The sequence below is a fragment of the Stakelama marina genome (genome assembly GCF_018122655.1).
Taxonomy (GTDB): Bacteria; Pseudomonadota; Alphaproteobacteria; order Sphingomonadales; family Sphingomonadaceae; genus Sphingomonas; species Sphingomonas marina.
In genome coordinates this window covers 1-228,144 of record NZ_JAGRQC010000004.1, presented here as the reverse complement: position 1 = coordinate 228,144, position 228,144 = coordinate 1, and the positions used below count along the sequence as shown (strand labels likewise).

Annotated in this window: 212 protein-coding genes and 3 pseudogenes (1 of these 215 only partly in view); 96 read left to right on the top strand and 119 right to left on the bottom strand. The window is 63.2% G+C overall.

The annotated features are described in order from the left end of the window. On the top strand, positions 1 to 900 hold the 3' portion of the coding sequence (locus J7S20_RS13690; protein ID WP_347709241.1) for a dihydrolipoyl dehydrogenase family protein. It extends 567 nt beyond the left edge of the window; only the last 900 of its 1,467 coding nucleotides appear in the window; the start codon falls outside the window, past its left edge; it ends in the stop codon at positions 898 to 900. A 147-nt stretch (positions 901 to 1,047) separates the two neighbouring features. Here the strand turns inward: J7S20_RS13690 and J7S20_RS13685 are convergent, their stop codons facing one another. From J7S20_RS13685 to J7S20_RS13675, 3 genes are all read right to left on the bottom strand, one after another. Then, entirely contained in the window at positions 1,048 to 1,800 is a 753-nt protein-coding gene (locus tag J7S20_RS13685) for a LuxR family transcriptional regulator (protein ID WP_284054792.1), read from the bottom strand. 184 nt (positions 1,801 to 1,984) lie between these two features. Then, positions 1,985 to 2,593, bottom strand: a complete 609-nt coding sequence (locus J7S20_RS13680) for a DUF2285 domain-containing protein (protein WP_284054791.1) — start codon at positions 2,591 to 2,593, stop codon at positions 1,985 to 1,987. Continuing rightward, the gene (locus tag J7S20_RS13675) at positions 2,577 to 2,768 is read right to left on the bottom strand and encodes a transcriptional regulator domain-containing protein (RefSeq protein ID WP_284054790.1); all 192 of its coding nucleotides are present in this window, start codon (positions 2,766 to 2,768) and stop codon (positions 2,577 to 2,579) included. Before J7S20_RS13675 ends, J7S20_RS13680 begins: the two co-directional genes overlap by 17 nt. Before the next feature lie 406 nt (positions 2,769 to 3,174). On the opposite strand from J7S20_RS13675, the gene J7S20_RS13670 reads away from it, so the two are divergent. The 3 genes from J7S20_RS13670 to J7S20_RS13660 all read left to right on the top strand — a co-directional run bounded on the left by J7S20_RS13670 (position 3,175) and on the right by J7S20_RS13660 (position 8,369). Then, complete coding sequence (locus J7S20_RS13670) at positions 3,175 to 3,792, top strand: RNA polymerase sigma factor (RefSeq protein ID WP_284054789.1); 618 nt, start codon at positions 3,175 to 3,177, stop codon at positions 3,790 to 3,792. An 81-nt stretch (positions 3,793 to 3,873) separates the two neighbouring features. Next, on the top strand, positions 3,874 to 6,228 hold the full coding sequence (locus J7S20_RS13665; RefSeq protein ID WP_284054788.1) for a TonB-dependent receptor plug domain-containing protein: 2,355 nt from the start codon (positions 3,874 to 3,876) through the stop codon (positions 6,226 to 6,228). Then, positions 6,228 to 8,369 carry an Atxe2 family lasso peptide isopeptidase gene (locus J7S20_RS13660; RefSeq protein ID WP_284054787.1) on the top strand — a complete coding sequence of 714 codons (2,142 nt, stop codon included), beginning with the start codon at positions 6,228 to 6,230 and terminating at the stop codon, positions 8,367 to 8,369. Before J7S20_RS13665 ends, J7S20_RS13660 begins: the two co-directional genes overlap by 1 nt. Here the strand turns inward: J7S20_RS13660 and J7S20_RS13655 are convergent. The 14 genes from J7S20_RS13655 to trbB all read right to left on the bottom strand — a co-directional run bounded on the left by J7S20_RS13655 (position 8,355) and on the right by trbB (position 20,745). Then, positions 8,355 to 10,064 (bottom strand): asparagine synthase-related protein, encoded by a 1,710-nt coding sequence (locus J7S20_RS13655; protein ID WP_284054786.1) that lies wholly within the window; start codon positions 10,062 to 10,064, stop codon positions 8,355 to 8,357. The two genes, J7S20_RS13660 and J7S20_RS13655, sit on opposite strands and share 15 nt — an antisense overlap. Next, positions 10,061 to 10,684, bottom strand: coding sequence for a lasso peptide biosynthesis B2 protein (locus tag J7S20_RS13650; protein WP_284054785.1), 624 nt, complete (start codon positions 10,682 to 10,684; stop codon positions 10,061 to 10,063). The genes J7S20_RS13655 and J7S20_RS13650 overlap by 4 nt, the downstream gene beginning before the upstream one ends. 51 nt (positions 10,685 to 10,735) lie before the next feature. After that, positions 10,736 to 10,873 carry a benenodin family lasso peptide gene (locus J7S20_RS13645; RefSeq protein ID WP_179407679.1) on the bottom strand — a complete coding sequence of 46 codons (138 nt, stop codon included), beginning with the start codon at positions 10,871 to 10,873 and terminating at the stop codon, positions 10,736 to 10,738. A gap of 334 nt (positions 10,874 to 11,207) precedes the next feature. After that, positions 11,208 to 11,444, bottom strand: coding sequence for a DUF2274 domain-containing protein (locus J7S20_RS13640; RefSeq protein ID WP_284054784.1), 237 nt, complete (start codon positions 11,442 to 11,444; stop codon positions 11,208 to 11,210). Then, complete coding sequence (locus J7S20_RS16365) at positions 11,441 to 12,619, bottom strand: TraB/TrbI/VirB10 family type IV secretion system protein (protein WP_284054783.1); 1,179 nt, start codon at positions 12,617 to 12,619, stop codon at positions 11,441 to 11,443. The genes J7S20_RS13640 and J7S20_RS16365 overlap by 4 nt, the downstream gene beginning before the upstream one ends. Further along, on the bottom strand, positions 12,616 to 13,617 hold the full coding sequence (gene trbG / locus J7S20_RS13630; protein WP_284054782.1) for a P-type conjugative transfer protein TrbG: 1,002 nt from the start codon (positions 13,615 to 13,617) through the stop codon (positions 12,616 to 12,618). Before trbG ends, J7S20_RS16365 begins: the two co-directional genes overlap by 4 nt. Further along, entirely contained in the window at positions 13,617 to 14,297 is a 681-nt protein-coding gene (gene trbF, locus J7S20_RS13625; RefSeq protein ID WP_284054781.1) for a conjugal transfer protein TrbF, read from the bottom strand. The genes trbG and trbF overlap by 1 nt, the downstream gene beginning before the upstream one ends. A gap of 6 nt (positions 14,298 to 14,303) precedes the next feature. Continuing rightward, positions 14,304 to 15,617 carry a P-type conjugative transfer protein TrbL gene (trbL, locus tag J7S20_RS13620; protein WP_284054780.1) on the bottom strand — a complete coding sequence of 438 codons (1,314 nt, stop codon included), beginning with the start codon at positions 15,615 to 15,617 and terminating at the stop codon, positions 14,304 to 14,306. A gap of 1 nt (position 15,618) precedes the next feature. Then, on the bottom strand, positions 15,619 to 15,945 hold the full coding sequence (gene trbK-alt / locus J7S20_RS13615) for a putative entry exclusion protein TrbK-alt (protein WP_284054779.1): 327 nt from the start codon (positions 15,943 to 15,945) through the stop codon (positions 15,619 to 15,621). A 6-nt stretch (positions 15,946 to 15,951) separates the two neighbouring features. Beyond that, a complete protein-coding gene (trbJ, locus tag J7S20_RS13610) occupies positions 15,952 to 16,698 on the bottom strand; it encodes a P-type conjugative transfer protein TrbJ (protein ID WP_430980951.1) in 747 nt (248 codons plus the stop codon). Further along, a complete protein-coding gene (gene trbE, locus J7S20_RS13605) occupies positions 16,695 to 19,157 on the bottom strand; it encodes a conjugal transfer protein TrbE (protein WP_284054778.1) in 2,463 nt (820 codons plus the stop codon). The genes trbJ and trbE overlap by 4 nt, the downstream gene beginning before the upstream one ends. A gap of 3 nt (positions 19,158 to 19,160) precedes the next feature. Beyond that, positions 19,161 to 19,436: a VirB3 family type IV secretion system protein gene (locus tag J7S20_RS13600; RefSeq protein ID WP_284054777.1), complete on the bottom strand. Its 276-nt coding sequence runs from the start codon at positions 19,434 to 19,436 to the stop codon at positions 19,161 to 19,163. After that, positions 19,436 to 19,759: a TrbC/VirB2 family type IV secretion system protein gene (locus J7S20_RS13595; RefSeq protein WP_369813978.1), complete on the bottom strand. Its 324-nt coding sequence runs from the start codon at positions 19,757 to 19,759 to the stop codon at positions 19,436 to 19,438. Before J7S20_RS13595 ends, J7S20_RS13600 begins: the two co-directional genes overlap by 1 nt. 5 nt (positions 19,760 to 19,764) lie before the next feature. Beyond that, a complete protein-coding gene (gene trbB, locus J7S20_RS13590; RefSeq protein ID WP_284054776.1) occupies positions 19,765 to 20,745 on the bottom strand; it encodes a P-type conjugative transfer ATPase TrbB in 981 nt (326 codons plus the stop codon). Between the two features lie 274 nt (positions 20,746 to 21,019). Between trbB and J7S20_RS13585 the strand changes: the two genes are divergently transcribed. The 8 genes from J7S20_RS13585 (at position 21,020) to J7S20_RS13550 (ending at position 37,387) form a co-directional block, all read left to right on the top strand. Continuing rightward, positions 21,020 to 22,144, top strand: coding sequence for a cysteine desulfurase family protein (locus J7S20_RS13585; protein WP_284054775.1), 1,125 nt, complete (start codon positions 21,020 to 21,022; stop codon positions 22,142 to 22,144). Positions 22,145 to 22,214: 70 nt separating this feature from the next. Beyond that, the gene (locus J7S20_RS13580; protein WP_284054774.1) at positions 22,215 to 23,171 is read left to right on the top strand and encodes a DUF4007 family protein; all 957 of its coding nucleotides are present in this window, start codon (positions 22,215 to 22,217) and stop codon (positions 23,169 to 23,171) included. Beyond that, positions 23,168 to 26,536 (top strand): hypothetical protein, encoded by a 3,369-nt coding sequence (locus J7S20_RS13575; RefSeq protein WP_284054773.1) that lies wholly within the window; start codon positions 23,168 to 23,170, stop codon positions 26,534 to 26,536. The genes J7S20_RS13580 and J7S20_RS13575 overlap by 4 nt, the downstream gene beginning before the upstream one ends. After that, positions 26,533 to 27,372, top strand: a complete 840-nt coding sequence (locus J7S20_RS13570) for a phosphoadenosine phosphosulfate reductase family protein (RefSeq protein WP_230782946.1) — start codon at positions 26,533 to 26,535, stop codon at positions 27,370 to 27,372. Before J7S20_RS13575 ends, J7S20_RS13570 begins: the two co-directional genes overlap by 4 nt. Before the next feature lie 186 nt (positions 27,373 to 27,558). Then, positions 27,559 to 29,886: a DUF262 domain-containing protein gene (locus J7S20_RS13565; protein WP_284054772.1), complete on the top strand. Its 2,328-nt coding sequence runs from the start codon at positions 27,559 to 27,561 to the stop codon at positions 29,884 to 29,886. A gap of 56 nt (positions 29,887 to 29,942) precedes the next feature. Beyond that, complete coding sequence (locus J7S20_RS13560; protein ID WP_284054771.1) at positions 29,943 to 32,303, top strand: sensor histidine kinase; 2,361 nt, start codon at positions 29,943 to 29,945, stop codon at positions 32,301 to 32,303. Next, on the top strand, positions 32,300 to 34,300 hold the full coding sequence (locus J7S20_RS13555) for a hypothetical protein (protein ID WP_284054770.1): 2,001 nt from the start codon (positions 32,300 to 32,302) through the stop codon (positions 34,298 to 34,300). The genes J7S20_RS13560 and J7S20_RS13555 overlap by 4 nt, the downstream gene beginning before the upstream one ends. A 132-nt stretch (positions 34,301 to 34,432) precedes the next feature. After that, positions 34,433 to 37,387 carry an NB-ARC domain-containing protein gene (locus tag J7S20_RS13550; protein ID WP_284054769.1) on the top strand — a complete coding sequence of 985 codons (2,955 nt, stop codon included), beginning with the start codon at positions 34,433 to 34,435 and terminating at the stop codon, positions 37,385 to 37,387. A gap of 23 nt (positions 37,388 to 37,410) precedes the next feature. Here the strand turns inward: J7S20_RS13550 and J7S20_RS13545 are convergent, their stop codons facing one another. The 24 genes and pseudogenes from J7S20_RS13545 to J7S20_RS13430 all read right to left on the bottom strand — a co-directional run bounded on the left by J7S20_RS13545 (position 37,411) and on the right by J7S20_RS13430 (position 57,626). Beyond that, complete coding sequence (locus J7S20_RS13545; protein WP_284054768.1) at positions 37,411 to 38,334, bottom strand: HEPN domain-containing protein; 924 nt, start codon at positions 38,332 to 38,334, stop codon at positions 37,411 to 37,413. A 134-nt stretch (positions 38,335 to 38,468) separates the two neighbouring features. After that, on the bottom strand, positions 38,469 to 38,939 hold the full coding sequence (locus tag J7S20_RS13540; protein WP_284054767.1) for a CopG family transcriptional regulator: 471 nt from the start codon (positions 38,937 to 38,939) through the stop codon (positions 38,469 to 38,471). Continuing rightward, positions 38,936 to 40,927, bottom strand: a complete 1,992-nt coding sequence (locus tag J7S20_RS13535; RefSeq protein ID WP_284054766.1) for a conjugal transfer protein TraG — start codon at positions 40,925 to 40,927, stop codon at positions 38,936 to 38,938. Before J7S20_RS13535 ends, J7S20_RS13540 begins: the two co-directional genes overlap by 4 nt. 100 nt (positions 40,928 to 41,027) lie before the next feature. After that, positions 41,028 to 41,729, bottom strand: a complete 702-nt coding sequence (locus tag J7S20_RS13530) for an RES family NAD+ phosphorylase (RefSeq protein WP_054527877.1) — start codon at positions 41,727 to 41,729, stop codon at positions 41,028 to 41,030. Then, the gene (locus J7S20_RS13525; protein WP_047822813.1) at positions 41,716 to 42,147 is read right to left on the bottom strand and encodes an antitoxin Xre-like helix-turn-helix domain-containing protein; all 432 of its coding nucleotides are present in this window, start codon (positions 42,145 to 42,147) and stop codon (positions 41,716 to 41,718) included. Before J7S20_RS13525 ends, J7S20_RS13530 begins: the two co-directional genes overlap by 14 nt. Positions 42,148 to 42,221: 74 nt before the next feature. Beyond that, positions 42,222 to 43,970 carry a relaxase/mobilization nuclease domain-containing protein gene (locus tag J7S20_RS13520; protein ID WP_284054765.1) on the bottom strand — a complete coding sequence of 583 codons (1,749 nt, stop codon included), beginning with the start codon at positions 43,968 to 43,970 and terminating at the stop codon, positions 42,222 to 42,224. A gap of 234 nt (positions 43,971 to 44,204) precedes the next feature. Continuing rightward, positions 44,205 to 44,885, bottom strand: a complete 681-nt coding sequence (locus J7S20_RS13515; protein ID WP_430980950.1) for a lytic transglycosylase domain-containing protein — start codon at positions 44,883 to 44,885, stop codon at positions 44,205 to 44,207. A 4-nt stretch (positions 44,886 to 44,889) separates the two neighbouring features. Then, positions 44,890 to 45,222: a DUF736 domain-containing protein gene (locus J7S20_RS13510; RefSeq protein WP_284054764.1), complete on the bottom strand. Its 333-nt coding sequence runs from the start codon at positions 45,220 to 45,222 to the stop codon at positions 44,890 to 44,892. Further along, positions 45,219 to 45,770, bottom strand: coding sequence for a S26 family signal peptidase (locus tag J7S20_RS13505; RefSeq protein WP_430980949.1), 552 nt, complete (start codon positions 45,768 to 45,770; stop codon positions 45,219 to 45,221). The genes J7S20_RS13510 and J7S20_RS13505 overlap by 4 nt, the downstream gene beginning before the upstream one ends. Before the next feature lie 26 nt (positions 45,771 to 45,796). Further along, positions 45,797 to 46,324, bottom strand: a complete 528-nt coding sequence (locus J7S20_RS13500; RefSeq protein WP_430980955.1) for a DUF2840 domain-containing protein — start codon at positions 46,322 to 46,324, stop codon at positions 45,797 to 45,799. A gap of 161 nt (positions 46,325 to 46,485) precedes the next feature. Further along, positions 46,486 to 47,367 carry a replication initiator protein A gene (locus J7S20_RS13495; RefSeq protein WP_430980948.1) on the bottom strand — a complete coding sequence of 294 codons (882 nt, stop codon included), beginning with the start codon at positions 47,365 to 47,367 and terminating at the stop codon, positions 46,486 to 46,488. Between the two features lie 9 nt (positions 47,368 to 47,376). Beyond that, positions 47,377 to 47,649, bottom strand: coding sequence for a helix-turn-helix transcriptional regulator (locus tag J7S20_RS13490; RefSeq protein WP_284054761.1), 273 nt, complete (start codon positions 47,647 to 47,649; stop codon positions 47,377 to 47,379). Between the two features lie 572 nt (positions 47,650 to 48,221). Then, complete coding sequence (locus J7S20_RS13485; protein WP_054523320.1) at positions 48,222 to 48,443, bottom strand: hypothetical protein; 222 nt, start codon at positions 48,441 to 48,443, stop codon at positions 48,222 to 48,224. A gap of 400 nt (positions 48,444 to 48,843) precedes the next feature. Continuing rightward, positions 48,844 to 49,230, bottom strand: coding sequence for a single-stranded DNA-binding protein (locus J7S20_RS13480; RefSeq protein WP_284054760.1), 387 nt, complete (start codon positions 49,228 to 49,230; stop codon positions 48,844 to 48,846). Positions 49,231 to 49,499: 269 nt separating this feature from the next. Then, positions 49,500 to 49,769, bottom strand: a pseudogene (locus J7S20_RS13475) (hypothetical protein). A 71-nt stretch (positions 49,770 to 49,840) separates the two neighbouring features. Then, positions 49,841 to 50,194, bottom strand: a complete 354-nt coding sequence (locus tag J7S20_RS13470) for a hypothetical protein (protein ID WP_010240464.1) — start codon at positions 50,192 to 50,194, stop codon at positions 49,841 to 49,843. A 705-nt stretch (positions 50,195 to 50,899) separates the two neighbouring features. Continuing rightward, on the bottom strand, positions 50,900 to 51,553 hold the full coding sequence (locus tag J7S20_RS13465; RefSeq protein WP_284055088.1) for a DUF2231 domain-containing protein: 654 nt from the start codon (positions 51,551 to 51,553) through the stop codon (positions 50,900 to 50,902). Between the two features lie 280 nt (positions 51,554 to 51,833). Then, on the bottom strand, positions 51,834 to 52,469 hold the full coding sequence (locus J7S20_RS13460) for a hypothetical protein (protein ID WP_284054759.1): 636 nt from the start codon (positions 52,467 to 52,469) through the stop codon (positions 51,834 to 51,836). Between the two features lie 21 nt (positions 52,470 to 52,490). Then, complete coding sequence (locus J7S20_RS13455; RefSeq protein ID WP_284054758.1) at positions 52,491 to 53,231, bottom strand: DUF4396 domain-containing protein; 741 nt, start codon at positions 53,229 to 53,231, stop codon at positions 52,491 to 52,493. A gap of 81 nt (positions 53,232 to 53,312) precedes the next feature. After that, on the bottom strand, positions 53,313 to 54,518 hold the full coding sequence (locus tag J7S20_RS13450; RefSeq protein ID WP_284054757.1) for a copper resistance protein B: 1,206 nt from the start codon (positions 54,516 to 54,518) through the stop codon (positions 53,313 to 53,315). Then, on the bottom strand, positions 54,515 to 56,269 hold the full coding sequence (locus J7S20_RS13445) for a copper resistance system multicopper oxidase (protein ID WP_284054756.1): 1,755 nt from the start codon (positions 56,267 to 56,269) through the stop codon (positions 54,515 to 54,517). The genes J7S20_RS13450 and J7S20_RS13445 overlap by 4 nt, the downstream gene beginning before the upstream one ends. 55 nt (positions 56,270 to 56,324) lie before the next feature. Beyond that, the gene (locus J7S20_RS13440; RefSeq protein ID WP_067674531.1) at positions 56,325 to 56,885 is read right to left on the bottom strand and encodes an RNA polymerase sigma factor; all 561 of its coding nucleotides are present in this window, start codon (positions 56,883 to 56,885) and stop codon (positions 56,325 to 56,327) included. 6 nt (positions 56,886 to 56,891) lie between these two features. Continuing rightward, positions 56,892 to 57,326, bottom strand: coding sequence for a Spy/CpxP family protein refolding chaperone (locus J7S20_RS13435; protein WP_284054755.1), 435 nt, complete (start codon positions 57,324 to 57,326; stop codon positions 56,892 to 56,894). A gap of 3 nt (positions 57,327 to 57,329) precedes the next feature. Next, entirely contained in the window at positions 57,330 to 57,626 is a 297-nt protein-coding gene (locus tag J7S20_RS13430; RefSeq protein WP_284054754.1) for a hypothetical protein, read from the bottom strand. Positions 57,627 to 57,759: 133 nt separating this feature from the next. On the opposite strand from J7S20_RS13430, the gene J7S20_RS13425 reads away from it, so the two are divergent. The 18 genes from J7S20_RS13425 (at position 57,760) to J7S20_RS13340 (ending at position 76,949) form a co-directional block, all read left to right on the top strand. Then, positions 57,760 to 58,464, top strand: a complete 705-nt coding sequence (locus J7S20_RS13425) for a class I SAM-dependent methyltransferase (protein ID WP_241554610.1) — start codon at positions 57,760 to 57,762, stop codon at positions 58,462 to 58,464. Then, positions 58,461 to 58,925 (top strand): DUF411 domain-containing protein, encoded by a 465-nt coding sequence (locus tag J7S20_RS13420; RefSeq protein ID WP_029140646.1) that lies wholly within the window; start codon positions 58,461 to 58,463, stop codon positions 58,923 to 58,925. Before J7S20_RS13425 ends, J7S20_RS13420 begins: the two co-directional genes overlap by 4 nt. Before the next feature lie 211 nt (positions 58,926 to 59,136). Next, on the top strand, positions 59,137 to 59,409 hold the full coding sequence (locus J7S20_RS13415; RefSeq protein ID WP_284054753.1) for a hypothetical protein: 273 nt from the start codon (positions 59,137 to 59,139) through the stop codon (positions 59,407 to 59,409). A 284-nt stretch (positions 59,410 to 59,693) separates the two neighbouring features. Next, positions 59,694 to 60,998 (top strand): APC family permease, encoded by a 1,305-nt coding sequence (locus J7S20_RS13410; RefSeq protein WP_284055087.1) that lies wholly within the window; start codon positions 59,694 to 59,696, stop codon positions 60,996 to 60,998. A 283-nt stretch (positions 60,999 to 61,281) separates the two neighbouring features. After that, positions 61,282 to 62,042, top strand: a protein-coding gene (locus J7S20_RS13405; RefSeq protein ID WP_284054752.1) for an IS5 family transposase whose coding sequence is annotated in 2 segments (ribosomal slippage) — positions 61,282 to 61,618 and positions 61,618 to 62,042 — 762 coding nt in all. Because the reading frame shifts where the segments join, the coding sequence is not laid out codon by codon here. Between the two features lie 84 nt (positions 62,043 to 62,126). Further along, positions 62,127 to 62,456: a potassium channel family protein gene (locus J7S20_RS13400; protein ID WP_284054751.1), complete on the top strand. Its 330-nt coding sequence runs from the start codon at positions 62,127 to 62,129 to the stop codon at positions 62,454 to 62,456. Continuing rightward, complete coding sequence (locus J7S20_RS13395) at positions 62,453 to 62,980, top strand: DUF305 domain-containing protein (protein ID WP_284054750.1); 528 nt, start codon at positions 62,453 to 62,455, stop codon at positions 62,978 to 62,980. The genes J7S20_RS13400 and J7S20_RS13395 overlap by 4 nt, the downstream gene beginning before the upstream one ends. Continuing rightward, entirely contained in the window at positions 62,977 to 63,465 is a 489-nt protein-coding gene (locus tag J7S20_RS13390) for a DUF6692 family protein (RefSeq protein ID WP_284054749.1), read from the top strand. The genes J7S20_RS13395 and J7S20_RS13390 overlap by 4 nt, the downstream gene beginning before the upstream one ends. Before the next feature lie 105 nt (positions 63,466 to 63,570). Beyond that, entirely contained in the window at positions 63,571 to 64,275 is a 705-nt protein-coding gene (locus J7S20_RS13385) for an NAD(P)-dependent oxidoreductase (protein ID WP_284054748.1), read from the top strand. 43 nt (positions 64,276 to 64,318) lie between these two features. After that, complete coding sequence (locus J7S20_RS13380; protein WP_284054747.1) at positions 64,319 to 65,668, top strand: MBL fold metallo-hydrolase; 1,350 nt, start codon at positions 64,319 to 64,321, stop codon at positions 65,666 to 65,668. Next, positions 65,668 to 66,087 (top strand): hypothetical protein, encoded by a 420-nt coding sequence (locus J7S20_RS13375; RefSeq protein WP_284054746.1) that lies wholly within the window; start codon positions 65,668 to 65,670, stop codon positions 66,085 to 66,087. Before J7S20_RS13380 ends, J7S20_RS13375 begins: the two co-directional genes overlap by 1 nt. 109 nt (positions 66,088 to 66,196) lie before the next feature. Further along, a complete protein-coding gene (locus J7S20_RS13370) occupies positions 66,197 to 67,438 on the top strand; it encodes a TolC family protein (RefSeq protein ID WP_284054745.1) in 1,242 nt (413 codons plus the stop codon). Between the two features lie 8 nt (positions 67,439 to 67,446). Beyond that, complete coding sequence (locus tag J7S20_RS13365) at positions 67,447 to 68,943, top strand: efflux RND transporter periplasmic adaptor subunit (protein ID WP_284055086.1); 1,497 nt, start codon at positions 67,447 to 67,449, stop codon at positions 68,941 to 68,943. After that, a complete protein-coding gene (locus tag J7S20_RS13360; protein WP_284054744.1) occupies positions 68,940 to 72,098 on the top strand; it encodes an efflux RND transporter permease subunit in 3,159 nt (1,052 codons plus the stop codon). The genes J7S20_RS13365 and J7S20_RS13360 overlap by 4 nt, the downstream gene beginning before the upstream one ends. Before the next feature lie 74 nt (positions 72,099 to 72,172). Continuing rightward, positions 72,173 to 72,472: a copper-binding protein gene (locus J7S20_RS13355; RefSeq protein WP_284054743.1), complete on the top strand. Its 300-nt coding sequence runs from the start codon at positions 72,173 to 72,175 to the stop codon at positions 72,470 to 72,472. Between the two features lie 58 nt (positions 72,473 to 72,530). Continuing rightward, a complete protein-coding gene (locus J7S20_RS13350) occupies positions 72,531 to 74,072 on the top strand; it encodes a multicopper oxidase family protein (protein WP_284054742.1) in 1,542 nt (513 codons plus the stop codon). Between the two features lie 13 nt (positions 74,073 to 74,085). Continuing rightward, the gene (locus J7S20_RS13345; RefSeq protein ID WP_284054741.1) at positions 74,086 to 76,425 is read left to right on the top strand and encodes a heavy metal translocating P-type ATPase; all 2,340 of its coding nucleotides are present in this window, start codon (positions 74,086 to 74,088) and stop codon (positions 76,423 to 76,425) included. Positions 76,426 to 76,469: 44 nt separating this feature from the next. Beyond that, positions 76,470 to 76,949: a hypothetical protein gene (locus J7S20_RS13340; RefSeq protein ID WP_284054740.1), complete on the top strand. Its 480-nt coding sequence runs from the start codon at positions 76,470 to 76,472 to the stop codon at positions 76,947 to 76,949. Between the two features lie 44 nt (positions 76,950 to 76,993). On the opposite strand, the gene J7S20_RS13335 is transcribed toward J7S20_RS13340, so the two are convergent. Further along, entirely contained in the window at positions 76,994 to 77,611 is a 618-nt protein-coding gene (locus J7S20_RS13335) for a cation efflux transmembrane domain-containing protein (protein WP_284054739.1), read from the bottom strand. A gap of 75 nt (positions 77,612 to 77,686) precedes the next feature. On the opposite strand from J7S20_RS13335, the gene J7S20_RS13330 reads away from it, so the two are divergent. Further along, positions 77,687 to 78,073, top strand: a complete 387-nt coding sequence (locus J7S20_RS13330; RefSeq protein ID WP_284054738.1) for a MerR family transcriptional regulator — start codon at positions 77,687 to 77,689, stop codon at positions 78,071 to 78,073. 119 nt (positions 78,074 to 78,192) lie between these two features. Here J7S20_RS13330 and dmeF read toward each other — a convergent pair whose 3' ends face one another. The 8 genes from dmeF to J7S20_RS13290 form a co-directional block, all read right to left on the bottom strand. After that, positions 78,193 to 79,146: a CDF family Co(II)/Ni(II) efflux transporter DmeF gene (gene dmeF, locus J7S20_RS13325; RefSeq protein ID WP_284054737.1), complete on the bottom strand. Its 954-nt coding sequence runs from the start codon at positions 79,144 to 79,146 to the stop codon at positions 78,193 to 78,195. Between the two features lie 127 nt (positions 79,147 to 79,273). Beyond that, positions 79,274 to 80,215 (bottom strand): DUF2493 domain-containing protein, encoded by a 942-nt coding sequence (locus J7S20_RS13320; RefSeq protein WP_284054736.1) that lies wholly within the window; start codon positions 80,213 to 80,215, stop codon positions 79,274 to 79,276. Between the two features lie 219 nt (positions 80,216 to 80,434). Then, positions 80,435 to 80,875 carry a hypothetical protein gene (locus J7S20_RS13315; RefSeq protein ID WP_284054735.1) on the bottom strand — a complete coding sequence of 147 codons (441 nt, stop codon included), beginning with the start codon at positions 80,873 to 80,875 and terminating at the stop codon, positions 80,435 to 80,437. A gap of 11 nt (positions 80,876 to 80,886) precedes the next feature. Further along, positions 80,887 to 81,816 (bottom strand): ArdC family protein, encoded by a 930-nt coding sequence (locus J7S20_RS13310; protein ID WP_284054734.1) that lies wholly within the window; start codon positions 81,814 to 81,816, stop codon positions 80,887 to 80,889. A gap of 166 nt (positions 81,817 to 81,982) precedes the next feature. Continuing rightward, positions 81,983 to 83,974, bottom strand: coding sequence for a ParB/RepB/Spo0J family partition protein (locus tag J7S20_RS13305; protein WP_284054733.1), 1,992 nt, complete (start codon positions 83,972 to 83,974; stop codon positions 81,983 to 81,985). A gap of 104 nt (positions 83,975 to 84,078) precedes the next feature. Next, positions 84,079 to 88,326 carry a strawberry notch-like NTP hydrolase domain-containing protein gene (locus J7S20_RS13300; RefSeq protein ID WP_284054732.1) on the bottom strand — a complete coding sequence of 1,416 codons (4,248 nt, stop codon included), beginning with the start codon at positions 88,324 to 88,326 and terminating at the stop codon, positions 84,079 to 84,081. Positions 88,327 to 88,401: 75 nt separating this feature from the next. Beyond that, a complete protein-coding gene (locus J7S20_RS16305) occupies positions 88,402 to 89,034 on the bottom strand; it encodes a DUF7146 domain-containing protein (RefSeq protein WP_430980947.1) in 633 nt (210 codons plus the stop codon). A gap of 518 nt (positions 89,035 to 89,552) precedes the next feature. After that, on the bottom strand, positions 89,553 to 89,768 hold the full coding sequence (locus J7S20_RS13290; RefSeq protein ID WP_284054730.1) for a hypothetical protein: 216 nt from the start codon (positions 89,766 to 89,768) through the stop codon (positions 89,553 to 89,555). A gap of 389 nt (positions 89,769 to 90,157) precedes the next feature. Here J7S20_RS13290 and J7S20_RS13285 point away from each other — a divergent pair, with 389 nt between their 5' ends. The 3 genes from J7S20_RS13285 to J7S20_RS13275 all read left to right on the top strand — a co-directional run bounded on the left by J7S20_RS13285 (position 90,158) and on the right by J7S20_RS13275 (position 92,132). After that, the gene (locus J7S20_RS13285) at positions 90,158 to 90,499 is read left to right on the top strand and encodes a helix-turn-helix domain-containing protein (RefSeq protein ID WP_200858593.1); all 342 of its coding nucleotides are present in this window, start codon (positions 90,158 to 90,160) and stop codon (positions 90,497 to 90,499) included. Positions 90,500 to 90,574: 75 nt separating this feature from the next. Then, entirely contained in the window at positions 90,575 to 91,756 is a 1,182-nt protein-coding gene (locus J7S20_RS13280; protein ID WP_284055085.1) for a type II toxin-antitoxin system HipA family toxin, read from the top strand. A 250-nt stretch (positions 91,757 to 92,006) separates the two neighbouring features. Next, positions 92,007 to 92,132, top strand: a complete 126-nt coding sequence (locus J7S20_RS13275; RefSeq protein WP_284054729.1) for a hypothetical protein — start codon at positions 92,007 to 92,009, stop codon at positions 92,130 to 92,132. A 30-nt stretch (positions 92,133 to 92,162) separates the two neighbouring features. Here the strand turns inward: J7S20_RS13275 and J7S20_RS13270 are convergent, their stop codons facing one another. Both J7S20_RS13270 and J7S20_RS13265 read right to left on the bottom strand, forming a co-directional pair. Further along, the gene (locus J7S20_RS13270) at positions 92,163 to 93,245 is read right to left on the bottom strand and encodes a GNAT family N-acetyltransferase (protein WP_284054728.1); all 1,083 of its coding nucleotides are present in this window, start codon (positions 93,243 to 93,245) and stop codon (positions 92,163 to 92,165) included. A 56-nt stretch (positions 93,246 to 93,301) separates the two neighbouring features. Further along, positions 93,302 to 93,673, bottom strand: a complete 372-nt coding sequence (locus J7S20_RS13265) for a SpoIIAA family protein (RefSeq protein WP_284054727.1) — start codon at positions 93,671 to 93,673, stop codon at positions 93,302 to 93,304. Positions 93,674 to 93,860: 187 nt separating this feature from the next. Between J7S20_RS13265 and J7S20_RS13260 the strand changes: the two genes are divergently transcribed. Further along, on the top strand, positions 93,861 to 94,280 hold the full coding sequence (locus J7S20_RS13260; protein ID WP_284054726.1) for a DUF4345 domain-containing protein: 420 nt from the start codon (positions 93,861 to 93,863) through the stop codon (positions 94,278 to 94,280). A gap of 7 nt (positions 94,281 to 94,287) precedes the next feature. On the opposite strand, the gene J7S20_RS13255 is transcribed toward J7S20_RS13260, so the two are convergent. Next, positions 94,288 to 95,880 (bottom strand): amidase, encoded by a 1,593-nt coding sequence (locus J7S20_RS13255; RefSeq protein WP_284055084.1) that lies wholly within the window; start codon positions 95,878 to 95,880, stop codon positions 94,288 to 94,290. 200 nt (positions 95,881 to 96,080) lie between these two features. On the opposite strand from J7S20_RS13255, the gene J7S20_RS13250 reads away from it, so the two are divergent. The 3 genes from J7S20_RS13250 to J7S20_RS13240 all read left to right on the top strand — a co-directional run bounded on the left by J7S20_RS13250 (position 96,081) and on the right by J7S20_RS13240 (position 101,277). Then, entirely contained in the window at positions 96,081 to 98,396 is a 2,316-nt protein-coding gene (locus J7S20_RS13250; RefSeq protein WP_284054725.1) for a TonB-dependent receptor, read from the top strand. Between the two features lie 498 nt (positions 98,397 to 98,894). Continuing rightward, complete coding sequence (locus tag J7S20_RS13245) at positions 98,895 to 100,811, top strand: ribonucleoside-diphosphate reductase subunit alpha (protein ID WP_284054724.1); 1,917 nt, start codon at positions 98,895 to 98,897, stop codon at positions 100,809 to 100,811. Then, complete coding sequence (locus J7S20_RS13240; RefSeq protein ID WP_347709238.1) at positions 100,786 to 101,277, top strand: endonuclease domain-containing protein; 492 nt, start codon at positions 100,786 to 100,788, stop codon at positions 101,275 to 101,277. Before J7S20_RS13245 ends, J7S20_RS13240 begins: the two co-directional genes overlap by 26 nt. Before the next feature lie 77 nt (positions 101,278 to 101,354). Here J7S20_RS13240 and J7S20_RS13235 read toward each other — a convergent pair whose 3' ends face one another. Next, on the bottom strand, positions 101,355 to 101,606 hold the full coding sequence (locus J7S20_RS13235; protein ID WP_284054723.1) for a DUF2171 domain-containing protein: 252 nt from the start codon (positions 101,604 to 101,606) through the stop codon (positions 101,355 to 101,357). Between the two features lie 71 nt (positions 101,607 to 101,677). Between J7S20_RS13235 and J7S20_RS13230 the strand changes: the two genes are divergently transcribed. The 4 genes from J7S20_RS13230 to J7S20_RS13215 all read left to right on the top strand — a co-directional run bounded on the left by J7S20_RS13230 (position 101,678) and on the right by J7S20_RS13215 (position 103,694). After that, on the top strand, positions 101,678 to 101,974 hold the full coding sequence (locus tag J7S20_RS13230; protein WP_284054722.1) for a hypothetical protein: 297 nt from the start codon (positions 101,678 to 101,680) through the stop codon (positions 101,972 to 101,974). Beyond that, positions 101,971 to 102,189, top strand: a complete 219-nt coding sequence (locus tag J7S20_RS13225) for a hypothetical protein (RefSeq protein ID WP_284054721.1) — start codon at positions 101,971 to 101,973, stop codon at positions 102,187 to 102,189. Before J7S20_RS13230 ends, J7S20_RS13225 begins: the two co-directional genes overlap by 4 nt. Before the next feature lie 54 nt (positions 102,190 to 102,243). Then, on the top strand, positions 102,244 to 103,296 hold the full coding sequence (locus tag J7S20_RS13220; protein ID WP_284054720.1) for a ribonucleotide-diphosphate reductase subunit beta: 1,053 nt from the start codon (positions 102,244 to 102,246) through the stop codon (positions 103,294 to 103,296). Positions 103,297 to 103,400: 104 nt separating this feature from the next. Further along, positions 103,401 to 103,694 carry a GIY-YIG nuclease family protein gene (locus J7S20_RS13215; protein WP_284054719.1) on the top strand — a complete coding sequence of 98 codons (294 nt, stop codon included), beginning with the start codon at positions 103,401 to 103,403 and terminating at the stop codon, positions 103,692 to 103,694. 197 nt (positions 103,695 to 103,891) lie between these two features. Here the strand turns inward: J7S20_RS13215 and J7S20_RS13210 are convergent, their stop codons facing one another. Then, the gene (locus J7S20_RS13210; protein WP_284054718.1) at positions 103,892 to 104,305 is read right to left on the bottom strand and encodes an ExbD/TolR family protein; all 414 of its coding nucleotides are present in this window, start codon (positions 104,303 to 104,305) and stop codon (positions 103,892 to 103,894) included. A gap of 385 nt (positions 104,306 to 104,690) precedes the next feature. Between J7S20_RS13210 and J7S20_RS13205 the strand changes: the two genes are divergently transcribed. Continuing rightward, a complete protein-coding gene (locus J7S20_RS13205; protein ID WP_284054717.1) occupies positions 104,691 to 105,215 on the top strand; it encodes an energy transducer TonB family protein in 525 nt (174 codons plus the stop codon). Between the two features lie 57 nt (positions 105,216 to 105,272). Here J7S20_RS13205 and hslV read toward each other — a convergent pair whose 3' ends face one another. The 4 genes from hslV to J7S20_RS13185 all read right to left on the bottom strand — a co-directional run bounded on the left by hslV (position 105,273) and on the right by J7S20_RS13185 (position 107,252). Next, positions 105,273 to 105,824, bottom strand: a complete 552-nt coding sequence (gene hslV, locus J7S20_RS13200) for an ATP-dependent protease subunit HslV (RefSeq protein WP_284054716.1) — start codon at positions 105,822 to 105,824, stop codon at positions 105,273 to 105,275. A 61-nt stretch (positions 105,825 to 105,885) separates the two neighbouring features. Continuing rightward, positions 105,886 to 106,299 carry a holin family protein gene (locus J7S20_RS13195; RefSeq protein WP_284054715.1) on the bottom strand — a complete coding sequence of 138 codons (414 nt, stop codon included), beginning with the start codon at positions 106,297 to 106,299 and terminating at the stop codon, positions 105,886 to 105,888. A gap of 24 nt (positions 106,300 to 106,323) precedes the next feature. Next, positions 106,324 to 106,863, bottom strand: a complete 540-nt coding sequence (locus J7S20_RS13190; RefSeq protein ID WP_284054714.1) for a glycoside hydrolase family 108 protein — start codon at positions 106,861 to 106,863, stop codon at positions 106,324 to 106,326. A gap of 185 nt (positions 106,864 to 107,048) precedes the next feature. Further along, complete coding sequence (locus J7S20_RS13185) at positions 107,049 to 107,252, bottom strand: hypothetical protein (protein ID WP_284054713.1); 204 nt, start codon at positions 107,250 to 107,252, stop codon at positions 107,049 to 107,051. Between the two features lie 66 nt (positions 107,253 to 107,318). On the opposite strand from J7S20_RS13185, the gene J7S20_RS13180 reads away from it, so the two are divergent. Continuing rightward, complete coding sequence (locus J7S20_RS13180) at positions 107,319 to 108,026, top strand: Crp/Fnr family transcriptional regulator (RefSeq protein ID WP_284054712.1); 708 nt, start codon at positions 107,319 to 107,321, stop codon at positions 108,024 to 108,026. Positions 108,027 to 108,028: 2 nt separating this feature from the next. On the opposite strand, the gene J7S20_RS13175 is transcribed toward J7S20_RS13180, so the two are convergent. Then, a complete protein-coding gene (locus tag J7S20_RS13175; protein WP_284054711.1) occupies positions 108,029 to 108,463 on the bottom strand; it encodes a DUF1330 domain-containing protein in 435 nt (144 codons plus the stop codon). Between the two features lie 152 nt (positions 108,464 to 108,615). Here J7S20_RS13175 and hslU point away from each other — a divergent pair, with 152 nt between their 5' ends. Further along, complete coding sequence (gene hslU / locus J7S20_RS13170; RefSeq protein ID WP_284054710.1) at positions 108,616 to 109,914, top strand: ATP-dependent protease ATPase subunit HslU; 1,299 nt, start codon at positions 108,616 to 108,618, stop codon at positions 109,912 to 109,914. A gap of 5 nt (positions 109,915 to 109,919) precedes the next feature. Here hslU and J7S20_RS13165 read toward each other — a convergent pair whose 3' ends face one another. The 11 genes from J7S20_RS13165 to J7S20_RS13115 all read right to left on the bottom strand — a co-directional run bounded on the left by J7S20_RS13165 (position 109,920) and on the right by J7S20_RS13115 (position 116,808). Continuing rightward, positions 109,920 to 110,336, bottom strand: a complete 417-nt coding sequence (locus tag J7S20_RS13165; protein WP_284054709.1) for a hypothetical protein — start codon at positions 110,334 to 110,336, stop codon at positions 109,920 to 109,922. Between the two features lie 11 nt (positions 110,337 to 110,347). Next, positions 110,348 to 110,746 carry a hypothetical protein gene (locus tag J7S20_RS13160; protein WP_284054708.1) on the bottom strand — a complete coding sequence of 133 codons (399 nt, stop codon included), beginning with the start codon at positions 110,744 to 110,746 and terminating at the stop codon, positions 110,348 to 110,350. Positions 110,747 to 110,788: 42 nt separating this feature from the next. Further along, entirely contained in the window at positions 110,789 to 111,523 is a 735-nt protein-coding gene (gloB, locus tag J7S20_RS13155; RefSeq protein WP_284054707.1) for a hydroxyacylglutathione hydrolase, read from the bottom strand. Continuing rightward, positions 111,523 to 111,975 (bottom strand): VOC family protein, encoded by a 453-nt coding sequence (locus tag J7S20_RS13150; protein WP_284054706.1) that lies wholly within the window; start codon positions 111,973 to 111,975, stop codon positions 111,523 to 111,525. Before J7S20_RS13150 ends, gloB begins: the two co-directional genes overlap by 1 nt. A gap of 64 nt (positions 111,976 to 112,039) precedes the next feature. Continuing rightward, positions 112,040 to 112,795: a tetratricopeptide repeat protein gene (locus tag J7S20_RS13145; RefSeq protein WP_284054705.1), complete on the bottom strand. Its 756-nt coding sequence runs from the start codon at positions 112,793 to 112,795 to the stop codon at positions 112,040 to 112,042. Then, positions 112,792 to 113,520 (bottom strand): alpha/beta fold hydrolase, encoded by a 729-nt coding sequence (locus J7S20_RS13140; RefSeq protein WP_284054704.1) that lies wholly within the window; start codon positions 113,518 to 113,520, stop codon positions 112,792 to 112,794. The genes J7S20_RS13145 and J7S20_RS13140 overlap by 4 nt, the downstream gene beginning before the upstream one ends. 21 nt (positions 113,521 to 113,541) lie before the next feature. Then, positions 113,542 to 114,495 (bottom strand): alpha/beta hydrolase, encoded by a 954-nt coding sequence (locus tag J7S20_RS13135; protein WP_284054703.1) that lies wholly within the window; start codon positions 114,493 to 114,495, stop codon positions 113,542 to 113,544. Position 114,496: 1 nt separating this feature from the next. Next, a complete protein-coding gene (locus J7S20_RS13130) occupies positions 114,497 to 114,712 on the bottom strand; it encodes a hypothetical protein (RefSeq protein WP_284054702.1) in 216 nt (71 codons plus the stop codon). Then, positions 114,709 to 114,921, bottom strand: coding sequence for a helix-turn-helix transcriptional regulator (locus tag J7S20_RS13125; protein ID WP_284054701.1), 213 nt, complete (start codon positions 114,919 to 114,921; stop codon positions 114,709 to 114,711). The genes J7S20_RS13130 and J7S20_RS13125 overlap by 4 nt, the downstream gene beginning before the upstream one ends. After that, positions 114,918 to 115,328, bottom strand: a complete 411-nt coding sequence (locus J7S20_RS13120; protein ID WP_284054700.1) for a hypothetical protein — start codon at positions 115,326 to 115,328, stop codon at positions 114,918 to 114,920. The genes J7S20_RS13125 and J7S20_RS13120 overlap by 4 nt, the downstream gene beginning before the upstream one ends. Before the next feature lie 85 nt (positions 115,329 to 115,413). Beyond that, on the bottom strand, positions 115,414 to 116,808 hold the full coding sequence (locus tag J7S20_RS13115) for a glutamate ligase domain-containing protein (protein WP_284054699.1): 1,395 nt from the start codon (positions 116,806 to 116,808) through the stop codon (positions 115,414 to 115,416). A gap of 130 nt (positions 116,809 to 116,938) precedes the next feature. On the opposite strand from J7S20_RS13115, the gene J7S20_RS13110 reads away from it, so the two are divergent. The 5 genes from J7S20_RS13110 (at position 116,939) to J7S20_RS13090 (ending at position 122,156) form a co-directional block, all read left to right on the top strand. Next, positions 116,939 to 117,760, top strand: a complete 822-nt coding sequence (locus J7S20_RS13110) for an LD-carboxypeptidase (RefSeq protein WP_284054698.1) — start codon at positions 116,939 to 116,941, stop codon at positions 117,758 to 117,760. Positions 117,761 to 117,856: 96 nt separating this feature from the next. Beyond that, positions 117,857 to 118,501: a TrmH family RNA methyltransferase gene (locus tag J7S20_RS13105; protein WP_284054697.1), complete on the top strand. Its 645-nt coding sequence runs from the start codon at positions 117,857 to 117,859 to the stop codon at positions 118,499 to 118,501. Between the two features lie 100 nt (positions 118,502 to 118,601). Next, positions 118,602 to 120,602, top strand: coding sequence for a threonine--tRNA ligase (gene thrS, locus J7S20_RS13100; protein WP_284054696.1), 2,001 nt, complete (start codon positions 118,602 to 118,604; stop codon positions 120,600 to 120,602). Positions 120,603 to 120,726: 124 nt separating this feature from the next. Beyond that, on the top strand, positions 120,727 to 121,254 hold the full coding sequence (gene infC / locus J7S20_RS13095; protein ID WP_284054695.1) for a translation initiation factor IF-3: 528 nt from the start codon (positions 120,727 to 120,729) through the stop codon (positions 121,252 to 121,254). Next, positions 121,251 to 122,156, top strand: a complete 906-nt coding sequence (locus J7S20_RS13090) for a glycoside hydrolase family 16 protein (protein ID WP_284054694.1) — start codon at positions 121,251 to 121,253, stop codon at positions 122,154 to 122,156. The genes infC and J7S20_RS13090 overlap by 4 nt, the downstream gene beginning before the upstream one ends. Positions 122,157 to 122,166: 10 nt before the next feature. Here J7S20_RS13090 and J7S20_RS13085 read toward each other — a convergent pair whose 3' ends face one another. Beyond that, a complete protein-coding gene (locus tag J7S20_RS13085) occupies positions 122,167 to 122,562 on the bottom strand; it encodes a VOC family protein (protein WP_284054693.1) in 396 nt (131 codons plus the stop codon). Between the two features lie 74 nt (positions 122,563 to 122,636). Between J7S20_RS13085 and J7S20_RS13080 the strand changes: the two genes are divergently transcribed. Beyond that, the gene (locus J7S20_RS13080) at positions 122,637 to 124,526 is read left to right on the top strand and encodes a cation:proton antiporter (protein WP_284054692.1); all 1,890 of its coding nucleotides are present in this window, start codon (positions 122,637 to 122,639) and stop codon (positions 124,524 to 124,526) included. A 24-nt stretch (positions 124,527 to 124,550) separates the two neighbouring features. On the opposite strand, the gene J7S20_RS13075 is transcribed toward J7S20_RS13080, so the two are convergent. The 4 genes from J7S20_RS13075 to J7S20_RS13060 are packed head-to-tail and all read right to left on the bottom strand — an operon-like array spanning position 124,551 to position 129,525. Then, positions 124,551 to 127,298, bottom strand: coding sequence for a [protein-PII] uridylyltransferase (locus tag J7S20_RS13075; protein WP_284054691.1), 2,748 nt, complete (start codon positions 127,296 to 127,298; stop codon positions 124,551 to 124,553). Positions 127,299 to 127,352: 54 nt separating this feature from the next. After that, complete coding sequence (gene grpE / locus J7S20_RS13070) at positions 127,353 to 127,937, bottom strand: nucleotide exchange factor GrpE (RefSeq protein WP_284054690.1); 585 nt, start codon at positions 127,935 to 127,937, stop codon at positions 127,353 to 127,355. Between the two features lie 27 nt (positions 127,938 to 127,964). Continuing rightward, positions 127,965 to 129,008 carry a heat-inducible transcriptional repressor HrcA gene (hrcA, locus tag J7S20_RS13065; RefSeq protein WP_284054689.1) on the bottom strand — a complete coding sequence of 348 codons (1,044 nt, stop codon included), beginning with the start codon at positions 129,006 to 129,008 and terminating at the stop codon, positions 127,965 to 127,967. Between the two features lie 31 nt (positions 129,009 to 129,039). Continuing rightward, positions 129,040 to 129,525 carry a DUF6438 domain-containing protein gene (locus J7S20_RS13060; protein WP_284054688.1) on the bottom strand — a complete coding sequence of 162 codons (486 nt, stop codon included), beginning with the start codon at positions 129,523 to 129,525 and terminating at the stop codon, positions 129,040 to 129,042. Positions 129,526 to 129,890: 365 nt separating this feature from the next. Between J7S20_RS13060 and rph the strand changes: the two genes are divergently transcribed. Together rph and rdgB are read left to right on the top strand one after the other, a co-directional pair. After that, a complete protein-coding gene (gene rph / locus J7S20_RS13055; protein ID WP_284054687.1) occupies positions 129,891 to 130,607 on the top strand; it encodes a ribonuclease PH in 717 nt (238 codons plus the stop codon). Continuing rightward, positions 130,604 to 131,269 carry an RdgB/HAM1 family non-canonical purine NTP pyrophosphatase gene (gene rdgB, locus J7S20_RS13050; protein ID WP_284054686.1) on the top strand — a complete coding sequence of 222 codons (666 nt, stop codon included), beginning with the start codon at positions 130,604 to 130,606 and terminating at the stop codon, positions 131,267 to 131,269. Before rph ends, rdgB begins: the two co-directional genes overlap by 4 nt. Before the next feature lie 4 nt (positions 131,270 to 131,273). On the opposite strand, the gene J7S20_RS13045 is transcribed toward rdgB, so the two are convergent. After that, positions 131,274 to 131,855 (bottom strand): CAP domain-containing protein, encoded by a 582-nt coding sequence (locus tag J7S20_RS13045; RefSeq protein ID WP_284054685.1) that lies wholly within the window; start codon positions 131,853 to 131,855, stop codon positions 131,274 to 131,276. 24 nt (positions 131,856 to 131,879) lie between these two features. Between J7S20_RS13045 and hemW the strand changes: the two genes are divergently transcribed. Continuing rightward, positions 131,880 to 133,040, top strand: a complete 1,161-nt coding sequence (gene hemW / locus J7S20_RS13040) for a radical SAM family heme chaperone HemW (protein WP_284054684.1) — start codon at positions 131,880 to 131,882, stop codon at positions 133,038 to 133,040. A gap of 3 nt (positions 133,041 to 133,043) precedes the next feature. On the opposite strand, the gene J7S20_RS13035 is transcribed toward hemW, so the two are convergent. Further along, positions 133,044 to 134,246 (bottom strand): penicillin-binding protein activator, encoded by a 1,203-nt coding sequence (locus tag J7S20_RS13035; RefSeq protein ID WP_284054683.1) that lies wholly within the window; start codon positions 134,244 to 134,246, stop codon positions 133,044 to 133,046. On the opposite strand from J7S20_RS13035, the gene rsmI reads away from it, so the two are divergent. The 4 genes from rsmI to J7S20_RS13015 are packed head-to-tail and all read left to right on the top strand — an operon-like array spanning position 134,245 to position 137,162. After that, the gene (rsmI, locus tag J7S20_RS13030) at positions 134,245 to 135,096 is read left to right on the top strand and encodes a 16S rRNA (cytidine(1402)-2'-O)-methyltransferase (protein WP_284054682.1); all 852 of its coding nucleotides are present in this window, start codon (positions 134,245 to 134,247) and stop codon (positions 135,094 to 135,096) included. The two genes, J7S20_RS13035 and rsmI, sit on opposite strands and share 2 nt — an antisense overlap. 39 nt (positions 135,097 to 135,135) lie before the next feature. Then, complete coding sequence (locus J7S20_RS13025) at positions 135,136 to 135,489, top strand: YraN family protein (RefSeq protein ID WP_284054681.1); 354 nt, start codon at positions 135,136 to 135,138, stop codon at positions 135,487 to 135,489. A gap of 54 nt (positions 135,490 to 135,543) precedes the next feature. Beyond that, positions 135,544 to 136,506 carry a glutathione synthase gene (gshB, locus tag J7S20_RS13020; protein WP_284054680.1) on the top strand — a complete coding sequence of 321 codons (963 nt, stop codon included), beginning with the start codon at positions 135,544 to 135,546 and terminating at the stop codon, positions 136,504 to 136,506. A gap of 47 nt (positions 136,507 to 136,553) precedes the next feature. Then, a complete protein-coding gene (locus J7S20_RS13015; RefSeq protein WP_284054679.1) occupies positions 136,554 to 137,162 on the top strand; it encodes a DedA family protein in 609 nt (202 codons plus the stop codon). On the opposite strand, the gene J7S20_RS13010 is transcribed toward J7S20_RS13015, so the two are convergent. Together J7S20_RS13010 and fsa are read right to left on the bottom strand one after the other, a co-directional pair. After that, complete coding sequence (locus J7S20_RS13010; protein ID WP_284054678.1) at positions 137,159 to 138,052, bottom strand: tyrosine recombinase XerC; 894 nt, start codon at positions 138,050 to 138,052, stop codon at positions 137,159 to 137,161. The two genes, J7S20_RS13015 and J7S20_RS13010, sit on opposite strands and share 4 nt — an antisense overlap. A gap of 308 nt (positions 138,053 to 138,360) precedes the next feature. Continuing rightward, positions 138,361 to 139,014 (bottom strand): fructose-6-phosphate aldolase, encoded by a 654-nt coding sequence (fsa, locus tag J7S20_RS13005; protein ID WP_284054677.1) that lies wholly within the window; start codon positions 139,012 to 139,014, stop codon positions 138,361 to 138,363. Positions 139,015 to 139,174: 160 nt separating this feature from the next. Here fsa and J7S20_RS13000 point away from each other — a divergent pair, with 160 nt between their 5' ends. Then, positions 139,175 to 141,346: a primosomal protein N' gene (locus J7S20_RS13000; RefSeq protein ID WP_284054676.1), complete on the top strand. Its 2,172-nt coding sequence runs from the start codon at positions 139,175 to 139,177 to the stop codon at positions 141,344 to 141,346. Between the two features lie 101 nt (positions 141,347 to 141,447). After that, a complete protein-coding gene (locus tag J7S20_RS12995) occupies positions 141,448 to 142,929 on the top strand; it encodes a trypsin-like peptidase domain-containing protein (protein WP_284054675.1) in 1,482 nt (493 codons plus the stop codon). A gap of 10 nt (positions 142,930 to 142,939) precedes the next feature. On the opposite strand, the gene ada is transcribed toward J7S20_RS12995, so the two are convergent. Continuing rightward, a complete protein-coding gene (gene ada / locus J7S20_RS12990; RefSeq protein WP_284054674.1) occupies positions 142,940 to 143,980 on the bottom strand; it encodes a bifunctional DNA-binding transcriptional regulator/O6-methylguanine-DNA methyltransferase Ada in 1,041 nt (346 codons plus the stop codon). A 197-nt stretch (positions 143,981 to 144,177) separates the two neighbouring features. On the opposite strand from ada, the gene J7S20_RS12985 reads away from it, so the two are divergent. The 6 genes from J7S20_RS12985 (at position 144,178) to J7S20_RS12960 (ending at position 149,804) form a co-directional block, all read left to right on the top strand. Further along, positions 144,178 to 144,732, top strand: coding sequence for a F0F1 ATP synthase subunit delta (locus tag J7S20_RS12985; protein WP_284054673.1), 555 nt, complete (start codon positions 144,178 to 144,180; stop codon positions 144,730 to 144,732). Between the two features lie 14 nt (positions 144,733 to 144,746). Beyond that, positions 144,747 to 146,276 (top strand): F0F1 ATP synthase subunit alpha, encoded by a 1,530-nt coding sequence (atpA, locus tag J7S20_RS12980; RefSeq protein ID WP_284054672.1) that lies wholly within the window; start codon positions 144,747 to 144,749, stop codon positions 146,274 to 146,276. Positions 146,277 to 146,409: 133 nt separating this feature from the next. Beyond that, entirely contained in the window at positions 146,410 to 147,288 is an 879-nt protein-coding gene (locus tag J7S20_RS12975) for a F0F1 ATP synthase subunit gamma (RefSeq protein ID WP_284054671.1), read from the top strand. After that, positions 147,288 to 147,914: a hypothetical protein gene (locus J7S20_RS12970; RefSeq protein ID WP_284054670.1), complete on the top strand. Its 627-nt coding sequence runs from the start codon at positions 147,288 to 147,290 to the stop codon at positions 147,912 to 147,914. Before J7S20_RS12975 ends, J7S20_RS12970 begins: the two co-directional genes overlap by 1 nt. 6 nt (positions 147,915 to 147,920) lie before the next feature. Continuing rightward, positions 147,921 to 149,393 carry a F0F1 ATP synthase subunit beta gene (gene atpD / locus J7S20_RS12965; protein ID WP_284054669.1) on the top strand — a complete coding sequence of 491 codons (1,473 nt, stop codon included), beginning with the start codon at positions 147,921 to 147,923 and terminating at the stop codon, positions 149,391 to 149,393. 156 nt (positions 149,394 to 149,549) lie between these two features. Next, positions 149,550 to 149,804: an ATP synthase F1 subunit epsilon gene (locus J7S20_RS12960; RefSeq protein WP_284054668.1), complete on the top strand. Its 255-nt coding sequence runs from the start codon at positions 149,550 to 149,552 to the stop codon at positions 149,802 to 149,804. Here J7S20_RS12960 and J7S20_RS12955 read toward each other — a convergent pair whose 3' ends face one another. After that, positions 149,805 to 150,692 (bottom strand): aspartyl protease family protein, encoded by an 888-nt coding sequence (locus tag J7S20_RS12955; protein WP_284054667.1) that lies wholly within the window; start codon positions 150,690 to 150,692, stop codon positions 149,805 to 149,807. It abuts the gene before it with no gap. 137 nt (positions 150,693 to 150,829) lie between these two features. Here J7S20_RS12955 and J7S20_RS12950 point away from each other — a divergent pair, with 137 nt between their 5' ends. Beyond that, the gene (locus J7S20_RS12950) at positions 150,830 to 152,359 is read left to right on the top strand and encodes a TadA family conjugal transfer-associated ATPase (protein ID WP_284055082.1); all 1,530 of its coding nucleotides are present in this window, start codon (positions 150,830 to 150,832) and stop codon (positions 152,357 to 152,359) included. A gap of 81 nt (positions 152,360 to 152,440) precedes the next feature. After that, positions 152,441 to 153,613 carry an aspartyl protease family protein gene (locus tag J7S20_RS12945; RefSeq protein WP_284054666.1) on the top strand — a complete coding sequence of 391 codons (1,173 nt, stop codon included), beginning with the start codon at positions 152,441 to 152,443 and terminating at the stop codon, positions 153,611 to 153,613. Positions 153,614 to 153,617: 4 nt separating this feature from the next. On the opposite strand, the gene J7S20_RS12940 is transcribed toward J7S20_RS12945, so the two are convergent. After that, positions 153,618 to 153,803: a hypothetical protein gene (locus J7S20_RS12940; protein ID WP_284054665.1), complete on the bottom strand. Its 186-nt coding sequence runs from the start codon at positions 153,801 to 153,803 to the stop codon at positions 153,618 to 153,620. Positions 153,804 to 153,851: 48 nt separating this feature from the next. On the opposite strand from J7S20_RS12940, the gene J7S20_RS12935 reads away from it, so the two are divergent. After that, positions 153,852 to 154,658 carry a class I SAM-dependent methyltransferase gene (locus tag J7S20_RS12935; protein ID WP_284054664.1) on the top strand — a complete coding sequence of 269 codons (807 nt, stop codon included), beginning with the start codon at positions 153,852 to 153,854 and terminating at the stop codon, positions 154,656 to 154,658. Positions 154,659 to 154,677: 19 nt separating this feature from the next. On the opposite strand, the gene phaR is transcribed toward J7S20_RS12935, so the two are convergent. After that, a complete protein-coding gene (gene phaR / locus J7S20_RS12930; protein ID WP_284054663.1) occupies positions 154,678 to 155,241 on the bottom strand; it encodes a polyhydroxyalkanoate synthesis repressor PhaR in 564 nt (187 codons plus the stop codon). 13 nt (positions 155,242 to 155,254) lie between these two features. Between phaR and J7S20_RS12925 the strand changes: the two genes are divergently transcribed. Further along, entirely contained in the window at positions 155,255 to 156,328 is a 1,074-nt protein-coding gene (locus J7S20_RS12925; RefSeq protein WP_284054662.1) for an alpha/beta fold hydrolase, read from the top strand. Positions 156,329 to 156,372: 44 nt separating this feature from the next. Then, positions 156,373 to 157,548: an acetyl-CoA C-acetyltransferase gene (locus J7S20_RS12920; RefSeq protein ID WP_284054661.1), complete on the top strand. Its 1,176-nt coding sequence runs from the start codon at positions 156,373 to 156,375 to the stop codon at positions 157,546 to 157,548. Position 157,549: 1 nt separating this feature from the next. Here J7S20_RS12920 and J7S20_RS12915 read toward each other — a convergent pair whose 3' ends face one another. Then, complete coding sequence (locus J7S20_RS12915; protein WP_284054660.1) at positions 157,550 to 158,179, bottom strand: TetR/AcrR family transcriptional regulator; 630 nt, start codon at positions 158,177 to 158,179, stop codon at positions 157,550 to 157,552. A 74-nt stretch (positions 158,180 to 158,253) separates the two neighbouring features. On the opposite strand from J7S20_RS12915, the gene J7S20_RS12910 reads away from it, so the two are divergent. Continuing rightward, entirely contained in the window at positions 158,254 to 159,441 is a 1,188-nt protein-coding gene (locus J7S20_RS12910) for an FAD-binding domain (protein WP_284054659.1), read from the top strand. On the opposite strand, the gene alr is transcribed toward J7S20_RS12910, so the two are convergent. Continuing rightward, positions 159,426 to 160,487 carry an alanine racemase gene (alr, locus tag J7S20_RS12905; RefSeq protein ID WP_284054658.1) on the bottom strand — a complete coding sequence of 354 codons (1,062 nt, stop codon included), beginning with the start codon at positions 160,485 to 160,487 and terminating at the stop codon, positions 159,426 to 159,428. The genes J7S20_RS12910 and alr overlap by 16 nt on opposite strands. A gap of 46 nt (positions 160,488 to 160,533) precedes the next feature. After that, positions 160,534 to 162,120, bottom strand: a complete 1,587-nt coding sequence (locus J7S20_RS12900; protein WP_284054657.1) for an MFS transporter — start codon at positions 162,118 to 162,120, stop codon at positions 160,534 to 160,536. Between the two features lie 98 nt (positions 162,121 to 162,218). On the opposite strand from J7S20_RS12900, the gene J7S20_RS12895 reads away from it, so the two are divergent. Beyond that, positions 162,219 to 163,340 (top strand): permease, encoded by a 1,122-nt coding sequence (locus tag J7S20_RS12895; protein WP_284054656.1) that lies wholly within the window; start codon positions 162,219 to 162,221, stop codon positions 163,338 to 163,340. A 21-nt stretch (positions 163,341 to 163,361) separates the two neighbouring features. Here J7S20_RS12895 and J7S20_RS12890 read toward each other — a convergent pair whose 3' ends face one another. The 5 genes from J7S20_RS12890 to J7S20_RS12870 form a co-directional block, all read right to left on the bottom strand. After that, entirely contained in the window at positions 163,362 to 163,808 is a 447-nt protein-coding gene (locus tag J7S20_RS12890) for a hypothetical protein (protein ID WP_284054655.1), read from the bottom strand. A gap of 28 nt (positions 163,809 to 163,836) precedes the next feature. Continuing rightward, on the bottom strand, positions 163,837 to 166,527 hold the full coding sequence (metH, locus tag J7S20_RS12885) for a methionine synthase (RefSeq protein ID WP_284054654.1): 2,691 nt from the start codon (positions 166,525 to 166,527) through the stop codon (positions 163,837 to 163,839). Between the two features lie 117 nt (positions 166,528 to 166,644). Beyond that, on the bottom strand, positions 166,645 to 167,694 hold the full coding sequence (locus J7S20_RS12880) for a homocysteine S-methyltransferase family protein (protein ID WP_284054653.1): 1,050 nt from the start codon (positions 167,692 to 167,694) through the stop codon (positions 166,645 to 166,647). A gap of 46 nt (positions 167,695 to 167,740) precedes the next feature. Next, positions 167,741 to 168,682: a methylenetetrahydrofolate reductase [NAD(P)H] gene (gene metF, locus J7S20_RS12875; RefSeq protein WP_284054652.1), complete on the bottom strand. Its 942-nt coding sequence runs from the start codon at positions 168,680 to 168,682 to the stop codon at positions 167,741 to 167,743. Continuing rightward, positions 168,679 to 169,638 carry an ArsR/SmtB family transcription factor gene (locus J7S20_RS12870; RefSeq protein ID WP_284054651.1) on the bottom strand — a complete coding sequence of 320 codons (960 nt, stop codon included), beginning with the start codon at positions 169,636 to 169,638 and terminating at the stop codon, positions 168,679 to 168,681. The genes metF and J7S20_RS12870 overlap by 4 nt, the downstream gene beginning before the upstream one ends. Positions 169,639 to 169,766: 128 nt before the next feature. Here J7S20_RS12870 and J7S20_RS12865 point away from each other — a divergent pair, with 128 nt between their 5' ends. The 3 genes from J7S20_RS12865 to J7S20_RS12855 all read left to right on the top strand — a co-directional run bounded on the left by J7S20_RS12865 (position 169,767) and on the right by J7S20_RS12855 (position 171,304). Further along, positions 169,767 to 170,057, top strand: a complete 291-nt coding sequence (locus J7S20_RS12865; protein ID WP_284054650.1) for a hypothetical protein — start codon at positions 169,767 to 169,769, stop codon at positions 170,055 to 170,057. A gap of 111 nt (positions 170,058 to 170,168) precedes the next feature. After that, entirely contained in the window at positions 170,169 to 170,357 is a 189-nt protein-coding gene (locus J7S20_RS12860) for a hypothetical protein (RefSeq protein ID WP_284054649.1), read from the top strand. Continuing rightward, on the top strand, positions 170,354 to 171,304 hold the full coding sequence (locus tag J7S20_RS12855) for an aldo/keto reductase (RefSeq protein WP_284054648.1): 951 nt from the start codon (positions 170,354 to 170,356) through the stop codon (positions 171,302 to 171,304). Before J7S20_RS12860 ends, J7S20_RS12855 begins: the two co-directional genes overlap by 4 nt. Positions 171,305 to 171,308: 4 nt before the next feature. Here the strand turns inward: J7S20_RS12855 and J7S20_RS12850 are convergent, their stop codons facing one another. From J7S20_RS12850 to J7S20_RS12835, 4 genes are all read right to left on the bottom strand, one after another. Further along, positions 171,309 to 171,530, bottom strand: a complete 222-nt coding sequence (locus tag J7S20_RS12850; RefSeq protein ID WP_284054647.1) for a YrhK family protein — start codon at positions 171,528 to 171,530, stop codon at positions 171,309 to 171,311. 75 nt (positions 171,531 to 171,605) lie between these two features. Then, positions 171,606 to 172,370 (bottom strand): energy transducer TonB, encoded by a 765-nt coding sequence (locus tag J7S20_RS12845; RefSeq protein WP_284054646.1) that lies wholly within the window; start codon positions 172,368 to 172,370, stop codon positions 171,606 to 171,608. 52 nt (positions 172,371 to 172,422) lie between these two features. Continuing rightward, entirely contained in the window at positions 172,423 to 173,490 is a 1,068-nt protein-coding gene (locus J7S20_RS12840; protein WP_284054645.1) for a DUF5694 domain-containing protein, read from the bottom strand. A 68-nt stretch (positions 173,491 to 173,558) separates the two neighbouring features. Further along, positions 173,559 to 174,425, bottom strand: coding sequence for an S-methyl-5'-thioadenosine phosphorylase (locus tag J7S20_RS12835; RefSeq protein ID WP_284054644.1), 867 nt, complete (start codon positions 174,423 to 174,425; stop codon positions 173,559 to 173,561). 85 nt (positions 174,426 to 174,510) lie between these two features. Between J7S20_RS12835 and J7S20_RS12830 the strand changes: the two genes are divergently transcribed. Further along, positions 174,511 to 176,871, top strand: a complete 2,361-nt coding sequence (locus tag J7S20_RS12830; RefSeq protein ID WP_284054643.1) for a hydrolase — start codon at positions 174,511 to 174,513, stop codon at positions 176,869 to 176,871. 139 nt (positions 176,872 to 177,010) lie between these two features. Next, on the top strand, positions 177,011 to 177,583 hold the full coding sequence (locus tag J7S20_RS12825) for a superoxide dismutase family protein (RefSeq protein WP_284054642.1): 573 nt from the start codon (positions 177,011 to 177,013) through the stop codon (positions 177,581 to 177,583). Between the two features lie 2 nt (positions 177,584 to 177,585). Here the strand turns inward: J7S20_RS12825 and J7S20_RS12820 are convergent, their stop codons facing one another. From J7S20_RS12820 to J7S20_RS12810, 3 genes are all read right to left on the bottom strand, one after another. Then, positions 177,586 to 178,296 (bottom strand): HAD family hydrolase, encoded by a 711-nt coding sequence (locus J7S20_RS12820; protein ID WP_284054641.1) that lies wholly within the window; start codon positions 178,294 to 178,296, stop codon positions 177,586 to 177,588. A 6-nt stretch (positions 178,297 to 178,302) separates the two neighbouring features. Continuing rightward, positions 178,303 to 179,511, bottom strand: coding sequence for a toxic anion resistance protein (locus tag J7S20_RS12815; protein WP_284054640.1), 1,209 nt, complete (start codon positions 179,509 to 179,511; stop codon positions 178,303 to 178,305). Positions 179,512 to 179,627: 116 nt separating this feature from the next. After that, the gene (locus J7S20_RS12810; protein ID WP_284054639.1) at positions 179,628 to 181,556 is read right to left on the bottom strand and encodes a TonB-dependent receptor; all 1,929 of its coding nucleotides are present in this window, start codon (positions 181,554 to 181,556) and stop codon (positions 179,628 to 179,630) included. Between the two features lie 151 nt (positions 181,557 to 181,707). Between J7S20_RS12810 and typA the strand changes: the two genes are divergently transcribed. From typA to J7S20_RS12795, 3 genes are all read left to right on the top strand, one after another. After that, positions 181,708 to 183,525, top strand: a complete 1,818-nt coding sequence (gene typA / locus J7S20_RS12805; protein WP_284054638.1) for a translational GTPase TypA — start codon at positions 181,708 to 181,710, stop codon at positions 183,523 to 183,525. A 184-nt stretch (positions 183,526 to 183,709) separates the two neighbouring features. Continuing rightward, on the top strand, positions 183,710 to 184,099 hold the full coding sequence (locus J7S20_RS12800) for a hypothetical protein (RefSeq protein ID WP_284054637.1): 390 nt from the start codon (positions 183,710 to 183,712) through the stop codon (positions 184,097 to 184,099). A gap of 100 nt (positions 184,100 to 184,199) precedes the next feature. Beyond that, a complete protein-coding gene (locus tag J7S20_RS12795; RefSeq protein ID WP_284054636.1) occupies positions 184,200 to 184,490 on the top strand; it encodes a DUF3297 family protein in 291 nt (96 codons plus the stop codon). Positions 184,491 to 184,597: 107 nt separating this feature from the next. Here J7S20_RS12795 and J7S20_RS12790 read toward each other — a convergent pair whose 3' ends face one another. The 6 genes from J7S20_RS12790 to J7S20_RS12765 all read right to left on the bottom strand — a co-directional run bounded on the left by J7S20_RS12790 (position 184,598) and on the right by J7S20_RS12765 (position 194,826). After that, positions 184,598 to 185,398 (bottom strand): LytR/AlgR family response regulator transcription factor, encoded by an 801-nt coding sequence (locus J7S20_RS12790; RefSeq protein WP_284054635.1) that lies wholly within the window; start codon positions 185,396 to 185,398, stop codon positions 184,598 to 184,600. After that, complete coding sequence (locus tag J7S20_RS12785; protein ID WP_284055081.1) at positions 185,395 to 186,432, bottom strand: sensor histidine kinase; 1,038 nt, start codon at positions 186,430 to 186,432, stop codon at positions 185,395 to 185,397. The genes J7S20_RS12790 and J7S20_RS12785 overlap by 4 nt, the downstream gene beginning before the upstream one ends. A 244-nt stretch (positions 186,433 to 186,676) precedes the next feature. Continuing rightward, a complete protein-coding gene (locus J7S20_RS12780; protein WP_284054634.1) occupies positions 186,677 to 190,066 on the bottom strand; it encodes a TonB-dependent receptor in 3,390 nt (1,129 codons plus the stop codon). A 169-nt stretch (positions 190,067 to 190,235) separates the two neighbouring features. Further along, positions 190,236 to 192,326, bottom strand: a complete 2,091-nt coding sequence (ligA, locus tag J7S20_RS12775) for an NAD-dependent DNA ligase LigA (RefSeq protein ID WP_284054633.1) — start codon at positions 192,324 to 192,326, stop codon at positions 190,236 to 190,238. Positions 192,327 to 192,373: 47 nt separating this feature from the next. Then, on the bottom strand, positions 192,374 to 194,407 hold the full coding sequence (locus J7S20_RS12770) for a putative bifunctional diguanylate cyclase/phosphodiesterase (protein ID WP_284054632.1): 2,034 nt from the start codon (positions 194,405 to 194,407) through the stop codon (positions 192,374 to 192,376). Positions 194,408 to 194,481: 74 nt separating this feature from the next. Next, positions 194,482 to 194,826, bottom strand: a complete 345-nt coding sequence (locus J7S20_RS12765) for a TraR/DksA family transcriptional regulator (protein ID WP_284054631.1) — start codon at positions 194,824 to 194,826, stop codon at positions 194,482 to 194,484. Positions 194,827 to 194,910: 84 nt separating this feature from the next. Between J7S20_RS12765 and J7S20_RS12760 the strand changes: the two genes are divergently transcribed. Beyond that, positions 194,911 to 195,681, top strand: a complete 771-nt coding sequence (locus tag J7S20_RS12760) for an SDR family NAD(P)-dependent oxidoreductase (RefSeq protein WP_347709243.1) — start codon at positions 194,911 to 194,913, stop codon at positions 195,679 to 195,681. 17 nt (positions 195,682 to 195,698) lie between these two features. Then, complete coding sequence (locus J7S20_RS12755; RefSeq protein ID WP_284054630.1) at positions 195,699 to 196,916, top strand: MBL fold metallo-hydrolase; 1,218 nt, start codon at positions 195,699 to 195,701, stop codon at positions 196,914 to 196,916. Here J7S20_RS12755 and J7S20_RS12750 read toward each other — a convergent pair. Continuing rightward, positions 196,913 to 198,178, bottom strand: coding sequence for a chloride channel protein (locus J7S20_RS12750; RefSeq protein ID WP_284055079.1), 1,266 nt, complete (start codon positions 198,176 to 198,178; stop codon positions 196,913 to 196,915). The two genes, J7S20_RS12755 and J7S20_RS12750, sit on opposite strands and share 4 nt — an antisense overlap. Positions 198,179 to 198,414: 236 nt before the next feature. Here J7S20_RS12750 and J7S20_RS12745 point away from each other — a divergent pair, with 236 nt between their 5' ends. Further along, positions 198,415 to 198,876: a hypothetical protein gene (locus tag J7S20_RS12745; RefSeq protein WP_284054629.1), complete on the top strand. Its 462-nt coding sequence runs from the start codon at positions 198,415 to 198,417 to the stop codon at positions 198,874 to 198,876. 209 nt (positions 198,877 to 199,085) lie between these two features. On the opposite strand, the gene J7S20_RS12740 is transcribed toward J7S20_RS12745, so the two are convergent. Further along, positions 199,086 to 199,652: a DUF3617 domain-containing protein gene (locus J7S20_RS12740; protein ID WP_284054628.1), complete on the bottom strand. Its 567-nt coding sequence runs from the start codon at positions 199,650 to 199,652 to the stop codon at positions 199,086 to 199,088. Positions 199,653 to 199,680: 28 nt separating this feature from the next. Between J7S20_RS12740 and uvrB the strand changes: the two genes are divergently transcribed. The 5 genes from uvrB to J7S20_RS12715 all read left to right on the top strand — a co-directional run bounded on the left by uvrB (position 199,681) and on the right by J7S20_RS12715 (position 204,241). Continuing rightward, the gene (gene uvrB / locus J7S20_RS12735; RefSeq protein ID WP_284054627.1) at positions 199,681 to 201,873 is read left to right on the top strand and encodes an excinuclease ABC subunit UvrB; all 2,193 of its coding nucleotides are present in this window, start codon (positions 199,681 to 199,683) and stop codon (positions 201,871 to 201,873) included. Between the two features lie 153 nt (positions 201,874 to 202,026). Further along, the gene (locus tag J7S20_RS12730; protein ID WP_284054626.1) at positions 202,027 to 202,761 is read left to right on the top strand and encodes a class I SAM-dependent methyltransferase; all 735 of its coding nucleotides are present in this window, start codon (positions 202,027 to 202,029) and stop codon (positions 202,759 to 202,761) included. 54 nt (positions 202,762 to 202,815) lie between these two features. Next, complete coding sequence (locus J7S20_RS12725; protein WP_284054625.1) at positions 202,816 to 203,361, top strand: hypothetical protein; 546 nt, start codon at positions 202,816 to 202,818, stop codon at positions 203,359 to 203,361. Next, positions 203,361 to 203,921 (top strand): hypothetical protein, encoded by a 561-nt coding sequence (locus J7S20_RS12720; RefSeq protein WP_284054624.1) that lies wholly within the window; start codon positions 203,361 to 203,363, stop codon positions 203,919 to 203,921. Before J7S20_RS12725 ends, J7S20_RS12720 begins: the two co-directional genes overlap by 1 nt. Before the next feature lie 41 nt (positions 203,922 to 203,962). Further along, positions 203,963 to 204,241, top strand: a complete 279-nt coding sequence (locus J7S20_RS12715; RefSeq protein WP_284054623.1) for a DUF3175 domain-containing protein — start codon at positions 203,963 to 203,965, stop codon at positions 204,239 to 204,241. A 381-nt stretch (positions 204,242 to 204,622) separates the two neighbouring features. Here J7S20_RS12715 and mutS read toward each other — a convergent pair whose 3' ends face one another. Then, positions 204,623 to 207,205 carry a DNA mismatch repair protein MutS gene (gene mutS / locus J7S20_RS12710; protein ID WP_284055078.1) on the bottom strand — a complete coding sequence of 861 codons (2,583 nt, stop codon included), beginning with the start codon at positions 207,203 to 207,205 and terminating at the stop codon, positions 204,623 to 204,625. 140 nt (positions 207,206 to 207,345) lie between these two features. On the opposite strand from mutS, the gene J7S20_RS12705 reads away from it, so the two are divergent. Both J7S20_RS12705 and J7S20_RS12700 read left to right on the top strand, forming a co-directional pair. After that, the gene (locus tag J7S20_RS12705) at positions 207,346 to 209,604 is read left to right on the top strand and encodes an NADP-dependent malic enzyme (RefSeq protein ID WP_284054622.1); all 2,259 of its coding nucleotides are present in this window, start codon (positions 207,346 to 207,348) and stop codon (positions 209,602 to 209,604) included. Next, positions 209,601 to 210,059: a membrane-bound O-acyltransferase family protein gene (locus J7S20_RS12700; protein ID WP_284054621.1), complete on the top strand. Its 459-nt coding sequence runs from the start codon at positions 209,601 to 209,603 to the stop codon at positions 210,057 to 210,059. Before J7S20_RS12705 ends, J7S20_RS12700 begins: the two co-directional genes overlap by 4 nt. A gap of 47 nt (positions 210,060 to 210,106) precedes the next feature. Here the strand turns inward: J7S20_RS12700 and J7S20_RS12695 are convergent, their stop codons facing one another. From J7S20_RS12695 to J7S20_RS12685, 3 genes are all read right to left on the bottom strand, one after another. Continuing rightward, positions 210,107 to 210,577, bottom strand: a complete 471-nt coding sequence (locus J7S20_RS12695; RefSeq protein ID WP_284054620.1) for a DUF3617 domain-containing protein — start codon at positions 210,575 to 210,577, stop codon at positions 210,107 to 210,109. 97 nt (positions 210,578 to 210,674) lie between these two features. Then, on the bottom strand, positions 210,675 to 211,463 hold the full coding sequence (locus tag J7S20_RS12690; RefSeq protein WP_284054619.1) for an SDR family oxidoreductase: 789 nt from the start codon (positions 211,461 to 211,463) through the stop codon (positions 210,675 to 210,677). A 30-nt stretch (positions 211,464 to 211,493) separates the two neighbouring features. Continuing rightward, on the bottom strand, positions 211,494 to 212,639 hold the full coding sequence (locus J7S20_RS12685) for an acyl-CoA dehydrogenase family protein (RefSeq protein ID WP_284054618.1): 1,146 nt from the start codon (positions 212,637 to 212,639) through the stop codon (positions 211,494 to 211,496). 150 nt (positions 212,640 to 212,789) lie between these two features. Here J7S20_RS12685 and J7S20_RS12680 point away from each other — a divergent pair, with 150 nt between their 5' ends. Next, positions 212,790 to 213,620 carry an SDR family NAD(P)-dependent oxidoreductase gene (locus J7S20_RS12680; RefSeq protein ID WP_284054617.1) on the top strand — a complete coding sequence of 277 codons (831 nt, stop codon included), beginning with the start codon at positions 212,790 to 212,792 and terminating at the stop codon, positions 213,618 to 213,620. Then, entirely contained in the window at positions 213,617 to 215,074 is a 1,458-nt protein-coding gene (locus tag J7S20_RS12675) for an MFS transporter (protein ID WP_284054616.1), read from the top strand. The genes J7S20_RS12680 and J7S20_RS12675 overlap by 4 nt, the downstream gene beginning before the upstream one ends. 114 nt (positions 215,075 to 215,188) lie before the next feature. Here the strand turns inward: J7S20_RS12675 and J7S20_RS12670 are convergent, their stop codons facing one another. Together J7S20_RS12670 and aceA are read right to left on the bottom strand one after the other, a co-directional pair. Next, on the bottom strand, positions 215,189 to 215,377 hold the full coding sequence (locus tag J7S20_RS12670; RefSeq protein ID WP_284054615.1) for a hypothetical protein: 189 nt from the start codon (positions 215,375 to 215,377) through the stop codon (positions 215,189 to 215,191). Positions 215,378 to 215,391: 14 nt separating this feature from the next. Beyond that, the gene (aceA, locus tag J7S20_RS12665) at positions 215,392 to 216,669 is read right to left on the bottom strand and encodes an isocitrate lyase (RefSeq protein WP_284054614.1); all 1,278 of its coding nucleotides are present in this window, start codon (positions 216,667 to 216,669) and stop codon (positions 215,392 to 215,394) included. A 307-nt stretch (positions 216,670 to 216,976) separates the two neighbouring features. Here aceA and J7S20_RS12660 point away from each other — a divergent pair, with 307 nt between their 5' ends. Beyond that, the gene (locus J7S20_RS12660) at positions 216,977 to 218,383 is read left to right on the top strand and encodes a helix-turn-helix domain-containing protein (RefSeq protein WP_284054613.1); all 1,407 of its coding nucleotides are present in this window, start codon (positions 216,977 to 216,979) and stop codon (positions 218,381 to 218,383) included. A 192-nt stretch (positions 218,384 to 218,575) separates the two neighbouring features. Here the strand turns inward: J7S20_RS12660 and J7S20_RS16360 are convergent. The 4 genes and pseudogenes from J7S20_RS16360 to acnA all read right to left on the bottom strand — a co-directional run. After that, a pseudogene (locus J7S20_RS16360) lies at positions 218,576 to 219,928 on the bottom strand (alpha/beta fold hydrolase); the annotation flags it as partial. A 94-nt stretch (positions 219,929 to 220,022) separates the two neighbouring features. Further along, entirely contained in the window at positions 220,023 to 220,634 is a 612-nt protein-coding gene (locus tag J7S20_RS12655; protein ID WP_284054612.1) for a hypothetical protein, read from the bottom strand. 72 nt (positions 220,635 to 220,706) lie between these two features. Beyond that, complete coding sequence (locus tag J7S20_RS12650; protein WP_284054611.1) at positions 220,707 to 221,114, bottom strand: DUF2147 domain-containing protein; 408 nt, start codon at positions 221,112 to 221,114, stop codon at positions 220,707 to 220,709. Positions 221,115 to 221,118: 4 nt separating this feature from the next. Next, a complete protein-coding gene (gene acnA / locus J7S20_RS12645; RefSeq protein ID WP_284054610.1) occupies positions 221,119 to 223,791 on the bottom strand; it encodes an aconitate hydratase AcnA in 2,673 nt (890 codons plus the stop codon). Positions 223,792 to 224,298: 507 nt separating this feature from the next. Here acnA and J7S20_RS12640 point away from each other — a divergent pair. Beyond that, positions 224,299 to 226,719, top strand: coding sequence for a TonB-dependent receptor plug domain-containing protein (locus tag J7S20_RS12640; protein ID WP_284054609.1), 2,421 nt, complete (start codon positions 224,299 to 224,301; stop codon positions 226,717 to 226,719). A 63-nt stretch (positions 226,720 to 226,782) separates the two neighbouring features. Here the strand turns inward: J7S20_RS12640 and J7S20_RS12635 are convergent, their stop codons facing one another. Both J7S20_RS12635 and J7S20_RS12630 read right to left on the bottom strand, forming a co-directional pair. Beyond that, positions 226,783 to 227,544, bottom strand: coding sequence for a MauE/DoxX family redox-associated membrane protein (locus tag J7S20_RS12635; protein ID WP_430980946.1), 762 nt, complete (start codon positions 227,542 to 227,544; stop codon positions 226,783 to 226,785). Beyond that, positions 227,541 to 227,813, bottom strand: coding sequence for a metal-sensitive transcriptional regulator (locus J7S20_RS12630; protein ID WP_284054608.1), 273 nt, complete (start codon positions 227,811 to 227,813; stop codon positions 227,541 to 227,543). The genes J7S20_RS12635 and J7S20_RS12630 overlap by 4 nt, the downstream gene beginning before the upstream one ends. A 73-nt stretch (positions 227,814 to 227,886) precedes the next feature. On the opposite strand from J7S20_RS12630, the pseudogene J7S20_RS12625 reads away from it, so the two are divergent. Beyond that, positions 227,887 to 228,144: pseudogene (locus J7S20_RS12625) on the top strand (copper resistance system multicopper oxidase); the annotation flags it as partial.

Sequence of the window (228,144 nt, the reverse complement as noted above, 5' to 3'; positions counted from 1 at the left end):
CACCTTACCGACAGCACCGAGTTCATGCGGCTCGATGCGCTGCCCGAACGCATCCTGTTCATCGGCGGCGGCTTCATCTCGTTCGAGTTTGGCCATATCGCAGCACGCGCGGGCAGCAAGGTGTGCATCATCGACCGTGGCGAGAGACCGCTCAAGGGTTTCGATGCCGATCTTGTCGAAAGACTCGTTGCGCGGGGCGAGGAAGTCGGCGTCCAACTGCGACGGCGCACGTCACTCAAAGCGATCGAGAAGGACGGGACGGGTTTTCTTGTCACGGTAGAAACTGACAACAAAACGAGAGGTTTGCGGGCCGATCTCGTCGTCCACGGCGCGGGCCGCGTCCCGGCAATTGACCGGCTTGACCTGGCCGCAGCCCATGTCGAGGCAGGTGACAAGGGCGTTGAGGTCAACGCCTACCTGCAAAGCACGTCCAACCCCAAGATCTACGCTGCCGGCGACGCGGCCGACACGCAAGGCGCGCCGCTTACGCCTGTCGCGGTTTTCGAGGGCAAGGTAGCTGCGTCCAATATGCTCAAGGGCAATCGCACCAAGCCGGATTATGCAGGCGTTCCGAGCGCCGTATTTACGGTACCAGAGCTAACCCGTGTTGGCATGCTCGAAGAGGAAGCTCGAGAGGCCGGACATGATATCCGCGTCGTCGAAAATGACACCGGCGACTGGTATTCCAACCTTCGCGTTGGCGAAAGCTGCGCTGCAACCAAGGTTATAATCGATAACGAAAGCGACACTATCCTGGGAGCTCATTTGCTCGGACCGGAGTATGGCGAGATCATCAATTTTTTCGGTCTCGCCGTCCGACTTGGACTGACAACAAGCGAGCTCAAGAAAATGGTTTCGGTCTACCCTAGCGTGGGATCGGACCTTGGCTCGATGGTGTGATTGTGTTGAAGTAGCGGTTGAATAAGGAATTCGGCATATTTTGATTTGGCGACGCAGAGAGATGCCTGCACCGTGACACTGCACGCCCGAGTTTAATCGACGAAGCTGAGATCGATTAACTGAAACATTTCGACGCATCTAGCGCATCTATCCGACGTCGCGCCAACGGATAATGTCGGCAAACCCGATCAATCCGTCGAACAGCGCCGCGACGACGAGGGACTGTTTACAATGGACCTGGTAGCGTTCGCGGGCCATCTTGAGATGCTGAATGACGGTTTCGGTGCTGATTTTTAGTATCATGGCCGTTTCAGCTGCAGTCTTCCCTCTTGCAACCCAGAGCAGACACTCTCGCTGCCGATCGGTCAGGGAGGGAACCTTCTCATCGAGTCTTTCTGAGCTCAGTCCCAGTGCACAGCTCAAAGCCAGCGTCCCGATCACTTCCGCGACGGCGAAACGCCGTCGGGGCAGTTCTCGATCGGGTCGAACAGCAAAGGTGCAGGTACCGCGCCCTATCCCGGGTAAGTGCCGCGGAACGGTATAGCCATTGCCAATTCCGCATTCCCGGCCAACATTGAGCATCTGACGGTCGCCGCGCGTGAGAGGGACAAGTTCGTCAATCCAGTCCCAGGCGAAACCGATGATGGTCTTGTCGCAGGCTCTTCGCACCGGATCCTGCCCTGCGAGGTCGAAGGCGATATAGACTTTCGCCCATTCGTCGGGATAGTCGTGCAATAGCAAGCCCGGTGCCTCGCACGATGTCGAACGCATCTCCAGGCTAAGTGCGAAGTGGTCGAAGCCAAGGCGCCGGGAAACCTGTTTAAGGGCGTCATCGAGCTCAGTGTCCGAACGAACATTGATAAGTTCGGTTGCAAATTCCTCCGCGAGATATGCGTACATAGACCTGCCGTTCGATCGGCAGCACGCAATCCAACACGCCGCCACCCGACCGCCTGCTCGGTGCCTGATCAGACGGTTCCATTCCACCTGTTCCGGCAGTTGCAGTTGCGACCCTGAAGGTCTGGTTCCAATCCGGGCGCGCTACAAAATTCAGCGGCTTGCCCAAGGAAAAACCATAGTGCATTCAGTGCGTTTGAAAAGGTCGGAACCGGCTTTGACGAAGCAAGTCGAGATAGCCGTGCGACGCCATCCTCCGTGCTTCGGCGACAAGACGCTGGGTCTGTCGGCGTTGCGATGACGATTTCCAGTCTATGGCGCGTTGCGCGGACAATCCGCGATAGACGAGGGTTCCCGCAATCTCTCGTAGGGTGACACCCTCAGGCGCTCTGGTCAGATTATCGAGTATCGCGAGCAGCAAGTGGAGGCGTCGGGACTGATAGGTGGTGGGCCGTAAGGGGTATCGCTTGGTGGGCACAGCGGAGCCAGCGACGCAGCAGTGAAACGCATCGAGCGCCGCTAGCCTGATCGGAACCGACTGGTCTTGAGGGATCAGATAATTGTCTCCACCCAACCGGGCTGAGGCCATAACGAGCAGCCGGTGACGAGCGCCCCTGCTGGCGAGGACCAGATGATCTCCCGAATTGCTCGCTCGCTTGACGATCAGGTCGCACGCTGCGCGCGCCGCCTTGACTGCATCGCCACCGCTAAGAATTACCACATGAGCGTTTTCCTCGGCTTGCCAGATTGCCGGATGGGTGCGAGCCGAAAGGTCGGGATCAATCGGGAAATTCAAGGCCCCATGAACGCGCCATTTGGCGGCAAGCTGTGGATTGCGGGTCGAAACCGCTTTCGCTGGCGATCCGTGCGTATTGTTGCCGGTACGCGGCATTGCGGCGCAGGAATTCCTGCGCGAAATCCGAATAGTCGAATGCGCCTGTCCGGTCGTTGCTGTCAAATGGTCGAGCCATGAAGCACCTCCTTTCTCGCCGATTTCGCTAGAGGCGCCAGCACCGCGCCGACATTCCAAGACCAAGGGATGCGCTTCCCCAGTACTGGGCATATTTGATCCGATGTTCGTCGAGACGCTGCGTTCTTAGAGAAGGCGACGACCGCTGCCACAGGCGGGTCCAAAATGGCTCTACTTACCTCTTGCCAGCCACTCCTATGTTGGGCAGATTGACTGCGCGCGGATTGATATTCTGGCACCGTCCGCGTGGATATTTCCGCCGGACATCATGCACGCCGGTCCATCGCAGGCCCGGCGGCCGAACCGATCAAGGGGCGTAAACCAGGTCCCGGACGGCGGCACAGACCTGGAACCCGCACCAGTTCGCCATGGCGAACTCAAGTGGCGGTCGCCTCCAAGTTCAAAGCATGACTCAAGTTGTCGCCGAAATTCGGCACCAATCTCCCCAGTGCGTGGGTCCCGCATATTGCTCTGCAAAAGTAAGCCGATCGGTCGGCCGCCGCCGCACACTCGATGCCCTCTACCGCGAGGAACGGGCTGGACTGATCGCCTATCTTGCGCGCCGCGTGGGCTCCGAACGCGCCCACGACCTGGCACAGGACGTGTTTCTGCGTGCAGCGACCAGCAAGCAGCTAACGGAACTCGTTAATCCTGCAGGCTTTCTGAGGCGGATTGCATTCAACTTGCTCGTGGACGAGGCGCGGCGACAAAAGCGCCGGATCAGGATCCAGCCACTTTTGGAGAACGCAGACGCGCCAAGCCGCGCGGCGCAAGAAGATGCTGTGCATGTCCACGAAACCCGGCAAGCGCTCGAAATCGCACTCGCAGAGCTCCCCGAAAAGTGCGCGCGCATCTTCGCGATGAACCGATTCGAGAAGAAAACCTACCGACAGATACATCTTGAGCTAGGCATCGCACTGCCGACGGTCGACTATCACATGATGAAGGCTCTGGCGCATTTGCGGCAGGCGCTCGGCCACACCTGCGAACCTGAGAATCCCAGCAGGATCCCAAGCGGAATTTAATTTCTATTGAAACTAAGGTGTTCGTAAGAGCGAGCGTCATTCCCTGTAGCGGCCTGACCGCGCCAGAACAGGGAGACCCCAATGTCATTAAGCATTCGCACACTTTCAATTCTTCTTTCCGGAACCACACTTGTGGGCGCAGCTCCGCCGCTTTTCGCCCAAGACAGTCCAGGCGAACAGGCACAAGATGACGCTACCGAGGTTGGCGATACGGCTTTGGACAACGAAAGTTCTGCGATCGTTGTCACGGGAACTCGAATCCGAGGCGCACGGGTCATCGGTGAAGTCATCGAACTTGATCGCGACACGATCGTCGAGGCCGGCCAAGTGGATCTGGGTGAAGCGATCCGCAGCCTACCCCAGAATTTCTCTGGAGGGCAGAACCCGGGGGTCGGCTCTGGTGCGGGGTTCGTCAACGAAAATGTCAATTCGGCTTCCACTGCCAACCTGCGTGGCATCGGTGCCGATGCAACGCTCACGCTGCTCAATGGTCATAGGCTTCCGTATAACTCGGCCTTTCAAGGGGTAGACATTTCGGCAATTCCTTTAGCGGCGGTCGACCGGATCGAAGTCGTGCCAGATGGTGCGTCGGCGCTCTATGGCTCGGATGCCGTGGGAGGGGTTATCAATGTCATCCTCCGGCGCGACTTCGATGGTCTCACAACGTCGGGACAGCTCGGTGCCGCAACCGATGGCGGCTACTTTCGCCAGCAATTCGATGCCGTCGGCGGCACCGGATGGCAAGGCGGCGGACTTATGCTCGCCTATGATTACGCCCATAATTCTTCGATCAGGGCCGATCAGCGTTCTTACGCCGCGACGCTCGATCCTGAGGTGACCCTCTATCCGGACATCCGTCGTCATGCCTTGACCTTGTCGGCGCATCAGGAGCTGGCACCGGGCATCCGCGCAACAATCGACGGGTTCTACTCCCGGCGCACTACCAGAGCCACGAACGGTGCGCCCGCGTTTCGCATTACCCAAAACCCGAAGCTGGAGGGCTATGCGATCGCGCCTGCCCTTGCGTTCGATATCGGGAGTGGCTGGGAAGCGAAGATTGCCGGTGTCTACGGCAGCGACCAGACCCGTCTGGATGGCACCTTTGTAATCGCGGGGTCGGATCCGATTGTCGCGAGTGGTCAATACTTCAACGAAACAACCACGCTTGAGGCGAGTGTGGAAGGGCCCCTTTTCGTTTTGCCAGGCGGCAGCGCGCGCTTGGCCATGGGCGCGGGCTTTCGGAACAACAGTCTGGCTTACGAGCGCAATGATGGCACCATAAGCACGACTTTCGACGTGAAGCGCCAAGCCCGCTTCGCTTTCGGCGAACTCTACCTTCCCCTTGTTTCCCCGCAAAACGACGTGGCCGGGATCGCCGAACTCACCGTGACCGCGGCGGTTCGCTACGAGGACTATCTGGGCCTTGACCAGCAGGCAACGCCAAGGATCGCCGTGCGCTACGCTCCTGTTGACAGCATTACCTTGCGCGCGAGCTGGGCTCGTTCGTTCAAGGCCCCAACGCTCTACCAGCAGTATGTCTTCTACCAGGCAATCGCGGTCCCGGCATCATTTGTCGGCACGGGAACGGGTTCGGATACGATCATTGCCGCAGCTGGCGGCAATTCCGACGTCGAGGCCGAACGCGCAAGAAGCTGGACAGCCGGCTTCGACTTTTCTCCCTCCAGCATCCCGGAGATCACGATCTCAGGTACCTGGTTCAATACTCGGTTCACCGACCGGGTCGTCGCTCCTATCTCGGGGTCAGTATTTGCCGCCTACGGTGATCCCGCATACGCCAGCCTAATCAATTTCACGCCCACCCTTGGCGCGATCAACGAGCTCATCAATGGAGCGCAGTTTGGCCTTGAGAATTTCACCGGCGCGCCGTTCGACCCGGCGAGCGTGATCGCAATCATTGACAATCGTAGTATCAACGTCGCGACATGGTCCATCCACGGCATCGATGCGCGTATCGATTGGAACCATGAGCTCGGCGACAGGCGATCGGTCGGGTTCGACCTCTCGGGCAGCTGGCTCGAGAGTGAGCAGCGGATCGTCGACTCATTACCGATCGTTCCACTCGCCGGGACGGTCTTCAATCCACCCAAGTACCGGCTGCGCGGAACAGCGCGTCTCGGATTAGATCGCTTCCTGACAAGTGTTTCCCTGAACTACACAGGGGCGCTTTTGGATCGTCGGTTCGAAAACAAAAGGCGCCTGGCTCCGAGCGCGACACTTGATGTTGCAGCAACTTACACGCTGGATCAGGGTGACGGTCGCGAGCCAGGCCTTGAGCTATCTCTTTCGATCCAGAACCTCTTCGATCAGGCACCACGAGGCATCGAACAGGTCGGACCCTACGACACTCCCTACGATTCGACGAACTATTCGCCGATCGGCCGCTTTGTCTCCGTGGGCATCCGGAGGCACTGGTGATGAGCCCGCTGCTGCTTGCGGCATTGGCCCAATCCATCGTTCCTGTTGCAACGCCCAGCGAGAGCGGCGGCGATCCGTGTACTACTTTCGAAAGCGCGCCTACATCGCAAGCAGAAGCGCTTCCGATGAGCATTGCGGAACTCGCCGAGATCGCCGACATCGGCTCGCCCGTCCCCGGTTCTCCACCGGCGTTCGGCATCTCTCCGGACAGGAAGCGGATCGCGGTTCTCGTCAGCCGGGGTAATCCCGCCGAGAACCACTACTGCCAGCGGTTGCTGGTCATGCCAATCTCGGGACAGGGCATCCCCGTCGAACTCGCCCGCGGTGGCGCCTTTATTGCCGACGACTATTCGCTGCGCGACTTCTCCTTCGTACAGGCCGGTTGGCCGCGGCCCAATCCGCCACGCTGGTCGCCGGACGGGACGCTGATCGCCTTCCTGCGCCGCGAGGAGGGCAGGACGCAGGTTTGGCTGGTCGACCCGGACGGAAACGCTCCTCCCCGAAGGGCCACGGACCTTGCGGACGACATCGATACCTTTGCCTGGGCCGCAGATGGAAGAGGCCTGATCGTTGCCTCGAGACCCGGGATCCACGCGGCTGCCCAGGCAATTGCTGAAGAGGGGAGCAGCGGGTTCCTCTACGACGAGCGCTTCGCCCCGCAACTCGCAGACCGCCCCATCCCCACGGGCGAGGTAACAACCCGATATACCTTCGTATCGCTTTTCGAAGGCTACACACGTGTTGCCACGGCGGAAGAGCGCGCCATGCTGGCACCGCTGCGACCAGGCAAGACTTCGACCACTGCGACGATGTGGCGAACGGGCACACAAGACCGATTGGCGTGGATTGAACCAAAGGAACCGGAGCAAATATTGAGTCCCACCCGGCTCGTGATCGCCGATCCCGACGGCAGGCGCAGGGTCTGTTCGAGAAGCGAGTGCGAAGGGATCTTCGAATTGTGGTGGTCGTCCGATGGGACCTCGCTGATGGCCTTGCAGCGGACAGGCTGGGCAAGGAGCCGGACTGCGCTGCTGCGATGGGACAATGAAGAGGCGCTCCCGCAGCGCGTCTTCGAAACCGATGATGTCATCGCAGGGTGTCACTCCGCTGGGCGGGAGGCAATCTGTACCCGAGAGGGATCGACACGCCCGATCAGGATCGTCGCGTTTAACCTGCGCAGCGGCGCGCAGCGCATCGTCTACGATCCAAATCCGCAACTCGCTGGCACGCGCTGGGGGGAAGTGCGTCGCCTGCGCTTCCGCAATGCCTACGGGGTGGAAAGCTTTGCCGACCTGGTGCTGCCGCCTGGGCATCGCGCAGGGGAACGGCTCCCGATGGTCGTGGCGGGCTATTCCAGCCGCGGCTTTCTTCGAGGCGGGACGGGGGACGATGTCCCGATCCAGCCGCTCGCCGCGCGCGGGTTCGCGGTCCTTAGTTTCGCACGTCCAGGTTTCCTGCCTGCGGTGAGGGAGGCTCGATCGGAGATCGAGACGCGGACGCTGCTCGAGGAGCCTTGGGCCGATCGCCGCTCGGTGCTGTCGTCCCTCGAAATGGCGATCGAACTAGCAGTAGGCTCTGGAGCGGTCGATCAACGCCGAATTGGAATAACCGGCTTCAGCGACGGAGGGGCTTCGGCGCAGTTCGCACTCATCAACTCGGACCTGTTTGCCGCCGCCTCGTTTACGACGTGCTGCGAAGACAGCGGTTCTTTCGCCCTGGTGGCCGGCCCGCGCTTTACAGACTACCTCAGGGCTATGGGGTACCCCTACTTCGACGGTCCGGCTGACGCATTCTGGCAGCCGATGTCGCTTCTTCGCAATGTCGAGAACATCGACACACCGATGCTGATCCTGGCTGCGGATAGCGAATACGAGGCTGCACTCGATGTGTGGGAGACCTACCGGCATCGCGGCAAAGCGATCGAGATGCGTGTTTTTCCGGGCGAAACACATTATCGCTGGCAACCGGCACACCGGCTCGCCACCTACCGCTGGCAGATCGATTGGTTCTCCTTCTGGCTTGCGCATCAATGGGATTGCAGCGCGGCGAGGATGCCACAATACGCGCGCTGGCTGGCGTTCCCCGACGCACCGGAACGGTCAGACCTCCACTGCTATCCTCCGGCGTCAACGGCTCCATGAGCGTGCCCAATTCTCGGCCTCTAGCAGGTCCAACAGGCGTTCGATCAGCACAAGGTCAGTGACCTCGTCTACGTCCAAGGCTAACGCGAGCGCCGATCGATCTAGGATGTTATTGGTCGCAAGGAGACCTCCAAGAAGTCGCTCACGAATGACCGGACGGTGGCGGGCGAAAGCAAGACGCAGAAAGCTGTCGGGGCCGGTTTTTGAAGTTCTGGTTCGAATCGATACTGGCAACTCTCGGGCGAAGGCGGACCGCGCCGGTGCGCGGTTGCGCCCTCCCTGACTCCAAACCCAGCTGGGAACGCCGAGACAGTATTCGACGAGCGGCTGGCTTGCGAGTGGAGAAAAGCGTCCCCCATCCTCGGCCACACTATGGAGATGATTTTGGGCATGCATCAGTAGCCGCAGATGATCGATTGCGCCCGACCGGTGTGGCGTCCATCCGGCGAGCCAAGGGGTCAATGGATCGAGCTCGATCTCCTGAACGTCGCACGCCAACAGGCTCGAATCTTCGGGCCAAGGATCCTTCGGTCCTGCTCCCCTGATGCGCCGCAGCGCCGCAACAAGCATGACAGGCACGCTGCATCCGGTAATGTGGCACATATCGAGGACCGTTTGGCACGTCGCTCGGTTAAGACCACTGGCGCGCAGTCGGTCGACGACCGGCGCGGCCGAATGAAGATAGCAGAACAGATTGTCGCCGTTGTTCCCGTCGAGGATCACATCCGCCGCCATCTCCGTACGCGCCGAGTCAAGCAGATCGTCGAAAGTGGTACGGAATGCACGCCGGGCTGGTCGTGCCAGTCGCCGAGAAGCGGATCGGGACGGATCGAACGCAGCTGCATCAAGCGTCCGCTCGAGACACCGAACATCGAGTGCTTTAGCGACAGATTGCGCGTGAAGACGCTCGTCGCCGCTCGGATCAGCGGTCGAAATAGTGATGCAATCGAAGTCGATCCCGCCGACTGCCAGAGCCGCAGCGACCAAGGAGGAGTCGACGCCGCCAGATAATGCAACCCCGACCCGCCCGAACCACTCCGCCCAGCACGTCATGACGGAAACGCTCAGGGCGCGCAGATGTTCGCTCGCTTCCTCGAGACCGGGCGCTTGCACACCTGGCAACATCGCGCTCGGCTCCCATAGCACTTTTCGGCGCATTTCTATTTGACCGAATTCGACCAAGATACCCGGGACAAGCTCCTCCACACCGACCAGACAGGTGGTGCGGCACCTGAGTTCAGGCCGCAGCAAATGCGCAGCAACCGCTTGGTAATTTATCGTCGTTCTGAACAAGGCAGGATCGCTAGCGACCAGTCTGTGCGTGTCGGTTTCCATCGAATATACCGGCGCAAGGCCGGATGGGTCGGGGAATACTCCGATCGAAGATCTCGATGGGTCATGCTGGATCGCAACATAGGCACCCCAATATCGGCTAATCAGGTGTCGCGCGAATTGCTCGGTATCGGGAGCGACCGGCTCGATATCCCTTTCGCCCGAGATCGAGCCAAAACTTGATTTCGAGAAGAGTGCGCCAATTAGTATTGCATCGCTAGCGACCGCGATGCTGGACACGCCGGGAGCAATCCACAGTGCCGGGTGTCCGGCAATCGCCTCTTCCGGCCGAGAAACGTGTCGGGGCAAGCCCGACATAACTGCACCATGGGGAAGAGCCAGCAGGAACCGGAGCGGCGTCATACAACAAGGATTGGGGTATAGCGCAAGACTTCCTCGATCGAGTCGTTGAGCACGGTCTCGCCGTGCTGCACCCAGCAATGGGCACGAAACGGATGAAGGCTCACACCGAGCACAACGAAAGTTGCATCGCCGACTGCAGCCAGATTGCTGGAAAGGGCAAGCGATCTGGGAAGACATCGATCGGCCGATGTACGGAGCAGGCGGGTCTGGCCAAAGGAATGGACCACCGCACTACCCTGCCCGCTCAGGTTATCGCGCCGAAAAGCCCGGCGTTCAACGAAGCGGCGGTGGTTCTCGAGGATTTTCTGGAAAGAGGTCGTTGCGATCCGGGTTTCAATGCGGCGCTCTATCCACAAGGCGCGCGCGACCCGCGCGAGGTTGAAAGTTCCTCTCTCCTGTGCCGGTGAGGTCTTCGCGGGTTTTTGCCAATCTGATGGGCGCGGAAGAAAGTCGGGCTGGGCCCAGCCACCACGGGCGTTGTTCTCCCCCGCAGCGAGGAACTCGCGTTCGCTTTGCGGGCGCAGCCGAAAATATCGGTCCTTTGCGACATCGAGAAAGACAAGGTGCTCCCCGATGCGACACCAGGCCAGAGCCGAGACGTCTTCTACAGCAATTGCCATGGGTGCAGATGGCGGGAGCGCGAGCGTCACCGGCCCGCGCTCCGCCTTGAGTCAATCGTCGACGAGGCCGGGGGTGGAATTCTGCTTGCCGATACCGGCATCGACGAATAACTGGCCCGCGCCCTTCGTTTCGACTGTCGCCTTGCCGAGATCGATAACCTCGCTGTCGGCGTTCTCGAAGTCCTTCATGATATGCTCCTAAGGTTGCAGTTGCGACTCTCTCAGCCGCCTTGGGAGCATGTTCTTCGATTCAATTATGATCCAACTTATAATGGAATTATAAACAGATAGTCCGGCAACTGAGGTGCGACCGGGTGATGGAAGCACCCGTTGGCAAGTGCATCGATGGTTTTAGCGAGTAGCCTGGACATGCGCATCGCCACCCGGTCGCGAGGAACCTGAATTCCCGATCCGAAAGTAGAGCCGATCATATGTGGGGATACCGGGCAATTCTACATATTTGCGTATTTCTTATCTAATAGTGGTTAAGAGAGACCAGAAAAAGCCCGGACAGTCTCAGAACTTATCGACTTGATGATGCATGCGTTCTTGTGCGTGCCTTGGCGAAATCCCGGTCACTAGCGACGAAGCGCTCGATCATTGGTGGGATCAGAGCTGCGGGCTCGGGTGCACCCTCTGAAACGCCGCCATTGAGCACGACCCCATATTCGACGAGTCGGCGATGAAGCCGCGCAGGAATCTCGACCGTCAACTTGACGGGCTTGCCATCGGTGACATCGGAGAGCTTGAGTCGGGTCATGCACCACCCTCCAGCACAATATCGCGCGTCACCAGAACGCGTACGGGAAAGCCGGGACGGATCGTCAGCGTCGGGCGGATGTCGAGCTCGCGTGCAACGACCTGCTCGCCCGCGCGATTGATGCTGTCCTGGGTACCGCGGCGAACAGCGCGCAGCAGATCATCATCTCCGCCTGCGCCGAGTTCGCCGCCAATCCCGAGCAAAGTGGAAACGAGCGCCGCCTTGACGACACCGCCCCAATGGTAATCGACGCCGTCCTCCAGCCCGGCATAGCCCGAGGGATCGGCAGCTGGCTGGCGATCGAGCACGATCGAGCGACCATCGGGCAGGATGAGCCTGGTCCAGGCCAGCAGCAACCGACGTTGGCCGAATCCGACATCGGACTCGTACTCACCAATCAGGCGCGCACCTTGCGGGATCAGAAGGTGCCGCCCGGTCAGGCTGTCATAGACATTCTCGGTCACCTGCGCGGTCACGAGGCCCGGCTGGTCCGACCGGATACCGGTGATCAGCGCTGCCGGAATGATCGACCCGGCCCGAAGCAGCCAGCCAGATGGCACCGCCTCAAGCCGCTGCACGGACGCCGTTTGCATGTCGGCGGGCCGTTCGAGAAAACTCGGCCGCGCGGTTGAGACGGATGGCTGAACTGGTGCTGGGGGTTGCGGCCCAGCCCCCGAAGCTGCCGGACTGGAATTGGCGGCGGGTGTCCCACTGCCGAAAAACAGTCGACTGCCGCGCGCCGCCTCGCGTTCCTGTTCCAAGCGTTCGCGCGCCATATCCTCGGGGCTAGGCGAAGCCCGCTGGGACGGTGTTGGAGGCGGGCCGCCGACCGGTGGAAGCGCGGCAACAGCCCCGCGATCCTGCGCCTCGAGGATCGGTTGACCGAGATCACCCGGTAGCGGCGGCCCTAATCTCGGAACCTGGGAATAGTCCGTCGGGGCCGTGGCAAGTCCGTCTGCCACAGCGATTCCGTCGGTGTTCACTAGCTCTTCGCCGACGTCCTGCGAAGCCGGCTGCAGGGCGTAGAGCAGTATACCGCCAAGCACGGTCAGACCCGCGGCGCTGGCAATGCCGATAGCCTTGCGCGAGAGCCTGACCACGCGCGGTGCTTCCCCGCGCAATTGAACGATGCTTTCGGCATCGGGTGGCGGCTCGGTCTTGCTTTCCTCGTTCACGACCGCCCCCGCTTGCGGTTTTCGATCTTCACGCGGACCTGTCTGCGACCGGCACCGAGGCGCAGTTCGGCCTTGTGGAAGAGGCGGTCGACGATGAGATAGCGCCCGGTGACCCGGTAGTTGACCAGCTCGGCTGCGCCACCGGCGCCCACCACGAAAAATGGCGGCATTTCGCCCTGGGCGATATCGGGTGGAAACTCGACCAGGGTCCGCTGTCCGTCGTCGAAGACCCGTAGCGGGCGCCAGTCAGGCTTGTCACCCGAGATGCGGTAATCGAAATTGAGCGCCTCAAACGTGAACCCGTCGGCGACTGGTGCTGTGCGCGCCGCTTGCTCTTCTTCGCGGCGCAACGCGATCAGTTCGTCGGCCGGATAGGACCAGCTGACCGAGGCCATATAGATGTCCGGGTTGGCGCGCAGTTCGATATGATAGGTGCGGCGGTCGGTATTGATGACCAGATTGGTGGCGATATCGGGCCGCGTCGGTTTGATGAGGATATGCACCCGCTGCGTCGCTCCCGAGCCGCTCAGCGTGTCGCCGATCATCCAGCGCACGGTATCACCTGCAGCGACCGGCCCGGGGCCGACCAGCGTTTCGCCCTCCTGCAAGGCGATGTCGGTCACCTGCCCGGGTTTGGCGTAGACTTGGAACAATGCACCTTCGCGATAGGCATAGCGCTGGATGGCATTGTCGAATCCGGCATTGTCCGGTTCGATCCTGGCGGCCTCGTTCGCCGCTCCCACATGGCTCTGAGGACTAGGGGCGGGGTCAGAGGCAGGGGAGCGGCGCGCGGCAGTGGGGGATGCCTGCCGCGAGGGGGTGGTGGCATATGCAAGGGCCTGAACAAGGCGGGATGCATCGGCGAGGTCGGAGGCGATGATCGCCCGCGATGCGGCCCGAGCCTGCGGCGCAGGTGTCGCTGCTGCGGGCGATCCGGCAAAAAGCAGAACGCCGGCTGCGAGCAGCGCCGGTCGGGAGAACGCAAGTAGGTGGGTCATCAGCCAAGCTCCTTTGACCAGTTGATCGAGGTGACGAAGATCCCGAGCGGATTGCTGGTGAGCGCGTCGGGCGTTCTGGGAGGCTGGACGGCAATGCCGAGAATGGCGGTCCAGCGAGTGGTTTCGGCGAGCGCGCCGTCACGGTAGCGCCGCTCGACCCAGGCCACGCGGAAGCTGCGCGGGGAGGCACGGATCACGCTGGTGACATCGACCGCCACCTGTTCGCGGCCGATTGCCGCGAACGGGTCGTTGGCCCGCGCATAATCATTGAGCGCCAAGGCACCCTTGTCGCTGGCGAACTGGTAGGCTCTGAGCCAGTTCTCGCGGACAACAATTGGATCGTCGGGGATAGCGCGGACTTGCTCGATAAACCGCGCGAGGTGAAACGCGATCTGCGGATCTGTCGGTGCGAACTCCGCATTGGCGGGCGCGACGCTACGCGCTTCGCCCAGCTTGTCGACTTCGACCACCCAGGGAACGATGGTGCCGCGCGCATTCTGCCACACGAGCCCGCCGGTCAGCGCTGCCGACAGGCCGAGCGCACCGAAAAAAGCGTAGCGCCAGCTCTTTGCCTGGACGCGCGCGGAACCGATGCGCTCGTCCCAGACCTGCGCCGCGCGCTGGTAGGGCGTCTCTGCTTGAGGCGTCTTTGCGTACCGGATCGAAGGCCGTTTGAACATTGAAAGCTAATCCTTCTCTTTGGTGTCGATGGAAGCGCCTGCACCGTGGCCATCACCGGAGCGCACGGTGTGCGCGGCAAGTGAGGCCGAATGCCCCAGGCTCTGTCTGTGCTTCATGGACCGCGCCCAGGCCGGCGGGCCGTTCGTCTGTTCCGGATCCGGTGACGAAGCACCGTGAGCGGGCACGATGCGGCCACCCATGTTCCCGACCGACGCACGCGCCCCGTCGCGGAAATTGCTCCTGGCGCTGTCCGCCGCTTTACGTAGCGGAGACATGACGGCACCGCCTGCTGCGCGGCCAACACCCGCCATGCCGCCTGCAACCGCGGCGCCGCCGCTCTTGCCCGCCGAACCGGTCGCATAGGCCATGGTCGCACCTCCTGCGGCGCGCGAGGTGCCTCGCGCGACGGAAGAGGCAGCACTGGCGACCGCGCCGCCCGCAAGCTTGGCACCGGCGACGCCGCCGACCGCAGCGCCGCCTGCCAGAAGCGCGGTGCCCGCGGCAGCGCCTGCACCGAGCTGCGGACCGCCCGCGACAATGCCATTGGCGATCCCCGGGCCGAAAATGCCGAGACCGAGCAGGGTGAGGCTGGCGAGCACGATGGCAAGCGCATCCTCGATGGTCGGCTCGCCGGGGATGGCGCCGGTGAATTCGGCGAAGAGCGTGGAACCGATGCCGATGATGACGGCGAGAACCAGCACCTTGATTCCTGACGAGACCACATTGCCGAGCACGCGTTCGGCGAGGAATGCGGTCTTGCCGAACAAGCCAAAGGGAATGAGGACGAAACCCGCCAAGGTCGTCAGTTTGAACTCGATCAGGGTGACGAACAGCTGGATGGAGAGAATGAAGAAGGCGATGATGACGATCGCCCAGGCGACCAGAAGAATGATGATCTGCAGAAAATTCTCGAAGAAGCCGACATAGCCCATCAGATCGGCAATCGATTCGAGGAGCGGCCAGGCGGCATCGATGCCGACCTGCGCTACCCTTCCCGGCTGCAACAGATCGCTCGCGCCGAGCCCCGAGCCGCTCGCCTTCAGGCCTAGCCCGGCAAAGCTGTTGAACACGATATTGGCGAGCGCGCTCCAGTTGCCGATGATGTAGGCAAAGATACCGACGAAGAGCGTCTTCTTGACGAGCCGGGCGATGATGTCGTCGTTTGCGCCCCAGCTCCAGAACAGAGCGGCGAGCGTGACATCGATCACGATCAGCGTGGTCGCGATAAACGCTACCTCGCCCGAAAGCAGTCCGAAGCCGCTGTCGATATATTGCGAGAAGATCGCGAGGAAACGATCGACAACACCGGTGCCGCCCATGTCAGTTCTCTCCTCTCGCTTCGCGGGAAAAGGACTCAGGCAGCGCCCTGTCGTCGATCCCGGAATAAGCCTCGGGGTGATCGACGGCGAAGAAGCGGCGGCGCTTCTCGGCCCAGGCGGCGCGGCAATCGGGCGAGGACAGCGCCAGTTCGCCCATTTCAGCGCAAACCCTCAGCTGTGCCGGCAGCGGATCGCCGTCGGGCACCCATATGCGCCGGTCGGCTTGCCGCACCGGCGCGGGCTCCTCGCGCAGCTGGACGATCGTCGTCGCGACGGCGAGACCGACGAACACAGCGGCACCAATGCGCGCGAGGAGCTTGGTGTCCATCGCGGATCAGTCCGATCCGCCGGGCAGATAGCGCGGACGAATAGCGAGAAACCGCCTCAACTGCTCGCGCGCCTGTGCCTTGGCCGCCGCGCGTTCGGCGGCATCGAGCGCCTGCGCCCTGCCAGTAGCGGCGATCGTGGCGGTCAGGTCGGCCAGCTGGCGGGCCTGCAACGCCAGCAGCTGGTTGCCAGCCTGTGCTGCCTGCAAGGCGCCCGTGGCGGACTGGCTTGCGGAAACGAGGCTGCCGAGCGCTTCGCGCGAACCTTCGATATTGGCAACCGTGCCCGCCTGGACCTTGAGGGCATCTTCGAAGGCCACCACGCTGTTTTGCCAGCGCGCCTCGGCGCCGTCGACCATCGCCCGCTGCGAGGCACCGAGGGGAACGTTCTTGTAATGCTGTTCGAAAGCGCCCTCGATGGTGCGGACATCGTAGGCGATGCGCTGGGCTTCGTTCAGCAGTTGTTGGGTCTGCCGGATCTGGTCCTGCAGGGGCTGCACGATCGTCAGCGGCAGGCTCTGAAGGTTCTTCGCCTCGTTGATGAGCGACGTCGCCTGGTTCTGCAGCATGCGGATCTGGTTGTTGATCTGCTCAAGCGTGCGAGCGGCAGTCAGCACGTTCTGCGCGTAATTGGACGGATCGTAAACGATCCCGCCGAACTGGGCGTGTGCAGGCGTTGATACCAAGGCGCTCGTACTCGCCAAGGCGAGCGCAGTGCCCATGGCCATGCTGCGGAAGATTTTTCGAGAGGTCACTTCAGGTCTCCTTCTGGTGAGATTGGGGGGTCGGAAGAGTGCGCATCGCTGCCGAGCAATTCGGCGGCCCAGTGGAGGCCGCGATACCTCAGCCAGTGGGCGGCAAAGCCGCTCCGGCCATGCTCTTCGATGATACGGGACATGGCGAGCTGGTCACTCTTGGAAGAGGCGGCGGCAAAGGCGAGCGCCACTTCGCCAAGGCCGAGTTCGAACAGGCGGTTACCGCGAGAGGACTGACAGTAATAATCGCGCTTGGCCGTTGCCCGGCTGAGGATTTCAATCTGGCGGTCGTTCAGTCCGAAGCGGCGATAGATACCCAAAATCTGGGGTTCGACCGCCCGGTCGTTGGGCAGGAAGATTCGCGTCGGGCAGCTTTCGATAATCGCGGGCGCGATCGCCGAGGTCTCGATATCGGCAAGGCTTTGAGTGGCGAAAACGACGCTCGCATTCTTCTTGCGCAGGGTCTTGAGCCATTCGCGCAGCTGCGCGGCAAAGGCCGGACTGTCGAGCACCAGCCAGCCTTCATCGATAATGATGAGTGTGGGCGAGCCGTCGAGGCGGCCTTCGATACTGTGAAACAGATAGGATAGCACGGCGGGCGCAGCCGCCGATCCGGTCAGCCCTTCGGTCTCGAACGCCTGGAAACTCGCTTCGCCCAGCCGCTCGCTCTCGGCATCGAGCAGCCGTCCGAACGGCCCACCGACGCAGTAGGGGGCAAACGCCTGCTTCAATGCCTGCGATTGCAATAGGACAGCGAGCCCGGTGAGCGTGCGCTCAACGACCGGCGCGCTCGCCAGCGAGCTCAGCGCCGACCACAGATGATCCTTGGTCTCCGGATCGATTGCGACGCCCTCAGCAGCGAGAATCGCCTGGAGCCATTCCGAGGCCCAGTTGCGCTGTGCTGGCTCATCGATCCGCGCCAGCGGTTGCAGCAGGACTGCCTCGTCGCTGTCCTCGGAAAGACTCGATCCCAGATCCTGCCAATCGCCGCCGCACGCGAGCGCGGCCGCACGGATCGAGCCGCCGAAATCGAAAGCGAAAATCTGCGACCCGGCATAGCGGCGAAACTGCATCGCCATCATTGCCAGCAACACCGATTTGCCCGCCCCGGTCGGACCGACGACGAGGCTATGTCCGACATCGCCGACATGAAGCGAAAATCGGAACGGGGTCGAGCCTTCGGTCTTGGCGTAAAACAGCGGCGGCGCGTCAAAATGCGCATCGCGTTCCGGTCCGGCCCAGACGGCCGAAAGCGGCATCATATGCGCAAGGTTGAGTGTCGAGATCGGGGGCTGGCGAACATTGGCGTAGACATGGCCGGGCAGCGATCCGAGCCACGCCTCGATCGCATTCATGCCTTCGGTCACGCAGGTAAAATCGCGCCCCTGAATGACCTTCTCGACCAGTCGCAGTTTCTCGGCGGCAAGCGCCGGTTCCTCGTCCCACACCGTAACGGTCGCGGTGACCAGCGCGAGCCCGACATGGTCGGCGCCCAGCTCCTGTAGAGCGGCATCGGCATCCTCGGCCTTGTTGGCTGCATCGCTGTCGACCAGCACCGAGGCTTCGTTGGTCATCACTTCCTTGAGGATCGCGGCGACCGATTTGCGCTTGGCAAACCACTGGCGGCGAATTTTCGAAAGCAGCTTCGTGGCGTCGCTCTTGTCGAGCATGATCGCCCGCGTCGCCCAGCGATAGGCGAAGCCCTGCGCATTGAGTTCATCGAGCAGCCCGGGGAATGTCGCGCTGGGAAAGCCGATCACGGTCAGTGTCCGCAGATGGGCCGTACCCAGGCGCGGTTCGAGACCGCCGGTCAGTGGCTCGTCGGCAAGCAGCGCATCGAGATGCATCGGGGTTTCGGGAACGCGTACATCGTGCATCCGCGTCGAGATGCAGCTGTGAAGATAACTTAGTGTCTCGCCATCATCGAGCCATTGGACCTCGGGAAAGAACCCTTCGAACAGGCGCAGCAGCCGGTCGGTCCGATCGGCGAAGCCCTCGAGAAGCTCGCGCGGATCCGCGCCTTTCTCGGCCTCGCCTTCGTAGAGCCAGCTTTCAGCCCGCGCGGCATCCTCGGCAGGCGGCATCCATAGGAGGGTCAGAAAATAGCGGCTCTCGAAATGCGCGCCTTCTTCTGCGAACTGCGCGGCGCGCTCTCGTTCGACCAGTGCCGAGGCCGGATCGGGAAAGGCGCAGGCGGGATAATCCAGTGCCGGACGGCGCACGGCCTCGACGAATATCGACCAGCCCGAACCGAGCCGGCGCAGCGCGCTGTTCAACCGCGCCGTCGTTGCAACCAGTTCGGCAGGTGTCGCGCTGTCGAGATCCGGCCCGCGAAAGCGAGACGTGCGCTGGAAGCTGCCGTCCTTGTTGAGCACGACGCCGGGGGCGACGAGCGCCGCCCATGGCAGGAAGTCCGCAAGCCGGTCGGCCTTGTTTCGATATTCGCGCAGGGACAGCATGGCTCAGACCTGCAGATGCGCGGGGAACCGCAGATGCCGCCGCGCGACATCGACGAATTGCGGATCGTGCCGGGCGGCCCAGACCGCGACCATGTGGCCGAGCGCGAAAAACGCGATGCCTGCGATCCACAGCTGCAGACCCAGTCCGATCGCGCCCGCCAACGTCGCATTGGCGATGGCAAGCCCGCGCGGCGCACCGCCGAGCAGGATATGCTCGGTCAGCGCCCGGTGGACAGGGACCGCAAAGCCGTTCGGCAAAGAAGATTGACCGCTGTCCATCAGACCAGCGCTCCGCCGCCGAAGGAGAAGAACGAAAGGAAGAAGGAGGACGCGGCAAAGGCGATCGAAAGCCCGAAGACGATCTGGATCAGGCGCCTGAAGCCTCCCGATGTATCCCCGAAAGCGAGCGCCAGCCCGGTGGCGATGATGATGATCACCGCGACAATCTTGGCGACCGGGCCCTGGATTGATTCGAGGATCGCCTGGAGCGGCGCTTCCCACGGCATCGACGAGCCGGCGGCCTGGGCGGGCGCCGCAAATGCCAGCGCAATGACGCTCCCAACGATCAAAGCGGACAGGCGCGGTCGCGCCCGCGAAAAGATATGGGTCACGAATGGTCTCCTGTTGTGGATGGAAGGGGTGCGAGGACGTATTCGCCCGCGGCATCGAGTCCGCGCACCTCGGCGAGTTCGGCAAGGCGCCGCCCGGTGCCGTCGCGCACAAGCACGGCGATAATATCGATGGTCTCGGCGATCAGCGCGCGCGGCACGGTGACCACGCTTTCCTGGATAAGCTGTTCGAGCCGCCGCAGTGTGCCAAGCGCCGAGCCGGCGTGAAGCGTGCCGACCCCGCCTGGATGACCGGTGCCCCAGGCTTTCAGCAGATCGAGCGCCTCGGCACCGCGCACCTCTCCGATGGGAATGCGATCGGGCCGCAGGCGCAGCGCCGACCGGACAAGATCGGACAAAGTCGCAACGCCGTCCTTGGTTCGCAGCGAGACCAGATTGGGCGCTGCACATTGCAGCTCCAGCGTATCCTCGATGAGGACGACACGGTCGGACGTGGCTGCGACCTCGGCGAGCAACGCATTGGTGAGCGTCGTCTTGCCGGTCGAGGTGCCGCCGACGACCAGAATGTTCTTTCTCGCAGCGACCGCACCGGCAAGCGCTTCGGCCTGCCATTTGCTCATGATCCCGGTCGTCACGTAATCGGCCAGCGAGAACACCGCGATGGCTGGTTTGCGGATGGCGAAGCTCGGGGCGGCAACCACCGGTGGCAGCAGACCTTCGAAGCGCTCGCCGCCTTCCGGCAGTTCGGCGGACACACGCGGTACGCTTGCATGAACCTCGGCGCCGACATGATGGGCAACCAGCCGGATGATGCGCTCACCATCGGCTGCACTCATCAGACATTCGGTCGCCGCGAGACCCTCGCCCAATCGGTCGACCCAGAGACGCCCGTCGGGGTTGAGCATGACTTCGATGACATCGGGCTCGTCGAGCCAGCGAGCGATGTCGCCGCCAAGCGCAGTGCGCAGCATGCGCGCACCGCGCGATGAGATTTCGGACCGAAGGGGGATAACGCTCATGGACTGCCTCGGATGCGGCAACCGACCACCGGCTGCATTCGCGAGGCAGATCAAAAAGACATTACTTTGCCCTCGGGCAACAGGGATCTGCAATGAGGGTAGAAGAGCGAAGAATAAGAAAGAAAGGACAAGATTAAATCGGGAGGGCGTCGCATTCAGGCTCGAACGCCGCGCGATCGTGGTTGCTTTGGCTGGCCAGGTTTGGTCTTATCGGTGCAACGATTTCAATGAAGGTTGTTCCTTGCGCAGACCCGGTCCCGCCTATCTCGATTTCATGGCCTCAACTCCGGTCGATCCCTCGGTGATCGATGCGATGACGGATGCGATGAGCCATGACTGGGGCAATCCGCATTCGGATCACGCGCATGGTCTGCAAGCCTCGAAAATTGTCGAACGATCGCGCGAAGCGCTCGCGGCGCTGCTCGGTGCCGGGGAGGACGAAATCCTCTTCACCAGCGGAGCAACCGAGGCGAACAACCTCGCCATCAAAGGTGTCATGAGCTCAGCCGAACGACGCGGAAACCATCTGGTGGTGTCGTCGATCGAGCACAAATGCGTGCTGGAAGCTGCCGGTTCGCTCATGAAAAGCGGGATCGAGGTCACCGAAATCCGACCAGGGGCAGATGGCCGCATTCGCGCAGAAGCCATCGCGCAGGCTCTAAGGCCCGACACGGCGCTCGTATCGGTCATGCACGCCAACAACGAGACGGGCGTCATTCAACCCGTGCGCGAGATTGCCGAAATCTGTCATCGCCAGGGTGTCCTGTTTCACACAGACGCGGCGCAGACCGTCGGAAAGATCGATGTCGATTTCACTTATATCGGTGCCGATCTGCTGAGTTTCTCCGGTCACAAGTTCTACGGTCCCAAAGGGATCGGCGGGCTTGCCGTGTCGCGCGCCGCGCGGTTGCGGCTCGTTCCGCAGCTTGATGGCGGTGGACAGCAGCCTCTCGGACGCAGCGGCACGGTGCCGGTTCCGCTTTGCGCCGGGCTTGCAGCGGCGGCGCGGCTTTACGAGCGCCACGGCCAGTCGGCACGCACACATATTCAATCATTACAAAGACTTTTCGAAGATCGGGTCACCAGGAAGGGATGTCCTTTCACTATCAATCCGCATGCCGAGCGCATCCCGGGTTGCACAAGCCTCAGGGCCGAGGGAGTGAATGCGGAAGACATCCTCTTGCATGCCCGCGGCGAACTATCGGCATCAACAGGCTCAGCCTGCAACTCAGGCAGCATCGAGCCGTCTTACGTCCTGTTGGCGCAAGGGCTTTCCTTTGACGAGGCTTCGTCGTCCGTTCGCATCGGGATTGGCCGAACCACTTCCGAGGCGGACATTGACCGTGCCGTCACTGCGCTCTTGGCTGCGTACGAGAAAGCCTACCGCGCCGCTGCCTGAAGCCTAAAAGTTCGCACAAAAAGCGCGGGCAGGCTTGCCAACTGGGGGAAATCCCCAGTAGGAACAAATCATGCTCAGAGGACCCCTTGGACAGCCCGGCGTCAAGACGCGCTTCGCGGGACATGAAACCTTCCCGCTGAGGCGGCTGTGGCTGCGCAAGGCTTACGATGCCGTCTGCGAGGATTCGGAAGCTCCGGCCCCCAATACCTTCGACAAGGACGAAGGGATCATCCGGTTCGGGGTCGGCAAGAATATGGTTGCGGCGATCAAGCATTGGGCGCTCGCGTGCCGAATCATTGAAGAAGACCCGGAGCGTGGTGTCGGCGCCTTGAAGGCAACGCCCTTCGGGGACCTCATCTTCCACCGCGATTCAGGTCTCGATCCGTTCATGGAAAGCCTCGCGACCACATGGCTGCTCCATTGGCAGATCGCCAGCAATTTCGAGCGCGCGACGACATGGTATTATGCGTTCAACCATCTGAATGCACATGGTTTCGACCGCGACGGCATTGCCGAGCCGATCCGGCTGCTGTGTGCCCAACTCGACCGGTCGCGGGCCTCCTCCACAACGATCAAGCGGGACGTGGAATGCTTCGTCAGATCCTATGTCGCCAAGGTCGGCGCGGGCGCGGTCGACGATCAGGTGGAAACCGTACTTGGTGAACTTGGCCTTATGCGCGAAGTGTCATCGCGATCTTTCGCTTTCCGCCACGGGCCCAAGCCCGGCTTGCCCGACGGTATCTTCCTTTTTGCGCTTGCCGATTTCTGGGCGAGGCGCGCGCCCGAGCAGGCAACGCTCGCCATCGATACGCTGGTGTACGAGCCCGGATCGCCGGGGCGGATCTTCAAGCTAGACGAGGACGCGCTGATCGACCGGCTTGTCGATATCGAAAGGGTCGCCAAGGGCGCCTTTCTGTGGACCGACAGCGCAGGTGTGCGCGCGATTGCCAGGCGGGGAGAAGGCCTGCCTGATCCGGCCTCCTTCATCGCCAGCGCCTATCCGCACACCAAGGCGCTCGCGGCATGACGCAGGCCTATCTCTCAGACCATGTTTCGGTCGCCCCGCGCTACCAAAGATCGATCAGGATCGATGCCGATTTTGGCCAGGCCGACCCCCTCTCCGGTTATGTACTTCAAGGATCGGCGCGCGATGCGTTGACCACCACGCTCCGCCTCGCGACAAACGGCCAGGGCGCGTTCACCTGGACGGGCCCTTACGGCGGCGGCAAGTCGAGCCTCGCGCTTGCGCTTGCCTCCTACTCGCTCGGGCGCGGGCCCGCCTACAGGGAAGCGAAGCAACTGCTTGGCGATGTGCCCGAAGTGGCCGACGTTTTCGGGCGTGCGCCCAAAGACTGGCTTTGCGTGCCGGTGAGCGGTCGGCGGGGCAACCCGGTGGCGGACCTGCGCGAAGCGGTCGCATCCGCAATCGCTGGCGAGCCGGGCCACGCTCGGACCAAGCGGTCCAGGATGGAAGCCGCTGACGGGCGCGATATCGTCGAGCGGCTGCAACGCGAGGTTGAAGCGCGTCCCAAGGGCGGGGTTCTCGTCATTGTCGACGAACTGGGCAAATATCTGGAAGGTGCTGCCGATCACGCCATCGACATCCATTTCTTCCAGGATCTCGCAGAGGCGGCCAATCGCAGCGAGGGAAGACTTATCGTTGTGGGCGTGCTGCACCAGGCTTTCGAGCGCTATGCGGATCGCCTCGGGCAAAGCGTCCAGGACGAATGGCGCAAGGTTCAGGGCCGCTTTGCGGATGTCCCGATCATTACGGCGGTCGACGAGGTCATCGAATTGGTCGGTCGTGCCGTCACGACAGAGCGTTCGCACCCTCAGTCGCATCCAATTGCCGCTATTGTAGCCAGCGAGATTGCCGAACGGCGACCAGGTGTGCCCAAGGATCTTGCGGAAAGGCTCGACGATTGCTGGCCTCTCAACCCTGCGGCGGCAGCGCTGCTCGGGCCGATCACCCGGCGGCGCTTCAGCCAGAACGAACGCAGCCTGTTCGGTTTTCTTGCCTCGGCGGAACCCAGCGGCTTCACCGAATTCCTTCAGCGCACGACACTCGCCTCGGGAAGAACCTTCGGACCGGCAGAACTTTGGGATTATCTGCAGGTCAATCTGGAGCCTGCGATCATGGCTTCGCCCGACGGCCATCGATGGGCACAGGCCGCAGAGGCCATAGCGAGGGCGGGCCGCGACGGCACCCACCTGCGCTTGCAGATCGCGAAGACCGTGGCGGTCATCGATCTGTTCAGCAATGGATCGGGTCTGACAGCCTCATCCCGGACGATTGCGGCAAGCCTCGGTCATTCCGATGCGGACGTCGAAGAGCAGCTTGCCGATCTCGTGAAGATTTCGGCGCTGGTCTACCGTCGCCATCTCGGCGCCTATGCAATCTATGCCGGCAGCGATTTCGACATTGAGGGCGAAATCGAGGCCCGCATCGCCGAACGCGGGCGGCTCGAGATAGCGTCGCTGAACGATCTCGCCTCGCTGCAGCCGATTCTGGCCAAGCGGCATTACGCCGCATATGGCACCCCGCGCTGGTTCGACGCACAAATCGGCGAACTGGCGCCGCAAGGGCTTGGTCCGAAAGACGTTCGGGTTAGCGCCGGGGCTGCTGGCAAGTTCCTGCTGCTTCTGCCTGGGATCGACGTCGATCCCGGCCAAGCGGAGGCGAGTCTGATCGAAGTCTCGCGCACGGAGCATCGGCACGGTCTGCCCGTAATTGTTGGTCTTGCATCGAACAGTGCGGACATTCGCAAAACAGCGATCGAGCTCGAAGCCGCGCGAGACGTGCGCAACGAAAGCCCCGAACTGGCCGGAGATGCAGCCGCCAGGCGCGAGATCGATGCCCGCATTGCCCATTTGTCCGCGCAGCTGGAAGGTCTCCTGAGAGAGGGTTTCGAGCGCGCGCACTGGTTTGACACTGGTAAGCCGCTCGATTTGCAGTCGCTTTCCTATGGCCTGTCGCAAGCAGCAAGCGATATCGCCCGGCGGACTTTCCGGCAGGCTCCGATCGTGCATTCCGAACTCATCAATCGTCGGCGGCCTTCGAGCAATTCCAATGCGGCGTTGCGAGCCCTGTTGCATGCTATCGTAGTGGGCCGCGGCGAGCAGCACTTCGGGATCAAGGGCTATCCGGCCGAGAAGGGCCTAGCGGTTACCGTTCTGGAACGCGCGGGTCTCTATGTCCGGCAAGGCGAGCGGTGGGACTTCGTTCCGCCCGGCGAAACCAGCACGTTCGCCCCTCTCTGGTCGCTAACCGATGGACTGCTCGAAGCCGGCGAGCAGGTTGGTGTTGCCGACATCTACCGGGCTTGGGGCGAGCCGCCTTACGGCGTGCAGCAAGGCGTGATGCCCCTATTGCTCGTGACCTATCTTTTCTCGCGCCGTCACAGCACTGCGATCTATGCGAAAGAGGCCTTCCAGCCGGCAATATCCGATCTGGTCATGGATCTTCTGCTGCAGGACCCCGACCATATTGCGCTGAGATCGGTTCCGACCGATGCCGCGAATGCGGTCGCGCTGAAGGAGTTTGCAGCCGTCGCGAGCGAATTCGTCGAAGAGGCGCCGTCGGAGGAGCCGCTCGAGATAGCACAGGCGCTCGTGCAGTTTGCGTACAGCCTTCCCAACTGGTCGCGCAAGGCGCAAGCCACGCTCTCCAAGCAAGCAATCGATGTGCGTCGCTTGTTGCTAGATGCGGACGATCCCTACCAGCTCCTCTTCGTCGACATCCCCGAAGCGCTCGAGGCTTCGGGCGAAGGCACCGCACCTGCGCTGCGCACGGTCCTGAGCGAACTTGATCACGCTTACCCAGACATGATCGAGGATCTGAAAACCCGGATGCTGGAAGGCCTGAAACACCGCGATGCAGGAAATCTCTCCGAGTTGGTGGAACGAGCCAAGCGAATAGCGGGTCACGGGGGAGACGACCTCAAGCTTCGAGGCTTCATCACGAGGCTGGCCGAGTTCGATGGGTCGACGGAAAGCATGGCGGAAATTTGCGGTCTCGTGATGGGTAAGCCGGTGACGACGTGGCACGATCTCGAGCCGAGTCGGGCGGCGATGCAGCTGTCGGAATACGCCTACCGGTTCCGCCGCGTGGAACTGTTCGGCGACAGCGACCAGCAACCGACCCAGACCGCGGTGATGGTGATGGCGGGTGTCGGGTCGACCGAACGAAGCGTCGTCCGCAGAGCACAGATTGCAACCGAGGCGCAGAAGCGCCTCGGGCCACTCCTCGACGAGATCGGCAAGACGCTCGACGCCGCACAGCTCGAGCCCGATATGGTGCTCGCCGTGATCGCGGAGCTCGCACAGCGTTATATCGAGGATGACGGCGAGCGCGATGTCACTGTGCCCATCAGCGCGGAGAAGGAAGCGTGACCGGCGAGGCGATGCATGTTCTGGGTCTGTCCGGTGGACGAGACAGCGCTGCCCTCGCGGTCTGGATGCGCGATCACCGCCCGGACATCGATGTGCGGTATTTCTTCACCGACACCGGCAAGGAGCTACCCGAGGTCTACGATTATCTCGGCCGCCTTGAGGGCTTCCTTGGCAAGCCCATTGAAATGCTCAACCCTGGTCGGGACTTCGATTTCTGGCTAGCCGAATACGGCCATTTTCTGCCTTCCCCGCGGACACGCTGGTGCACCCGGCAACTCAAGATTCAGCCATTCCAGAAGTGGCTCAAACCGCATCTCGACGCAGGCGTGGAGGTGCATTCCTATGTCGCGATCCGCGCCGACGAACCGAGCCGTTCGGGGATGATCGCAACCCACCCCAACATGCACGTCCATTTCCCATTGAGGGAGGCCGGTCTTGACAAGGCATCGGTCATCGGCCTGCTGGAAAACTCCGGACTCGGCCTGCCGGACTATTACCGCTGGCGCTCTCGCAGCGGTTGCACATTCTGTTTTTACCAGCAGAAAATCGAATGGGTGCGGCTGATGCGCGAGCACCCGGACGCCTTCGAGGAAGCCAAGCGCTACGAAAAATCAGCCATCGAGCACGGTTCGCCGTTCACCTGGACCCAGAACGAAAGTCTCGAAGAACTGGCGCGGCCGGAGCGGGTTTCCGAGATCGAGCGTAATCATGAAGAGCGCAAGGCACAGGCGCTCGCTCGCAGAATGCCAAATCCGCTGCGAGCACGGATCACCGATGAGACGGTGGAACAGATGCTGGCCGAGGAGGACAGCGGCTGCCTCGTCTGCCACAAATAGCCAACCGCCAGCTTTCTGCTCAACGAAGGCGCGAACCCGCACCCAGTATATGCCTCGGAGTGTCCCGGGTCCGAGAATTCTTATATCACAATTCTGTTGCCTCTTGCCCGAGCATGCTTTTCTTACCAGCCGAAATATCGCTAGGTAATCAAAGCACATGGACACAACCGCTGGGGGTAGGGTCTCTTGACCATCGATGTAGAAAAGGCCTTTCGGGCAAATCCAAGAAGCGTCTTACAATTCCTGCAAGTCCCGGGGCAGGGTTGCTACATTCCCGCCTATCAACGGGAATACCGGTGGGACAAAGAAAACGTCAATCGACTGTTCGAGGATGCGCTTCACGGCCTGAGTCTGCTTCCTGAGCGAGAGGAAACGATCAGCTTCCTCGGTACGATCATCGCGATCCACGACACGCAGTATGTGACCGTGAAGCCGCATTTCCGGAACGAGATGCCACGGCCGGTGATGACGATCATCGACGGCCAGCAGCGCATCTCGACGTTCATTCTGCTCTTTGTTTCAATTCACAATCTTCTGGCGACCTGCCTGCCCTCGGTCGAGAAAGATGACGAAGAAGGCAGCGCCTGGCTGCTTGAAGAAATTCAAAAGATGATGGCGGAACTTCGCGACTGTTTCATCCTCGACAAACGCAGCGGAAAGGCGCTCCACAGGTACTATCCACGTCTCATCAGATCGTTCGACGATGTGTGGTCTTCAAAACCGGAAGCCCGGTATTCGAGCGCGATCGCCCGCCTGATTTGGGACTACCTCAAGCATATCGAGAACGAGGAGACCGAGGCCAAGCAATTTCGTCCGAGCGAGCCCGATGGCGAAAAAGCTTCGACGCACAAGAATGTGGCCGCCGTCTTCCGGCATATGAACAAACGCCTTCGCGACCTTGTGCAACCGCAGGAGGAGATGCCGAGCCTGATCGAGCAGGCGCTCAAAGCCGGATTCGGCGAAGCGCTCTTTGGTTTCGAAGTCCCATCCGAGGTCGCCGAAAGACTCCGCAAGGATGACGAGACGACCACGGGCAAGCGTTTCCGGCTTGCCTTTGCCGCGATTATTTTCGCCCACTACTTGCAAAGGCGGATGGCCTTCACAGTTGTCGAAAGCGAAGGCGAAGATGACGCTTTCGATATGTTCGAGGCTCTCAATACGACCGGCGAACCGCTAACCGCATTCGAAACCTTTCGGCCCCGGGTGATCGACGCGGAAGGCCTGGAGGATTATCAATCCACCCCTTCGCACGCGGACATGCTGCGGACCGAGAAATACGTCGATCGCTACGCCAAGGACGCGAGCAAGCTGCAGCGCACGACCTCCGAACTTCTTGTCGCTTTCGCGCTCGCAGAAACGGGCCAGAAGCTGGGTAAGAAGCTCAACGAGCAACGACGTTACTTGCGCGCACAATACGGCGATCCGGACGACAAGACCCGTACGGAATTTCGGCGGGGCTTCGTAAAACGTTTGGGCGATGTGTCCGATCTCATGTCGACTTCGTGGGATCCTGCAGAAACCCTTAATCCCAGCTTCGGCGGCCTCTCGAACATCGACGAGCCGGCGAAGGTCGCGTTCGAGTTTCTGCGTGGACTTAAGCATACGGTCACGATTCCACCGCTCAGCAGATTTTTCGGGGCCGCATTATCCGCCGATCCGGAAGAGCGCCTTCAGAAATCGGTGGCCTTTGCCGATGCAATCAAGGCGAGCGCTGCCTTCACTGCGATCTGGCGCGGAGCATTCGGCACGACGTCGGGCATCGATGCGGTGTATCGCGATGTCATGCTTTCCGGCGACGGGCAGGCTGCCCTTGCGGCACGGCCCTTCTCAGGAAACCCATCCACCAAACGCAAGAGCGCGCTCGACATCGCACTTTACAAACGCGTCCTGTGCGATGCGCTGGAAAAGGCCGGCATTTCGGAGAAAGGGAGCTGGTCCGGTAAAGTCGAAACGAGCCTGTTAGCCAAGCACGCGACCGAGGTTGCGAAATTCCTTCTGATAGCTTCGGCGCACGACGTAGAACCCGACCTCAATAATCCGGGTTTGGTCGTATCCGGCCGGAAAGGTGTTCATCCAACCTTGATGCTGGATGCCTGGAACCTGCTTTCGCCCATGCAGGTCGAGCACATCGCTCCACAGCAAGGGGCGAGCACTGACTGGCCCGCTGACCTCTACGATGAACGAGAGCTGTTCCAGACTCTGGGCAACCTCACGCTGCTGCATCGCGACCACAACATCGTGGTGTCAAATCATCCCCAACCGAAAAAGATGGCAAGCTACCGCGCCTTGGCATCGAGAACGCCCGAAGCGTTCGAGGCCGCGCGCGAAGAAGCCCGAAAGTTGGGGTATGACTTGCCCGAAAGATCGGAAGCGATCCTCGCCGAAGCAACCCACGCGAGATTGTTGATTCCGCTCGTCGAATGTCCGTCCGACTGGGACGGGGAATTTGTGCGTCAACGCTCGCGAAGGTTGGCGGAAATTGCATGGGATCGCTTACGGCCATGGTTGGACTGACGGCCGTGTCGCGCAGTCGCAAACCAATGCCTTGGCGTCACGAGAGGACTTAAAGCTTGTTCCGTATTACCGCCCGAACTGTTCTCGAACTTGGCTCTGAACTAATCAGTTCGGATATTATCGCGTTTTATGAGCTCATCAAGAACGGTTTCGACGCTAGAACAAAAGCAGGGGTCGACGTAAAGTTCGACATTGTTCTGACACGCCGAGCATTTCTACGCCTCAAGGGTACAATCCACGGTAAAGCCAGCCTCCCGGACCTGAAAAAGCTCATAAAAGACGAACTTCTTCCAACTGCTTCAGAGGCAGCGTACGGGAGCTTCGTCGATTTGATCGATGAAGCGACTACAAAACAAGAGCTTACCGAAAAGCTCGATCAAGCTCAGCGACGCTTCAACACAATCACCGTGACAGACACGGGAAGCGGAATGTCGCTAGAGGATTTGGATCGAAGCTTCCTCGTGATCGGAACGCCATCAAGGAAAAAAGAGGTCGAAGCAGCGCTTGCGCGTGGAGACAAGAGCACCCCGTATCTCGGCGAAAAAGGTATCGGGCGCCTTTCGGCAATGCGTCTTGGCGAGCGGTTGCTGGTTGAGACGGCCCGTTCAACCGACAAGAAACTCAATCGTCTCGAAATCGATTGGACCGAGTTCAGCAATGTCGATGCAATGCTCGATCAAATTGCGGTGGCCCCGACGAAAGGAGGAAAAAAACCCAGTGCCGAGTGGTCCGGCACAGCTTTGACGATCAGCGACCTTGTCGAGAATTGGACCGAAGCGAGGGTCCGCGACATGGCGGACTATGAATTTGCCCGCCTGACCGACCCTTTCGCCAATGCGACGACGCGACCTCGGATCGCCATCTTCTGGAACGGAGAAAGGATCGGCATTCCCATAATGTCCGGTGCCCTGCTTGATGCTGCCCATGCACGCGTGTCAGGCACATATGAACTTATCGATGGCGCACCTGTTCTGACCTGCACTTTCGAGGCGTTGGATCTCGGGTTCGAGCATCCGCGAGAGAGGCAAACCGTAAAGCTCACGGAAGAAGATCTTCAAGCCACGATCATCGGGAAAGACGGACCTGTCGAAGATAGTGCGCTGCGTACAATCGGGCCATTCTCATTCGAGGCACATTGGTACAACCGCCGCAGACTCGGCGCAATCGACACTATTGGTGAACAAAAAGCTGTTCGTGAGTTGCAACAGAAATGGTCGGGAATCTTGCTGTTCCGCGATCGCTTCCGTGTTTTTCCCTACGGCGAGGATGAGGACGACTGGCTTGAACTTGACCGCCGCGCTCTACGTCGATCTGGCTACACTCTCAACAAAACCCAATTTATTGGGCGGGTAAATATTTCGCGGATCGCGAACCCGCAGCTGCTGGATCAAACGAACCGTGAAGGGCTGCGCGAGACTTCAGAGCAATATGTGCTTTTGGAAGTCCTGCGGTACGCCGTGCAGGATATGCTCGGCAAATTCATGAAGGATGTCGAACGGCAGTACAAACATCAAAAAGTGGATCTGTCCGACGCGCAGGCACAGGTTACCAAGCTCGAGGACCGAGCCAAAAACGCCATCCGTCAACTCAAGAGACTTACACCGTCCGAGGGCGACGACGCGATAGAGGAGCTCCAGCAAACTCTTTTCGAGTTCTCCGAGTTCGCGGCGCGCGCGCGCCAGCGCATCGCGGAAGTCGAACAGGAAAGCCGACAGATGATCGAGATGGCAGGTGTTGGCCTCATGGTCGAAGTGGTCGCACACGAACTAGCCCGCTCATCCGAAAATGCACTGAAGGCTCTTGCCCATATGAAGGGTCGCGATGTCCCAGACCGCCTGCGCAGCTACTTCAATACGTTGCAGGCGGAAATGAAGAGTGTCAGCAAGCGCGTGCGCGTTCTCGACCCGATGAGCGTCTCTGGTCGACAACGATCGGAAGTCTTTGCACTCGACGAAGTCATTCGGGACGCCATTGAAGCCCATCATGCCCAATTCAAGCGTCACAAGATCGACGTGATCACCGACCTGACTACGCGACCTCTGCGGATCAGGGCAGTCAAGGGAATGATCGTTCAAATCATTGAAAATTTGATTTCGAATTCAGTCTATTGGCTCGATATGCGCGCGGAGCGAGAACCTTCCTTCAAGCCGAAAATTTCAATCTCGCTTGAAAGTGACCCACCCGTAATGATGTTCGAAGACAATGGGCGAGGCATTGCTCCGGAAAATCGAGACCAGGTTTTCAAGATGTTCTTTTCGCTCAAGGATACGCGCAGGAGGCGCGGACTTGGCCTTTACATCGCCCGCGAGGCGGCCATGCATAACGGCGGCACACTTGAATTGGACGAGGAGCGCGATCCGGAGACCGGCAGACTCCACAAATTCGTTCTCGAATTGCCAGCAGGAGCGCAGGTGTGACGCTTGGAGACCTTCTGGCGCAAAAGAGAATAACAACCGCTCTCGTGGTGGATGACGTCTGCGACGCCGTGCCGACAGCGACGGATATTGGACCCGAGAACGAGGCTTGGGCGATCTTCAATGACGACCTTACCGCCGAACAACGCCAGCTTATCGAAGCTGCATATGAGGATGCGAAAGACAGAAGTTTCGATGAGCTGGTGTCCGATGATGCCTATGTGGCAGCCGTATGGGGCTTGCGCGATACCCTTACGGAAGTCGCCGCTCCTTTGTTCGAGCAGTATCTTGCCGATCAGGCATCTGACCAAACTTATGTCGATGTGGTGGTCCAGAAGCTTCAAGAGCTCGGGCTCGAGTGTCGGACATCCGGGCGCGACTTCATCGAAGCTGCGCAGGAGGTCGATCTAATTGTTATCGACCTGTTCTTCAACAAAGCGCAGGACGAGGCGGCCCTTCACGCATCCAAAAGGATGCTGCGCGACGCCATAGAGAAGCGTCGAGCCACGCCGCCCCTGGTTATCCTTATGTCACGCAGTCCTCGGCTCGAAGACAAGCGAGAAGAGTTTCGAGACGAAGTGGGCCTCTTGGACTCGGGTTTCAGGATCATAAGGAAATCGGAGCTAGAAGATGCAGGCAAACTCGATCGCCAGCTTGAGCGCCTTGCCCACAATGCGGATGACTCCCGCATGCTCGCGCGATTCTTTGAATCCCTCGAACAGGGAATGGCTGACGCCACTTCGCGAACGCTCAAACTTTTGCGAAATCTCCGCCTCTCGGACATCGGTCAGATCCAGCAACTGCTACTCAACGCCGAGGGCGAACCGGCGGGAAGCTATCTGGTCGATGTCTTCGATCGTGTTCTGCAACACGAGATCGAACGTGAGCGGCAAATCATCGATGCGGCAATTCCCTTAAACGCCTTTTCCGCCGTTAGTCATCCTTCGCCCTACGTTGCCGGATCGCCCGCGCTTCAGGAACTGGTGGAACGTCTCCTGACCCAAAACAGCGAACGATTGCGACTTCCCGGTTCGCTGGAAGCTCAAGTGACTTTTGGAGATGTGTTGCAGGTCACAGAAGGATCAGACCTCGACCGACTTCGCACCACGATAGCCGTCGATCTCGATGCCAATACGGTCCTTCTTGTCCTCACGCCGGTGTGCGATCTCCAGCGCAACGGAGCTCCGCGCATTCTGCTCCTAGTCGGCAAGACGCAACCACTCGGAGTAACGAGCTGGAAGTACGGCGACGATGCCCGGACTGCAGCGATCCGCCTCGACGACGAGGTTTCTTGGATAAAGTGGAACCTCAAGCATATCGATACGGTGTCGCATGAACAGCTGAGCAAGGCATTTGACGATAACGATCTGAAGGTAGTGGCACGTCTGCGCGAGGCGCATGCCTTGGAACTCCAGCAACGCGTATTGTCAGGCCTCGGACGCGTAGGTCTCGTGGCAGCCATGCCAGCGACATTCGCTGTTGACGTCGAGATCTATCATCCGGACAGCGAAGGAGTGCCGGTAAGACTAGATGTTCCAGCTCTCAATGACGGGGCGGTCTGCTTCGTTGGACGAGAAGATAATGGGAAGCCGGCGCTGAGATTGGTCATGACCGATGTAAGCTGCGATGGCGTCTTGGATGCTCTCAATAAGCTGGACCCCGATCTTGTAGCGCCCGGTGCGCAGGCTGTTCTTTCTCATGTCCAGAGCTCCGAGGATCTGCGCAAACTCCTAGAAACAGGACTCGACCTCAATTCAGCGAAATCAGATAGTTGGACCTATATCCCCTCGATCAGCGGGGAACAGGCGCTAGCGAAGATGGGACTGTTAGCGTGGAACTACGATTTCGCTCCCGAGGCCTTGGGAAAGAAAGATTTGCCAAAGGCAGGGGTTATCATCCTGGTGAAAGACAGAGAGCAGGCCGATGCCGTCGGTCGCGACGAGGCGATACGTAGCGGTCTGTTGCCCACTGAAACCGATAGCGAACCTTCACCGGACTGATGGGGAGACATTCGTTGTTTCCAATGTCGCTCCCCATACACACCAAAGCGAGTAAAATTGGATATCAAAACTGGGCTCTTCTTGAATTGAGTCGTCTTGGCAGTTTCATTGCCAGCCTGGAAACAGCGACGGATGTCTGATCGTATCCTTTCAGCGCTTCAAGCTGCGCATCATCTCGGGATCACGCCTGAACTCCTGACCGCTTATGCTCGGCCGAACTTTGCACCGGGGCGAGCAACATCGCGACCACTCAGGTCGCTGGAGAGCACCGGCCCGATCCACTTTGCTGAAAGCGAACTCGATGCATTCGACGGCATCTTGCAGCAGCCTTGGAGCAAGAGCGCGAAGGATCGTCCATCAATACCAGCTGCTATTGTTGCCCACCTCAAAGCGGAAAGCCGCAATCAATGCGCGTGGTGTGGAAGCGGCAGTCGGATAGAAACTGCACATATCGGGTCGTGGGCTGCGACCCTCTCGCACTACCATCATAATCTCATCCGATTGTGCTCAGTTTGTCACGGAAGGCACGATACGGAAGGCACGATCACCACCGCACAGCTCAAAGCGCGTAAATCGGAGATGGTAGAAGCGACCCGGGCAAATCTCCGCGCACGGATGGACGGAACACTAACGCACACGCGTATTCCCCGCCCCACGGCTCGGTTCTATGGTCGTGAGAACGACGTCGATAAACTCGTCCAAAGCCTAGTAGCAGGAAGCTCAATTCTAATTTCGGGGCCAGGTGGCATCGGCAAGACCGAATTGGTTCTCCAGGCGCTTCACAAGCTTGGATCGGATCGTAAAGCAATCTGGGTGGATGTGGAGCGCTACGCGTCTTCCAGCGCAGTGCTGGACGCTCTTCGGAATGCGCTTTCCGCCGACGGCGAGCCTTGTGGAATTGAAGATATTGCGCATCGCCTTGACCAGTGCGAGGCGATTTTGATCCTCGATGGCATCGATCGAGGCAACCTGGACGACCTAGAAAATTTCGAGGACAGGTTCAGCAAGCTGTATGCGGAAACCCGAAAAGCTCAGTTTGTAATAACCTCACAAGTGAATCTGTTGCGAGCCCCTGTCGACGTCCGACACGTGGCAGGAGCGCTCGGACGCGCGGACAGTCACAAGTTGCTCGCGAGCGGATTTGATGAAGACATCTTCGAGGACGGACCTGAACTCGAGGAGCTTCTCGAACTTTGCGAGGGGCATGCGCTCACATTGCAGCTCGCGGGAGCGATCACGTCGCACTACGGATCCATGCGTCATTGCATCGATCTCGTGAACGAGCGCGGTTCGCAGGCCATAGCTCTTCCGGCTCGTCAACGACACGATCGCACAAGTTCTCTGAATATCTGTCTCGATGTCACCTTCCATGCCTTATCGCCCGAAGCGCAGGCCATGCTCTGGGTGATCGCTCAGGCTCCAGCGGGTCTTTTCCGAGCTCAACTTGAACGCGGAAACTTCGAAATTAGGGAGCCGGTCGAGGCCCTCGCCCAATTGCGTCGCTGGAATCTCATCTACACAACTGATCCTGGCATTCGCGAGCGGATCCACTGCCTGTCACCTATACGCCTGTTTGTGGCGGACCGGTGGCCTACGGCGAATCGCGAATGGGCGGATAAACTCAAACGGTCGCTCCTGCTCGATATCGCGATGATGGTGTCGGTGATCGAGGACAGGTCGCTCGAGGCGGAAGAGGTCGGATACATGGTCGCCCGGTATTCGGAAGAGATGCCGAATATCGATTATCTCATCAACGAAGCCTTCAAAAAGGAGGCAAATGATGAGGTGGCCTTGTTAGCCGAAGCGGTATGCTCGTCGCTGGTCAGGTATTTCTTCGTGCAACGTATGGCCGAGGAGGGTGGGCACGCGATGCTGAAGGCGGCCAGGATTGCGCTCGCCAATAAGCGGCCTGACAGAGCCGCCTCATTCGCAGGTATGCTCATTGGCCTCGCTAGACAGTCAGGGGCCCATATTGCCGGAGTCGCCGAAGAAGTCATTGCCAAGGTCGAAGCCTGTCGCCCTTTGAGCGACGGCACCGAAGGAGACCTGCTGATAGCCAAGACTATGCTGGCGCTCGATGCAGGCGAACCCGAACGCGCGAGCAATTTGTCACGTGAGGCCTTTGAAAGGTTCAAGGCCGCGAGCAGGAAGCTGGATGAGCCTTTGCCGGGTGATCGAGATGAACTCGACGAACAAGCGGAGAAAGAACGCCGCGAAGGGATCCACAACGATCTCGCTTCCGCCCTGCAGTTGCATGGCGATGCCCAACTCGCCATGCGGAAGTATAAGGAGGCCGCCGATGCCTATCGGCACGCGCTTCGGCATCAGCGAGGCGCCTCGGTAGCGGTCAACCTCGGACAGACATTGCATCAGATCGGCAATTGCGAAGGCAATCTGGGCAATCACGCCCAGGCCACCGAATACTACGCGAAAGCGCTGACCGTTTTCCTCGCGGTCGAGATGAAAGAGTTCACCAGCAATGCCAGCGGCGAACTGGGGTTCGCTCTCATCGACGCCGATCTACCCAGCGTACGAATTGGGAAACCTGAAGGCCTCCAGGCCTGTTTCGAGGATCTCGAATGGGAAATTCGCAGGTGCCTGCAGGATAGTTCTGTGGACCTGAACCGAGCCTTCGTAGTCGCTCGCAAGGCTTTCGGTACCATCGCACTGGGGATCTTCGCGCGTCAGGCGCGCCTGACGGGTGACTGGGCTTTGCAGACCGCAACAGATCTTCTCGTGCCGTTTGCCGATGCCGCCGCTTCTTTCGACGAGCGGTTCACCTGCACCGTATTGAACATTCCGTTGCAACTCGCATTCCTTGTTGGGGAGCTTGAAGCCAGTCGGGACAGCACAGGCGATCCGGAGATCGGGTTAGTGCACGAATTGCTGAGGTTTTGCTGCTCCCCCGATCCACGCTCCCGCGATATGTTCCGGTTAGCAGACTGGCTCGCTACCTACCTTACACGCGAGATGGGAGTGGAGGGCTTGACGGGAGCCAGAGTCCGCGAGTTCATGGTGAATGCGGACGACGGGGTCCATGACGAGTTGGAGCTATTTCGACCGCGACCAGAAAAAAGCACCGAGTGATGTACTTCGGCTTCAAGCCCTGATCAGTTTTCGGACCTTATCTGGAGCTCAGCCAGCCTTTGAGAACATACCTCGTGCACGACCCGGCCGAGTTCCTCGACCTGTTCACCAAGCCAATCGAGCTCTTCCTCGGTAATACGGTAATGCTTTGAGTAGCGCGCCTTGACGTACGCTTCCTTCAGCTTCTCGAAGCGCGCACGATCGCGGCGCGTGTCGCGCGGCCAGACATAGGTCAGGCGTGGGTCAATGCGCTCGGCCTGGGTGCGAAGGAAACCAAGATTGTGCACATGCGGCGTGTAGAAGGTGCAGACCAATAATACACAGTGGTAAAGCCGCTCAGCTGCCTGATGAGTTAAAAAAGCAGCATCCTTCAGTCGTCCTTGATCGACGCTGAATTTGGCGGTCTCCAGCATACCTGACGCAGCAGGCATCCACTCGTCGAAATACTCCTGCGCCATCGCCAGCGCCTCACCGGCAGTCTTGGGCTTCGGCGTGTGGAGCTCGGTGTCATCGGATTGGTAGAGCGCGATCCCGTCCTTCGCGACATCCATGAAGAAATAGCGTCCGTGCGCGAGACCGTCGTTCACCTCCTGCAGCGTATGGACGATAAAATTGACCGGCGTCTTGAGCGATTTGGTCACGCCGTACTCGCGCATCAGCCGGTCATCGAGCTTCGACCAGTACTTGACCCGGTCGACCAGCCGCTTGTCGTTGACGATGATGAGCAGATCGTAGTCCGACTGGTAGCCTTTGGCCGTATGCGGCTCGTCGACCCAAGTGCCGCGGGCATAGCTACCGTAGAGAATGACCTTGAGAATGCGGGCGGCCTTCTTCCACTCGTGCTTCGCCAGGGCAAAGGCATCATCGAATTCTTCGAAAATCAGCTGCACCACGCGCTCAAGTTCGCGTTGCTTTTGCGGGGGCAGGTGATCGAGTTCGGTGCGCATTACTGGACCTTTAGCAAGCACTTGGAATGGTTGCACCCTCGCATTCCTGCAGGTGCGTCGGCATACCCAAGAAAGCGTCCCTCTCCTCCATTGGTTGGATTTCTCCGCCGGACTATCGAAGGCTTCTGTCAGGGCTACGCTGGAGGCTCTGGGCCGCTTCCGTCTGTTTTCTCGACCTCACCAAGCTCTGGTTCCGGGACCGCGCGAATGAGATCGTCAGCGAGATGCCTGCCCGTTTCCATGCGCCGCGCGAGCGCTTCGATGAAGAAGTCGAAGCGCTTTTCTGCATCGGCACGGGCGGCGGCATTAGCTTCCAAAGGTATAGCCGGCGTCACCGCCAGCCATCGCCTGAGGTAGAGGGCGAAGGCCTCGTTCCCGACCTCGATATGATAGTCGAGCTTGCCGATCTGTCGGCTTATACGATCAAGGCGTCGGCTGAAGGCCGCTTCCATACGTTCCGATCCATCGGGAGAGAGAAAAGAGCCGATGGCGGCCTCTACCACCGAAGCCTGCGAGACGCGCTTGCGACCCGCATAGTCTGCAAGCTGCTTGGAAAGGGCTGGCGGCAAGCGAAAGGTATGTTTGATACGGTTGCCCTTGCTCATAGCTCGATCCCGTCGCCGGGATCGAGCGCAGCGCGCCGCGCATTGGCCTGCATCCGCTGGGCCATCCTGCGATTGCGGTTTGCCTGATCGTCGTCCGTTCGGTCGTCAAACTCAAATTCGTTGGGGATCTCGACCGGCGGCGCGACATCTTCGTAGTCCGGCAATTCAGGCGATTGGCGGATCCCGCCATCGGACTGGTGATCATCGACCTCGTACTCTTCGGACTCGGTCAGCAATTTCGCGGATTGCGAAGGCGCGGTCACATGTCTCCCGTGCCATTCGCTCCCGTCCGCCGCAAACTCCGACTTCTCGACCTTCGGTGGACGCTCCACCCGTTTGCTGAGCCGGGGGTCGCGGTAGTAGCGCGCTTTCCTGGCACGGATCGGATGCACGCCTGCGAGCATCACGATTTCGTCGGTGTCGGGCAGCTGCATGATTTCGCCCTGGGTCAGAAGAGCGCGCGCCGTCTCCGAGCGCGAGACCATCAGGTGACCGAGCCATGGGGAGAGGCGGTGTCCGGCATAATTGCGCATCGCCCGGGTTTCGGTCGCGGTCCCGAGCGATTCCGAAATGCGCTTGGCGGTTCGCTCGTCATTGGTCGCGAAGCACACCCGCACATGGCAATTGTCGAGAATGGCATTGTTCTGCCCGTAGGCTTTCTCGATCTGATTCAGTGACTGGGCGATCAGAAAGGCCTTGATGCCGTAGCCCGCCATGAAGGCGAGCGCGCTTTCGAAGAAGTCGAGCCTGCCCAAAGCAGGGAACTCGTCGAGCATAAGGAGAAGCCGCTCACGATCGGCACCTTCCTGCAGATCCTCGGTCAGACGTCTTCCGAGCTGGTTGAGAATGAGCCGGATGAGCGGCTTGGTGCGGCTGATGTCTGACGGCGGAACGACGAGATAGAGCGTGACCGGCCGGCCCTGTGCCACGAGGTCCGCGATGCGCCATTCGCAGTGCCGCGTGACCTTTGCGATAACCGGATCGCGGTACAGGCCGAGGAACGACATGGCGGTCGAGAGCACGCCCGAGCGTTCGTTCTCCGACTTGTTGAGCAATTCTCGCGCCGCGCTCGCGACAACCGGATGGACGCCGTCTTCCCCCAGATGCGGTGTGTGCATCATTGCGGTCAGTGTCGCCTCGATGGATCGGCGTGGATCGGAGAGGAAGTTCGCAACCCCGGCGAGCGTCTTGTCAGGCTCGGCATAAAGCACATGCAGAATGGCCCCGACGAGCAGCGCGTGGCTGGTCTTTTCCCAGTGATTGCGCCGTTCAAGCGAGCCTTCCGGATCGACCAGCACGTCGGCGATGTTCTGCACGTCGCGCACCTCGTTGATGCCGCGTCGCACTTCCATCAGAGGGTTATAGGCCGCCGATGCCTCATTGGTCGGATCGAACAGAAGCGTGCGGCTGAACCGGGTACGGAAACCAGCTGTCAGCTCCCAGTTCTCGCCTTTGATATCGTGCACGATCGCCGAATGCGGCCAGGTCAGGAGCGTTGGCACGACAAGGCCGACCCCTTTGCCGCTGCGGGTCGGCGCGAAGCAGAGCACATGTTCGGGGCCGTCGTGACGAAGATAGAGATTGGCATGCTGGCCGATAATGACGCCCTTGCCTGCCAGAAGGCCCGCGCGTGAAATTTCGGAACGGGTCGCCCAGCGCGCCGAGCCATAGGTCGCGCTGTTCCTGATCTCTCGGGCGCGCCAGACCGACATGCCGATCGCGACGGCCACCGACACGAGACCGCCCGATGCGGCGATCATTCCGCCGGTCTCGAAGATGCGCGGCGCATAGGCTTCGTAGCTGAACCACCACCAAAAAATGGCATAAGGCGGATAGACAAGCGCTCCGGAGATACTGAACCAGGGCGCGCCCAGCTGCGCCTGATAGCCAAGCGCGTGCGCCGTCCACTGAGTGCCCGCCCACACACCTGCGAGCGTTAGGGTGAAGACGACGAGTATCTGACCCCACAATATCCGGGTTGCCGACAAGGCTGGCTCCTTTCGTGAAGGACAGCACGGCGGCTTTGCATTACATATTCAAGTCGGAAGCTGCGTGATCGCAGGTTGGCGTAGCAAAAGCGGCGTACGGCTAGATTGCTTCCCGACTATAGTCCGGGTTGCCGGACCAGGTCAGGCGGTACATCGCCCCTTGCGCGACCGATTGCACGACGTTGGGCCACAGGGCCGCGATGCAAGTCCCATCCGCATGGCGCACAGAGGGATAGATAATGCCGTTATGACCGGCGGCGCGTGCCTGCGCCGCTAGAGCATTGCCGACAGGATAGCCTTTCGTCTTGTCCGGATCGAGGGCCGGGTGTCCGGGCTGCTCGCGCAGATCGATAAAGACGCCCGCCATGCTGGCGATCATCTCGCCATATTCGACAACGGCATCGAAATCGCCGGCATCGGCGAGCGCCTGTGTCAGGTGATGGCCGACCTCGGCAATACAGGTCTCGACATCGAGCGCGGCATACCATGCGCCGCGGTTCGCGGGGTTGAAGCGATTGGGCTCGCGCGGTTTGGCGTAAGCAAAGCTCGCATTAATGAACCTGGCATGCGGCACGCCATGAACCAGCTCGTCGGCTGTCAGCCCGCCAAACCCGCGCTCTTCGGCGATCAGGCGCGAACTCGTCGCCCCCTCGATTTCAGCGAGCAGCGCAAGCTCGGCATCACTGTCGGCAAGTGGAGCCATGACCGCTTCGCGCAAGCGCGCGCTGGAAACGAGCCGGACAGTCCGCTCGAACGCTTCGCGGATCTGCGGCGGCTCGCCTGCCTCCTCAGAGCCCGCCACGAAGCGCGTCGATATATTGTCTGGTCTCCAGCATGCGCGGAATGCCGCCTTCGATCATCGCCCCGATGGGCGAGCGGCGATCAAACAACGGGGCCCTGTTTTCGAGCTTTGGCCAGCGATCGGCCATGTCGTTGGCGAACAGCAGATGCAGTCCCTTGAACAGACCGATCAGCGCCGACGCGCGGGTCAGCTGGTCCTGACCGAGCGAGCCTTCCCAGGTTCCGGCTTTCATCCGGTCCCAGGTGCTTTCGGACACGCCGAGCAGCGCAGCGCCCTCAGCGTTGCTCGCACCCCAGGCCCCAATGAGGCGCAGCACGGCCTTTACCGCAGCGCTGGTGAGGCGGCTGCGATCACCGTCGCTTGCAAAGGTCTGAAGCCCCGGGGGAGCTTCGGCATGCTGAATCGCTGCACTTACCATATCGCATCTCCTGATGCGTTTATAAGCATCATATGGTGCGTTTGTCAAGATTTCCGTTATGATGCCGGTGCTCCTCAAACCGCCGGACCGCGCGAACGCGCAAAGTTCCAGTCGACACCGCCTCGCACATGGACCTTGCCAGCGACTTCTTTTCCAAGATGCCGCTCGAGGTCTTGCCTCCAGGGCACGAGCTGGAAACCCACTCCGTCATCGATCATGGCGAAGCGACCCGACGCCAGCGAAATGCGCTCGCGGTAGATGCCGGAAATGTGATCACCTTCCGTTACCGGATTTGCCAGACGACCATGACGCGCAGCCAGCGCTTTACCTGCCGCGTCCAGTTCCTGCTTGCGGAGCGTTCCGAGCAGGTTGCGCACCAAGGTCACGCTCCTACCATGTCGCTTCGCAAGACTTTGATCGACGAGCCATTCACGGCGCTCGTCAAGAGCCTTCCGGACTTCATTGCCGAAGCCGCCTCCCAGCGACGCGGCTCGTGCCGACAGCAGCTGCCGGTCGAGCCAGGTCGCCCCGCGCGCGTCAATCTGCCGCTCGAGCGGCAGGTCCGAACGCACCAGCAGGCTGCTGCGCCGTCGCCCTTTGCGGTCGGTCCATTCGCCTGTCTCGACGATGGCGCCGGGTGCTGCATCGCTTGTCTGGTCCAGATCGGGAAAACGCAGATAATGCGCACGCCCGTCCACTCCTTCGACGATCGCATAAGCCTCGCCTGTCAGCTCATCATGAAGACCGCGCTCGACCAACCTTCCGATGACCCGGCGGTTCTCGTCTTCTCCATGCAGCGCGAAGGATGCAAGGGCGCCTTGTGCGCCGCGTCCACGCATCGCCTTGTGCAAGGTCTTGATGATGTCGCCGCGCTCGCCCAGCGCGCGCAATGTCGGTTCGAGGTCTGCGGCCAAGGTCCAGCGCGCCGACCCGACCCGCTCGGCCAATCCCATGCGTTCGAGCGTTCGTGCGCGGCCAATAAGGAATGCGCGGTTGCTGCGGCGTGTCGCATCGGCCTCGGGGGACAAATCGACCACGCCAAGATCGTCGCGCTGATTTTGCAAGCGGCGGTCGAGCGAGGTCCAGCGCTCGGCATCGACCTCGCGGCGGAGCGCTTGCTGAATATCGCGCTCGCTGCGCGGGCCGAGCTCGACGGTGACGCGCTCCTGGGCGCGGGCCCGCATGCCTTCGCTGATATAAGAGCGATCGATCACCAGGTCCCTGCCGTCCGAGGCAACGCCGCGGACCAGGACATGGACATGCGGGTTGTCAGTATTCCAGTGATCGACCGCTACCCAGTCGAGGCTGGTGTCGAGGTCGCTCGCCATATCTTCGAGCAGTTCGCGCGTGAAAGCGCGCAGGTCGGCCATCTCGCTCGCGTCTTCCGGCGACACGATGAAGCGGAAGTGATGCCGGTCGTCTTCGCAGCGCGCGGCGAAGGCATCGCCATCGACCTCATCCGACGAGGCATCGAACATCTGGGCATCCGATCCGTCACGGGTGACGCCGTCGCGTTCGAGATAGGCGATGTGGCGGGCGAGCGGTGCCGAGCGGAAGCGGCTGCCGCCATGGCGAACGACGCGCGCCTTGATGATGACCCGCCGCTGGAAAGCATGGGGGCTGCCTCTGAACGCAGCATGTTTGCCGCGCCCCAAGTGACCGGTTCCGCCACCTGCCCGGCCTCGCCCGAGCGGTGTATAGCCTGACCGGCGTGAGGCCTGCAGCACGCGTCCCACCAGCGAACCGGCCTTGCGATAGGCGCGCGCATCGCTGTCTCTCGACCGGCCCGGCCTGATGTCGAATTCGTCGTCAGCCACAGACAAGAAAATCGGAAGACGGCGCTTTCAGCATTGAAAAGCCTAAGGATTTCGGTTCAAGCGCCTGCAGGCGTACAGCAGAGACGGCGCATATTCTCCCGCAAAACCAACCACCTGCAGCCCGGCCGACGGCGCTGCTTTTATCTCGCCATCCCTCCCTTCCATTGATGCCTAGGTCTCCGCTCCTACGCCCGCTTTCCCTTGGGAACGCATGCCTGCGCGAAGGTGCGAGGACCGCTCTCATTTAGAAGGAGCCGTCGAGACGGGCGCGAAAAGATCATGCGCGGGCTGTTCCGGGCGCGCAAAAGGGTTCGCTACGGGGCCGGGCGCAGCCACCTCGTCCAACTCTTGTCGCGCCGCGCCGGAAGGCTGCAAGACGCCGGGCGGAACATCCCCGGCTTGAAGAGGCGCCGCCGCAAAAATGCCCTCGGACTGCAACAGCGGCGCAATCCGGGCGACATAGCGGCGTGTTTCGAGTGGCAGCGAACGCCGTCCGGCAAGCCAGTCTTCGTAGCGTCCCGGACCCGCATTGTATGCCGCGAGGAAGCCTTGCGCGCCGTAGCGATCGTACATTTCGCGCAAGTAAGACGTGCCGGCCAGAATGTTGTCGCGTGGGTCGAACGGGTCTTGCCCGAGGGAGAACCGGGCGCGCTGCCGCGCCCAGGTTCCGGGCATAAGCTGCATGAGACCCATCGCTCCTGCTCTGGAAACGGCCCGCACCCGGCCCGCGCTTTCGACGCGGATTACCGCGTAGATCCAGTGTTCGGGAATGCCGAATTGCTGCGATGCTTCGCTGACATGCGTCGCAATCTCGACGCGCGGGGAAGGTAGGACAAACTGCTCCGATTGTGCAAAAGCCTGCCCGGGACTCGCCGCCCACATGGTGGCCAGGAGTCCCTGCAGAAGATACAGGCGGAGCACGGAATCAGCCCTTTGCCGGGCGGCGCGCGCCGCGCGACCATATAAGGACATGGTTCTGGTCGTCAGAACTGAACAGATTGGCGCGCAGGGGCCGAGGCAATACCGGATCGTCGATGACGAGCGTGACGAAATCGCCTGCCTTGTCGCCGACATGTTTCCAGCCTGCACCCACCTCGTAGGTTTCCTCGCCTTCGCCTGCCATGATGCGATAGTCAGGGGCGTTCTCGGTGTCGCCGGGGTCGGCGGCCACCAGGGTCAGCGGTGCGTCGATGGTCAGGGTTTGCAGCCGCCCTTCAAAGCCGTCGGGTGTGGCTGCAAAAGTGCCGATACAGGTCATTGTGCGTCTCCATCATTTACGTTGGGAATGGGAAAGTCGGCGGGCGAGGCGAGCAGGACATAGTCCCCGTCGCCCGCTTCGTTGGTCCAGACGGGCCGCGCGCGCCCGATGACATCGGCGCGTGCGACCGGGCCGAAATAACGCCCGTCAAAGCTGCCGGGGGCGCGCCTGTTCATCACGAACAGTTCATCCGCAGCGATAGTCCGGCATCCTTTCCAGACGGGCAGTTCGCGTCCAAGGCTGTCGCGCCGGCGCGCCGATCCCGCAGGTGTCCCATTGATTGTGATGAGCAGGTCGCGCCGGCAGACCCTATCCCCGCCAAGCGCCGCAACCTCCTTGATGAGCGGGACGCCTGCGGGAAGATAACCCCTCGAGGCGAGGTATCGCTGCAGCCTGGATGCAGGTTCGATCGCGACGCGGTCGCCTCTTTCAAGACCAGTCTTTCCGCCGATAGAGTACAGGCCAACCGGCACGCTGGCAGTCGCGTTCCAGACGAAAAGTCGCGAGAGCGGGAATGCGGTGCTGGCCAGTGTCGCTGCCGCGACCATGCCTGCCAGAAAGGCGGTGCGCCGTCTCATGAGTGCAGCTTTCGCCGCCGCAGCCAGTCGCGATGGCGCGCAGGGGAATAAGATCGTGCCTGCATGCCCGCTGCCAGCCTGTTGTGGACATGACGCCAGTGGTCCGGAGCCACATCGCAGGGATCGATGCCGTGCTCCTCCATCGCATCGATCAGCGCAAAGGCCTGGCGGACTTTGGGCCAGCCTTTCACCGTCAACAGCATTTGCGCGCCGGGATCGACCTGCGGCAATGTGGTCAACGGGTCGCCGATGCCGACGGCGCGGGCGATTGCGAACGCCGAGCGGATAGTCCCGTAATCGTTCGAAGCCCACCGAACCAAGGCAAAGACCTGTCCGGGAGCATAGCTTTCGATACGCGTCCGGCGATCAAGAATGCGCTCTTCAACGGGCTTGCCGAACCGAAGCCAGTCTTCCTGCACGCCGCCGCGCCACACCAGTGTGACATGCGTAAGTGGCGGATCACCGGTACCAGCGTCGACCCTCTCCGCGGGCGGAAGCGAAGCGCGCGCTGCGCTTTTGCACAGGCGTGGCTGTGTTAGCAGGAATCTGGAAGATTCCTTGTTAGCATTGTTAAGGGCTTCGCAAGCGCCGCGTTTTCGGCGAGTCGCGCAGGCTTTCGGTTCCTGATAGTCCGGGCGTCGGGTTCCCGATCGTCCGAACGTTATGGTTCCTGATAGTCCGAACATCACACGCCCTTTTCCACAAGGGGCAGACCGATGCGGCGCCGCGCAGCTGTAAAGGGATCGACAGGCGTCGCGACGAACAGGAGACGCTCGCGACCGTACTGGTGCTCAAGTGCGAGACTGTAGCCCGGGAGAGACTGGCGGCGGACGATGGTCCGCACTTCGAAAGCGAAGCGCTTCAATGGCGACAGCGCGCCCGACTTTGCATGCAGGTGCGAAATGTCGAAACTCCACCCGCCCTTCTGCTTCCCGCCATGCTTGCGTACGATGCGATAGAGCCAGCGCTCGAGACCGCCGGTGAGCGCGAAATAGGCCGGGTCGATGGTCAGGACGAGCGCACGGTCGAGCACGCCCTCGTAGAGCCAGTCTGGCACGATCATTTCGATGCCGAGTGCGCGCCCCTTGTCATCGAGCCGTTCGCGCCATTCGTTGATCCAGGAAAATCGTCGGCGCCGCCGCGCCCCGGCCTGCCGGATCGAGGTGGCGATGCTCGTCGACTGCAAGCGGTCGAGCGCCGCCTTCAGGCGCTCGTAGCCAGCTTTTCCGGTTCCGCGCCGGGTGAAGGTCAGGATTTCATGGGGCGTCGCAGCGATCAGGCGCGAGGTGGCTTTGCCGGCATCGCGCGCCTCGACGATCTGGCTGGCTACCCAGATCAGCACATCGGCATCCCAGATCGTGGCCATCCCATGCTCGGCGGTCGCTTCGACCAGAATGGCGACCTCGCCCATACGAAAGTCGATCGGCTTCACGCGCTTCGTCTTGGCGAGGCTGAAGAAAGGCCAGGCCATCAGATCCTGCGCATCGCGCGCGGCGATGTCGCTGCCCGCGCCGACGAACAGGTCGAGCTGTCCGGCCCCGCCGTCCGATGTCTTCAAGGAGCGCATGGTACCGCTTCAGCGCCGGACCGGACCGGTGTAGCCGTCGATCCGCTTGGCAGGATGAACGACGCCCTTGCCCGGATCGCTGGTGGAACGGCGCAAGCCCTGCTCGGCCCAGGCGTCGAGATCTTCGGGCCGGTAAACGATGCGGCTGCCGAGCTTGTGGTAGACCGGCCCTGTTCCATAGCATCGGTGCTTTTCGAGCGTGCGCGGCGAAAGCCCCAGATGCACCGCGGCATCCGGGGTGCGCAGGTAGCGGGGACGGACCGGATCGGGAACGGCGGGCATGGGGTTAGCTCCAGGAGGCTTGGGTGGCTGCGGCTAACTGCCGCTGATTGCGGAGGGTGATGGCGCATGCCCTGGCAATGGGGGGAGCGACACGATGCCGCGTTCGGATTTGTCGCCCCTACCGATCTGAGCTCGGCAGGATCGAGGAGGGGCGGCATCCGCGCAGAACCCGACGCTATCGCGCTGCCCGGCAGGCTTTCGGCTGCAATGCCGAAGGCTCAGAGCAATGAACCGCACCTGCGAGAGAGGCAGTGGCCAAGGGCCTGTGGGAAGCAAGGCAAGCGGGACCTGTCGCGGCCGTAGCTTCCCGCTCGCCCGACCCGCTGCCGGTTCGCAAGTGCATGCGGGGCCCCAAAAACACGTAATGCCGCACCCTCAGGAGCGTATCGCCAGATGCGCGGGACAGAGTGCGTCCCCAGCCCCGCTCCATTTATCCCGATCGCCAGTTGGCCAAGCCGATGTTTGGAGAACCGCCGATTGCTGCTGGATCGAAACTTGAACCTGTAGCTCAGCCCATAAGAGACACGAAAAAAGGGCAGGAACCGCTGCCGGTCCCTGCCCTGCAGAATGCCTCAGAATTCGTCGAGCATTCCGCCATGGACGGTATGAACGACCCGGATCGCAAGGTGCGGGGGCAGCGCGTTGTAGTCGCCTTCGTCGACCGCGCGGTATCCAAGCTCGTCATCCTCGATGACATGCTGGTCGAAGAAGCTGTGCAAGGCCCGTTGTTCGGCTGTCGCCAAAGCCTCGAAATAGTTGCGCGAGGGCAGTTTGCATTTCGTGAAATAGGTCATGATAATCCTCCTGAAATCTGTCGCGAGACGACAGGAGGTTGGCCGATGGGCCCGGGCAGACCGGGTCACAGGATCGCCTGACAGGGCGACCGCGAAGCGGCGCAGGGGGAAACGGTTTTGTCCGGTGCCGGATGCAATCCGGCGGCGGACAAAATGGTGGGGCCCCTGCCGTCCTTGATGCGGGCGGCGCGGGACCATCATGCTGGAAATGCGGTAAGCCAGGCCAATCCAGTCCACCTCAAACGACCGTTTCAGATGATCGCTGCCATAATGGGTCGGGCCCTCCGGGCAGCGCCTGGCTATTCCCCGGAGAAAAGACCGAGCGAAAGGAAGGGTGAACAGCGAAAGAGGCCCTGCCGTTTCCGGCAGAGCCTCCTTTGGCTGGTTCGATGGCGCCGGATCAGTCGATCGGAGGGGCGTCCTGGTTGTCGCCGCCATTGGCCCGCGAGAAGAAATCGACCTTGTCGGCAAGGATCTCCGAGCCATACCGCGTCACACCGTCCTGGTCTTCCCACTGCGTGTAGTGGATGCGGCCCTGGACCGAGACCAGCTGGCCTTTCGAGCAGTACTGACCGACGGTCTTGGCGAGGCCGTTGAAGCAGGTCACACGGTGGAATTCGCTGTCCTTGGCGGTGTAGCCGTTCTCGTCCTTGTAGGTCTTGCCGTCCTTGTCGCGTGCAGGACGATCGGTGACGACAGTGATCCCGGTAACGCTGGTTCCGCCTTTGGTTTCGCGGGTGTCCGGATCGCGGGCGATACGGCCGGTGAGGATTGCGATATTGGTCATGAGATAAGTTCCTTCAGTTCCTCAAACCGGAGACCATCTCCGGCTTGCGAACATTCAGAAGAAGCAGGGCATGGGAGGACTGCACCGCAGGCCTGAAGGGCCGAAGGGAAACCTGTTCATGACGGGTGGTGCGGGCAGGCGGCGAAGCCGCCAACACGGCCGGAAAGGAACGGGTTGCGGCTCCTCAGCTGACCTGGTTCAGGACTGTTCGCGAAGAAAGCCGGATGGGTATCGGGTGCGGGTCTGAAGGTGCCAAGACCCTGCTGCAATCAGCTTACCTCATTGCCTTCCGATGCCGCCAGGAGATCCATGAAGTTGCGGGCTGCTTCCCGGTCTTCCTCGCTCTCGAAGGCCACGTCGAGGTCGGGGGCATACCCGAGCAGGTAGAGCATGGCCCACAGGGCAAAGCGTTTTCCCCGGTCCTGCTCCAGACCGAGATCGACCTGGCATCGCTCGATCCCCGAGGCCAAGGTTTCTGCGCCAACCGCTCCAGGATCGGCAGTGCCAAATTAGCGCATGAGAAGCGTATGGAGGTCCATCGCACTCTTTTCGGATCATCGGTCGGGCCGCGGCGAGGAAGGCCAGCATTCGTGGCCCGGTCAAGCGTCGCTCAATCAGCGGTGGGTTGCTCGCGAAGCCGCCGGGCGCGCTCGACGAAGTGCTCCATCTGGGTGGCGGCATGCAGAGTAAGCGGATGCGGCTTCGCATCGGCACGCGGGGATATGAATTCCGCGATTTCTTCGATTGCTGCAAGCTGATCGGCGCTGGCCTTCGACAGAAGGCCGAGCACCATGTTCTCAAGGGCGATCACCCTGATGCGCAATTGGATGATCTCGGCATCGGAAAGTGGCGGAATATCCCATTTCTCGCAATCGGCAGCGAGCGCTTCCTGCGGCCCGCAGGGCAATGCCCCGCCTTCGTCTTCCCAGCGCGACAGCGCCCCGGCTTTTCCCGTTTCCGACATATGCGGTTCCTTTCATAGCCAACGAGGCGATCGTCTGCTCGCTGCTCACATAGCACAAAGCCCTACCGGGATGCGCCTGGCACGGCGACAGCGAAGCCGGGCAAACGGAACCCCGCGCGGGTTGGTCTTCACGCGGGGTTCCTGAACGACCCCTTGGGGGCACCTGCGACCCGCAGGGCTTCGGGGGGAGGCGGGGCCGTCCTTTCCTGATCTTGCGTTGTTCGTTGCGATTTCTTGCCGAGGATATCTCCTGAATTGCCGAGTCACCGGGGAACGCGTCCGATCACATACCTTCCATGTCGTGATCGGCCATCGAGGACATGTCATGGCCCGCATGGGGATCGGCGGGTTGGGTCGCTTCGCTCGCGGGTTGCGTGCGCGCTGCTGGCGCTGCGGGTGTGGCAGTTGCGCGTGATGCGGGAGAGGCAGCGTGCCGTGAGGCGGGCGTGGCGGCCCCATTTGTCGAAAGAGCGTCCTCCCGAGCGGTCGCTGCCTCATCTTCGGAGGAAGAGGCTGCCGGATCGGCAAGACCCGACTCGGGAGCCGTGGCAGCCACCACTGCAGCTTGGCCCATAGGCGAAACCTCGGTAATCGGTGTGCTCTCCTGCGCCTCGTCGCAAGCAGCAAGAGCGGACATCAAGGGCGCGATCGCGAGAAACCCGATCGCTGCATTCAATCTGGAAGTACGCATGCTCTTCAACTCCTTCAGAGCCAGGAAATACCGAGGTGGTTCGGCCCATGCGCGAGCTCGCCGCCAAGGAAGCCCTGGATGAGAACGAGCGCCGCCATGGAGAATATCGACGCGCGCAACCATGCGCGGCTCTGGCTCGGCCTGCTCGCGAGATAGGCCATCGCAATACCGAGAACGGCGATCAGCATACCGTTCCATCGATGCACCTGCATGACGGTGTCGCCGCCGAACCACAGGCCGGTGTGAATCCATCCGAACAGGACTGCGACCACCGCGCCGATGGCCCCGCCGTAGACAAGTACGCGCACCGCACTTTCCAGGCCCGCTCCTTTCCGGCGCATAACGAACAATTCGGTGGCCGCAGCCATGAGAAACAAGGCGATCGGGAAATGGATCGTTGCCGGATGCAGCTTCTTCAGTACGGCCATGACGCCGGTTTCATCCTCCGCCGCATGGCCACCGGCTTCGTCATGGCCTCCACTTGCTTCGTCGTGCCCGGCTGAGGGCTCGCCGGCCGCTCCGCCGTCGCCCATCTGCGCCATGGCCGCCTGGTCGGCCGCATCGCCATTGGTGACAGCAGGTGCGGCGCTCGTCTCTTCGCCGTGCTTTTCGTCGCCATGAGCCTGAACGGGTCCGACGAAGAGCAGGCTTGCGGCGAGCAGCGCCAGAAATAAGGGGCTTTCATGTCTCGTATGTCTCCCGACCCAGCAGTTAAAGTGCGACCTGTGCTCCTGATACGCACGGCAGCCGGGTGCCCCTCACATTAATTTGATTGTAGCAACGCGTCAGAAATGCGCCCGCGGGACCACGTCCGATGCCGGCACGATTGCGCTCTTTGCGCGCTTTCGTCTCTTGGCACTGCACAGCGTGCAGAACGGCATCATGATTTCAGTCGCGAGAGCGGGCCCCTGGGTTGAAGCGAACTACCCAATCCGTCGAGCAGATGAACTAATTTGCACCCACGCGGCTGCAGAGATCAACGACATATTCCTTACCGGGGACAAAGCAGCGAGGCTGTCGGCGCTGCAACCGATTGCCGTAATCCCAGAAACCAAACAGATTTAGGACGCCGCCCTTCTTTTCTATGACCTCGCGCGTGCTCAAATCGATACTCTCGATTCTCCCGACCTCGCGCCCTTCGAGGTCTATGACAAGCTTGCCAGAGTCCGCTTGCTCGATCTGTTTTCTTGTGGTCGAAGTACCCGAACCCAGTGAACGCCGCGCATCGTCACGCAGTATACCGACCGCATTGCTCGGGCGACCAATCTGGACCATGTGCCGTGCCTGCGACATTCGACGGAACCGTTCAGCTCCGCCCGGATACCCTGCATCTTTCAGAATGGCAGCCAAACGATGGGCGCCATCGAGCATCTCCATGGACTTGCGCCTCTTCCCGCCGGTGGCCAGTGCAGCTGCTGAGCTGCGCTCGAGCTTTGACAAAGCGCCACCGAGCTCAACAGGATCCTCTGTTGGTTCCGATGCCGATGAAGGCGCAATCCCGCTGCCACCACGCTCTTGCGCAAGACCGGCGGCAGAACCTAGCATCACTAATACTGCTGCGCTGACCGTTTGCATAAGTTTCATTTGTCCCACTCCTTGCGCGCGTCATCTATTGTCCCGCATGCTTTCGTGTCCTTGCCCATGCTTCCAGCCAATCGCGACCAGCCACCAGTTCATCGGATAGGTAAACGCAAAACCGACCATCAGGCCGAGGGCGCCGAACGTCCAGAACGCGTAGGTATCGGGCAACGGCTCTGCGCCGACAGTTGCAGGCGTCACAAAACGCATGACCAGGCCCATTCCAACCATAACGGTGATCATCGAGAAAAACTCGGCTCGACCACCTTTCCAGAGCGCCATCAGCCAACCGTTGTCATGCATCCGCATTGCCCAGACCTGAAAAACGAACCAGCCAAATAGGTAGCCCACGAGGTATTCGAACCAGAACTCCGACCAGAAGCTGAAATTGTTGAGCCTCGCATAGACCATCGCAGTCATGATCCCGAGACCATCGCCGCCAACACAATGAGTCGCGGACGCGACGACCTTGCGCCATCTCGGCCGAGAAAATTCGGTAAGACGCTCCATCTTCGGCTCCTGACCGTGAACTCGGCCAATGCCGGGTGGCCTTGATGTCGCAAGGTACATTGCCAGGCCCACCACAGAAAAGAAAATCACGATGATCGGCCATACGACCTTTAAAGGTGCATTTAGCCCACGATTTGCTCCGATTACGTCGAATACGATAAATACGGCGCTGAAAGCAGCCAAAACAAACCAGGAGATAGCGAATGTCGGTGTAGCCAGAAACACCAGATGGTTTGCCAACCAGTCGATCATAGCCATGCAACGGCGCCTTCTTTGTGGATACGACCTTGCTGATTCTTACTTATCGTACTCATGCCGTTCGATCCCCCAAAAAAGCCTTCAGAACCAGAACCTTATGCCGACGACATAATTGGTGACGCTCGGATCCTCTCCGGCGGCCCGCGCAAAATCCGCGCTTCTGCCGAGACGCCATCCCTGCGATATGCCGACATATGGTGCAAATTCACGGGCAAACTCGTAGCGCAGGCGAATTCCGGTTTCGAACCGGTCGATTCCGGCACCTATTCCCAGTTCGGGCACGTCCTGTGCCGATAGATTGATCTCGGCACGCGGCTGCAGGATCAGGCGCTGCGTAATCTTTTGGTCGAGTTCGCCTTCGAGCCGCGCGGTCAAGTCGCCGGTGTTCGAAACAAACGCCGCTCCGGTCACCTCGAATTTGTAGGGAGCAAGCCCCTGGAAGCCGACCACCGCATAGGTCCGCTCCGGTCCTGTAAGGTCCTGCCGGATACCTGCCTGAAAATCGAAGAAGGGTGCGATGGCATGGCTCCACAGCCCTTGAACTTCGGCTTTCTCCACTTTGTTGCCGAAGACACCTTCGCCCTCCGAGCGGAACCAGAACTTGTCGATATCGCCGCCGTAATAGCCCTGGATTTCCCAAAAATACCCATCCGCGCCTTTGCGGGCCTGATACTCGAACCGGTCGCCCTGGAACCAGAAACGAGTCCCTCCGTTGGTCTCGCGGATGAGTTCTTGGCGGGCTTCGGCCATGGCTTGCTCACCCCAGATAGAGACCGCCGCACGGGCGGGGCCGCTCCCGGCTTCGGGCGGAGGCGGAAGGAGCGGGATATCGGCATTCGAGCCCATCTGCATCGCCGAATGGTCCATCCCCTGCATGACCTGTGAGCCCGTCTGCCCATGGTTCATCTGGCTGTGATCCATCTGCCCATTGTCCATCGACGAGGTGTCGGTTTCAGACTGCCCCATATCGCCGTGGTTCATCTGCGAATGATCGATCGCGCCTTCGGCAGGCCTGCCCTGCGGCATTGAGCCGTGATCCATGGCCATGTGACCCATCTTGGAGTGGTCCATGGCGGCTTCAGGCTGAGCAGCCGGTTCGCATGCTCCATCTGTTACCGGATGCCCCATAGCGCGATGGCGCGCGACTTCTTCCTCGCACTTTGTCTTGGCGTCAGCACTCTGCTGCGGTTCCGCCAGCGAATGACCGGCATGCTGCGCCGCCGCGGGGGAGGCGAGAACTGTGCTGACTGCGACCGATGCGAGCAGGCTTGCAACAGCGGTTTTCATGCGCCTTCTCCGACCGGATTGGCAACCGAGACGATCTGAAACATCCCCGCGACCATATGATAGAGAATGTGGCAGTGGAAGGCCCAGTCGCCCGGCTCGTCTGCCGTCAGGTCGAATTCCACACTACCGCCGGGCTGCACGTTAACCGTGTGCTTGAGCGGTTGGCGATCCGCAGGTGCGCCATTGACCAGTTCAAAGAAATGCCCGTGCAAATGGATCGGGTGGGTCATCATCGTGTCGTTGATCAGCTTCACCCGTACGCGCTCGTTATAGGCGAAGCGGATCGGCTCGTCGGAGACGGCTGAGAACTTCTTGCCGTCGAAGGACCACATGTAGCGCTCCATATTGCTGGTTAGATGGATTTCCATCCGCCGCGAGGGAGTCCGTCGGTCAACATTGGGGGTGAGTGAGCGCAGTTTGCGATAATCGAGTGTTCGGTGCGGGACATCGGAAAGGCCAACGCCTGGGTCTCCGGTGCGGTCGACAGGGTTCGCTGACACCATTGCAAGCCCCGGACCCACCTCGACATCCGCTGGCAATCTGGACGTATCGCGCATTCCCGGCCGGGCCGCTCCTTGGCCGCTCGAATTTCCGGGCATGCTTTCTGAGCCGCCCCCCATACCAGCCATACCGGCCATGCCGCCCATGCCCATATCTGCCATGGTCAGCAACGGTGGGTCGCGTAGCGGTGGAATCGCTGCGCGCGCGCCGGGTGCGCTCGCAAGCGTAGCGATACCCATGCCCGAGCGGTCCATCGACTCCGCCACCAGCGTGTAAGCGGCGTCATTGTCCGGGGTCACAATCACATCGTAAGTTTCTGCAATGCCTATCTGGAATTCATCCACTTCGACCGGCTCGACATTTTGCCCATCGGCCTGAACCACGGTCATAGGGAGGCCGGGTATACGGATGTTGAAATAGGTGGCGGCGCCAGAGTTTATGAAACGCAATCGAACGCGTTCGCCGGGCTGGAAGTTGAATTCAAGATTGTCCGCCGGTCCGTGGCCATTGATGAGATAAGTGAACGTGGATCCCGTAATGTCTAATATATCAACGGGCGACATTCGCATCCTTGCCCAATTCCTTCTCTGCGCTCCACTAAGCGGGTAGTCATCCGTCCATGTTGGTTGCTCGTAGTTGAAATAATCAGCACTCTTTTTCAATTTTTCGTAGAGCACATTTGGATCTGTCTCGCTGAATTCGCTCAGCACCACGATATATTCACGGTCTGCCTGCACCGGATCGGGGACCGCAGGATCGACTACGATCGGACCGTAATGACCCGCCTGTTCCTGCAGTCCGCTATGCGAGTGCCACCAGTAGGTGCCCGACTGCCGCACCGGGAATTCGGCGGTGAAGGTCTCGCCCGGCTTGATGCCGGGAAAGCTTACGCCCGGGACGCCATCGAGCTGGAAGGGGACCAGGAGCCCGTGCCAATGGATCGAGGTATCTTCCTCCAGCTGGTTGTGAACGTTGAGGCGGACGGTGGTTCCCTCACGCAGGCGGAGGAGCGGTCCCGGGATGCTCCCATTGACGGCAATCGCGCCGCCTCGCTTGTTGCCAGTGGAGAAAGCCGAGCGGGCAACTGTCAGGTCTATGTTGGAGCCGCTCACCTCATCAAAGCCCTTGCGTGCAACCCCGGACAGCAGGTCACCACCGCGAGCCCAAGCCGGAACGACACCGGCCAGGCCCAGCAGACCCATTCCGGTAGCTCCTGCCCCAAGAAGTTTGCGTCGATTAACGGTGATCATACTTGTGCTCCTGAAAAACGTATACTATCTACTACGCGCCCTCCCGTCCAACCCCTCAAAGTTTTTCGAAGCGCTCCTTCAGTCTGTTGCGCGCGCGGTATACGCGCGTTTCGATCGCCTTTTCGGTCGTTCCGAGAAGATCGGCCGCCTCGGCCTGGCTACGCCCCTCAATGGTCACGAGCACGAGGGCTTCGCGCAGCCTTACGGGCATTCGCGCGATCTCGGCCTGAACGAGATTGAGCTCTTCCCTGGAAACGGCCGACGTTTCAGGACCCGGCAAATCGTCGGCGATGGAATGGAGTTCGTCATCGCCCGACAGTCCGAAAAAGCCCGCGACCTTGCGCCTGCGCAAACGGTCCCGGCAGCGGTTGAGGACGACGGTTGTCAGATAGGGTCCGATCGGCTTGTCCGGATCGAGCCGATGGCGCGTCAGCCACACCGAAGCGAGGCTGTCCTGAACAACGTCCTCCGCCTGAGAAGGAGAGGAAAGCATGCGTGTCGCGAGCGCGAGAAGCCGACCCGTTTCATGCTCGACGAGCTTGCTGAAAGCCCGCTTGCTTCCGGCCCTTGCCTGCGAGACAAGGGCCTCGTCCGGATTGTCGCCCGCCCCCGACATGGCGCTTCAGTCGCGCGGGTCGCGGGTCAGGGCGTCGGAGACCTTGCGGTCGAACTGGCGTTGCTGATCGGGTTCGAGAATTTCGCGCATGTCGAAGACATGGCGCACCGTTGCTTTCTGCAGATCGCCCATGCGTGCATGCACCTCGTCGATCGCGGCCGAGACCTCGGGGCCGTATTCATGCTCGTTTTCCATCGCCTGGGCGAGCCGGGCATTGGCTACGCGCGCCGATCCTTCGAGCCGTGCCCTTTCGACAGCGAAACGGGCCTCGAGCGCATCGAGACGCTGCTCCTGGTCGGCCGTCAGGGTGAGCTCGTCGTGCACGAAATCGTGGAGGCCGGAGCCGGCCTCGTGACTGGCCCAGCGATCCGCGGCAATCGCGCCGAGGCATCCTGCAAGTGCTGCGAGAAGCACCGCGAGAACGATATGCGTCGTCTTCAAACCCTATTGCTCCACATGGAGGAGCGCCGATGGGGACAGCTGTTCGCCGAGGATAAGACCCTCGCCAAATGACGCGGAAGACGTGCCATAGCCGCCGGGCCAACCGCTCGTTCCGGCGCCAGCTCCAAGCCCGACGACGAACAGACCGACGAAAAGGGCCGTCCGGCGGCGTCGGTCGGCGATTTCGCCAAGCTGTCCGGCGCGCTGCCAAACGCCATCCATGAAGTCGGCTGGGACCTCGTTGGCGGCGGTGGCGGAAAGCGTTCCGAGCACCGCATCAAGAGAGTGATTGTCACGCATCCGAAAAACTCCTGTGGGTCGCACGTGTCCTATACGCGCTCGCCTGCACAATCCCTTAAACTTCTTTTTTTGAGGGAATGTCCACCGCCATACGTAACCGAGACGGGTCTGTCAGAATCGGGTCGAACCCGGGATGAATGGGAACCAGCTCGTGAACAATATCACCGCACCTGAAGATCACGGCGAATTTACGCCTCTTCTTGGCAAGAGCTTTCTGACGCCCCTTTACGACCGGGCGATCGGTCTGTTCACCCGCGAACATCTCTGGCGACAAAGGATTGTCGAAGAACTGCACCTTGTCCCCGGCGACCGGGTGATCGATGTTGGCAGCGGAACCGGCACTCTTCTCAAGGCTTTGATGACGGATTGTCCGGAAGCGGGTCTGATCGGTGTCGAACCCGACCAGGAGGCGCTTGCGCTTGCGCGGCGCAAGTTTGGCGCGGGAGCCGATCTCGTGAAATGGCACAATGGCTTTCTCGAAAGCCTCGAGCTGCCCGCAGGGTGGCGGCCGAACAAGATCGTCAGCAGCCTCGTCCTTCACCAGGTTCCCTTGCGCAAGAAGCAGGCAATCCTGGAAACCATCGAAAGCTTGCTCGTGCCAGGCGGAACCGTCTTGATCGCCGATTATATGAAGCAGGATAGCCCACTCATGCGGAGCCTCTTCCGGGCGACCGTCCAGTCGCTTGACGGCGTAAGCGACACGCAGCCCAGCGCCGACGGCGAGGTCGAAAAACTGTTCGCCGAAATCTTCACCGAGCCATGCCTGCTCCACCGGTTCCCGACGGTGACCGGGACGATCTCGCTATGGCGCGGATACAAGAAAGGAATTGCACAATGATCTGGAAAAAGCCTGCCCTGTTCCGGCGATCGGTTAGCGGCGCGGCCTTGCTCGTGCTGGCAGCCTGTTCGAACGTGGCTCAGGCAGCGACCTATACGATGTTCAGGGACCCCGGATGTGGATGCTGTCTCAACTGGGCAGGCCATCTTGAAGATGGGATGAACGCGAAGGTGGCATCGGTCGATAGCAACGACATGGCGGCGATCAAGACAGCGCGCGGCGTACCGGAAGAATTGTGGTCGTGCCACACGATGGAGGTCGATGGATACATCATCGAAGGTCACGTGCCCGCCGAAGCCGTCGCCCGACTTTTGCGCGAGCGGCCCGACGGCGTTGCCGGTCTAGCGGTTCCGGGAATGCCTCTGGGATCGCCCGGCATGGAGGCCGGAAACCGGATCCAGCCCTATGAGGTCATCGCCTTTGGTCCGACCGGACAGAGCGTCTTCGCATCTTATCGGTGATTGTAAGGAACTGACGCCAGTGGCCGCGCGAGAAATAAGGGCGATGTCTCGTTGAAGAACAATCGCGCGGGAACAACACAGAAGCCCGGGACACCGGGACGGGCGCTAAGATGCCTGTCGATCATCCCGCTGGGTCCGGGGCCGGCTGCCCCGACGGTCCCGGACCCTTCCGTTTGCATAATTTTAGGACGCACGAAGTGGGAGAAATGCGATGGTAAAAGGATCAATCAAGAACTCGATATTCGCATGGGGCTGGACGCTCAGCGTGTTCCTGCTTGTCAGCTACCTCCTATGCATTGCTTTCGGGGCGCTTGCACCCGAGCGGTTTCACATGCACCAAGCCTGGGCTCCGTTGCTGCCATGGTTCGAATGGCTGACCCTGTCGGGATTTCTCGCAGGAGCGGTGGGCAGTTTTCTCTACGGCTGGTACATCGCACTCATCGCGGTCCCGCTGCACCGGTTTTTCCAGGCCCGGTTTTCCTGATTTGACGCGCTGAATATTAGGCGCACTTAGCGTGGACGGCCGTGCCTTGACGCGCCGCCATCGGCATCGCTGCAGGAAGAAAGAGCGCGCCGCCGGAAATCGATAGCTCAACGCGATTCCGGGGCCAGCCCAAGGATGGCTCATGCCCCGCCAGAAAATTTTTTGAGGGGTGAGCCGCTTCGCAACGTACTGCTTGTCGTGATGTTTCTCGGACGGGAGGACATCGACAGGGGAAAGACTTGCAGACAGATGGCAACGATCAACATGGGAAGAGTGCTGGATCGATAACGCTGCTTGGCGGTGTCGCAATGGGAACCGGCGTCATGATCGGCGCTGGTATTTTCGCACTGACCGGCCAGATTGCCGAACTGGCTGGACCGCTATTTCCGCTTTCTTTCATAGTCGGCGCCCTGGTCACATCCCTAGCCGCCTACAGCTACATCAAGATGTCGAACCGCTGGCCCTCCTCTGGCGGCATCGCGATGATTCTTCAGAAGGCCTACGGACCGGGTGTTGTTGCAGCATCGGCATCGCTCCTGATGGCGCTGTCGATGGTCATCAACGAAAGCCTGGTCGCTCGGACCTTCGCGACCTATGCCTTGCGGCCCTTTGGGCTCGAGAGCAGCGGCATTCTGGTTTCCGTCGCGGCACTGGCGCTCATCGTCTTCGCCTATTTCGTGAATGCGGCCGGCAACAAATCGGTCAGCGGATTTTCGCTCATTATGTCGGCGATCAAGATCGGCGGCATCGCCCTGTTCGCGATTGCGGCGATCTGGGCCAGCGGATTTTCGGACGGTGCCTTCTCAGAGCCGGTCGCGCTTTCGGGCCTCGACGCGCTGCTCGCGTCGGTCGCCTTCTCGATCCTTGCTTTCAAAGGTTTCACCACCATCACCAACAGTGGCGGTGAAATCATCAATCCGCACCGGAATGTCGGTCGAACCATAATCATCTCGATCGCAATATGCGTGGTCGTCTACCTGCTTGTCGCGGCGGCGGTCGGTGCCAGCCTCAGCACGTCAGAAATAGCTGAGGCGCGCGATTATTCGCTTGCGGCGGCTGCGCGTCCCGCGCTCGGAGAGCTTGGCTTCTATTTCACAGTGGCAATCGCCATCGCCGCCACGACCTCGGGTGTCATCGCCAGCGTTTTCGCCGTTTCGCGTATGCTGACCATGCTGACCGAGATGAAGATGATCCCGCATAGCCATTTTGGCATGAGCGGACCGATCCGCAGTCACATGTTGGTCTATACCGTTGTTGTCGCAGGCACGCTCGCGGTCCTGTTCGATCTTTCGCGGATCGCCTCGCTCGGAGCGTTCTTCTATCTCGTAATGGACATGCTTGTACATTGGGGCGTGCTGCGCGGTTTGCGGGAAGAGATAGGCGCGCGCGCCTGGATCCTTTGGTCGGCCCTGGTGGCAGACGGCGTAGTCCTGACAGCTTTTGCCCTCGCCAAGCTCGAAACCGACCCTGCGGTCGTCGCCTATGCGGTCGCAGGCATCGCCGCAGTGTTCGGAGCCGAATGGTTCTATCTCCGTCGGAATCCCGCGCTGCGTGAAATGCCCGCCACACACGATGGAGATCATCGATGATCGCCGTACTAGGTCGTAAACTCATAAAATCTGGCGGCGGATTTGGCGCGTGATATGAGGGGGTATGCACATCACGTGGAAGCGGGCGGTACTGGCGCTGGGCGTTGCGATTGTCGCGCTCTTGGCATTCCTTTGGTTTTCACCGTGGGTAGCTCAAGATGCCTGCCTGATAGCGGTGGCGCGTGGAGAGACGGCCAATGCGAACACTAAGACGTAATTTCCCAAGCTGGCTTGAGGTTTTTCGGCTCACGTGATTCAGGCTTTCCATTGCAATGGAGGCTTGATGGCACGGCGGCGTTACGAACTCACGGATGGGGAATGGGCGATCATCGAGCCGCTGCTGCCCAACAAGCCTCGTGGCGTTCCCCGAGTTGATGACCGACGGGTTTTGAACGGCATCCTTTGGCGTTTCCGCACCGGCTCGCCATGGGCGGAGATACCCGAACGCTATGGACCTTCCACGACCTGCTATAACCGGTTCGTCCGTTGGCGCAAAGCCGGGGTGTGGGACCGGCTGCTCGCCGCGGTCTCCGCCGCTTTTGCGGGTGAGATCGTGATGATCGATTCCAGTTGCGTCCGCGTCCACCAGCACGGTGCGACGGGTAAAAAAGGGGAACTGGAGATCGCGGCATGGGACGTTCCCGAGGCGGTCTCACGAGCAAAATCCATGCCCTCGTTGACGCTGACGGTCGTCCCGTCGCCCTGCGCCTGACCGGAGGCCAGGTTCACGACAGCCAAGAAGCCGAAGCCCTGCTCGAGGCTGTACCCGAAGGCGCGACACTGCTCGGCGACAAAGGCTACGACAGCAACGCCATCCGGGAGGCTGCCGCCCGCAAGAATGTCTGGGCCAACATCCCGGCACGATCCAACCGCAAGCAGCGCTTCGCCTTCTCGGGCTGGATCTATCGCCAGCGCAATCTCGTCGAACGCTTCTTCAATCGCATCAAACACTTCCGAGGCATCGCCACCCGCTACGACAAGTGTCCCGAAAACTACCTCGCCGCCGTGAAGCTCATATGCGCTCGCATCTGGTGCGCTGGATAATGAGTCTACGCCCTAATTCTCGCCATTGCACTTTTTCTGGCCTCGGTCGGTGCGCATCTGTCGATTCTCGGTGTGGGGCATCGCATGCTCGACACACGCCGCAATTTCTCGGCCAAGCTTGGCGTCGCGCTTCTTGTCCTGGCATCGCACCTGCTTGTCGCGACACTCTTCGCTGCCGGTTTCTGGCTTGGTGCGGAGTTGGACCTCGGCGGGTTCGACAAGACGCCGGCGATGTGTGCGATGGACTACTTCTATTTCTCGCTGATCAACGTGACCACGCTGGGACTCGGCGACATCTACCCGACCGAGCACCTGCGCGTCATTGCCGGCGTCGAAGCCTTGACCGGCTTCGCGCTCATCAGCTGCTCGGCACAACTGTTCTGGACCATGATGAAGGAAGGAGAAAACGCATGACTGAAAGTACATCCCACTCGGACAAGGGAGGGGGCGGCAACTACTGGCGGTTCATGGCCATGGTATCGACCTCGACCGTGATCATGTTCTTCCTGATGTATGCCAACAGCTTCGACATGGACGACGTGTTCTGGAGCGAAACGCGCTTCTGGATGATGTTCGTCATGGGCGCGATGATGATGGTCGTCATGCTGCTCTTCATGTGGGGCATGTACAAGGACCGGACCAAGAACTTCATCATCCTGGGCGTCGGAGCGATTGTCTTCGCGCTCGCGCTATGGCTCGTACGCAGCCAGACCACGGTCGACGACACCGAATACATGGCCGCAATGATTCCGCACCACTCGATCGCGATCATGACCAGCGAGAGGGCGAGCCTGAAGGATCCGCGTGTCCGCGAACTCGCGCAGGCCATCATCGTCGCCCAGCGGCGTGAGATCGCCGAGATGAAATATCTCATCCAGGACATCGAGGAGAACGGTCTGCGCACCGAAGAACGCCTGCCCGAGGAGATGCAGCAATGAACAAGATCGCGATTTTGACGCTTGCAGCCCTTCCGCTGGCGGCCTGCAACACCAATACCGCGGTCGGCAATGATCGCGAAGCACAGCTCGATCCTCCGGCAACGGCGGCGCCGATAGAGAGCGCTGCGAGCGCACTTGCCAATCTCAGCCCCGGACTGATGCTGCCCGAGACGATGAGCGACGCGGACCTCACCGCGCTGGGAGCCGAGAACACGTGCCAGTTTCGCCTGACCGAGGTCGCGTTTCCGTCGTTCGTCTACGACAACAGCGGTCGCGGCGCGATCAAGATCAATGGCAAACTGATCCCTGTCACGGCAAGCGCCTCGGGTGAGTATGCGAATGGTGAGCTTCGTATCCGTACGCGTCTCCTCGATGACGAAGGAGATGCGGGCCTGCAGATGCAGGAACTCATCGTAGCCGGACCCCGGATGAAGGACGAGTTCGGGTTCTGGGGTTACACGACCTGCGGCAACAGCGAGGCGTGAAGACGAGCGAGCGGGCACCGGCCTCCGGTGCCCGCTCCTTGATCACGATCGGCCCGGCACGCGCGGCCGAATTCACAATGAGGTACGAAAGTGGAAGCTGAGCCTGTGACCGATGCAGCCCCTCTTGCGGTCTTCGGTGCCGGAGGAAAGACCGGCACGGAAATACTGCGCCATGCGGTTCACAAGGGCATCGAAGTTCGAGCGTTCGAGCACACCTTGCCCGAACCATCGGACCGGGTCGATAATGTCGAGTACTTCCAGTGCGATGTACTCAACGACGACTTCAGCAGCGAGCTCGAAGGTTGCCGTGCGGTCATTTCCGCACTCGGTATAGGGTTTAGTCCATCCACGGCGATCGATCCGCCTCCGCTTTATACGGAGGGAACCCGCAAGCTGGTGGAAGCGATGTCGACGACCGGCATTTCCCGGATCGTCGTGATATCGGCGGCGTTTGTAGAGCCGCAGCCCAGCGTTCCTGCATGGTTCGAGCTCACGGCAAGACCAGCCTTGCACAATATTCTCGAACAGATGCGCGCCATGGAAGATCTTCTGGAGCGCGCGAAAGGCCTGAATTGGACGTCTGCGCGACCGGGCTGGCTCCTCGACGAACCCTATACGGGTGAAGCCGTCATTACCGACGAGCGTCTTGCCGAGGGTTGCTTTCGTTGCAGGCACGCCGACCTCGCGGCAGCCATGCTCGAATTCGTCTGTGAGAACACCTGGGTCAACGCCAAGCCCGCTATCGCCCGGCCAGAAGCAGACCGCTTCGAGAATGTCTCGGCACTCAAAGCCGAACTCGGGATCGACTAGATCGACGCGGTCTCACGGAAACACTCCAACAACGAGGCAAAACATGCTGCTCGAGAAGATAAAGACCCCCGGCCTCTCCCACCTTTCCTATCTGATTGGTTCGCAGGGCAAGGCAGCGGTCATCGATCCGCGCCGGGACTGCGAGATTTATGTCGAGCGTGCCCGCGCCGAAGGGTTGCAGATCACGCATATCTTCGAAACGCACAGGAATGAGGATCTCATCACGGGATCGCCGGTATTGGCCAAAATGACCGGTGCCCGCGTTCTGCACGGTCCAAACCCTGCGGACGAGATTGTTTTCGCCGACACCGCGCGAGAGGGCGACGTTTTCGAGATCGGGAAGTTGCGGATTTCGGTGCTCGAAACTCCCGGTCACACCGACGATCATCTCGCCTTCGTCCTCCATGACGACGATTTTCCCGAAGGACCGATCGGCGTGTTCACCGGCGATGCGCTCTTCGTGGGCGACGTCGGACGCACAGATTTCTATCCCGAGCGCGCGCGGGAGGTCGCGGGCCTCCTGTACGATTCATTGCAAAAGATTTGCGGTCTGGGTGACCAGACGATCATCTACCCCGCGCATGGAGCAGGCTCGGTCTGCGGTTCGGGAATGGCGGACCGCGAATTCTCGACCATAGGCCACGAACGTCGCAATAATCCGCGGCTGCAGATCGCCGATCGCGAGGAATTCATCGAGGCGAAGCTCGCCGAGCATCATTACCAACCGCCTTATTTCAGGCTGATGGAACGCCTGAATGTCGAGGGAACATCTCCTGCGCCACGGATCCTGCGACCAAAACGTCTCATGCTCTCGGACATTCGCGAAATCGACGCCGATCATGTCGTCGACGTGCGGGATCCGCTTGCATACGCAAGCGGGCATCTGCCTGGTTCGATATGCCTTCCGGTCGGCATGATCTCGGCGTTTGCGGGCTGGTTCATCAGGGAGGGTGAAACAATCGCCCTCGTCGGATCGGCGGAAGACCAGCTGGCTTCGGCCATGACGCACCTTGTGAGGATCGGGCTCGATTCGATCGTCGGCGGCTATGTCGGTATCGTGCCGGCTGCAGCGCAAGGAATGAAGATGGCGAGCCTTCCGATGATCGGGACGAGCGAGGTTCAGGATCGTCTCGAGCGCAAGCGCGACGACTGGACCTTGCTCGATGTGCGTGACCTCGATGAGCGGCGCAGCGGCGCGATCGAGGGATCGGACCACATCTACGTGGGCGAGCTCAATTCCCGCTTCGCCGAGCTCGATCGCGAACGCGCCTATACCGTCATGTGCGCCAGTGGCATGCGTGCCAGTGTGGCTGCGGGCTGGCTGCAAAGCAAAGGATTCGAAAAGCTCGACGTATATCTGGGCTCGATGGGTGCCTGGCAGCACGCGTCGTGATGACCCAGCGCACCGGACTGGAGGTCCTTGTCTTGCGCTCCTCAAAGCTTTACGCCCTTTTTATGCGAGTCTTGCGCTCCCTTGGACTGTTACTGATCGCTTGCGGGCTGTTCGTCCAGTCGGCAGCGCATGCATCTGCCCTGCCTCAGGGGCTCGATGCAGGCAAACCGGCCTGCGCCGAGATGGAGATGATGGCGGGCGCAGCATCCATGGACGATCATGACGGCGTGCCTTGCAAGAACCTTCGGCTGGATTGTCTCGTGGCATTCGGCTGCATCCCGCCCCTCGTTCCAGGGGGTGATGCGACCCTGGTCGGAGAAAGACCGGCGCAGGCTGCTCAATTCAGCGGTTTGATCTTCAATTCGCTCGCAGCCACAGGACTGGGGCCAGAGCCGCCACCTCCGCAATTTCCGGCATGACCCGCGTGCAGGCTTAAGCCTGCGCGCTCCTGCCTCTGGATGAACGGCCTGCGCTTGACGCGAGCCGGTGATCCGGAACGCGTGCCTGACGCGCTCCTTTTGCGGATGAATGATCATGAAACGAATAGCCTGGACCGCGCTTCCGGTCCTGCTGGCCCTCGCGCCGGCGAGTAATGCCCAGTCGGTGGGCTATGAAGAAGCTTTGCGAGCAGCAACGAGTGACCAGCCCCAGGTTCGCACAAGTGAACTGCGACTGGACGCCCGGCGCGAGATCGCCGACGCTGCCGATGAACTGCCAGACCCGCGCCTTCGCGCGGGCATCCAGAACCTGCCGGTAAGCGGGCCGGCTGCGTTCGAGCTGGGTCGCCAGCTCCCAACGCAGATCCAAGTCGGCATCGAACAGGAGATCCCCAATCTCGCGAAACGTCGGGCCCGGTTCGGAATGGCGGACGCCGACATCGACCTTGCCGCAGCACAATTGCGTCAAACCCGTTACAGGGTACGCGTCGGAGCAGGAATGGCATGGATTTCGTTGGCTTATGCCCAGCGGTCTCTGACCGTCGCCGACGATGCACTCGCTGAAATCGAGAGGCTCGTACCACTCGCCCGCAGTTCTGTCGCCGCCGGTTCGGCCAGACCCGCCGAAAGTCTGGAAGTACGCCGTGCCGTGCTCGAAGTCGCAGACATGCGGACCAGGATCGAAGCCGACCGAGAGGCCGCTCAGGCCATGCTGTCGCGCTATACGGCTCTGCCGAACGCTACCGCGACCGGAACCATCCCTTCGACCGATCTCGATCCCGAAGGTTTGCGGGCCATGCTCCAAAGCAATCCGGAGCTTGTCGTGGCGCTTGCGCAGGTCCGCCAAGCGGAAGCGAGAAGCGATCTTGCGCGATCGGAAAGGCGTCCGGATTTCGGCGTCAATGTGAGCTATGGACGGCGCGATCCCGATTTTGGCGATGCAATCTCGGTGATGGGTTCGATCACGCTCCCGATTTTCGCCGACCGGCGCCAGAATCCGCGTATAGCCGCCGCCGAAGCCGAGGCGGCTGCGGCGCAATCGGCCAGGGCCGACCGGCTGCGTGAACTCAAAGCCCAGTTCGAGACCGATCTCGCCGCCTGGCGCAGCGCTTATCGACAATGGCAGCGCGCGACGGACGAATTGCTTCCCCTTGCCGAAAGCCGCGTGGACCTCGAGCGCGCGAGCTTTGCCGCGGGCCGGGCCGAACTGGTCGATGTCATCGACGCCATCAAAACGCTTGCCGTGCTGCGGGTGGACATTCTGCAACGCGAGGAGGCGACCGTCGAAGCCGCCGCGAACCTGCGACTGACCTATGGGGAGTATGGCCGATGAGAGCCGCAATGGGAGCCGCGTGGGACAGGCTATCGCCGCGCCAGAAATCCTGGACGATGGCAGGCACGGTCGCGCTCATCAGTCTTGCCGCCGGCTATGGTCTCTCGCAGCTCGGTGAAGGCCAGGGTGGTGCGAGCAACGCGGGCGGCAGTGCGACCGAATGCGAGGAGGTCCTTTACTGGTACGACCCGATGGTGCCGGGGCAGCACTTCGACGAGCCGGGCAAGTCACCCTTCATGGATATGCAGCTGGTGCCCAAGTGCGCGGGCGAGGAGGCCACCGCGGGCGTCAGGATAGATCCCGGCCTGGTGCAGAATTTCGGCATCCGCACCACTGAAGTCGAGTACGGCGTCCTCGAACCGGAAGTAACCGTCACAGGCGTTCTGGCCTACAACGAACGCGACGTTGCGATTGTCCAGCCACGTGCCGGAGGCTATGTCCAAAGAACCTACGGCCGCGCACCCGACGATGTCGTTGGACGGGGCGCTCCGCTCGCGGATATCCTGGTTCCCGAATGGGGCGGAGCGCAGCAGGAGTATCTGGCCGTCCTGAACAGCGGTGATGAAGAACTTGCGCAGGCCATGCGCGAACGCATGCGCCTTTTGGGCATGCCTCCAGGCCTGATCTCATCGGTAGGGCGCAGTGGACGTCCGCAGTCCACGATCACCGTTACCGCGCCGATTGGAGGTGCCATCACATCGCTCGGCGTGCGACCGGGGATGACAGTCATGGCCGGACAGACGCTCGCCGAGATAACCGGTTTCTCACCGATCTGGCTCGAAGCCGCGGTGCCTGAAACGCAGGCGGCGAATGTACGCGTCGGGCAACCTGTCAGCGCGACGCTGACCGCATTCCCCGAGGAACGCTTCTCCGGGCCCATCATCGCTATCCTGCCGAGCGCGCAGGATGCAAGCCGTACGATCACCGTTCGTGCGCAACTGCCCAATGCATCCGGGCGCCTCAAGCCGGGCATGTTCGCACAGGTCTCGCTGACCCCGGACACACGCCGCGCGCTGCTGGTACCGTCCGAAGCGGTTATCAGGACCGGACGTCGAACCATCGTGATGGTGAAGCAGGACGAGGGCGGTTTCATGCCCGCCGAGGTCCGGATCGGCCGCGAAGCGGGTGGAAGGACCGAAGTGCTGGCCGGTCTGTCGGCAGGCGAGCAGGTCGTGACATCGGGTCAGTTCCTGCTCGATTCCGAAGCAAGCCTCACCGGACTGGACGTCCGTCCGGTCGATCAGGCAGATGACGCTTCCACCGGCGGCGAGGACGAACCAGCGACCTTCGGTGCCACCGGCACGATCCAGTCGATCGCCAATGGTTCGGTGACGCTGCGGCACGGTCCTGTGCCCCGGCTCGATTGGCCCGCGATGACCATGACCTTCCGCACGAAGAGCGCGGCGCAAATGCGCGGGCTCGAGACGGGAGACAGGGTGCGCTTCACCTTCACCCAGCAGGATGCCGGCCCCCGGATCGAGTCTATCACGAGGGCCGGACAATGATTGCTCGGATAATCGATGCCTCGATCGCCAACCGCCTGTTTATCGTTCTCGCCGCCGTCGCGGTAACGCTGGCCGGTTTCTGGGCGGTACGCACGACGCCGGTCGACGCGTTGCCCGATCTCTCCGATGTGCAGGTCGTGGTCCGGTCGAACTATCCGGGGCAGGCCCCCCGGATCGTCGAGGACCAGGTCACCTATCCCCTGGCAACGACCATGCTCTCGGTGCCGGGGGCGAAAACCGTCCGCGGCTATTCGATGTTCGGTGACAGCTATGTCTATATCATCTTCGAGGACGGTACCGACCTCTACTGGGCGCGATCGCGCGTGCTCGAATATCTCAACCAGGTGCAGAACCGCCTACCCGATGGCGTGACGAGCACGCTGGGACCCGATGCAACCGGGGTGGGGTGGATCTACGAATATGCGCTCGTCGACCGGACCGGCGGGCACGACCTTGCCGGACTGCGCAGCCTGCAGGACTGGTTCCTGCGCTATGAGCTCAAGACGATTCCCGGCATTGCCGAGGTCGCCAGCGTCGGCGGAATGGTCAAGCAATACCAGGTCGTGCTCGAGCCTTACCGGATGGCATCGCTGGGGGTGACCCACGCCGAGATCGTGAGCGCAATCCAGTCCGCCAACCAGGAAGCGGGCGGCTCGATCGTCGAGATGGGCGAAGCCGAATATATGGTGCGTGCCTCGGGTTATCTCGGCGACCTCGACGATTTCAGGGCGATCCCGCTGCGCGCGGTGAGCGGCGGCGTTCCGGTCACGCTGGGCGACGTAGCGACGATCGAGGTCGGACCCGAACTGCGCCGAGGCATCGCCGAGCTCAATGGCGAAGGCGAGGTTGCCGGCGGCATCATCGTCCTGCGTCAGGGTGCGGATGCAAGAAGCGCCATACAGGCCGTCGAACAGAAACTCGACGAATTGCAGGCAAGCCTTCCCGAAGGCGTCGAGATCGTCACGGCCTATGATCGCTCTCAGCTCATCGATGCGTCTATAGAGAACCTCACCACGAAGCTCATCGAAGAGTTTATCGTCGTGGCGCTCGTATGCGCGCTGTTCCTCTGGCACGCGCGTTCGGCACTAGTCGCCATCATCACCCTGCCTTTGGGCGTGCTCGCGGCCTTCATCGTGATGCGCTTGCAGGGCGTTAATGCCAATATCATGTCGCTGGGTGGAATCGCGATCGCGGTCGGTGCGATGGTCGATGCTGCCGTCGTGATGATCGAGAACGCGCACAAGCATCTCGAGCGATGGGAACACGAGAATCCCGATTCCGTGCTCGCGGTGAAGGAACGCTGGCGGATCATCGCCGATGCATCGAAGGAAGTGGGACCGGCGCTATTCTTCAGCCTGCTGATCATCACGCTGTCATTCCTGCCGGTCTTCACCCTGCAGGCGCAGGAAGGGCGGTTGTTTGCACCGCTCGCTTTCACCAAGACCTATGCGATGGCTGCCGCAGCCATTCTCTCGGTAACGCTGGTGCCGGTAATGATGGGTTGGCTGATCCGTGGGAAGATCCCTTCGGAGGATTCCAATTTTCTCAACCGCTGGCTGACGAAAATCTACCGCCCGGGACTCGATTGGGTCATGCGGCGCCCCAAAGCGACGCTGGCGATCGCGGCGGTGATCTTCCTAACCACCGCGATCCCCTTCACCCGGCTTGGCGGCGAGTTCCTCCCGCCGCTCGATGAAGGCGATTTGCTTTATATGCCGAGTGCATTGCCCGGGCTTTCCCCCGGCGAGGCTTCGGCGCTGCTGCAACGCACCGACAGGCTGATCAAGTCGGTTCCGGAAGTGGAAACGGTGTTCGGCAAAGCGGGGCGCGCCGATACAGCCACGGATCCGGCTCCCCTGACAATGTTCGAGACGACGATCCGCTTCAAGCCGCGCGAGGAGTGGCGCGAGGGAATGACGCCCGAGCTGCTGGTCGAGGAACTCGACCGGGTCGTCCAGGTGCCGGGCCTCGCCAATGTCTGGGTGCCCCCGATCCGCAACCGGATCGACATGCTCGCGACCGGGATCAAGAGCCCGATCGGGGTGAAGGTTTCAGGCGACGATCTCGATCAACTCGAACGCGTTGCACTCGATGTGGAGCGTATCGCCAAGACCGTGCCTGGCGTGGGTTCCGCGCTGGCCGAGCGGCTGTCGGGCGGTCGCTATGTCGATGTCGATATCGACCGGATGGCTGCCGCGCGATACGGGCTCAACATTGCCGACATCCAGCAGATCGTCTCTGGTGCAATAGGCGGCGCCAATGTCGCACGGACCGTCGAGGGGCTGGCGCGCTATCCGATCAATGTGCGCTATCCCCGCGAAATCAGGGACAGCGTCGATGAACTCAGGGCCTTGCCGGTTCTGACGCCGTCCGGCCAACAGATCACGCTTGGCACTGTCGCCCGTATCGCCGTCAGCGACGGTCCGCCCATGCTCAAGAGCGAACAGGGCCGACTGACCAGCTACATCTACGTCGACGTCCGGGGCCGCGATCTTACTTCGGTGGTCGCCGATCTGCAGGAGGTCGTCGCCGCGGGTGTCGATCTTCCTGCCGGCGTCAGCCTGTCCTATGCGGGGCAGTTCGAATATCTGACGCGCGCCTATGAGCGACTGAAGATCGTGGTTCCCGCGACGCTCGCGATCATCTTCCTGCTGCTCTATCTCATTTTCCGGCGCTGGGACGAAGCCTTGCTGATCATGGGCACGCTGCCCTTCGCGCTGACGGGCGGATACTGGTTGCTCTATCTGATGGGCTACAACCAGTCGGTGGCGACTGCGGTCGGCTTCATCGCGCTTGCCGGCGTCTCCGCCGAATTCGGCGTCGTGATGCTGATCTACCTGAAAGCCGCACTGGAACGGCGACAAGCTGACCTGGGCGCCGAAGAAGTAGACGAGGCCATCCGGGAAGGCGCGCTCCTGCGCGTGCGGCCCAAGGCGATGACCGTCGCAGTCATCCTTGCCGGTCTCTTTCCGATCCTGATCGGCACGGGCGCGGGCTCGGAAGTCATGAGCCGCATCGCCGCGCCGATGGTCGGCGGCATGATCACCGCCCCGCTCCTGTCCATGTTCCTGCTTCCCGCCGCTTATCTGTTGTTGCGGCGCCCCCGTCCGGAAAAACCGGCCAATTCTCAAGGAGAAGAAGAATGCGTACCCTAACCTACATAATCCTGCTCGCGGCACCGCTGGCGCTTGCAGCTTGCGACGCTGCAGACGACAGCACCGGGACCCCGATGTCTGACGAGATGGCGAACTCGGACAGTATGCCCATGTCAGGCGAAATGCCGATGGCGGAGGAGACCGGCGGCGAGCAGAGCGCCAGCGCGGAGGGAACGGTAACAGCCATCGATCCCGAGGCGGGCACCGTGACCATCGAGCATGGTCCGGTCGAAAGTATCGGATGGCCGGCGATGACCATGGCCTTCGAAGCCGACGAACAAATCCTCGAACAGGTCATTGTCGGTGAGGGAATAGCCTTTGAATTTCGTACTGGAACCGAAGGCAGCGTCGTTACCTCGGTAACGCCGCGATAGCATGATGGGTGGGAGGCGCTCGGTTGCGCCGGTGCCTCCCACGCAAAAACAGGTGAATATGCCCGGTATCGACAGCCCCAACTTTCAGAATCGCCGCGACTTCATCAAGAGCGCCGGCCTCGCGGCGACGGGTTTCGCGGCGCTGCCGCTGCTGGGTTGCGGTACGCAAAGCAGGATGTCGCTCGATCAGGGAGGCGAAAGCAATCCTCTTGCCATACCTCGGCTACAGGCAGGAACGATCGAACGGGGCGAGCGTGTCTTTCGCCTGTCCCTGACACCCGGCGAGAAAGAATTCGTGCCCGGCACTCCGTCTCCGACGATCGGTATCGACGCATCCTATCTCGGGCCGACCCTCGAAATGCGCAGCGGCGAACAGGTTCGCTTTCACATCGACAACAAGCTTGCCGAAGATGCGACCGTCCACTGGCATGGTTTCGAACTTCCCGCCACAGCGGATGGCGGGCCGCACCAGCTCATACGGCCCGGTGAGCGCTGGAGCCCGTCCTTCGAAATACGCCAGCGCGCTTCGCTATACTGGTATCATTCGCATCTGCATCGCCGGGCCGGACCGCAGGTCTATGCCGGACTTGCAGCCCCGATCTACGTGCGCGACGAGGAAGACGATCGCCTCGATCTGCCGAGCCGGTACGGTGTAGATGACATACCGCTCGTCGTGCAGGATCGCGTGATCGACGGCGCGGGCCGCCTTGTTTACCCGCTCGATATGCACTCGCGGATGATGGGGGTGATGGGTGAGCGCATCTATGTGAACGGAACGGCCAATGCCGTTTTCGAGGCCGCCGCCGGTCCGCTGCGCCTGCGGCTTCTCAATGGATCGAATGCGCGGTTCTACACCTTCTCGCTCGAAGGTGATCGTCCGATGCAACTCATCGCAAGCGATGGCGGCCTGCTTGCCGCGCCAAGCGAGGTTCGCAGTCTTACCCTTGCCCCAGGCGAACGCGCACAAGTGATCGTCGATCTTTCCGAAGGGCGCCCGCTCCGGCTGATTGCCAGCAGCCCTGCTAACGCCATGGGCATGATGGGCGGGCAAGGCGGGGGTATGATGGGCGGCGGAATGATGGGAAACCGGGCCGATCGCGAGAGGCAGGGGCGCACCTTTTCGATCCTCGATATGCGCCCCTCAGGCGCGTCGACTCCAGTGATGCTCCCGCCCACCCTGGCCGCGCTAGCCGCGCCAGACCCCTCGCTCGCCGTTCGCAGCCGCCGTTTCGTACTCGATATGGGCATGATGGGTCGGGGCATGTCGATCAACGGCGAGACCATGAACATGGATGTCATCAATCAGCACGTACCGGTGGGTCGGTGGGAAATATGGGAAATCGCCAACGCATCGATGATGGCCCATCCCTTTCATATTCATAACGTGCAGTTCCGCTTGCTCGACCGGGACGGTCGGCCTCCGCGGGCGGAAGAGGCGGGCTTCAAGGACACCGTTATCGTCAACCCGCGTGAACAGGTCAGGCTGCTGTTGCGGTTTGAAGAGAATACCGATCCCGACAATCCCTACATGTATCATTGTCATATCCTCGAGCACGAGGACGCAGGCATGATGGGGCAGTTCGTGGTCACGGCCAATTAGGGGAGAACGACAGATGAGCGACGGGCACAATACGATCGAGGGCACGGCGACCGACCCCGTTTGCGGAATGAGCGTGAAGATGGACGGCGCCCGCTTCGTCGATCGACACGAGAGTGGCGACCATTACTTCTGCTCCTCGCGCTGCCTCGACAAGTTCCGCGCGGATCCGGAGATGTATCTTTCGAAGGCGCACCTCGATGCTGTCGAGGATGTCCCGGAAGGTACGATATACACCTGTCCGATGCATCCGGAGATCCGGCAGCCGGGGCCGGGCTCTTGCCCGATATGCGGGATGGCCCTCGAACCTGAAACGGTCACCTTGAACGAGGGCCCCGATCCCGAACTCGTCGACATGCGGCGAAGGTTCTGGTGGAGCGCGCTCTTCACCCTGCCTCTTTTCGCCTACGCGATGGGCGACATGATCCCGTCGCGACCGTTCGATCAGGTCATCGAACCCGCTTTCGCGCAGTGGTTGCAGCTCCTGCTGGCCACTCCGGTGGTGCTTTGGGGCGGCTGGCCCTTCTTCACCCGAGCGCTGCAATCGGTCCGGACCATGAACCTCAACATGTTCACCCTGATCGGCTTCGGCGTTGCCATCGCTTATCTGTTCAGCCTTTTGGCCACCCTCGCCCCGGACATTTTCCCCGAGGCTTTCCGCGATCATGCGGGCCGGGTCGGCGTCTACTACGAGGCCGCAGCGGTTATCACGACCCTCGTGCTGCTCGGGCAGGTCCTGGAACTCAAGGCGCGCGGTTCGACATCGAGCGCCTTGCGAGCGCTTCTCGAACTCGCACCCCCGACCGCGATGAAGATTTTCGGTCGCGGAGACGAGCGCGAAGTACCGCTCGATGAATTGGCGTCTGGGGACCTGCTGCGCGTGCGTCCGGGCGACAAGGTCCCCGTCGATGGCACGCTCGAAGATGGAAGCAGCGCCATCGACGAGTCCATGATCAGTGGCGAGCCCATTCCCGTCAAGAAAAGCGCGGGCGATCCCGTGATCGGAGGCACTGTCAACCAGACCGGCAGCTTCACCATGCGCGCGACGCAGGTCGGCGCGGACACTATGCTCTCGAAGATCGTGCAGATGGTGGCGGAGGCACAGCGCAGCCGGGCACCGATCCAGCGGCTCGCCGACCAGGTCACCGGATGGTTCGTGCCCATCGTCGTCCTTGTCGCTATCGTAAGTTTTTTCGTCTGGGCTATCTGGGGACCGGCTCCAGCTCTTGCCTACGCGCTCGTCAACGCGGTCGCCGTTCTGATCATCGCCTGTCCCTGCGCGCTCGGACTGGCGACGCCGATGTCGATCATGACCGGCACCGGCAAGGGAGCCCAGCACGGCATCCTGATCAAGAACGCCGAAGCGCTCGAAACGCTGGAAAAGATCGATACGCTGGTCGTCGACAAGACCGGAACGCTGACCCGGGGCAAGCCCGATCTTGTCGACGTAAAACCGCGGCCTGGCTTTGACGAACAGGAGTTGCTGAGCCTTGTCGCTGCTGTTGAGAGAGGAAGCGAGCATCCGCTCGCCCACGCGATAGTCGAAGGGGCTCAAAGCAGGGGCGCTGCAATTCTCGACGCTTCCGATATCGAGTCCGTGACCGGAGAAGGTATCCAGGCAAATGTCGACAAGCGCCGGGTCGCGATCGGGAATGAAAAGATGATGGAGCGCATAGGGGCGCTCGAAGAAAGCTGGCGGTCCTCGGCCAATGAGGGGCGAAGCCTCGGACAGACGGTGATGTTCGTGGCCGTGGACGGGGCACCGGCAGGCCTTATCGCTGTCGCCGATCCGATCAAGGAAACCAGCCGCTCCGCTATTGCCGCGCTGCATGAGCGCGGCATCAAAATCGTGATGCTTACCGGTGACAGCGAAGCCACCGCGCGTGCGGTAGCAAGCCAGGTCGGTATCGACGAAGTCGAAGCGAACGTCTCGCCCGAGGACAAACATCGCAAGATCGAGCAGTTGAAGAGCGAGGGTCGCCGGGTCGCTATGGCCGGCGACGGCATAAACGACGCACCCGCGCTCGCCGCTTCGCATGTCGGGATCGCGATGGGAACGGGTACCGATGTCGCGATCGAAAGCGCGGGCGTGACATTGGTGCGCGGCGACCTCATCGGCGTTGTTCAGGCGCTCGTCTTGTCTCGGGCGACTATGCGCAACATCAGGCAGAACCTGTTCTTTGCCTTTGCCTATAACGCGCTCGGCATACCGGTCGCCGCAGGTGTTCTCTATCCGTGGACCGGGTTGCTCTTGAACCCGATGATCGCGGCCGCGGCGATGAGCCTTTCTTCGGTTTCGGTCATCGGCAACGCCCTCCGGCTGCGCGGCCTCGCTCTTCCCAAATTCGATACTTGAGCGATGGGCACGGGACGGAGATGGCAAGAGTGACGGATTAGACGATGCAGGATCAAAACCAAATCTCTGAGAAATCGCGCGAATGGCGCGGTGCTCATCCAGCGCTCTGGATCGCGATATTCGGAATTCTCATCGCTTTCGCCTGGGAAATGCTCCAGCTTCCCTTCTACCAGTCAGCCGGTCTGTCGCCCGCCGAGGCCGCCCGTCGTTGCGGCTTGGCGTCGCTCGGCGATGCCGGTATCATGGTTGGGGCTTATCTGGTCGCCTCGATCGGCAATCGACAATGTCCGTGGTTGACCCGGTTCGAGGCTTGGCGCTTCGCCGCCTATCTTGCGACTGGCCTCGTGATAACGGCTATCGTCGAAGTCCTGGCGGTCGGAGCCGATTGGGGATGGACGTATAGCGAGAGCATGCCTGTGCTGCCGGGGACCGACATTGGCCTAGTCCCCATGCTGATGTGGATTGTAGTTCCTTCAGCGACTTTGTGGCTTGCGCGGCGAATGGGAACCGGACCCGCGCGATAGCGACAGGCCCTCTGGATCAATGATTATCAGGACAAAGGTCGACCTCACGCGGATCTGATCTCCCCGCGCGCCTGCGCAAAAACTTCGGCGGCGCCCCAGACGGCCAGCCCTGCCATCAGTGAGGCGACAGCCAGATCAGGCCATGCCGCGCCCGTCCCGAAAACACCGACCGCGGCCGCGAGTACTGCTAAGTTTCCGATCGCGTCGTTGCGCGAACAGATCCACACCGAGCGCATGTTTGCATCCCCGGTTCGATACCGAAAGAGCATTGCCGCGACCGCGAGGTTGACTGCGAGCGCAAGAAAACCGACTATTCCCATCGTGCCGGCATCGGGTGAGGCGCCCACAAAAAAACCCCAGATAGCCGAACCAAGGACCCAGAGGCCAAAGCCTAGCATAGTGGCGGCTTTCGCGAGCGCCGCGCGTGCGCGCCATGCAATCGCCATTCCGGCAACTCCGAGGCTGATGGCGTAATTGGCTGAATCGCCAAGAAAATCGAGTGCATCGGCCTGCAGCGCGCGCGAATCTGCGGCTATTCCGGCCACGATTTCGATAGCGAACATAATGGCGTTGAGAGCGAGGGCCACCCACAGGACCCGGCGCCATCTGGGATCATTATGGGCGTCGCCGACATCGGCAGCATCGCAGCAATTCTTCGCCATCCGCTCGACTCCTGGTTTCGAGAGAGCCTATGCACCTTGTAGCCACTACAAGGTCAAGCGATTGGGATTGACGATATGAGAATTGGTGAAGTGGCGCGCAAAACGGGCGTCAAGGCGGAGACGATCCGCTTCTACGAGCGCGAAGGCATTCTAAGCCCCCCACCCCGAACCGGATCCAACTATCGCGATTACGGACCAGCCGAAGCGACGAAATTGACATTTATCCGCCGGGCGCGAGAGCTCGGTTTTTCTATGGCGGATATCCGAGAACTCCTCGATCTTTCGGAAGATGCCGATCGCCCCTGCGCAAAAGTCGATGCTATCGCGCGATCCCAGCTAGGTAAGGTCGAAAGCAAACTGGAAGCTCTAGAAGATATGCGCACTGAGTTGGCCCGAATGATCGCAAGTTGCGATCGGGAGAGGATCAGCGATTGCAGGATTATCGAGGCATTGGCCAAGTAAGCAACATCCGGCAACGCCGCTTATCTCAATATTTGGATAGTGGTCGGCAACTCATGTAATAGGAACGTCGGGCCGTCGGCATTCGAGGCTCTTTGAGCCAGTTGTGTCGCTATGGGCGGTCAAGCAACCTGCAAATGCGGATGAGCGTGCTCGCAGCGATGAACTTCGATCGTGACGTGCACATATTCTGCATGCTCTGAAAGTCGGCTGGCATAATGGTCGGGCGCTAGCGGATCATCGGCGATGAGCGAGGCGATGACTGCATACTTGCCGGGACCGATCCGCCAGATGTGCAGATCGCCGATCGCGGCGTCCCGGTCCTCGAGCGCCTCGCGCACTTCTGTGTACCGATCAGAAGCCGCTTCAGCGTCGACAAGCACGGCAGCGGTATCGCGCAGCAGTGACCATGACCAGCGCCCTATCACGAATGCACCCACCAGCCCCATTGCCGCGTCCATCCATGCCCAGCCGAGGTACATGCCGGCGAGAAGGGCCACGATAGCCAGGACCGAGGTCAGGGCATCGGCAAGCACGTGGAAATAGGCGGAGCGTAGATTGTTGTCGGCATGCGCATGGTCGTGGTGATGATGATGGTCGTGATCATGCCCATGGTGATGATCGGCACCAAGCAGCCAGGCACTCGCGAGGTTCACCACGAGGCCGAGCAGGGCGATCCAGATCGCCTCGGTATAGGCAATCGTGAGCGGACTGACGAACCTTTGAGCCGATTCAACCGCGATCCCGATTGCGAAGATGGCGAGGACAAGCGCGCTCGCGAAGCCGGCGAGGTCGCCCACCTTGCCGGTACCGAATGTGAAACGCGGGTTGTTCGCATGGCGCCTGGCAAACCAGTAGGCGAAGGCCGCGACGCCCAAGGCACCTGCATGGGTCGCCATGTGGATACCATCGGCGAGAAGCGCCATCGATCCGGTCCACAGGCCAGCGACGATTTCGACCACCATCATCGCGGCGGTCAAGGCAACGACATAACGCGTGCGCCGCTCATGCGCGTCGTGCGAGGCGCTCAGGAAGTTGTGGTCATGGGCGAGCGGATTGGAGTCGGCGTGATGCATGCGGGGCTGATACCCCGAGATGCCTTTCCAAGAAATCCCTCCTTGAAACGAAAAGGCAATCGACGTCGATTGTCTGAGATGGTCGCCGCAGCCAACCGATCATAGAAATGCTGCGGCGACCAACAGACTATTCTCCCTTAGTCTTGGATCGGGACGTGACGGCCCTGCGATCGACCACGGTGATCCGGCGCGCCTTGGCATCGATGACGAGCCGTTCGGTCACGCCATTGCCCGGGAAGGCGACAACGTAACGCGGATTGAGGGAAAGCATCTGCTCGTTGCGCTTGAACCCGGCGCGGGCACCAAGCCGACGATCAAGCGAGTAGGTCAGTTGCTGCACTTCGCGGCGTTCAGCCCAACTCGCTGCCAGGCGATCGGCTCCCTTGCCGTCACCGCCATGGACCAGGAAGAGATCGGGAACCGCATCGCGAACCTTGTCCAGCGTTGCCCAGATATTGTCGGCATATCGCTTCGCATCCTCGGTGCTCTCGAAGCTCTGGCGACCACCGGCGAAGAGGACCGGAGTTCCTTCCGGTATCAGGGCGTGACGCCGGTTCTCGGCGCGTGCGCGGAGGAAATCGCGGGCATCGATCACAGCCGAAGTAAGGTGGCGCGAATGGCTCGTACGCGAGCCAGAAACAGGCTTCCACGAGGAACCGGTCTCGTCGCGATAGAGTGCTGCCGCAGCCTCGCGCATCTGCTCGAAGGCCAGCATGCTGGCTTCGGCAGCCTGCGCGCGCTCGACTTGCTCTTCAAGATTGCTCGAATGCACTTCGGAGCCATCGGCTGATGCTAGAAGAACCCGGATCTCGTCGCTGGCCCGGTCGAGCTGAGCCGCCTTGCGGCTGGCAGCACGGTGAAAGAGATTGACCACGCCCCAGGCAATGTCCTCGGCATCAGCTTCCAGGGCCGTATCGGAAAACATCGCGAAGAGGTCGGACCATACGGCGCCAAGCGTCTGCTCGATCGCGTCCTCGCAGGGAAAGTCGGTCGCGTTGAAGGGGGCCGGCCTGATGCTGAGGCCTGAAAGGTCGAGGCCGTTCAACTGGTCGATGAAGCTGTCGTACATGGGGTGTCTCCTGATCGCGGGGACAAGGAGAGGAGGCGCCATCGCCTCGGCCCTGTCCGCCGTAGCCCGATCAGGGCCGGGGAAAGGGGCGTGACGCACCGCGTAGCGGGAAACCTGCGGCCCTAGGCTGGCGCGGGCAACACGGGCCGACGGGCCGCAGGTTGCGGCGCGCCCCGACCGGCCCAAGGGCCTCTCCCGGCGGACAGGGATGAGGCAGAATCAGGACCCGGTGGCGCAAGCAAATCGGGAGCGCTCGAAGATCGCTTCGCCATTTGAGAACCGCCCGACCAGGCGCAACTCACCAAACAAGTCGATGAACCTACCCGAGACCTGGCCAAGCCAGTGCCGTGCTCTCGCCGTTCGTGGGTTGTAGAAGTCGGCCTCCCAGTACCGCGCATCGTCGCGTTCTGCGAGCCAGATCGCGGCAAGGCCGCAATAGGTCGATATGCCGCAATCCGCGAAGGCATTGCGCAGGAGGATACGGTCCTCGCGGCCGCGCCATCCCTCGAAGCGCTCGAAGGAAGGAAAGGCCGCCTTCGTGGTATCGATGACCTCGTCGACTAGGCACTCGTAGGCCCAGTCGACATCGTCGTCTTCGCCGTCATCAAGCAGGCGAAAGGCCACCACGGAGCCGGTTGGATAGCTGACGGAACGTCCCATCTCATTGCTCCTCAGGCTGCATCAACGAGATCGATGTCGGTCTCGCTTTCGTCGGATTGGTGACCACCAAGGTCAAGCAACAGGCTGGCCGCTTCCTCGGCCTTGGCTGCAGCGGTCAGGATCGCGCGCTCGTCCGATTTGAGGATCTTGAGCCAGGACGCGATGTAGCTGGCGTGATGGTCGAGGTGGGTGACCGGAAGCCCCAGTTCAGCGCCTAGAATAGCCGAGGACAGTTCGGCGATCAGTTCTTCGGCAGCATAGGCCTCGCTGCCGAAGCGGTTCTTGAGATCGCGGTCGAGCCGCGAAGCATGACCCGTCCAGTGCGACAATTCGTGTGCGAGTGTCGCGTAGTAGTGGTCATAGGCTTCGAAGAGTTCGGCTGGCGGCATGGTAACGCGGTCACGCAGCGGCTCGTAATAGGCCTGGACACCATGATGCCGCAGGTCTGCTCCGATATGGGCAAAGAAAGCATCGAGCCGGTCTTCGCGTCCTTCGGGCTCCAGCGCGGCAATGAGTGGCTTGGGGTGGTAGAATGCAGGGAGGCCGTCGCACTGGTCGGCATTGAACACGGCATAGGCCTTGAGCACGCGCCGGTTCTCGGTGTCAGCTTCGCCCTCGGCGTTTTCGACCTCCTTGGTGTAGCTCTTGTAGAAGATCGCGATGGTCGACTTTTCGCCCTTGCGGACCTGTCCGCCAAGTTTCTGGCACTGGCGGTAGGTCATCCAGTAAGGCGAGGCGTAGCCGCAGCCATCGGCCACCATCCACAGCCAGAATGTGTTCATGCCTCGATATGGCGTCCCGCAGGAGCGCAAGGGCCGCGAGACCGGTACGCCGCGCCATGGCTTTACCCAAGGTTTTGTGCCTTGCTCTAACTTCTCGACGATTGCGGCGGTGATGCGCCCGGCTGGCGAAGTTGAAGCAGTGCGTCGGGACTTGGTCATGGTAGTTCTCCTGATCGCCGGGACGGACATGCCCCGGTTCAGGAAAAGCAAAGCTCCCTCCCCTCTCCGCCGCTAAGGCAGGCGATATTCAGCGAGAACGCGAAAAGACGGCCCGTCCCCAGAGGGACGGACCGCCCGCCGAGTGACCTGGACCTGTCAGGAGGGGTCAGGCAGCCTGCTCGGCAATCTCGTCAGTCGTAACGTCGTTGACCAGCTCCTCGGCTTCGTCATCAATCGACGCATCTTCCTCGAGATCGGCTGGAACGTCAGCATCAGTGAACCGCATGATCGAAGGCACCCAGGCCTGTGCCCGTTCCTTGACCTCGGCCTCGCCGATGAAGTTGCCCGAGAAGATGCGTTCGGCAGCGCTTGCGAGTTCGGCCTTCTTGGAGGCAGCGTAGCGACTGACCAGTTCCGGACCGCCGGCGGCATCGAGCGCTTCGAGCGTGCGGGCCTTGGCCACGCGGTCGAAGTAGTTCGCCGCCGTGGGACGCCACCAATGCGCGGTCTCGATTTCGAGGAGGGAGCCGAGCGCCTCGTGCATCGGCACCGAGCGCTCGCCTTCGCAGGCAAGGCTGGCGACAAGCGTGCGAGAGACGACATGGCCAAGCCAGGCCGAGCGCGCCTCGTCTGACAGTGCCCGGAATCTCGCAAACCGATCGACATCGCTTTCTTCCGAGCGCCAGCTTTCATCGAGCGACCCGGCGAATTCGGCTAGGGCAGCGCTCGACGGTGCATCCTTGGCCTCGAACCCAGTAACCGGGCCGGAAGCGACAGAGCCGACCAGCGTCGACGCTTTCTTGGCGCGCCAGTCATGTCCATCGGCATCGGCAAGCGTGAAGACCATGAAGTCGAGCGCCAATGCCGGATCGTTGGCGAGATGGATCGCCAGGATGTCGCGGCGCTGCATGGCCAGTTCGTCAAGCAAGCGCTGGGACAACGAGCTTCCCTTGGGCTTCGCCGCTCCGCTCTCTTCAATGGCCTCGACCACGCCTTCGTCAGCGATGACTTCGGTCTCGGTATAGAACTGCGGGACCAGTGCCGGCTCGCCATTGCGTGAGAGGACGAGGAAGGCACCAGCCTCGGATTTCAGCTCGTCGGCAAGCACGGGGGGACGATCATTCAGCGCGCGCATGGCGCGGTCTATCACCACGAGTTCCTGTTCGGCCTTGGCGACCTCGTCCTCATCGCTGTCCTCGTCTTCGAGCACGGCGGCGACGCGGTCGTAGTTGGCCTCGAGTTCGCCAAATTCCTTCGCTTCCTGTTCGGTCATTGGCGCAGGCTCGCAAGGCAGACGGCTCAGACCTTCGACGAGGTCATGGCTGACGTAGTTGCCAAGCGTCGGGCGCACCCAGGCAAGGCCATATTCGAGCGCAGTCTTCTCTGCGGCTTCTTCCATGGCCTTGTGTGCGAGGTCTTCGAGCAGCGCGACATCGATCCAGCTTTCGCTGGCGTCATCGTCGAACAGTTCGCGCTCGATCCGGCCACCTGCGGCGAGGTAGGCGTCGCGTCCGACGAGGACAGCTCGCGGATCACAGCCGCGCACCGTGGAGTCGAGCACCATGCGGCGGATCGTGTCGGGCGTGATCTGGTACCAGGCGTCCTGCAACTCTGCATAGACATGCGCCTGGCGCTCCACGTCGGAAATCGCGCCATAGGCCTTGGCCATGTCGAGCGTGATCGTGCCTTCGGCGAGAGCTTCGAAAACGCAGGGTGCGAGGCTTGCCAGGCGCAGGCGCCCTTCGACGAACCGGACGGTGAGGCCGAAGCGGCGCGCCACGTCTTCGGTGGTAGCCCCCGCCTCGATGATGGAGGCAAAGGCCTGCGCTTCGTCGGCGGGGTTCATCGCGAGGCGCTGGAAGTTCTCGGCAAGGCTGGCCTCGCGCACTTCGCTTTCCTCGCCTTCAATGACGAGGCAAGTGACCTCGTGGTTTTTCGGCAGCGTGCCCTCCTCGGCCAGAGCTTGCAGTGCAGCGAGGCGGCGACCGCCGGCCTCGACCTCGAACTTGCCGCGCTTTCCTTTGCGCACGACGAGGTTCTGCAGCAGGCCGCGCGCAGCAATGTCTGCCCGCAGCTGGAGGTCGGCCAGCACGTCGCTCGACTTGCGAACATTACGCGGGCTCGGGACGAGCTTCTTCAAGGGAATCGACTGGATCATGGGTGTTCTCCTGATGGAATGAGGGCGCAGGTGAGGATCACGAGGCCCACAAGCCCAAAGGGCTCCCTCCACTCTCATTCTGAGATTGGGGTCTGACTGAGGGATCAGGCGGCTAGCGCGGGGAGGATCGACGCGGCTGCGGAGACTGGCACGAACAGCCGCGTGCGGTAGCGGATGATCTCGGTGAAGCAGCCCTTGTTCTTGTACCAGTCGAGCCGGTCGGGCGAGAACCCGGTCAGTTCAAGGCGCTGATCGCCGCCGACCAGCGAGCGCTTCACGGTGAGTGGTTCGTGGCTCGCAAGGCCCAGCGGTTTGCCGCTGGCGATGACGAGCTCTCCGATCTGCTCAGCAGATGGTCCGGCAACGCCGGAGAGGCCAAAGGTCTCGGCGATCGCAGCGAGATCGATATCGAGCACTTCGCGACCGATGATCGACTGGCCGTCCTCGGCAACGAGCCGGGTGACGCGGACATGATCTCCAGGCAGGCGTTTCCAGACCGGAAGCAGCAGCCCTGTGGCGAGATGGACGCGCTCGGTCACCGGTGACTTGGCCGCCTCATCTTCCTCGGCCCGCCAGGCGCTTGTGAATGCAGTGACGCCAATTTCTTCCCAGTGGCTTTCAGCGAGTGCCTCAAGCGTCCAGTTCGCGGACTTGAGCGGTCGCAGCAGGCGTCGGCGTTCGATCACGGCCCCGTCGTCGGCGATGAGGCGCCGGGCAGGAACCGACAGCGCAACCTTGCCCGAGCGCGCATTGCGCATCGGGATCGCGTGCGGACTGCCAATCTCGTGCATCCGAACGAGGCGCTGCAATCGCAGAGGCCGCAGGTGCCTCGTCACTTCTAGCGAGACGAGACGGGTTTCTGCTCCGGTCACTGGGTCGGTGCGGAGGAGTTCGTCGGCGAGGACTGAGAAGCGATCGATCTTCACGGTTTCCAGTCCCTGGTCGAGCGTTCCGGCCTCGCGCGCGGCTTCGATCCGCGCTTCGACGAGGCCGAGATATTCGTCGAAGATCGAATTCTGCAGCGCGATTGGCAGCGCGAGAATGCGGTTGAGCCAGCGCTGAATCGTCGGGAGATTGTCGGTCAGCCCGCCATCGGGATTTTCAAGCCGTAGGCCGGTGCGTTCTACGAAGTTACCGAAGCTCGTGGCTTCGAGCTTGCCGTCATAGAGCAGCTGGAACCAGCGGCTGAGCGCGTCGCGCGCGTAGTCGCTTTCGAGATTGTCTGCCGAGTCGAACAGGTTCTGTCCGCCCGTCTGGCGCTGGCCGCGCGTAAGCGCGCCCAATGCGTCGAGCCTTCGCGCAATGGTCGAGATGAACCGACGCTCGCCCTTCACGTCGGTGGTAACGGGACGGAACAGCGGGGCCGAGGCCTGATTGGTGCGGTTCGTGCGACCGAGACCTTGGATCGCGTTGTCGGCGCGCCAGCCTGGCTCGAGCAAGAAGTGAACCCGGCGCTGCTGGTTCCTGACGCCCAAGTCGGCATGGTAGGATCGTCCCGTGCCGCCCGCATCCGAGAAGACCAGGATGCGCTTGGTGCCTTCCATGAAGCTTTGGGCTTCGGCGACATTGGCGCTGGGGCTACGCCGTTCGAGGCGCTGGTCACCATCGCGGCCCAGGACAAGCCTGCGGGTCCGGCCCGTGACTTCGGCCACGGCGTCGGTTCCGAAATGTTCGATAATCGCATCGAGCGCAGTGGCGATGGGCGGCAGTGCGCAAAGCTGTTCGATCAGCGCGTCACGCGCGGCGATCGCGCGGGGGCAGAAAACGGGATTGCCTTCCTCGTCGCTCATCGCCTCGGAGCGAAGATTGCCGTCCTCGTCGGCGAAGACCTGCATCAGGCGCACAGGGAAGCTCTTGACCAGGTAGTCGATGACATATTCACGCGGTGAGAGATCGATATCGAGCGCTTCGCGATCTTCCACGGTAAGGTCGGCAAGGCGCCGGTCGAGCATAGCCTCGGCGGTCGAGACAAGCTGCACGACGACCGAATGGTCTTCGCCAAGCGCTGCTTCCATCGCGGGGATCAGGCTGGGCAGTTTCATCGAAAGCAGGAGCTGGGCAAAGAAGCGCTGCTTGGTGCCTTCGAAGATCGACAGCGCCGCAGCTTTGGCATTGCGGTTGAGCGTGTCGCCGCTGTCCTCGTCGACCACGCGGGTTGCTTCGAGCGCAGCTTCGAGGTTGCCGTGAATGATCGCCCAGGCATCGGCATAGGCATCGTAGATCCGTACCTGTGCTTCGGTCAGGCTGTGTTCGAGGATCTCGTACTCCACCCCGGCGAAGGACAGCGCACGGGCAAGGTAGAGCCCCTGGGCCTTGAGGTCGCGGGCGACGAGCTCCATCGCCGCAACGCCGCCAGCTCGGATCTCGGTCATGAACGCCTCGTGGGTCGGAAAGGCGGTCTCGGGTCCCCAGAGGCCAAGCCGTGAGGTGTAACCGAGGTTGGCGATATCCGAGGCGCCAGTGGCCGAAGCATAGAGCACGCGGGCGCGCGGCAGATGGTTCTGTAGCCGTAGGCCCGCCATGCCCTGTTCGGATCCTTTGACCTTGCCGCGGGTTGAAGAGCCCCCGAGCGCATTGGCCATCGCATGGGCTTCGTCGAAGGCGATCACGCCGTCGAAATCTACGCCCGCCCAGGCAAGGATCTGGTCGAGCCGCGTGTCTTCGGCGCGGCCCGAGCGCAGCGTCGGATAGGTGACGAAGAGAATGCCTTCGGACATCGTTACGGGGTGGCCAAGTTTCCAGCGTGAGAGTGGCTGAATGTCGAGCGGCAGCCCGCCAAGCGCTTCCCAGTCGCGGCGTGCATCTTCGAGCAGCGCCTCGTTCTTGGTGATCCAGACATGCCGGCGCTCGTCTGCGAGCCATCGGTCCATGATGACCGCGGCGATCTGCCGTCCTTTGCCCGCTCCGGTTCCGTCGCCGAGGAAGAAGCCTTGGCGGTAAGAGTGTCCGTCCTCGGAGAGTTCCAGCGAGGTGCCTTCCTGGCTCACCTTGAACTGACCCGGAAGATCGCGCGCAAATGCCTGGGCAGCGTAGACCAGTGTCTCGCATTGCGCTTCGGACAGAAGGCCCTCGGCCTTCCAGCAAGCGGGAAGGCGCGGTGTGACGTCCGGCTGGGGTGCTGCGACCGAACCCATGGCGACCGATTCCACGAGCGGGGTGGGATGAACCGGCGCACCTTCGAACACGATGCGGCTGGGCCGGTAAGGCAGGTAGATGCCTGCCTGTTCAGGCACCGGCGCGGGGTCGGCGAGAACAGAATAGGCAAGATCGATCGCATTCGCCGTGGCTGCTGGTGTCGCGGCGAACGGCGCCAGCGGCCGCACCGGCGCGCTTTGGGCCGAAGTCTTGCCAACGAGGCGCACTGGCTTGCCGAGCGGCAGGCGATAGATGTTGGCGGAGGTCTGTACGCGTGGCGGAAGCGCAGTGATAAATTCGTGGAGCGAGTTGAGGTCGGCAGTATCTCCGGTGATCGCAGGCGAGGACGCAGTCGGCGTCTTGTCGAACACAACCAGGCGAACGGCGATCCCCGTCCCTGTCCGACGAAACATCTGCTGCAGGCGAACATCGAGGAGCAGCGACGCTTCGTCCTGTTCCTTGGCGAAAATGGAAGCAACGAAGCCTTCGGGCATGATGGCGACAATCCTCGCTCCAGCGGCGGCAGACCGGATCGCGCTGCGCAGGTGGCGCTGCGCCGTATCGCCGTCCTTGCCGCGTTCCTTGCTGCGCGCGAATGGCGGGTTCATCAGCACGACCGACGGAACCGGGCCGCGAAGCAGGTCCGCGATCAATTCCCCGTCATGCGCAGTGATTGTGGCCGACGGGAAGATGTGACTCAGACCGTCTCGTCTTGCCGGATCGATCTCGTTGAGGAGCAGCGAGGCGTTCTGGACGCTGCCCCAGAGCGCAATGGCGCCATTGCCGGCGGATGGTTCGAGTAGCGTTTCGTGCGCAGAGATAGCTGCGGCCTTTGCCATCAGCCAGGTCAGCATTAGCGGGGTCGAGAACTGCTGGAGCTCGACCTGTGCTTCGCTGCGAACGTGCCGGGGCGGCAAGGCTGCTTCGAGCCAGTCGAAGCGCGCTCCGGCTTCGTGCACGTTCGTCGCCAGATCGATCCGTGAGGACTTTCGCAGCCAGAGCAGTGCGCCGATCTCGACCGCGTTGTTGTAGTCATCGATGGTCCAGGCGCTTCCCCAGTCCAAGGCCCCGGTCTCGTCGGCTAACAACACGGAAATGTCGGCGCGGGTAAGATGACGTCCCGAAGCGAGAAGTTCGGCAACTCGGGTGCCGATAGCGTAGGACAAAGGCGTTGACGGCAACTGCTCGCCGGCGGGAAACAGGTCTGATTGAAACATGGCAATTCGTCCTCCTGATGAAGGCATCGGGACACGCCCTCTGCCGGATCAGGAATTCGAGAAGCCCTCTCTCCTCTACGGCGCCGCCTTGCGGCGCAGCCATGCTGTGAGTTCGTCGTTCCAGTCGGTGTCGCGTGAGGATGGTTTGCAAACGTGGATCGTCCGCGCATCGCGGGCATAAGCTGCCAGGCCACGCGACGCGGCCAGCTCGCCGCCAGCATCGTGATCGACGAAGAAGTGAAGCTCGGTCACGCTCTCAGGCACGCTCACGAGACCGAAGCGCTCATTGCCCAGGGTCGCCCAGACGGGAATGCCGGTTAGCGCATAGGCCGACATCGCGCTCTCGATACCCTCGGCGAGGCCTAGCTTGCCGGAGGCCGGAGCGAACAGGCGGACAGCAGCTTCGCCGAGCGCGCCGAGCGCGCGCTTCGGTTTGTCGAAATCGGCCTTGGCATTGCCCGAAAGGAACGTGCGATGGATGGCGATCGGCCCCTCGTCGAGGCTGACCGCCGCAATCATGGCGGGCAAAAAGCGGGTGCGTCCCATCGGACCAAGCGGCGTTCGCGAATGAAAGCGGAGCGCCGAAGATGCGGCCAGGATGCCGCGGCTCTCAAGATATGCCCTTGCCGGACTGGCACGCAGTGGCTGTGCATCGCGCCAGATGCGCAAGGCAGCGGTCGAAGGCTTCGCTGCAGGACCAGTGTCCATCGTGGGATCAATTGGACCTCCCGAGAACAAGGCCGACGCCGGTACGCCTTCACGCGCTAGCGCTGCGAGCACGGAATTCTGATCGCATCCGGCAAAGCAATGGAGGAGAATGGCACCCCGCCCGAGCGATATGCCGAGCGAGGGTGTGCGGTCGTCATGTGCGGGGCAACGAGCCATGCCCTTCGTGCCGGACCATTTGCCGCCACGGCTTTCGCAGATGCGGCGGGCGGTTGCTTCCAAAGAGCTTATCTTGGTGAAATATAGGTGGGACATAGCACATCGCGATCCTTTCGGTTCGCTCACAAAGGCCCCCTCCCCTCCAGCCTTCCTGTATTGTGAGAGCAGGTTGGAAAGGAGTCACTTCTGCGCTTCGACCCCGTCGGTTTGAGCGTCGCATCGCCATTGTCGCTCAGCCGCGAGGTATACCTATCTGCCGCGGCGGCTTCTCACTTGCGCCATTGATTCTTATTGCTGCCCCATGTCTGGGTCAGTTCAGATCATGTGATAACTTGCGCCCCCTATCGAGAATTTTGATCCGATCTTTCCTTCTGTAAAGCGCGTCGCGCCTTCGGAAGGTAGTCACGCCAAGTCCGCAGATGAGTGATATGGCTGATTTTTCCGGGCTTGCTCATTCCCGCCATCGCAGCAATCGCCATTCTGCCATGGCCAACCTTACCTGCCTCACGAGCGAATAATGTCTTCGCGCGTTCGATTTCCTCATCTGAATAATGCATTCGATACTCCTTCGGGTTAAACCTGCGAGAGCGTTCGAACGAAATTCGGCGAACCCTCTGCAGGGTCCGCCGGTTAACCTCCAACTGGAGGACGGGACCTCGGAATTCTTTTCCGAGGCTGTCGATCAGTGCCGACATGCGTGACGTTTGCGATATAGTCGCTGAGACAATTCGCGCAACTGCACAGCGACTTTTGAAGTACAATGGTCAAGCCACGGCCTAGCGACCGCTCACCAGCGCCTCTCCACTCAGCCATGGCCATTGTAAGCCTTGTGCAGGAGGCGTTGAAGCATCTTCCTTCGGTAAATCTGCTTCTAGCGAAAGAGCACAAAAACATGACATATCATTTCTATTTGCGGAATTTCGCATGATATGTCATATATCAGGCTATGCCCCGTTCGTCTCGAGCTGCTAGCGGACTACCGCCCCAGAGCCAACGTGCGATTACACGGCTAGGCAAGGATATCGCCCTTGCTCGCCGCCGGAGAAAACTCCCTCAGCGTTTGATGGCCGAGCGGATGATCGTCTCGGTTCAAACGCTGCAACGTCTCGAAGCGGGGGATCCTACCGTGGGCCTCGCGGTTCTGGCGAGCGCCCTTCATGTCCTTGGGATGACACAGCGCCTTGCTGAGTTGGTAACCCCAGACAGTGATCGGGCCGGGATCAGCGAAGATTTGTCCCGCCTGCCCCAAAAGACCCATGCTGTCAGCGACGATGATCTGGATTTCTAGCAAGTCGTGACGACCATCCGCACCTATGTCTTCGTGCATCTAGAGGAGGGGCCTGTTCCGGCAGGCCTTCTCACGATGACCGACGAACCGCGCAACCAGTTTGCTACCTTCGCTTACGGGCGGCGTTATCTGGAACGCGCTGACCGTATTGCGGTCGATCCTGTAGCTCTGCCGTTGCACGAAGCTGGAACTTCTCGAACGTTCAGGACGGAAGAAGGCTTTGCCGTGTTCGGTGGCATTCGGGATGCTGCTCCCGATGGCTGGGGCCAATACCTGATGTACAAGGCGATGGGCGATCGCTTGCCGAGCGAAATCGATCTCATTCTGGCCTCGGGCGAACATCGTGTAGGGGCGCTCGCCTTCGGACCGACATCCGCCCAGCCGGAGAGAATTACGCCATGGGGGGGTGGCCTTGCTCCGGGCGAAGAGTTCACGCTCGCAGAGCTAGCGGAAGCCGCCGAACGCGCGCAGCATGTCGACGAACTCGACGAGAACTTAAGAGCCTTGCTGGCAGCCGGATCATCTCTGGGCGGCGCCCGGCCGAAGGCTGCTACAAAAATCGGCGACCAACCCTGGATCGCGAAATTCCAGAAGCGCGGGGACAGCTTTCCCGAATGCAGAGTTGAACTGGCGACGATGCGGCTTGCCAGCGAATGTGGTCTCGATGTGCCGCCACTCGACTTCCGCTGTGTCCTTGATCGCGACATCTATCTGATCGAGCGGTTCGATCGGATTCCTCACGGCAACTGGCTGGAACGTAGGCCCTTTGCTTCGGGGCTCACAATGCTCGGGGCGCATGAGAGCGAGGTCAGCAGCTTCAGCTATGCCGATCTCGCAGGAGCGATCCGGCAATTCGGAACCGAAGTGCGCCAGGATCTGCACGAGCTATTTCGTCGTATGTTGCTCAATATCCTCGTCACCAATGATGATGATCACCTGCGTAATCATGGCTTCCTGTTCGATGGTGAGGGTTGGCGGCTATCGCCGCTTTACGATGTAGTGCCGAAACCGCAGCTGGGACTGGAGCGACGGCTCGTCCTCGGCGTGGGGCCGGAAGGCCGCAATGCAACGATCGAGAATGCTCTCGCCGGTGCCGCGGTCTTCGACCTCAGCCATGATGACGCGAAAGCAATCGCCGAAAACATGAGCAGAACCGTAGCGACACGGTGGGAACAGCTGTTCACGGAGGCTGGGATAAGCGCGGCTGACCGCAAGCGTTTCGCAACCTGCTTCCGATTGGCAGCGCCTGCATCATGATCGCAATCGCAGAAATCCCTTCATGGGGGCGCGTGCTTGTCAAATTTGACGTGGTGATTACCCGGTGATTGCTAGCCGAGAAAATGGGCATCAAAAAATGCCAATTAATGATTACATATCAGTGCATTACGATGGTATGGCCACTAAGGTCTGGTATTTCCGCTATATCCGCGTTTGAACGACACGGTTCAGAAAATAGCGGCTTCCCAAGATTTCATGTATATAGTGCTTCCCAGCAGGGAGAGCGCCAATGGACCAGGACAAGAATCCCAAGGCCGACAAGGACCGCCGCAAGGGTAGCGACCGGCGGCAAGGTGACGATCCGAATTACAAAGGTCCCGAACGCCGCAAGGGTGATCGCCGCTCGCAGGATTGACCCTCCGTCCGCGTCGCGCGAGCCCGGCCGTCAGGCGCGGTTGCCGCTGCGCGTCCAGCGTCCGCGCAACGCACGGGCGATCCAGCTTGCCACGCCCGGCCGCACGAACAGCCAGTCACGGATCGCTGGCCCCTGTTCGGCGCCGATGACCTTCTTGTACCCGCTGTCGCCCGCGCCCCAATCGACGACCGACTGACCGTCCTCGATCGCGCGAAGCAGGTTGCGGTAATAGAGTATCTTGCCCGGCGAATGTTTGGCGAACGCCGGGTCATAGCTGTTGGCGATGGCGTATTTCAGCGTGCCGGCATTGAGGTCGAACGAAAACGCGGCCGGTTCGCCGCCCACTTTCAGGACCGCCGCCCACATCATTTCGGCGAGTGCCGGATCGGCGGCTGCGGCACGCCAGAATATGCCGTGACCGGTTTGTGTGAACTTGGCGTCGCTGCCATCTGTACGCGCGGCGATCCAGCTCTTTTCCTCGATGGCGGCAAGATCGTCGAATGCACAGTCCGACCATCCCGCGCCGGTCACGAACGACCAGTCGAGGTCGCCGTGCCCGGCGAGATGCTTTTCGTGGAAGCGGTTCTTGCGCAGCGTCGAGTTGCGCGGCCAGGTGCCTTCCGCACGCTTCGCCGCCATGTCGAGCAGGAAGCTGTCGGCGATGAACCGGTCGATCGCCAGCCAGCCGCGCGACCTGGCGGCTTCGCCGAGCAGAACGAGCGAGGGGTCGTCGTCATAGACCGGCCCGAAGCGCAGCGCGTTGACCTCCCGGCCAAGCGCATCGAGCAACGCTTCGAAGGCGCCGACCCCGGCATCGTCGCGCGCCGGAAAGCTGCGGAACGGCCAATAGCTTCCGGGAACGGCGGCGAGCTTGAGTATCGCCGGACCGAACCCGGTGATCGGCAACGCCGCCACGGGCTGGCCCTCGCGCGATACCAGCAGCGTGCGCGCATCACCGCCATACGCCTGCAACGCTGCGGCGAACCAGCCATAGCGCAGGAAACGGTGCGATGCGGGCGCGGCTTCGGCGACGCTGTCGATTGCCGAAGACAGGCCATCGCAGGTCTGCACGGCATATAGCGGCGGCAGACGTTCGAAGTCGGACAGGGGCATCGGCCGGGTCATGTTCGCCGCGATACCAGCCTTGGGTTACCAAGGCGTGCAGATCGTCAGGCGCTCGCCCGGTCTTCGCGCACCCATAAGCGGGCGGCATCGAGGTCGCGCATCGGAAATACGCGGATATCGACCGGCATCAACGCGCCCACCGCCTTGCTGACCGGCCCGATCCAGCCGCTGTCGGTAACAACTGCGGTCCGCGAAAGCTGGCTGAGATGGTCGAATCCCCAGCGAATGTCGCGCCACCATAGCGACGGCTCCATGCCTTCGAAGTCGCGGATGATCTCGACGATGTTGACCTTGCCATGCTGCGCGATCTGGCTTTCGATCTCGGCAGCAACGGCATCATATTGCTCGCGCGAAATCCGACCATCGACGGTAAATTCGATGACGCCGGCTTGCGAATCCGTAACAAAATCGATCATCGGCCACCTTCACCCTTGCGGCCCCCCGGTCGATGACAGCATAACATAGGTGAATGGCTTTTCCTCCCGCCCTCTCGACCGTAGCCGAGACGAGCTTGCGCGCGCCATGCTGCCGGGCCAGCGCCGCGACGGCTTGCGGTTGTCCGCGCCCATTTGCTGACGACATTTTCCTGGAGCACGCCCCTGCATGACGATCGATGTCGAACGCCGCTTGTTGCAGTTGATCGTATCGGTTCTCGTGCTGATTCCGCTCTATGTCGGGTTGAAGAGCCTTGTCGGCGGCCCCGAATGGCTGGGGCATCCGGCGCAGGTGCCCGTCGATCTCGATAGCCACTTCCGCTATCTGTCGGGCATCTTCCTCGCGCTCGGCATCGCGTTCGCCACATGCGTGCCGCACATCGAATGGCGAACCGGGCGGTTCCGCACGCTCGGCTTCATCGTCATCCTCGGCGGAGTAGGCCGCCTGATTTCCTATTTTGCGGTCGGCGCGCCCTCGCAGGGACATCTGATCGGCCTCGGCATCGAACTGGTGATCGTACCGCTGCTGATGCTCTGGCAGATGTCACTCGCAAGCCGCTGGCGCGGCCTGCGAATGCCGATGATCTGAACGCGCGTTAGCGATCGAACCCGTCGAGCGCCGGCCCGCTGTTGGCGCTAGCCGCATAGCCCGGCGCGACCCGCGCATTGGCCTTCTGCTCATAGGCATAGCCCGCATCCAGAAGCTTCGCCTCGCTGTACGGGCGCCCGATGAACGACAGCCCGACCGGCAGTCCCTTCACCAGCCCCATCGGAACGGTGAGGTGCGGATAGCCCGAAATCGCAGGCAGCCCGCTCGAGCTGGGACCGGAGAACTGGTCGCCATAGACGGTGTCCGAAAGCCACGGCATGCCATAGGTCGGCGCGACGATGATCGTCGCCTTCGCGGTCTTCAGCATCGTGTCGATCGCCGTCGCGGCCAGCGTGCGCGATGTCTCGCGCGCGCCTTCATAGGCCGGATCTTCGACGCCCCCGGTCTTTTCGGCCATCGTGAAGATCTCCTGCCCGAAATAGGGCATTTCCTGATCCGCATGCGCCTTGTCGAAGGCGATCAGGTCGGCAAGCGTGCGCGTCTTCACCGCAGCAGGCGTCGATGCGAGATATTTGTTGAGGTCGCTCTTCAGCTCCATCTTGAGGACGTCGAACTCGGCATCGCCCATGCCCTCGGTCTTGGGCCGTTCGACATCGACCAGCGTCGCACCGGCTGCTTTCAGCATCTCGAGCTGCGCATCGAAACGCGATTTCAGCGCATCGGGCATATCGGGGCGCATCACCGCGATCCGCACGCCCTTCAGCGCGTCGGCGGACAGGCCCGCGGCATAATCGGCGCGGTGTGCATCGGCGTCCTTCGTCGCCGGGTCGGCGGGGTCGCTGCCGACCATTGCCGAGAACAGCATCGCGACATCGCGCACGTCGCGCCCCATCGGCCCGGCGGTATCCTGGCTGTGGCTGATCGGTACGATATGCGTGCGGCTGACAAGGCCAATCGTCGGCTTCAGCCCGACCAGACCGTTCATCGACGACGGGCAGGTCACCGACCCGTCGGTCTCTGTGCCCAGCCCGGCAGCCGCGAAGCTCGCCGCCACCGCTGCGCCGGTGCCGCTCGACGATCCGCACGACGTGCGGTCGAGCGCATAGGGGTTGCGCACCAGTCCGCCGACCGCGGACCAGCCCGACATCGAATTGGTCGAGCGGATATTGGCCCATTCGGACAGGTTGGTCTTGGCAATGACGATCGCGCCCGCCTTGCGCAGCAGCGCGACGACCGGCGCGTCCCGATTGGTCACATTGTCCTTCAACGCCAGGCTGCCCGCCGTCGTGGGCAGCGGACCGGCGAGTTCGATATTGTCCTTGATGACGATCGGTATGCCGTGCAGCGGACCGCGCACATGCCCCGCCTTGCGCTCGGCATCGAGCGCCTTTGCTTCGGCCAGCGCCTGCGGGTTGACGGCGATGATGCTGCGCAGGCCCGGCCCCTTGCGGTCCATCGCGGCGATCCGCGCGAGATAGGCGCGAACGAGCTGCTCGCTCGTTACCTGGCCCGTCTCCAGCGCGTGCGACAGATCGGATAGCGAACGCTCCGCGACCTCGGGAAGCGCTGGTTCAGCGGCGGTCTGGGGCGCCGCCGCGACGGCCGTACCGGAAAACGCCGCTACAGCCGCACCCGACATGGCAATCGCAAGCGCGCTCATCGACACCAGCGCCACACGCCGGCCGTTCGACAACATCTTCATGATTTCCCCCTGTTCCAGACTCATCCTTACGCCATCCACCGAATCGCGACCGCGCAACGCAACTGTCATCGAGTTTTCGCGGCAGTGCAACAATCGGGGCGCAACGGGAGCATCTTTTCACGAACCGGGGGAATTTCATGCGCAATGTCGCACCCATGGCGCTCGGCGCCATCCTGTTGCTTACCGTCTCTCCCGCCGCGCTGGCACAAAGCAATGGTCAGAACGACACCGGCGCTGCCGAAAACACGGCGGCATCGGACACCGATATCGTCGTCACGGCGCAAAAGCTGGAACAACGCGCGGTCGACGTGCCGATCTCGATCACCGCGGTAACCGGCGATCGCATGGACCAGCTGGGCGTTTCCGATCTGGACGAGCTTTCCAACTATGTTCCGGGGCTCAACATCCAGGAACAATCGGCCAACAACCCCGGCATCGTCATTCGCGGCATCACGTCGGACAGCGGATCGGCGCAACAGGCCGCGCGCGTCACGCTTTATTACAACGGCGTCGACATTTCGCGGTCGCGCGGTTCGTACCAGGATCTTTATGACATCGACCGGGTGGAGGTCATCAAGGGACCGCAGGCGACGCTGTTCGGCACGGCATCGGCGGTCGGCGCGATCAGCATCATTTCCAAGCGGCCCGAGCCCGGTTTTTCGGGATCGCTGACGATCGGCGACGGCAATTACGACTATCGCCTGCTGCGCGGGTTCGTGAACGCCGGTTCGGACGTCGTCGCCGGGCGCTTCGCCTTCGCGTACAAAAAGCGCGACGGTTATGTGAAGAACCTCGCCCCGAACCAGGGCGATCTCTACGCGCAGGACCAGCTCGGCATGCGCGGTTCGTTGCGCTTGACGCCCAGCGACGCGCTGACCGTCGACCTGATCGGCACCTATGACCGGCAGCGCAATTCGGGCACACCCTTCATCTCGGGAAGCCTGCCGACCACCGCCGGCCCGGCCGCCCCGCTGAGCAACGTCGCGTGGCTCGGCGGATCACCCTATTCGGAAAGCGTTCTCGGCTCGGCCAATCTCGGCCTGCACCGCGATGTGTACGACGCCAACCTGACCGCGAGGTGGGATCTTTCGGACGATTGGACGCTGACGCTGGTCAACGGCTATCGCCGGTTCCTGTCGAACGAGGTGTTCGACGCGGACGGCAGCCGCGCTTGGTATCTGGAATTCGCCGAAGACGCCAAGGGCTGGCAGGCGAGCCAGGAAACGCGCTTCGCCTATACCTCCGACCGGTTTCGCGGTTCGTTCGGGCTGAACGTCTTCCACGAACAGGGCTTCCAGCGCGTCCCCTTCTCGACCGAAGAGGGGACCTATCTGCAATGTACGCTCAACATCATTCCCGGGCTGGGCTGCGTCGCGCCCGACGGCACCGTGTCGGCGGCGCAGGCGACCGCGCTTGCGACCGGCGGTGCGGCGACCGCGATACCCTATTCCTCGGTGTTCCAGAATGACGGCAAGAACGACAGCTATTCGGTTTTCGCCGACGGCACCTGGATTCCGACGCCGCGGCTCGAGCTGACGGCGGGCGTGCGCGCGCTGATCGAACAGCGCATCAGCGGCTATTCGGCGACTCAGCCCAATGCCGTGCTCGCGGGCGTACCGCTGTTGCCGATCGTCGATACCGCGGGACAGACCTTTCACGCGCGGCGCAGCTATCAGGCGTTTCTGCCGCGTTTCAACGCGCTCTATCACCTGAACGACGACATCAACGTCTATGCGACGATTTCGAAGGGCCGCCGTTCGCCGACGGTCAAACTGAACTCGGCCAGGGGGGTCGCGGGGCCGGTCGCCAATGTGCAGGACATCCCCGAAGAAACCGTCTGGAACTACGAAGCCGGGCTGAAGGGCAAGGCGGGCATCGTCTCGGGCTCGCTCGCCGTCTATTACGAAACCTACAGCGCGTTCCAGGTGACGGTGATCGACAATGCCGGTGCCGCGCGAACGGAAAGCGCCGGCTCGGCGAAGAATCTTGGTGTCGAGGCCGAGCTGTTCGTCCGGCCGACACGCTGGATCAACCTGTTCGGCAATATCGGTTATATCGGCGGCGGCATCGACAACAATCCGAAGTTCGGCGCCTATGCCGGCGATCAGTTCCGGCTCCAGCCCAAAGTGCAGGCATCGGGCGGTTTCACGTTCGACATGCCGATGGGCGACGGAGCCAGCATATTCGCGACGCCCAGCATCACCTATCGCAGCAAGATCTATTTCGAGCTGCCCAATACCGAGCTGATAAGCCAGGACCCGGTGACGCTGGTGAATATCCGCGGCGGCGTTCGCTTCGCCGATGGCCGCTACGAAGCGGCGGCGTTCGCACGCAACCTGACCAACCGGCACTATCTGCTCGACGCGGGCAATACCGGCGGCGGTTTCGGATATCCGACCTTCATTCCCGCCGAACCGCGCTTCTACGGCGTGGAACTGACGGCAAACTTCTGACCGGCCCTGCCCCTGGGGCCGACACTGACGGGGCGGTCCGCACGGACCGCCTCTCTTTTTGTGTATCGAAGGCAGTAGTCGCACCATCGGGTGGCGAGCGGCGCGGGCGCGCACCATATCTTGTGTCCGGGCGTCGCAACCCCAAGAATTTATTTTCGTTCTGCGCCTGTTCCCTTGCGCTCGCGACAACCCTAGGAAGGTCCACGCGTCGCTGCGTCGCACGGTCCATGAGACGAGTCATTTTAGCGACGAACCGAGTCCCTGAAATGTCATTTACGGCCTTGCGTCGCGACGCGATTAGGCACAATCTATAGTGGTTGTTTGCGGGGGCAAACCCTATCGCTGGTAGAACAGTGACCGCGACCCCATATCGCGGAATGCCCCTTTTTGCGCCTGTCAACGGGCGCACGATCACTTTTTGTTCTCGCGTCGGATGCGCGGGATGGTAGCATCGGGGTTCGCTTCCCCGAGTCGATTAAACAGAGGACGGGGCCAGTCATGGATTTCAGGGATACACAGGACGAACGCGTGACCGACCAGAGCACCGACACCGCCGAAACCGCAGCGCCGGAAGCCAAGGCCGAAGCCAAGCCTGAGAAGCTCGATTCGAAGTCGGTGCGGCCCCAGCTCTACCCGATCGAGGTCGATCATTCTCGCGACGCGCTGCTGACCGAATTCGGCAAGGAAACGCTGAAGGACCGCTATCTGCTGCCCGGCGAGGATTATCAGGATATCTTCGTCCGCGTCGCATCGGCCTATGCCGATGATGCCGAACATGCGCAGCGGCTCTACGATTATATCTCGAAGCTGTGGTTCATGCCCGCCACGCCCGTTCTGTCGAACGGCGGCACCGGTCGCGGCCTGCCGATCTCCTGCTATCTCAACTCGGTGCCCGACAGCCTCGACGGCATTGTCGGCACCTGGAACGAGAATGTCTGGCTCGCCTCGCGCGGCGGCGGCATCGGCACCTATTGGGGCAATGTCCGCGGCATCGGCGAGCCGGTCGGACTCAACGGCAAGACCAGCGGCATCATCCCCTTCGTCCGGGTGATGGATTCGCTGACGCTGGCGATCAGCCAGGGCAGTCTGCGCCGCGGTTCGGCGGCGTGCTATCTCGACGTCAGCCACCCGGAAATCGAGGAGTTCCTCGAAATCCGCAAACCCTCGGGCGACTTCAACCGCAAGGCGCTCAACCTCCACCACGGCGTGCTCCTGACCGACGAGTTCATGGAGTGCGTGCGCGAGGGCGGCGAGTGGACGCTGCGCAGCCCCAAGGACGGGTCGGAGCGCGGCAGCGTCAACGCGCGTGCTCTGTTCCAGAAGCTGGTCGAGACGCGGCTGGCGACCGGCGAGCCGTACATCGTCTTCGCCGACCATGTGAACAACAACATGCCCAAGCATCACCGCGAGCTGGGGCTGAAGGTCTCGACCTCGAACCTGTGCAGCGAGATCACGCTGCCGACCGGGTTCGACCATCTCGGCAACGACCGCACCGCGGTATGCTGCCTGTCCTCGCTCAACCTCGAAACCTGGGACGAATGGTCGAAGGACAAGACGTTCATCGAGGACGTGATGCGCTTCCTCGACAATGTGCTGAGCGACTATATCGAGCGCGCGCCCGACGAGATGGCGCGGGCCAAGTACAGCGCGATGCGCGAGCGTTCGGTCGGCCTCGGCGTCATGGGCTTCCACAGCTTCCTGCAGGCGCGCGGGCTTCCCTTCGAGGGCGCGATGGCGAAGAGCTGGAACCTCAAGATCTTCAAGCACGTCAACGCCGCGGTGAACGAGGCGTCGATGCAGCTCGCGGTCGAGCGCGGCCCCTGCCCCGACGCGGCCGATGTCGGCGTGATGGAGCGGTTCAGCTGCAAGATGGCGATCGCACCGACCGCGTCGATCTCGATCATCTGCGGCGGCACCAGCGCCTGCATCGAGCCGATCCCGGCGAACATCTACACGCACAAGACGCTCTCGGGCAGCTTCGTCGTGAAGAACCCGTTCCTCGAAAAGCTGCTCGACAAGAAATCGAAGAATGCCGACAGCGTATGGAACTCGATCCTCGAAAAGGGCGGTTCGGTGCAGCATCTCGACTTCCTGAGCCAGGAAGAAAAGGACTGCTACAAGACCAGCTTCGAGATCGACCAGCGCTGGGTGCTCGAACTCGCCGGCGACCGCGCGCCGTTCATCGATCAGGCGCAGTCGCTGAACCTGTTCATCCCGGCCGATTGCGACAAGTGGGACCTGTTGATGCTCCACTTCCGCGCGTGGGAACTGGGCATCAAGTCGCTCTATTACCTCCGCTCGAAGAGCGTGCAGCGCGCGGGCTTCGCAGGGGGTGTCGAGGCGGACAACACGTCCAAACTCGCCAAGTACGAGCTGCCGAGCACCGACTATGACGAATGCCTCGCCTGCCAGTGAGATGAGCAGCGGCGCAGCTCTTCTTTCCTCCTCTCCCCTCGTGGGAGAGGAAGGGGCCCGCGTCGCGAAGCGGCGTGGGAAGATGAGGGGCAATGCCGACGGGCTGACCAAGCGTCAGCTTCTGCCATCGGGTGCCGTGAGCCGTGCGCGCGAACTGCGCCGCAACTCCACCGACGCGGAGAAGAAGCTTTGGCGCGCGTTGCGGGAAGCATTGCCCGGCCCGAAATTTCGTCGGCAGGTGCCGCTCGGACCCTATTTCGCCGACTTCTGCTCGCATGCTGAAAAGCTGGTGATCGAAGTCGATGGCGGCCAGCATGCTGATACGGTCGAATATGATGCGGCATGCACCCGATTCATCGAGAGCGAAGGCAATCGCGTGCTGCGGTTCTGGAACAACGACGTGCTGGCGAATCCGGACGGCGTGGTCGCCGTGGTCGGCCAGCATCTGAACGGGCGGAACATATGATGCTCGCCCCCCTCACCCTTCCGCAGCCTTTCGGCTGCTCCTTCCCTCTCCCACCAGGGGAGAGGGAAGGGCCTTGCTCACTCCGCCTCTTCGAACATGTCCTGCGCGTTCTGCGCGGTCGCGGACAGGCGCAGCGTGTCGCCTTCGACCTCGGCGACGAGGCCGGCGGGGATGTAATGGTGCTTCGCGCCCTGCCCGTCCTTGGTCGCGGGACTGTCGGACTTGGTCAGCTTGATGCGGTCGCCCTCGACATGATCGACGGTGCCGAGGTGAACACCGTCGGCACCGATGACGTTCATATGCTCCTTGATCTGGCTGGTATCGGCCATGGAAATCCTCCTTTGTCGCTAGCAGGGGAAGAACGCGCGAAGCCGGCAAACGATGCGTGGGAGATCGCGGCATGAAGCAGTTTCGCACCCTCCTCCCCGTCCCCGCGCTCGCGGCGCTCAGCGCCTGCGCGCATCAGGTCGCGAGCAGCGTCGAGCCGCAGGCGCCGGGCTTTCTGCTCGGGCTGTGGCACGGCTTCATCTTTCCCGTCGCCTGGGTGCTGAGCCTGTTCGTGCCCGACATCGCGATCTACGCGGTACCCAATAATGGCGGCTGGTACGATTTCGGCTATTTCATCGGCATCGTCTTCCTGGGCGTTGGCGCGCGCAAGAGCCATGTCGTATACAAGACACGCGTGATCCGCCGATGAGCCTCGCGGTCGCCATCATGTTCGCGGTAGCGGGCGCGGCCGGTCTGCTCGGCCTCGCGCTGCTCGTCCAACTCCGCCAGCCGCTGACCGAAGCGCGCACCTATGCGTACCGCATGGTCGCGGTGATGGCGCTGGCGCTCGCCGCCGTGCTCGCGCTGTCGGCGGGCGCGATGTGGCAGTGGAACGGCGAGATCGCGGCGGGAGGTGCGCCGTGACGCACCGTCCCGCACACCCCAAATCCTTTTCAGTTTCCAAACCGGAGTAGTCCCATGTCCCTTCTCGAAGCCCGCAAGCAGTACAAGCCCTTCGAATATCCCTGGGCCTATGACTTCTGGAAGCGCCAGCAGCAGATCCACTGGATGCCCGAGGAAGTGCCGCTGGGCGAGGATTGCCGCGACTGGGCGCAGAAGCTCACCAACCACGAGCGCAACCTGCTTACCCAGATCTTCCGCTTCTTCACGCAGGCCGATGTCGAGGTGCAGGACTGCTACCACGACAAATATGGCCGCGTGTTCAAGCCGACCGAGATCAAGATGATGCTCACCGCCTTTTCCAACATGGAAACGGTGCACATCGCCGCATACTCGCACCTGCTCGACACGATCGGCATGCCCGAAAGCGAATATGGCGCCTTCCTCGAATATGCCGAGATGAAGGATAAGCACGACTATCTGCAGCGCTTTGGCGTCGATTCGGACGAGGACATCGCCAAGACGCTGGCGATGTTCGGCGGCTTTACCGAGGGGCTTCAGCTCTTCGCCAGCTTCGCGATGCTGATGAACTTCCCGCGCTTCAACAAGATGAAGGGCATGGGCCAGATCGTCAGCTGGTCGGTGCGCGACGAAAGCCTGCACTGCGAAGGCATCATCAAGCTGTTCCACGCCTTCTGCGCCGAACGCGACTGCCTGACCAAATCGGTCAAAGACGAGATTATCGACACCTGCCAGACGACCGTTCGGCTGGAGGATGCGTTCATCGATCTCGCCTTCGAAATGGGCCCCGTGCCGGGCATGACGCCCAAGGAGATCAAGAAATATATCCGCTACATCGCCGACTGGCGGCTGGGCCAGCTCGGCCTCAAGCCGATCTACCTGATCGACGAGCACCCCCTGCCCTGGCTCGCGCCGCTCCTCAACGGCGTCGAGCACGCCAACTTCTTCGAAACCCGCGCGACCGAATATTCGAAGGCCGCGACGAAGGGCAACTGGAACGAGGTCTGGGACAGCTTCGAAAAGCGCCAAAAGGCCAAGGCCGACAAGCCCGAAGCCGAGGAAGACAGCGGCGCGGACATGTTCTCGGAAGACGGGGTCGCGGCGGAGTGAGGCGACCGAGCGTTTACAAAAAACGTTCGGACACGATCTGATCTTCCGGCAAACCAGCCGCTAGAGGGCGCAAGCTTAGGCTGTGCGGTCGAGGGGGATGGCCGGTGGATCGGGGCGGGTTCGTGTACATCATGACGAACGGGCCGAGCGGGACGCTGTATATCGGCGTCACCGCCGATCCGGCCGCGCGCATCCATCAGCATCGCAGCGGCACCGGCCCCGCCTTCTGCCGCGAGCACGGCCCCACCCGCCTCGTCCATCTCGAGCCGCATCCGACGATCGCGGAAGCCATCGCCCGCGAAAGGGCGCTCAAGCGCTGGAAACGCGGCTGGAAGCTCAACCTGATCGGCCGTCAGAATCCCGACTGGCGCAACCTGTGGGACGACCTCAACGCCTGACCCATCGCGTCGCCCCTGCGCAGGCAGGGGCCTATCGCTGGTGCGGGCAGCCAGGGCGGGTGCGGCGATCGCCCCCGCTCGGGGCAATGCGCATCGCAGCGGCACGGATCGGCGGGATCGGAACGGGCACTTCGAACCGCCAACCGCCTGCTACACGGCTACAGACATGGGCCCCAGCCTGCGCAGGGGCGACGGGCTTACCAGGCCAGATCGCGATTGCCTTCGAAGCCCAGCCGGGTGATGCCGGCGCGCTTGATGCCCGCCAGCACCTGATCGAAGCGTTCGTAGCGCGCCTCCGGATCGGTCTTCAGCACCAGCAGCGCCTGTGGGTCGTCCGCGATCGCCGGCAACCGCGTCGCCAGCGCGGCATCGCTGAGCGCGGCGCCGTCGAGCCTCATCGCGCCGCCGCGGTCGATGGCGAGCAGATGGCGGACCGGGTCGCTCGCCGGGGCGGGCTGCGGCAGGTTGACCGGCACCTCGTGCATCGCGGCGGGGACGGCGAGGATGAACATCACGAGCAGGACCAGCATGACGTCGATCAGCGGCGTGGTGTTGATGCCTTGGATCGGTTGCAGATCGGCCGCCGGAGCGGTGGTGGCGAAACGGCGCATTGGCACTCTCCTCGCTATGGTGATGTGATACCATCACAAATGCGCATCGCTGGCAAGTATGGGCCGCGCACGGACGCATGCGACCTGCGCTTCCGCACCCAGAATAACTGGCCCTTCCCACCTCGCGACTACCACGACGCGAGTCGATAGCGGCAGGCCCGGTGGCATTGTACCGATCCGACATTGAAGAGCCGCTTTGGCACGACACGGCGCAATATTCGCTCGCTTCGCACCTTCGCTTTGGGGCCGCATGGCCGCCGGGCCTATTATCGCGGGTGAGGGTTCGGGACAGTCGATCCCTCACCATGAACAGCGACGCGAGACTACCCTGAAAAGGAATCGCGGAGTCCTGCGCCGTTCATTTGCTCTCGAAAAGGAAATGGCGATGAATATGCTCAAGAGCGCCGCGCTCGCGGCGGGCTTTGCTTGCGTGCTTCCGGTCGGCATGGCGAGCGGACAGGATAGCTCCCAGATGGTCGTGACGGCGCAACCCGAGGTAACGCAATGGGCCGCTGCCACGTCGCGCGAACTCGAACGGCATCTATACTATCCCCGAACGCTGTTCGGCCGCGAACCCGACCAGGGCATCGTCACCGTCCACTTTCTGTGCAGCGAGGACGGGCGGCCGGCAAATGCCGTGATTGCCCGGTCGTCGAAAAATGCCGCGCTCGATCGGGCGGCAGTCCGAGCGGTCGAGCGTATCCGCACGCTACATCCGCTGCCGCGCGGGGCGACGCCGCAACAGCGCTTTTCTGCGGTAATCCTGTTCGCGAACAGCGAGGAAGGCCGGGACCGGCAGTTGCGCAAGCTACAACGCGATGGCGACCGCGCCAATCGCGACTGGGCTTCGCGTGCAGCGCGGTCGGGCGAGCAGGTGACAGCGATGGTCGGTCTGGTCCCGGCCGGCTGATGGGGGCTGGTTCCCGGGGCGGCCGCGGTTCGCCGCGCCGCCCCGGGCGTCACGCGATCAGTCCTCGCTGTCGAGCATCTCCACCGTCAGCTGGTCGTTGGTATAGACGCACACATCGGCGGCGATCTTCATCGCCTTCCGGCACAGCGTCTCGGCATCGTTTTCATATTCGACCAGCGCGCGCGCGGCGGCGAGCGCATAGTTGCCGCCGGAACCAATCGCCGCAATCCCGCCTTCGGGTTCCAGCACGTCGCCATTGCCCGTCACGACCAGCGTGATGTTCTTGTCGGCGACGATCAGCATCGCCTCAAGATTGCGCAGGTATTTGTCGGTGCGCCAGTCCTTGGCGAGTTCTACGGCGGCGCGCAGTAACTGGCCCTGATGCCGCTCCAGCTTGCCCTCCAGCCGCTCGAACAGCGTGAAGGCGTCGGCGGTGGCACCCGCGAACCCGGCGATCACGTCGCCGTCGCCCAGCGGGCGAACCTTCCTGGCATTGGGCTTCATGATGGTCTGGCCGGCGGTGACCTGGCCGTCGCCGGCGATCACCACTTTGCCCCCGGTGCGCACGGAAAGAATGGTCGTGCCGTGCCACGATGTCGTCTTGCTCATCCCCGCCATATGGGCGGTGGCGCGGGGGGATGAAACCCCCGCACCCGATCTCCGGCGTGCGCTATTTCTCGACGCCCTTGACCTTCCCCCATTGCCGCGCGGCGGTATAGCCCAGATAGCCGGTGCCGAAGAGCGCGTAGAGCGGCTCGGGAATACCCGCCAGATAGGCGTTCATGCCGTGCGCGATCGCCTGCGCCGTGTCGGGCTGAACCGCGGCGATAAGCCCCATCGGGATCGCCCAGAGGAGCAGCGCGTACATGACGTAGAGAAAGCTCGGCCGTGCGCGGCTGGTCCACGGATCGGCCGAATTCGCCTCGGCGACGATCGCCGACATCTGCGTCTTCAGCGCCTCCATCTCCTGCCCGCCCTGCAGCTTCAGCAGCTCGAGCTTTGCCGCGTCGCGCGCTTTCGGATCGGGGATGATTTTGTCGATCAGTCCCGCGATCGGCCCGATGATATCGCCCAGCAATCCCATGTCTCCACCCCTTGAAGCCATCATCTATCCAATACGGTTCGCAAGCCAGCCATATAGGAACGCTTCGTTGGCCGGACGTCGTTCGGCCAGGCGCAGATAGCGGGCGCCTTGAAGCGCATCGACCGCCTTGACCAGCACCTGCTCGCCACAGCTTCCGCGCGTGGCCAGAAACTCGTCGAGCGCGGCGAGCGTGTTCGGTCCCACCCGGCCATCGACCGCGATATCGGCATAATCGCGCGCACCGCGATTGAGCGCGTTGAGCGCGCGTTGCACGAAGCTCACCGCCACTGCCGGCCCCATATTCACCCCGGTATCGAACAGCTCCTCGGCCAGCCGGGGCGCATGCGCCGCGACGGCATCCAGGTGCGGTGCCTCCCAATAGCGACGACGGTAGATTTCGACTGCCGTCGCGCGCGGCAGACGCCGCATATCGCCCGAATAACCCTCGGCACGCGCAACCGCTTCGCTGATCCCCCAGCGCGTCCGGCCACCCGCATCGCTGGCGTCATCTACGAAACCGCCCTCTCGTTCGATTACGTCGTCGATCAGCCTGTCCACAGCCATAGCGCCCTCCCCATGATTCGCGCTATAACCATATTGGTTCGTTGTAGGAAAGGGGATTTGGCCCATACCCGGCAGATCGCTGCGAACATTTCCCACCCGGGCATAACGCCGCCAGCTCTTCGGCAGCCGCCGAAACGCAAGATACGGCTTGGAAGATGAGCGAAAGTTGGAAGTGAGCGACCAGCTCAGTCGGACTCGCGGTCGCGCCTTTTATCGTCCTCGTCGCGCTGGTCCGCAGCCTTGCCCGCCGCCCTGGCGATACGACCGGCCGATGTCGAAGCGGCGTCGGGGGTGAACGAGTTCGCCGCGCCGTCCGGCCCGTCGACCAGCACCTCGCCCTTTTCGGCCTGCGCGTTTAGAGGCTTATCGCTCGGCTTTCGCGTGGACATATCCAACTCCGGCTGTAGAAGACTGAAACGGGGAAGCTAATTGAAACGTTCCATCGGGGCGGGAGCATGATCACAACGGATTTCTTGCGCACGCACCGCACGCCGGTGCTGACAGCCGACGATCGGTCTATTCTCGAAAACGCGGTCGGCAGGACGCTGAAGATGTCCGCGCGGCAGATTATCGTGCGCGAAGGCGTGCCGCTGAAACAATGTACGCTGCTGCTCGACGGATTCATTCACCGCTTCAAGGACACCTCGGACGGGCGGCGGCAGATTCTCGCCTTTCATGTGCCGGGTGATTTCGTCGATCTGCACAGCTATCCGCTCAAGCATCTCGAACATTCGGTCGCGGCATCGACCGATGTCGAAATCGCGATCTTTCCGCACGAGGCGATACGCGACATCACCGCGAAATCGCCAACCCTGACCGAACTGCTCTGGAAATCGACACTGGTCGATGCCGCGATCAACCGCGAATGGCTGGTATCGGTCGGCGCGCGCAGCGCGGCGGTCCGCATCGCGCATCTGCTATGCGAACTGCAACTTCGGCTCGAAAGGATCGAACGGGCGGATGCCGGCGGCTTTGCGCTACCGATGACCCAGATCGACCTTGCCGACGCGGTCGGACTGACGCCGGTTCACACCAACCGGATGCTGCGTGAGCTTCGCGAACGCAAGCTGGCCGATTTCCGCGAGCAATATGTGCGGGTTCATGATCGCGAGGGCTTGTGCGCGTTCGCCGATTTCGATCCGAGCTATCTGTATCTCGACTAGGTTCAGCCGAACCCCTTTTCACCATCGCGCGGTGCGCAGCGGATCAGGCGCGACGTCTCGACAGCCGCCTGGCGGTGGACGACGGCACGGCGATATTCCTCGTCGGTGACCATTTCCAGGAATGCGGCAGCGCTCGGATAATGGGCGACAAAGGCCGCATCCCACATCTCCTCGGCCGGACCAATCAGCATCACCTCGGGCTTTCCCGACCACGCGATCGTGCCACCGACACGCGCGAATACCGGACCGCTGGCGCGCGAATAGTTTCGATAGGCATCCGCCCCCGAAAGCTCTTGCCCTGCACATTCATGGTCCGCCGGATAGTCCGCCCGGTCACGATAACGGATCAGGTTTATCATCGCGATCGGCGTATCGCGCGGCAGTTGCTTGAACGCTTCGAACGCCTCGCGCTCGGGATCGACATGTCGCTGCGTCATCGCTTCCTCTCCCCTGATATTTCGCGCCCACGGTGACCGAAGCCGCGCCCTTGCGCAACCGCATGGTTGATACGGACCGCCATGCCCCCAATATCGCCGCCAACCAGTAACGAGCCCGGGATCATCGTTCCCGGGCCGCTTTCGAGAGAGCAATGCAAGATCAACTGACTCCCAAGGCGATCGTCGCCGCACTCGATTCCCACATTATCGGACAGAAAGACGCCAAGCGTGCGGTCGCCGTCGCGCTAAGGAACCGCTGGCGCCGGCAGAAGCTTTCCCCCGAACTTCGCGACGAGGTGACGCCCAAGAACATCCTGATGATCGGCCCGACGGGCTGCGGAAAGACGGAAATTTCGCGCCGCCTCGCCAAGCTCGCCGATGCGCCCTTCATCAAGGTCGAGGCGACCAAGTTCACCGAGGTCGGCTATGTCGGGCGCGACGTCGAACAGATCGCGCGCGACCTTGTCGAAGAAGCGATCCGGCTCGAAAAGGATCGCCGCCGCGCCGCGATCAAGGACAAGGCGGAGGAAGCGGCTTTCGACCGCCTGCTCGACGCGCTGACCGGCAAGGATTCGAGCCAGGCGACGCGCGAGGCGTTCCGCCAGCGCCTGAAGGACGGTCATCTGGAGGGCAAGGAGATCGAGATCGAACTCGAAGCCTCGCCGCAGATGCCGTTCGAAATGCCCGGCGGCGGCCAGGTAGGAATGATCAATCTCGGCGACATGATGGGCAAGGCGTTCGGCCAGCATCAGATGAAGCGCCGCAAGCTGACGGTCGAATCTGCCTGGGAAAAGCTGGTCGAGGAGGAATCGGAAAAGCGCCTCGACCAGGACGAGGTCAGCCGCGTCGCGCTCGCCGACGCGGAAGCCAACGGCATCGTCTTCCTCGACGAGGTCGACAAGATCGCGGTCTCCGACGTGCGCGGCGGATCGGTGAGCCGCGAAGGCGTCCAGCGCGACCTGCTGCCGTTGATCGAGGGAACGACGGTTTCGACCAAATACGGCCCGATGAAGACCGACCATATCCTCTTCATCGCCAGCGGCGCATTCCATGTCGCGAAGCCCAGCGACCTGCTGCCCGAGCTTCAGGGACGGCTTCCGATCCGCGTCGAGCTGTCGGCGCTGACCGAGGAAGATTTCGTCTCGATCCTTACCGACACGACCGCATCGCTTCCGCAGCAGTACAAGGCACTGATCGGGACAGAGGGCGTCACGCTCGATTTCACCGATACCGGCATCAAGCAGGTCGCGAAAATAGCCGCAGAGGTTAATGCGGAGGTCGAGAATATCGGCGCCCGGCGCTTGCAGACCGTGATGGAAAAGCTGCTTGAGGAAATTAGTTTCGACGCCGAGGAACGAAGCGGCGAAGCGCTGACGATCGACGCCGATTATGTCGACAAGCAGCTTTCGGGTATCGCGCGCAACGCCGATCTCAGCCGTTACGTGCTGTAAGGCGCTCAGCCGCCCTTGGCATCGGGTCGGTCATAGGCGGTGAATGTGCCGAAGGTGCAATAGGCGGACGGGATGGTCGCACCGGGTTCGAGAACCCGGAACCGGTCGTGGCGGCATAGCTGCGTGCCATATTGCTCGACAATCAAGGTCGTCAGCGGGCGCAGTGCGGGGCACGCTTCGATCTTGCTCACCCACAGCCGCCGTCCCGACTCGCGGTAGATGATCGTATCGTTGCCGATGATCTGCGGCCCGGTGACGAGCGAGGAATTGATGCAATCCTCGGTCTTGGTCGGAACGCGGTTGTCGAGCGTGCTGGCGAATTCCTTCGCCTGTTCGCGCTTCTGCACGGCCACCTGCTCGGGCGACATCGCGCATCCCGCCAATGCTGTCGAAAGGGCGGCAAGTACAAGGATGGTGCGCACGGGGCCGCCTCCTATTTGGTGTACGGGATGAATTCGCCCAGGCCGCAAGAGCCTGTCATCATCCCGGTGTTGCGGTCCTGCAATTGCACGATATCGCCCGCGCAATATTGCGCCATCGTGGTGCGCGTCACCAGGACATCGTCGCGCGATGCATTGCACCCCATCGACACGTCGTTGCGGTAAATCCGCGAGGACGAGACCTTGAACAGGATGGTGCCCGGATAGGTTTTGACATGCTGGACGCTCCGCATCCGGATGCAGCTGATCGGTTTGCCCGGCGTAAGCCCGGCAAGCTGTTTCGACATTTCAGCATGTTGCTTGGCGTCCGCGGCGGCCTGTTGCTGTTGCTGTGCGGGCGTCAGTGCGCAGCCGGTCGCGACCAGGGCGAGCGGCAAGACCAGATACTTCATCGGTATCTCCTTCAAGCTCCCCTGCATTTCTACACCAACACGTCAGCCGGCGAAATTATCCTTTGCTGACCGGCGCTCGGCAAGTTCGGCAGCGGACGAAGCGCGCAGGAACGGGTTCGTCGCCATTTCGTCGGCGATCGTCGTGGGCACGGTAGGCTCCCCTTTGGCCCGCGCCGCATCGACGCGCACCATCCGCTCCCGAATCGCGGCATTGTCGGGTTCGGCCGCCAATGCGTACCGTCCATTCGCCTGGGTATATTCGTGACCGCAATAGACCATGGTTTCGCCGGGGAGTTCGGCGAAGCGCTGCATGTTCGCGAACATCTGCTCCGCATCGCCCTCGAACAGGCGGCCGCACCCCATCGCGAACAGCGTGTCGCCGACGAAGATCGCCGCATCGTCGGCGAAGTGAAACGCGATGTGCCCCGCGGTATGCGCGGGCACTTCCATCACGCGCGCCCGGTGTTCGCCGATCGATACGACATCACCCTCGCCCACGCCGTGGTCGAGCGTGGGGATACGTTCAGCTTCCGCCGCCGGTCCCGTTACCGCGGCGCCGGTCGCCTTTTTCAGCTCGGCATTCCCGCCAGTATGATCGGGATGCCAATGCGTGTTCCAGATTGCGGTGATCGTCCAGCCGCGCTCGCTTGCCGCATCGAGCACGGGCTGCGCCTCGGCCGGGTCGATGACCACCGTCTCTTGCGAGGCGGGGTCATGGACCAGCCAGACATAATTGTCGCTGAGCGCCGGTATGCGGACGACCTCCAGCGCGGACATCACCATTCGCCCGTATTCGGCATCGACGCCCAGGGTTCCTGCGGCTCGAGATGCCCGTCCTGCAACAGTTCGATCGAGATGTTGTCGGGTGTGCGGACAAACGCCATGTGCCCATCGCGCGGCGGACGATTGATCGTCACCCCGGCATCCATCAACCGCTGGCACGTCTCGTAGATATTGTCGACGCGGTACGCCAGATGGCCGAAATTGCGCCCGCCGGTATAGGTTTCGGGGGCGCTGCCATCCTCTGGCGGCCAGTTATAGGTCAGCTCGACCTCGGCACGGGCCCGCTCGCCCTCCTTCTCGATATCTTCGGGGGCGGCGAGGAAGATCAGCGTAAAGCGCGCTTTTTCTACATCGAAACGCCGCACTTCCTTCAGGCCGAGCAATTCGAAGAACTTGATCGTCGCATCGGGGTCGGTGACGCGGATCATGGTGTGGAGATATTTCATCGCTGGCCTTTCGCTCTGGTGTCGCTTTCGGTCCAGATAGGCAGCGAGCGCGCGCGATGAAAGGTCAGCGTCCGGCAGGCGCCCCGTCGAACTGCGCAAGCGCATTTTTTGCCGACGCCGCCTGCGGACTAGCGGGCGCAAGCGCGACGACCTTGTTCCACGCCGCCTTCGCCTCCGCCTCGTCGGAAAGCCGCGCGGCGATGTTGCCCGCTTCCAGATAGACCGCTGGGTCCTGCGGGGCCTTGGTCTTCGCCACCGCGATGTCCTGCTGCGCACGCCGCATATCGCCGGTGCGCCGCGCAAGCGTTGCCGACAACAGCCAGGCGAGCGCATTGTTCGGCGCCGCCTTGATCGCGGCATCGAGGTCGGTGCGCGCGGTGGCGGAATCGCCAAGCGCTACCTCTGCGCGGGCAAGGTCGATATGCGCGTTGGCGAGTTGATCGCCCTGCAGCACGCCCGCCGTTACCGCCGCACCAAGCGCGATCCGTGCCTTGTCCGGATCGCCTGCCAGCAACCAGGCATTGCCCGCCTGAGCGCGAAACTGGCCGGCGGCGGCCCGATCCTGCGCATTCTGCGCGGCGTCCGCCGCGTCGCCGAACGCAGCGGCCGCATCGCTCCACTGTTCGGCGTTGGCATAGGCGACGGCCAGGCAATGGAGAGCATGAAAGCCGCCCCCGGCATCGCGCCAGTGCATCGCGACCGACTGCGCGCCGATCGGGTTCTCCGCCGCCATCTGGATGCAGCCGCTATAGCGCTGCTGATCGGTGACCAGCGGCCCGATATCGTTGGTCTGAATGGCAAGCAGCAGCGGCAGGATCATTGCGGCGCGGTCAGGTCCTCTATGGTGCGGAGCAGCAGCGCGATGTCGCGTTCGCGCGACAGGCGGTGGTCGCCATCCTTTACGAATGTCAGCTGCACATCGGCTGAACGGATCAGTTCGGCGAGCCGCGTTGCCCGGTTCCACGGCACTTCGGCATCCGCCATGCCCTGAAGCAGGCGAATCGGGGCGTCGATGTCGATGGCGCCGAACATCAGCCGGTTGGCCTCGCCCGATGCCCAGAACGCCTTGGTCGTCACCGTCGGCTGGTCGGAATAGGGCGATTCCTCTTCCAGCCGTCCCTCGGTCAGGATCGTCATCTTCTGGTCGGCGGTGAAGCCCCAGTCGGTAAAGTCGGGCGCCGCGGCGATGCCGACCAGTGCGGCTACACGTTCGGGCCGGGCCAGCGTCGCGAGGAGCATCAGCCACCCGCCCATCGACGATCCGACGAGCACGACCGGTCCCTCGGCAAGCTGGTCGATGACCGTCAGCACATCGTCGCGCCAGTCGGCGAGCGTATGATCTTCGAACGCGCCCTCGCTCTTTCCGCAGCCGCGATAATCGAAGCGGATGAAGGCGCGTCCATGCTCCTTCGCCCATGCCTCCAGCGCAGTCGCCTTGGTCCCGGACATGTCCGAGGCATAGCCGGGCAGGAAGATGATCGTCGGCCCCGCGCCCTCCGTCCGGTGATAGGCGAGCCGTGCCGCCATGTTTTCGGTATCAGCCATGGCGGAAGCGTCTAGGCGCAATCATGTGGGCGCGAAAGGGCCGCCCTTGCTCAGTCGGCCAGAAATGCATCGACCGCCGCAGTGAACGCCGCCGGCTGATCGAGCATCACAAAATGCGCGGCATCGCCGATGCCGACGAAGGTCACCTCGGGCGCCTTTGAATATTCGGCGCGGTAGAATGCGTCGGCGCGCTCCTTCGGCATCCGGTCGGACCAAGGGATAGACCAGCGTGATCGGCGTATCGATCGACGCCATGTCGGGGCGCAGATCGGTGGTCATGTCCTCGTACATCGCCTGTGCCGACACGCGGGGATCGGCGGCCTCGAACCACTGCGCCACCGTCGACTGCGATGATGGCTTGAGCGCGAGGCCCATCGCGGTCGCCTTGACATTCGCCGCGTCGGCGGGCTTGCCATAGCTCGCCTTCTGCTGGTCGCGCATAGCCCTTGCCTGTGGTTCGACCTGCGCGACGGTGGCACCGGGCATGAAGATGTCGCCAACATAGGGCAGCGAATCGACGATCATCAGCTTGCCTGCGTCGTCGGGATACGCCTTGGCCAGCATCAGCGCGACGAGCCCGCCCATCGAATGCCCGACCACTGCCGCGCCCTCGATCTTGTTGCGCGCGATATATTCGTGGAGGTCGGCGACGATGCCATCGAGGATGCCGGGGTCGAGATTTCCGCGCGGATCGCCGCCGGCAAAGCCGTTGACCTGAACCAGATAGAGCTTGTGACCCTTGGCAATGCCGGGGGCTACGACGTCCCATACCGCGCGCGGGCTCGACAGGCCGGGGATCAGGACGACCGGATCGCCCTTGCCCATCGTCGCGACCGAGATGTGATCGAGCTGCGTGGCAACCGGGTCGGTCCGCGCCGCGCCGTCAGGCATAGCGGCGGTCGGGCCGGCGATTGCCGTCGGTGCGGTTGCGGGGGCGAGCAGCATGGTCAGTGCGATTGCGATGGTTCGGGTCATGTCAGTTCCTCTCGAATTTTGCGTGGTCCGCGACACCGCGAACGAAGCTCGTTGAAAAATGCGCGCGGGCACCGAAAGCGGACAGATCGAGTTCGATATGCCGTTCGCCGACCGCGAGGCTCGGCATCTGCGCCGGGCGATGGTCGGTCACGACGATCGCGAAGATCGGGACGAACGCGGCGAGCGCGAGGCGCGCCCCGATGTGGCGACGGTTCATGATTCCTTTCCCTCGATCGCCGGATTGACAAAGACCTGTTCGATGGTGAGCTCGAAAAGGTCGGCGATCTTGAAGGCGAGCGGGAGCGAGGGATCGTAGCGGCCCTTCTCGATGGCGTTCACGCTCTGGCGCGACACCTCGAGCCGGTCGGCAAGGTCCTGCTGGCTCCACTCTCGCTCGGCGCGGAGCACGCGGAGACGGTTCTTCACGCTTCCCCTCCCGCGCGGCTGTCGCGGAAATTGAGCACGCATTGCGTCAGGCCCCAGCCTATCGCCCAGAGCGGAAAGGCCCAGAATACCTCGACCTGTCCGACGACGTCGGTGATCTGGAGAAAACCCAGCACCGTGGCGACCGACAGCACCAGACCGGTGCCGATCAGCATCGACATCGCGACGCGAGCGCGGATGAACTCGTCGGTTTCCTCGATGAGATAGATGCCCATCACCGCGATCGCGCCAATCACCGGCAATGCGGGCAGCAGGGAAAGCAGCACCCGCAGCGAACCCTGCGGGTCATACCCCCGGATGTAGCTCAATACCGTAAAGAGGATGCCGATATAGGCGATCATCGTAACGGCAAGGCGCACGGTATAGCGCTTGGCTGCTGCGGTACGCATGGTGGAAAGCTCCCTTGTTGTAATGACAAGGGTCGTTTACATCCGATTCGCATCGCATGTCAACTATGCTTTCCATATCGACAAGCTATTTGTTCAAATCGTCCAGCATGCTTTGCGCCAGCTGGCTCAGCGTATCGTCACGCGCTCCCATCACCACGATTCGGTCGCCGGGCCGCGCTTCGGCGACGACATGCGCGGCGGCGGCGGCACGGTCGGCGATGTGCTGCGCATGCTTGCCGGTCGCGGCGATGTCGGCGACGATGTCCCCGCTGGTCACCTCGCGCGTCACGGTGCCGCCGAAATAGGCGGGGTCGCACAGGACGAGTTCGTCGTCCGCCGCCAGCTTGTCGGCGAACATCGCCACCAGTTCGCGTCGCATGACCTTCAGCGGGCCGAAACCGTGCGGCTGGAACAGGATCAGCAGGCGACCGTCGAACGCGTGCAGCGTGTCGAGCGTGGCAGCGATCTTGTCGGGGTTGTGGCCGAAATCGTCGATTACCGCGATGTCTTTTGCCGCGCCGACCAGTTCGAAGCGGCGCTTGAGCCCGGTAAAGCCCTGCACTGCCTCGGCCGCCTCGGCAATCGGAAGGCCCGCCGCATGCGCCGCGCCGATGGCGGCAAGCGCGTTGGCGACATTGTGGCGCCCGGGCACGTTCAGCGTCACCCGTCGCGTCTCGCCCGCCGCAGTGAGATCGAATGCGATACCGAAGCGACCAGGCGTCAACCTGTCTGCGCGCAGCGGCGCTTCGGCCTCGACCGCAAAACCGAGCAGCCGGTCGCCCGGAAGCGCCTGCGCCAGCATAGCCGCCTCGGCATCGGCCAGGTTGACCACCGCCGTCTGCGCCTTGCCGATAAAATCACCGAACAACGTGCGCAGCTCGTCCATCGACTTGTGATCGAGGCTGACATTGTTGAGCACCGCCACCTGCGGCCGGTAGAGCGCGATCGAGCCGTCGCTCTCATCGACCTCGCTGACGAAGGCATCGCCCTCACCCACCAACGCACTCGCGAACGGCGCGTCGGACGAAGCGAAATTCTTCATCACCGCGCCGTTCATGACCGTCGGGTCGCGGCCCGTTTCATGAAGGATCCAGCCGATCATGCCGGTGACGGTCGATTTGCCGCTGGTGCCGGCAATGCCGATCCGCACTGGTGATTCGTTGAACAGCCGGCTGAGCATCTCGGCGCGCGTCATCCGCTGTGCCCCGACGCGCGATGCGGCGACCATGTCGGGCACCGTGTCCTCGACCGCGGCCGAAGCGATGACGATCTGGTCGGGCGATGTGATGCCGCTGCCGTCCTGCGGGAACAGCCGGATTCCACGCCGTTCGAGCGCTTCGAACTTGGCCGGAAGCCGTGCTTGGTCGAGCGAACGATCCGAACCCGCGACGTCATAGCCGCGCTGCGCAAGGATCATCGCGAGCGGCATCATGCCGCTACCGCCGATACCGACGAAGAAACAGGATTTGCGATCTGCCATGGCTGCGCGCTATCGGCGGTTTGCGAAGCGGGAGCAAGAGACCTGTCGGTTGGTGTCGAGCGCAGTCGAGACACGCTTGCGACGGGATGCGCTTCCCGACTTCGCTCGAAGCGAACGGGATGGTTGAAATATGCAAATCGGCGTGGTCGCACCGGGAAGGCCGATCGACGAAAAGGTTGCCGCCGCGACATCGGCATTCGCCGCGCTCGCCTTTCCCACGGTCGATCTCAGCTTTCACCCGCAATGCTTCATGGAGGACGGCCATTTCGCGGGCCCCGACGACGTGCGCGCGCAGGCCTTTCTCGAATATGCCAACGACCCGCAATATGACGCGATCTGGTTCGCGCGCGGCGGTTATGGCTCGAACCGCATCCTCGATGCCGTGATCCCCGAACTGGGCACGATCGCCGCCAACAAGATGTATGTCGGTTATTCGGACATGGGCTTCTTGCTCGGCGCACTCTACGCCCGGCGCATCGGTCATCCGGTCCATGCACCGATGCCGATCGAGATCGGGCGCAAGGACAATGGCGTGTGCATCGGTCGCCCGCTCGAATGGATGGTCGCGCGCGATCCCCGCGCGCTCGAGCCGGGGCTCGATGGCCGCCCCTCGGTCGCGTTCAACCTGTCGATCCTGACGACCATGATCGGCACGCCCTGGCTGCCCGACCTGACCGACCATGTGCTGATTATCGAGGACGTGTCGGAACCGCTCTACCGCATCGACCGCATGCTGTTCGAAATGGCCAACGCCACGCAGCTAAAGGGCGTCGCAGGCGTGCGGCTCGGCGAAATCGTCGACATCCAGGAAAACGACCCGCCCTGGGGCGAGACCCCCGAAGCCATGATCGAACGCTGGTGCGCCGACATGGGTGTCCCCTATCTCGGCCGCGCCCGCGTCGGCCACAGCGCCGACAACCATGTCGTGCCGTTCGGGGTGGTTGCGGCGTAGCGATTCAGAGAAACGTCTGACCGACATAGCCCCCGATGATGGCGGGCGAAGGAAATGTAAGGCATGGGTGTTAATCGATAAGAGGAAAGCTGGCCCGTGAACGATTTAAGCTTGGAGAAAAAGCCGGCACGCCAGCGCGCGGATGCCATCAAGCCTTTCCAATGCAAAAACCTGATTGCCGTTATCGAAGACCCCCAGAACCCACGTAACATCGGCACCGCCATCAGGAACGTAAACGCCTTGGGCGTCGAGAAGGTATATGTGATTGATCCTAGGCACGTTCTTTCAGACGACTGGCAAGAACTTCGCGAAGAGGCCAAGCTTTCGAAGCTGTCTGTCTCAGCGATCAAGTGGACGTTTCTTAAACGGTTCGACAACACACAGGACTGCCTCGACCATCTCGAAAAGAATGGCTTCGTATCGATCGTTACTTCGCCCCATGTGAAAGGCAAAAAGAGCATTTTTCTGCATGAGGGTGATTACACCGAACACACGAAACTTGCTGTTTGGTTCGGCAACGAAACCCGCGGCATTTCCGATCTGGCCGTCGAACGATGCGAGATGTGCGTAAGCATCCCAATGTTCGGCATGATCGAGAGCCTGAACCTCGCCACGAGTTCGGGCATCGTTTTGTACGAGGTAGCGAAACAGCGCCGCGAATATCAGAGCCGGTACCGTAGTGGTCGAAAGAAGGGAAAAAGGGAAACCGTCTTGCCGACTGTGATGAGCCGCGAGGATTAACCTTTCGGGACTCGCCCTCCCGCTTCCCCTTGCCTATCTACCCCTTGCGGCGGCATAAGCCGCGGCTCCGCAAACAACGCTTCTGGTGAAACCCCACCCCATGTCCGAGATGTTCAAGATCACGCTGCCCGACGGTTCTGTCCGGGAAGTGGCGCCGGGGACTACCCCCGCGGACATCGCGGCGGCGATCGGGCCGGGGCTTGCGAAGGCGGCGATGGCGGCCAAGGTCGATGGCGAGGTGCGCGACATCATGCGCCCGCTCGAGGGCGATGCCGAACTCGCACTCATCACCTCGCGCGACGAGGCCGATGCGCTCGAGCTTGTGCGCCACGACTATGCGCATGTGCTGGCCGAGGCGGTGCAGGCACTGTGGCCGGGCACGCAGATCACCTTCGGCCCGGCGACCGACGACGGTTTCTATTACGACGTGAAGGCGCCCGCCGACCGCGACCCCTTTTCGATGGACGATCTGCCCGCCATCGAAGAGAAAATGCGCGAAATCATCCGCGCCGACAAACCGCTTCGCCGAGAGGTTTGGAACCGCGAGGACCTGATCGCCAAGTGGAAGGCCGACGGCGAGGTCTTCAAGGCCGAATGGGCCGCCGAACTGCCCGAGGGCGAGGAACTGACGGTTTACTGGTCGGGCGAGGACTGGCTCGACATGTGCCGCGGCCCGCATCTCGCGAGCACCGGAAAGCTCGATCCGCAGGCGTTCAAGCTGATGCGTGTGGCGGGCGCTTACTGGCGCGGCGACCAGAACAATGCACAGCTCACGCGCATCTATGGCACCGGCTGGCTCAACAAGAAGCAGCTCGACGCGCATCTCCACCGGCTCGAGGAAGCCGCCAAGCGCGACCACCGCAAGGTCGGCGCGGAGATGGACCTGTTCCACCTTCAGTCCGAAGCGCACGGTTCGGTCTTCTGGCATCCCAAGGGGTATGTCATCTGGCGCGCGCTCGAGGCCTATATGCGCCGCGCGATCGACGCCGCCGGCTACCGCGAGATCAAGACGCCGCAGGTGATGGACGCGCGCCAGTGGGAACAGTCGGGCCATTGGGGCAAGTACCGCGAGAACATGTTCGTCATCCCCGACGAGGTGCCCAATGTCGAGGATGAGGGCGAGATCATCTCGGGCGAGGCCGACTGGATGGCGCTCAAGCCGATGAACTGCCCGGCGCATGTGCTGGTGTTCAAACAGGGCATCAAGTCGTACCGCGACCTTCCCTTGCGCCTCTATGAAAATGGCTGCTGCCACCGCAACGAGCCGCATGGCGCGCTGCACGGCCTGATGCGCGTGCGCCAGTTCACGCAGGACGATGCGCACATCTTCTGCCGCGAGGACCAGATCGTCGACGAGGTTCGCGCCTTTTGCGAACTCGCCGACCGCATCTACCGCGATTTCGGCTTCAAATACGCGATCAAGCTCGCACTGCGCCCCGACAAGCGCTTCGGCTCCGACGCCGACTGGGACAAGGCCGAGGAGGAACTGCGCAACGCCGTGGTCGAAGCGGGGCTCGCGACCGAGGAATATGGCTGGGAAGAACTGCCCGGCGAAGGCGCCTTCTATGCGCCGAAGCTCGAATGGCACCTGACCGACGCGATCGGGCGGACCTGGCAGGTCGGCACGATCCAGTCCGACCGCGTGCTGCCCGACCGGCTAGACGCGACCTATGTTGCGGAAGATGGCGAGCGCCACCGCCCGATCATGCTCCACCGCGCGATCTTCGGCAGCTATGAACGCTTCATCGGCATCCTGATCGAGCATTTCGAGGGCAAGCTGCCGCTGTGGCTCGCGCCTGTGCAGGCGGTCGTCGCGACGATCGTGTCCGACGCCGATGATTATGCGAAAGAAGTAGCCGCCAAGCTGCGCGCCGCGGGCATCCGCGTCGAGGTCGATCTGCGCAACGAGAAGATCAACTACAAGGTGCGCGAACACTCGCTCGCCAAGGTTCCGAACCTGCTCGTCGTCGGCAAGCGCGAAGCGGAGGAGGGCACGGTCGCGCTGCGCCAGCTCGGCGAAGGCGCGAAACAGAAGGTGCTTTCGCTCGACGATGCGCTCGCGCAACTGACCACCGAAGCAACACCGCCCGACATGCGCTGAGCGGCGGAAGGAACGCCCGTTGTGCTACGCCGCAGCCCCGCCATCTTCAAAAGCTGCGGCGAATCGCTTATATTGCTGATTCAGTTTTTCAATCTCGACAGGAGAGACCAACATACGACCCCCTATGCGGCGTAACACGCCACCCCCGATGAACGGCCCCCGGTACAACGAGTTCATCCAGTCGCCGAAGGTCCGCGTGATCGACCATGAAGGCGAAAATCTCGGCGTGATGTTCACGCGCGAGGCGATGGAGCAGGCTGCCGATGTCGGGCTCGACCTCGTCGAAGTGTCGCCCAACGCCAACCCGCCGGTCGCCAAGTTCCTCGATGTCGGCAAGTACAAGTACGAGGCCCAGAAAAAGGCCAATGCCGCGCGCAAGTCGCAGAAGACGCAGGAGATCAAGGAGATCAAGATGCGTCCGAACATCGACGATCACGATTACGACACCAAGATGCGTAACGTGCACAAGTTCATCGGGGATGGCGACAAGGTGAAGGTCACGTTGCGCTTTCGCGGTCGTGAACTTTCGCACGGCGAACTCGGCATGGCGCTGCTCCAGCGCGTCGCCGAGGATTGCGCCGAGGACGCGAAGGTCGAAGCCTATCCGCGCATGGAAGGCCGGCAGATGCTGATGGTGCTGGCGCCCAAATGATGCGTTCGAGCCGCGTCCTGGCGCTCGCGCTGGGCGCGGCTCCGCTCCTTGTCTCGGCGGCAAGCCCTGCGCCGCAGGATTTGCCCGACAGCGGCCTTTCGGCCAAGAATGGCGCGGTCGACCTGCCGATCGCCGTGCCGGACGATTATCGCCTCGTCTGGTCCGACGAATTCGACAAGCCCGGCCTGCCCGATCCTGCCAAATGGCAGTACGACACCGCCCGCAACAAGCAGGGCTGGGCCAATCACGAAAAGCAATATTACAGCGCCGACCGACCGGAAAATGCGCGGGTCGAGGACGGCAAGCTGATTATCACCGCGCGCCACGAGACCCTCGATCCCGATACGGTGAAGGATTATGGCGGGCAGGAATACACGTCCGCGCGCCTGCTCACCCGTGGTCTCGAGCAATGGAAATACGGCTTTTTCGAAATTTCGGCCAGGATCGCCTGCGGCCGCGGCACCTGGCCCGCGATCTGGATGCTGGGCACGAAGCAGGACGTTTCCTGGCCCGAGATCGGAGAGATCGACATCATGGAGCATGTCGGCTTCGATCAGGGCGAAATACACGGCACGATCCACACCAAGGCCTATAACCACGTTATCGGCACACAGATCGGCTCGCAGATTTCGGTGAAGGACGCGTGCAGCGCGTTTCACAAATATCAGCTCTGGTGGACGCCGAAGCAAATCCTGATCGGCGTCGATGGTCACGCCTATATGCGGTTCGCCAATGATGGCAGCGGCGACACCGCACGCTGGCCGTTCGACGACCCCGAATATCTGATCCTCAACGTCGCGGTCGGCGGCGACTGGGGCGGCCAGAAAGGGATCGACGACAGCGTATTCCCGTCGAGCATGGCGGTCGATTATGTCCGCGTCTGGCAGCAGGCCGATCGCTGAGCGCAGCCGCTCAGCCGTCGTCGTTGCCCGCGGGCGGCTCCCACAATTCGATGGCGTTGCCTTCGGGATCGTGGATGCGGGCGAATTGCCCGGTCTCGGGCGAATCCCACTCGGCGCGCGTTTCGATCGCAATCCCCTCTGCCGCCAGCTTCTCGAGCAGCCCGTCGAGATCGCGGACGCGCAGGTTCAGCATGAACGCCTTGTCGGCGGGAAAATAATCGGTGTCCGCCTTGAACGGCGCGAAGACCACCGGTCCGCCCTGTGTCTTCCAGAACCATTCCTCGGGTTCGCCCGCATCCTCGGCGGTGCAACCCGCACCGACGTCCAGATGTTCTGAATACCACGACGACAAGCCTTCTGGATCCTTCGACCGAAAGAAGATGCCGCCGATGCCAACTACGCCCATGCCACGTCTCCCTGTTCCGTGCCGGCAAGGCAAGACTAACCCCTTTTCGAAAAAGCCGATAGTCCTGCCCTCGCATGATTGATTCGCTTCTCGTCAAACTCGCGCTGATCGGCATCATCGGGATCGGCGCGCAATGGATTGCATGGCGCACCGGCAGGCCGGCCATTGCGCTGATGCTGATCGCCGGTGTCATTGCCGGCCCCGTGCTCGGCATCATCGTGCCCGAGCGCGACCTGGGCGAACTTCAGGAACCGATCATCAAGCTCGCGGTCGCGGTGATCCTGTTCGAAGGCGGGCTAAGCCTCAATTTCCGCGACCTGCGCCATGCCGGTGCCGCGGTGGCCCGGCTGGTGCTGATCGGCGTTCCGCTCGGCTGGTTGCTCGGCGCCTGGGCGGCGCATTACGGTGCGGGGTTGAGCTGGGAAGTGTCGATGCTGTTCGGCGGCATTCTGGTCGTCACCGGCCCCACCGTGATCGGTCCGATGCTTCGAACGCTGCGCCTGCCCGCGCGCGTCGGCGATACGCTGCGCTGGGAAGGGATCGTCAACGACCCGATCGGCGCGCTGCTCGCGGTCTTCATCTACGGCTATATCACCTATGAAGGCGCCGATGCGGGGATCGCGCAGGTCGGCATGGATGTCATCGTCGCCACCGTGGCCGCCGGCGCGATCGGCGTGGCGCTGGGCTATGCCGTCACCTGGCTGTTCCCGCGCGGCTATGTTCCCGAATTCCTGAAATCGCCGGTGCTGCTGATCGTCGTCATCGCCGGCTTCGTCGTCGCCGACATCATCAAGCATGAAACCGGACTGATTACCGTCACGCTGATGGGCGTGGTGATGGCCAACCGGCCGATCCATTCGACGCATCTGCTGCGCCGGTTCAAGGAGGATCTGACCGTCCTCCTGATCTCGGGCGTGTTCGTGATCCTGTCGGCAACGCTCGACTGGGAAACGCTGTCCGCCTTCCGCGCGCGGTTCCTGATCTTCCTCGTGCTGCTGCTGTTCGTGGTGCGCCCGGTGACGGTTCTCGTCAGCCTGCTCTTTTCGAAGATGCCGTGGCGCGAACGTCTGTTCATCGCATGGATCGCGCCGCGCGGCATCGTCGCCGTCGCGATCACCGGGCTGTTCGCTTTTCGCCTGTCCGAATACGGCATTCCCGATGCCGAGGCGCTGGTCCCGCTCAGCTTCGCGGTGGTCATCGTGACCATCCTCGCGCACGGCTTTTCAGCACGTTTCGTCGCCGAGCAGCTGGGCATCGAACGCGGCAAGGGAGAGGACATCCTGATCGTCGGCGCGAACGACTGGACGACGGCGTTCGGCGTCTATCTGAAGGGGCTGGGCTATGGCGTGACGATTGCCGACAGCTCCTCCTTCGCGCTGCGCAATCCTCGCCGTCAGGACCTTGACGTCTATCGCGGCGATCTGCTCGACGAGGTGACCGAGGACCATCTCGATCTCGGCGAGTTCCAGCAACTGCTCGCGGCAAGCGACAACGATGCCTATAATTCGCTGATCTGCGCCGACCTCGGCCCCGAAATGGGATTCGAACGCCTTACCCAGACCGCAGCGGCGGACACCCGGAAGGGCGGCGTGAAGCCGCGCGGGCGCGTGCTGCTCGAAAGCGAGCGCACGGTCGACGAACTGCAACGCCTGATTGCCGAAGGCTGGGAGTTCAGCCGCACGCGCATCACCGAAAAGTTCACCTTTTCCGATTTCACCGCCAATCTCGACGAAGGCGGAGAGGCAGTCGCGGTCCAGCACGAGGACGGCGAGATCGAGTTCTTCTCCGCGCGACAAAAGCCGTTTGTCGAGGAGGGCGATCAGGTCATCAGCTTCATCCCGCCCGAGCCCGAAGCCGAAAAGGCGGCGCGCAATGTCGTGCGCGCGGTAGAGGCGAAGGCGGCGAAGGCCAACGCCGATGCCAAGGCGCAGGCCGACGCGGAGAAAAACGCGAACAGCGAATGAGGAGACCGCGCGGCCCGAACGCTATCAGGCCGCCTTTGCCGGATCGGACGTTTCGGCTGCCTCGAGCAGGCGGCGCTCGACCGCCTTCATCCGCCCGGCATTGGTGATCTTGTCGCCGATCAGATCGGTTACGTAAAAGGTATCGACCGCGCGCTCGCCATAGGTCGCGACATGGGCGGAATGGATCGTGACCTTCGACTGGAACAGCGCCTGCGCCAAATCGTGCAGCAGCGCGGGGCGATCGCGCGCATTCACCTCTATCACCGTCACGCGGTTCGAAGCCCGGTTGTCGATCAGGACATTGGGCGCGATGGTGAAAGCTTCGGCGCGCGGCCGCGGCAGCGGCTTCTTCTGCAAGCGGTCGGCCAGCCTGACGCGATTGGCGAGCGCATCGCCGATACCCTGTTTCAGCCGCTCGATCTGTTCGGGATTGTCGAACGGCTGGCCGCGCACATCCTGAACCAGGAAGTTGTCGAGCGCGCGACCATCGTTCGTGGTGTGGATGCGCGCGTCGATGATGTTGCCGCTCGCGGCATGGATCGCGCCGGCGATACGGTAGAACAGGCCCGGATGGTCGGCCGCATAAACGGTGATGAGCGTCGCGTCGCGCTCGGGATAGATTTCGGCGTCGATCGCGAGTTGCGTGTCTTCCGAGGCATTGACCAGTCGCGCGTTGCGTTCGAGCACGTCGAGCGGTTCGGCAACCCAATAGGCATCCGACACGCGCCGGTCGAACGCGCTCAACTGGTCATCGTCCCAGCCGAGTTCGTCGGCTAGCGCCTGCTGCTTGGCGGCGATGCGCTCCCCCCTGCCCTTGTGCTTGTGGCCAAGGCGCAGCACCTCTTCCGCCGCTTCGTAAAGGTCACCGAGGAGCTGGCGTTTCCAGCCGTTCCACACCCCCGGGCCGACCGCGCGGATATCGACGATGGTGAGCACCAGCAGCATCATCAGCCGCTGCGGGCTCTGCACGACCTCGGCAAAGTCGAGGATCGTCTTGAAGTCGGCAAGGTCGCGCTTGAACGCGGTCGCCGACATCAGCAGGTGATAGCGCACCAGCCACGCCACCGTTTCGGTCTCCGCCGGGGTCAGCCCCAGCCGCGGGCACAGCTCGTTCGCGACCTCGGCACCGAGCACCGAATGATCGCCGCCGCGTCCCTTGGCGACGTCGTGCAGCAGCACGGCGACGTAGAGCGCACGGCGCGACACGATCTGCGGCAGAATCGCGGTTGCAACCGGATGGTCTTCGGCCAGCATCCCGCGCTCGATCCTGCTGAGCAGGCCGATCGCGCGGATCGTATGCTCATCGACCGTATAATGGTGGTACATGTCGAACTGCATCTGCGCGACGACACGGCCGAAATCGGGCACGAAGCGGCCGAATACGCCGGCCTCGTTCATCCAGCGCAGCACCGTTTCCGGGTCGCGCGGGCTGGACAGCACGTCGAGGAACAACTGGTTCGCGCGGGGATCGTCGCGCACATCGTCGACACATTTGGCGTCGCGAGAAGCGGCGCGCATCGCGAGCGGATGGATTTCGAGTTCGTGCAGATCGGCAAGCGCGAATATCTCGATCAGGCGGATCGGCTTTTTCTGGAAGAAATCGTCCGACGGTAGCGCGAGGCGCCCGCGGTCGAGGACGAAGCCCTTCAGCTTGCGCGGCGTCCGCCGGATCGTCGGCAGCCCGAAGCGCCTGCCGCGCGCGGCATATTTTTCGTCGAGATGGGCGAGGAATATGCCCGTCAGGTCGCCGACGCGCTTCGCCTGCAGGAAATAGAACTGCATGAAGCGCTCGACTTTCGACTTGCCGGGTCGGTCGGCATAGCGCATCCGCTCCGCGATCTCGCGCTGGACGTCGAAGGTCAGCCGTTCCTCGGCGCGTCCGGCGATCAGATGCAGGTGACAGCGCACCGCCCAGAGGAAATTCTCGGCGCGATTGAACTGGCGATATTCGTGGGCGGTGAACAGACCGGCCTCGACCAGATCGGCGGCGCGGCGGACATTGTACGCATATTTGCCGATCCAGAAGAGCGTCTGGAGGTCGCGCAAGCCGCCCTTGCCTTCCTTCACATTGGGTTCGACGACATAGCGGCTGTCGCCCATCTTCTGATGCCGCGCCTCGCGTTCGGCGAGCTTGTCGGCAATGAACTGTCGCGCGGTGTCGCGCTGCACCTCTGCCTCGAACCGGCGGGCGGCCTCTTCGTACAGATCGGTGTCGCCCCATACGTAGCGCGCCTCGACGAGCGCGGTGCGGATCGTCACGTCGCTTTTCGACATGCGCACCATCTCGTCGAGCGAGCGCGAGGAATGGCCGACCTTCAGCCCCATGTCCCACAGCGCATAGAGCATCGATTCGATGACCTGCTCTGACCAGGCGGACTGTTTCCACGGGGTCAGGAAACCGATATCGACATCCGAATGCGGCGCCATTTCGCCGCGGCCATATCCGCCGACCGCGATCAGCGTCATTCGTTCGGCGTTGGTCGGGTTGTTGTTGGGATAGAGCCTGCGGATCGTGAAATCCCACAGCAGCCGCAGCAGCTGGTCGATCAGGAACGCGCCCGCCGCCGCTGTCGACAACCCGCTCGACGGCTTTTCGAGAAAGCGTCGTTCGATCTCCGCACGGCCATCGGCGAGCGCCTGCTTGAGCAGCCCGGTCGCCGCCTGACGCAGCTTCGCCGGATCGTCGCCTTCAAGCGCGCCAAGCTTTTCGGTCAGGGCGCGCCGATCGATGATCGCGCGACGTTGCGGGATGTTGGCGATGCGCTGTGACATGATCGAACGGGATAGGCGAAGGCGGGATGCGCGTCACCCCGCCCCCTGCAACCGTCAGCCCTCGGCGTCGGGCTTCTTCGCCACGCCGACCAGCGCCGGGCGGAGCAGGCGATCCTTGATCATGTATCCGGTCTGGATTTCCTGAACGATCGTGCCGGGCTCGGCATCCGCGCTCGGCACTTCCATCATCGCCTGGTGGCGATTGGGATCGAGCGGCTCGCCCAACGCCGTTACCTTGACGATACCGTGGCGACCGAACACCGTTTCGAGCTCGCGGCCCGTCGCCTCCAGACCGGTGACGAGCCCCTTGTTCTTTTCGTCCTGGCGCAGCGCGTCGGGCATCGCCGCGAGCGCGCGCGTCAGATTATCGGCCACCGACAGGATGTCGCGTGCGAACCCGGTGGCCGCATAGGAACGCGCGTCCTGTGCCTCGCGCTCGGCGCGGCGGCGGACATTCTGCACCTCGGCCTGCGCATATTGTACCGCCTGGCGTGCCTCGGCGAGTTCGGCCTCCAGCTCCGCGATGCGCGCGGCAGCTTCGTCATGCTCGGCCACTTCGGGCGCCTGTTCGGCGGTTTCCTCGCGAAGATCCTCGCGCTCGTTCGCGGCGGCGGAATCGATCTTGTCGTTGTCGCTCATAATTTCCTGTTCTTGTCTGAAAGCGCCTCAGGCCAGCAATCTGGCCACGGTCGCCGCTGTGAAATCCACCATGGGTACGACGCGCGCATAGTTCAACCTTGTCGGGCCGATCACACCCACCACGCCGACCACCCGACCGTCCAACGCACGAACCGGCTTCGCGATCACCGACGACCCGGAAAGCGCGAACAGCTTGTTCTCCGCGCCGATGAAGATTCGCGCCGCATCGCCTTCGCGCGCGCTATCGAGAAGACGCGCAATCTCCTGCTTGCCCTCCAGTTCCTCGAGCAATTGCTGCACGCGCTCGAGATCGTCGGCGGCCGCTTCGTCGAGCAGGCGCGCCTGCCCGCGCACGATCAGCACCGGGCGGTGATCGCCATCTTCGGTCCACACGGCGATACCGCGTTCGACAAGCGCCCTCGCCGCGCTGTCGAGTGCGGCCTGCTCGTCGCGAATCTGCCGCGCAATTCGCTTGCGCGCCTCTGCAAGCGTCGCGCCGCCAAGTGTCGCGGTCAGATAGTTGCCTGCGGCGATCAGCGCTTCGTGATTGAGGCCGGGCGGCAGATCGACCACGCGATTCTCCACCGATCCGTCATCGCCGACCAGAACGGCAAGCGCGCGGTCGTCGGACAGCGGCACGAAACTGAACTGGCGCAGCACCGGCTCATGCTTGGGAACGAGGACCATGCCGGCACAGGCAGACAGTCCGGACAGCGCCGCGGTGGTGTTCGACAACGCTTCTTCGAGCGAGCCCGCCTCTCCCGCACGGCGTTCGATGGCCGCGCGCTCCTCCGCGCTCGGCTCCATCGCCTGCATCATGCCGTCGACGAATAGCCGCAGCCCGTGATCGGTCGGCATCCGCCCCGCGCTGGTATGCGGCGCGGCAAGAAGCCCCAGTTCCTCCAGATCCTGCATGACGTTGCGAATCGACGCCGGCGACAAGTTGAGCCCCGACAGCTTCGACAGCGTGCGCGATCCCACCGGCTGGCCCGAATCGAGATAGGTTTCGACCGCGATGCGAAATACATCACGCGCGCGTTCGCTCAGTTCGGTGATCGGCGGCGTCGTCATGATACGAATTTAGGCATCGGCCGCCTTCCGCTCAACGGTGACCGATCATGGCGGCGATCGGCAGGGTGTCGGGCGCCTGCCGCAAGGCCTGCGCCAGCCCGGCATATTTCTGCAAGTCGCAGCCGAAATAATGATACAGCCGCTGCGACCGGCCATTGCCCTGCGTCCAGACCACTTCGACGCTCGGCATGTCGGTCGCGACATGATCGCAATTGGTGCCGGGCTTGTGGACCGTTTCACCCGCCGTCGGACGATAGGGCGCGAGTGCGCGCTTGAACGCCTCGAACTGCGCCGGGCTGACGTCGAAATCGCGCTTTCCGCTCACCGCGGTATAGCGTTTGCCGTCGAACACGCCGTGGCCGTCCCTGCCGACCGTAACGCTGTAGACCGGACAGGCGCCGAAGCATGGCGAGGTCGTGTAGCGAATCGTCGCAAGCTCCATCTGATCGACTGTCGAATTCATCGACACGGCGCATCCGCCCAGAAGCGCGACCATTGCCAGCACCAGAAACCGCATCACACATACTCCCAAATACTTCGGATCGGCGCGCGACACTGGCGCGTTGCGTTCTTGCCGTCTAGGGCCTGTCCATACAGGATTAACGTGTCGTGACGGAGCCGCTTGTGGTGCAGGGCAAGGAGCGAGGAGCGGAGCGATGCCTAGGCATCTCGACCGACGAGCGACGCCGCCCTGCACCACAAGCGGTCCGCCGCAAGGCGGTCGTCCTGTCGTGCCCACCGGCAGCGTCAGGCCGCTGACGGGTAGCTCCGCTACCCGATGCGCAACCTTCCTTGCCGGACGAACACGACAGGACGATCCCGACACTTTAATCCTGCATGGACAGGCCTTAGGTGCCGGGTCAAACAAAGGAGATTGCCAATATGCGCCCATCCGGCCGCGCCCCCGACCAGATGCGGGAAATCAGCATCGAACCGAATTTCACGCGTCACGCCGAAGGATCGGTGCTGATCGGATTCGGCGACACCCGCGTCCTCGTGACCGCCAGCGTCGAAGAGCGCCTTCCGCCCTGGTTGCGCGGCAAGGGCGAAGGTTGGGTGACCGCCGAATACGGCATGCTGCCCCGCGCCACGCACACGCGCGGCAACCGTGAAGCGGCACGCGGCAAGCAGTCGGGCCGCACGCAGGAAATCCAGCGCCTGATCGGTCGCTCGCTGCGCGCCGTTACCGACCTGAAGCTGCTCGGCGAGCGTCAGATCACGCTCGATTGCGACGTTATCCAGGCCGATGGCGGCACGCGCACCGCTTCGATTTCCGGTGCATGGGTCGCATTGCGGCTGGCAGTCGACAAGCTGATCGCCGCCGGCGACATCGAAACCGATCCGATTCGGCAGCAGGTCGCGGCGATCAGCTGCGGCATCTATCAGGGCAACCCGGTGCTCGACCTCGATTATGACGAGGATTCGAATGCCGATGCCGACGCCAATTTCGTGCTGCTTTCCGACGGCAATATCGCCGAGGCGCAGGCGACGGCCGAAGGCGCGACCTATGACGAGGAAGGGCTGCTCCGCCTGCTCCGCCTCGCACGGATCGGCTGTAACGACATATTCGCCGCTCAGTTGAAGGCAGTGGGCAAGTGAGCGGCCCCGACGAAGGTATCGGCGGCGACGCGCCGCAGGCGATCCGCAAGCTCGAACCGGGCAAGCTGGTCATCGCCAGCCATAATGAGGGCAAGGTTCGCGAAATCCGCGACCTGCTGAAGCCCTATGGCGTCGAGGCGGTGTCAGCGGCCGAACTCGATCTGCCGGTGCCGGTCGAGAACGGCACGACCTTTTACGCCAATGCCGAGTTGAAGGCGATGCAGGCAGCCGACCTGTCGGGCCTGCCCGCGCTGTCCGACGACAGTGGTCTGTGCGTCGAGGCGCTGGCAGGTGCGCCCGGCGTCTATACCGCCGACTGGGCAGAGCGGCAGCCGCTCGAAGGCCCGCCGGGACGCGACTGGTATCTCGCCATGGGCAAGGTCGAGGGCAAGCTCGCCGAACAGGGCCCCGATGTCAGCCGCGCAGCGCATTTCGTATGCACGCTCGCGCTCGCCTGGCCCGATGGCCATGTCGAATGGTTCGAGGGCAAGGTCGAGGGGCACCTCGTCTGGCCACCGCGCGGCGACAAGGGCTTCGGCTACGACCCCGTCTTCCAGCCCGAGGGCGAAAGCGAGACCTTCGGTGAGATGGACCCGGGAAAAAAGCACGGCATGAGCCACCGCGCCGACGCCTTCCGCCAGCTTGTCGAAGCGGTATTCTGATCGATCAACGTCCGCCGAACACATCCTCGCCGACGACATTGCCCGGCGGGGCATAGCGGCAGACGAGATAGTCGCTGGTACGGCTGCTGGCGAAGCCGCAACCGAAGCGGCGCGTGTTCCACCACACGATCTGCGTATAGTGCGATACGTCGCGCCAGTTGCCGGTCGTCGAGAAATCGGGCGTGATGCCGCGTTTGAAATAGCGCTTCTCGTCGATCCAGAGCTGAACCATTTCGCTGTAGCGATAGGCTCCGCGCGTGCCGCGAAACAGGTTCTCGCCCTCGGGTTCGTTGCCGCGCGTCTGCGCCTCGGAATGTCGGTAGCGGCCGGTACGCGCCAGTTCGTCGGCATAACGCTGCGCGTCGGCGGCAAGCGTCTGGTCCCAGCGTAGCGGTGCCATGCCGACATCTTGCCGGGCGCGATTATGCCCCTCGACCATGGCAGAACGCAGCAAGGCGCTCCCACGCGGCGCATCGCCGGAAAAGGAGCGCGGCTCGACCACGGTATCGGGGCCTTGCGACGCCGGCACGCAACCCGTAGCGGCAATCGCGGCGGCGAGAACCGCCCAGGACTTTCGCACTTTCATTCGCATCGCCATATCGCCCCTGCCATGAACGCCGACCAAACGCCGCCGCTCGCGCTTTATATCCACTGGCCGTTCTGCGTCTCGAAATGCCCCTATTGCGACTTCAACAGCCATGTCCGCGATACGGTCGATCAGACGGCATGGCTGGATGCGCTGCTTGCCGACATGGCGCACGAGGCGGCGCTGCTGCCGGGACGGCGGCTGGGTTCTATCTTCTTCGGCGGCGGCACGCCCTCGCTGATGCCCCCCGCCACAGTCGCGGCGCTGATCGACGCGGCGACCGGGCACTGGCCGGCGGACGAGCGGATCGAGATTACGCTGGAGGCCAATCCCTCCTCGGTCGAAGCCGCGCGCTTCGCCGACCTCGCCCGCGCGGGCGTCAACCGCGTGTCGCTGGGCCTGCAGGCGCTCGATGATGCTGCGCTGCGCTTCCTCGGCCGTGCCCATGACGTCGCCGAAGGCTTGCGTGCGCTCGACACTGCGCAAACGGTGTTCGAACGGGTCAGTTTCGACCTGATCTGCGCGCGGCCCGACCAGTCGCTTGCGGCGTGGCGGCAGGAACTGGATCGCGCGCTCGCCTTCGGCACCGATCACCTGTCGCTCTATCAGTTGACGATCGAGCCCGGCACACGCTTTGCGACGCTGGCGGCGAAGGGCGAACTCGTCCTTCCCGAAGGCGATGAAGCCGCCGACCTTTTCGCTGCCACGCGCGAGATGACTGCCGCAGCCGGGCTGCCGGCCTATGAAATCTCGAACCATGCCCGCCCCGGTCAGGAAAGCCGCCACAACCTCGCCTATTGGCGCTATCACGATTATGCCGGCATCGGCCCCGGCGCGCATGGCCGGCGCGGCCAACTAGCCACCTTTCGCCACAAAAAGCCCGAAAACTGGATGGCTGCGATGGCGCGGAATGGCCATGGCATCCGGTCCGAAGAACCGCTCCGGCCAGCAGTGCGCGCGGTCGAGGCGATCCTGATGGGCCTCCGCCTCGACGAGGGGATCGATACCGACCGGATCGCAGCGCTCGGCGACGGGGTGCCCGATCGGTTTCTCGATTTCGGCAAGATCGCGCTGCTCGCAGGCGAAGGCCTTGTCGAGCAGTCCGCGTCCCGCCTGCGCGTGACCGAAGCGGGGATGCCGCTGCTCGACGCGATCCTGCCGACGATCGTGCGCGACGCCGACTGACGGCTACTGGTTGGCGAAACTGCGCGGCGCGGGCGAGATCGTCACCGTTTGGCCGCCCCGAATTTCCTGCACCTCCAGCATCCGCTGCGCGACGCCGTTACGGTCGAAGCGGAACGCCCCGTCGAGACCGGCAAATCCGTCCTTGTCCATCAGCGCGTTCATCGGAAACGGCCGGCCCATCGGCCATTCGCGCGCGATGCGCACCGTCAGCAGCACCGAATCATAACCGATGCTCGACAGCCGGTACGGCGCCTTGCCGAACCGCGTCCGGTACTTGGTCGCATATTGGCGGTAGAGCCCGTCGGGCACGCTCGCGAACCACGCGCCGTTCAGCGCGGCCTCGTCGCCCACCGCCGAATCGGTGTTCCACAACTCGGTACCAAGCACGCGGGCATTGCCACCGACCGCAGTCTTGCGAATCTGCGGAACGGCCACCGCCGCAGTACCCGCGCTGTCGGCGATCAGCACCGCCTGAAACGGCGAGGTGGAGGGGAACCGGCCGACGGCGGCGTTGATCGACGCGCGCGAGCGATCATAATTCTGGATCGAGACGATCTGTCCGCCGGCATCGCGCGCGGCGCGGACGAATGCCGCCGACGCACGCTCTCCATACAGCCCCTTGGGCACGAGCCCCGCGAACTGCGTGATGCCCGACTTCACCGCATAATCCACGACGCGTTCGATCGACTGGTTGGGCGTATAGCCCATGATGAAGGCGCCGTTGCCCGCCGCATCGACATCGTTCGAATAGCTGATGACCGGCACATGCGCCGACCGCGCGATCGGCGCCACCGCGCGCACATTTTCGGACAGGAGCGGGCCGAGAATCAGCCCGTTGCCATCGGCGATCGCACGGCGCGCGGCCTGTGCGGCGCCGCCTGCGGTGTCATAGGTCGTGATGCGCACCTTCTCGCTCTTGGTATCGAGAAGCGCGAGCTGCGTTGCATTGGCGAGCGACTGGCCGACCCCGGCATTGCTGCCCGACAGCGGCACGAGCAGCGCGACGCGGTGGCGCTGCTGATCCTGCGGAATGCCCGGTTCCACCGGTGCGGGAGCAGATGTGGTCGGCTGTTTCGGTGGCGGCTGGACGGGCGGCGCACCACGCGGAATCAGCGTCGAACAGGCGCTCAGCACCAATGCGCCCGCCATTGCAGCCAGTCGGAAGAGGCTCTTGCCCCGTTGCGGTTTCAATGCAGCCTCTGCCATGACACTCCCTGTGGATACGCTTCTCACTCCTGGCCTGTATATCGTCGCCACGCCAATCGGCAATCTCGGCGATCTCTCCCCGCGCGCTGCGGCGGTTCTGGAAGCCGCCGACCTGATCGCGGTCGAGGACAGCCGGGTAACGGCCAAGCTGCTGCGCCATATCGGCGTGAAACGACCGATGACGCCCTATCACGACCATAATGCCGATGCCGTCCGCCCAGGCCTGGTCGCGCAGATGGGCGACAGGGTCGTCGCGCTGGTGTCCGATGCGGGCACGCCGCTGATTTCCGATCCGGGGTACAAGCTGGTGCGCGATGCGCGCGCTGCCGGGCACACGGTCGTGACGATTCCCGGCCCCTGCGCCGCGATCGCCGCGATGACGCTTGCGGGCCTGCCGACCGACCGTTTCTTCTTTCTCGGCTTCCTGCCCGCCAAGGCGCAGGCGCGCGCCGCCGCGATCGAGGAAGTGGCGAATATCCGCGCGACACTGATCCTCTACGAATCGGGGCCGCGCCTCGCCGCGTGCCTGCGCGCGCTTGCCGAGGGGCTGGGCGACCGCGAAGCCGGCGTCGCGCGTGAGATCAGCAAAAAGTTCGAGGAATGCGTGACCGGCACGCTGTCTTCGCTCGCCGACCGCTACGAGAATGCGCCGCCCAAGGGCGAGATCGTCGTCATTGTCGGCCCGCCCGGCGAGGCTCCGCCGCCTAGCGAGACAGACGCCGATGCCGCCCTGCGAGAGGCGCTGACCCGCCTCCCCCCGGCAAAGGCCGCAGGCGAAGTCGCAAAGGCGCTGGGGCTCGACCGCAAGCAACTCTACGCCCGCGCCATCGCAATGAAGGACGATCGGTGAGCGTCCGCCCACCCGTCGCTCCTGCGCAGGAGCGACGCAATGCGTGACCGCCGCGCGGCGGAGAAGCGCGGGCGCGCGGGCGAAACGGTCGCCGCCTGGTATCTGCGCGCCAAGGGCTGGCGCATCCTCGCGCGCCGCGTCCGCACACCGGCCGGCGAAGTCGATCTTGTCGCCAAACGCCGCAACCTGATTTCATTTGTCGAGGTCAAATCGCGCGCCACGACGGCGGAACTCGATCTCGCGATCGACGAACGCCGGCTTGCGCGCATCGCCGCTGCGGCGGAAATACTCGCCGGCCGCTTCGCCACCAATGGCGAGGACATTCGCATCGATGTCATCCTCGTCTCGCCGAAAAGCCGGCCGCGCCATATCGAGAATGCCTGGATCGGGTGACTTCGCGCGCGCCGCGCCCTACATCGCCTGCTCGACAACCGAGGAACGCACCGCATGCCGCTGACCATCGCTGTCCAGATGGACCCGCTAGAGACGATCAACATCGCCGGCGATTCGAGCTTCGCGCTGATGCTGTCGGCGCAGGCGCGCGGGCACACAATCTATCATTACGACGTGCGCGACCTCAGCTATTCGGAAGGCCGTCTGTGGACCAGGGCGCGACCGGTGACGGTGCAGCGCGTGAAGGGCGACCATTATGACGCCGGCGAGCCCGTCGATATCGACCTCGGCGCCGATGTCGACGTCGTCCTCATGCGGCAGGACCCGCCCTTCGACCTGAGCTACATCACCGCGACGCACCTGCTCGAGCGTATCGCCGGCCAGACGCTCGTGGTGAACGATCCGGCCAGCGTGCGGAATGCACCCGAAAAGGTCTTCGTGCTCGATTTCGCGCGCTTCATGCCGCCGACGCTCATCACCCGCTCGGTCGAAGAAGCTCGCAAATTCCTGAAGCGGCACGGCTCGATCGTCGTGAAGCCGCTCCACGGCAATGGCGGCAAGGCGATCTTCAAGATCGATGCAGATGGCCAGAACCTCTCCTCGCTGATCGAGGTGTTCAACACCGCCTATCGCGAGCCGCATATGGTGCAGGCATTCCTCCCCGAGATCGAAAAGGGCGACAAGCGCATCGTGCTCGTCGACGGCGAAGTCGCAGGCGCGATCAACCGACTGCCGGGCGAGGGCGAGATCCGCTCCAACCTCGCGACCGGCGGGTCGGCGGTGCAGACCGAACTTTCCGAGCGGGAGCAGGAAATCTGCGCCGCGCTCGCCCCCGAGCTGCGCAAGCGCGGACTCCTCTTCGTCGGCATCGACGTGATCGGTGGCAAATGGCTGACCGAGATCAACGTCACCTCACCCACCGGCATTGTCGCCATCGACAAGTTCAACGGCACCGACACCGCGGCGATGATCTGGGACGCGATCGAACGCAGGCTGGCCGAACGCAGCGCCGCCTGACCGCAAGCGACTGAACCAGCCCGCCTTTCCGTGCGTTGGCAGCGCCAATGGGTAGTTTCGTCATCAAGCTGATCGCGATGGGCGGCTATTGGGGCATCGCGTTGCTGATGTGCCTTGAAAATGTCGTCCCGCCGATTCCGTCCGAACTCATCATGGGGCTGGGCGGCATCGCCGTCGCGCATGGCCATATGAACCTGTGGCTGCTTGTCGTCGCCGGAACGATCGGCACGGTGGTCGGCAATTGTTTCTGGTACTGGGTTGGCCGCAAGATCGGTTACGAGCGACTGAAACCGTTCGTCGATCGCTGGGGCCGCTGGCTGACGGTCGATTGGCCGGAGATCGAGAAGGTTCAGCGGTTCTTCCATCGGCATGGCGGCTGGATGGTGTTCGTCTGCCGCTTCCTGCCGACCTTCCGCACGATGATCTCGCTGCCTGCTGGCCTTGCGCGCATGCCGATCTGGAAGTTTCTCGTCTGGACGACGGCAGGCAGCGCGATCTGGAACGGATTCCTCGCCTGGGCCGGTCTGTATCTGGGCCGCAACTTCACGCAAATCGATAATTATATCGGCCCTGTCAGCATCGGCACCGTGGTGCTGGTGGCGGCGTGGTATTTCTACCGCGTGCTCACATGGCGCCCGGCCGAGAGCGAGGCCTAGTCTGCGCGCGGGTGCGCGTTGCGATAGACGTCAAGCAGGTGCGCGGCATCGACCTGCGTATAGACCTGAGTCGACGACAGGCTGGCATGGCCGAGCAATTCCTGAAGCGCGCGCAGATCGGCACCGCGCCCGAGAAGGTGCGTCGCAAAACTATGGCGCAGCGCGTGCGGCGTGGTGCGGTCGGACAGCCCCAGTCGCGCTCGCGCCGCACGCACCGACCGACGGATGACGGCGGGTGACAGCGGCCCGCCCTTGGCGCCACGGAACAGCGCAGCGTCCTTCGCCGTACCATAGGGCGACAGACGGACATAATTTTCCACCGCCTGGCGCACCTGCGGCAGGATCGGCACGATCCGCGTCTTGTCGCGCTTGCCCGTGACCGCAAGCGTCTCGCCGAGCGGCAGGATCGCGCCGGTCAGCCCCAGCGCCTCGCCGATGCGCAGCCCCGCGCCGTAGAGCAGCAACAGCACCGCCCAGTCGCGCGCGCCGATCCACGGCTCGCGCGCCTCCTCTGCAACTTCCTCGGCAAGCGCCACCGCCTCGTCTGGCGCAATCGGTCGCGGCACGCCCTTCTTGACCCGCGCACCGCGCAGCCGGGGCGTGGCGGCATCACCGGTCGCGAATTTAAGGAACGCGCGCACGGCGGAAAGCTCCCGCGCGGCCGATGCATTGGACAATCCCGCAGCTCGCCTGTGCGCCAGAAACGCGCGCAGATCGGCCGCCCTCACCCCGGCCAGCGCCTCGCGCGCAACCGGTCCACCCCAATGCCCCTGCAGGAATGCAACCAGCCGCTCCGCCGTCGCCTGATACGCCCGCACCGTATGCGCCGACCGCCGCCGGTCGCGCGCAAGATGCTGCGCGAACTCGAGCGGAAGGGGGGTGTCGGTCATGCGGGCGATTCTAGGCGCAGGCCGTTGCGATCGGCAACGCGATCTTCGTCAAAAGGTATCGAACGAGCTTTCGACCGATACGCCTCTCGCGTCGCTCCTGCGCAGGCAGGAGCCTATCGTTCTTCCTTCAGGCAGCGCGGCTGCGGCGATAGCCCTGGGTTCCTGCCTCCGCAGGAACGACGGTGACGGGGACAGCCCCCCACTTCGTCATGCCGGACTTGATCCGGCATCCAGGGGCCAACGTCGCTGACCATCCAGCCGGAACCATATGTCCACGGGGCGGCAATACGCCGAGCAGCCGCGCCAGCTTACCCGATCGTCTGCCCGGTCTTCTTCCAGTCGGCGAGGAAGCCTTCGATGCCCTTGTCGGTCAGCGGGTGGTTGACGAGCTGGCGGATGACCTTGGGCGGGGCGGTCATCACATCGGCGCCGATCCGCGCGCTTTCGAGGACGTGGACCGGGTGCCGCACGCTGGCCACAAGGATTTCGGTGTCGAAATCGTAATTGTCGTAGATCAGCCGGATGTCGCTGATGAGCTGCATGCCGTCGAAGCCGATATCGTCGTGACGGCCGACGAACGGCGAGATGAAGCTCGCCCCCGCCTTCGCCGCGAGCAGCGCCTGATTGGCCGAGAAGCACAGCGTTACGTTGACCATCGTGCCGTCGTCGGTCAGCGCCTTGCAGGTCTTCAGCCCGTCGATTGTCAGCGGAACCTTGATCGCGACATTGTCGGCGATCTTCCGCAGGACCTCGGCCTCCTTCATCATCGTCTCGTGATCGAGCGCGACTACTTCGGCCGATACGGGGCCGTCGGTGATGCCGCAGATTTCCTCGACCACTTCGAGGAACTCGCGGCCCGATTTGTGGATCAGCGACGGGTTTGTGGTGACGCCGTCGACCAGCCCCGATTCGGCGAGTTCACGGATTTCGGCGGTGTCGGCGGTATCGACGAAGAATTTCATTGCGTTGGGCCTCGGATGCTGTCGGACAAGGATCGGCGCCGGGATGCCGGCCCGAATCGATTTCGTTCTCCCTATAGCCGCTGCGTGCCGCGAGGACAGCCTGGCGCCGTTATCAAAGCACGGGCTCGCGCGCGGCTTCGAAATCGCTAGATAGGGGCATATGCCCGGAAACCGCGTCCGCGTTCTTGTCCTCAATGCCGCACTCGGCCCGCTCGATTACCGGGTACCGCACGGTATGGAGGTGGGGCCGGGATCGATCGTGGTCGTGCCGCTCGGGCCGCGCCAGCTGATCGGCGTGGTGTGGGAGGCTGAGCGGTTGCCGGCAGAAGAAGTCGGCGACAACCGTCTGCGCAACCTGATCGCGGTCGCCGACGCGCCGCCGATCCCTGCGCCCTTGCGCCGCCTCGTCGAATGGACGTCGGACTATTATCTCGCCGCGCCCGCTTCGGTGCTGCGCATGGCGCTCGCCTCGACCTCGGCGCTCGAGGGCGCCAAAACCACCGTCGAATACCGTGCGACCGGCGAGGTTCCAGCACGCATGACACCGCAGCGCGAACAGGCGCTCGAGCGGATCGGCGAGCGGCAAGGGCTGGTGCGCGAGCTGGCGACGATTGCCGACGTGTCCGACGGCGTGATCCGCGGGCTGGTCAAAACCGGCGCGATCGAGGCCGTCGAGGTCGATATCGACAGCCCCTTCGCCATGCCCGACCCGAGTTTCGCGCCGCCCGAGCTTTCCACGATGCAAGCCGATGTCGCATCGGTGCTGCGTCAGGCCGTGGGCGCGGAACAGTTCCAGCCCTTCCTGCTCGACGGCGTCACCGGATCGGGCAAGACCGAGGTCTATTTCGAGGCTGTCGCCGCCGCCATCGCCGCGGGCCGGCAGACGCTGGTGCTGCTCCCCGAAATCGCGCTGACCGAGCCGTTCCTGACGCGGTTCGAGGCGCGCTTCGGCTGCGATCCCGTCGCCTGGCATTCGGACCTGCGCCAGTCGCAGCGCAGACGTGCGTGGCGCGCGATCGCCAGCGGTCAGGCGCTGGTAACGGTCGGCGCGCGGTCGGCGCTGTTCCTGCCCTATCGCAATCTCGGCCTGATCGTCGTCGACGAGGCGCACGAGACCAGCTTCAAGCAGGAAGAGGGCGTCCATTATCACGCGCGCGACGTCGCGGTGATGCGCGGGCTGTTCGAGAAATGCCCGGTCGTCCTCGCCTCCGCCACCCCGGCGATCGAGACGCGGCATCAGGTCGAACTCGGCCGCTACGAGGAGCTCAAGCTGCCCGGCCGCTACGGTGTCGCCGAACTGCCCGAGCTGAAGGCGATCGACCTGATCCGCCATCCACCCGAGCGCGGACGCTGGATCGCGCCGCCGCTCGTCAACCAGATCGACGCGACGCTCGAACGCGGCGAGCAGGTGCTCCTGTTCCTCAACCGCCGCGGCTATGCCCCGCTGACGCTGTGCCGCCATTGCGGGCACCGGTTCCAGTGTCCCAACTGCACCGCATGGATGGTCGAGCATCGGCTGATCGGCCGCCTCGCCTGCCACCATTGCGGCCATTACATGCCGACACCCAAGGCCTGTCCCGAGTGCAAGGAAGAGGACATGCTCGTCGCCTGCGGCCCCGGCGTCGAGCGCATCGCCGACGAGGCGGCGGCGCTGTGGCCCGATGCGAAGCTCGCCATCGTCACCTCCGACACGATCTCGTCGCCCGCGCGCGCCGCCGAATTCGTCCGGCGGATGGAGGCGGGCGAGATCGACATCGTCGTCGGCACGCAGCTCGTCACCAAGGGCTATCACTTCCCCAACCTGACGCTGGTTGGCGTGATCGACGCCGATCTCGGGCTGGAGGGCGGCGACCTGCGCGCAGCCGAGCGCACTTTTCAGCAGATCATGCAGGTGGCGGGACGCGCGGGCCGAGGCGAGAAGCCGGGCAAAGTGCTGATCCAGACCCATTCGCCGCAGGCCCCGGTGATGCAGGCGCTCGTCACCGGCGATGCCGAGAGCTTCTACGCCGCCGAGACCGAGATGCGCCGCGACGCCGACGCGCCGCCCTTCGGCCGCTACGCCGCGATCGTCGTATCGGCGGAGGAGAAGGAGCTGGCCGAGGACGTCGCGCGGACGATCGGCCGCGCCGCGCCCGAAATCGAGGACATGATGGTCTTCGGCCCCGCCCCCGCCCCGCTCGCGATGCTGCGCGGCCGCCACCGTTTCCGCCTGCTTGTCCACGCCCGCCGCGCGCTCGACGTGCAGGACGTGATCCGCGACTGGCTCGGCGCGCTCGACTGGTCGCCAAAGGTCCGCGTCGCCGTCGATATCGACCCCTACAGCTTTCTTTGAGCGAGTAGCGCTTGAACCCGAGCCGCCTTTTGTAGGAAACCGCCACCATGATTCGAGCCGGGGAGGCTTCCATTCGCCTGTTGGCGTTCGTCGCGGCTTTGATGGCCGCTGCGTTCGTGCTGACGCCCACCGCGCGCGCCGACGACATATCGAGCGCGGCGCGCGGGGTCGTGCGCGTCGTCATCACCGCGTCGGTCGATGGCGAGGAGATCGGCCGCGCACATGGCAGCGGCTTTGCCGTCGCGCCCAACCGCATCGTCACCAACGCGCATGTCGTCGAGCTCGCCAACAAATTCCCCTCGCTCGTCACCATCGATGTCGTACCCGAAACCGGCGACGATCATTACAAGGGCGAACTGGTTGCGTTCGATGCCGACCGCGACCTCGCCCTGATTCAATTCGAAGGGCCTCCGCTCCCTCCGCTGACGCTATATTCGCCGGCACTGCCCGACGGCTATCCGCTGGTGTCGCTCGGCTATCCGGGCAATGTCGACAAGGCGACATATGGTTCGCTGACGCAGATGCTTCAGCCGACATCTCCGGTCCGGTCGACGGGTGTGCTGTCGGCGCATCGCAGCCAGCGCGGGCTGGAGACGCTGGAGCATACCGCACAGATCGCGCGCGGCAATTCGGGCGGCCCGCTGCTCGACAATTGCGGCCGCATCGTCGGCGTCAACCGCGCGGTGACGACGGCGGAGGAAGGCGATGGCAGTTTCGTCATCGCGCTCGGCGAAAGCGAACTCGCTGCCTTTCTGAAGGAAAACAAGCAGCCGTTTCACGCCGTCTCCTGGCCGTGCAAGAGCATGGAGGCTGCGGTCCAGCGCGATCAGGAACTTGCCCAGCAGCGCGCCGAACAGACGCAACAGGACGCCCGTGACAGAGAGGTCGCTGCGCAGCGCGCGCACGATTCGGCGGTACAGAAGGCACAGCTCGCGAACGAACGGACGCGCGACAATTTCATGGCCGGCGCCGCCTTCCTGCTGGTCGTCGGCGGACTTGCGATCGGCGGCGGCGGGCTGCTTCTGAACCGCGGCAAGCGCAATCCGGCAATTGCCGCCGCCGCGGCGGGCGGGCTGATGATGGTCGGGGCGATCGTCCTGTTTCTCGTCCGGCCCGATTTCGACCCCGATTCCGTGACGGTGGCGGATGACGGCAGCGATGTCGGCGCGCAGGTTTCGACCCCGCGCACCGGCCACCTGCTGTGCAAGCTCGATCCCGATCGCAGCCGGATCATCATCGCCGACGGCAAGAACTTCACGCTCGACTGGGGCGCCGATGGCTGCGTTGCGGGCAAGACGCAATATGCCGAGACGGCGAATGCGTGGCAGCGCGTTCTCGTCCCCGAAAAGGGCGATACGGTGACGGTCGCGACCTATGACCCCGATCGCCAGACCTATGTCGCCGACCGCTATTTCCTCGACCCCGCGGCGATGGCGCATCTGCGCAAGAATCGCCCCGAACAGAAACAATGCACCGGCGAAATGGCGGCGCGCGCCGAGCTGGCATCGCGCCAGTCGAGCATCCGCTCTGCCTTGCCGGCGCTGCCGAACGAACGGCTGGTCTATACCTGTTCGGCGCAATAACCGCGCACGATCAGTCCTCGACGCCCTCGCGCCGGCGCAGCACCAGCTTGCGATCGACGCCATAGGCATAGCCGCCCATCGATCCGTCGCTGCGCTGCGCACGGTGGCAGGGAATGACGACGGCGACATTGTTCGCGCCGCATGCGGTGCCCGCGGCGCGCACCGCCTTCGGGTTTCCTGCGGCGATGGCCAGTTCGGTATAGGTGCGCGTCTCGCCCGGCGGGATGGCGCGCAGTGCCTGCCACACCGCTTCCTGAAAGGCGGTGCCCTGCACGTCGAGCGGCAGATCGCGATGGCGCCCCGGCGTCTCCACCTCCGCAACGACGCGCGCCGCAAGATCGGCGAGCGCGGCGCCGCCGGGCATGATCTCCGCGCGCGGAAAACGCTTGCCGAGTGCCACTGCGTCCTCGTCGAAGGCGACGCGGCACAAGCCCTTGTCGGTGGCGGCGATCAGTAGCGGCCCGAGGCTCGTATCGGCAACGGTCCAGCGGATCGTCGCGCCTGCCCCGCCACGCTTCCATGCACTCGGCGTCATGCCGAGCCTCTCACCCGCAGCTTCATAGAAGCGGCTGGGCGAGGAATAGCCGGCCTCGTAGATTGCATCGGTCACGCTCATCTCCCTCGACAACGCCTCGGTCGCACGTCCGGCCTTCATTCCGCGGGCATAGGCGGCGGGCGTAACCCCAGTGGCGCGCTTGAACAGGCGGTGGAAATGATGCGGCGCATAACCGACCGCCGCGGCCAGTTCGTCGAGCGAGATTCCCGTCTCCGCCGCCTCGATCAACGCAACCGCCCTGGCGACCGCGAGCCGGTCGCGCGCCACCTCGTCTGGCTTGCAGCGCAGGCACGCCCGATAGCCATCCGCCTGAGCCGCGGCGCCCGCCGGGTAGAAGCGAACATTTTCGCGCCTGGGCCGGCGCGCCGGGCAGCTTGGCCGGCAATAGATCCGGGTCGTTTGCACCGCGACGACGAAGCGACCGTCATAGGCCCGGTCGCGACGGACGAACGCCTCCCATGCCGTAGCGTCATCGATGTCGTCGGTGTGTTGCATGGCTCCGATATAGCCGAGCGATGCGCCTGCGGCATCCCGCACCTTGCGCCCAAAGCACGGTCCTTCGCAGGCCCTCAAGCGGCAGCAGCGGCTTGCATCCCCCGCGCCCCGATGCTAGCAGCCCCGCTACCTGTATGGGGGCAGGCGTTGCCGCCCCCTTTTCGTATGGGAACAATTTCCAAAGAGGGTTTCGACGCGTGGAGATTTCCGCCGGTATCCAGGCAAGCCTAAGCGGACGCTATGCCAGCGCGCTGTTCGAGCTCGCGAGCGAATCGAAGGCTATCGATTCTGTCGAGGCGAGCCTGGCGAAGGTACGCGAGGCGCTGAGCGAATCGGACGAGTTCCGCCGGCTGACCTCCAGCCCGCTGGTATCGCGCGACGATGCGACCAAGGCGGTCGTCGCCGCGGCCGAGCAGATGAAGCTCGATGCCACGACGAAGAATTTTCTGGGCGTGCTGGCGCAGAATCGCCGCCTCGCGCAGCTTCCGGCGATCATTCGCGCCTATCGCCAGCTTGCCGCGGCGCATCGCGGCGAAACCACCGCGGACGTCATTTCCGCGCACCCGCTTTCCGACGATCAGGTCGATGCGCTGAAGCAGCAGCTTCGCACCCGCGTCGGCCGCGACGTCAATATCGACCTGTCGGTCGATCCCTCGCTATTGGGCGGCCTGATCGTCAAGATCGGCAGCCAGATGATCGACAGCTCGATCAAGACCCGTCTCCACACCCTCGCGCACGCGATGAAAGGCTAAAAAGGCTTACACCCATGGATATCCGCGCCGCAGAAATCTCCAAGGTCATCAAGGATCAGATCGCCAGCTTCGGCACCGAGGCCGAAGTGTCCGAAACCGGCACCGTGCTGTCGGTCGGTGACGGCATCGCGCGCATCCACGGCCTCGACAACGTCCAGGCGGGCGAAATGGTCGAGTTCGCAAACGGCGTGCAGGGCATGGCGCTCAACCTCGAAGCCGACAATGTCGGCGTCGTGATCTTCGGCTCGGACGCCGAAATCCGCGAAGGCGACACCGTGAAGCGCACCGGCACCATCGTCGACGTTCCCGTCGGCAAGGGTCTGCTCGGACGCGTGGTCGACGGCCTCGGCAATCCGATCGACGGCAAGGGCCCGATCGAGAGCGACAAGCGCAGCCGCGTCGAGGTGAAGGCACCGGGCATCATCCCGCGCAAATCGGTCCACGAACCGGTACAGACCGGCCTGAAGGCGATCGACGCGCTTGTCCCCGTCGGCCGCGGTCAGCGCGAGCTGATCATCGGTGACCGCCAGACCGGCAAGACCGCCGTCGCGATCGACACCTTCATCAACCAGAAGGAAGTCAATTCGGGCGACGACGAATCGAAGAAGCTCTACTGCATCTACGTCGCGGTCGGTCAGAAGCGTTCGACCGTCGCGCAGATCGTTCGCCAACTCGAAGAAAACGGCGCGATGGAATATTCGATCGTGGTCGCGGCGACCGCGTCGGAGCCTGCGCCGCTTCAGTTCCTCGCCCCCTATACCGCCTGCGCGATGGGCGAGTTCTTCCGCGACAACGGCATGCACGCCGTGATCGTCTATGACGACCTTTCCAAGCAGGCCGTCGCCTATCGTCAGATGTCGCTGCTGCTGCGTCGTCCTCCGGGCCGCGAAGCCTATCCGGGCGACGTCTTCTATCTCCACAGCCGCCTGCTCGAGCGCGCCGCGAAGATGAACGACGACAATGGCGCCGGCTCGCTGACCGCGCTGCCGATCATCGAAACGCAGGCCGGCGACGTTTCGGCGTACATTCCGACCAACGTGATCTCGATCACCGACGGCCAGATCTTCCTTGAAACCGACCTGTTCTTCGCGGGCATCCGCCCCGCCATCAACGTCGGTCTGTCGGTCAGCCGCGTGGGTTCTTCGGCACAGACCAAGGCGATGAAGAAGGTGTCGGGCTCGATCAAGCTGGAGCTCGCCCAGTACCGCGAAATGGCCGCGTTCGCGCAGTTCGGTTCGGACCTCGATGCGTCGACGCAGAAGCTGCTCAACCGCGGCGCGCGCCTGACCGAGTTGCTCAAGCAGCCGCAGTTCAACCCGCTGCCGTTCGAGGAGCAGACCGTGTCGATCTTCGCCGGCACCAACGGCTATCTCGACGATATCGCGACCGATCAGGTTACGCGGTACGAGAGTGCGATGCTCGCCGAGATGCGCTCGAAGCATGCGGACATCCTGAAGGACATTCGCGACTCGAAGGATCTGTCGGACGCGACCAAGGGCAAGCTCAAGGAAGCGCTCGACGCCTTCGCCAAGACATTCGCCTGAGGCGGCGATACGTTCACATCGTCACCCTGAACCTGGTTCAGGGTCCACCGTGCAACAGTCCGGACGGTACCGTTGTCGAAGTGGATGCTGAAACAAGGTCAGCATGACGAGTTGAGGAGTTGATGAGGAAATAATGGCCAGCCTGAAGGCTCTCAAAGACCGCATCGGCTCGGTTAAGTCGACGCAGAAGATCACCAAGGCGATGCAGATGGTCGCCGCGGCCAAGCTGAAGCGCGCGCAGAACGCGGCCGAGGCCGGGCGCCCCTATGCGCAGCGCCTCGAAAAGGTCGTGGCGTCGCTGGCGTCGAAGGTGACGATCAGCTCGACCACGCCCAAGCTGCTCAGCGGCACCGGCAAGGACGATGTCCACCTGTTCGTCGTCGCAACCAGCGACAAGGGGCTGGCGGGCGCGTTCAACGCGAACATCGCCCGCCTTGCGCGGCGCGAGGCCGACAAGCTGATCGCGCAGGGCAAGACGGTCGAATTCTACACCATCGGCCGCAAGGGCCGGGCGGTGCTGCGCCGGCTCTATCCGAAGCAGATGAAGCACGCGATCGAGCCGGGCGATCTCGGCAAGCTGACCTTCGACGACGCGCATGAATGGGCCGAAGACCTGATCAAGCGCTACGAAGACGGCGAGTTCGACGTCGCGCATCTTTTCTATTCGGAATTCCAGTCGGTCCTGTCGCAGGTTCCGACGCAGCAGCAGCTGATCCCGGTCAAGATTCCCGAAGGCGCTGCCGAAGAAAAGTCGAGCGCCGCGGTCGAGTACGAACCCGACGAGGAGGCGATCCTCGCCGATCTGCTGCCGCGCAACGTCGCGGTCCAGATTTTCCGCGCGATGCGCGAGAATGCCGCGTCCGAACAGGGTTCGAAGATGACCGCGATGGACAACGCCACGCGCAATGCGGGCGACCTCATCAAGCGGCTCAACATCGAATATAACCGCAAGCGCCAGGCCGCGATCACCACCGAACTGGTCGAGATCATCTCGGGAGCCGAAGCACTCTGATGCGCCGGACGCATACCCTTCTGATCGCCGGACTTGCCGGCTGCGCGGCGCTCGCCGCGTGCAACGGAACGTCGCAGCAGCCGACGCCCGAAGCGACGGAGGCTGTGTCGGCCAATGAAGGCGCACCGCTGCAATCGGCTGGCTGGGACCGGCTTTTCACCTCCCCGGCAGATGCCCTCGCCGCCGCGAGCGATGACGGTTTCGCGCCCGAAAGCTACGACCCGACCGGGGGCGAACCGCCCTATCAGGCGAAAAGCGCGCCGATCACGCTGTCGGGCAGCACGCCCGACGCCGCCAATCAGGCGTCGTTCACCGCATCGGGCAATCAGGCCGACAAGATCGGCACGATCACCTTTTCGCTGCAACTCGGCGATTCAGGCACGGCGAAGCAGGCGGAGCAGCATTTCGCCGACATGATCCGGCAATATCTGTCGAGCTTCGGCATCGAGGACGACAAGAACCTGCTCGCCGCGATTACCAACGAACAGAATACCGACGGCACGATCGCCGGCACACCCGTGACCATCGATACCGGCGTCCAGACCGGCGCCATGCCAGAGGTCATCAACGTGACTTTCACCCGCCCGGACGCTACCAGCCCGGACAACAGCAAGCCCCAAGGATAGCAGACAATGGCAACCGCCGCTGAAGACACCCGCCCCGCCACGGGCACCAACAATGTCGGCCGCATCAGCCAGGTGATCGGCGCCGTCGTCGACGTGACGTTCGACGGCGAGCTGCCCGAAATTCTCTCGGCGCTCGAAACCGACAATAACGGCAGCCGCCTCGTTCTCGAGGTTGCGCAGCATCTTGGCGAGAATACCGTTCGCTGCATCGCGATGGACGGCACCGACGGCCTGACCCGCGGCCAGACTGTGACCGACACCGGCGATCAGATTTCGGTTCCTGTCGGACCGAAGACGCTGGGTCGCATCATGAACGTCGTCGGCGAGCCGATCGACGAGCGCGGGCCGATCGGCACCGACCTGAAGGCGCCGATCCACGCCAAGGCGCCCGAGTTCATGGACCAGTCGACCGAAAGCGCGATCCTGGTCACCGGCATCAAGGTCATCGACCTGCTCGCCCCCTATGCGAAGGGCGGCAAGATCGGCCTGTTCGGCGGCGCCGGCGTCGGCAAGACCGTGCTCATTCAGGAACTCATCAACAACATCGCGAAGGGCCATGGCGGCACCTCGGTGTTCGCGGGCGTCGGCGAGCGCACGCGTGAGGGCAACGACCTCTATCACGAGTTCCTCGACGCGGGCGTCATCGCCAAGGACGATGAAGGCAATGCCGTCAGCGAAGGTTCCAAGGTCGCGCTGGTCTATGGCCAGATGAACGAGCCTCCGGGCGCGCGTGCCCGCGTTGCGCTTTCGGGTCTGACCATCGCCGAATATTTCCGCGATCAGGAGGGGCAGGACGTGCTCTTCTTCGTCGACAACATCTTCCGTTTCACCCAGGCGGGTTCGGAAGTGTCGGCGCTGCTCGGCCGCATCCCGTCGGCGGTGGGCTATCAGCCGACGCTGTCGACCGACATGGGCGCGCTGCAGGAACGGATCACCTCGACCAACAAGGGCTCGATCACCTCGGTCCAGGCGATCTACGTTCCCGCCGACGACCTTACCGACCCGGCGCCGGCGACGTCGTTCGCGCACCTCGACGCGACGACCGTGCTCAACCGCGCGATTTCAGAACTCGGCATCTATCCGGCGGTCGATCCGCTCGATTCGACCAGCCGCGTGCTCGAACCGCGCGTCGTCGGTCAGGAGCATTACGAAACCGCGCGTGCGGTCCAGTCGACGCTGCAGAAGTACAAGTCGCTGCAGGACATCATCGCCATTCTCGGCATGGATGAGCTGTCCGAAGAGGACAAGCTGACCGTCAGCCGCGCGCGCAAGATCCAACGCTTCCTGTCGCAGCCCTTCCACGTCGCGGAGGTCTTCACCGGCATCCCCGGCAAGTTCGTCGAGCTGGAAGACACGATCCGCAGCTTCAAGGCGGTCGTGAACGGCGAATACGACCATCTGCCCGAAAGCGCCTTCTACATGGTCGGCGGCATCGACGAAGCGATTGCCAAGGCCGAGAAGATGGCGAACGAAGCGTAACGAACATCCGACCCCTCCCTTTCAAGGGAGGGGTTGGGGTGGGTGCGCTGTTCCAAGGGCAGCGCTCGCCGCGGCAGCGGCGACCGGGCACCCAGCCCGCCCGCCACTCACCCACCCCCTGCCCCTCCCTTGAAAGGGAGGGGGGAGTTGAGAAAAATGCCCCTGCACTTCGAACTCGTGACCCCCGAAAAGCTCGTCCGGTCGGAAGAGGTCTATCAGGTCGTCGTTCCCGGCGCCGAAGGCGATTTCGGCGTGCTGGCGAACCATGCGCCGTTCATGGCAACGGTGCGTGACGGCAATCTGACGGTCTATGCCGAAGAAAAGTCGCAGCCGGAAACGATCGCGATCCGCGGCGGCTTTGCCGAGGTCAACGACAAGGGCCTGACGGTCCTTGCCGAACACGCGGAATGATCAATCGCGCTCCGGCTCGCTGATCTGCAGCAGCCGGTGGCGCGGATCGATGGTCAGGACATAGTCTTTCAGGAAGTCCGATCCGATAATCGTCGTGTCGCTCGACGGCTCCGCATACAGCGCCTTTCTGCTCGTCACGGCCATTTTTCCCACGCGCATCGGCGGATCGAGGTCAACCGCATAGAGCGTGACGGAGCTGTTTGTCCTTGCGGCGCTGCCGATCCTTGTCGGCGTTCCGCGCGCAAACCGCTGTGCGATCTGTTTGGGGATCACCAGACCGCGGCTTGATCCGGTATCGACTTTGGCCGGGAAACAGGCCTTCGCGAAACACACCGGAATCGCGAAGCTCCTGCCGTAGCGCACGACACCTTGTTCGTCGGGGCGCAAAGGCTGGGCCGAGAAACGGATCGTCCGCGCCGGATAGTCGATGATCACCGTCCGGTCGGCGAAGAAATCACGCGCGATTATCCCCATCATCGGCGTGACGCCGGACTTGCGACCCCCGTTGTAGTCGCGCGAGAGCAGCCGGACATCGTGCCGTTCGAGGTTTCCGACCCGAAGACTCCTGGCCGAAACGATGTCGGTCGAGGTAACGCGGACGCCGTCGGAGTTTTCGGCCTGCCCGGTCTTCGGCAGCGACAATTCGGCGGTCAGGGCAACGTCGGCGCGGCCCATGCCGCTGGCGCCGCTATCGAACCCGAACCGATAGGGTCCGTGACCGTCGACATACGCGCTGACGAAGATGTGTCCGTGATCGAGCTCGAACGGAATGCTGTCCCCGCTGCCCGGGTCCGGTTGCCGCGCCGGCGATGCTGAGGACAGAGCCAGCGCCAGCGCAAGCAGCAACGACGAGACGCGCATCGGTATCTCCCATTGTGTATTACGCATATAATACAGAGGCGCGTGTCCGATTCAACGGCGTGGAGGTTTGGTTAGTCAAATATCAAGCCTTACCCGGTAGCTGTCGGCGTGACTGTTTTACCGGGAGAAGTTGGGCTGTGAGCGCATTCGGTCGACGTAGTGGCATGGGAACGGGCGGTGGACGCCCCTCCTTTGGAGTCGCCCGCCCGATGCAGGGCGGCGGCGCTGCTTCCAAGCCCAAGGACGACCAGGGGGGCAGCCAGTTTCCGCCGATCGACGAGGCGAAGTTGCCCGACGAGGCACCCGCCGCCGACCAATCGGGCGCCGAGGCTGTACCGGCAGGTCCCCCCGCCCCCGGCATGGACGCGATGTCGCGCCTCGCCGAACGTCAGGCAGCATCGGGAGAAGCAGGCAACAGCCGGGTCGAAGGCTTCGAAAGCTCGATCCACCGGATCAAGGAACAGGTGCTGCCGCGCCTGCTGGAACGCGTCGACCCCGAAGCCGCCGCGACGCTGACCAAGGACGAGCTGGCGGAGGAATTCCGCCCGATCATCCACGAGGTGCTCGCCGAGCTGAAGCTGACGCTCAACCGGCGCGAACAGTTCGCGCTTGAAAAGGTGCTGGTCGACGAGCTGCTCGGCCTCGGCCCGCTCGAGGAATTGCTGGCCGATGCGGCGGTCAGCGACATCATGGTCAACGGTCCCGAACAGACCTATGTCGAGCGCAAGGGCAAGCTGGAGCTTGCCAATATCCAGTTTCGCGACGAGGAACATCTTTTCCAGATCGCGCAGCGCATCTGCAACTCGGTCGGCCGCCGCGTCGACCAGACCACACCGCTCGCCGACGCCCGGTTGAAGGACGGCAGCCGTGTCAACGTGATCGTGCCCCCGCTGAGTCTGAAGGGCACCGCGATCTCGATCCGTAAATTCTCCGCCAAGCCGATCACGCTCGACATGATGGCGAAGGGCGGATCGATGTCCGAGAAGATGGCGACCGCGCTGAAGATCGCGGGCGCCAGCCGGTTCAATGTCGTCATTTCGGGCGGCACCGGTTCGGGTAAGACGACGATGCTCAACGCACTGTCGAAGATGATCGACCCCGGCGAGCGCGTGCTGACCATCGAGGACGCGGCCGAACTCCGCCTGCAACAGCCGCACTGGCTGCCGCTCGAAACGCGCCCGGCCAACCTCGAAGGGCAAGGCGAGATCACGATCCGCGACCTCGTCAAGAACGCGCTGCGTATGCGCCCTGATCGCATCATCCTCGGCGAAATTCGTGGGTCGGAATGTTTCGACCTGCTCGCCGCGATGAACACCGGCCATGACGGCTCGATGGCGACGCTCCACTCCAACTCCCCGCGCGAATGCCTCGCGCGTATGGAGAACATGGTGATGATGTCGGACATCAAGGTGCCGAAGGAAGCGATCAGCCGCCAGATCGCAGACTCGGTCGACCTCATCATCCAGGTGAAGCGTCTGCGCGACGGTTCGCGCCGCGTCACCAACGTGACCGAGGTGATCGGCATGGAAGGCCCGGTGATCGTCACGCAGGAGCTGTTCAAGTTCGAATATCTCGACGAATCGGCCGATGGAAAGATCATCGGCGAATATCGCTCGATGGGCCTGCGTCCCTATACGCTCGACAAGGCCAAGCAGTTCGGCTTCGACCAGGCATTGCTCGAGGCGTGCCTCTGACGCAGCCCCTGCCCGTTATCCCGAACCACTAAGTAGTCGCGCGCGTTGGAAACCGCCCCGGACATCGCCTAGGCTGCGGTCATGCGTATGACGATTCTTGCGGTTCTCCTGCTGGTGCTTGGCGCCGCACCCGCAATTGCCGCGCCGCCATCGATTCAATTGGCGCACGACGCCGAGGCGCGCTGGGTCTCGTTCGATCTGACACCGGGAAACCAGATCCGCTTTCACATGGAAGTGAACGGAAAGCCCGCGACCGCCATTCTCGACACCGGGGTCAGCGTATCGGTTGCTTCCGCCAAGTTTGCGCGAACCGCGGGGCTGCGCATCAGCGCCAAATCCGAAGCCGATGCGATCGGCGGCAATGTCGCGATCGGCTGGGCGGCACCGCGCGCGATCGAACTCGGCGGGCTGAAGCGCAAGGGCGGCCGCATTGCGGTTGCCGATCTGACGGCAATGGCGACGGGCAGCGCAACGCCGGTCGATATGCTGATCGGCAGCGACATCCTGTCATGCTGCGCGATCGATATCGATTACGATGCCCGGCGATTTCGTATCCTGCCGTCGGGGCGCATGCCCTTTCGCGGCGTCAGCGCGCCGCTGTCGCTGTCGCGCGGCAGCAAGGTCTATGTCAGCGAGCTGACGCTGGGCAGGCAACACATCAAGCCCGTGCTCGTCGATACTGGCGACGGCGCCGCGGTCACGGTGACGCAATCGACCTGGAAGAAATCGGGGCTGAAGCCCAAAGCCGTGACGTCGGCGGTCGCCTATGGCCTCGGCGGGCCGATCGAAACCCGGCTGACGATCCTTCCCGAACTTCATGTCGATGGCCTGACCGCACACAATGTCGAACTGCGCATCGAAGACGATATGGGCTTTTCGACCAAGACGGGCACGCTGGGCCGGATCGGCTCGGCCTTTCTCCAGCGCTACCGCGTCCTCCTCGATCCGCATGCCGGGCACATCGTTTTCCGTCCCGGCAAGAAGGTCGACGAAGTGCCGATACGCTCGACCAGCGGATTGCTCGTCGGGCTCGATCGCGATCGGCTGCGCGTCCTCCATGTGATGAAGAACAGCCCTGCCGCGCATGACGGCTGGCAGGACGGCGACACGATCTGCCGGGTCGATGGCTCGCCGATCGCGGGCAACGGCCTGTCCGCCGACACAAGCTGGTCCGCCGGCCCGCCCGGCGAAGTGGTGAAGCTGGGCATGTGCGACGGCACCAAGCGCGCGCTCACGCTCGCCCAATTCTACTGACGCTTCAGCCGAAAAGCGCTGCCGCCGCGACGATCAGCGCTGCCATCAGCGCAAGCGCCTGAACCGTCGGCCAGGCGATGATCCCGATCCGGTCGAGGTCGTCGCGACGCGCACGACGATGTTCCGCAACCCCTGCGAACACCGCCAGCAAAGCCAGCGCAACAACCGCCATCCACAAGCGTTCGTGCATCAGGGTATTTCCAGTTCCCGATCGATTCGTCACCAGCAGGAAGCCGCCATGGGCCACCGCCTCGCATTGATCGCCATAGGCACCACGCTTGCCGCCGTCACCAGCGTTGCGGTGGGCGCGCCGCAAATTCAGCGCGAGGCGCTTCGCGAGGCGGCCCGAGCGAGCACGCGCACCCCCGCCAATGTCGCGCGCGACCGCTATCGCCACCCGGTCGATACGCTCGCCTTTTTCAATGTCGCGCCGGACGATACGGTGGTCGAAATCTGGCCGGGCGGCGGCTGGTACACCGAAATCCTGGCGCCCTATCTGAAAGACAAGGGCACGCTCTACGAAGCCGCGCCGAATATGGGCGGCCTGAAAGCCGTCAGGGCGATGCAGCAACGCGATCGCGCGACCTATGGCAATATCCGCCTGGCATCCTTTCCCGCAGGCGACACACTGCCCAAGGTCCCCGAAGGTACCGCTGATGTCGTGCTGACGTTTCGCAATGCGCATAACTGGCAACAGGCAGGGCCCGAAGTCGCGCAGAACGCGTTCGACCAGATGTATGCGATGCTCAAACCCGGCGGGACGCTCGGCATCGTCGATCACCGGCTACCCGAAGCAATGCCTTCGGCGCGCGAGGGTGGCAGCGGTTATATGAAGGTCAGCACGATCACCGGCTACGCAAGGAAAGCCGGCTTCAAGCTCGCCGACATGTCGGAAGTGAACGCCAATCCCGCCGACACGCATGATTATGCAAGTGGCGTGTGGACGCTGCCGCCGACCTATACGCTGGGCGATACCGACCGCGACAAATATGCCGCGATCGGTGAAAGCGACCGGATGACGATCCGGTTCAGGAAACCGAAGTGAGCGCGTTCGCGTGACGCGGTTACTTGCTCAGCTTTTCGACCTTGTCCTGAAGCTTGGCAAGTTCGGCGCGCAACGCGGAAATCTCTTCGTCCTTGCTGCCGTTCGGCGCGTCGCCATTACCCTTTTCCGCGGTCGCCGCCCCCGGCTTGAACGCGGAAGTCGCCGCTTCGAACATCGCCATGTTGCGCTTGGCGAGTTCGGCGAAGGGCGAATTGGCGAACGCGCCTTCGACCGCATGCTTGAACTCGGCCTGGTTGCGGCGGAAGCTGTCCATCGACGCTTCGAGATAGCCCGGCACCATCGCCTGCATCGAATCGCCGTAGAGCGCGATCAGCTGGCGCAGGAAACTGACCGGCAGCATCGTCTGCCCGCGGCTTTCCTCTTCCATGATGATCTGCGTCAGGACGTTGTGCGTGATGTCCTCTTCCGATTTGGCGTCGATGACCTTGAAATCGCGCCCCTCGCGCGTCATCGCCGCCAGATGGTCGAGCGTGATGTAGGAAGAGGTTTCGGTATTGTAGAGACGCCGGTTGGCGTACTTCTTGATGATGACGGGACCGTCCCCCGGATTCGTCTTCTTCATGAGGCCCTCGCAAATGTCTGAACGAGCTCTACCATCGTTCAATGACGCACCGCAACACGGACCGCGCCCCCTACCGCTGTTCCTCGACATGCTGCGCAGCGAAACCGCAGCATCGCCGGAACGCCGCGCGGCCGCTTTGCGCGGGCTCGCCGCCTATCAGGCCGCACCCAGAAGCGAAATTCGCACGGAAAAGCATATAGTTGCGCGATCGGGACGTGCGACACTGCGCGACCATGGCGGAACGGGCTGGCCCGTCGTGTTCGTACCGTCGCTCATCAACCCGCCCTTCATACTCGACCTCGCACCCGACAATTCCTTGTTGCAGTGGCTCACAAGCCACACTGCGGTGCGCCCGCTGCTCGTCGACTGGGGCACGCCCGAGCCCGGTGATTCGCATGAGGACATCACCGCGCATGTCGAAGCGCTGCTGCTGCCGATGCTCGAAGCGTTCGATCGGCCGCCGGTGCTGGTCGGCTATTGCCTGGGCGGGACGCTTGCACTCGGCGCCGCATCAGCGCTGCCGGTCGCGGGCGTCGCGCTGATCGCGGCGCCGTGGCGTTTCTCGGCGTTCGGCGCGGCCGCGCTGTCGGAAATCGACGCGCTGTGGCACGCGGCGCAACCGGCTTGCGAGACACTGGGGCTCGTCCCGATGGAGGTGCTGCAATCGGGCTTCTGGCGGCTGGACCCCGCGCGCACGGTCGCCAAGTTCGAACGGTTTGCCGAGCTTGATCCGGACAGCCAAAAGGCGCGCGCCTTCGTTGCGCTGGAGGATTGGGCCAATGCCGGCGCGCCGCTGACCTATGCGGCAGGCCGCCAGATGTTCGACGACTTCTTCGCCGCCGACCTGCCGGGTCAGGCGCGATGGCAGGTGCGCGGCAAGGTGGCGATGCCCAGCCTGATCGACGCGCCGATGGTCGAGTTCGTGTCCACCACCGACCGGATCGTGCCCGCCGCGACCGCGATCGGGCTGCGCGACCAGCGGACGACGAGCGCGGGCCATGTCGGCATGGTCGTCGGCAGCCGCGCACGCGAAGCGCTGTGGCAACCGCTCGCCGACTGGATAACCGCGCTTCCGCTTCCTAAGTAGCGGCCAAGCGAATCATCCGATCCCTTGCCGACAAGGAGCCTTTCATGCCCGATATCGTCATCACCGCCGCCAAGCGCACGCCCGTGGGAAGCTTTCTCGGCGGCCTTGCCACCGTGCCCGCGCACGAACTGGGCAAGACCGCGATCGAAGCGGCGATGGCGCAGTCGAAGATCACCGGCGAGGACGTGAACGAGGTCATCATGGGCCAGGTGCTGACCGCCGCGCAGGGCCAGAACCCGGCGCGCCAGGCGTCCATGGCCGCCGGCGTGCCGAAAGAGGTCCCGGCATGGGGCGTCAATCAGGTCTGCGGATCGGGCCTGCGCGCCGTCGCGCTCGCCTATCAGATGGTCGCGGGCGGCGACGCCGATATCGTCGTGGCCGGCGGTCAGGAATCGATGTCGATGTCCGCGCACGCGCAGACGCTGCGCACCGGCACCAAAATGGGTGATGTCAGCCTGGTCGATACGATGATCAAGGACGGGCTGACCGATGTGTTCAACGGCTATCACATGGGCATCACCGCGGAAAATCTGGCCGAGCAATATCAGCTCACGCGGCAGACGCAGGACGAATTTGCGGTGCGCTCGCAGAACCTCGCCGAAAAGGCGCGCGAAAGCGGTCGCTTCAACGACGAGATCGCTCCCGTCACGGTAAAGGGCCGCAAGGGCGACACGATCGTCGATCAGGACGAATATATCCGCGCGGGCGCCACCGTCGAAGGCGTCGGCGCGCTACGCCCGGCGTTCAAGAAGGACGGAACGGTTACCGCGGGCAATGCCAGCGGAATCAACGACGGAGCCGCAGCGCTGGTCGTGATGTCCGCCGATGAGGCGAAGAGGCGCGGCGCGCCGGTGCTCGCACGGATCAAGAGTTGGGCCTCGGCGGGCGTCGATCCGTCGATCATGGGCATCGGCCCTGTTCCCGCGTCGAAAAAGGCGCTCGAAAAGGCCGGCTGGACCGTCGCCGATCTCGATCTGATCGAAGCCAACGAGGCGTTCGCCGCGCAGGCGCTGGCGGTCGGCAAGGACATGGGCTGGGACGCCGACAAGGTGAACGTCAACGGCGGCGCGATCGCCATCGGTCACCCGATCGGCGCCAGCGGCGCGCGCGTTCTGACCACGCTGCTTTACGAAATGGAAAAGCGCGACGCGAAAAAGGGGCTTGCGACCCTGTGCATCGGCGGCGGCATGGGCATCGCAATGTGCGTCGAGCGCGACTGATCTAGGCAGCAGGCCGGGCATCCCCCGGCCCGCTTCGCATTCCCGCCATGAGCGCGGGCAACGCTTCGCGGAGCGTATCGGCGACCGATAGCTCGGTATCGACCCAGCGCTGGACGATCAGGCCGTCGATCACCCCCAGCAACGTCGAGGCAAGTGGTTGAAGCGGCAGCTTCTCCTTCACCTCGCCGCGCCTCTGTCCCGCGCGCAGCATCGCGGTGATCTGTCCGCGAAACATGTCGAGCATCTGGCCGTAGCGCGCGCCGAACCTGTCGCGCGTTTCGGCCACCCCCGCCACCGACCAGAATTCGAGCGTCAGCGGCACCAACACCGTGTCCGCATCGATCCGGGCCGCAATCTGGAGCAGCAGCGCCGCGACCGCATCGACGGCGTTGGTCGTTTCACTATCGGCACCGCCTTCGGCCATCGCGTCATCGGCAAACCTCTCGAACAGCGCGAAGAACAGCGCCTCCTTGCTCGGAAAATAGAGATAGAGCGTGCCTTTCGCGACGCCTGCCGCCGCCGCGATCTCCTCCATCGTCGCCGCACGATAGCCGCGCGCGGCGAAAACCTCGGTCGCCGCGCGCAGGATCACGCGCCGCCGTTCCGTCCTGTCGATCCGCTTCGGGCTCATGCCGCACCTTTATTATGACTGAGCAGTCAGTCATAATAAAGCCTGTCGCGAGTCGCTGGCAATGGAGGAACATCATGAAGATCGTCATCAGCGGTGCCGGGGTGGCCGGGCCGGCGCTTGCCCATTGGCTGCTTCGCGGCGGCCATCAGGTGACGATCATCGAGCAGGCGGATCATTTCCGCACGGGTGGGTACATCATCGATTTCTGGGGCCTGGGCTATGATCTGGCCGAACGGATGGGCGTTCTCGATACCGTTCGCGACCACGGATATTCGGTTCGCGAAGTCCGTTTCGTGCGCGACGACGGCTCGAAAGCGAGCGGCTTCGGCGTCGATGTGTTCCGGCGAATGACCGGCGGTCGCTATACCAGCCTGCCGCGCGGCGATCTTGCGAACGCGATCTTCGACACCGTGAAGGGTCGCGTCGAAACGCTTTTCGGCGACAGCATAGCTGCGATCGATCAGGACGGGGACGGCGTCGCCCTGCGCCTCGACAGCGGCGCAACGATCGAAGCCGACATGCTGATCGGCGCCGACGGCCTGCATTCGAATGTCCGGCACCTCGTTTTCGGCCGGGAAGACCAGTTCGAACGCGATCTCGGCTACCGCGTGGCCGCCTTCAACGCGCCCGGTTACGAACCGCGCGACCCCGACGTCTATGTCACCCGGTCATGGCCGGGGCGCAGCCTGTCGCGCTTCGCGCTCGCCGACGGATCGACATTGTTCCTGTTCATTCTTGCCGACGAATATCTCGAAGGCGCGCTGCCCGACGAACCGGCCGCGCGCAAGACGGCGCTTCACCGGGTCTTCGGCGGGCTGGGATGGGAAACATCCGCGATCCTGAAGGCGATGGACTCCGCCCCCTCGCTCTATCTCGACAAGGTTAGCCAGATCGTGATGCCGCGCTGGTCAAAGGGCCGCGTCGCTCTGCTCGGCGATGCCGCCGCGTGCGTTTCGCTGCTCGCGGGTGAAGGGACCGGCCTGGCGATGACCGAAGCCTATGTCCTCGCGGGGGAACTGGCGCGCGCGGGTGACGATCACGCAGCCGCCTTCACCGCATATGAGGACAAGCTGCGCGGCTTCATAAACGGCAAGCAAGCCGCCGCGCGCGACTTCGCCTCTTCCTTCGCACCGAAGACGCGGCTGGGCCTCTTCATACGCGATACGGTCGTGAAGATGATGAAATTTCCGTTCGTCGCCGACCGTTTCGTCGGCAACAGCGTCCGCGACGATTTCGTCCTGCCGGATTATCCGCTCGACTGAGATCCGGCGGTCCACCGCCGCTCATACCGCTGCCCCAGCCCGGTCAGCAGCTCATATTGCGACATTCCGCTCGCTGCGGCGGCTGCGGGTAGCGCGAAGTCGATCGCTACCCAGTCACCTTCACGCAGATGCGGAGCGGTATCGAGGCCGATCGCCGTCAAATCCATCGACACGCGGCCGAGAACGGGCAACCGCCTGCCATCGGCGTGTGCGCTGCCGGTGTCGGAAAAGCCCCGAAAATAGCCGTCGGCATAGCCGATATTGAGGATCGCGACCTCCATGTCGCGCGGCGCGGTGAAGGTTGCGTTGTAGCCGATCGTGCCGCCCGCTTTCACGCTGCGGCGCTGGAGAATCTGCGCGTGGGGGGTAACCACCTGCGCAATCCGCCCCTCGAGCGCAGCAACAGGTACGCCGCCATAGAGCGCCAGGCCCGGCCGCGTCAGATCGAACGCATAGCCGGAACCCAACGCGATCCCCGCCGAATTGGCGAGGCTCATCCGCCGCGCGTCGGTCTTGCCGGCAAGCCCCGCGAACGCCGAACGCTGCCGTTCGTTGAGTAAATGCCCGGGATCGTCGGCGCAGGCGAGGTGGCTCATCAGCGTGTCGACCTTCAGCCCGTCGAGCAGACCGCCGGCGACATCTTCCACCGACACGCCCAATCGGTTCATGCCCGTGTCGACCATCACATCGCATTTGCCGACGCCCGCGCTTCGCCAGCGGCGAACCTGTTCTGGCGTATTGAGCGTCGGCCGCAACGACTGCGCGCCGGTCGCTGTTGCCATATCGTCTTCGCGAACGCCGTGGAGAACCGAGATCGATACGCCGATGTCGGTCAGCACCTCTGCCTCGGCCCAGGTGGCGACGAAGAAATCGCGGCATCCGGCCGCGGCCAGCCGCTCGACAACGGCGCGCGCGCCGAGTCCATATCCATCGGCCTTTACCGCGGCACCACAGGCGGCACTGCCGCTCAGCGCAGCCAGCGCTTTCCAGTTGCGAACAAGGGCATCGCCGTCGAGGTCGAGGCGCATCGGAGCGGATACGTTCATCGCCGTCGCGATAGCCGCCCGCCCCTGCCACGTCGAGCCGGTCTCGTCAGGTCGTTCGCGCCTTCGGATCTTCCTTCAGCCAGACGAGCGTCACGACGAAGGCCAGCGCAACCACGCCCATCGTGTACCACAGCCCGGCATAGGGATCGCCCGTCCGCGCGACGATATACTGGCTGATAAAGGGCAGGAACCCGCCGAAATAGCCCGTGCCGATATGATAGGGGATCGACATCGAACTGTAGCGGATACGCGCCGGAAACATCTCGGTCAGGAGTGCCGCGACGGGGCCATAAGTGGCCCCGGCCAGCGCACTCAGCATGATGATGGCCAGCAGAATGATCGCGATGTTCCCCGGCGACGGCACGACCCGGTCGAGCGAATAGCCCGCATCCGTCAGCGCCGCGTCGAGCCCCTCCGAACTCGTGTCCTCCACGGGTACCCCACCCACCGTCACGCTGACGGCGGGCGTGCGGACGGTGGAAAAGGCGATGCCTTTCTTGGACAGCTCGTCGAGCAGGCGGCCGCACGCATCGGACTGCGCACTGGCGAACGGATCGTAGCGGCAGTCGGGGCCGCTGACGACCACCGGTGCCCGCTCGGCAGCGCGCGCGAGATGCGGATTGGCGGAAGACCCGATTACCCAGAATAGCGGGAACAACGCGGCGAGCGTCACCGCATAGCCGATGACGATGGGCGGTTTCCTGCCCACCCGGTCCGACAGCTTGCCGAAAAACACGAACCAGAACAGCCCGAACAGCGCGCCGATACCGGTCATGATCTGCGCGGTGGTGGGATCGACGCGCATCGGCCCAGACAGGAAGGACAGGACGGAAAACATCGCCGTGTACCAGATCACGGTCAGCCCCGCCGCGATGCCGAACAGCGCGACCAGCAGGCGCTTCCAGTTGCCGGGATAGGTGAAGCTTTCCTTGAACGGGTTGGCCGCGGTTTCGCCTTCGGCCTTCATCTTTGCGAAGACCGGGCTTTCCGACAGCTTCATCCGCATCCACAGCGAAACGGCAAGGAGCAGCAGCGAGAAGACGAAAGGAATGCGCCAGCCCCACGCATCCCACATTGCGGTCGGCATCAGCGCCTTGGTGATGAGCACGACCGCAAGGCTCAGTACGAATCCGCCGGCGACGCTCGCCTGAATGAAGCTGGTATGGTGCCCGCGCTTGCCCGGCGGCGCATGTTCGGCGACATAGACTGCGGCGCCGCCATATTCTCCGCCCAGCGCCAGCCCTTGCGCCACCCGGAGCAGAATGATGATGACCGGCGCAGCCAGTCCGATCGCCGCGACCGACGGCACCAGTCCGACCCCCGCCGTCGCGAGGCCCATGATCGTGATGGTGATGAGGAACGTGTATTTGCGCCCCAGCCGGTCGCCAAGATAGCCGAACAGCACCGCGCCCAGCGGGCGGAAGCCGAAGCCGATCGCAAAGCCTGCCCATGCGAGCAGTGTCTGGATGACCTCGTTGCCGCCCGGGAAGAAGGTCTTGCCGATGATTCCCGACGCGGCGAGCGTCCCGTAGATGAAGAAGTCATACCATTCGAACACCGTGCCGAGCGACGATGCGGTGATGACAAGCCGCATGTCCTTTGCACTGGGTTCGCCCGCCCCGGCAGTCGCCATTACATTCCCCCTTATTTTCATCGCAGCATGACGCGAGCAGCGCCGCGCATCAATAGATACGGTTGTAATGGCGCGGCAGGAATCGCATCTGGAACGGCATGAATATCGTCGAACAGGTGGGCACAGCGCTGCTGATGGCGCTCGGGATGTTCTGGAAGACCGGTTGGACGCTGGTGCTCGGCTTCGCCATCTCCGCCGTGCTGCAAACCATCGTGCCGGCCGATGCGATGCGCGAAAAGCTCGGTCGCCACGGCGCGAAGCAGGTGGCGCTGGCGACCATCCTCGGCGCGGCGAGTTCGTCCTGCTCGTTTGCCGCCGCTTCGGTGTCGCGCACTTTGTTCAAGAAGGGCGCGTCGCTCGTCACCAGCCTGACCTTCCTGTTTGCAGCGACCAACCTCGTCATCGAACTCGGCGTGATCCTCTATCTGCTGATGGGCTGGGAGTTCATGGCGGCCGAATGGCTGGGCGGCATCGCGCTGATCGGGGCGATGAGCCTGATCGTGACGCTGACCTATCCGAAAAAGCTGGCCGAGGAGGCACGCAACCATCCCGAACCGGGCGGCGGCGGCCATGACCATGGCGCAGCGCATGACGAGGGCGGCAGCTGGATCGACAAGCTGAAACGCCCCGAAACACGCGGGCGCATTGCGCAGGCCTTCACGATGGAATGGGGCATGTTGTGGAAGGACCTCGCCATCGGGTTCCTGATCGGCGGGTTCGTTTCTGTCTTCGTGCCGACCGAATTCTGGCAGTCGCTGTTCCTCGTCAACGCGCCCGAATGGGTACGCGTCCCCTTCAACGCCGCGATCGGCCCGATCATCGCGATGCTGACCTTCGTCTGCTCGATCGGCAATGTCCCGGTCGCCGCGGTGTTGTGGGGCGGCGGCGCGACCTTCGGCGGGGTGATCGCGTTCCTGTATGGCGACCTGATCGTGCTGCCGCTGATCGACGTCTATCGCCGCTATTACGGGTGGAGGATGGCGCTCTATATCGCGCTCGTCCTGTTCGCATCGATGGTGATCGCCGCGATCGGGGTCGACCTCGCCTTTTCCTGGGCCGGCCTCGTGCCGCAGGCAGGCACCGATATCCGCGAGGAACTGACGACCTTCGCAATCGACTATACCTTCTGGCTCAACCTGGTGTTCGGCGCGATCGGACTGTGGCTGTGGCGACTAAGCCGCAAGGCGCCCGAACCGAAAAAGGCGCATTGCTGCCACTAGGCGAGCGTCATAGCCGCCGCGTCAGTCGCGACCGGCGAAATAGGCCTTTACATCGTCGCCTTTGCGCTCGCGCCGGGCGCTGGTGAAGTCGACGGCGCAGTGGTCCGCCAGTCCCTTTTCAAGCGCGGTCATGGCATCGGCGATTGCACCGACCTGCTGCGGGGGATAGCCGGGGCCCATCCAGACCACGCCGAGATCGACGACCGCGCCGCCGTCGCTGTTCGGGAAGACAAAGGCCTGCACCTGCGGCCCACCATCGGGGAGCCACATTTCCACCACATCGCCCAGCGCCTTCGCATCGACGCCATAGATTCTGGCGTATCGCTTGCCGACATAGCGTTGCCCGGTTTCGACGGATTGTCCGCCCTGTCCTTTGAAGACCCGGGCGATGCAATCGGTGGTGGGACGCGCGCTGCTCCGGGTGATCGCGCCCAGCTCGTGCATCTCCTGACATCCGCCGAGCAGCATCGCCACAGGCAGCAGCCAGGCCGCCCGCCTAGTCGAGATTGGGGCGGAGCCAGCGCTTCGCCTTTTCCAGATCGACCCCGCGACGCTTTGCATAGTCGGCAACCTGATCCTCCCCGATCCTTGCGACACCGAAATAAGATGCCTCGGGATGGCCGAAATAGAAACCCGAAACCGCCGCCGTGGGCAGCATCGCGAAGCTTTCAGTGAGCGTGATGCCGGTATGTTCCGTGGCATTGAGCATCTCGAACAGCATCGGCTTTTCGCTGTGGTCGGGGCACGCCGGATAGCCCGGCGCCGGGCGGATGCCGCGATATTCCTCCTTGATCAGCGCTTCGTTGGTGAGCTGCTCACCCTCGGCATAGCCCCACAGGTCCTTGCGGACATGCTGGTGCATCCGCTCGGCGAACGCTTCGGCCAGCCGGTCGGCAAGCGCCTTCAACAGGATGTCGGAATAATCGTCATGCGCCTGTTTGAAGCGCTTCGAATGTTCCTCGATCCCGTGGCCCGCGGTGACGGCGAAGCCGCCGATCCAGTCCGATTCCTCGGTGATGAAATCGGCGAGGCACATATTGTGCCGGCCCTCGCGCTTGTTGATCTGCTGGCGAAGGAACGGCATCCGCACGCTCGCCTCGTTGGTGCGGTCGAGATCGGGAATGTCATTCTCATGATCGCGGAAGGTAGCACCGTCCTTGCTGACCTTATCCTGCACATGATGATGGTGGATCACCACATCGTCACCATCGCGGTGGCACGGCCATAGCGCGGCAACGCCCTTCGCGGTCAGCCACTTCTCCTCGATGATCCTGTCGAGCATTGTCTGCGCATCGTTGAACAGGTTGGTCGCGCTTTCGCCGACCACCTCGTCCTCGAGGATCGCCGGATAGGTGCCCGCCAGTTCCCATGAGCGGAAGAAGGGCGTCCAGTCGATATAGTCGCGGAGGTCATTGAGGTCCCAGTCGCTATAGACGTGAAGCCCCGGCTTTTTCGGTGCGGGCGCCTTGAGGTCGGGATCGATCCTGAAGCCGTTTTCGCGCGCTTCCTGAATCGAGATCAGCTTCGACTGGCCCTTGTTCGCGCGCGCCTCGCGAACAGCCTCATATTCGTCGGCGATCTTCTTCACATAAGGGTCGCGCTGGCTGTCGCTGACCAGGTTGGTCGCGACGCCGACCGCGCGGCTGGCGTCGAGGACGTGGATCGTCGGGCCGGAATAAGCCGGCGCGATCTTGAGCGCGGTGTGGACCTTGGACGTGGTGGCACCGCCGATCAGCAGCGGCATCGTCATCTCGGCGTCCTGCATCTCCTCGGCCACCGTCACCATTTCGTCGAGCGAGGGGGTGATGAGCCCGGACAATCCAATCATGTCGGCATCCTCTTGCCGGGCGGTTTCGAGGATCTTCGACCACGGTACCATCACGCCGAGATCGATCACTTCGAACCCGTTACATTGCAGCACGACGCCGACGATGTTCTTGCCGATATCGTGGACGTCGCCCTTCACCGTGGCGAGGACGATCTTGCCCTTGCCGCGCGAATTCTCGTCCTTTTCCGCCTCGATATAGGGGAAGAGGTGGGCGACGGCCTTTTTCATTACGCGCGCGGACTTCACGACCTGCGGCAGGAACATCTTGCCCGAACCGAACAGGTCGCCGACGACGTTCATGCCGTCCATCAGTGGCCCCTCGATCACTTCGATCGGGCGGCCGCCGCGATCCGCGACCTTGACGCGAAGCTCCTCGGTATCGTCGATGACATGCGCGTCGATGCCCTTGACCAGCGCATGTTCGAGCCGCTTCTCGACCTCCCAGCCGCGCCATTCGGCGGCCTTCTTTTCCGCCACCGGATCGCTGTCGCGATAGCTTTCGGCGAGCTCGACCAGCCTTTCGCCTGCTTCCGGATCGCGGTTGAGGATGACGTCCTCGACCGCGTCGCGCAGCTTGGCGTCGATATCGTCATAGATGTCGAGCTGGCCGGCATTGACGATCGCCATGTCGAGCCCGGCGGGGATCGCGTGATAGAGGAACACCGAGTGCATCGCGCGGCGCACCGGCTCGTTGCCGCGAAAGCTGAACGAGAGGTTCGACAGCCCGCCCGAGAAATGGACGTGCGGGCAGCTTTTCTTGATCCGCTTCACCGCCTCGATGAAGTCGACCGCGTAATTGTTATGCTCCTCGATACCCGTCGCGACGGCGAAGATATTGGGATCGAAGATGATATCCTCGGGCGGAAAGCCGATGCCGGTGAGCAGCTTGTAGGCGCGCTCGCAAATCTCGACCTTGCGTTCCTCGGTATCGGCCTGGCCTTTCTCGTCGAACGCCATGACGACGACGGCGGCGCCATAGGTCATGCATTTGCGGGCGCTTTCAAGGAACGGTTCCTCGCCTTCCTTCATGCTGATCGAATTGACGATCGGCTTGCCCGACACGCATTTGAGGCCCGCCTCGATCACTTCCCATTTCGAGCTGTCGACCATGATCGGCACGCGCGCGATATCGGGTTCGGCGGCGATCAGCTTGAGGAAGGTCTCCATCGCTTGCTTGGAGTCGAGCAGCCCTTCGTCCATGTTGACGTCGATCACCTGAGCGCCGTTTTCGACCTGCTGGCGCGCGACCTCGATCGCACTGGTATAGTCGCCGTTCATGATGAGCTTCTTGAAGCGCGCCGAGCCGGTGACGTTGGTGCGCTCGCCGATATTCACGAAGTTCGAGGAAGATTGGGTCATTTTGCTCCTTCTCCCCTCCCGCGTGCGGGAGGGGTCGGGGGAGGGAAAGAAAACGCTTACGGGCGGCGTAAGGAAGGACAGCCCCTCCCCTAACCCCTCCCGCACGCGGGAGGAGGACTAGGCCGCCATGGTCATCGGTTCGAGGCCCGCGAGGCGCGTCACGACCGGCGGCTCGGGAAGCTTGCGCGGGTCGATGCCCTGCACCGCCTCGGCCATCGCCTTGATATGCGCAGGCGTCGAACCGCAGCAGCCGCCGAGCACGTTGACCTGTCCATTCTTTGCCCATTCGGCGACGAGCTTCGCGGTGGTTTCCGGCGCCTCGTCATATTCACCCAGTTCATTGGGCAGGCCCGCATTGGGATAGACCATGATCAGCGTGTCGGCGATCGCACTCAGCGCCTTTACATGCGGCTTGAGCTGCTCGGCGCCGAACGAGCAGTTGAGGCCGATGGTAAGCGGTTTCGCATGGCGCACCGCGTGCCAGAACGCCTCGACCGTATGGCCCGACAGGTTACGGCCCGACAGGTCGGTCAGCGTCATCGAAAGCTGGATCGGCAAATCGCGGCCAAGCGCCTCGCCCGCCTCGAGCGCGGCCATCACGCCCGCCTTGGCATTGAGCGTGTCGAACACGGTCTCGATCAGGATGAAATCGGCACCGCCTTCGACCAGCGCATCGACCTGTTCGCGATAAACACCCTTCAGATAGTCGAAATCGATCTCGCGAAAGCCGGGATCGTTGACGTCGGGGCTGAGCGACAATGTCTTGTTGGTCGGCCCGATCGCGCCCGCGACGAAGCGGGGGCGACCGTCCTTCTTCTCGAATTCGTCGGCGACCTCTCGCGCGATACGGGCGGAAGCGATGTTGAGCTCGCGCACCTTGTCCTCGGCACCGTAATCGGCCTGGCTGATGCGGTTCGCCGAAAAAGTATTGGTTTCGACGATGTCCGACCCCGCCTCGAAATAGGAGCGGGTGATCGCCTCGATCACGTCGGGCTTCGACAGCGCAAGGATGTCGTTATTGCCCTTCTGGTCGTGCGACAGGCCAAGGTCGCCGGCGTAATCGGCCTCGGACAATTTCCAGTTCTGGATTTCGGTCCCGAATGCGCCATCCGAGATCAGGATGCGCTTTTCGGCCTCTGCGAGCAGTTTTTCGCGTGGCGTTGTCATGATTGTCTTCCCTCTCCTCCCACATCCGGGGGGAGGATATTGATGATTACGCCGCCTGCTTCCTGGCCGCGCCATTCGCGCGCAGCCCGAGCAGGTGGCAGATCGCGAAGCTCAGCTCCGCGCGGTTGAGCGTGTAGAAATGGAAGTGACGCACGCCGCCCGCGTACAGCTTGCGGCACATCTCCGCCGCGAGCGTTGCGGCGACCAGCTTGCGCGCATCGGGATGGTCGTCGAGCCCTTCGAAAAGGCGGTCCATCCACGCCGGAATTTCCGCGCCGCAGATGCCCGCGAATTTGCGCGTTTGCGCGACGTTCGACACCGGCAGGATTCCCGGCACGATCTCTTCGTCGATACCAGCCGCGGCCGCCGCGTCGCGAAACTTGAAAAATGCTTCGGGCGAAAAGAAGAACTGCGTGATCGCGCGCGTCGCGCCCGCATCGAACTTGCGCTTCAGATTGTCGAGATCGGCGGCGACATCGACCGAGTCCGGATGGCATTCGGGATAGGCCGCGACCGAGATTTCGAACGGGTGCAGCTTCTTCAGCCCAGCCGTCAGCTCGGCGGCGTTGGCATAGCCGTCGGGATGTGCCTTGAATTTCTGCCCCTGCTCGGGAGGATCGCCGCGCAGCGCCACGATGTGGCGGATGCCGGCCGCCCAATATTCCTCCGCCACCGCATCGATCTCGTCGCGCGACGCCTCGACGCAGGTCAGGTGGGCAGCGGCGTTGAGCGGCGTTTCGCGCTGAATCCGCGCCACCGTCTGATGCGTGCGCTCGCGTGTCGACCCGCCTGCACCATAAGTCACCGACACGAAGCGCGGGCCGAGCGGCGCCAGCGTCTCGACCGACTGCCACAGCGTCTCGGCCATCTTCTCCGATTTGGGCGGGAAGAATTCGAACGATACCTCCGCATCGCCGGCAAGATCCGCAAATAGCGGTTCGTCGAGCGCACGACGCGCTTCTTCGAGTTGATCGACGGACAGGGTCATGCCGCTTTCCTTTTGATTCCCGGCTCGCCGGCCTTGCGCGCGAGCCATAATTTCACCGTCAGTTCGCCGCCGCCCAGCATTTCGGTCCTGACCGGCGAGAGATTCGCCGCCTTGAACCAGCCGAGCATCTGCTCGTCCGAAAAACCCAGCCGCGCATGCGCATCGCTGGTGCGAAGTTCCTCGCGATCGTGCGGGGCGAAATCGACGATCACCAGCCTCCCGCCTGCGCCCAGCACGCGCGCCGCCTCGCCGATCGCCATTTCGGGCTGCTGTGCGAAATGCAGAACGTGGTGAAAGATCACCGCATCGGCAGTTTCGCCGAGGATCGGCAACGCATAGAAATCGGCTTGGCGAAGCTCGGCATGCGTCAGCCCCTGTTCGGACAGCTTGGCGCGCGCGAGCCGCAACATCTCCGACGACCGGTCGATACCGATCGCGCTTTCGGCCTGCGGGGCGAACAGTTCGAGCATGCGGCCGGTGCCGGTGCCGATGTCGACGAGCCGGCCGATCGGCGCGTCGCCGATCGCCTCCTGCATCGCCGCCTCGATCTCGCTTTCGGCGACATGGAGCGAACGAATAGCGTCCCATTCGCCGGCATGCGCCTCGAACCACTGCGCCGCGGCGCTGGTCCGGTCCTGACGTACCGCGTCGAGCCGTTCGGCATCGGCAAGCGCTTCCGCATCGGCATTGCCCTCCCCCCAGCGATCGAGCGCAAGGAGCAGCGGTTCGACACGTTCGGGCTGGCCAAGCGCCACGAACACCCAGCTTCCTTCCTTGCGGCGCTCGACGAGCCGCGCGTCGGCAAGAATCTTCACATGTCGCGATACACGCGGCTGGCTCTGGTCCAGCACCTGGGCAAGCTCGCCCACCGACAGTTCCATGCGCCGCAGGAGCGCAAGAATCCGCAACCGCGTCGAATCGGCGAGCGCGCGGAAGATGTCGAGAGCTTCAGCCATGCAGCATCATATAAAGATATCTTTATATGTGGTCAACGCGCTGCGGCGCCCGATTGCTTGCAGCGCCATGGAACCATGGCTAGCGTCCGCAGTTGGGAGCCAACTGGCAATAATCGAAAGGGAGCCTGATGAAAAAAGCCATTCTGGTATCGATGACCGCGGCGGCCGCACTTGGCCTTGCCGCCTGTTCCGACCATGCGCAGAACGAAAGCGCCGAAGCCGCCAATGCGATGGCAGCAGATACGAGCGCCACGATGAGCAACGCCGTCGGCGATCTCGACGCCGCCAGCGACCAGGCGTTCGGCGCGGCCGAAAACGCTGCCGATCAGGCCGGCGACGCGATCGAGAACGGCGCCGATACGGCGAAGACGCAGACCGGTCAGGCTCTTGAAAATGCCGGCGAGGACATGCAGCACTAAGCTGTGCAGCCTTGCATTTCCGGGCGGTGAGGAATCGCCCGGATCGAAATTGGAAGGGCCGCGTTCGACAATCGACGCGGCCCTTCGTCTGTCAGGGGGATTATTCCGATCATGCGCCTGTTGCCATGCCTTCTCCTTCTGCCGCTCGCACTGACGGCGTGCGGTCAGCCCGACACTGCCGAGGGGCCAGGCGGGGTGACCGTCGGAGAGGCGAAATCGCTGAACGACGCTGCCGCGATGCTCGATGCCAACAGCGTTTCGGCCAATGCGGTCGGCGCCGATCAGGAGATGAACCAATGACCGAGATGCGCAAACTGGGCGCCACCGACCTTCGAACACCGCCGCTCGTGCTCGGCGGAAACGTATTCGGCTGGACCGCCGACAAGCAGACCAGTTTCCGTATCCTCGATCGCTGGGTCGAACGCGGCGGCACGATGATCGACACCGCCGATGTCTATTCGGCGTGGGTCGAAGGGCATTCGGGCGGCGAATCCGAAAGCGTCATCGGCGAATGGCTGAAACAGTCGGGCAAGCGCGATGAGGTGCTGATCGCGACCAAGGTCGGTATGCTCCCCGGTGACGGCGGCAAGGGATTGGCGCCCGAGCGCATCGCGGCTGCGTGCGAGGCATCGCTGAAACGACTCGGCACTGATCGCATCGACCTATATTTCGCGCACAGGGATGACGAGGATCAGCCGCTCGAGGACGTGCTCGGTGCGTTCGCCAAGCTGATCGACGCCGGCAAGGTCCGCGCGCTCGGCGCGTCCAACTATCATGCCGCGCGGCTGAAAGAAGCGATCGACACGTCGACGCGCGAGGGCCTGCCGCATTACCATGTGCTGCAACCCGAATATAATCTCGTCAGCCGCAGCAAGTTCGAGGGCGAGTTGCAGGACCTCTGCATCCAGCACAATATCGGCGTCGTGCCCTATTACGGGCTCGCATCGGGGTTCCTGACGGGCAAGTACCGTTCGAAAGACGATCTCGGCAAAAGCGTTCGCGGCAGTCGCATGGCCGACCTGCTCGAAGGAAAGGGCAAGGCGGTGCTCGACGCGATGGATCAGGTCGCCGAACAGACCGGCGCATCGCACGCGCAGATCGCGCTGGCCTGGCTCGCCGCGCAGCCCGGCGTCACCGCGCCGATCGCCAGCGCCACCAGCACCGAACAGCTCGACGACATCATCGGCTCGTGGGACGTCGCCCTCAACGACGAACAGCTGACGGCGCTGACCGCGGCGGGCTGCTGAGCTATTATCGGTTCCGATTTTCCCGGGCGTTGATGATATCGGTAGCCGCCTTGCCGAGCGCGCCGAGCAACATTCCGGCGGACCCCGCAACGAACAGCCAGACCGCGGTGGTGTGCCAGGCCTCGAACTGCTTGAAGAACAGCACCGACCCGACGAGGAAACAGAGATTGCCCAGCAGGCCGATCGCCAGATGGATATAGGGGTAATCGCGGATCAGCGTTTTCATCGTGCGGGACCTCTGGCTGTGATCGGCCCCGTCTAACGGCCACCGCCTGCCCTGCTCAACCCGCCGGCAGTCTTTTCACGGCCTGCGCTGCCCTTCCAGCCACCAGTCCTGCCGCCAGCCGGCGAGATCCGGGACAGCCTCGCCATTTCCGTTGCGTGCGGGGTCGTAGCGAAAACGCTTCTGCGCAAGCCGGCAGGTAGTCGCATCGAGCGCGGCATTGCCGCTCGACAGCGCCACGGTGCAATTCGTCACGCGACCGCGCGCATCGACCGACAGTGTCACCGTAACGCTGCCGCGCACGCCCGCCTTGCTGGCACTTTTGGGATAGTCGCGATTGGTGATAGTACCGCTTGTGTGGCGAGCATGGACGGCGATGCCCGATCCGCTGCCGGTGCCCGATCCGCCGTTTCCGGTTCCACTACCCACGCCGCCCGCGCCCGTCCCCGGACCCGGCGTTTCGGCGGCGCCCGAGGCACTTTCGGTTCCATCCGCCGCGGCCGGCGCTACGGGAAGCGGCATGGGCGGTCGCGTCACGACCTTGGGTTCGGGCGCGACGACGGGGACCGGCCGTGCCTTCCTGTTCGGCGGGGCTGCGGCACCCTCATTCGCGGTCGACGGCTTTGCGGCGGGTTTTTCAATTTCGGGAGGCGGTGGCGGGGGTACGACGTCGAAAACCGCCAGCGGCCTGCTCACCACCTCCGTCAGGGTAACCGGCAGCCCGAGCCAGAGTCCCGCGATCAGCGCCGCATTGGCGCCCAGCGCCGCGGCAATTGCCGTCAGACGCGCTCGCCGCGGCGGCTTTCCGCCATACCCCGCCCCGAAAGATTGCGCATACGCCATCCGAGATTTCCTGCCGCACACGCACTTTATCGCGCCTGAACGCGCAGGCGCCTCACTTCGGCGCGAGCACCTCGTCGGTCTCGGCAATGCGGATCGCCTGCATCATGCCGAGATAGGCTTCGAGATATCCCTTGTGCGACGCACCGACGATGACGAGCGCCCTTGCGCCCGGATGACCGGTCAGCGCGGCGCGGATATTGGCCGCCATGTGCAGGTTTCGCGCTTCCCACCAGCCGGCATATTCGCGTCCCGGCCAACCTGGCGCGTTATCCTTTGCGGCGGCGCCGAAATCGCTGTCGAATACGATGCGCGCCTGCCCGGGCGCGTTCAGCCGCCGATAATAGGCAAGCGTGCCCTCGGGCGTTCCCAGCCAGGTATCGGCCTTTTCGCGCTGCTTTTTCCGTTTCTCGCCCGCCGGGCCGGACCAGATGCGCTTCAACGCCGCGCCATAGGCATCGGTCGCCTCGACCGCGCCATCGGCGCTGTGATCATCGACCGAATAGACGCGCTCGAGCCCGAGCCGCGCAGCGAGCTTTGCCGCCACCGAATAATCTTCATTGGCGTTGCCGCGAAGCTTTTCCAAAGTCTCGACAAGCGGCTTTGTCAGGTCGCCCTCTGCATGGCGCTCCGCCTCCGGCAGGCGAAGCCATTGCACCAGCGCAGACGGCGCCTCGCCCGATGCGAGCAGGATCGCCGCCATGCGGCGACGTTCCGATGCGGCGGGGTGCGCCGGCCATTTGCGCCACAGCCGGTTGGCCGCGATCACCGCGTCGCGCCGGTCGAGCCCAACCGCGCGCTCGGCCTCCGCGCTGTCGCGGCAATATTCATCGGCATCGTAGAAGACAGGCGCATAGCGTTTCAGGTGATCGCATTCGTCACCCGCGACATGTTCGATGGTGATGATGTCGGGCTTCCAGTCGGCAAGCCGCTGCATCAGCAGGCTCAGGTCCGACAGCCTGAAGGCGTCGGGCATGTGCGAAAGATGCGGCGTACCGAGCACCATCACCCGGGTCGGCGGCCCCGCGACCTGATCCTTATAGTCGCGCGGATCGAACCTTGCCTGCCCCGCATGCGCTGCGGGGACCGCGAGCAGCGCCGCCGCGATCACCATCTTCAACATCGTTTCCTCCCACTGCCTTTCGTGGGAGGCATAGGGATGTGTGTTATTGTGTCAACACACCTTGTTGCTCAGCCGGTCACCCGTCCCGCCACCGCATCGAGCCTGGCAAGCAGCGCAGGGTCGCGCGCATGCGGCGCGGTTATCAATGCCGTGTCGAGGCAGGTGTCTATCGGCGATGACGGGCGCTCCGCAGGCAGCGAGCGCAGCAGCCTGACCACCATCACACGCGCCTTTTCCGCGTTCGCCGAAAGCTGCGCGATCACCTGCGCGACATCGACATCGTCACCATCGTCGCGCCAGCAGTCATAATCGGTGACCATCCCGACCAGCGCATAGGGGAGCTCCGCCTCGCGCGCGAGTTTGGCCTCCGGCATCGCGGTCATGCCGATCACGTCGCATCCCCATTGGCGGTAGAGATTGCTTTCGGCGCGGCTGGAAAATTGCGGCCCCTCCATCGCCAGATAGGTGCCGCCGTCATGAACCTGCGCCCCCGCCTCGCGCGCGGCATCGAGCGCGAGGCGCGACAGCCTGGGACAGACCGGATCGGCCATCGACACATGCGCGACCATGCCGGTGCCGAAAAAGCTCGACACCCGCCTGCGCGTCCGGTCGATGAACTGATCGACGACGGTGAAGCTGCCGGGCGGCCGCTCCTCGACCAGCGAGCCAACCGACGAAACCGCCAAGATGTCGGTTACGCCCAGCCGCTTGAGGCAATCGATATTGGCGCGTGCATTGAGCCCGGAGGGGTCGATGCGGTGCCCTCGCCCGTGTCGCGGCAAGAAGACGACGCGCGCCTCGCCGACATGGCCGGTGAAGAACTGGTCAGACGGCTGCCCCCAGGGACTTTCGACCGAGACCCATTCGCCGCCCTCTATCCCCTCGACGTCGTACAACCCCGATCCGCCGATGATTCCGATCGTCCAGCCAGCCAAACCCGTCCTCGCTAATGCTTTGGTAACCCTTTCCGTCAATAGCTTGATGACCATCGGATCGCATCGACGAATTTGGGGGAAAGCGATGAAGACGAATATCCGGGCATATGATTTTGCCGAGCTGCTGGCTCAGGCACCGGATGAGATCGAGATCCTTTCGCTCGACTGTTTCGACACGCTGTTGTGGCGCGACGTGCAGGCGCCGCGCGACGTGTTCGCGGGCATCGACATGGCGGGCGGCGCGCTGGAGCCCAGAATGTGGGCCGAAGGAGCCGCCAGGCGTGCGGCACGCCTGCGCAACAATGATACCGAGGTTGATTTTCAGGCGATCTACGAACGCCTTCTGCCCAACGCCGGGCAACCGGCGATCGATGCCGCCGTCGCACACGAGCTGGCGCTGGAGGCGCGGCACTGTTTCGCGTTCGCCCCGACCGTCGCGCTGATGCGCGCGGCAAAGGAGCGCGGGCTGCAAGTCATCATCGTCAGCGACACCTACCTTAACGAAGATCAGCTCGGCACGCTGATTGCGCGTGCCGCCGGCCAGGACGTTCGCGACTTGATCGACCGGATCTTCGTCTCCTCCGCATTCGGGGTCGGCAAGGGCAACGGCATGTTCAAGCCGGTGTTGAAGGAGCTCGGCGTCCGCCCGGAGGCAATCCTTCACTGCGGCGACAACCGCATCGCCGACCAGGTCGCACCCGACACGCTTGGCATCCATACCGCCCATCTCGTCCAGTTCGACGAGGAAAGCACCGAACGGCTGCGCCATGAAGCCGTGGCCGCGGCGATGATCGATCCCACTGCGCGATTGACCGCTCCGATCAGCCAGACGCACCGCGCCGAAGTCGCCATGCGGCGAAGCGACGCACCCGCCGACATGCTGGGTCACGACGTTCTCGGCCCGCTGATGTACGATTTCGCCTGTTGGGTGAAGGACGAGGTCGCGGAAATGTCCGACCGCCTGGGCAAGCAGGTGCGTCCGCTGTTCCTGATGCGCGACGGCCATCTTCCGCTCGAAAGCTTCCGTGCTGCATTCGGCGACGATACGGACGCCGCACCCGTCGAAATCAGCCGTTTCGTGTCGTCCAGCGCGCGGCTTACCGACCGCGAGTCACTGAAGAAATTCGTCCTCGACGCTGTCGATCGCGCATCGCTCGATGCCGTATCGCGCGCGCTGATGCTGTTCGGCCATGAGGCGAAGAAACTCACCAAACTATCCCCTGCCGCCTTCTGCAAGGCAGTCACCAAGCCCGATATGGCGCGCAAGATTCTCGCGCGGTCTGCGAAGTTCACCGACCGGCTCGTCGCGCATCTGAACCGCGCCGGCGTGCACGATGGCGACGCGGTGATGCTCGTCGATCTCGGCTATAACGGGTCGGTGCAGAATCTGGTCGGGCCGGTTCTCGAGCAGCGAATGGGCCTGACCGTCGCCGGTCGGTATCTGCTTCTGCGAGAGGAACAGCAGAGCGGCCTCGACAAGCGCGGGCTGCTCGACACGCGCCATTATGAAACGCGCGCGCTGCACTCGCTTTGCATGTGCGTCGCCGTGATCGAACAGCTCTCGACCGTCGCGCAAGGGTCGGTGATCGACTATTCCGAGGATGGCGAGCCGATCCGCAAGGAAGTCGACATCAAGGGCGGCCAGAGCGCAATCCGCGATCAGGTGCAGGCGGCCTGCATCGAATTCGCGCGCAATGCCGGCAAGCAGGTGATCCGCGGCAGTCGTATCGATGAAGCGGATGCCCGGCGTCGGTCGGCCGCCGCCGTCCTGTCGCGCCTTCTGTTCATGCCGACGGCCAGCGAAATCGCGCTGCTCGAAGCGTTCGACCACGACGTCAATCTTGGCACGACCGAGGTCGTGCGGTTGCTCGACCCCGAAGAATCGTCGGCCGGGCTCCGTCGTCGTGGGCTTTCCTATCTGAACGAGACAGGCCGCATGTTCATTCCCGGCGAACTGCGTCAGCACGGCCTTCCACTCAACCTGGCGCTTTTCACGTCGAGCCGGTTTGCGCTCGACATCCGCAACAGCGATTTCGCGGTCGGCGGCATCAAGCTTCCCGTCATCCTGATGGGTGGCGGAGAGGACGGCGTGCACCTGTTCGACGCGCACCCCACTGCCGAAGGCTTCTACCGCGTCAACATTCCCGTCGCACAGACGCGCTGGACACCGGCCGTCCAGCTCGGCGCGATATGCGAATGGGCACAGGTCGATTCGGCGCAGTGGCACCGGATGGCCGATTTCGACCGGAACGGCCCTGCAAGCGGTGCCGAGGCGGTGGTGATCGCCGACGGCATGACCGACGAAGCGGGCGGCCTGTATCGATGCGAGGAAACCGGCTTCCTGATGGCGCCCCCGCCGCAGGGGAACGACGCCGTGGTCCTGTCGGTCATCTTCCGCCCCGTGATCTGGCGCCAGACGGGTATCGCCCAACGCCAGGCCGCCTAGCGCCGGAAACGGACTATTCCGAACGGACGAGCGCATATCCAAATGCCGTGAAAGCATCGATCGCTGCATCGTCACGGGCACGCGAAAGGGAACCTCTGAGCGCCTCCGTACATTCGTTGCGCATAGGCAACAGGAGGAAATGATGCAGTTACGTACCGTGGGGGTAGCACTGATCGCGAGTTCGGCGCTGTCGCTTACCGCGGCAGGCTGCAGCATGTCCGGCAGCCAGCCGATGGCGATGCCGCCTGCTCCGGCGGGCACCACCGCCGTCGCGCATATCTACACCGCCGACGGCGCCGATGCCGGAACCGCCACCGCGACCTCGCTCGCCGGCGGCGGCGTGCGCATCTCGATCGACGCGATGAATCTGCCACAGGGACCGCACGGCGCGCATATTCACAGCGTCGGCCGCTGCGATCCGCCCGACTTCAGCACCGCGGGCGGTCACTGGAACCCCACCAACACGCATCACGGCGTCAACAATCCGCAGGAACCGAAGCCGCATGCCGGCGACATGCCCAACCTGTTGATCGGCACCGATGGCCGGGGCTCGCTTGCGGTCAATCTGCCCGCAGGCAGCTTTACCGGACTGATGGATGCCGACGGATCGGCAATCGTCATCCATTCCGGCCCCGACGACATGACGAGCGATCCGTCGGGCAATAGCGGCTCGCGCATCGCCTGCGGCGTTTTCTCGCCCGGGCCCGCCTGAACTCAGCCCAGCGCGTCGTCGTCGCGGTAGCGGATCTGCAGATAGCGCCCGCGCGTGGCGAGCAGGTCAAGGTCGCCCTCGGCAAGTTGCGCGCTCATCTGACCGATCTCGTCATCGATCAGCTTCAATCCATCGGCAAGCTGCTGATCGGGCGTTCGCCCGTTGCGCTCGACGCGGCGTAGCGGCTCCGGAACGCGCTCATAGCCCTTGACCAGTTCGGGTAGCTGCTCGCCGACAAGCTTGCGGATTTCCGCCGCCGCCGGTTCGCGTTCGTCGAGCGTGGCAAGCTGCGGCGCGAGCGTTTCGAGCCGCACGCCGATCGAATCGACGAGCGTCTTGGCAGGCGCCGGCAGCGCCGGGCGGCGGCGCTCCAGCCACGCCTCGGTCTGGATCGGCAGCGCCTTCAGCGGCGTCTGGGTCAGCGTTTCGGTGGTCACCTCCGGCGTGACCGGAAAGATCGCGAGCGCAAGCGTGGCGGCGATCAGCATCGCCATCACCAGCAGCGCCCCGCCCATGCCGAGCGGCACCACCCAACCGACGATCAGCGCGCCGATGATGATCGCCAGATCGGCAACCGCGATCCGCCCGAGCCGCCGCAGCACCTCCGCCTCGCGCTGCCGCTTGGCGCGACCGCGCACGCTGCGATAGCGCTCGCGCGACCGTTCGAGAACCTCGCTCGAACGCTGAATCTGGCGATCGACCTCCGATTCCATCGCGGACTACATCGCCTCCAGCTCGAACGGGCTTTCGGACGCCGCGCCTCCGCCCTTGTTCTGCGCAGCCCCCTCGGCGCGCGCGATATAGCCCTTGGACTTCTCGACCTCCTTGTCGAGCGTATCGACGGTCGATTTCATCGAATCGAGCGCCTTCAGCTTGAACACGTCGATCGCGTCCATCGTGTCATAGATATTCTGGAAGGCACGTTGCAGCGTTTCGACCGGGATCGTCGATGCGGCCGCCTGTTCGTGGATCTGGGCGGTCTGGCTTTTCAGCAGGTTGCCCGTCGAATCGATGATCCCCGCCGTCGTGGTGTTGAGCGCGGTGATCTGGTCGAGCACCAGCTTCTGGTTGGTCAGCGCCTGCGCGACGGTAACGGCGGTGCGCAGCGCGGCCACCGTGGTGGTCGAAGCGCGATCGACGCCCTTCACCAGCTCGACATTGTTCTTCTTGACGAGATCGAGCGCGAGATAGCCCTGAACCGTCACCGCCATCTGCGTCAGCAGGTCCTGGTGCCGCTGACGGACATAGAACAGCGCGGTTTCGCGGATCGCCTTGGCCTTGGCAGGGTCGCTCGAATCGAGGTCGTTGGCCTTGTCCTCGAGCTTCTTGTCCATTTCCTTGGCGATATGGATCATCTGTTCCAGCCGACCCATCGACGCCCACAGATTCTGCCGTTCGACATCGATTGCGGCATTGTCCATCAGCAGCTCGTCCTTGCCCGAAGACAGGCTTTTCAGGATCGAGGCGATGTGCGTCTGCGACGATTTGTAGCTGTCGAAATAGTTGCGCAGCTTGTTGCCGAACGGGATGATCCCGAACAGCTTGCGCTTGGCGGTCAAATTGCCGCGCTTGCCCGGATCGAGATCCTCGATCGTCCGGCGCAGCTCGGCAAGGTCCGCGCCGACGCCCGATTCCTGGTCCATCGCGCGAACCGGGCGGTCGAGAAAGCGGTTCGACTGCCCCGCCGCGTCGCGGATTTCCTTCTGCCCCATATTGGTGATCTGATCGACCTGCTTGCCGAATTCGGGCGAATTGACATCCTGCGCGACCAGCTTGTCGATGAAGCCGTCGACGCGTTCGTCGAGCTTCGACCGGGTCTTTTCATCGACCGGCACCAGCCCCGCAGCCTTTTCGGGCGCGACGGGCGCGACCGGCTCGGGCGGGGTCAGCGTCAGATCCTTTTCCGCAGTGGCAGTATCGGTCGCCATTCATGTCCTCCGGCTTGCGAACCCTGTTTAAATGGCCGCGTTCGTGACTCCGCGCAAGTGTATCAACACAATATAACACCTGTCGAGGGCAGCGGACCTTCGCCCGAAGCCATCACTCAGAAGTCGATCGCAAGATAGCCGCTGAGATAGCGCCCTGCATTGGGTGCGAAAACATCCGGCCCGGCAATCGCGAAGCCGCGATTGTCGAACAGATTGACCAGTTGCACGCGCAGAACGGCGGTCTGCTTGGCCAGCTTGAAGCGGTACCGCCCGCCGACATTCGCCGTCGCCCGTTCGGGCACATAGAGCGCATTGTCGGTCGTCGCCGGCATCTTGCCCTTGTGAACGAAGGCGCCGTCGATCGACAATCCATCGAGGAAGGTCGTGCGCCAGTCGACGTTCAGGTTGATGAGATGGTCGGGCAGCCCGACCGGACGGACGCCGATATCTCCGGTGGCGGTCGGATCCTGCTCGACGCGCGGTTTCAGAAACACTCCGCCCGCGACGAGCCGCAGCCGCCGGGTGAGCGATCCGGTCAATGAGACTTCGGCGCCGCGGCTCCGCGTCATCCCGATCCGCGTATAATCGCCCGAAGTGGCATAGCCGAAATAGGGCCGGCGCAGGTCGAACACCCCCGCGATGAGCTTCAGATGCCCGTTGACGTTCCAGCGGAAACCGGCGTCCTTCTGTTCGGTGATGATCGCCGGAAGCGGCTGGCTGCGGTTGGCGGCGTTGGGCGGCGCTACACCGCTTTCCTCCAGCCCGCGCGAATAGCCTGCGTAAATCGCAATGTCGTTCGAGATATAGGCGGCCGCGGTGCCGTTATAGATCCAGGGTTGCGAGCGCGAGACGATCGGAGCGTCGCCCGGGATGCTGGTGGTCTTGCGGTAATCGACCTTCGACACGCCGAAGCTCAGTTCGCCGACCCCACGCCAGCGCCCTTCATAGGCCACGCCGTATCCGACCTGGCGGATGCGATCGCGCGTAACGTCGCTGAACGAGAAATCGGGACGCGGATCGGTGACCGCCTCGCCGATCCGGCGCGCGCCGAGATCGACATAATCGAAGCCGCCATATTCGCGCGTCGCATCGCGCCCGCGAATGCTGACATTGATGCGGTGGAGCCTCGGCCCCTCGGTAAAGCGGCGCGTCACCCGGACCTCACCGCTTGCCGACACCGATTTCTGGCGCGGATCGGCGATGACGAGCTGATGCGCGGCGCCATCCGGCGTCACGTCGTAAAGAAGATTGGTGTAGCTGCTGAGCGAATCATAAACCGATCGGAACCCGCCTGCACGGATCGTCCAGTTCCTCGCCGGTTTCACCGTCGCGATGACACCGTGATTGGTCGCAGTATAGCGAAAATCCGCCCATTGCGGTCCGTCGAACTGCCGCGCCGGAGGCTCGGGCGGCAGATAGTCGCCGGCAGGAATGTAATAGGGACCCGCCTCGTCGTCATAGTCGTTCGACAGCGTCCAGAAGGGCAGGATTTCGACGTTTGCCGACGGCTTCCAGCTGGCGATGAGTGCTTCGGCATGATGTTCCGAATTGGTGCCGCCCGAATATTCAGTATGCCCGGCACTTGCGCCATAGCCCAGCGAAAGAGTGCCGGTCAGCGGCTGGGTGCCATCAACTTCCAGATTGATGCTGCCGAAGCTGTCGGCATCGACAAAGACCGACTGACCCGCCTTCTGCCCCGGATGGCGCAGGCTGTAATCGACGATCCCGCTGGGCGCGGCAAAGGGATAGCCCTGGGCCGACAGGCCAACCTTGATGCTGACCGATTCGGCGATGATGCTCGTCAGCGAATAATCGGGATCGAAATAGAGTCCCTCGATACGGACGTTTCCCGCCTTGGTCGGCGAAAAACCGCGGGTATTGCCGCTGGTATAGATGCCGAGCGATTCGCGGCCCAGGTCAATGCCGAATGCGTCGTCGGCCTCGGTGACGGCATTTTCGTCCGAACGGTCCTGCGCATGCGCGCCCGTCGGCGCCACGCCCCCAAGGACGCCGAGCCAAACGGCGCCCGCCAACAATTTGCGCATTGCTCCCCCTGTACAAGGCTATCATTCTGATTTTTGCCTTGAAAAACGCTTAACGGCGGCCGCTGCGAAGCGCCAGCCTCTACTTGCGCCCTTTGCGCAGCGCAACATTTGCGCTAGAGGCGCGCGCGAACCTTCATTCCCGGGAAAAACCATGACTCTTCGCAACGTGGCGATCATCGCCCACGTCGATCACGGCAAAACAACGCTCGTCGACCAGCTTTTCCGCCAGTCCGGCACGTTCCGCGACAATCAGCGCATCGACGAACGCGCGATGGATTCGAACGACCTCGAAAAGGAACGCGGGATCACGATCCTCGCCAAATGCACCTCGGTCGAGTGGAACGGCACGCGGATCAACATCGTCGACACGCCCGGCCACGCCGATTTCGGCGGTGAGGTCGAGCGCATCCTGTCGATGGTCGACGGCGTCATCCTGCTGGTCGACGCTGCCGAGGGCGCGATGCCGCAGACCAAGTTCGTCACCGGCAAGGCGCTCGCGCTCGGCCTGAAGCCCATCGTCGTCGTCAACAAGATCGACCGTTCGGACGCGCGTGCGCAAGAAGTGCTCGACGAGGTGTTCGACCTGTTCGTCAACCTCGACGCCAATGACGAGCAGCTCGATTTCCCGACGCTCTTCGCCTCGGGCCGCAATGGCTATGCCTCAACCGACGCCGATGCACGCGAGGGCGACCTGACGCCGCTCTTCGAAGCGATTGTCGGCCATGTTCCGCAGCCCGACGTCGATGTCGACGCGCCGTTCAAGTTTCTGGTGACGCTGCTCGACCGCGACAATTTCGTCGGCCGCATCCTGACCGGCCGGGTCGAAACCGGTACGGTGAAGCTCAACCAGCCGATCCATGCGCTCGACATGAACGGCAAGGTCGTCGAGACCGGCCGTGCGACCAAGATCATGGCGTTCCGCGGGCTGGAACGCGTGCCCGTGGAAGAGGCGAAGGCGGGCGACATCATCAGCCTCGCCGGCCTTGAAGTCGCCACCGTCGCCAACACGATCTGCGACACATCGGTTTCCGAACCCATCGCCGCGCAGCCGATCGACCCGCCGACGCTGTCGATGCGCTTCGCCGTCAACGATTCGCCGATGGCAGGCCGCGAGGGATCGAAGGTCACCAGCCGCATGATCCGCGACCGCCTGTTCCGCGAGGCCGAATCGAACGTCGCGATCAAGGTGACCGAAGCCGCCGACAAGGACAGCTTCGAAGTCGCCGGCCGCGGCGAACTCCAGCTCGGCGTGCTGATCGAGACGATGCGCCGCGAGGGCTTCGAACTCGGCATCAGCCGCCCGCGCGTCCTTTTCCGCGAAGAAAATGGCGAGCGGCAGGAGCCGTATGAGACGGTGATGATCGACGTCGACGAAGAATATTCGGGCACGGTCGTCGAGAAGATGAACCTGCGCAAGGCGGAAATGACCGACATGCGCCCGTCGGGTGGCGGCAAGACGCGCATCACCTTTTCCGCCCCGTCGCGCGGCCTGATCGGCTATCATGGCGAGTTCCTGTCCGACACGCGCGGCACGGGCATCATGAACCGCGTGTACGAACGCTATGGCCCGCACAAGGGCACGATCGAGGGCCGCAAGAACGGCGTCCTCATCTCGAACGGCACGGGTGAGGCGAATGCCTATGCGCTCAATTCGCTCGAGGATCGCGGTATCCTGATGGTCGGCCCGGGCGAAGCGCTCTATGAGGGCATGATCATCGGCGAAAACGCCAAGCCCGACGACCTTGAGGTCAACCCGATGAAGGCGAAGCAGCTGACCAACATCCGCTCGTCGGGCAAGGACGATGCGATCCGCCTGACCCCGCCGCGCAAGCTGACGCTGGAACAGGCGATCGCCTATATCGACGATGACGAGATGGTGGAGGTCACGCCGAAGACCATCCGCCTGCGCAAGCGCCATCTCGACCCGCATGAGCGCAAGCGCGCCAAGCGCAGCGCGCAGGCCGTGTAAGCCATGGGCGGCGATGGTCGATATGCGACCATCGCCGCCGCCATGCACGCCTTAACCAGCTAAACCACTGCTTAACGGCCGGTTCCGGGCCGGTTCAGTCACCTCCTGCTATACCCTTAACCATCGTCGCGGTTCATGCGTTCTTCCAACGATCGTCTGGCGCGGCGGGGAATAGGAGGACCATATGACCAACATTATCAGGAAATCGGCGCTCGGCCTCGCGCTCGGTGCGACGGCGCTTACCGTCGCAGCGCCCGCCCAGGCCCAGCACTATCGCCATCACTACCGTCACCACGACCGCGGCGGCGACGTTGCCGGCGCAGCGATTGTCGGCGGCATTGCCGGCCTCGTGATCGGCGCGGCGATTGCGGACAACAACCGCTACGACCGACGCTATGACAGCCGGTACGACCGCCGCTACGACTATGATCGCGGCTATTACAACCGCCACGGCTATTATCCGACCAACGGCTATTATGCCCGCCGCTATTACGATGACTATCGCTATTGCAGCGTCCGGCGCGTGTGGGATCCGTATCTCCACCGCCATGTCCGGGTCCGCTATTGCCGCTGACGCCAAGGCAATCGCAACGACAAGGGGACGGCGGGTGCGCCGTCCCTTTTTTCATGCGCCCCCTTTTCCGGCGACCAATATTGCGGCAAAGGCGCACGCCATGAGCGACACACCTCCCGACCGCCTTTCCGTCAATCCGCGCAGCCCGCATTTCGACCAGTCGGTCCTGCAGCGCGGCATCGGCATCCGTTTCAAGGGCACCGAGCGCCGCGATGTCGAGGAATATTCGATCTCCGAAGGCTGGGTCCGCGTTCAGGTCGGCCGCAAGACCGATCGCCACGGCCAACCGCTGACGATCAAGCTGACCGGCCCGGTAGAGGCCTGGTATCAGGACGCCGAACAGGGCGAACCCGGATCGACCGGCCCGCAGGACGTCGCCGACGAGGCCTGATGCCTCGCCATTTCGCGCACATGACACAAGAAAAGGCGCCGTCCCGGTAGAGGGAGCGGCGCCTTTTGCGTTCGACCGCCGGCGCGGTGAGCGCGCCCGGCCGGCGATTAGTGCACGAAGCGCGCGACGACGTCGCGGTAGCTGCGGCTGACCTTCACCTGCGCGCCCGAATCGAGCATCAGGAAGCACTCGCCATTGGTGTGCGGCTTGACCTGACGGACGAGGTCGAGATTCACGATGGTCGAGCGGTGAACGCGCTGGAAGCGGCGCGGGTCGAGCCGCTTTTCGAGGTCCTTCATCGTCTCGCGAAGGATCAGCGTGTTGTCGCCGGTATAGATGCACATATAGTCGCCGGCGGCGTCGATGCGTTCGATCGTATCGACATCGACGCGGAAGATCTGCCCGCGATCCTTGATGTTGATGAGCTTTTCATAGCGGCTGGCCGCCGGCTGCTCGCCACCTTCGGCAAGTTCCTCGGCGGCTTCGGGCGCGACCTCGGCAAGCACTTCCTTCAGCTTCTCGATCTCGGCCTGGCCCCGCTTTTCGCTGAGCCGCGCGCGCACGCGTTCGAGCGTGTCGGCGAGCCGCGCTTCCTCGACCGGCTTCAGCAGATAATCGACCGCCTGCGCCTCGAATGCGCGGATGGCGTGATCCGAATAGGCGGTGACGAATACGACGAGCGGTGGTTCGACCTCCATCAGCCCCTGAACAACGGAGAAACCGTCGAAACCGGGCATCTGGATGTCGAGGAAGACGAGATCGGGCTTGTGCGTCTTGATCGCGCGGATGGCCTCGCGGCCGTTCTGGCACTTCTCGACGATCTCGATATCGTCATGCTGCTGGAGCCGCAGCTCCAGTCCCTGGATCGCAAGGGGCTCGTCATCGACGAGGATGGTGCGAATACTCATGCTGCCTCACGTGTCTGTTCCTGCAACTGGAACGGTATTTCAATCTCAACGCTGAACCCGCCCCCTGGGTTCGAACGCGTGGCGAATCTGTGGTCGGGGCCGAATGCCTGCGCCAATCTTTCCCTGATATTGGCAAGGCCGACCCCGGTTGAAAGGTTCGGCCTGCGTTTTGCTGCGGTCAATCCGGGTCCGGTGTCCGATACGGTGATATGCACCCTGTCCCCGGTGAGCCGCGCCGTGACCGCGATTTCGGCGCCTTCTTCCTGCGGCGTTACGGCATATTTGATCGCATTTTCGACAAGCGGCTGGAGCAGCAACGAGGGAAGTCGCGCCTTTTCCACGCGCGGATCGATGTCGAACCGCGGCCGCAGACGCTCGTCGAAACGCATCTTCTCGATCTCGAGATAGAGTTTCAGCATATCGACCTCCTGCGCCAGCGTGACGTGCGCTGTCGGTTCGTTGGCGAGCGTGTAGCGCAGAAAGTTGGACAGCCGCGCAAGCATCGCATTGGCGCGCTCGGTCTGCTTCAGCAGCACCAGCGTCGAGATCGAATTGAGCGTGTTGAACAGGAAGTGCGGATTGAGCTGATAGCGCAGCATCGTGAGCTGCGCCGTCGATGCCTGCGTTTCGAGCAGCCGCAACTGCGAAGTCTGCTCCTCGACGATCAGGTAGAAATTGATCCCGAAATACAGCGCCGACCAGCCCGCGAGCACGACGAAGTTCAGAAACACATATCCCAGCACCAGGCTGACGGTCAGGCCGGGCGTCGCATTGCGGATGAACGAAAATGTGAACGCGTCGATGACCGCATATACCGCCGTGGCCGCGACCAGCGTCGCCAGCGTGATCGCGATGCCGCTCAATCGCGGAAGTTTGCGGTAATAGCCGTACAGCGCCGACAGAAGCAGCGTCAGGCAATAGCCGAGGATCGCCTCGATGATGTTGGCGATGACGCTTTGAAACGAAAAGCTGTTGGAAACCGACGAGACGCTGCGCAGCACGAGATAGCCGCTCCACCCGGCCGCCTGCAGCATCCAGAAGGCGCGGCTCTTGTCCTCGAAAAAGGGGCGCGAGAAAATCGAAGGTTTCTGGTTGGGCACTGGCGCTGGGGCTCTCTGAAGCGTCGGCGTTGAACCGCGACTGTACCGCCGCGGGCGGGTATCGGCAAAGCAATGTAGGCGCGCCCCCCGACCGGCGCAAAGCCGACGGCACGCGGCACAAAAGAAAACCGCCGCCCCCTTTCGGGGACGGCGGCCAGTTTCTTGGGCTGTTATCGGCTTAGAAGCTGTAGCTCACGCCGACCTTGATCCGCCACAGCGACGGAGTCGTATCCACATAGATCTTATTGTAGTCACCGGTGGTCGCTTTCGACACGATGTAGCGTCCCTGCTGATCGACACCGCTGATATCGGCAACCGAAACCGAACCATAGGACGTGTTGCGCTTGCGCACGTTCCAGCCGCTGTCGAGCATGTTCAGGAAGTTGTCGACCGTCGCATACAGCTTGATCTTGTCATTCACGCCGAACAGGCGGCCCGGCCCCGGAACTTCCTGCGAGAACACGAGGTCCATATCGAAATACCACGGGTTCGTGCAGGTGTTGCCGGCGATCGAACGACCGAGATAGCCCTTGGTGCAGCTATTCGAATTCGCGAACGCAACCAGTTCCTTGACCGCATCCGTGTTCGAGCTCGGCGACAGATTCGGATCGTCGATGCCGTTCGGCACGTAGATCAGAGCATTGTCGCCCGCACCGCTCTTCGCGAACAGGTCGCGGCCCGAATAGGTCAGGCTGAACGGCTTGCCCGACGTGGCGTTGAACGTGATGCCCAGCCGCGTCTTCAGGTCGTTGATGAACGTCTCGGTGAAGTTGAGGTTCATCGCAATGCTGTCCTCCTGAGAGAACAGACCGCGCGACACCGCCGGGTTCTGGATGTCGAAGGTCGCCGGATATTTGAAGTTCGACGTCGCCTGTGAGCTGGTGAAGGCCCGACGCTCCTGAGCGTAGGTGTAAGCATAACCAACCGTGAAATCGACCGAACCGCCATCGGTGAAGATACCGCGATTGAAGCGCTTCGACAGAATGAACGACGCGACATGGCTGTCGTACCCGTCCGAGTTGGTCAGCACGATGGCGCCATAACGTCCCGTGTTGAAGCAAGCCGGCGACAGGTTGCTGTAAACCGGCGTCGGGCTGGAGCTCTGCAGCGCAGCATTACAGCCGGTGGCAAGCGGGTCGATCGGAGCATAGATCGGACGACCGTCAACCGTGTAGCCATTCAGACCCTGGCTCGGATCGACCGCCTGGGTCAGGTCCGAAACCGCGAACGGGTTGATGAAGTGGCTGTAGATATAGTCGGCCTTGACGTGCCAGCCGCTGAAGAAGCCGCCGCCCAGTTCAAGCGCGCTTTCGAAGCCGATATTGGCGCGCAGCACCGTCGGCATCTTGATGTTGGGATCGATCGACTGAACCGTGAACGAACCCTGCGCGGCCTGCGAAGAGGCATCGGCAACGACGCAGTTCGGGAAGCCGGTGAAAGACCCGTTGCTCACGACGCTGATCGGGCCTGCCGGGCAACCCGCGGCGGTCGACGTACCACGCGCGCTGCTGAAGCCGTTGTTCGAGAAGGCGTTCGAGAACCACACCAGCGGATCGCCGCCCGTGAACATGCCTGCGCCAAAGCGCAGCTTGTTCCGCGTCAGCGGACCGAAATCGCCTGCATCATAGGTGAAGGCGACGCGCGGCAGCACCTGCACCGGCAGGTTGCTGAAGCCAACCGCATTCGTACGGCCATAGCGATCGGTGAACATCGGGTTGGCGGTCGGCTGCCCGCCGTCATACCAGTCCAGGCGAACGCCCGCGACCATACCGAGTGCGTCATTGATCTGCCAGTCATCCTGACCATAGGCCGAGAAAATCGTCCGCGTGAACGTCGCCGAAGCGTCGTTGGGGTTGCCGGTGGCAGAGAAGTTTCCGAACGCACCATAGGCACCACCGGAAACGACGTTATCCGGCGCCGTATAGGTGCTGTTTCCGTTCGACAGAATGCCGTTCTGGAAGTCGGAAATGTTGTTGAAAACCAGCGTTCCGGTGCCGTTCGGAATGAACAGGTTGTAGATTTCAGCCTGGTTGAACTCGAAACCGAATTTCAGCTTGTGCCGATCGAGGTTGAGCTTGGCGATCGCCGTGCCCTGCTGGATCGTCGTGTTGAGCTGGTTCGCGGAACGATACTGGCCGGGACCGATCAGGACCGTGGCGTTGTCGCCGGTTCCGTTGTCGACACCGACCACCAGACGGACGATCGGGTTGCCCGACTGCGCTTCTCCGCCGCCGAACGGGTCCTGGATGTCGTTGACCTTCGAATAGGAATAGCGAATCTCGGTCGAGAAATTGTCGGTCCAGTCCGAGAAGAGGCGGCCCGAATAATAATCCGACTTCGTACCCGAATTCTCATAGGTGTTCTTACCGGTCAGCTGGACGCTGCGTGGCCGATAGCTGAAATCGTCGGTGCTGAGCGCGACTTCCTCGAGACGCTGATAGGTCGCCTCGAAACGCTGACGGTCGTTGATCTGCCAGTCGAGACGCGCAAAATAGCGGTCGTTGGTATAGGGCAGGTTGCTGACCAGCGGGCCAGGATCCTCGCCGTATACGTTACGCGCGATATCGGCGATCTGGTTGAACTGGTCCTGCGAGATGCCCGACAGCGTGTTCGCATAGCCCGTCGCGCCCGCAGGGCCGTAATCCTGAGACTTCGCGGTTTCGATGTGCGAATATGCGCCGAAGAAGAACAGGTGGTCCTTGATGATCGGCCCGCCGAGCGAAACGCCCCAGCGCTTCTCCGGATTGATGTCACCGACGGTCTCGCCAGCGACCTTGGTACCGCGCAGGTTGTTGTCCGAATATTCGAAGAACGCATCACCGTGGAAGCTGTTGCTGCCCGACTTGGTGATCGCGTTCACCTGACAGCCGGTGAAGCCGCCATATTCGACGTCGTAAGGCGCGAACTGGACCTGGACTTCGCGCAGCGCGTCATACGGAAGCGGCGCCGAGGTGCGCGAGGCATAGGCGGTACCGTTCAGGCCGAAAACGTCGCCCTGCTGGATGCCGTCGACGGTGAAGCTGTTGGTGCGGTTGTTGCCGCCCAGGCACGAATAGGTGATCTGGTCACCGCTCTGGTCCAGCGAAACGCGCGGGTCGTAGCGGATAATGTCCTGAATATCGCGGCCGAAGCTCGGCGTATTCTCGATCGTCTGCTCACCGAACGCGCTGCCCGGGCCAACCGCAAGCTGCGTCAGGTTCGCGCGCGTACCGGTAACGACGATCGCGCCGGCGCCCGAAGTCAGGTTGAACGTCAGGCGGGTGTTACCCTGAAGCGACGTGTTGACGTCGTTGACCGTCTGGCCTTCGAAACCCGGAGCCGACGCGGCGATCGTGTAGGGGCCGCCCGGCGTCAGGTTGCTGACCGAGAACTGGCCGGTCTGGTTGGTCGTCTGCGTGCGGCTGGCGCCGGTACGCGTATCGGTGACGACAACCGTCGCGCCCGAAATCGGCGCGCCAGAAGCGTCGGTGACGGCGCCTTCGATGCCCGTCGTGATCTGCTGCGCCGAAGCGGCGGCAGGAATTGCGAGCGCGACCGCAGCCGCACCAAAGAGAAGGTGGTTTCGCATCAATAATCCCTCTTGGAGCCCAAGTGCTCGTGCACGCGGTGGTGTTCACCGTCGCGCCCCCGTTGGAGGTTCTTTATTTCGGTTCGATGACAGTCAACGCCGTCAGAGCGCCGGAACGAAAAGACTCATGCTGCGTTGCAAAAACGCATCACCCCGTCCCGCGCATGGATCATGTCGCCGATTGAACGATCCTTGCCCATTCGGCTTCATCGACGACACGAATCCCAAGTTCGGATGCCTTTTTGAGTTTCGAACCCGCACCCGGTCCCGCAACGACCAGTCCGGTCTTCGCCGACACCGATCCCGACACACGCGCACCCAATGATTCCGCCTGCGCCTTCGCCTCGTCGCGCGACAGCGTTTCCAGGCTGCCCGTGAACACGACGGTCAGGCCGGAGACTTCCGAGTCGCGCACCTCTTCGGCCAGCGGCGGCGGGGATACTTCGCTGAGCAGATCGTCCCACGCCTCGCGGTTGTGCTGTTCCGCAAAGAAATCGACGAGCGCCTGCGCGACGACGGGGCCGACGCCGTCGACCGCCTCTATCTCGCCGCGCGCTTCGGCATCGTCAGCCGCTTTGGACGCCACCTCCGCGAGCCGTTCGACCGTGCCGAACGCGCGCAGCAAATCGCGCGCGGTGACGCTGCCGATGTGCCGGATGCCAAGCCCGAACAGGAACCGCGCGGGATCGGGCGCCCGCCGCTGCTCGATCGCCGACAAGAGGTTATCGACCGACGTTTCCGCCCAGCGCTCGCGCGCGAGGATCTCGTCGCGCTTGGTGTGCAGGCGAAAAATGTCCGCCGGCGAATGAAGCAATCCGTCGCGAAAGAAGCTCTCGACGGTGGTTCCGCCCATGCCGTCGATATCGAGCGCACCGCGACTGACGAAATGACGCAGCCTCTCGACGCGCTGCGCGGGGCAGATCAGCCCGCCGGTGCAGCGGATATCGACCTCGCCCTCCTCGGCCACCGCGTCCGAACCGCATTCGGGGCATTTGTCGGGAAACGGCCAGGGCTCGCGGCCGTCGTCGCGGCTTAGATTCTCGACGATCTGCGGAATAACATCGCCCGCGCGCTGGATGACGACGCGGTCACCCGGATGCACGCCGAGCCGTGCGATCTCGTCGGCATTGTGCAACGTCGCATTGGTCACGACGACCCCGCCGACCGTCACGGGCTCCAACCGCGCGACCGGCGTGAGCTTGCCCGTCCGCCCGACCTGGATGTCGATCGCGTTGAGGGTGGTCTGCGCCTTTTCGGCAGGAAATTTGTGCGCGAGCGCCCAGCGCGGCGCCTTGGCCACGCTGCCCAGCCGCTGCTGCCAGTCGAGCCGGTCGACCTTGTACACGACCCCGTCGATGTCGAAGGGCAGGTCGGCGCGCTCGGCCTCTATGCGGCGGTAGTGATCTAGCGCTGCGGTCACATCGAACGGGCCGGCGAACAGTTCGGACACCGGAAACCCTTTCGCGATCCGGCCAATCCGTCCCGCCTGCGTTTCCTCGACCTCCGCACCGACCAGTTCCCCCCAGCCCCAAGCAAGGAAACGCAACGGGCGGGTCGCGGTTACGGCCGCATCCTTCTGGCGCAGCGAACCCGCGGCGGCGTTGCGCGGATTGGCGAACTGCCGCGCCTTGTCGGCGTTCCCCGCGTCCTCGGCCTCGCGCAGCAACCGCTCGTTGAGCCGAAGGAAATCGGCCTTGGCCATGTAGATTTCCCCGCGCACCTCGAACACGTCCGGAGTGCCGAACGCGTCTTCGGGAAGCTGGTCGGGAATATCGGCGATCGTCCGCACATTGGCCGTCACGTCCTCGCCAATCCGGCCGTCACCGCGCGTCAGGGCACGGACGAGGCGGCCCTTTTCATAGCGAAGCGAACAGGACAGCCCGTCGATCTTCGGCTCGGCGGTCAAGGCCACGGCGTCGTCCTCGCCAAGGCTCAGGAACCGCCGGATGCGCGCGACGAACTCGACGACCTCTTCGTCGGAAAACGCGTTTTCCAGACTCATCATCGGTTGCGCGTGCGCGACCTTGGACAGATGCCCTGCCGGCGCCGCACCGACTTGCACCGAGGGGGAATCGGCGCGCACGAGATGGGGAAAGGCCGCCTCTATCGCGTTGTTGCGGCGGACCAGCGCATCATATTCGGCATCGCTGATCTCGGGAGCGTCTTCTGCGTGATACAGGCGATTGTGATGCGCGATCCTGCTGGCCAGTTCGGCCAGTTCGGCGGCGGCTTCCTCGTCGGTATTGGGCAGGCGGTCCATCGGCGAAGCGGTAAGCGGCAAGCCCGCCGCGATCAAGCGCGAGAAATTCAGCCCGTCTTGCGCAGTATCTTCGATGTCGGCCTGAGCCGCGCCATGTCGAACGGTTCCGCGAATTCCAGCCCTGCCCTACCGCCCTTGGCCCAGCGTAGCTTGGCCGCGAACATCTGCCCGTCGAGCAGTTCGATCTTCACCTCATACCCGTTCACATCGCCCGGAAACTCGATTCCATCGATCATCGCGCCGGTGGTCGACATGTTGAGGATACGCACTTCGCCGCGCGCGTCGCCCACATCGAGCATGGCGCGGCGCAGCATCTTCACGCGCTGGGCGCGGCTGACCTTGAATCCAGACGGCTTCGCTGCACCACCTTCGGCCTGGAGCAGTTGCCCAGCTTCGCCGGCATCCATCGGCTTGCCATAGACATAGCCCTGCACATGGCTGCAACCGAGTTCCCGGATCAGGTCGATCTCGTCCTGAACCTCCAGCCCTTCGGCGGTGGTTTCCATGCCCAGCGTTTCGGCGAGCATGACGATCGCCTTGATGATCGCGGCATTGCGATTGCCCGGCACCACCGCGCCGCGCACGAAGCTCTGGTCGATCTTGATCTTGTCGAACGGCGCCTTCTTCAGATAGCCGAGCGACGAATAGCCGGTGCCGAAATCGTCGAGCGCGAGCCGGACGCCGATACCCTTCAGGCTGGCGAACATCCGGTCGGACGCGTCCGATTCGTTCAGGAACACGCCCTCGGTGATCTCCAGTTCGAGCCGATTGGCGGCGAGGCCCGACTGAGCGAGCGCGTTGGTGACGATCGCCGGCAATGCGGGGTTGGCGAACTGGATCGGCGAAACATTGACGGCGACACGAACGTCGCCCGGCCACTGCGCCGCTTCCTTGCACGCGGTGCGCAACACCCATTCGCCGATCGATTCGATCAATCCGCATTCCTCGGCCACGGGAATGAACTCTGCCGGCGACACCGCACCTCGCGCCGGATGCGTCCAGCGCACCAGCGCCTCGAATCCCACGATCCGCGCGTCCTCCGTCGCAACGACCGGCTGATAGGCGACATGCAGCTGATCCTGCGCCAGGGCGGTTCGAAGATCGTCTTCGAGCCGCTTGCGGCTCTGCGCACCGGTCAGCATCTTTTCATCGTAGAAGCGGTGGACGCCGCGCCCGTCGGACTTCGCCGCATATAGCGCCAGATCGGCGCTGCGCGTCAACGTTACGGCATCATTGCCGTCGTCCGGGGCAATCGCGATGCCGACCGAGCAGCCGATCGAAATCGACGACCCGGCGATGAAATAAGGCTGCGACAGCGAATTGATGATTGCCCTGGAAAGCTGGGCAAGACGCTCGCGGTTTCCCTCGCTGGGCAGAATGACCTCGAACTCGTCGCCGCCGAGGCGACCGACAAGCCCCCTCTCTCCCACCGCGCGCAGAAGCCGCTGGCCGACCTGCTTCAACAACGCGTCGCCGGTCTGATGCCCCAGCGTATCGTTGACCGCCTTGAACCGGTCGAGGTCGAGCAGCAGCAGCGAGGTCACGCGATATGCACTCGATTCGGCGAGCGTCTGGCTCAGCGACAGGCGCATCCGCTGCCGGTTGGCGAGCCCAGTCAGCCCATCGAACAATGCCAGCCGGTTGATCTCGGCCTCGGCCTTGCGCTTTTCGGTGAGGTCGCTGCCATTGCCGATAAAGCCACGAAACCTGCCCATCTCGTCGAGTTGCGGGCGGCCCGAGATCGACCACCAGCATTCTTCCTGATCGTCGCGCGCCGGACGCACCGAATAATCCGAAAACGACGTGCGCGACGACAGGTGAAAGCCGAGCGTTCGCTCGGTATCGGGCGAATCGCTGTCGATGACGAACAGGTCGGTCAGCATCGAACCGATCGCCGGCGCTTCGGGCGTGTCGAGCACCTTCGCGACCTTGTCCGAAACATAGGTGAGCCGGCCGGTGCGGTCGGTTTCCCAGAACCAGCCGCTGCTGTGCCGTTCATATTCGCCGAGCAGGCGAAGCGCGCGCTCGGCTTGCTCGTGACGCGCAGCATCCTTGTCTGCCGCCCCGGTAAATCTGCGCATAGAGGAGAACATGCTGCTCACCTGCCCGCGCTAGCAGACAAAGCTTCACAAACTCTTGCGTGGGGACTGCCGATTCAGGCGCTGCAATCGAGGCAACGCGCGGCCGAAGGATCGAATTCGATCCGCTTCGCCGCAATCGCGTCGCCGCATTCGACGCACCATCCGAATTCGCCCTGTTCGATGCGGCTGAGCGCATTGTCGATGCGCACGATTTCCTGCTGACGGCGGCGTCCCTCGGCCTGCGCCATCGCCTGTTGCTGCATCGCATCCATCCGGCTGAGCCGGCCGACCGACTGCTGGTCGAGCGTCACCGCCGCTCGCGATTCGCTGGCTCCCCGATCGAGCGCCACCAGCTCTGCGCGGCGTTCGATCAGCCGCGCGCGAAACCTGTCCAGATCGGCATCGCTCCAGTCTTCCATGCCCCGATCATCGCCGAACGAACCGGGGGCATGCAACCCGCAGTCCGGAACCGGCGCGCCCTCCCGGCGCTTTGATGGACGAACATCGACCAGTCAGGAGAATCCAATGCGCTTCGAAAATCGTCGCTTGCTCGTCACCGGCGGCACCTCTCCGGCATCGGACTCGCGACCGCAAAACGATTGAGCGACGAAGGCGCGCACATACTCATCACCGGCCATAGCGAAGACCATCTGGCCGAAGCGCGGCAGGCGCTGCCGAATGCAACCGTCATCGCCAATGACGCTGCCGATCCCGACGCTGCGGAAGCGCTTGCAGAAGCGGTGCGCGAATTTGCGCCCGACGGCCTTGACGGGGCCTTTCTGAACGCCGGTTTCGGCCGATTTGCCGCGCTCGACGAAACCGATGCCGACGATATGGACAAGCATTATGCCGTCGATCTGCGCGCGCCGCTGTTACAGGCAAAACTGCTCGCGGACTGCCTGAAGGATGGCGGCGCTCTGCTGCTCATCAGTTCGGGAACGGTCGGCGGAGGCAGGCCCGACGCGCTCGTCTATTCGGCGATGAAGGCAGGCATCCGACAGGCGGTACGCAGCCTGGCCAGTGCATTTGCGCCGCGCGGAATCCGGGTCAATGCGGTCGCCCCCGGCGCCACCGAAACGCGCTTTCATGCGCGCGGCGGGATGAGCGACGATGAAATCCGCGAATATCACAAGAAGGTCGCGAAGATGGTTCCGCTCGGGCGGTTCGGAAAGCCCGAGGAAGCCGCCGCCGTCGCCTGTTTCCTGTTGAGCGACGACGCCAGCTATGTGACGGGTTCCGAGTACCGTGTCGATGGCGGTATCAGCATGGCGTAACCTGAAGGGGGCGGGAAATGAAAAGCGCCGGGTGGGGACGACGCGCGGTCCGGATCGGCGCGGGCCTGTTGCTGTGGCTGGTCGTCGCGCTGTGCCTGACGATCGTCATCGTTCCGCGCTTTCTCGACCGCGTATATTATCGCGGGCCGGTCAGCGATCATTTCGACGGACAGCGGTTTTTCAATCCCGATGGCGACGACAGCGTTCGTCCCCCCGGCGGCGGCAGCCGTGCGGGCTTCATCCTCCGCTATCTGACCGGCCGCGACGGGCGGCCCGCCTGGCCGCGCCACGTGACCGTCGAGCAGAGCCGTCCGGCACGGCGCGTCGGCGATGGGCGGATGGTGGCGACATGGGTCGGTCATGCGACCGTCCTCGTCCAGGCTGACGGGATGAATATCCTCACCGACCCGATCTGGAGCGACAATGCCGGTCCGTTCGGCCTCGGCCCCACGCGCGTGGCGCGGCCGGGGATTCGCTTCGACGATCTCCCCAGGATCGACCTCGTACTGCTAAGCCACAACCATTACGACCATCTCGACCTTGAGACGCTCAAACGGCTGTGGCGGCGCTACAGGCCGCAGATCGTCACCAGCCTCGGCAACGATGCGATCCTGCGCTCGGCAGGTATCGAGGCGCAGGCGTTCGACTGGGGACAAAGCACCCCCGTCCGCCGGCCATGCCGCGGCGCCGATGGCTGCACGGGCAAGGCGTTCGTCACCGTCACCCGCAATCATCACTGGGACAGTCGCTGGTTCGCCGACCGCAACCGCGCGCTGTGGTCGAGCTTCGTCGTGCATTTGCCCGGCGGCAACCTGTTCTTCGGCGGCGATACCGGATTCGGCGATGGCAAATGGGCCGATTCGGCCGCGGCGCTGGGCCCCGTCCGGCTGGCGCTGATCCCGATCGGCGCGTTTCGCTTCGTTCCCGGCCAGATGGCGAGCGGCAGCCATGTCGGCCCGGCGGATGCGGTACGCATATTCGAACGACTGCGCGCCGCGCATGCGATCGGCATCCATTGGGGTACCTTCCGCCTGTCGTGGGAAGGATATGACACGCCGCCAAGGATGCTGAAGCTCGCGGCCAGATGCGCCCATATCGGCAATGCGTTCTCGACCGTCGCAATCGGCCGCGGGGTCAACATCCCCGCCGGTACCACGCCGCCAAAGGCAACGCGGCTTGACCACGACCAGATGCTCGCCTGCCTCGATACGCCCGAAGGCAGGAAGCTGCGTTAATCGTCGTCGTCGCGGTGGCTGGAAAAGGTCGTCGACAGCGCGTGGTACAGCCGGTCCTTGCAGACCCACTGGCTCGACTGGTCGGCGATCAGCGCGGCACCGAGCATCGGCAACATCAGCCCGCGGCTGACCGTCGTTTCGGAAATGATGATCACCGCGGTCAGCGGCGCGCGGACGACGCCGGTAAAATATGCGGTCATCCCCAGCAGCACGACCGCGCTCGCCGGTTCGCCCGGAAGGAACTGGCGCAGCATGTTGCCGAATCCCGCGCCGGTGGCGAGGCTGGGCGCGAAGATACCGCCCGGCAGGCCGGCAACGGCGGTCGCGACGGTCGCGACGAACTTCGCGATGCCGAACCATAGCGGCGCGTGGACGCCCTCGATCATCGCGCGCGCCGGGGCATAGCCAGTGCCCCAGGTCAGCCCGGTCGTGACACCGAGCACGGCGACGACAACGCCGCAGATCGCAGCGGTTGCGAGCGGACGCGCGCGCATCCACCGCAGCACCTTGTGATTGCCGCTGACCGCGAGGAGCAGCAGCCGCGAGAAAATTCCCCCGCCCAGTCCGCCGAGGATGCCCGCCAGCGGCACGACGTAAAGCGCGCTCCGGAACGGGATCGTCGCGCCCGTGACGCCGAAATAGATATAATCCCCCGCCACGCCCTGCGCGACCATGCCCGAGATCAGGATGGCCGTCATCACCAGGAGCGTCATGCGCTGTTCATAGGCGGCGGCGAGTTCTTCGATCGCGAACGCGATACCGGCGAGCGGCGTGTTGAACGCCGCGGCGACACCCGCCGCGCCGCCTGCGATGATCATCGACGCGCGCATCGGCGCATGCATGACCTTGTGCCACAACACCATCACGCCCGCGGCAAGCTGCACCGTCGGTCCTTCGCGGCCCACCGATGCGCCGCACAGTAGCGCGCCGAGCGTCAGGAAGGATTTGAGGATCGCGGTGCGCATCGACACCAGCGCTTCGGACGCACCGGCCGGGTTCGACTTGGCGGCGATGACCTGTGGGATGCCCGAGCCCTTCGACAGCGGCGCCGCATGGTTGGTCGCATAGGCGATGGCGACGAAACCGACCGGCGTCAGCAGCAGCGGCAGATATTTCCACTGATGCACCACATGCAGAAACTGCCCGCTGACCCAGTCGGCGGCGGATGCGAAGATCAGCGCGAACAGGCCGATCGAGATCGCGCCGCCGGTAATCGCCACGCGCCGACGAAAAACGAGCGACTCCGGCCCGTGGCGACGCATCAGGGCGCGAATTCGGCGGCGGGTAAGCTTCTTCACGGCAGGAAAACAACGGAGTCGCGGCTGGGCATGCGCGCTCTCTATCGCGACCAGCGCCACGATCAAAGGCGTAGCACGCAAATTTCTATCATGCGCGTGGTGTTTTGCCCGAAACCCGGCGCAATTCGGCCCGTGACGGCGCGCGGGGGCTTGGGAGAAGCGCGAAGCGGTGATAGCGATTGCCCCGGGAGGGTCGCAATTTGAAAGCTGCAAACGGACGTTTGCCGCGCGTCTATGGCACGTCCATCGACCGCGCGGGATATGCCATCGCCGCCGGTGGCATCTGCACGGGCGCGCTTGTCGCCGCGCTGGTCGCATTGGGGGGACAGCACGGGATGGCCGCGCTCGGCATCGCGTGGGCGCTGGGCAGCGTCTTCGCAATGCTGGGGATCACCGCCGTCGTCACACCGATCTGGCTTGCCGTTCACGCACTGGGATGGCGCGGGCCGGTCGCCGCCGCCGTCACCGGGGCGGCACTCGCGCTGTTCGTCTTTCTCGGCGCGCAGACGCACGGCTTCGGGATGCTGCGCCCCTTGCCGCCGAGCGGGACGGCGCTCGCCTATCGCTGGATCAGCGCCGTGGCGACGAGCCTGATCTGCGCGGCCATCTCCGCCGCCATCGCCGTCCTGATGTGGCGCATCGCCTATCGCCGCGTCGCCTGAGAGGCGTGGACGACTTCGGGACGGGGCAAATGGTTGTGCCAGGCGGATGGGGCGACTGCCACTGGTCAAACGGTTGTTCGCAGCCATTCTCTTGAGATGAAAATTTCAAACCTTTTCAGCGGGCTAATTTCGGCAGGGCTTTCCTTCCACGAGACGACCGTCACGAACTTTGGCCTCGAGGAAGCAACTCTCAAGTTGATCAGCGCCGCCTAAGCCTTGCAGTCGCCGATGCGCTTCGCGGTGATCCGCATCGTCATCGTGCCCGCGCGCCCACCGTTGCTGTCCTTGCGCGTCATCGTCGCCTCCACGTCGAAGCTTTTCGGCGTGAAGGTGCCGCGGTGCCGCATCTCCACCGTGCCGCCGCCGTCGGGCGCGGGACACGCGAGCAAGGCGTCGATATGCCCTTGCTTCAGCGAGATATGGTCGTAGCGACACTGCCCCGTCGGATCGACTGCCTGGGCGAAGACGGGCCGCGCCGTGCTCGGCCGCGTGACGCACGTCTTTTGCGTCTGTTTCTGGCCGAGCTGTTCCATCATCAGCTTGGCGGTGGGCGACCCTTTGGGAATATCGGGATTGTCGAGCGCGGTGATCTGCGTCGTCGTTTCCCACTCGCCGGGTTCCTGACGCTGCATCTGCTTCGTCTTCGACGCGACGTCGGCGACCGAGGCGTTCTTCGCCGAAAAGTCGTCCGACCCGCCGCATCCCGCCAACAGCGTGGCCGCACCAGTCACCAGCAGCATTGATCGCTTCATCATCGTCGCTCCGCGTTGCGGCATGGTCGCCCGCATCCCATATCGTGGCGCTATGGCAATCGAGATCCGCACCAGCCTCGCCGAGCCGGAGACGGGACAGACCTTCGTCCCGCATCGGCCCAACCGTCCTGAAAAGGCCGAAGGCGGCAAGAAGTTCAAACTGGTGAGCGATTATCAGCCGGCGGGCGACCAGCCGGCGGCGATCGAGGAGCTTGTCGGCCAGGCGAAGGCCGGCGAGCGCGACCAGGTGCTGCTGGGCGTCACCGGGTCGGGCAAGACCTTCACCATGGCCAAGGTGGTCGAGCAGTTGCAGCGCCCCGCGCTGGTGCTTGCGCCGAACAAGATTCTCGCAGCTCAGCTCTACGGCGAGTTCAAGCAGTTCTTTCCCGAAAACGCGGTCGAATATTTCGTCAGCTATTACGACTATTACCAGCCCGAAGCCTATGTCCCGCGCTCGGACACGTACATCGAGAAGGAAAGCTCGATCAACGAGCAGATCGACCGCATGCGCCACTCGGCCACGCGCGCGCTGCTCGAACGCGACGATGTACTGATCGTCGCATCGGTGTCGTGCCTGTACGGTATCGGCTCGGTCGAGACCTATTCGGCGATGATCTTCGACATCAAGAAGGGCGATGTCGTCGACCAGCGCGAGATCATCCGCAAGCTCGTGGCGCTCCAGTACAAGCGCAACGACGCAGGCTTCGCGCGCGGCAATTTCCGGGTGCGCGGCGACAGCCTCGAAATCTTTCCCTCGCACTATGAAGACACCGCCTGGCGCGTCGGTTTCTTCGGCGACGATATCGAGGACATCACCGAGTTCGACCCGCTGACCGGCAAGAAGATCGCGAGCCTCGACCGCATTCGCATCTTCGCCAATTCGCACTATGTGACGCCGGGGCCGACGCTCAAACAGGCGATGCAGGCGATCAAGCACGAGCTTGCCGAGCGGCTCAAGGAGTTGCAGGCCGAGGGTAAATTGCTCGAAGCGCAGCGGCTCGAACAGCGCACCAATTTCGACCTCGAGATGATCGCGGCGACGGGCAGCTGCGCGGGCATCGAGAATTACAGCCGCTTCCTCACCGGCCGCCTGCCGGGCGAGCCGCCGCCGACGCTGTTCGAATATCTGCCCGAAAACGCGCTGCTGTTCGTCGATGAAAGCCATGTCACCATCGGGCAGATCAACGGCATGTCGCGCGGCGACCATCGGCGAAAGCTGACCCTCGCCGAATATGGCTTCCGCCTGCCGTCGGCGATCGACAACCGCCCGCTGCGCTTCAACGAATGGGAAGCGATGCGCCCGCAGACGACCTTCGTGTCTGCAACTCCAGGCGGCTGGGAGATGGAGCAGACCGGCGGCGTTTTCACCGAACAGGTCATTCGCCCGACCGGGCTCGTCGATCCGCCCGTCGAAATCCGGCCGGTCGAGGAGCAGGTTCAGGACTGCATCAACGAATGCCGCAGGACCGCCGAGGCCGGGTACCGGACGCTCGTCACCACGCTTACCAAACGCATGGCCGAGGATCTGACCGAATATATGCACGAGGCGGGGATCAAGGTCCGCTACATGCATTCGGACGTCGAGACGCTGGAGCGTATCGAACTGATCCGCGACCTGCGCATGGGCGTCTATGACGTGCTCGTCGGCATCAACCTGCTGCGCGAGGGGCTCGACATTCCCGAATGCGGATTGGTCGCGATCCTCGACGCCGACAAGGAAGGGTTCCTGCGCTCGGAAACGTCGCTCATCCAGACGATCGGCCGCGCCGCGCGCAACGTCGACGGGCGCGTGATCCTCTATGCCGATCGCATGACCGGCAGCATGGAACGCGCGATCAACGAGACCGAACGCCGCCGTGAAAAGCAACTCGCCTACAATGCCGAACACGGCATCACGCCGGAAACGGTGCGCAAGAAGATCGGCGATATCGTCGCGCATGTCGCGTCGAAGGATCAGGTGACGGTCGAGATCGACGACGAGCATCCGCACATGGTCGGCCACAATCTGCGCGCCTATATCGAGGAACTCGAAAAGAAGATGCGCGACGCCGCCGCGAACCTCGAGTTCGAGGAGGCGGGCCGCCTGCGCGACCAGATTCGCGAGCTCGAAAACGAGGAGCTTGGCCTGCCCGAGGGCGAGAAAAAGGCGCCGCTGATGGGCCGGTCGAACGAGGGCAAGCCCGGCACGCGCAAGACACGCTATGGCAAGGTGCAGAAGAAATTCGGCGGCGGCGGACGTCGATAGCCTGCGCGGCGACCAACGACCGCGGGAGTGCAGTGGAGGGCCTGCGCGTCGCCGCTTTTGGTGCTTGACCAATATAATACACCAGCGCAATTTGGCGCCCATCCTTGTGGGAGATTTCTTATGCGCCCGATTGCCCTGGCTCTGTGTTTATCGTTGCTTTCGCCTGCACCCGCCCTCGCTCAGACCGCCACCAGCGCGGATGTCGCTGCAGCGGTTGCCGCGCCGGGGCGGTCGGACGACGCGGTCAAGCTCGACGAAAGTCGCCGGCCCGCAAAGGTCCTTCCGTTCCTGGGGCTGAAAAAGGGCGACGCCGCTGCCGATATCATGGCCGGAACAGGCTATTACTCGGAATTGATAGCGCGCGTCGTAGGGCCGCGCGGAGCCGTCCTCGCCTATGAGCCGAAGCAGTTCTATGACGGTCAGCAAAAGGCGGTTGCGGCATGGGACGCCCTGAAAAAGCGCGAACCCAACGTCACGCTGGAAACCTATCCCTTCGATGCCTTCAGCGCGCCCGCAGGCAGCTTCGACTTCGTCCTTCTGCACATGGTCTATCACGATCTTTACTGGCAGAGTGACAAGTTCGGGATACCCAAAACCGATCCTGCACGCTTTCTTGCCGCGCTCTTCCGCGCGACCAAGCCCGGCGGGATCGTCGGCGTGGTCGATCATGTCGCCGATCCGAACGACGACACGCGCGCGACGGTCGACCGGCTCCACCGCATCGATCCCGCGGTAATCCGGGCCGATTTCGAGAATGCGGGTTTCGTTCTCGAGGCCGAAAGCGACGCGCTGCGCATGCCTTCGGACGATCATTCAAAGCTGGTGTTCGACCCGTCCGTCCGCGGCAAGACCGACCGGATCGTCTATCGATTTCGCAAGCCGGCCTGAATCAGGCGGGTTCGGACTTGAGAGGGGCGTTCGGGGCCTTCATAAGCGATCGCCATGCGTACCCGTAGCCTAGCCCTTGCGCTCGCCCTTCTCGCCGCCGGTTGCGTTCCGCAATCGCCGCCGCCCCTGCCCGCTCCGCAACCGTCGCCGGTCCCCACGCCTGCGCCCGCTCCGGTGCCGACACCATCGCCGACGCCGCAACCGACCGGCGACTGGCGCGACTGGCCGCTGACGCCCGGAGACTGGACCTATCGGCAGGACGATCGCGGGTCGCTCGCGCTGTTCGGCCAGCCGGGCGAAGATGCGCTGTTCGTGATCCGTTGCGACAAGCAGCGCGGTCAGGTCTATCTCTCGCGTGCCGGTCTGATCCAGGGGCCGCTGCCCATTACCATCCGCACGACATCGATGACGCGCACGGTCAGCGCCAGCCCGACGGGCGGCACGCCGCCTTATGCCGCGGCCGCGCTCGCGCCGGGCGACCGGCTGCTCGACGCGATGAGCTTCAGCCGGGGCCGCTTCATCGTCGAGGCTGCGGGCATGCCGACGCTCGTCATCCCCGCCTGGTCGGAGGTTCCGCGGGTTACCGAAGACTGTCGTTGATGCGGGTCGTGCCGGCACTGCTCGTAGCGCTGGCGCTCGCAGGTTGCGGCGGAGACGAGGCCGCGCCGCAAAATCGGTCACCCGCGTCGAACCGCGCGGATGCGGCGGCCCCATCTACCGAGCCGCCGGTCGCGAACACGCCCGGCGCGCTGCCCGCTCCCGAATTTGCCGGAGCGGACATGGCGAAGGGGAGCTGGACCTCGAAAACGCTCGCCGGCGGCTCAGCGGCACTGTTCGGCCCCTCCGAAAGCGAAGCGCGCTTCATCATCCGCTGCGACCCCGACAGCCACCAGATCGTCTTCATCCGCAGCGGCGCGATGCCCGTACAGGATGCGATGATGCACATCGCCACCGATACCGGCGCGACCGCCTTTCCCGCGCACGCCGCCGATACGCAGGCTCCAGAGGTACGCGCCGAAAGTTCGCCCACGCTTCCCTTTGTCGGAGAAACGCTCGCGGCGAACCCGGCCCGGATCGCGGTGAAGCTGGGTGACGACCCCGCGCTCGTCATGCCCGGCGACCCGGCGATCGGACGTGTCATCCATGGTTGCCGCGGATAGCTTCACGCGGGCACGCGTTTTGGCTCGAGGAGGAAAGAGCCATGACCACCGACAAGAAATGGTCGCAGGACGTGACCGAGCATTCCGACGCGCTCGATCTGGAAGAAGGCGTCTTTACCTGGAACGACCCCGACCGGATCGCGGCGTCGCTCAAGAATTCAGCTGAGCAGAGCGACCGCAAAAAGGGATCGGACTATCAGTCGGCGATGTCGATGCTGACCTTCTACATCAATCGCGCCGGCAGCGGCCTCGATGCGAAGCAGAAACAGGTGCTGGAGGATGCGAAGGATTCGCTGCGCGAGGCATTCGGCAGAGCCTGATCGGCGCAGGCGGAGGAGAATCGCGCAAACCGCGATGCATTACAAGACTTGTTCTGCGACTCGCGATGATTCATTGATTCGCATGTACCCGGCAGGGTGCGTAGCTCTTCAACTAGCGAAAGGAGGTGATCCGATGTCTCATGGTTCAGCAATGGGGTCGGTTCAGTTCGTTCGGGAGACGCGCCGCTGAGCTGACGCGGCGGACGGAAGCCCTCCGTCCGCTTTGGTGAGCGGGAGGTATCCTCCTCCAATCAACGCTCGCCAGCGAAAGCAAAGCGGCTCGCATGGTCTCCCGGGCTGGAGCTCTCCGGCCGCTGACCATGCTTGAGGCTGTCGGGCTCTGCGGGGCCCGGCAGCCTCTTTCATTTTTCGCGTGCGTTCTCAGCCCTGCTCGCCGGCCAGCGCCTTGAGCCGGTAGAGCGTATCGAGCGCCTCGCGCGGGGACAGCGCATCGACGTCGAGCGTTTCCAGTTCGGTGCGGAGCGCGTCCGCCTCCTCTTCCTCCTGCTCGGCGGCAGCGGCGAACAGCGGCAGATCGTCGAGCCCCGCTGCGATGCCGCCCGTCTTTTCGCGTCCCGCTTCCAGCTTGGCGAGTACCGCCTTGGCGCGCGCCAGTGCCGATTTCGGCAGTCCGGCAAGGCGCGCTACGTCGAGTCCGTAACTACGATCGGCAGGACCGTCGCTGACCTCGTGCAGCAGGACGAGATCGCCCTTCCATTCGCGCGCGCGGACGTGATGGAGCGACAATGCATCGCAGCGTTCGGCGAGCCGGGTCAGTTCGTGATAGTGCGTCGCGAACAGGCAGCGGCAGCGATTTTCCTCGTGGATCGCCTCGACCACCGCCCAGGCGATTGCGAGCCCGTCATAGGTCGAGGTGCCGCGCCCGACCTCGTCGAGGATGACGAAGCTCTGCGGCCCCGCCTGGGCGAGGATGGCGGCGGTTTCGACCATTTCGACCATGAAGGTCGAACGTCCGCGCGCGAGATTGTCCGATGCGCCGACGCGGCTGAACAGGCGGTCGACCAACCCCAGCGTCACGCTCGATGCCGGGACGTAGCTGCCCGCCTGTGCGAGTACGGCGATCAGCGCGTTCTGGCGCAAAAAGGTCGATTTGCCGCCCATGTTCGGACCGGTGACGAGCCACAGCCGCGAATCCTCCGACAGCTTGCAGTCGTTCGCGACGAAGCGTTCGCCGGTCTTGTGGAGCGCGGCTTCGACCACCGGATGGCGACCGCCCTCGACCTCGAAACAGGCATGATCGACCAGGCCGGGCCGTATCCATCCGCCCTCGGCCGCGCGCTCGGCAAGTCCGGCCGCGACGTCGATCCGGGCGAGCGCATCGGCGGTCGCCGCAATCGCCTCGCGCGTTTCGAGCGCGGTGGCGATCAAGTCTTCGAGATGCGCGGCTTCGGCGGCGAGCGCGTGCGCACCGGCCTGCGTGACCTTGGTCGCGGTCTCGTGCAGTTTGGGGCTGTTGAAGCGCACCACGCCGGCGAGCGTCTGGCGATGGGTAAAGCCGCTATCGGGCGCCATCAGCGCGTCGGCATGTTTCGACGGTACCTCGACATGATAGCCGAGCACATTGTTGTGCCGCACCTTGAGCGCGTTGATGCCAGTTTGCTCGCGGTAGCGCGCCTCGAGCGCCGCTATCGCGCGCCGCCCGCCTGCGCCGGTCGCGCGCAGGTCGTCGAGTGCGGCGTCATAGCCCTCGGCGATATAGCCGCCCTTGTCGGTGTCGATCGGCGGATCGGGCACCAATGCGCGCTTCATGAGGTCGATCAGCGCACCATGCCCGCGCAGCCTGGGCGCAAGATCGGCGAGGAGCGGCGGCACGTCGGCGATCGCCGCCAGCTTCTCGCCCAGCATCCATGCGCCTTCGAGCCCGTCGCGAAGCTGGCCGAGATCGCGCGGTGCCCCCCTGCCCGCGGCCAGCCGTCCGATCGCGCGGCCGATATCGGGAAGCGCGCGCAGCGCCGAGCGCGTGGTCTCCCGCAGCCCCGCATCGTCGTGGAAACGCTGCACCAGCGCGAGGCGCGCCTCGATCGCGCTGCGCTCCATCAGCGGCGCGGCGATATCCTGCGCCAGCATCCGCGCGCCGGCGCCCGTCACCGTGCGGTCGGCGGCGTCGAGCAGGCTGCCCTTGCGGCTGCCCGCCGTGCTGACCGTCAACTCGAGGCTCTCTCGCGTGGCCGCGTCGATCGCCATCGTCGCGCCCATATCGGTAATGAGCGGCGGCCGCAGGAAAGGGAGCGATCCCTTTGCAGTATGATCGAGATAGGCGACGAGCCCGCCACAGGCCGCGAGCGCTGCGCGCGAAAACTGGCCATAGCCGTCGAGCGTCGCGACGCCGTGGAGGCGTTTCAGCCGCTCCTCGCCCTTGCCGCTGTCGAATTCCGCCTTGGGCCTGAGCGTGGTCGCTGCCTCGGCAAAGGCGGTGGCGTCGGAGGCGATCACCTCGGCCGGGTTGAGCCGCGCCAGTTCGGACGCCAGCCCCGCCGCACTCGTGCCGCATACTTCGAACCGGCCGGTCGAGATGTCGGCCGCAGCAACCGCGATCTCGCCCGCCGCCTCGCCGATCGCGACGCACCAGTTGGCGGCGCGGGCGTCGAGCAGCGCTTCTTCGGTCAGTGTGCCCGCGGTGACGACGCGGACGATCGCGCGCTCGACGAGCGCCTTCGATCCGCCGCGCCTCTTCGCCTCCTCGGGCGTTTCGACCTGATCCGCGATGGCGACGCGGTGCCCCGCCTTGATAAGGCGCGCGAGATAGCTTTCAGCCGAATGCGCGGGCACGCCGCACATCGCGACCTTTTCGCCATCATGTTCGCCGCGCGCTGTCAGCGCGATGTCGAGCGTCGCGGCAGCGACCTTGGCGTCGTCGAAGAACAGTTCGAAAAAGTCGCCCATGCGATAAAAGAGCAGGCAGTCGGCCGCCTGCTCCTTCAACGCGAGATACTGGGCCATCATGGGTGTGGGACCTGCGGGCATGACGGCGTGCCTAGCCGAGCCGGAAGCGACTCTAAAGCCCTTTGCATCGCGGGGGTGACAGCGAGGCGCCAAGCCCCCTAAAGGACGTAGCGTCAGTTCAACGAAGGTCCCGCTCCATCATGTCCGAAGAATCGAACGTCCAGTTTTCCGAACGCGAAGCATTGCTGTTCCATTCGGAGGGGCGCCCGGGCAAGATCGAGATCGTCGCGTCGAAGCCGATGTCGACGCAGCGGGACCTGGCGCTTGCCTATTCGCCGGGGGTCGCCGTCCCCGTCCGCGCCATCGCCGAAGACCCGCACACCGCCTATGACTATACGGCCAAGGGCAATCTCGTTGCCGTGATTTCCAATGGTACCGCTATCCTTGGACTCGGCAATCTGGGCGCGCTCGCATCCAAGCCGGTGATGGAGGGCAAGGCGGTGCTGTTCAAACGCTTCGCCGATGTCGATTCGATCGATCTCGAGCTGAAGACCGAGGATGTCGACAAGTTCATCTCCGCCGTCGAGCTGATGGAGCCGAGCTTCGGCGGCATTAATCTGGAAGATATCAAGTCGCCCGAATGCTTCATCATCGAGCAGACGCTGCGCGAGCGGATGAACATTCCGGTCTTTCACGACGATCAGCACGGCACCGCGATCATCGCCGCGGCCGGCCTCATCAACGCGCTGCACCTGACCGGGCGCGACATCAAGAAGACGCGCGTGGTGATGAACGGCGCGGGTGCAGCGGCGATCGCGTGCGCCGACCTTATCAAGGCGATGGGCCTGCCGCAGGAAAACATGCTGATGCTCGACCGCAGTGGCGTGCTTTATCAGGGCCGCGACGGCATCAATCAGTGGCAATCGACTCACGCCGTCGACACCGACCGCCGGACACTGGAAGACGCGCTCGACGGCGCCGACGTTTTCCTCGGCCTGTCGGCGGCAGGCGCGCTTCCCGCCGAATATCTGGCGACGATGGCCGACAAGCCGATCGTCTTCGCAATGGCCAATCCCGACCCGGAAATCAGCCCGCCCGAGGCGAAGAAGGCGCGGCCCGACGTCATTATCGCGACCGGCCGGTCGGACTATCCCAACCAGGTCAACAACGTTCTCGGCTTCCCGTTCATCTTCCGCGGCGCGCTCGACGTGCGCGCGACGACGATCAACGACGAGATGAAGATCGCGGCGGCCGAGGCGCTCGCCGAACTCGCGCGCCAGCAGGTGCCCGAAGAAGTCGCGACGGCATACAATACCAAGCACAGCTTCGGCCCCGATTACATCATTCCCGCGCCGTTCGATCCGCGGCTGATGGAAATCGTGCCCGCCGCCGTCGCCAAGGCGGCGATGGATTCGGGGGTCGCGACCAAACCGATCCTCGACATGGCCGCCTATCGCCAGGAACTGCGCGGGCGCCTCAACCCGACGACATCGGTGTTGCAGCTAGCCTATGAAGGTGCGCGGTCGCGCCCCAAGCGCGTCATCTTTGCCGAGGGCGAGGAAGAGGTCGTGCTGCGCGCGGCAATCGCATTCCGCGATGGCGGATACGGAACGCCGGTGCTTGTCGGCCGCGACGATGTGCATGACCGGCTGCGCGCGCTGGGCGTCGATGACCCCGAAAGCTTCGAAGTGCACAACAGTCGCCACTCGCCGCTGGTGCCCAAGATGGTCGATTTCCTTTATGCCCGACTGCAGCGGCGCGGCTATCTGCGCCGCGATTGCGAGCGGATGGTCAACCAGAACCGCAACGTGTTCGGCGGGCTGATGCTCCAGCTGGGCGAGGGCGATGCCATGATTACCGGCACCACGCGGACCTATGCGCAGACTACGCGCGAACTTCGCCGCGTCATCGACCCCAAGCCGGACCGGACACCGTTCGGCATCCACATCATGGTCGGGCATACGCACACCGTCTTCATCGCCGACACCACGGTGAACGAGCGTCCCGATGCCGAAGAGCTGGCCGATATCGCCGAACAGACGGCGCAGGTGGCGCGGCGCATGGGGCACGAACCGCGCGTCGCGTTCCTCAGCTATTCGACCTTCGGCAATCCCGAGGGCAAGTGGCTCGACAATATTCGCGCCGCCGTACAGGTGCTCGACAAGCGTGAGGTCGGATTCGAATATGAAGGCGAGATGGCGCCCGATGTCGCGCTCAATCCGCGCCAGCTCGCCAATTATCCGTTTGCGCGCCTTTCGGGTCCCGCCAATGTGCTGGTGATGCCGGGCCTGCAATCGGCCAATATCTCCGCCAAGATCCTGCGCGAACTGGGCGGCGATTCGGTGATCGGTCCGATGCTCGTCGGGATGGAAAAGCCGGTCCAGATCGCCCCGATGACGTCGAGCGCGAGCGAGCTTGTCACGCTTGCCGTCCTCGCCGCAGGCGGCATGGTCGGGTGACATCGTCGCCGGCGCTCAGCCTGCGCAGCTATGTGAAACGGCGTCTCGGCGTTCCGCTCGGTGCACCGGGTTCGCTGTCGGCCATGGGGCGCCGCGCGTTCGGCGCGCGATCCTTCGCCGGCTTCTGGCTCTACTGGAATCCGATCTTCGGCTATGGATTGGGGCGCTACATATTCACACCGCTTCGCAGGGCGGTGCCGCGCGCATTGGCGCTGCTCGGCACCTTCGTCTTTTGCGGCATGCTGCACGATGCCGTGACGTTACTGGTTCGCGGTTCGACGGTTGGGCTGTTCACCGCCTGGTTCGCGTTTCTCGCCATCGGAGTCCTGGTCGGCGAGGCGGTCGGCATGAACCTGTCGCGCTTCGCCCATCCGGTCCGTGCGGGCGCGCACATAAGCTATATCGCAACGTCGCTCGGCGCGGCGCTTGCGGTAACGCGGTCACTGGCCGGTTAGGATTTTGCGGCTCCGGGGCCAGCGCCCGTCAGCCGCCGCAACAGATATCAGCCGCAATCGCCCGTGCGCTGCCCGTGCATCTTCATGGTCATGCGCATGGGGCCGGACGGCACCTTGCCGCGCATCTCCATCGTGCTGTCCATCGTCGTCGCGGTATACCGGCCATCCATCGTCATCTTCATCGTGCCCGACTGCTCCATATTGCAGGTCGCGGTCGCGTGGAGCTTTCCACCCGCCATCGAGAAGCTGTCATAGGAGCATTTGCCCTTCGACGATTTCACCAGCTTTTGGGGCGCATCGCGAAGGTCGGCGGCGGTGATGCACTGGCTGTGCGACATGCCGTGGCTGTTCATCCGTGATTTCACCATATCGAGCATGCCTGGCGGCGCACCGGGAGGAAGCGCCATATCGAAATCGACGATCGTCGTGGTCGTCTTCCACTCGCCGGGCCGGACGTTCGGCCCGCCGGCGGTGGCGGCTGCTACGGCAACAAGTAAAATGGTCGTGGTCGCGTGCATGATACCCCTCTCAGTATCTCTTCATCTGCGACCCGGCCCGTATTGAAGCGCGTGGCGGCCCGTGATGCAACCCCCGGCGCGAACGGCGCAAACCCGCCTAGGCGTCGATGCTCGTGCCCAGCGCGGCGTTGACCAGCCCGCCATCGACGGTGATCGTTTCGCCCACCACATAATCGCCCGCGCGACTGGCGAGGTAGATCGCGGCGGCAGCCATATCTTCGGGCTCGCCGATGCGCTTGGCGGGGATGCCCTGCGCAACCGCATCGCCGTGGTCGCGCGCGGCGCGGTTCATCTTCGACGGGAAGGCGCCCGGCGCGATCGACGTGACGTTGATCGAGTCGCGGATGAGGCGCGCCGCCATCCGCTTGGTGAGATAGATCAGCGCCGATTTCGACGCGTGATAGCTGTACGTGTCCCAGGGATTGAGCCGCTGCCCGTCGATCGAGGTGATGTTGATGACCTTCGCCGGCTGCTCGTGCCGCGCCGATGCCTGCAACAGGCTGTGCAGCGCCTGGGTAAGGAAGAAGGGCGATTTGACGTTCAGGTCCATGACCTTGTCCCAGCCCTTTTCGGGAAAGGTTTCGAACGGTTCGCCCCACGCCGCGCCGGCATTGTTGACGAGAATATCGAGCTTGTCCTCGCGCTCGGCCAATGTTTCGGCGAGCGCCTTGCAGCCGGCAACGGTCGAGATGTCCTGCGGCAGCGCGATGCAGTTTTCGCCGAGCTCCTCGGCAGTCGCGTTGCACGCATCTGCGTCGCGCGAAGAGATATAGACCTTCGCCCCGCTGGCAATAAAGCCTTCGGCGATCATGCTGCCGATCCCGCGCGACCCGCCGGTGACGAGCGCGACGCGACCGTCGAGGCGGAATAGCTTGCTGACGTCCATGGTGATCCTCTTCCGTGTGTTGCTGTGCGCTCAGCCGCCGCGCTTCATCGTTTCGCGCGCGATGATGATCTGCTGGATCTGGCTGGTGCCTTCATAGATGCGGAACAAACGAACGTCGCGGTAGAGGCGTTCGATCCCGTAATCGGCGATATAGCCCGCGCCGCCGAAAATCTGCACCGCGCGGTCGGCGACGCGCCCGACCATCTCGCTGGCATAATATTTCGCCGCCGCCGACTCCATCACGACATTCTCGCCGGCATCCTTCTTCGCGGCGGTCTCCAGCACGAGCGCGCGCGCGGCAAGCGCCTCGGTCTTTGAATCGGCAATCATCGCCTGAATCAGCTGATGCTCGGCAATGGCCTTTCCGAACTGCTTGCGCTCGCCCGCATAGGCGACGCAATCGGCGATCAGCCGTTCCGCGACGCCGACACAAACGGCAGAGATATGCAGCCGCCCGCGGTCGAGCACCTGCATCGCAATCTTGAAGCCCTGCCCCTCTTCTCCCAGCCGGTTCGCCGCCGGCACCGGCACCTCGTCTAGGTTGAGATCGGCGACCTTGGCGCCTTTCTGCCCCATCTTCTTTTCAGGCTCGCCCACGCTGACGCCCGGCAGGTCGCGCGGGACGAGGAAGGCGGAAACACCGCGCCCGCCCGGCTCGTCCCCGGTGCGCGCCATCACCGTGAACAGATCGGCCTTGTCGGCATTGGTAATGTAGCGCTTGGTCCCTGACAGCTTATAGGTGTCGCCATCCTTCACCGCGCGCGTCTTCACAGACCCGGAATCGCTGCCGACATCGGGTTCGGTCAGCGCGAAGCTGGTGACGATCTCTCCGCTGGCGATCTTCGGCAGCCATTCGCGCTTCTGTTCGTCGCTCCCGGCGATGACGAGGCCCTGGCTACCGATACCGACATTGGTGCCGAAGGCCGACCGGAATGCCGGCGTCGTCCGGCCCATCTCGATCGCGACCCGGCATTCCTCGCTCATCGTCAGGCCAAGGCCGCCATATTCTTCGGCAATCGACAGACCGAACAGGCCGAGCTGCTTCATCTCCTCGACGACCTCGGCGGGGATCGCGTCATCGGCCTCCACCTGCGCTTCCAGCGGGCGGAGCCGTTCGGAAACGAACCGGCGAACGGTGTCGATCAGCGCATCGAATGTTTCTGCGTCGAGAGGCATGTCAGCATCCTGTCCTTATACGGCGGTACAGCTATCGCGCGCGGCATCGCAGGGCAAGCCCTGCCACCATACCACATGTTCCAATAACAGCATGATTGACGCGGGCAACCGTGCTCCTATGCTCGACCGAAAAACCTAAAGGAGAGGCGAATGCGGTTTTCGGGCAAGCGCGCGGTGGTGACCGGCGGCGCGTCGGGCATCGGTCGCGCGACGGCGCTGCGGCTGGCGGACGAGGGTGCCGAAGTCTGGATTGGCGATATCGACGAAACCGGCGGACGCGAACTCGCCGCCGACTCGGGCGGACGCATCCGGTTCCAGCGCTGCGACGTGATGCGGGCGAGCGATATCGAGTCGCTGATCGCGGCAGCCGACGATGCCGGCGGGGTCGATGTCCTGTTCAACAACGCCGGCGCCGGTGGATCGCGCGCGCGGATCGACGAGATCGAACCCGATGAATGGGACCGCACCCAGTCGCTGCTGCTCCGATCGGTCGCGCTCGGCATCCGCTATGCCGCGCCGCTGATGACGAAGCGCGGCGGAGGCGCGATCGTCAACACCGCGTCGATCGCCGCCTTTCAATCAGGCGCCGCGCCGATCGCCTATTCGGCGGCCAAGGCAGGCGTGCTCCACCTGACGCATGTCGCCGCCGCCGAGCTTGCGCAGCACGGGATCCGCGTGAACGCGGTCTGCCCCGGCTTCATCGCCACCAACATCTTCACATCGTCGCTCGGCATCGAGGGCGAGGCACGCGACGCGGCCAATGCCGGCATCGCGAAGATGGCCGCGGGCGCGCAGCCGATCCAGCGCACCGGCACGTCCGACGACATTGCAGCGGCGGTCGCCTATCTCGCCAGCGACGATGCAGGGTTCGTCACCGGCACGCATATCCTGGTCGATGGCGGAATGCTGATCGGCCCGCGCCACAGCTGGGACCCTAATGTGCCGTCGATGTTCGATGCGCTGGCGGGCGTGACGCAGTGACCGCCGCGGGCGCGCTCCCGCCGGTTCGAAAGGTGGGGCGCGGGCCGACGCTTGCCTATGGTTTCGGTGCCGTCGCCTACGGCGTGAAGGACAACGGCTTCGGCACGTTCCTGCTGCTGTTCTACAATCAGGTGGTCGGATTGCCGTCGGCAACCGTCGGGCTGGTCATCATGGCGGCGCTAATATTCGACGCGTTCATCGATCCCGCCGTCGGCGTGCTGTCCGACCGGACGCGGTCGCGCTGGGGACGACGGCATCCATGGATGTATTCGGCGGCGCTTCCCATCGCCGCCGGCTGGTTGCTGTTGTGGAACCCGCCATCGCTCAGCGAACCACTGACGCTCGTCTGGCTGTTCGCGACCGCCGTCGCCGTCCGCACGGCCGTGTCGTGCTATGAAGTGCCGAGCCAGGCGCTGACGCCCGAACTGAGCGCCGATTATGACGAGCGCACACGGATCACATCGTACCGCTATCTGTTCGGATGGGCGGGCGGGCTGACCGCGCTGTTCGCGGCCTATGCGATCTTTCTGACGCCAGAGACGCCGGGCGGAAACGGGCTGCTCAACCGGCCCGGCTATTCGCATTTCGCGCTGGCGACGGCGATTGCGATGGCGGTCGCGATCATCGTCTCGGCACTCGGCACGCATGGCGAGATCAGGCATCTGCCCAAACAGGCGGCGCCCACAGGGAGCGTCGGCGCGGCGTTCCGCGAACTGCTCGAGACGGTGAAGAACCGCGCCTTCGTCATCCTGATGCTGGCGGGCCTGTGCGTCTACACCAATCAGGGCATCAGCTTTTCGCTGTCCAACTATCTCTACAGCTTCGTCTGGCGCTTCAGCGGCGGCGATTTCACCTGGCTGGCGCTGGTGCTGTTCGCCGGCGTGTGCGTCTCGTTCGGAATCGCGCCGCCGGTTGCGCGGCGGATCGGCAAGCCGCGTGCGGCGGCGATCTTCGCTGCCTGTTCGGCGGTGTTGCTGACGCTGCCCTATTGGCTGCGCTTCGCGGGACTGTTTCCCGAACCCGGCAGCCCCATCCTGTTGCCCGCCCTGTTCGGCATCTTCATCTTTCACACCGGATGCAGCGTGTCGGCGATGATCCTCGGCGCGTCGATGATGGCCGATGTCGTCGAGCATTCGGAGGCGCATACCGGCCGCCGGTCGGAGGGCGTGTTCTTCGCCGGCGGATTTTTCATCCAGAAATGCACCAGCGGTGTCGGTATCGCGATCTCGGGCCTCGTCCTATGGGCTGCGAACTTTCCCGCGGCGGCGACGCCCGGCGAGGTGCCGGTGCCGGTAATCGACCGGCTGACGCTCATCTATTGCGTGATCTATCTTTGCGTAGGCCTGCTCGGCGCATGGCTCTATAGCCGGTTCCCGTTCGGGCGCGACGAGCACATGTCGCGCGTCGAGGCGATGGGCGGCTCCGCCGGCGAAGCGAGCATGCCGATCCGGTGACGGAAATGCCCGCCGGGATCGCTCCCGACGGGCACCTTTCCTCCCCAGGAAACCCGAGGCTCCGTTCAGGAGCCGAAGGCCCCGGCGTGCCAGCCGGGGTCCATATCGATATGGTCAGGCGTAACTGCCGAGGCGGTGATAGAGCGCCTTCACGCGCGCCAGTTCGTGTTCGTCCTCGAGCTGCTTGGCATATTCGCCGAGCGCGGTGCGCAGCAGCTTGAAATCGGCGGTGGAAAGCAGCGCCCTTGCGCGACCGGGTTCGCCGACGGGACGGGCGGGCGGAGTTTGGAGTTCGACTTGCATCACGCTGTCTCCTTTCAGGCAGCTTGTTTCTTGAACTGGTCGGCTTCGGTCGATTCGGCGAGCGCGGTGGTCGAACTCGCGCCACCGGCGAGCGTGGTCGCGACCTTGTCGAAATAGCCGGTGCCGACCTCGCGCTGGTGGCGCGTGGCGGTGTAGCCGTTCGCCTCGCTCGCGAACTCGGCCTGTTGCAGCTCGGAATAGGCCGCCATGCCGCGATCCCTGTACCCGCGCGCCAGCTCGAACATGCCGTGGTTGAGCTGGTGGAAGCCGGCAAGCGTCACGAACTGGAACTTGTATCCCATCGCGCCCAGCTCGCGCTGGAAGCGGGCGATGTCATCCTTGTCGAGATTGGCTTCCCAGTTGAAGCTGGGCGAGCAGTTGTACGCGAGCAGCTTGTTCGGATGCTCGCGCTTGATCGCCTCGGCAAAGCGGCGCGCGTCTTCCAGATTGGGTTTGGACGTCTCCCACCACAGCAGGTCGGCATGGGTCGCAAATGCCAGACCCCGCTTGATGCAGTGGTCGACACCCGTCCCCTCCTTCAACCGGAAAAAGCCTTCAGGGGTGCGTTCGCCGGTCAGGAACTCGTGGTCGCGCTCATCGACATCGCTGGTGATGAGCTTGGCCGATTCGGCATCGGTGCGCGCGATCACCAGCGTCGGCACGCCCGACACGTCGGCGGCGAGCCGTGCGCTGTCGAGGTTGCGGATATGCGCCTGGGTCGGGATCAGCACCTTGCCGCCCAGATGGCCGCACTTCTTCTCCGCCGCCAACTGATCCTCGTAATGAACGCCCGCGGCACCGGCGGCGATATAGGCCTTCATGATCTCGAAGCAGTTGAGCGGGCCGCCGAACCCGGCTTCGGCATCGGCGACGATCGGCGCGAACCAGTCGCGCGTCGCGCCGCCTTCCGAATGCTCGATCTGGTCGGCGCGCTGCAAGGTATTGTTGATGCGGCGGGCAAGCTCGGGACCGGCATTGGCGGGATAAAGCGACTGGTCGGGATACATCGCGCCGGCGGTGTTGGCGTCGGCAGCCACCTGCCAGCCCGAAAGATAGATCGCCTTCAGCCCCGCACGGACCATCTGCATCGCCTGATTGCCGCTGAGCGCGCCGAGGGCGTTGATATAATCCTCTGACTGGAGCAGCTGCCACAATGTGTTGGCGCCGCGCCGCGCGAGCGTATGTTCGACCGCGACCGACCCGCGCAGCTTCGCCACATCCTCGGGCGAATAGGGGCGCTCGATGCCGTCGAAGCGGCCGCTGGGGGCGGGAACGAGATCGTCGAAAGTCATGTCGTTTCCTTTACAAGTTCGACCGACCATTACGGCCGGGACACGCCTAAATTCTCATAATTCGCGTTGATTGGAATATAATATGTCGCCAAAAGTGGTTGCGCGGTCAGGATGGCGACTCTCGACAATGTAATGTTGTAAATATATTTACAGTCTGTGTCGCCATTCCGGCGAAGGCGCGAATCCAGATCGGCTGAGCGAACCGAAGACCATCGACGGCCGTGGATATGAATTTCCGCCTTCGCGCGAATGATGCTGGGGTGGTTGGATCGCAGTGACGGTATCATGAGCGAAGGGCGGTAGGAAAATGGCCGAAGCCAAATTGTTCGCAGGGCATGTCGTGCGCCGGTTGCGGCGTCAGGTCGGGCTGACCCAGGCGGCGATGGCGGAGATGCTCGACATCTCGGCGAGCTATCTCAACCTGATCGAGCGCAACCAGCGACCGCTGTCGGCGACCCTGTTGCTGCGCCTTTCCGAACGGTTCGACTTCGACCCGCGCCAGCTATCGGCGAACGAGCCCGGCGGCGGTGCCGACGCGGTGCGACGCAGGCTCGCCGATCCGATGTTCGGCGACCTCGAGATCGACCGCGCCGAGCTGGAGGAATGGCTTGCCGGTGCACCGGGCGGGGTCGAAGCCTTTGCCCGCGCCTATGACCGGATCGGACAGGGCGGGTCGGCCGTAACGGGCGATGATGGCGACCCCGTCGCCCCGGTTCGCCGCGAGATCGAACGCTGGCGCAACCATTTCGCCGATCTCGACGCCGCGGCCGAACAGATCGCCGACGAATTGCGACTGGGCGCGGGCGACCTGTACGGGGCGATCGCCGAGCGGCTGCGCGTCAAGCACCAGCTTTCGATCCGCATCCTGCCCGCCGATGTGATGCCCGACCTGCTGCGCAGGCTCGACCTCCATGCCCGCCAGCTGCAGCTCTCCGAACTGCTCGATCCCAGCTCGCGCACCTTCGCCGCTGCCTATCAACTCGCGCAGAACGAGGCTCGCGCGGAGATCGAGGCGCTGGTAAAGGGCGCCGAATTCGCCAATCCGGCGGCCGAACGGCTCTACCGCCGCCACCTGACAAGCTATTTCTCCGCCGCGCTGATGATGCCCTATGCCCGCTTCCTGCGCGCGTGCGAGGCAACCGGTTATGATATCGAAATCCTGCAGCGCCGCTTCGGCGCGGGGTTCGAACAGGTCGCGCACCGGCTGACCACGCTCAGCCGCGTCGGCGCACGCGGCCTGCCCTTTTTCATGATCCGCATCGACCGCGCCGGGCAGGTCTCGAAACGCTATGCCGGTGCAAGCGGCGCGGCGCTGGTCGAAGCGCCCGGACGCTGCCCGCTGTGGCGGCTGCACCATGCCTTCGACCGGCCGGGGAGCCTTGCGGTGCAACTCGTCGATCTCGAAGGATCGGGCGACGATTCGGGTCCGCCGCGCTGGTTGACCATCGCGCGCACGGTGACGCCGCCGGGCAGGCGCTACGGACAGGTCGACGCGATGTTCGCGATCGGCATCGGCGTGGAAGCGAGCCTCGCCGCCCCGCTCGCGGCTGCGCGCGGCATCGACCTGACAGCCGACGCGACGCCAATCGGGCTCGGCTGTCGCCAGTGCGTCCGTCCCGACTGCCCCCAACGCTCCGCCCCGCCGGCCGCCCGCGCGCTCCTCATCAACGAACGCGAACGCGGTGTTTCGGCATTTCGCTTCGCGGGGGATTGAGAAGTGCGAGCCAGGTTTTCCAGGGCACCGGTAGCGACAAGCTGCCGAGCACCCGAAGCCGCCTAGCTGCGTACGGGCCCGGGCGAGCCTGCCTCCTTCTGAATGAAGGCTCGCACCGACTGCTTGAATTTCTCCGGCGCGGTCATGAGGATAAAGTGCGGCGCGCGCGACCGGGACCAGCGTGACATCCCCTGCCCCCTTCAGTGCTGCGACATGTTCCTGAGCGCCGCGATAGGGCGTCTTGGGATCGAGCGTACCGTGAAGGACCATCATCGGCGGAATCGTTTGGGGCGATTCCCCGAAGCTCTCATCCGGCCGATAGGTCGGAAACCCGCCCGATAGCAGCAGCGACGGCAATGGGCTGGCGAAGAGATACCCCTCGCCCTCTTGCTTGATCGTCTCCGCAGTCAACGCAGGGCGGGCATTGTTTTCAGAGCGGCTGATGAGGCTGACCAGCGGGATCGACGACCCGCTTTGCGGATAGGCGTCGAGTATGGAGCCCCTGCTCGCCAGCCTGCCCATCGCATATTCGAGCCACGCCGGATCGTCGGCCTGCAATCCCGCGATGACATAGGGAAGCATCGCGCGCGTTTCGGGAAAGTCGAGCAGCGCGGCCAGCCGGTATTTCAGCTTCGCGCCGGCCAGATCCTCGATATCGTCGCGCGCAAGAAGCTGGCGAACCGCCTGCTCCGCACCGCCGGGGAAATATCGGCTGCACTCCGGGCGCGCATCGCATTCGCGCAGCACCTCGCGGCCAACGCGGTCGGTGACCGCCGAACGGTGGCTCAAGTCGAGCTGGTCGTCGCTTTCGAGCGGAACGAGCGAGTCGAGGATCACGCCGTCGAGGTCACGATGGTCGCCGAGCGTGAGCATCCGCAAGACCAGTTGCGTGCCGTAAGAGACACCATAGAGATAGGTACGCCCGCCGGTGTCGAAGCGCGACATCAGCATATCGAGATCGCGCGCGGCGTTCGAGATCGTGAACGACCGGGTCCGTTCCGCGTTCGCGTTCAGAGCCCCGAAACACGAACCCCATTCCGCCCCGGCGAGCGACGTTCCCGCGTCGCTGGACGGACTCTCCTCCTTGGGGCAAAGCCGCGTCGAGAAGCCGGTCCCGCGGTGATCGGCAATCATCAGGTCGAACCCCGGAGCAGCCGCCCGCACCGTATCGACGAAGGGATAGAAAGACGCCCCGGATTCGCCGGGCCCGCCCGCGACCAGCCAGAGCTGGCCCTTGGGATTTCCCTCGGCAGGGAATTTCCGCACGAAGAGTTCGACCGTCCCGTCGCCCGGCTCGGAATAATTCAGTGGCGCCTCTACACGCGCGCACTGCGTCCCGCGCAACGACGCATGCGAACCGGCATCCGCGCACTGCGCGAATTCACCTGTCGGCGCCTGAGCCTGAGCCTGAGCCTGAGCCTGAGCATCGGAAGGTATCCCGAGCGAAAGAAACGCGAGCGACAAAGGCGCAAAGATACGAAAGGCAACAGCCACTATTTCCCCCCAATAACGAAACTGTGCGGTGGCGTAACGGAGCACCCCCATATGCGCAACCAACCGGGGAGCGGCCCTCCTTCTCTCAGGCGGAAATGGCAGCAAGACCGTGCGCCCGCGCGGAAATCGCGGTCAGGCGTCGCCTCTATGGCAGGATGCCGTCCCATTCGGCGCTGTGGTCGCCGTCATGGTTTTCCATGCCCGGCTTGGTCAGATAGCCGCGGTCGCCGGGCACATGGCTGAAGATCATCCGTGCCGGGTTTTCGTGCCATGACAGGTTGAACGCCCAGCGGACGGGGAAGAATTCCATCGTCGAATAGGGCAGGTTATCGTGTACCCACCAGGCCAGCCGCTTCCAGTCGCCGGGCTGGTCGAAGCGATTGACGAAGCCCGGCACGACGATGCACGCGGTGGCGCCCATATGCCCCTTCGCATCGCGCATGTCCCAGATATGGTGCGCGGCGTTGCGCTCGTTCGACGCGCAATTATGACCCTTGGCATTGCCGAGCGCGTTGATCTCCGCCGAACGATAGGCCGAGCGGATCGCGATCCGGCCGAACGCGTCCTGCAACGGTTCGAGCAAATCCTCGCACAGCCGTGTTCCCGCCGCGATCGCCAGATCGGGATCGTCGGGAATGTTCGCCAGCTTGTAGATCTGGGCGATGTCCGAATAGAGGAAATCGCGCATGAAAAAGGTCCGCGAAAGCTGGACCCTGCCCAGCTCGGTCAGCGCGTTGACGGTCTGCGGCTTCTTCACGGCAATGATCCTCCCGCCGGCATCGAGGCGAAGGGACATAGCAGCAAATGCTTTACGGTGCCTCAACCACGATCAGGTCGCGGGCTGCCAATGCTGCGTCTTGCAGAACGGGCCGATACAGCCCTTTACCGTCAGCGTCCGCCCATCGCGTTGCAGGACCGATCGATAGGTCTTGCCGCTCTTGGGGTCATAGATCTGCCCCTTCCACTCGTCGCCATCGGCGGTGAGGCCGGACAGGATCGTCAGCCCCTCGATCGGGCGGTTGCGCTTGGCGGGATCGGGATTGTGAACGTCGTGCGTCGGCTTCGACGGGTCGACCTTCAGGATTTTCGCGACCTTGCCGCACAGGCTTTGCCCGCAGCGGCCGATCTCGACCAGCGCCTTGCCGTCCTCGGTGATCCAGCGGCCCGTGACCGGTGCCGGCGCGGCGAACGCGGGCACGGCCAACAGGCAGCCGGCGAGGACGGCAAGCGCCTTCATGCGCTTACGCCGCCAGCTTGCGCAGGACGTAATGCAGGATGCCGCCGTTGAGATAGTAATCGAGCTCGTTGGCGGTATCGATGCGACACCGGGTCATGAACGTCTCGCTCGACCCGTCGGCGCGGGTCAGCGTCACCTCGACATCCTGGCGCGGGCGGATATCGGCGACGCCGCGGATCGTGAAGCTTTCCGACCCGTCGAGCTTCAGCGTGTTGCGCGTGACGCCTTCTGCGAACTGCAGCGGCAGCACACCCATGCCGACCAGGTTCGAGCGGTGGATACGCTCGAAGCTTTCGGCGATGACCGCGCGGACGCCGAGCAGGATCGTGCCCTTCGCCGCCCAGTCGCGGCTCGATCCGGTGCCATATTCCTTGCCGGCGATCACGACCAGCGGCGTGCCGTCGGCCTTGTGACGCATCGCCGCGTCATAGATCGGCATGACCTCGCCATCATATTTCGTCATGCCGCCTTCGACGCCCGGCACCATCTCGTTGCGGATGCGGATATTGGCGAAGGTGCCGCGCATCATGACTTCGTGGTTGCCGCGGCGCGAGCCGTAGCTGTTGAAGTCCTGACGGCTGACCTGATGCTCCTGCAGATACGTGCCCGCCGGGCTGTCGGCCTTGATCGCGCCCGCCGGCGAGATGTGGTCGGTGGTAACCGAATCGCCCAAGAGCGCGAGCGGCTTTGCCTCGATCACATCGCCCACGGGGGCCGGCGTCATCGTCATGCCGTCGAAATAGGGCGGGTTCTGGACGTAGGTCGAACTCGGGTTCCACTGATAGGTGTTCGAACCTTCGACGTCGATACCGCGCCAATGCTCGTCGCCCTTGTAGACGTCGCCGTAACGGTCGCGGAACATTGCGTCGTTGATGTTGGCGGTCACCATGTCGGACACTTCCTGGTTCGACGGCCAGATGTCCTTCAGGAAGACGTCGTTGCCGTCCTTGTCCTGGCCGATCGGCGTCGCTTCCATGTCCTCGGTCACGGTGCCCTTCAGCGCATAGGCGACGACGAGCGGCGGCGAGGCGAGGAAGTTGGCGCGCACGTCGGGCGACACGCGGCCTTCGAAGTTGCGGTTGCCCGACAGAACCGAAGCGGCGACGATGTCGTTGCCGTTGATCGCCTTCGAGATCGGCTCGGCGAGCGGACCCGAATTGCCGATGCAGGTCGTGCAGCCATAGCCGACGAGGTTGAAGCCGAGCGCATTGAGATCGTCGGTCAGCCCCGCCTTGTCGAGATAGTCGGTGACGACCTGGCTTCCGGGCGCGAGCGAGGTCTTGACCCAGGGCTTGGTCTTCAGCCCGAGCTCGTTCGCCTTGCGCGCGACGAGGCCGGCGGCGACGAGCACGGCCGGGTTCGAGGTGTTGGTGCAGCTCGTGATCGCAGCGATGACGACGTCGCCGTCGCCGATGTCGTGATCGCGGCCCTCGACATCGACACGCTTGGGCGCCGACTTCTTGTAGACGCTTTCGAGGTCGCCGTTGAACTCGTCATCGACCTGCGGAAGCTCGATCCGGTCCTGCGGGCGCTTCGGGCCGGCAAGGCTGGCATGGACGGTCGACATGTCGAGTTCGAGCATGTCGGTGAAGACCGGGTCCTTGCCGTCGGCGTCGTGCCACATTCCCTGCGCCTTGCAATAGGCTTCGGTCAGCGCGACGGTTTCCTCGTCGCGGCCGGTCAGGCGCATATATTCCATCGTCTTTTCGTCGATGGGGAAGAAGCCGCAGGTCGCGCCATATTCGGGCGCCATGTTGGCGATCGTCGCACGGTCGGCCAGCGTCAGCGCGTGCAGGCCGGGGCCGAAGAATTCGACGAAGCGGCCGACAACGCCCTTCTTGCGCAGCATCTGCGTCACGGTGAGGACGAGGTCGGTGGCGGTGATGCCCTCGTTCAGCTTGCCGGTCAGCTTGAAACCGACGACTTCGGGGATGAGCATCGATACCGGCTGGCCGAGCACGGCGGCTTCGGCCTCGATCCCGCCGACGCCCCAACCGAGCACGCCGAGACCGTTGATCATCGTGGTGTGGCTGTCGGTGCCGACCAGCGTGTCGGGATAGGCGACCTTCTTGCCGTTCGAATCCTCCGACGACCATACGCCGCGACCGATATATTCGAGGTTCACCTGGTGGCAGATGCCGGTGCCCGGCGGCACGACGTTGAAATTGTCGAGCGCCTTGGCGCCCCATTTGAGAAATTCGTAGCGCTCGCCATTGCGCTCATATTCGCGCTCGACATTGTGCTCGAACGCCTTGGGGTTGCCGAACTCGTCGACCATGACCGAGTGATCGATGACGAGGTGGCAGGGAACCTGCGGATTGATCTTCTCGGCATCGCCGCCGAGCTTCTTGATCGCGTCGCGCATCGCGGCGAGATCGACGACGCAGGGAACGCCGGTGAAATCCTGCATCAGCACGCGCGCGGGGCGATACTGGATTTCGCGGTCCGAACGGCAATCCTTCTGCCAGTCGACGATCGCCTGCGCATCGTCGGGCGTCACGGTGGTGCCGTCGTCGAAGCGCAGCATGTTTTCGAGCAGCACCTTCATCGAGAAGGGCAGGCGCGAGATGTCACCGAGCTTTTCCGCTGCCTTTGCGAGCGAGTAATAGCCATATTCGGTGCCGCCGACCTTTAGCGTGTCGCGGGTACCGAGCGTGTCCTTGCCGATGGCGGTCATATCGGGGTGTTCCCTTCCCTTGTCTGTTGCCTTGCCAACGCTGGGATCGGCCTGAGGGTCCGTGCTGCTCGCCGGCCCCGAAAGGGCGGCGTGGGATCGGGGGTCCTCTGTGCCGATACGCTGGCGGAAAACTGGCGAATACGAGATTCGAGGGAGCCTGTAGCAAGGGGGTGCGATTTGGGAAAGAGCGCGCGCCGCACCCGCCGCTCCACGCTTCGCCGCCGATGAACGACACCCCGGCCAACAGCACGTCCGAATTGCCACCATCGGGCCTCAGGCAATCAGCCTGATCCGGAATGGCATGGTCGCATCATAATGATGCAAATATGCCATAGTTTTCTACATTTTTGTTACGAACGTCACTTCGCCCTTGTTCAACCGATGCGCGCCCCGATAGGCGCAAGGACGAAAAAATAACGACCGGAGAGGATGCGCGAACCGCCCAGGGCGGCCTGTAACGGGGACGAGCGCTTTCAACTCGTCCCCCAAAATCAAAGGGGACGAGACATGAGAAAACATATTTTCCTGACCGGCGCGGCGCTCGGCGCACTGGCCGCCCTGCCCGCGGCTGCGCAGACCGCGACGGACAACACCCCCGCCGACCAGCAATCGACGCAAGCCCAACCGTCGGCCGACATCGTCGTGACCGGGACGCGCGCCGCCGGACGGACGCGGCTCGACACCATCTCCCCGGTCGATGTGCTGTCGGCACAGGCGCTCAAGAACCAGGGCACGACCGAAACCGCGGCCGCGCTCGCCACCGTCGCTCCGTCGATCGATTTCCCGCGCCCCGCCGTCACCGACGCGACCGACGCGATCCGGCCCGCGACGCTGCGCGGCCTGTCGCCCGACCAGACGCTGGTGCTCATCAACAGCGTGCGCGCGCATCCGTCGGCGCTGCTCAACATCAACGGGTCGGTCGGCCGCGGCGCCGCGGCGGTCGATCTCAACACGATCCCCACCGCCGCGCTTGAAAGCATCGAGGTGCTTCGCGACGGCGCATCGGCGCTGTACGGATCGGACGCGATTGCGGGCGTGGTCAATCTGCGGCTGCGCCAGGACAGGACCGGCGGCGGCACCAGCGTGACCTTCGGCGGCTACGACACCTACGTTCCCGCCCCGCTCGCACCGCGCCACGTCACCGATGGCGGCACGCTGACGGTTTCGGGCTGGCAGAACGTGCCGATCGGCGCGGAGGGTTATCTCGACGTTACCGGCGAATATGTGAACCGCGAGCCGACCAGCCGCGGCGACCTCGATACCCGCGACACGCCCGCCAAGATCCGCTCGCGCTTCGGCGATCCCGATGTGAACCAATATACCGGCTATGCCAATCTTGGCGTGCCGCTGGGCGACAGCGGGTGGCAGGTCGTCGGCTGGGGCGGCTATCAGTATCGCCGCACACAGTCGGCCGCCTTCCCGCGCAATCCGAGCAACACCAACAACGTCCCGGCAATCTATCCCGACGGGTTCCTGCCGCTGATCCAGACCAAGTCGCGCGACTTCACCGTCACCGGTGGTGTGAAGGGCGCGCTTGGCGACTGGGACACCAGCCTCACCGCGTCCTACGGCAAGAACAAGATCGATTATTCGACGATCCACACGCTGAACGCGACCTATGGCGCGCAGTCGAAGACGAGCTTTTACGACGGCGCGGTCTCCTACGACCAGTTCGTCACCAATCTCGATCTCTCGCACGATTACTCGCTCGGCGCGGGCAGCGACCTGACGGTCGCGGGCGGCGCCGAATATCGCCGCGAAAGCTATGCGATTTCGGCGGGTGAGCCGCAGTCCTACGACCACGGCCCGGTCTATGTCAGCCCAACCAACGGCAATTCGACATCGGCGGGCGCACAGGGGTTCGGCGGGTTCAGCCCCGACAACATCGTCAGCGAACATCGCGACAATATCAGCGGTTATCTCGACCTCGAAGGCCGCTTCGCCAATCTCAGCGTCGGCGCAGCCGGACGGTACGAACATTATTCGGACTTCGGCGACACGGTGAACGGCAAGCTTTCGGCGCGCTACGACTTCACGCCCAGCTTCGCGATCCGCGGCGGCATCCAGACCGGATTCCGCGCACCGTCGCTGCAGCAGCAATATTTCACCTCGATCGCATCGGTCGTCGATAGCGGCAACGTGATCCTGACGGGTACCTTCCCGTCGGTCAGCCCGGTGGCACGCGCGCTCGGCGGACAGCAGCTCGAGCCCGAGAAATCGACCAACTATTCGGCGGGCATCGTCTTTCGCAGCGGCGCATTCAACCTCACCGCCGATGCCTATGAAATCGACCTGCGCAACGGCCTTGCGCTGTCTGAGAATATCCGGTCGAGCTTCAGCACCGATGTCGCAAACCTGCTCGCGCCCTATGGCGTGGCGTCGGCGCGCTTCTTCCTGAACGGGGTGAAGTCGCGGACGCGCGGCATCGATGTCGTGGCGAATTACAAGCTGCGCACCGACAGCGCCGGCATCTTCGATTTCACGGTCGCGGGCAATTACAACGACCTGAAGGTGCTGAGCGTCCCCGAAACCACTTCGACGCTCAACCCCGCGCCGACGCTGGTCAGCCGCCAGCGAATCGTCTCGCTGGAGGACGGCACCCCCGAAACCAAGGTCACGGGCACAATCGACTGGTCACTGGGCGATGTCGGGCTGACCGCGCGCGGCGTTTATTATGGCGACGTGATCGAACCGGGCAGCTCGGCCGCGTCCGACCTGCACACCGGAGCGAAGGTGATTACCGATATCGAGGCGCGCTTTACCGTCGCCGACAGGTTCCATTTCGGCTTTGGCGCGGACAATCTGTTCGATGTCTACCCCGATGCGGCACCGGCGGGCTTTGCGGTCGGCGTGGTCGCCTTCCCCTTCTATTCGCCATTCGGCTTCAATGGTCGCCGGCTCTATGTGAAGGCCGGTCTCGACTGGTAGGACAGGCAAGCGGGGCGAAGCCGGTCCGGCCTCGCCCCGCCCCGTTCGACGGAATTTGATCCGTCAGGTGAAGAGCATCCAGAGCCCCATCGCGAACATCATCACATTCTCGGTCAGCGAAACGAAGCCCAGCGGCACGTTCGATCCGCCACCGACACAGGCGCATTTGAGTTCGCGCTTCTGGACATAGACGGCGTAGAATACCGACACGCCTCCGACGCCACCGATGAACAGCGCGATCGGCACCGAGAGCCAGTTTAGCGCGTGCGCGGCCATCAATATGCCCGCCAGCGCTTCGGCAAAGGGATAGATATAGGCATAGGGAACCCAGCGCCTGGCAAGCAGGTCGTAACCGAGGAACATCGTCGCGAAGCCGTCAACATCCTGAAGCTTCTGCATCGCGAGCAGACACATCGAGATCGCGATGAACAGCTCGCCCGCCATCACCGTCAACAGCGTGCCCGACAACAGCCAGCTTACCGCCAGCGCCAGCGCAGCCGCCATGCCGAAGATCGCGATCACCGGCGTGTAGCTGGTCGCGTTCTTGTCCTTGACCGGCTTGCCGAAAAAACGACGCAGATCTTCGTATCCGCCGATACGCTCGCCGCCGATAAAGGTCTGCGGCGTGGTCTTGACGCCGTGGTCCTGCTTGAACGCGTCGGTCTGTTCGCGCGTCGACAGATGATGGTCTTCGACCCGGTAACCCTGGCTCTTGAGCAGGTGCAGCGTCTTCAGTCCGAACGGGCAGACATGCTTGTCCATCACCATGCGATAGACGGTGGCGGTCTTGTTGCGCGTGTTCGGCGCGGTGCTCATATCGTTCATCGCTTCACCTTTTCGAACAGTTCAACCAGTTCGCCGAACTTGACCTGCTGCTCGGCAGGGTCGCCCGAGCGGATCGCATCGGCGACGCAGTGCGCGGCGTGATCCTTCAGAACCGCGCTTTCGACCTTGGCGAGCGCGGACTTCACCGCCTGCACCTGATGGAGGATGTCGATGCAGTAGCGATCGTCCTCGACCATCTGGGCCAATCCGCGAACCTGCCCTTCGATCCGCTTCAACCGGTTGACCGTCGCCTTGCGCGCCTCGTTCATCGCGTCCTCTTGCAATACCCTATGGGGGTATATATCTGGCAAGCCACCAGACGAATTTCAAGCAGGTGGTCCCTTGGAACTGAACAGACGCAGGATGCTCGGCACGATGGCGATGGCCGGATCGGCGATGGCGCTACCCGGCTGGGCGCGCGGCGCCGATCTGCGCGCGGAAGCGGTGCGCGCGGGGTTCGACGAGGTCAGCGGCGCGTCGATCGACCTGACCGTCGGGCGCGGGCCGCGCATGGTCCAGGGCCGCGCGGGCCACGCGATCGCGGTGAACGGCAGCGTGCCCGGACCGCTCGTCCGGTTGAAGGAAGGCACGACGGCGCGG

Coding starts and splice junctions, on each gene's coding strand:
- J7S20_RS13685 (WP_284054792.1), bottom strand. CDS start 1,800: ATGTACGCATATCTCGCGGAGGAATTTGCAACCGAACTTATCAATGTT.
- J7S20_RS13675 (WP_284054790.1), bottom strand. CDS start 2,768: ATGGCTCGACCATTTGACAGCAACGACCGGACAGGCGCATTCGACTAT.
- J7S20_RS13670 (WP_284054789.1), top strand. CDS start 3,175: ATGACTCAAGTTGTCGCCGAAATTCGGCACCAATCTCCCCAGTGCGTG.
- J7S20_RS13665 (WP_284054788.1), top strand. CDS start 3,874: ATGTCATTAAGCATTCGCACACTTTCAATTCTTCTTTCCGGAACCACA.
- J7S20_RS13660 (WP_284054787.1), top strand. CDS start 6,228: ATGAGCCCGCTGCTGCTTGCGGCATTGGCCCAATCCATCGTTCCTGTT.
- J7S20_RS13655 (WP_284054786.1), bottom strand. CDS start 10,064: ATGACGCCGCTCCGGTTCCTGCTGGCTCTTCCCCATGGTGCAGTTATG.
- J7S20_RS13650 (WP_284054785.1), bottom strand. CDS start 10,684: ATGGCAATTGCTGTAGAAGACGTCTCGGCTCTGGCCTGGTGTCGCATC.
- J7S20_RS13645 (WP_179407679.1), bottom strand. CDS start 10,873: ATGAAGGACTTCGAGAACGCCGACAGCGAGGTTATCGATCTCGGCAAG.
- J7S20_RS13640 (WP_284054784.1), bottom strand. CDS start 11,444: ATGACCCGACTCAAGCTCTCCGATGTCACCGATGGCAAGCCCGTCAAG.
- trbG (WP_284054782.1), bottom strand. CDS start 13,617: ATGACCCACCTACTTGCGTTCTCCCGACCGGCGCTGCTCGCAGCCGGC.
- trbF (WP_284054781.1), bottom strand. CDS start 14,297: ATGTTCAAACGGCCTTCGATCCGGTACGCAAAGACGCCTCAAGCAGAG.
- trbL (WP_284054780.1), bottom strand. CDS start 15,617: ATGGGCGGCACCGGTGTTGTCGATCGTTTCCTCGCGATCTTCTCGCAA.
- trbK-alt (WP_284054779.1), bottom strand. CDS start 15,945: ATGGACACCAAGCTCCTCGCGCGCATTGGTGCCGCTGTGTTCGTCGGT.
- trbE (WP_284054778.1), bottom strand. CDS start 19,157: ATGCTGTCCCTGCGCGAATATCGAAACAAGGCCGACCGGCTTGCGGAC.
- J7S20_RS13600 (WP_284054777.1), bottom strand. CDS start 19,436: ATGGACAGCGGTCAATCTTCTTTGCCGAACGGCTTTGCGGTCCCTGTC.
- trbB (WP_284054776.1), bottom strand. CDS start 20,745: ATGAGCGTTATCCCCCTTCGGTCCGAAATCTCATCGCGCGGTGCGCGC.
- J7S20_RS13585 (WP_284054775.1), top strand. CDS start 21,020: ATGGCCTCAACTCCGGTCGATCCCTCGGTGATCGATGCGATGACGGAT.
- J7S20_RS13580 (WP_284054774.1), top strand. CDS start 22,215: ATGCTCAGAGGACCCCTTGGACAGCCCGGCGTCAAGACGCGCTTCGCG.
- J7S20_RS13575 (WP_284054773.1), top strand. CDS start 23,168: ATGACGCAGGCCTATCTCTCAGACCATGTTTCGGTCGCCCCGCGCTAC.
- J7S20_RS13550 (WP_284054769.1), top strand. CDS start 34,433: ATGTCTGATCGTATCCTTTCAGCGCTTCAAGCTGCGCATCATCTCGGG.
- J7S20_RS13545 (WP_284054768.1), bottom strand. CDS start 38,334: ATGCGCACCGAACTCGATCACCTGCCCCCGCAAAAGCAACGCGAACTT.
- J7S20_RS13540 (WP_284054767.1), bottom strand. CDS start 38,939: ATGAGCAAGGGCAACCGTATCAAACATACCTTTCGCTTGCCGCCAGCC.
- J7S20_RS13525 (WP_047822813.1), bottom strand. CDS start 42,147: ATGGTAAGTGCAGCGATTCAGCATGCCGAAGCTCCCCCGGGGCTTCAG.
- J7S20_RS13510 (WP_284054764.1), bottom strand. CDS start 45,222: ATGACCTGTATCGGCACTTTTGCAGCCACACCCGACGGCTTTGAAGGG.
- J7S20_RS13505 (WP_430980949.1), bottom strand. CDS start 45,770: ATGGTCGCGGCAGCGACACTGGCCAGCACCGCATTCCCGCTCTCGCGA.
- J7S20_RS13495 (WP_430980948.1), bottom strand. CDS start 47,367: ATGCGCTCCTTGAAGACATCGGACGGCGGGGCCGGACAGCTCGACCTG.
- J7S20_RS13490 (WP_284054761.1), bottom strand. CDS start 47,649: ATGCCCGCCGTTCCCGATCCGGTCCGTCCCCGCTACCTGCGCACCCCG.
- J7S20_RS13485 (WP_054523320.1), bottom strand. CDS start 48,443: ATGACCTATTTCACGAAATGCAAACTGCCCTCGCGCAACTATTTCGAG.
- J7S20_RS13480 (WP_284054760.1), bottom strand. CDS start 49,230: ATGACCAATATCGCAATCCTCACCGGCCGTATCGCCCGCGATCCGGAC.
- J7S20_RS13470 (WP_010240464.1), bottom strand. CDS start 50,194: ATGTCGGAAACGGGAAAAGCCGGGGCGCTGTCGCGCTGGGAAGACGAA.
- J7S20_RS13460 (WP_284054759.1), bottom strand. CDS start 52,469: ATGAAACTTATGCAAACGGTCAGCGCAGCAGTATTAGTGATGCTAGGT.
- J7S20_RS13455 (WP_284054758.1), bottom strand. CDS start 53,231: ATGGCTATGATCGACTGGTTGGCAAACCATCTGGTGTTTCTGGCTACA.
- J7S20_RS13450 (WP_284054757.1), bottom strand. CDS start 54,518: ATGAAAACCGCTGTTGCAAGCCTGCTCGCATCGGTCGCAGTCAGCACA.
- J7S20_RS13445 (WP_284054756.1), bottom strand. CDS start 56,269: ATGATCACCGTTAATCGACGCAAACTTCTTGGGGCAGGAGCTACCGGA.
- J7S20_RS13440 (WP_067674531.1), bottom strand. CDS start 56,885: ATGTCGGGGGCGGGCGACAATCCGGACGAGGCCCTTGTCTCGCAGGCA.
- J7S20_RS13430 (WP_284054754.1), bottom strand. CDS start 57,626: ATGCGTGACAATCACTCTCTTGATGCGGTGCTCGGAACGCTTTCCGCC.
- J7S20_RS13425 (WP_241554610.1), top strand. CDS start 57,760: ATGAATGGGAACCAGCTCGTGAACAATATCACCGCACCTGAAGATCAC.
- J7S20_RS13420 (WP_029140646.1), top strand. CDS start 58,461: ATGATCTGGAAAAAGCCTGCCCTGTTCCGGCGATCGGTTAGCGGCGCG.
- J7S20_RS13415 (WP_284054753.1), top strand. CDS start 59,137: ATGGTAAAAGGATCAATCAAGAACTCGATATTCGCATGGGGCTGGACG.
- J7S20_RS13400 (WP_284054751.1), top strand. CDS start 62,127: ATGCTCGACACACGCCGCAATTTCTCGGCCAAGCTTGGCGTCGCGCTT.
- J7S20_RS13395 (WP_284054750.1), top strand. CDS start 62,453: ATGACTGAAAGTACATCCCACTCGGACAAGGGAGGGGGCGGCAACTAC.
- J7S20_RS13390 (WP_284054749.1), top strand. CDS start 62,977: ATGAACAAGATCGCGATTTTGACGCTTGCAGCCCTTCCGCTGGCGGCC.
- J7S20_RS13380 (WP_284054747.1), top strand. CDS start 64,319: ATGCTGCTCGAGAAGATAAAGACCCCCGGCCTCTCCCACCTTTCCTAT.
- J7S20_RS13375 (WP_284054746.1), top strand. CDS start 65,668: ATGACCCAGCGCACCGGACTGGAGGTCCTTGTCTTGCGCTCCTCAAAG.
- J7S20_RS13370 (WP_284054745.1), top strand. CDS start 66,197: ATGATCATGAAACGAATAGCCTGGACCGCGCTTCCGGTCCTGCTGGCC.
- J7S20_RS13365 (WP_284055086.1), top strand. CDS start 67,447: ATGGGAGCCGCGTGGGACAGGCTATCGCCGCGCCAGAAATCCTGGACG.
- J7S20_RS13360 (WP_284054744.1), top strand. CDS start 68,940: ATGATTGCTCGGATAATCGATGCCTCGATCGCCAACCGCCTGTTTATC.
- J7S20_RS13355 (WP_284054743.1), top strand. CDS start 72,173: ATGTCTGACGAGATGGCGAACTCGGACAGTATGCCCATGTCAGGCGAA.
- J7S20_RS13350 (WP_284054742.1), top strand. CDS start 72,531: ATGCCCGGTATCGACAGCCCCAACTTTCAGAATCGCCGCGACTTCATC.
- J7S20_RS13345 (WP_284054741.1), top strand. CDS start 74,086: ATGAGCGACGGGCACAATACGATCGAGGGCACGGCGACCGACCCCGTT.
- J7S20_RS13340 (WP_284054740.1), top strand. CDS start 76,470: ATGCAGGATCAAAACCAAATCTCTGAGAAATCGCGCGAATGGCGCGGT.
- J7S20_RS13335 (WP_284054739.1), bottom strand. CDS start 77,611: ATGGCGAAGAATTGCTGCGATGCTGCCGATGTCGGCGACGCCCATAAT.
- J7S20_RS13330 (WP_284054738.1), top strand. CDS start 77,687: ATGAGAATTGGTGAAGTGGCGCGCAAAACGGGCGTCAAGGCGGAGACG.
- dmeF (WP_284054737.1), bottom strand. CDS start 79,146: ATGCATCACGCCGACTCCAATCCGCTCGCCCATGACCACAACTTCCTG.
- J7S20_RS13320 (WP_284054736.1), bottom strand. CDS start 80,215: ATGTACGACAGCTTCATCGACCAGTTGAACGGCCTCGACCTTTCAGGC.
- J7S20_RS13315 (WP_284054735.1), bottom strand. CDS start 80,875: ATGGGACGTTCCGTCAGCTATCCAACCGGCTCCGTGGTGGCCTTTCGC.
- J7S20_RS13310 (WP_284054734.1), bottom strand. CDS start 81,816: ATGACCAAGTCCCGACGCACTGCTTCAACTTCGCCAGCCGGGCGCATC.
- J7S20_RS13305 (WP_284054733.1), bottom strand. CDS start 83,974: ATGATCCAGTCGATTCCCTTGAAGAAGCTCGTCCCGAGCCCGCGTAAT.
- J7S20_RS13300 (WP_284054732.1), bottom strand. CDS start 88,326: ATGTTTCAATCAGACCTGTTTCCCGCCGGCGAGCAGTTGCCGTCAACG.
- J7S20_RS16305 (WP_430980947.1), bottom strand. CDS start 89,034: ATGGACACTGGTCCTGCAGCGAAGCCTTCGACCGCTGCCTTGCGCATC.
- J7S20_RS13290 (WP_284054730.1), bottom strand. CDS start 89,768: ATGCATTATTCAGATGAGGAAATCGAACGCGCGAAGACATTATTCGCT.
- J7S20_RS13285 (WP_200858593.1), top strand. CDS start 90,158: ATGCCCCGTTCGTCTCGAGCTGCTAGCGGACTACCGCCCCAGAGCCAA.
- J7S20_RS13280 (WP_284055085.1), top strand. CDS start 90,575: ATGACCGACGAACCGCGCAACCAGTTTGCTACCTTCGCTTACGGGCGG.
- J7S20_RS13275 (WP_284054729.1), top strand. CDS start 92,007: ATGGACCAGGACAAGAATCCCAAGGCCGACAAGGACCGCCGCAAGGGT.
- J7S20_RS13270 (WP_284054728.1), bottom strand. CDS start 93,245: ATGCCCCTGTCCGACTTCGAACGTCTGCCGCCGCTATATGCCGTGCAG.
- J7S20_RS13265 (WP_284054727.1), bottom strand. CDS start 93,673: ATGATCGATTTTGTTACGGATTCGCAAGCCGGCGTCATCGAATTTACC.
- J7S20_RS13260 (WP_284054726.1), top strand. CDS start 93,861: ATGACGATCGATGTCGAACGCCGCTTGTTGCAGTTGATCGTATCGGTT.
- J7S20_RS13255 (WP_284055084.1), bottom strand. CDS start 95,880: ATGTCGGGTGCGGCTGTAGCGGCGTTTTCCGGTACGGCCGTCGCGGCG.
- J7S20_RS13250 (WP_284054725.1), top strand. CDS start 96,081: ATGCGCAATGTCGCACCCATGGCGCTCGGCGCCATCCTGTTGCTTACC.
- J7S20_RS13245 (WP_284054724.1), top strand. CDS start 98,895: ATGGATTTCAGGGATACACAGGACGAACGCGTGACCGACCAGAGCACC.
- J7S20_RS13240 (WP_347709238.1), top strand. CDS start 100,786: ATGACGAATGCCTCGCCTGCCAGTGAGATGAGCAGCGGCGCAGCTCTT.
- J7S20_RS13235 (WP_284054723.1), bottom strand. CDS start 101,606: ATGGCCGATACCAGCCAGATCAAGGAGCATATGAACGTCATCGGTGCC.
- J7S20_RS13230 (WP_284054722.1), top strand. CDS start 101,678: ATGAAGCAGTTTCGCACCCTCCTCCCCGTCCCCGCGCTCGCGGCGCTC.
- J7S20_RS13225 (WP_284054721.1), top strand. CDS start 101,971: ATGAGCCTCGCGGTCGCCATCATGTTCGCGGTAGCGGGCGCGGCCGGT.
- J7S20_RS13220 (WP_284054720.1), top strand. CDS start 102,244: ATGTCCCTTCTCGAAGCCCGCAAGCAGTACAAGCCCTTCGAATATCCC.
- J7S20_RS13210 (WP_284054718.1), bottom strand. CDS start 104,305: ATGCGCCGTTTCGCCACCACCGCTCCGGCGGCCGATCTGCAACCGATC.
- J7S20_RS13205 (WP_284054717.1), top strand. CDS start 104,691: ATGAATATGCTCAAGAGCGCCGCGCTCGCGGCGGGCTTTGCTTGCGTG.
- hslV (WP_284054716.1), bottom strand. CDS start 105,824: ATGAGCAAGACGACATCGTGGCACGGCACGACCATTCTTTCCGTGCGC.
- J7S20_RS13195 (WP_284054715.1), bottom strand. CDS start 106,299: ATGGGATTGCTGGGCGATATCATCGGGCCGATCGCGGGACTGATCGAC.
- J7S20_RS13190 (WP_284054714.1), bottom strand. CDS start 106,863: ATGGCTGTGGACAGGCTGATCGACGACGTAATCGAACGAGAGGGCGGT.
- J7S20_RS13185 (WP_284054713.1), bottom strand. CDS start 107,252: ATGTCCACGCGAAAGCCGAGCGATAAGCCTCTAAACGCGCAGGCCGAA.
- J7S20_RS13180 (WP_284054712.1), top strand. CDS start 107,319: ATGATCACAACGGATTTCTTGCGCACGCACCGCACGCCGGTGCTGACA.
- J7S20_RS13175 (WP_284054711.1), bottom strand. CDS start 108,463: ATGACGCAGCGACATGTCGATCCCGAGCGCGAGGCGTTCGAAGCGTTC.
- hslU (WP_284054710.1), top strand. CDS start 108,616: ATGCAAGATCAACTGACTCCCAAGGCGATCGTCGCCGCACTCGATTCC.
- J7S20_RS13160 (WP_284054708.1), bottom strand. CDS start 110,746: ATGAAGTATCTGGTCTTGCCGCTCGCCCTGGTCGCGACCGGCTGCGCA.
- gloB (WP_284054707.1), bottom strand. CDS start 111,523: ATGTCCGCGCTGGAGGTCGTCCGCATACCGGCGCTCAGCGACAATTAT.
- J7S20_RS13150 (WP_284054706.1), bottom strand. CDS start 111,975: ATGAAATATCTCCACACCATGATCCGCGTCACCGACCCCGATGCGACG.
- J7S20_RS13145 (WP_284054705.1), bottom strand. CDS start 112,795: ATGATCCTGCCGCTGCTGCTTGCCATTCAGACCAACGATATCGGGCCG.
- J7S20_RS13140 (WP_284054704.1), bottom strand. CDS start 113,520: ATGGCTGATACCGAAAACATGGCGGCACGGCTCGCCTATCACCGGACG.
- J7S20_RS13135 (WP_284054703.1), bottom strand. CDS start 114,495: ATGACCCGAACCATCGCAATCGCACTGACCATGCTGCTCGCCCCCGCA.
- J7S20_RS13130 (WP_284054702.1), bottom strand. CDS start 114,712: ATGAACCGTCGCCACATCGGGGCGCGCCTCGCGCTCGCCGCGTTCGTC.
- J7S20_RS13120 (WP_284054700.1), bottom strand. CDS start 115,328: ATGCGTACCGCAGCAGCCAAGCGCTATACCGTGCGCCTTGCCGTTACG.
- J7S20_RS13115 (WP_284054699.1), bottom strand. CDS start 116,808: ATGGCAGATCGCAAATCCTGTTTCTTCGTCGGTATCGGCGGTAGCGGC.
- J7S20_RS13110 (WP_284054698.1), top strand. CDS start 116,939: ATGCAAATCGGCGTGGTCGCACCGGGAAGGCCGATCGACGAAAAGGTT.
- thrS (WP_284054696.1), top strand. CDS start 118,602: ATGTCCGAGATGTTCAAGATCACGCTGCCCGACGGTTCTGTCCGGGAA.
- infC (WP_284054695.1), top strand. CDS start 120,727: ATGCGGCGTAACACGCCACCCCCGATGAACGGCCCCCGGTACAACGAG.
- J7S20_RS13090 (WP_284054694.1), top strand. CDS start 121,251: ATGATGCGTTCGAGCCGCGTCCTGGCGCTCGCGCTGGGCGCGGCTCCG.
- J7S20_RS13085 (WP_284054693.1), bottom strand. CDS start 122,562: ATGGGCGTAGTTGGCATCGGCGGCATCTTCTTTCGGTCGAAGGATCCA.
- J7S20_RS13080 (WP_284054692.1), top strand. CDS start 122,637: ATGATTGATTCGCTTCTCGTCAAACTCGCGCTGATCGGCATCATCGGG.
- J7S20_RS13075 (WP_284054691.1), bottom strand. CDS start 127,298: ATGTCACAGCGCATCGCCAACATCCCGCAACGTCGCGCGATCATCGAT.
- grpE (WP_284054690.1), bottom strand. CDS start 127,937: ATGAGCGACAACGACAAGATCGATTCCGCCGCCGCGAACGAGCGCGAG.
- hrcA (WP_284054689.1), bottom strand. CDS start 129,008: ATGACGACGCCGCCGATCACCGAACTGAGCGAACGCGCGCGTGATGTA.
- J7S20_RS13060 (WP_284054688.1), bottom strand. CDS start 129,525: ATGCGGTTTCTGGTGCTGGCAATGGTCGCGCTTCTGGGCGGATGCGCC.
- rph (WP_284054687.1), top strand. CDS start 129,891: ATGCGCCCATCCGGCCGCGCCCCCGACCAGATGCGGGAAATCAGCATC.
- J7S20_RS13045 (WP_284054685.1), bottom strand. CDS start 131,855: ATGAAAGTGCGAAAGTCCTGGGCGGTTCTCGCCGCCGCGATTGCCGCT.
- hemW (WP_284054684.1), top strand. CDS start 131,880: ATGAACGCCGACCAAACGCCGCCGCTCGCGCTTTATATCCACTGGCCG.
- rsmI (WP_284054682.1), top strand. CDS start 134,245: ATGACACTCCCTGTGGATACGCTTCTCACTCCTGGCCTGTATATCGTC.
- J7S20_RS13035 (WP_284054683.1), bottom strand. CDS start 134,246: ATGGCAGAGGCTGCATTGAAACCGCAACGGGGCAAGAGCCTCTTCCGA.
- J7S20_RS13025 (WP_284054681.1), top strand. CDS start 135,136: ATGCGTGACCGCCGCGCGGCGGAGAAGCGCGGGCGCGCGGGCGAAACG.
- gshB (WP_284054680.1), top strand. CDS start 135,544: ATGCCGCTGACCATCGCTGTCCAGATGGACCCGCTAGAGACGATCAAC.
- J7S20_RS13015 (WP_284054679.1), top strand. CDS start 136,554: ATGGGTAGTTTCGTCATCAAGCTGATCGCGATGGGCGGCTATTGGGGC.
- J7S20_RS13010 (WP_284054678.1), bottom strand. CDS start 138,052: ATGACCGACACCCCCCTTCCGCTCGAGTTCGCGCAGCATCTTGCGCGC.
- fsa (WP_284054677.1), bottom strand. CDS start 139,014: ATGAAATTCTTCGTCGATACCGCCGACACCGCCGAAATCCGTGAACTC.
- J7S20_RS13000 (WP_284054676.1), top strand. CDS start 139,175: ATGCCCGGAAACCGCGTCCGCGTTCTTGTCCTCAATGCCGCACTCGGC.
- J7S20_RS12995 (WP_284054675.1), top strand. CDS start 141,448: ATGGCCGCTGCGTTCGTGCTGACGCCCACCGCGCGCGCCGACGACATA.
- ada (WP_284054674.1), bottom strand. CDS start 143,980: ATGCAACACACCGACGACATCGATGACGCTACGGCATGGGAGGCGTTC.
- atpA (WP_284054672.1), top strand. CDS start 144,747: ATGGATATCCGCGCCGCAGAAATCTCCAAGGTCATCAAGGATCAGATC.
- J7S20_RS12975 (WP_284054671.1), top strand. CDS start 146,410: ATGGCCAGCCTGAAGGCTCTCAAAGACCGCATCGGCTCGGTTAAGTCG.
- J7S20_RS12970 (WP_284054670.1), top strand. CDS start 147,288: ATGCGCCGGACGCATACCCTTCTGATCGCCGGACTTGCCGGCTGCGCG.
- atpD (WP_284054669.1), top strand. CDS start 147,921: ATGGCAACCGCCGCTGAAGACACCCGCCCCGCCACGGGCACCAACAAT.
- J7S20_RS12960 (WP_284054668.1), top strand. CDS start 149,550: ATGCCCCTGCACTTCGAACTCGTGACCCCCGAAAAGCTCGTCCGGTCG.
- J7S20_RS12955 (WP_284054667.1), bottom strand. CDS start 150,692: ATGCGTAATACACAATGGGAGATACCGATGCGCGTCTCGTCGTTGCTG.
- J7S20_RS12950 (WP_284055082.1), top strand. CDS start 150,830: ATGGGAACGGGCGGTGGACGCCCCTCCTTTGGAGTCGCCCGCCCGATG.
- J7S20_RS12945 (WP_284054666.1), top strand. CDS start 152,441: ATGCGTATGACGATTCTTGCGGTTCTCCTGCTGGTGCTTGGCGCCGCA.
- J7S20_RS12940 (WP_284054665.1), bottom strand. CDS start 153,803: ATGCACGAACGCTTGTGGATGGCGGTTGTTGCGCTGGCTTTGCTGGCG.
- J7S20_RS12935 (WP_284054664.1), top strand. CDS start 153,852: ATGGGCCACCGCCTCGCATTGATCGCCATAGGCACCACGCTTGCCGCC.
- phaR (WP_284054663.1), bottom strand. CDS start 155,241: ATGAAGAAGACGAATCCGGGGGACGGTCCCGTCATCATCAAGAAGTAC.
- J7S20_RS12925 (WP_284054662.1), top strand. CDS start 155,255: ATGTCTGAACGAGCTCTACCATCGTTCAATGACGCACCGCAACACGGA.
- J7S20_RS12920 (WP_284054661.1), top strand. CDS start 156,373: ATGCCCGATATCGTCATCACCGCCGCCAAGCGCACGCCCGTGGGAAGC.
- J7S20_RS12915 (WP_284054660.1), bottom strand. CDS start 158,179: ATGAGCCCGAAGCGGATCGACAGGACGGAACGGCGGCGCGTGATCCTG.
- J7S20_RS12910 (WP_284054659.1), top strand. CDS start 158,254: ATGAAGATCGTCATCAGCGGTGCCGGGGTGGCCGGGCCGGCGCTTGCC.
- alr (WP_284054658.1), bottom strand. CDS start 160,487: ATGAACGTATCCGCTCCGATGCGCCTCGACCTCGACGGCGATGCCCTT.
- J7S20_RS12900 (WP_284054657.1), bottom strand. CDS start 162,120: ATGGCGACTGCCGGGGCGGGCGAACCCAGTGCAAAGGACATGCGGCTT.
- J7S20_RS12895 (WP_284054656.1), top strand. CDS start 162,219: ATGAATATCGTCGAACAGGTGGGCACAGCGCTGCTGATGGCGCTCGGG.
- J7S20_RS12890 (WP_284054655.1), bottom strand. CDS start 163,808: ATGCTGCTCGGCGGATGTCAGGAGATGCACGAGCTGGGCGCGATCACC.
- metH (WP_284054654.1), bottom strand. CDS start 166,527: ATGACCCAATCTTCCTCGAACTTCGTGAATATCGGCGAGCGCACCAAC.
- J7S20_RS12880 (WP_284054653.1), bottom strand. CDS start 167,694: ATGACAACGCCACGCGAAAAACTGCTCGCAGAGGCCGAAAAGCGCATC.
- metF (WP_284054652.1), bottom strand. CDS start 168,682: ATGACCCTGTCCGTCGATCAACTCGAAGAAGCGCGTCGTGCGCTCGAC.
- J7S20_RS12870 (WP_284054651.1), bottom strand. CDS start 169,638: ATGGCTGAAGCTCTCGACATCTTCCGCGCGCTCGCCGATTCGACGCGG.
- J7S20_RS12865 (WP_284054650.1), top strand. CDS start 169,767: ATGAAAAAAGCCATTCTGGTATCGATGACCGCGGCGGCCGCACTTGGC.
- J7S20_RS12860 (WP_284054649.1), top strand. CDS start 170,169: ATGCGCCTGTTGCCATGCCTTCTCCTTCTGCCGCTCGCACTGACGGCG.
- J7S20_RS12855 (WP_284054648.1), top strand. CDS start 170,354: ATGACCGAGATGCGCAAACTGGGCGCCACCGACCTTCGAACACCGCCG.
- J7S20_RS12850 (WP_284054647.1), bottom strand. CDS start 171,530: ATGAAAACGCTGATCCGCGATTACCCCTATATCCATCTGGCGATCGGC.
- J7S20_RS12845 (WP_284054646.1), bottom strand. CDS start 172,370: ATGGCGTATGCGCAATCTTTCGGGGCGGGGTATGGCGGAAAGCCGCCG.
- J7S20_RS12840 (WP_284054645.1), bottom strand. CDS start 173,490: ATGTTGAAGATGGTGATCGCGGCGGCGCTGCTCGCGGTCCCCGCAGCG.
- J7S20_RS12830 (WP_284054643.1), top strand. CDS start 174,511: ATGAAGACGAATATCCGGGCATATGATTTTGCCGAGCTGCTGGCTCAG.
- J7S20_RS12825 (WP_284054642.1), top strand. CDS start 177,011: ATGATGCAGTTACGTACCGTGGGGGTAGCACTGATCGCGAGTTCGGCG.
- J7S20_RS12820 (WP_284054641.1), bottom strand. CDS start 178,296: ATGGAATCGGAGGTCGATCGCCAGATTCAGCGTTCGAGCGAGGTTCTC.
- J7S20_RS12815 (WP_284054640.1), bottom strand. CDS start 179,511: ATGGCGACCGATACTGCCACTGCGGAAAAGGATCTGACGCTGACCCCG.
- J7S20_RS12810 (WP_284054639.1), bottom strand. CDS start 181,556: ATGCGCAAATTGTTGGCGGGCGCCGTTTGGCTCGGCGTCCTTGGGGGC.
- typA (WP_284054638.1), top strand. CDS start 181,708: ATGACTCTTCGCAACGTGGCGATCATCGCCCACGTCGATCACGGCAAA.
- J7S20_RS12800 (WP_284054637.1), top strand. CDS start 183,710: ATGACCAACATTATCAGGAAATCGGCGCTCGGCCTCGCGCTCGGTGCG.
- J7S20_RS12795 (WP_284054636.1), top strand. CDS start 184,200: ATGAGCGACACACCTCCCGACCGCCTTTCCGTCAATCCGCGCAGCCCG.
- J7S20_RS12790 (WP_284054635.1), bottom strand. CDS start 185,398: ATGAGTATTCGCACCATCCTCGTCGATGACGAGCCCCTTGCGATCCAG.
- J7S20_RS12785 (WP_284055081.1), bottom strand. CDS start 186,432: ATGCTGCAGGCGGCCGGGTGGAGCGGCTATCTCGTGCTGCGCAGCGTC.
- J7S20_RS12780 (WP_284054634.1), bottom strand. CDS start 190,066: ATGCGAAACCACCTTCTCTTTGGTGCGGCTGCGGTCGCGCTCGCAATT.
- ligA (WP_284054633.1), bottom strand. CDS start 192,326: ATGGACCGCCTGCCCAATACCGACGAGGAAGCCGCCGCCGAACTGGCC.
- J7S20_RS12770 (WP_284054632.1), bottom strand. CDS start 194,407: ATGCGCAGATTTACCGGGGCGGCAGACAAGGATGCTGCGCGTCACGAG.
- J7S20_RS12765 (WP_284054631.1), bottom strand. CDS start 194,826: ATGGAAGACTGGAGCGATGCCGATCTGGACAGGTTTCGCGCGCGGCTG.
- J7S20_RS12755 (WP_284054630.1), top strand. CDS start 195,699: ATGAAAAGCGCCGGGTGGGGACGACGCGCGGTCCGGATCGGCGCGGGC.
- J7S20_RS12750 (WP_284055079.1), bottom strand. CDS start 198,178: ATGCGTCGCCACGGGCCGGAGTCGCTCGTTTTTCGTCGGCGCGTGGCG.
- J7S20_RS12740 (WP_284054628.1), bottom strand. CDS start 199,652: ATGCCGCAACGCGGAGCGACGATGATGAAGCGATCAATGCTGCTGGTG.
- uvrB (WP_284054627.1), top strand. CDS start 199,681: ATGGCAATCGAGATCCGCACCAGCCTCGCCGAGCCGGAGACGGGACAG.
- J7S20_RS12725 (WP_284054625.1), top strand. CDS start 202,816: ATGCGTACCCGTAGCCTAGCCCTTGCGCTCGCCCTTCTCGCCGCCGGT.
- J7S20_RS12720 (WP_284054624.1), top strand. CDS start 203,361: ATGCGGGTCGTGCCGGCACTGCTCGTAGCGCTGGCGCTCGCAGGTTGC.
- J7S20_RS12715 (WP_284054623.1), top strand. CDS start 203,963: ATGACCACCGACAAGAAATGGTCGCAGGACGTGACCGAGCATTCCGAC.
- mutS (WP_284055078.1), bottom strand. CDS start 207,205: ATGATGGCCCAGTATCTCGCGTTGAAGGAGCAGGCGGCCGACTGCCTG.
- J7S20_RS12705 (WP_284054622.1), top strand. CDS start 207,346: ATGTCCGAAGAATCGAACGTCCAGTTTTCCGAACGCGAAGCATTGCTG.
- J7S20_RS12695 (WP_284054620.1), bottom strand. CDS start 210,577: ATGCACGCGACCACGACCATTTTACTTGTTGCCGTAGCAGCCGCCACC.
- J7S20_RS12690 (WP_284054619.1), bottom strand. CDS start 211,463: ATGGACGTCAGCAAGCTATTCCGCCTCGACGGTCGCGTCGCGCTCGTC.
- J7S20_RS12685 (WP_284054618.1), bottom strand. CDS start 212,639: ATGCCTCTCGACGCAGAAACATTCGATGCGCTGATCGACACCGTTCGC.
- J7S20_RS12680 (WP_284054617.1), top strand. CDS start 212,790: ATGCGGTTTTCGGGCAAGCGCGCGGTGGTGACCGGCGGCGCGTCGGGC.
- J7S20_RS12670 (WP_284054615.1), bottom strand. CDS start 215,377: ATGCAAGTCGAACTCCAAACTCCGCCCGCCCGTCCCGTCGGCGAACCC.
- aceA (WP_284054614.1), bottom strand. CDS start 216,669: ATGACTTTCGACGATCTCGTTCCCGCCCCCAGCGGCCGCTTCGACGGC.
- J7S20_RS12660 (WP_284054613.1), top strand. CDS start 216,977: ATGGCCGAAGCCAAATTGTTCGCAGGGCATGTCGTGCGCCGGTTGCGG.
- J7S20_RS12650 (WP_284054611.1), bottom strand. CDS start 221,114: ATGAAGGCGCTTGCCGTCCTCGCCGGCTGCCTGTTGGCCGTGCCCGCG.
- acnA (WP_284054610.1), bottom strand. CDS start 223,791: ATGACCGCCATCGGCAAGGACACGCTCGGTACCCGCGACACGCTAAAG.
- J7S20_RS12640 (WP_284054609.1), top strand. CDS start 224,299: ATGAGAAAACATATTTTCCTGACCGGCGCGGCGCTCGGCGCACTGGCC.
- J7S20_RS12635 (WP_430980946.1), bottom strand. CDS start 227,544: ATGAACGATATGAGCACCGCGCCGAACACGCGCAACAAGACCGCCACC.
- J7S20_RS12630 (WP_284054608.1), bottom strand. CDS start 227,813: ATGAACGAGGCGCGCAAGGCGACGGTCAACCGGTTGAAGCGGATCGAA.